Here is a 221963-nt window from a genome sequence, read left to right as displayed (position 1 = left end):
TTTGGAGATGTCGATGCCAAGGGTTTGTGGTAGATCATTGCTCATCTTTTCCGTGTCCCATGCTTGTCATCCGGGCCACAAAGCCCCGGTATCCGTTCGGGCCTGAAGGAAAAGAAAGGGGCGATCCAACTCTAACCCGGTCCCTGATCGACCGGCATCGATGCGCGATCCGTCCCCTTCCACCCGTTCCGGGGTGGCCACCCCGGAACGGGCATCTCATCCTGACCCAAACGGACAACAATGTCATAAGACAAGCATCGAGCGCAAAAGTGGGAACCGGCTTTGCGCAAAAAACGATGCGACAACAAAGAACTAGAGCGCGAGCCCTGCGTCTGATTTAGCGCAGCGCGCTCTAGAGAGGCTTATTCCGCGAAACGCCCAATCTGATACGGCTCCATCGGAATATCCGTCCCACCCTTGGCAATGATTTCCGCCATCGTCTCGCCCACGCCCGGCCCGATCTGGAAGCCTGCACCCGAAAAGCCGAAGGCATAATAAAGCCCGCTGGTCGTGGCGCTCGGCCCCATGACCGGCTGGCTGTCGGGCATATAGCCCTCGATCCCCGACCATACGCGGATGATGTTGAGCTTGCCGAGCGCAGGCGCCAGTCGTCGGATCTGCTTCAACTGGCTCAGCGTATTCTGCGGCAAAACATAGCTGCGATAGTCGTCCGGATAGGACGGTCCCCGCGTACTCCCGCCCAGCACGATATTGCCGCGTGCGACTTGCCGGAAATAGACGGTTTCCTCCTCCAGTGGCGTCATGACGCCGACAGCGGGGTGGATCGCATAGGGCACCGGTTCGGTGACGCTCATATTCGGCCCTTTGGGAACGATGGGCACCGGCTCGCCAAATTGCGAGGACAGCGCATTGCCCCAGGCGCCCGCCGTGATCAGCAATATCGGTGCGCGGAATTTGCGGCCATCCTCGGCGCTGACGAGGAAATCCTCACCCACCTTCTGCGCGTCCACGATCTTCGTATTCTCGTGGATCGCAGCACCCATCCGTTGTGCCGCCCGCGCAAAGGCAGGCGCGGCGAGGCGGGGGTTGGCATGCCCATCCATCGCGGAATAGGAACCCGCCAGCACATCGGCCCCGAAAAAGGGAAATTTCGCCCGCAGCGCGTTGCCTGTCAGTAGTTCGAGGTCCAGCCCCTCAAGCCGCGCCTTGTCGGCATAATCCTCCATCGCGCCGACCAGTTCGGGCCGGTCGCGATAGCAGACGCGGATATGCCCCGACTGGAGATATTCCACATCCGCGCCCAGCAATTCCCGCGACTTGCGCCAGATGGCGATGGCGCGATTGGCGAGCGGAAGTTGATGCAGCGCACGCCCCTGCCGCCGAACATTGCCGAAATTGGTGCCGCTCGCCTGCCGCCCGATCAGGTCGGTTTCCAGCAGCGTGACCGACAGCCCATGGCCGCGCAGGAACAGGGCGGCGGAGCTGCCCATGAGGCCGCCGCCCACGATGATGACGTCGCTTGCCCCGCTCATTATTCTTCTCCGATGGCGATGGGCAGGGGTTTGACCGGCGCTTGCCCGCGCAGACGGCCGACCTGCTCGACCGGGATATTGGCCTCGGCGGCGATGAGTTCCGCCGCCGCGAGGCCGCAATAGCGCCCCTGACAGCGCCCCATGCCCACGCGGCTGAAGGCTTTGGCGCGATTGGCTTCTATCGCGCCGGTTTCGCGCATCACCGCACGCAAATCGCCCGCGCTGACGGCCTCGCAGCGGCAGACAATCGCCTCGTCGGGCAGGGCCGCCGCCTGATTGGCGGGCCAGGGAAAAGCCTTGGCCAGCCCCCGCGCAAACTTCGCATAGCCCGCCACATCTCGCCGCAGCGCCGTCATCTCGCCGCGGTCCACCGCCAAGCCGAGATCGGAGAGCGCGGCCAGGGCGGCCAGCTTCCCGCTCGCCTCCGCCGAACGCGCGCCGAGGATTTTCGCGCCGTCGCCCGCCAGATAGACGCCCGCCATGCTGGCTCGCCCATCCTGGTCGCGCTTGGGAAGCCACTGATGCGTCCCCGCGTCGAAGGCGAATTCGCAGCGCGCCAGATCGGCCAGTTGGGTTTCGGGACGGAGGTGGTAGCCGACCGCCACCGCATCGCAGGCAATCGTCCTTTCCTCACCCGAAGCAGTGCGGAAGCGGACGCCGTTCACGCCGCTGTCCGCATCGCCCATGATCTCTACGGGGGTGATCTGGTGGAGCACGGGAACGCCCGCTTTGCCGAGCTTGCGCGTGAGCTGGATGCCGTTCCACAGCACCGAAGGCATGGCGAGAAGGTCGGGCAGCGCCTTGATCCGGGCGCCCGCCGGCGAGGTGTCGAGGACGGCAGCGACCTTCGCCCCGGCCTCCACATATTGCGCGGCGACGAGATAAAGCAGCGGCCCGGACCCCATGAACACCACTTCATGCCCGATCGACACGGCCTGCGACTTGAGCGCCACCTGCGATCCGCCAAGGCTGTAGGTGCCCGCCAAATTCCAGCCCTTGACCGGCATCAGCCGATCCGTCGCGCCGGTGCAAAGGATTAGCGCATCATAGGGCAGCGTGTCCTGAACATGGCCGCAAGCCGTCCAGACCTGGCGGTCGGCAATGTTCCACACCAATGTTTCCGGCCGATAGTCGATCTGCCCCTTCAGCGCATCGAAACTGTCGTGCAGCGCCTTCGCCCGCCCGGCCTCGGTGCCGTAGAGCTTCTCATAGGGCCGCGTGAAATTATCCGGCTGACGGCGGTAGATCTGCCCGCCAGCGCGCCGCGCCTCGTCGATGACGATGGGGCGCAGGCCCGCCTTCACCACCGCTTCCGCCGCCCGCACGCCGGATGGCCCTGCGCCGACGATGATTATGCGTGGTTCGGCCATGTCGCCTCCGGCTGGCTGGTGAGGATGCGCTGGCCCGCAGCCGCGAGCGTGGAGCAGGCGCGCAGGCGGTCACCGCCCTCCGTCCACACCCAGCAATCCTGACAGGCGCCCATCAGGCAGAAGCCTGCGCGGCGGCCATCTCCGAACTCCGACTGGCGCAGCGTGCCGCCGCTGCTGAGCAGCGCGACCATCAGCGTGTCGCCCTCCAGCGCCGTCACCGACTGGCCGTCGACATGCAGCGTGACCGGAGGACGATCGGTTTCCCCCAGACGAACGAAGCGCCCGCTCATGCGGCGACGCCCTGGACTTGCGTCAAAGTTTCTTCTCCATGGTGGCATAGGATGCCGTTGCCCTTGGACAGCTTGTGGCGCGGCGGTGGCGTGACGTTGCACAGCCCGTCGATCCGCGCCGGGCAGCGGGGCAGGAAACGGCAGAGGTCAGGTTCATCGGCTGATGCGCCGATCGGGGGAAGCGAACGGCCTGCGCCGCTTTCCTCCAGCCAGCCGGCGCGCATTTCCGGGACGGAGCCGATCAGCAGGTCGGTATAGGGGTGGAAGGGTGCGGCACGGAACGCCTCCCGCTTGCCCATGTCCACCATCGTGCCCGAATAGAGGACGAGTATGTCGTCGCATATGGCGCGCACGGTCGAGATGTCGTGGCTGATGAACATATAGGCGACGCCCAGTTCCTTGCGCAGTTCCGCCATCAGGTCGAGGATCGCCGCGCCCACAACCGTATCGAGCGCCGACGTCACCTCGTCGCAAAGGATCAGTTCGGGGTCGGCGGCCAAGGCGCGGGCGAGGTTGATGCGCTGCTTCTGCCCGCCGGACAGTTCGCCGCAGCGCCGGTCGATCACCGAGGCGGGCAGGCGGATGAGGTCGAGCAGTTCCAGCACCCGAAGCCGCGCCGCATTCCCTTTCAGGCCATGATAGAAGGTCAGCGGGCGGGACAGGATATTGCCCACCGAATGGGCCGGGTTGAGCGCGGTGTCGGCATTCTGGAACACCAACTGGATGCGCCGGAACTGGTCGCGGCTGCGGCCTTTGAGGCCCGGCGGCAAAGGCTCGCCGTTCAGCAGAACCTCGCCCTGCGCGGGGGGCAGCAGGCCCGCGATGACGCGTGCCATGGTGGACTTGCCCGATCCGGATTCTCCGATCACGCCCAGAGTGGCGCCGCGCTCCATGCGCAAGTTGATGTCGCGCAATACCGGAATGCGCGGGCGGCCATCCTTGCCGATCTTGCCATAGCCCGCCGTCAGCCCACGGATTTCGAGCAAGGGCGCGGCGGGTAGGTCGGCTTGGCTGGGCGCCGGGCGCACGGCGGGCCGGGCTGCGGCCATCAGCGTCTTGGTATAGTCGTCGGCGGGACGGTGCAGTATCTGATCCGCCGCGCCTTTTTCCCGGATACGGCCCTGGTTCAGCACCACTATCTGATCCGCCATCTGCGCGACCACAGCCAGATCGTGCGACACATAGATGGCCGTCGCGCCGCGCTCCAGCACCACCGCCTTGAAGGCGCGCAGCACCTCGATCTGGGTGGTGACGTCGAGCGCGGTGGTCGGCTCGTCGAGGATCACCAGCTCAGGATCGGTGACGAGCGCCATCGCCGCCATCAGCCGCTGCAATTGCCCGCCCGAAAGCTGGTGCGGATAGCGCGAGCCGATGGTGTCGGGGAAGGGCAAAGCCAACGCACGAAACAGCTCGATCGCCTTCTTCTGAGCCTCCGCGCGCGACATGAGATTGTGGATCAGCGCCGGTTCGATCACCTGATCCATGATCGTGCGAGAGGGGTTAAAGGCAGAGGCGGCCGACTGCGCGATATAGGCGATGCGGTTGCCGCGCAGGGCGGCAAGGCCTCTGGCGTCGAGCGAGAGGATTTCGGACTCGCCCACGCGGATGCTGCCGCCAGCGATCTTCGCGCCGGGCCGGGCGTGCCCGAGCATGGTCAACGCTATGGTCGTCTTGCCCGAGCCGGATTCTCCGATCAGCGCCAGCACTTCGCCCCGCTTCAGGGCAAAGTCGATCTCGCTGACGATGGGGAAGACTTCGCCCGCCGCATTGCGGGCGGTGACGCGCAGGCTCCTGACCTCGACATGGGCTTCTTCGACATGAGCGGTCATGCGCGCTTCCCCTTCAGCCCGTCGATCAGCAGGTTGACGCTGACGGTCAGCGTCGCGATCGCAATGGCGGGCACTAATATGGCGGGGGCGCCTTCGCCAAGGCCCGAGATATTCTCACGCACCAGCGAACCCAGGTCCGCATCCGGCGGCTGCACGCCAAGGCCCAGGAACGACAGGCCCGATAGCAGCAGCACGATGAACACGAAGCGCAGCCCGAAATCCGCGAGCAGCGGGTGGATCATGTTCGGCAATATTTCCTTCCACGCGAGGTGAAAGCGCCCTTCGCCTCGGGCGCGGGCGACCTGCACATAGTCCATCTGCACGAGGTTCACCGCCAGCGCTCTGGCGATGCGGTAATTGCCCGGCACATAGGTCACAGCCGCGATCAGCAGCAGCAGCCCCAGCGAGGAGCCGAACGCCGCCACCAGAACCAGCGAGAAGATCTTGGACGGGATCGAGATCAGCGTGTCCATGAAGCGCGACAGCGGCTCGTCCACCTTCGGCCCGCCCACGGCTGCGGTGAGGGCCAGCGCCGTGCCGGTCGCGCTCGCCAGCATCGCGGCGGCGGCGGCAAGGCCCACCGTATAGCGCGCTCCCGACAGCAGGCGGCTCAGCACGTCGCGGCCGAGATAGTCGCTGCCCAGCCAATGCTGTGCCGACATCCCGTCGAACACGTCATAGGCGACGAAAGCGCCGACCGGATAGGGCGCGAGAATCGGCCCGAAGACCGCGACGGCCAGCCAGAAGAGGACGAAGATCAGCCCGATCTTGGCGGACAGCGGAAGGGCTTTGGCCCAGCGGAGGGAGGAAGCGGTCATTGGGCTCGCAGCCTGGGGTTGGCGAGGATGGCGGTGACGTCCGCGATCAGCATGAGGATGAGATAGGCCGCGCAGAAGATCATCGCGCAGGCCTGCAGCAGCGGCATGTCGCGGCTGGTGACGGCGTTCACCATCAGGCTTGCGAGGCCGGGATAGTTGAAGATGGTCTCGACGATGATCGCGCCGCCCAACAGGTAGGAAAGGCTGAGCGCCATCGCATTGACGATCGGCGCGACCGCGTTGGGCATGATGTGCCTGAGCACGACCCGGACCGGAGCCACGCCCTTCAGCACCGCCATTTCGACGTAAGGCCGGTCCATCTGGTCGATCACGGCGGCGCGGGTCATGCGGGCCATCTGGGCGATGACGACGATGCTTAAGGCAAGGATCGGCATCGCCGCGCCGCGCAGATAATCGCCCCAACTCATATCGTCCGCGACCAGGGCGATGGAGGGCAGCCAGCGCAGCTTCACCGAGAAGATCAGAACCGCCAGCGTCGCCACCAGAAATTCCGGCACCGCGACCATGGAGAGGGTTGAGATATTGAGCGCCCTGTCGAGCTTGCCGCCCCGGTTCATCGCGGAACCGATGCCGATGGAAAGCGCCACCGGCACCGCGACCAAGGCGCTGAGCGCCGCCAGCAGCAGGCTGTTAGGCAGGCGGCTGGAGATGACTTCGGATACGGGCAGATTGGCGACCAGCGACTGGCCGGGATCGCCGCTCACCATGCCGCTTAGCCAGCTTACATAGCGTTCATGCGCGGGCCGATCGAGGCCCATGTCATGGCGCAGCGCGGCGACCTGCTCAGCGGTGGCGCTTTGGCCCAGCGCCTCCTGCGCGGCGTCGCCGGGGAGGAGTTGCGCGATGGTGAAGACCACCAGCGACACCAGGAGCAATGTCAGGAGCGACGAGGCAAAGCGCTTGCCAATCAGCGCAAGCGCCGCCTTCGCGCCGGAAGAGGAGGATGGAGATGAAGAATTGGGCGCCATCAGCCTTCCCACCACACATGTTCGGCAAATTGATAGCCCATCAGGCCGCCTGTCGACATGGATTGCAGTCCCTTCAAACGCCGGTCGTAACCGTCGATCAGACTGATGAAGACCGGGATGGCGACGCCGCAGCGATCATGCACCAGCCCCTGCATTTCGCCGTAAAGCTGCTTGCGGCGGGCCTGATCCGCTTCGCCCCGCGCTTCGATGAGCAGCCTGTCGAAATGCGGGTTCTTCCAGCCGGACTCGTTCCAGTCCGCGTCGGACTTGTAGAAGAGGCTGAAGACGAGGTCGGCGGTCGGGCGCGGGTTGGTGTTGCCGAAGGTCAGCGGGTGCTTCATCCAGTGGGTCGACCAGTATCCGTCGGCCGGCACCCGGTTGACCGCCAGGTTCAGCCCGACGCGCGAGCCATATTCCTGCATGATCGACGCCATGTCGACCGATCCGTCCGCCGCCGGGGAGGCATAGACGGGCAACCGCACGCCGCTGAGCCCGGCGCGCTGAAGGTGCCATTTCGCCTTGTCGAGATCGAGCGATGTCTGCGGCAGGTCGGCGCGATAATAGGGATGGAAGGGCGGGATTGGATGGTCGTTGGCGATGGTCGCATAGTCGCGATAAAGCGCCCGCTTGATGAGAGGCCGGTCGACCAGATATTTCATCGCCGCGACGAAATGGGGATTGTTCGTCGGCGCGCTGTCCTGCCGCATGATGAGGTTGGTGTAGAGGCCGGACTTGCTTTCCAGCAGCGCATGGCGGCTGGAGGCGCGGACACGCTTGGTCGATCGTGGATTGACCGCGATGATGAGGTGCACGTCGCCCGACAGCAGCGCATTGACCCGGCTGACCTCGTCGGGGATGCCGATCAGTTCGATCTCTTCCAGATAGGGCTTGCCGTTGCGCCAGTAATTCGGGTTGCGCCGGGCGAGCGTGCGCACGCCGGGGCGGAACTGGGCGCAGCGATAGGGGCCGGTGCCGTTGGCGCTGTGGAAATCCTTCGTCCCTGCGCGCAGGATCAGGAAATGCGACTGGGCGAGGATGGTCGGCAAGTCGGCATTGGGGCCGGTCAGGCGGATCGTCAGGTCCAGCGGGCCGGTTGCTTTCACTTCCGCGAACTGCTCGGCAATGGTCGCCATTTTGGAGCCGGTCGCGGGATCCTTGTGCCGCTGGAGCGACCAGGCCACATCCTTCGCGCTCAACGTCGCGCCATCATGGAAGGTCACGCCCCGGCGCAGGCGGACATGCCAGTTTTGCTGGTCCTTGCTCTCGATCCGCTCGGCCAAAGCGGGGCGGGGGATCAGGTTGCGGTCGAGCTGGGTCAGCCCGTTATAGAACATATAGTGCCGCACATAGTCGGTCGACAGCGCGCCCTTGGCCGGATCGAGCGTGTCGGCGGTGGAGCTGGATAGGCTCGCCACGCGGATGCGCCCGCCGATGCGCGGCCGGGGCGCCGCGAGCGCGGTTTCGGGCAGCAGCAATCCTGCCCCCAGCGCGCCCAGCATGTTCCGCCGGGAAAAGGAGAAATCGTCCATCAATGGATCACGTCCTGCCATTTATACCACAGGCCGACGATCGGCAGGAACCAGGGCTTGCCGAAATGGCCGGGCACGCTCGGCCAGGCGAGGCCGTCCCACGGATTGGCGGAGGTTTCCCCACCCATCACCCGCGCCATCATCTGGCCCATATAGGTCGCCATCTGCACGCCATGGCCGCTATAGCCCATGGAATAGAAAAGCCCGTCCTGCTCGCCCGCGCGCGGCAGGCGGTCGGCGGTCAGGTCCACCATCCCGCCCCAGACATGATCGACGCCCACGCCCTTCAGCGCCGGGAAGATTTCAGCCATCGTCTGTTCGAGGATGTGCCCGCTTTTCAGGTCGGAGCGCGGATCGCTGATCGCAAAGCGGGCCCGCCCGCCGAAGATCAGCCGGTCGTCGGCGGTCAGGCGGAAATAATTGCCGATATTCTTGCTGGTCACATAGTTGCGCCGTCCGGGCAGCAGCCTGTCGATCAGCCCATTGTCGAGCGGTTTGGTCGCGATGATGAAGCTTCCCACCGACACGATCCGCCGCCGGAAGAAACCGAAGGGCGCGGCAGCAGGCGCACCCCCGGTCGCGACCAGCACCTGGGAGGCCGTGACCTGCCCTTTGGGCGTCGTTACCCGCCAGCCGCTCGCCAGCCGATCCAGTCCGGTGACTTCGGCATTTTCATAGATTTTCGCGCCCGTCCGCGCTGCCGCTTCCGCGAGGCCGACACCAAAGCGCGCCGGGTTGAGCTGTGCGCTGGTCGTCTGGATCAGCGCGCCGTGAAAGGCGTTCGATCCCACTTCCTCACGGATGCGCTCCGGCGGCACGAGGCGGACATTCTCATCCACCTCGCGGACAAGCAGGTCATGGGCGCGGACCAGCTTTTCATAATGTTTCTGCTTGGCGGCGAGCTTCACCCGGCCGCAGCGGTTGAAGGCGCAATCAATGCCTTCCTCCGCCACGATCCGCTCGACCATATCCACCGCGTCGCAATGGGCGCGATAATAGGCCTTGGCGACATCCTTGCCGAAACGGGCGGAGAGAGCGCCATAGTCGTGGGCCGTGCCGTTGTTGCACTGGCCCCCGTTGCGACCCGAAGCTTCCCCGACCACGCGCCCCGCCTCCAGCAGCACGACGCTCGCGCCGCGCTTGGCCAGCGCCAGCGCCGCCGAAAGCCCGGTAAAGCCGCCGCCGATAATGGCGACGTCGGCCTTGCCGTCGACGGACCCTTGCGCCCCGCCGGTGAAGGCGGGTGCGCTTGCGAGCCAGTAGGAGAGGGGGGATGCGCTCATCGCTGGGATCAGAGACCCACGACCGCCGGCAGAGCGCCGATATGCGGGATTTCGACGTCGCGATAGAAGGGGTTGGACGGCTCATGCCCGCGCCCCACGAACACGCGGCAGCCAAAGCGCAAGTCGGTCGCGGTATTCTGGTCGTAACGAAAGCTGGAGGAGACGTGCATCATCTCTTCGGGCTTCGCGCCGAGCTGGTCGAACATATATTCGAACGCCTGCATCCGGGGCTTGTAGGCCTGCGCCATCTGCGCGGTATACACGGCGTGGAAGGGCGCGCCCAGCATGGCGACATTGTGATGGATCTGGTCGTTCATCGCATTGGACAGGATGACGAGCGGAATCTTGTCCCCGATCTTGGAAAGGCCGCCCGGCACATCCTCATGCGGACCCCAGGTCGGCACGGCGTTATAGACTGCGTCGGCGTCGGCTTCCCGATATTCCACGCCCCATTTCTTGCAGGTGCGGCGAACGGAGTTGCGGATGACCTCCTGATAGGGCTTCCATGCGCCCAGCACTTCATCCAGCCGATAGGCGCCCCAGTCCTTGCAGAAGGCGGGCAGGTCTTCGGCGGCGACGCGATCGGCCATGAAGGCGGTCGCCATCTCGGTCATGCGGAAGCGGGTCAGCGTGCCGTAGCAGTCGAAGCTGATATATTTGGGACGGAAGTTGGGCATGGGTGGAACTCCCCTTGGTTGAGCATGGCCGGTGGGCCGTTTCGATGAAGCCATTACGACATGGGCTGTCCGGAACATGTCTCCGATTGGCTTGCGATGGGGCGCAGATTTGGACCTTTTATCACGATCTTTCGGCATAGTTTGCTGTCGGCCAATCGGGAGAGCGATCGGGTTGATGAAGGAGGGTTTTGAGCGGGGTGAACGATCAGGAAGCAGCAGATAATATCGCCATTCTTCTTCCTCCTTCGTCGCTCCCGCGAAGGCGGGAACGACGATAAGAGAGTTAGTAACCCCGATCTGGGCGGACTTCGCCGTCCATTGGCAGGCCAGCCTCAAACTTGCGGATATTGGCGATCAGCGCCCGTGCGGCAGTGTCGGCCCGAGTCATGCTGGCGATATGGGGCGTCAGCAGGATGCGGGGATGATCCCAAAACGGATGCTCCTGCGGCAGCGGCTCCGGCTCTGTCACATCCAGAATCGCAGCGGAAAGATGACCCTCATCGAGCAAGGACAGCAGATCATGCTCCACCAGATGCCCGCCGCGCCCGACATTGATAAGCACGGCGCCGCGCGGCAGTTTCGATAGAGTCTTCCGGCACAAAATGCCGCGCGTCTCCGCCGTCAGCGGCACCAGGCAGATAAGGATGTCGCAGTGCGCCAGAAACGTGTCCAACTCCGCCTCGCCCGCATGGCACGCGACGCCCTCAATCTCATGCCGAGTCCGGCTCCAGCCCGAAAGCGCGAAGCCGAAGGGGCGCACCGCCTTCAGCACCGCCTGGCCCAATTGCCCCAGCCCCATCACGCCCACCCGCCGCTCGGCGGCAGGCACCAGCTTGACCGGCGCCCAGCGATGCTCCCTTTGCGCCAGGCCATAGTCGATGAAGCCCCGATGCAATGTCAGCACTGCCCCGCAGGCATATTCGACCATGCCCTCAACGATCCCCGGCTCGATCATCCGCACCAGCCGGACATAGGGCGGCAGCTTGCTCATGTCGAACTGGTCGATCCCGGCGCCGACCGAGAACAGCGCTTGCAGGCTCGTCAACCGCTCCAGCAATTCACGCGACGGATCCCAGGCCGCAAGATAGCGGATCGCCGCAGGATCGTTCATTTCTTCCGGCGTCACAAAGGCGATGTCCGGCGCTTCGGCAGCGAAGATTTCCCGCCAGATGCGCCCGCGTTCGGGATCGGATGTATAGAGCAAGGTCATGCCATCTGCTTTCTTGCGGCGGACCGGCGGCGCATGGCCTGAGCCTGCCACCACATCAGCGGTCCGGAAAGGGTAAGGGTGAGCAGCGCCAGCGCGACCAGCATCAACACCATCGGGCCGGTCATGCCGAGACTGTTGCCCGTGTGCAGCGGCAGCACCGTCATCCAGAGCGCACCATTCTTCTCCGCCCGCGTCGCGCTGACGATATGCGGATCGGTCAGCGTCACGATGGCGCGATGCACGGCGCGGGGGTTGCGCTCGGGCGCGTGGAAATTGGCGACCAGCCGCTCATCGGTCAGGCGGAAATCGCGCAAGGCACTGTCGGGAAAAGCGCTCTGCGCCAGCGTCAACGCCCGGTCGATCGCGGGGGCGCTCGCAGCGGGCCGCTGAAGGGCGGGGGCGTCCGCGCCGATCAGTTCCGGCACCACCAGCAACAAGCCCGTCACCGCCATGAAGCCCAGCAGGACGGACATCAGCACCCCTACCGTCCGATGCAACTGCCGCAGCACCAGCCGGAAGGCCATATTCCAGCGGACCGAGAGCTGCTTCGAGATAGGCCCCTTTTTGGGCCACCAATAGGCCAGGCCTGTCCCCGCCATCGCCAACAGGGCCAGCGCATTGAGCAGCACGACCGCCATTCCGGCCTTGCCCGCCATCAGCCGGTAATGGAGTTGAAGCGCGGCTTCGACCGGAAAGGCCCAGACTGACCCCTTGCGCAGTACGCCGCCGCCCGCCGGATCGACCGACGCATAGCGCGTCGCTCCGCGTGCATCGGTCAGTTCCGCAAGGTAAGTCGCTCCCTCGACATCGGGCGCGAAGAGGCGCGCGACGGCAAAGCCGGGCAATGCCCGCTCCGCCCTGGCCACCGCTGTCCCGGCCGAAATATCGGGCGCCGTGCCATGGCTGACCAGCCCCGCCGGATCGATCCAGCGCGCCACCGGCCCGCGATAGAGCAGCAGCATTCCGGTCGTCGCCTGCACAAGCAGGAACGCGGCCATGGCAAGGCCGATATATTTGTGAAGGCGAAGCCATCGCGCCCGGTTCATGGTCTTTTCCTAACATGGAAAGACCGCCGGCGACCCTTCAGGCTTGGAGGGCAGGTCGCCGGCGGCCAATCGGAACCAAAGGTTCCGAATGTCAGCAGATCAGAAATCGAACGTCGCGCGGACCGTGAAGGAGCGCGGCGCACCCGGCTGGACCCACAGCGCCGCATAGGAGCTGGCGTAATATTTCTTGTCGAACAGGTTGTTGACGTCGGCTGACAGCTTGATCTGGTCGGTGATGTTGAACGAACCTATGACCTTCACCAGCGTATAGCTGGGCAGGAAGAAGGTCGTCGCCGTCTCGCCCAGCCGCCGCCCGACATAATTCACGCCCGCGCCCAGCATCGCTTCATGATTGCCGATCGAGAAATTCTTGAACAACAGGGCATTGGCCTGATGCTTGGGAATGTTGATCAGCGGATCGCCCTTGCGGATCGGCTGCGAGAAGTTGGGGTCGAGCGCGTTGGTCGCCCAGCCCGCATCGGTATAGGCATAGGTCAGGAACAGCTCGAACCCGGCGGGCAGCTTGGCATTGAGGTCGAATTCGACGCCCTTGCTCTCGGCCGAACCGACCGGCTTGGAGAAGCCCGCATTGACCGGATCAGTGGTCAGCACGTTGCTCTTCTTCATCTTGTAGAGCGAAATCGTGCTGGTGATCTTGCCGTCGGGCGTCACGAACTTGCCGCCGACTTCATAGGACTTGCTGATTTCCGGGTCGAAGGGGTTGCCGTCGAAACCGACGCCGCTGTTCGGGCGGAAACCCTTGCCATAGCTGGCATAGAGCGAAATGCTGCTCGTCGGCTCGAACACCAGACCGGCCATTGGGCTGAACTTGGTGTAGGACTTCTTCGGATTGGTGTTGTTCACCCGCAGATCGATATCCTGCGCGAAATCGTCATAGCGACCGCCGAAGCGAACCTTGAACTGTTCGGTGATCTCGACCTGGTCCTGGGCATAGATGCCCCAGGCCTTCTGGATCTCGGTCGAATTCTGGATCACCGTAGTCGGGGTCGGTGCAGGGATGTTATAGTTCGGATTGAAGATATTGATCGAATAGGACTGATCCGCAGCGCTCGGCCGATAGCGGGTCTGATAGGTGTCGATCTTGAACCGGTCCCAATCGCCGCCGATGCGGATATTGTGGACGATCGATCCCGTTTCGATCTTGCCGCTGATTTCACCACGGAACACCATATGGCTGGTGCTGTAGTCGCGATAGCGGCGCTGACGGGACAGGGTCATGCCATCATTGTCGAGCCGCTGGCGGCTGAGGACCAGTTCCGGATCGCTGGAAAAGCCCCGGAAGATCGTATCTTTGTAGCCTGCACCCAGCATCAGCGTCCAGTCGTCGCTGAAGTCATGCTGATATTGCGCCTGATGGCCCAGCACCTTGACCTTGGTCGGGCCGTCATTGGGGTTGCCCAGGAAACGCGAATTGGGGATGGCGCCCAGATTATAGGAGATGCTGCCATTGCTCTGCACGGTCGGGATTGCGACCACACCACGCTCGAACGGCACTTCCTGGTTCACATATTCCATTTCATAGGTGAACAGATCCTTGTCCGAGAATTTTGCAAGGAAGGACGGCGTCAGCACATATTTGCGGGTGTGGACCGTGTCGCGGAAGCTGTCGGCATCTTCTGCCGCGCCGTTCAGGCGCACCGCGAACATATCGTTGATCGGCAGGTTGAAATCGCCCTCGACCCGATAATTGTTCCAGCTGCCGCCCGCGATGCCGAAGCTGCCGAAGGTCTTTTCCAGCACCGGCTTCTTGGTGACGATGTTGATCGTGCCGCCCGGCTCGCCGCGCCCGAACAGCGCCGAGTTCGGACCCTTGAGCACTTCGATCCGCTCGACATTCGAAGCGTCACGCGGGCCGCCATAGCCACGGCCGCCGTTGAAGCCGTTCACCAGGAAGCCGCTCGGGAAATTCTCGTCCCCGGCAAAGCCGCGAATGGCGAAGCTGTCCCACAGGCCGCCGAAATTATTCTGCTTCGACACGCCGCTCGCCAGTTCCAGCGCGGTGTCGAGGCGGGTGATGTTGAGATCGTCGAGCAGCTTGCCTTCCAGGAACTGCACCGCCTGCGGGATTTCCTTGACCGGCGTGTCGCCAAAATATTGGCGCTTCATGGCGGTGACGACGATTTCTGTTGTTGCTGCCGTCTGGGCCTGAACGCCCGGTGCGAAGGCGATGGCGGCGGCGCTGGCAGTCAAGGCCAGACGAAAAGCCGAATTTTTGCGCATAATGCTTACCCCTATTAAAATCGCTGTTCCCATATGTCCTGCGAAACGGGGTGAGCCGGCCTTATCTTTTCTTTCTCTCCAGTCGGACATCTTTTGGGTCCTTTTCTCCGGGGCCGGTCACGGGGTGTTTTTTCACCTCTTGTTGAATGCAGGCTATGTCTGCATTGCAGAAATATTACGTCAAACTTGGCACTCCCCACAGTGAAAAATAGGGAAAAGGGGTCTTGGACGGCAGGATTCACCGGGCTGTTTTCCAGCGTCTTCGCACCCCCGAAATCCCAAGAAAAAGGCCGCCTTCCGGGTGGAAGGCGGCCAGGGAACCCGCAGGCACTCGGGATCAGAGATATTTAAGCCACCAGATGTCCTTGCGCCGCTGCTTGAGCTGCGCGAACCAGCGCGTGGGGAAGTAAAGCACCGGGATCAGGATGAAGACCCAGATCCACACCCAGCGCAGATGATCGACGCCGAACACCGTGCCCTTGGTCGGGCCGTAAAGGACCAGCGCGACATTGTAGATGACCTTCAGCGTGTAGAGGTGCAGGACGTAATAGAACATCGGCGCGCCGCCCAGCAGAGCGAGGTGCGGCATCGCCTTGCTGTCCTGCCAGGCTTCGAACGCCGCCAGCAGCAGGCAGCCTGTGCCGATCGTCGGCATCAGGAACAGCAGCGAGGGCGGATATTTGGTGAGCGCCAGGAAGCTCATCACCGTGCGCAGCGGCGTTTCCGCGATGAACCATGGCTTGTCGCCGTAGACGTTCAGGGTGCGGATCAGGACGAAACCGATGAGGAGGCCGAGGCCCAGCATGACCAGCCGCTTGATGCGCTTTTCCGGATCGCTGCCCTTGGCGAACCACGGCCCGCAGGCATAGCCGAGCAGGATCACGCCGATCCACGGCAGGACCGGATAGGTCGTCTTGAACAGGGTGCCGGCGATTTCGAACTTGTCGCGCTGGTGCAGCAGCGCCCAGGGGATGAAATAGGGGGAGTCCGCCGTCAGCCTGATGGGGTCGAGCAGATTGTGCAGGCAGACGATGGCCAGGCCCACGGCAAATTGTGCCGGTCGCGGCAGATGGAGCAGCGCGGCCAGCGCGATCATGCTGAGGCCGATCGCCCAGATCACCTGCAACCAGATTGCCGTCGGCGGGAAAGCGGGCGCCTGCGTCGGCCAGGCATAGCCGACGACCGTAAACTCCAGGAAAATCAGGAACAGGCCGCGCTTGAACAGGAATTCCGATACCTGCCCCTTGCTGTGCGACTGACCGTAGAGCCAGGCGGAAAGCCCGGTCAGCGCCACGAAGGTCGGCGCGCAGAAGGTCGAGAGCAGGCGGGTGAAGAACAGCCCCGGATCGGTCGTGTTGGCGTTCACCGGGTCCGTGACCTGCAAGTGCAGGAACCAGGTTTCACGCACATGGTCGACCAGCATGAACAGCATGACGAGACCCCGCAGCGCATCGATGGCGATCAGTCGCGTGCGCGCCTTGGCGGCGTCCATGGGGGAGGCGGAAGCCCGAAGGCTTATGGGGGGCGCTTGGCCCGCGATACTGCTCATGGCACCTGTCCTCTTATTCCTTATACGCTCACTCAGCCTTGGGCTGATAGAGATCCTTGTAGAAGCCGACCGTCTTGACGGTGACGGTCACGGGCGTTTCGCCCTTGTTGCGGAAATACCAGCCGTGGATGCCGCCGAAGGGGGCGGTGAAGTCGCCCTGACCGCCGTTGATCTCCAGCTCCTTCCAATAATCGGTGAAGGCGTCGTTGGCGGCGTTCAGCTCCTCGCCATGCATCTCCGCCTTGATCGGGCCGCTCGACTTCCATGTGAAGATGAAGCTGTCCCCCTTTTCCATATGCGCCTTCACCTCCTGACCGCTGTGCGGGGGCAGGCTGATGGTCATTTCATCCTGACGCCAGGGCGTGGACTTGGAGATGCTGGCCTTGCTGGGCGTGGGAATATCGCTCGCCGTGACGGGGGCGGGGGCGGCAGGCGCCGCTTGCGCCTTGCCCGCGACCATGCCGGTGAGGCCCAGTGCCGTGCCGACGCCGGTGGGATCGATGCCATATTCGGCGGGCAGCACGAACAGCGTCAGGATCGCGGCGGCGGCGATCACCGCGCCGCCGGTCGCCTTGGCGAGCGTGGAGGGGGAGGGCGAAATTTGGGCAGGAAGCGCGGAAATACTCTGCGTGTTCATGTCAGGCCCCTTGGGTGAAATAGCCGGCCAGCTGGTAGCCGATGAGGACGAAGCCGGCGGTCATCAGCGCGGCATTGGCGAGGATGGCGCTGCGGCGGAAACTGTCGCTCATGCGCCAGAGGTTCATCAGCAGCAGGATGATGGTCAGCGCCATGAACTGGCCCATTTCGACGCCGATGTTGAAGCTGATGAGGTTGGGGATCATCCCGTCCTTCGCCAGCGTCAGTTCCTGGAGCTTGGTGGCGAGGCCAAAGCCGTGGAAGAAGCCGAAGATCAGCACCGCCGCCTTGGGATTGGGCGAAAAGCCCAGCCAGGTACGGAAGCCGTCGAGATTGTCGATCGCCTTATAGACCACCGACAGGCCGATGATTGCGTCGATGATGAAGGGATTGGCGCGAATGTCGAAGATCACGCCCAGCAGCAGCGTCGTGCTGTGCCCGATGGCGAACAAAGTCACATAGGCGCCGACATCCTTCAGCCGGTAGAGGAAGAAGATGACCCCGGCGAGGAACAGCAGATGGTCGTATCCGGTGACCATATGCTTGGCACCGAGATACATATAGGGAATGATGTTGACGCCCGAGGCGCCTTCGATGAAGGCCTTGTCGTTTTCGTTGACGCCATGCGCCCAGAGCGTGGAACTCATGAGCGCCAACACCAGCCCCAGAGCCAGCAGCGCGACCCGCCGCATCGTGGGACTGAGAAGCGGGTTAAGGGTCGCGCTGTGCATGGCCGTTCTTACTTCGTCTGGAAGGTGGCGAAGGTCTTGGCGCCGTTCTTGTCGATCAGCGCGACGACGATCTTCGCGCCCTTGGCCGCCTTGAAGCCCGGCGCGCTGAGCTTGTTGCCGCCTGCGGCCTTCAGCGCCGCTTCGGTCTTCTTGCCCGCCGCGGTCTGCGTCAGCTTGGCGGTGTAGCCGGCGGCCGGGATCGGCTCATCCTCTTCGCTGAGATACACGTCGACGCCCTTGGGGCCGGTGACCAGCTCGAACATGGTTTCGCCCGTCATCTGGACCATCCCGCCATGCTGCGGCTTCATGCTGCCATGGGCGTGGACGACCGCCGGGGCGGCGATCAGGGCGAGGGCGGCGATGCAGCTACGGAAAAGATCGATCTTCATGGGAAGTCTCCGTGAAAGGGGGAAGGGGGCTTATTCCGGCAGATGCGGCAGCACGAAGGACAGCGAGGCGCGATATTCCTCATGATCGACCTTCTTGTCGGTAGTCTGGCCGACATAGATCGCCATCAGCACGTTGATGCCCTGGTTGCGCAGCTTGATCGTCGCGGTGCCGTCCGGGCCGGTCTTGGCGGGCGCGGCTTCGTCGGGATCGTTCACATAATCCTGCATGACGGTCGCACCGGCGATCGGCTTGCCCTTGTAATAGACGCGCACCTTCATCGGCTCGCCCATCTTCTGCGGGATGGCGAGGTCGGCGGGCACCAGTTGGAGCGTGTGGCCTTCCAACAGCGGAACCGGCTTGGTCGGCACCTGGGTCAGATGCACGGCATATTTGAAATTATGTTCGGCCAGCGTGGCGTTGGGCACTTCGTCGCGGCCCTTATTATGCCATTCGCCGTCGGGCGTCTTGCTCCAATAGCCATAGTCCATGATCGCGGCGACGGCGGCGATCGGCTCGTCGCTGTCGACCACGGGGATCGCGCCCGCCGCCCGCAGCGAGGTGTTCACCGGCGCCCAGTCGCTGTCATAGCCGGTCACGGTCTTGACCAGCGGCAGGCGCTTCACCGCGTCCAGATCGTCCGCGCCCACGCCATAGATCAGCGCCAACTGCTTGGCGCGCTGCGCGAACCAGATGCCGTGCGCGCTCAGCGGCGCGGCGGCGGCAACGGCGACGCCCGCGATCAGGGTCACGCTCATCAGACGGGTGAATTTCATCGGGCAGGCCTCCAATAGGTCAAAATGTCCTCTTGAAGATGCAGGCTATGGCAGCTGCCAGCCGTTTGATGCCGAATTGCAGTTATGAGGAAGCAGAATATTTCAAATGAGTGACGCAAATAGATGATAGCGCGCATCGGCCCAAATCCCGCCCATGCCCGGCATGGGCAGGATTTGATATTGCAACTTCGCAGAAGCGGCGCTCGCCGGAACCCGCCGCCTCACCATCCGTTGGAAAACCTAGGTCTTTCAACGGAAGGAGTGTCGCATGATCCGTCTGGCCATCATTTCGCTCGTGATCGCCGCCATACTGGCCATATTGGGCTTTGGCGGTGCAGCGGGCACATTTGTCGGCATCGCCAAGTTCCTGTTCGTGCTGGCGATCGCGTTGTTCGCGATCTTCCTCGTCCTTGGCCTATTGGCTGGCAAGGGCATCAAGAACGCGATAGATTGATGCGCTATGACTGATATTGGCGCTGGAGTGGACGAAACCGGTCGGTTGATACGCGATGAGGCCGGATTCCTGCTCCAGCGCGATCTGGGCGGCAGTTTCCGGCTGGTGCTGCTGCGCGTCCCCGTCGATCATGTCGAAAAACGGGTGCGGGTGCAGGGCTATTATGCCGGGGATGGCATAGTGGAGGTGGAAGGGGTGGCCGCGGCCTGACGGCCAGCGGCCTTCTTCCCGTCAGGGATTGATCGAGTCGCGAGGGTCGTAGGACGTCATGACGTCATGCGTGCTGACAAAGCGCGCACAGGCTCCGAACCCCCGATTATTCTCCAGCGGCAGCGCGGTTTCGCAATAGGCGCATTCCGCCATCAGACGGCCGACCATCCACTGGCTGCGGCCGCAACTGGGGCAATGATTGGCTTCCCCCGGATGATAATGAATGATGTAACCCCTTAAGGCCGGGTCAAATGACTTGCCGGTCGCGAGGTTGGACACTGGGCGCATCGTCTCTTCCTCCTCAGACACATATCACGGCATCGACGCAAAAATCGGAAATACCCCCGAGCTTTACATCAGCTTGGATGCAACGACGAACGTCAGAGCGAGCGACCCTTATCATCTCTGCAGAGCCCGCTCCTTGCATCAGAACGCGGCTGCAACTCAATGTATCCCGCGCCGGATGATCGCGTCTACAAGAAAGATTCCGGCCACTGTCCCATTTTCGCGCCTTCGCATTTGACTTGAGGCGCGCAGGCGCTATGGCGGCGCGCATCGGGACATACCCGCTTCGGCCGTGAGTTGGGGCGCATCCCGCCACCTTTCCGTTCGGTAGTTTTCCGCCGTCCGGCGAGCCTCTGGTGGAACTGCGTCATCCTGCCTTCGCATGGTCGGGGCACTGCGAGGAGACGCACGACTCATGACCGCCATCGGACAGGACACACTCGGCACGCGCGACATTTTGAAGGTCGGCGGCAAGGACATTGCCTATTATTCGCTGAAAAAGGCCGCTGCGAAGCTTGGAGACGTTTCGCGCCTGCCTTTCTCGATGAAGGTGCTGCTGGAAAACCTGCTCCGTTTCGAGGATGGCGTCACTGTCACCACCGACGACATCAAGGCGATCGTCGCCTGGCAGAATGACAAGGGCAAGGCCGAGCGCGAAATCCAGTATCGCCCCGCCCGCGTGCTGATGCAGGACTTCACCGGCGTTCCCTGCGTCGTCGACCTCGCCGCGATGCGCGACGCGATGACCGCGCTGGGCGCCGACGCCAGCAAGATCAACCCGCAGGTGCCCGTCCACCTCGTCATCGACCACTCGGTCATGGTCGACGAATTCGGCACGCCCAAGGCGTTCGAACAGAATGTGGAAATCGAATATCAGCGCAATATGGAGCGCTACGACTTCCTGAAGTGGGGCAGCAAGAGCCTTGCCAATTTCTATGCCGTGCCGCCGGGCACCGGCATCTGCCATCAGGTGAACCTGGAAAATATCGCGCAGGCCGTATGGTCGAGCGAAGGCCCGGACGGCGTCACCGTCGCCTATCCCGACACCTGCGTCGGCACCGACAGCCACACCACGATGATCAACGGCCTGGGCGTTCTGGGCTGGGGCGTGGGCGGCATCGAGGCCGAAGCCGCGATGCTGGGCCAGCCCGTCTCCATGCTCATCCCCGAAGTCGTCGGCTTCAAGCTGACCGGCGAACTGAAGGAAGGCGTGACCGCCACCGACCTGGTGCTGACCGCTACGCAGATGCTGCGCGCCAAGGGCGTGGTCGGCCGCTTCGTCGAATATTTCGGTCCCGGCCTTGCCTCGCTGTCGCTGGCCGACCGCGCGACGCTCGCCAACATGGCGCCGGAATATGGCGCGACCTGCGGCTTCTTCGGTATCGACGACAAGACGCTGGATTATATGCGTCTGACCGGCCGCACCGAAGAGAATATCGCGCTGGTCGAAGCCTATGCCAAGGAGCAGGGCTTCTGGATCGATCCCTCCATCGAGCCGGTCTTCACCGATACGCTGGAACTGGACCTCGCCACCGTCGTCCCCAGCCTCGCCGGTCCCAAGCGTCCGCAGGACCGTGTTTCGCTGCCGGAAGTCGATGACGTGTTCAACGCCGACCTGGCGAACGTCTACAAGAAGGCGCAGCAGCGCGTTCCGGTCGAGGGCAAGGATTTCGACATTGGCGACGGCGACGTCACCATCGCCGCGATCACCAGCTGCACCAACACGTCGAACCCCGGCGTTCTGGTCGCCGCTGGCCTCGTCGCCAAGAAGGCGAACGAACTGGGCCTGAAGCCAAAGCCCTGGGTCAAGACCTCGCTCGCCCCCGGTTCGCAGGTCGTCACCGACTATCTGGAAAGGGCCGGCCTTCAGTCGCACCTCGACGCGGTCGGCTTCAACCTGGTCGGCTATGGCTGCACCACCTGCATCGGCAACTCCGGCCCGCTGGCCGAGCCGATCAGCAAGGCGATCAACGAAAACGGCCTCGTCGCAGCTGCCGTGATCTCCGGCAACCGCAACTTCGAAGGCCGCGTATCGCCCGACGTGCGCGCCAACTTCCTTGCCAGCCCGCCGCTGGTCGTCGCCTATGCGCTTAAGGGCACGGTGATCGAGGACTTCATCACCACCCCGATCGGCGTCAGCGCGGCGGGTAATGACGTTTACCTGAAGGACATCTGGCCGACCAATGACGAGGTCGCCTCGACCATGGCCGGCTGCATGGACCGTGCGATGTTCCAGGCCCGCTACGCCAATGTCTACAAGGGCGATGCGCACTGGCAGGCGATCGACGTCAAGGGTTCGGACACCTATAGCTGGCGCGCCGGTTCGACCTATGTCGCCAACCCGCCTTATTTCGAGGGTCTCAGCATGACCCCGGCGCCGGTCACGGACATCATCGAAGCCAAGCCGCTTGCGATCTTCGGAGACTCGATCACCACCGACCACATCTCGCCCGCAGGCTCGATCAAGGCGACTTCGCCGGCCGGCAAGTGGTTACAGGAGCGTCAGGTCGCGCAGGCCGACTTCAACAGCTACGGCGCGCGCCGTGGCCATCACGAAGTCATGATGCGCGGCACCTTCGCCAATATCCGCATCAAGAACCTGATGCTGGACGGCGTCGAAGGCGGCATGACGAAATATGACGGCGAAGTGCTGCCGATCTACGACGCGGCGATGAAGCACAAGGCCGACGGCACGCCGCTGGTCGTCATCGGCGGCAAGGAATATGGCACCGGATCGTCGCGCGACTGGGCGGCGAAGGGCACCAACCTGCTGGGCGTCCGCTCGGTCATCGTCGAGAGCTTCGAGCGTATCCACCGCTCGAACCTGGTCGGCATGGGCGTGCTGCCGCTCCAGTTCAAGGACGGTCAGAACAAGGACACGCTGGGCCTGACGGGCGATGAAACCTTCACCATCCAGAATGTCGCGGGCCTCAAGCCCCGCCAGGATGTGGACGTGATCGTGAAGCGCGCCGACGGCTCGACCTTCACCTTCACCGCGCTGTGCCGCATCGATACCGTCAACGAACTGGATTACTTCCTGAACGGCGGCATCCTCCAATATGTGCTGCGCAAGCTCGCCGCTTGATCGGCTGAAGCGCTGAGATAAGGAAAGAAGGGCCGCCTCCCGCAAAGGAGGCGGCCCCTTTCTTTTTTGGGGACACGATCTTGACCATCCTTGTGGAAGCCGTCGGCTGGCTTGGCGCGATCCTCGTCCTGGGCGCTTATATCCTCGTCTCGACCGGCCGCCTTTCCGGCGGATCACCGGCCTTCCAATGGATGAACGCGCTCGGCGCGGCCTTCTTCGTCCTCAACACCTGGTGGCATGGCGCCATCCCCTCGATGGTGCTCAATATCATCTGGAGCGGCATCGGCTTCGCCGCGCTCTGGCGCATCCGTCGGGTCGCGCGCCCATAGCAGTTATTTCGCAAAGCCAAGAAAGGCTGGGGTGGCGGCCGGCGATTCATTTGGCTACCAACGCGGTAGAGATGAAGAAAGCGCTGATCGTCCGTCATGTGCCGCGCGAAGGAGCGGCGGGGTATCTCCAGCCGATCGAGGCCGCAGGCTTTGAGATCGAGCGGATTGACGTCGCCAGTCCTGATTTTTTCGATGCCGACCTGTGCACGCCCGACCTGCTGATCATGATGGGCGGCCCGATGGGCGTCTATGAGCATGACATTCACCCCTGGATACCCCACCAGATCGAAAAGCTCGCCGCCCGGCTGGAGCAGGATTTGCCGACGCTCGGCGTTTGCCTCGGCAGCCAGATGATCGCCGCGGCTCTGGGCGCCCCCGTCTATCCCGGCGGTCATATGGAACTGGGCTTCGCGCCGGTCAGGTTGAACGGGGCGGGGGCCGATTCCCCGCTTCGTCATCTGGAGGATGTGCCGGTGCTGCACTGGCACAGCGACACATTCGACTTGCCCGCCGGTGTCGACCTGCTCGCCTCAACCGATAATTACGCGCATCAGGCGTTCCGCCGGGGACGCAACCTGCTTGCGCTGCAATTCCACGCGGAAATGGGCGAAGACCCGCGCTTTGAGGACTGGCTCACACATTTCTGGGCCGATCTCGACATAGCGAAGCAATGCGGCATCGCCCTGCGGCAGGACCATGCCGATCATGGCCCCGGCGCCGTCGCCGCCGGTCGCGCAATGATTGCCGAATGGTTGAGCGGGATCGAGAGCTAGGCCTAGGGCCAATCGACATTCAGATGATGACGTGCCGAAAATGGTGGTTTTTCGTGACCTGGAGCGCAGCGTACTAAAAGTACGTGAGCACCGGAAGCACGGAAAAGCGCCATTTGCAGGCCGTCAGGGCTGAATGTCGATTGGCCCTAAAACTCGACTTCCAGTTCCTCGACCTCGTCCTTCTCCTTGCGCGCCGCGTCGATCCACTCGCGCATCAGATCCCAGTCGTTGCTCCAGTTGCAATAGGCGGCGGATTTGGACGACAGCGCTACGGCATAGGTCAGGAAACGCTGCGCCACCGGTGCGAACATCGCATCGGCCACGGTCGGCCGTTCCCCGAACAGCCAGGGACCGCCATAGGCGTTCAGGCATTCGGTCCAGATCTCCTCGATCCGCTCAATGTCTTGCTTGGCGCCTGAAAAGACGGGAAATTTCTCATGCCTGACCTTCAGGTTCATGGGCAGGGCGGACCGCAGGTTGATGAAGCCGGAATGAATCTCGCCCGAAACCGAACGGCAATGCGCGCGGGCGATCCGATCCGCCGGATAGAGCCCGGCATGCGGATAAAGCTCATGCAGATATTCCGCGATTGCGAGCGTATCCCATACGCTCGCCCCTTCGTGGGTCAGCCGCGGCACCAGCACGGAAGGCGACAAGAGCAGCAATTCCGCCCTGTTTTCAGGATCATCGAGCGCGATCGTTTTTTCCACGACCTTCAGGCCCGCCAGACGGCACAACAGCCATCCACGCAGGGACCAGGATGAATAAGTCTTGCTGGAAATGGTTAATTCGGCGTCGGCCATGGCAATCCTCCCGCTTCGTCTCTATGTTTCCATCAATCATGATGCGGTGCAATATCGAAAAGCTGTATAACGATTGTACAGATGGCCGAATCGGTGCCGGAAGAGCTTAGGACGCATTTTGAGCAAAATGATGATGCTATATAGTGGTTATCAGGCCTGGAACGACATGATGGCCCCCGCGCGATTCGGTGCTCAGATCGCTCTTTCGTTCAAGGACAGGATGGGTCCCGCCGGGGATTGGCCCGTGCCGCGCCGCATGTTCGCCCTGATGGATGTTTTCCAGGGCGCGAAATTGACGCATCGCCGCCCGGCCTATGGAATAACGGAGGTGCACAGCGGCAATGCGGTCGTCTCCGTTCGGGAAGAAGTGGCGCTGGACCTGCCCTTTGGCAACCTGCTGCACTTCGCGAAGGACGATGTGGAGACCGCCCAGCCCAAGGTGCTGGTGGTAGCGCCCATGTCCGGCCATTTCGCGACCTTGCTGCGCAACACCTGCCAGACCCTGCTCCGCGACCATGACGTCTACATCACCGACTGGAAGAACGCCCGCGACGTGCCGCTGAGCGCCGGGCGCTTCGGTTTCGACGATTATGTCGATTATATCATGACCTTCATGCAGGAACTGGGGCCGGGGTCGCATCTGGTGTCGGTATGCCAACCCTGCGTTCCGGCAATGGCGGCGGTGTCGATCATGGCGGAGGACAAGGATCCCGCAACCCCGCGTTCCATGACGCTGATGGGCGGGCCGATCGACACGCGCGCCGCGCCCACGGTGGTCAACGAACTCGCCAATGATCAGTCGATCGAATGGTTCGAGGAAAATCTGATCAGCATGGTGCCGATGCGCTATCCGGGGCGTGGTCGGCGGGTCTATCCCGGTTTTCTTCAGCTTTCCGCCTTCATGTCGATGAACATGGATCGGCACGGCGCGGCGCATCGCGAACTTTACCAATTGCTGGCCGACGGCAAGCAGGTGGAGGCCGACAAGATCAAGACCTTCTACCAGGAATATTTCGCCGTGCTCGACATGACGGCGGAATTCTACCTCGAAACCGTGGACAAGGTGTTTCAGCGGACCTTACTGGCGAAGGGCGAACTCACCTATCGCGGGCGGAAGGTCAATCCGGGCGCGATCCGCAACACCGCCCTGCTGACCGTCGAGGGCGAAAAGGACGATGTCTGCGCCGTGGGCCAGACGGCGGCCGCCCATGCGCTCTGCACGGGCCTGCGCCCGCATCTGAAGCGCCATCATCTCCAGCCTGGCGTCGGCCATTATGGCGTGTTTTCCGGCAGCAAATGGGAAAAGCAGGTCTATCCGCAGGTGCGGAACATGATCCTGGCGATGAACTGATCGGCACGGCGTTACGCAAGTTTCCGGGCTTTTTATTCCGGCCGCGTCCATATCCAGGTTCCGCCGATCAGTGCCGCTGCGATCGGTAGCAGGAACCATGGAAAAGGCGAAAATACCAACGCGAGCACCACGCTGAACGCAAAGGCCGCCAATGCCGCCTTCTTCCCCCGCCGACTGATCGCGCCCTTCTCCCGCCAGCGGCGGATATGCGATCCGAAATGGCGATGCTCAAGCAGTTGCGCCTCCAGCGCCGGGCTCGACCGCGCAAAGCAAAAGGCCGCCAAAATCATGAAAGGCACGGTCGGCAGGAGCGGCAGAAAGGCTCCGATCGTCCCCAGTCCGAGCGACAGGAACCCGCCAACCAGATAGAAAGGCCGCCGCATCAGGCGGCAGGCAGCCGCAGCCGGACCATCGCGCCGCCCAGATCCTCGCTTTCTTCCAGCGCGACCGACCCGCCATAGATTTCCGCGACATCGCGCACGATGGCCAGGCCAAGGCCGGTGCCCGGCTTTCCCGAATCGAGCCGGACGCCCCGGTCGAAAATGCGCGTGCGGTCCGCCTTGGCAATGCCCGTCCCGTCATCCTCGACCAGGATTTCAATCATCGATCCCCGGCGCCCGACGGTCGCGAACACGCTGCCGCCGCCATATTTGGCGGCATTCTCGACCAGATTGCCCAGCATCTCGTCCAGATCCTGCCGCTCGACACGTACGGCGGCCTCCTTGTCGCCATCCATGTCGATCCGCACATCCGGATAGAGCCGCTGTACCGCGCGCTCGACCGCATCCAGGCTGGCCCACACCTCCGCCCGGCTGTGCGCCGCGCCGCGCCGCCCCACGGCGCGGGCGCGGGCGAGGTGGTGGTCGACCTGCCGCCGCATCGTCGTCGCTTCGCGGATCACCGTGTCGCCCAGATCGGGCGATTGCGCGGTGGCGGCGTTCATGATCACGGTCAGCGGCGTTTTCAGCGCATGGGCGAGATTGCCCGCATGGGTTCGCGCTTCCTCCGCCTGCCGCTCATTATGGGCGAGCAGGGCGTTCAGTTCCTCGACCATGGGCAGGACTTCGGCGGGCATCGGCTCGGTCACGCGATTCTTCTCGCCCGCCCGCATCCGCACGATCTCATGCCGCACCTTGCGCAGCGGCCGCAGCCCGTAAAGCGTCTGCAACGTCGCCAGCACGATCAGCCCCAGGGCCAGCAGCGCGAAGCTTTCGAACAGGGTCGACCGCAATGTCTTGATCTGCGCGTCCAGCCCTTCGCGCGCCTGCGCCACCATGAACATCCAGCGCGTATCCGACCCCGGCAGGATGATGCTACGCTCCATGACGCGCAGATCTTCGCCAGGAAACTGGTTGCTGTCATAAATGTGCGGGGCGTCGTCATGATGCTCGGGATTGACCTTGAGCGCCCGGTCCCACAGCGACCGCGACCGCCAATCCTCGTGCCCCTTGCCGCTGATCTGGTAGTAAATGCCGCTATTGGGCTCCAGGAACCGCTGGTCGGCGGGTTCGCGGTTGAACAATACTTCGCCATCCGGGCCGATTTCCGCCGATGCGATCATGGCGGTCAGGACATAGTTCATCCCGTCGTCGAAATTGCGCGTGATCGCGTCGGACAGCACGCGGTCCAGCGCCAGCCCGCCGCCCAGCAGCAGCAGGCTGATCCACAGCGCGGCAATGCCGATCATGCGGCGGCTCAGCGAGCCGGTGGAGAGAACCTGGGAAGGAGCGTGGGGATCGGTCATCGCAGGCGCCGGAACCTCGGCCCCAATTACCGTCCCGGTTCGTCGAGGCTGTAGCCCAGGCCACGGATCGTCGTGATGACGTCGGCGCCCAGCTTCTTGCGGATGCGCGTCACGAACACTTCGATCGTGTTGGAATCGCGGTCGAAATCCTGGTCGTAAATATGTTCGATCAACTCGGTGCGGCTCACCACCTTGCCCTTGTGGTGGAGCAGGTAGGAGAGCAGCTTATATTCCTGCGCGGTGAGCTTCACCGGCTCGCCCTTCAGCGTCACCTTGCCCGATCGCGTGTCCAGCCGCACGTCACCGGCGGTCAGCTCGCTCGACGCATTGCCCGAAGCGCGGCGAATGAGCGCGCGCAGGCGGGCGATCAGTTCCTCGCTCTGAAAGGGCTTGGCGAGATAGTCGTCCGCGCCAGCGTCCAGCCCCGCCACCTTGTCCGACCAGCTATCGCGCGCGGTCAGCACCAGCACCGGAAAACTGCGGCCTTCCTTGCGCCAGCGGTCCAGCACTGTCAGGCCGTCGATGGTCGGCAGGCCCAGATCCAGCACCACCGCGTCATAGCTTTCGGTCGCGCCCAGAAAATGTCCGTCCTCGCCATCGTCGGCCAGATCCACGGCGTAACCCGCGCCCTCCAGCGTATTGCGGAGCTGTTGCCCGAGGCTAGGTTCATCTTCGACGATCAGCAGACGCATATGGCCCCGTTTCTGTTGTTGTGCCCAAAGGTCAGGCGGCGCGCACTTAACGCGCCCAGCCGATTATATCGCCCGTGCGACCGTCCGCATCAACCCATAGCACCTTGCCGTCCTTCACATATTTCAGGCGATATCGGTTGGTGGAGGGGTTGAACTCACTGCCCAGATAGGTGGCGCCGTTCATGGCGGCGTCGACCCGGCGCTTGATGACGGAAAAGGGCATGACCTGTCCGTCCAGCATGGCCCGCCGCGCGGCATCCTGCTCGTCGCGCTGGCTGCTGGCATAAGCGGCGGGATTCGTGACGGAAAGTGCCGCCATGGCTCCCAGCCCTGCTATCAGTCTGAACCGCATCATTCGCATGACCTTGGCATAGCCGGGAACCATTGAACAGGTGGTGAATGGGGAAAGCCAAGCTTGATCCTCCCCATCCGTCGATGGGAAGGATCAAGCTCACTCACTTCTCCAGCGCGTACTGCACCGTCAGCGTCACCGAAGACCCGACCTGCCCCGGCTCGACCGGCGTGGCGGGCGCTGAATCCGCCTTGAACCGCGCCGTCACCATCATCGGCATGGGCGGCTGGCCACCGCTATTGCTCTCCGCCAGCGAAACCAGCCGCGCCGACCGATAGCCGGCCGCCTGCGCGTAGAAATCCGCCTGCGCCCTGGCGGTCTTGAGCGCGGCCGCCCGCGCCTGCGCCAGCATCGGCGTGGGATCGCTGATTGAGAAGCTCGGCCCGTTCACATTGGTCGCCCCGGCCTCCACCATGGTGTCGAGCAGCGTACCAACCTTCTTGATGTCGCGCAGCTTCACCGAAAGCTGGTTCGACGCTTCATAGCCGATGAAGCGCGGCCCCGACGGCTGCCCGTCGCGATTGCTGTAATCATATTGCGCGGAAAGATTGATGCCGCTGGTTTGAATATCCTTCTTCGGGATTCCCGCCTTCACCAGCGCGGCGATCAGCTTGTCCATCTGCGCCGCATTGTCGCGCATCGCCTGGGCGGCGGTTTGGGCGCGGGTCTGGACGCCGGTGCCCACTGTCGCCATGTCGGGCGCGGCTTCCACGGTTTCCGTGACGTTCAGCGTCACGATCGGCGCGGTTTCAGCGATGGTGACGCTGGTCTGCGCCATGGCCGAAACCGGCAGGGCAGCGCCAAGGGCCATCAGGGCGAACATTGATTTCATAGCCTTTGATTTCACGGGGCTTTCTCCTCAAAAAGCGATGCATGTCTATTGTGACGGTTGCGATGAACGGACGCTGACACGCGTTGAAAGCCGTCAGACAGCTTCCGGTTCCCCTTTTGGGACGCCTCTTGCTCTGGGACGCCCGAAGGCCTAGCTGCACGCCCATGGCGGCTCCTATCCTTTCCTTCGAAAATCTCGGCCTCTCGCAAGGCACCCATTGGCTTTTCCGCAATCTCGACATTTTCGTCGGGGAGAAGGACAGGCTAGCGCTGATCGGCCGCAACGGCGCGGGCAAGACCACGCTGCTGAAGCTCATCGCCGGCCAGATCGAACCGGATGAGGGCAACCGTTCCGTCCGCCCCGGCGCGCGCGTCATCATGCTGGAGCAAGACCCCGATGTCGCCGGCTTCGCCACGCTGCGCGATTTCGCGCTGGCGGGCCAGTTCGCGCCGCCCGCCCATGAAGTCGACGCCATCGCCAGCCAGCTTGGCACCGACCTCGACCGCGAAGCCGCGACCGCTTCGGGCGGCGAACGTCGCCGCGCCGCGATCGCTCGCGCTTTGGCGAGCAAACCCGACCTGCTGCTGCTGGACGAGCCGACCAACCATCTCGACATCGACGCGATCGACTGGCTGGAGGGCTGGCTCAGCCGCTATAACGGCGCCTTCATCGTCATCAGCCACGACCGCGCTTTCCTGACCCGGCTGACGCGCCAGACGCTGTGGCTCGACCGGGGCGGCATCCGTCGCAATGAAATCGGCTTCGGCGGCTTCGAGGAATGGATGGAAGCGGTCTATGCCGAGGAAGCCCGCGCCGCCGAAAAGCTGGACGCCAAGCTCAAGATTGAGGCGCACTGGCTGGAGCGCGGCGTCACCGCGCGGCGCAAGCGTAACCAGGGCCGCCTCGCGAAACTCTGGGAAATGCGCGCCCAACGCGCCGCTATGGTGGGGCCGCAGGGCGTCGCGAAGATCGCCGTCGCCAGCGACGACAACAAGACGAAAAGCGTCATCACTGCCGAGCATGTCACGAAAAATTTCGGGGATCGCACGGTCATCAAGGACTTCTCCTTGCGCATCCAGCGCGGCGACCGCATCGGCATCGTCGGCGGCAATGGCGCGGGCAAGACCACGCTCCTGAAGCTGCTGACCGGCGAACTCGCGCCCGACTCTGGTCAGGTCAAACAGGCCAAGTCGCTCGACATGATCTTCATCGACCAGCAGCGCAGCCTGATGCAGCCCGACAAGCGTGTCCGGGATGTGCTGGCCGAAGGCGGCGACTGGATCGACGTGCGCGGCGTGCGGAAACATGTCCACGGCTATCTCAAGGAATTCCTCTTCGACCCCTCGCTGGCTGAGGCGAAGGTGGGGACGCTCTCGGGCGGCGAACGCTCCCGCCTCTTGTTCGCGCGCGAATTCGCCCGCGAATCGAACCTGCTGATCCTTGACGAGCCGACCAACGATCTCGACCTCGAAACGCTCGATCTGCTCCAGGAAGTGATTGCCGATTATGAGGGCACGGTCCTGATCGTCAGCCACGACCGCGACTTTCTCGATCGTACAGTCACCGTGACGCTGGGGCTGGATGGCTCCGGCACGATCGACGTGATCGTCGGCGGCTATGCCGACTGGGTCGCCAAGCGCCAGCCGAAAAATGCGCCCAAGGCCGAGAAGAAGGCCGCCGCGCCGCCGCCGCAGAAAAGCGCCTCGACCAAGCTCAGCTACAAGGATCAGCGCGATTTCGACCTGATTCCCAGGCGCATCGAGGAGATCGAGGCCGCCATCGCCCGCGACGAAGAAGCGCTGGCCGACCCCAGTCTCTACAGCCGCGATCCGAAAAAGTTCGACACGCTCACCAAGGCGATCGAAAAGGCCCGCGCCGAAAAGGACGCGGCGGAGGAGCGCTGGCTGGAACTGGCGGAAAAGGCCGAGGGGCTCAGTGGATAGAAGGCCTTGCGCCGATCCTCTCATCTGTTAGCCAATGCCGGGCATTCACGGGACGCAGTCAGGGGACAGGGCGCATGGAACAGTCCACAACCATACAGGACATGGACGTGATCGACGGCCATCACGCGGTCCATTATGTCAACCGGGTCGGCTGGCTCCGCGCCGCCGTGCTGGGCGCCAATGACGGCATCGTCTCGACCGCCAGCCTGCTGACCGGGATCGCGGCTTCCGGCGCGGCGCGGGATACCATCCTTCTTTCCGGCATCGCCGCGCTGGTCGCTGGCGCCATGTCTATGGCGGCGGGCGAATATGTTTCCGTCAGCGCCCAATCCGATACCGAGCGCGCCGATCTGGCCAAGGAAAAGAAGGCGCTGGCCCAGCAACCGCATACGGAATGGGAGGAATTGCGCGACATCTATGTCGAACGCGGCCTGACGCCCGATCTCGCCGGTCAGGTGGCGACGCAGTTGATGAATGTCGACGCCCTTGCCGCCCATGCGCGCGACGAGCTGGGCATTTCCGAAATCAGCACCGCGCGGCCGATTCAGGCCGCGCTGACATCCGCCGCGACCTTTTCCGTCGGAGCCGTCGCGCCTGTATTGGCCGCGGTCGCCAGCCCTTCCCATGCCATCGTCGCCGTTGCCGTCACGTCCCTGATTTGCCTGGCCGCGCTGGGCTATATCGGGGCGCGGCTCGGCGGCGGCGGGATTGTGCGCGCCGTCGCCCGCGTGGTCTTCTGGGGGGTGTTCGCGATGCTCGCGACCTCCGGCGTCGGCAAGCTTTTCGGCGCGGCCATATGACGGCCCGGTTCATCCCCATTTCCAAGGAGACGAAAAAATGACCGATATTCAGCAAATCCCGCTCAAGACCATCAAGGGCGCCGACGCCAGCCTGGCCGACTATGCGGGCAAGGTGGTGCTGGCGGTCAATGTCGCCTCCAAATGCGGCCTGACTCCGCAATATGAGGGTCTTGAGAAGCTTTACGCCGAATATAAGGACAAGGGTCTGGTCGTCGCCGGCTTCCCCGCCAATGATTTCGGCGCGCAGGAACCGGGCAGCAATGACGAGATCGCGACCTTCTGCACCACCAATTTCGGCGTCGATTTCCCAATGTTCGAGAAGATCGTCGTCACCGGCCCGGAAAAGCATCCGCTCTACGCCGCGCTCACCAGCGCCCAGCCGACGGCCAAGGGCGAAGGCGCCGCTTTCCGCGAAAAGCTGGCGGGCTATGGCATCACGCCCAATCCCGAACCCGAGCTGCTCTGGAATTTCGAGAAATTCGTGATCGCCAAGGACGGCACGGTCGCTGCCCGCTTCGCGCCCACGACAGCGCCCGATGACGCGGGCCTGATCGCGGCCATAGAGGCTGAACTGGCGAAATAAAGCGCTGCGCCGTCCGTGAACCAGACGCTGCTGCCGCAGATCGGCCCGGTCCTCGAAACGCTGAGCATCGTCGGCACCTTCGTGTTCGCGGCGTCCGGCGCGCTGGCGGCCGCGCGCCTGCGCCAGACGCTCGTCACCTTCGCCTTCTTCGCGTTGGTGACTGGGGTAGGGGGCGGCACGGTGCGCGACCTGCTGATCGGCGCGCCGGTCTTCTGGGTCCGTGACGCCGTGCCCGCCATCGCCTGCATGATCGCGGCGCTGCTCGTCTGGTTCACCCCCCGCCGCTGGTGGAGCGATCATGCTCTCGACTGGCTCGATGCGGTGGGCCTTGCCGCCTTTGCCGTCTATGGCGCGGCCAAGGCGATGAGCTATGGCGTCCCGCCCCTGGTGGCGGCGATGATGGGCGTCGTCACCGGCTGCGTCGGCGGCATCATGCGCGATCTGCTGGCGGGGGAGCCTTCCATCCTGCTGCGGCCCGAACTCTATGTCACGGCGGCGGCGCTGGCGGCGGGCCTTTTCGTGTTCCTGCGCTGGATGGGGCTGGATGTTCCCTTTGCGGGGCTGATCGCCGCCCTGATCGGTTTCCTGCTGCGCGCCATCGCCATATGGAAGGGTCTGGGTCTGCCGCATTACCAGCCGGAAGATCGAAATAGCCGCGCCTAACCGCTTTTGGCATGTGTCCTTTTTCGGCGGGTTTCCCAGCCCTTCTTAGCGGCGGCGGAGCGATCCGCCGCCGGGCGCCGGGCCGATGCGGCGCCGCCCTTCCTGCCGCCCTTGCGCGACGAGGCATGGCTGTCCGGCTTGCCCCGGCCGGAACCGGATTTGTTGCCGCCTCCCGATTCCTTGTTCACCGTCGCCCAGGCCCGCCGTTCCGCCTCCTGGCGGGAAACGCCGCGATCCTCATAGCCCTGCTCGATATGCTCGGCCTTGCGCTTCTGCTTGTCGGTGTAGCTGCTCTTGTCGCCTTGGGGCATGATCTTCTCCTTCCGCTTTCCTGCCCGATGTAACGACTGACGCGCGCGGCCGTTCACACCGCTGCACAAGCGTTACGATCTGCGGAACAGACCAGCCGGAACCGCGTTCAAAGGTGCATGGAGCAGCGCTCTCTTCTCGAACGGCTGGCGCGCCATCTGGCGGCCGGCAATCCCGACCTTGGGCCGGACCGCTGGCAGGATCAGGTGGAGGATGCCGCCAGCTTGCTCGCCATCATCAAAAGTCCCGATGACGTCATGCGGGAGGCTGGCGACGAGCGCGTCTGGCAGGCGATGATCGACGCGGCGCTGCGTGAGCGATGGGCGATCGCGCCCGCCGCTCCTTCGGTCGAGCCGCCCGGCGGCACCGATGAGGAAGGCGAAATCCCTCTGCCGCCCGACAGCATCGGCGGCAATCGCGCCGAATGGGTCCATTTGCACGAAGCACAGGAGAAGCCGAGATGAAGGGTTTTTTAAAGCTGGCATTCCTTACCGGACTGGGCGCCGCGGCGTGGAAGGGGTGGAAAGAATGGCAGGCGAAGCGCGAGGCAGAGGAGCATTGGACGCCCCCCATGACTTCGGGCCGGGTGCGCGATGCCGGGCCGGACGAGCAGCATATCGATGCGCGCGACTGGGATCTGGTCGACGAGCAGAATGATGAGAGCTTCCCCGCCAGCGACCCGCCCGGCAATTATCGCGGGCTGCATTGAGAGCCTGCGCGAAGCTGCGCCCTTCATCGTCATGCCGGACTGGTTTCAGCATGACGATATTTTCATGAGCGGCCTTTGTTCGTCTGTTCAATTGGCTCTTCCAATCCATTGCCCCACCCCGGTCCCGCCTCTATGGAGACCGCTTCCGGCCTCGTGCCGGAACCAACAGGGGAATTTTATCAATGCCTTCGGGTCTGATCGCGCTGCTCGATGACGTAGCGGGGATTGCCAAGCTTACCGCCAGTTCGCTGGATGATGTCGCCGCCGCAGCAGGCAAGGCCGGGTCGAAGGCGGCGGGAGTCGTGATCGACGACACCGCCGTCACGCCGCGTTATGTCATGGGCCTGACGCCCGACCGCGAACTGCCCATCATCTGGAAGATCGCCAAGGGATCGCTGCGCAACAAGCTGCTGTTCCTGCTGCCCGCGGCGCTGGTGCTGAGCGCCTTCGCGCCCTGGCTGCTGCCGCCCTTGCTGATGCTGGGCGGCGCTTTTCTCTGTTTCGAAGCGGCCGAAAAGCTGCTCGAAGCGCTTCAGGGCGGCCATGATCTGGCGGAAGAAGCGCTGGAGACCCACAGTTCGAAGGATCTGGAGGATGAGAAGGTAGCCGGCGCGATTCGCACCGATTTCATCCTGTCGGGCGAGATCATGGCGATCGCGCTGGGCACGGTGGCGGCGGAACCGATCTGGGAACAGGCGATTATCCTGGTGGTCGTCGCCTTCCTGATCACGGCGGGCGTCTATGGCGTCGTCGGCTTCATCGTGAAGATGGACGATATCGGCCTGCATCTGGCCGAGCGGCGCTCGGTGGGCGCACGGGCATTGGGCCGGGCGATGGTGAAGGCCATGCCGCTACTGATGCGGATATTGAGCGTGGTGGGCACGGCGGCGATGCTCTGGGTCGGCGGCGGGCTGATCGTCCACGGGCTGCATGAATTTCACTGGGATCTGATACCCGGCGCGATCCATCATGTCGCGGAGGGCGCCGCCCATGGCTTGCCCGCCGTCGCGCCGGTGGTCGACTGGGTCGTGAACGCCGTGGGCGCGGGCATCGTCGGATTGGTCATCGGCGGCATCGTCGTGGCGGTGCTGCACCTCTTCAAGAAGCATTGATGCCTTCACCCTGGCGCCTGGAGGCCGGGGCGCTGACGGCGCTCGCGCTGCCGATGATCGCGGGCAATATCGCCTGGGCGGGGATCGCCGCGACCGATCTGCTGCTGCTCGGCCGGTTGGGGGCGAGCGCGGTGGCTTCAGGGGCGCTGGCGATCAACCTGTTCAACGCGCTGCTGATCTTCGGCATGGGGCTGGTCACCGCCGCCGCGCCGCTGATCGCCACGGAGCGCGGGCGGCGGCGGCATTCGGTGCGCGATGTCCGGCGGACGGTGCACCAGACGCTGCGCGCGGCGGCGCTGTTCGTGCTGCCCGCCTGGGCCTTGCTATGGGAAAGCGAGGCGATCCTGCTGCTGATGGGGCAGGAAGCCGACCTTGCGGCCCAAGCAGGCGAATTGATGCGCGGGCTGCAATGGGCGCTGCTGCCCTTCCTGGGCTTTACCACCCTGCGCAATTTCATTTCCGCGCTCGAACGTCCTGTCTGGGGTCTGGTCATCATGGTCTGCGCCATCCCGATCAACGTGCTGGCGGGGTGGGCGCTGATCTTCGGGCATCTGGGCTTTCCCGCGCTGGGGATGTTCGGCGCGGGGATCGCCAGCAGCCTGTCCTCCTCCTTCCTGTTCTTCGGGCTGCTCTCCGTCATCCTGATCGACCGGCGGTTCCGTCGCTATCGGCTGCTCGGGCGTTTCTGGACGCGGGACCGGGAACGGCACCGCACGGTCTGGGCGCTGGGCCTGCCGATCGCGATCACCCTGGGGCTGGAAACGACCGTGTTCAACGCCTCCGCCTTTCTGATGGGGCTGATCGACCGCGACTCGCTGGCGGCGCATGCGGTGGCGATCCAGATCGCGGCGCTGGTCTTCATGGTGCCGATGGGCATTGGCCAGGCCGCGACGGTGCGCGTGGGCCTCGCCTATGGGAAGCGGGACCGGGCGGCGGTCGGCCGGGCGGGTTGGCTGGCGCTGGCGATCGGGACCGGATTCGCGCTCATGGCTGCGACGATGCTGATCCTCTTTCCCCGGACGCTGATCTCGGCCTTTCTGGATCTGCGCGACCCGGCCAATCAGCGAACGGCCGCGCTGGCGATCAGCTTTCTCGGCGTGGCCGCGTTATTCCAATTGGTGGACGCCGCGCAAGCGGTCGGCGCGGGTGTGCTGCGGGGCATACAGGATACCAGGGTGCCGATGATCGTCGCGCTGATCGGCTATTGGGTGATCGGCATCGGCATCGGCGTCATCCTTGCCTTTCCGCTGGGCCTCAAGGGGCTGGGCATCTGGCTGGGCCTGGCGAGCGGCCTTGGAGTCGTGGCGATCTCGCTCGTGGCGCGCTGGGCGCTGCGCGAGCGGCTGCACCTGTTGCCGCAGGCGCGAAGCATCTGATGTTTATTCGTTCCGCAAATGCGCCAGGTTGCGTCATCAGATGATGGTGCGACGCACAAAGCAATTGAACCGGGGCGCCAAATTTGTCATGAAAAGCGCACTATGAACGCTCCTACCATGTTCTTCGAAGCCATCGCGCTCCAGAAATGTCTGACGGCGACCTATAACAAGATGGTCGTGAAGCTGGCCCCGCACATTCTCTACACGCGCCATGACGAAATGTTCATCGACGCCGTGACGATCGAACGGGATGGGCGCCCGCCGCGGGAATTGAAACTGGGCACCTTCAAGCTGGCGGGATTGAACGACGTCTGCCTGATCGATGAAAAGTTCGAGGCGATGCACGGCCTGTATGATCAGGGCGACAGTAAATATAAGGGCGTGACCCTGTTCGCCGTCGAGCCGGAGAGCGCGGCGGCCTGACGTTTCGCCGCCGGGTTGAGAACGAAAAAGGGCGGTCCCGCGGGCCGCCCTTTTTCGTTCGGCCATCACCGCCGATGCTTGCCCCGCTTCGCCCCGATATGGCGGATATTGGTGGGCCGTCCGCGCCGGGCGCTGCCCGGACGTGCGCGATCCTTCCGGAAACTCGGCCGTTGGGGCAGGGCATCTGGCAGTTCGAAGCGCAGCGCGCCGTTGATCGGGTCCGCCTCCGCCAGCCGCAATTGCAGGCGTTGCCCGACCGTATAGCGATCTCCGCTCTCAACCCCCTCCAGCGCTCGCCCGGCTTCGTCATAGAAGAAACGCTCGTCGCCCAGAGTCGAGACCGGCACCAGCCCGTCGCCGCCCAGCCCCTCGACCGTGGCGAAGAAGCCGAAGCTCTGCACCCCGGTGATCCGCGCCTCCACCAGATCGCCCACATGCGCCGCCAGAAAGGCCGCGACATAGCGGTCGATCGTCTCCCGCTCCGCCTCCATGGCGCGGCGCTCATGCTGGCTGATCATCTCGCCCACGCGGCCCATATTCTCCATATCCTCGCCGCTCAGCGAAGACCGGTCGGGAATGACGCCGCCCTTGGGCGCGGGCAGTTCCAGTCCATAGGCGCCGACCAGCGCCCGATGCACCAGCAGGTCCGCATAGCGCCGGATCGGTGAGGTGAAATGGGCATAGGAACCCAAAGCCAGCCCGAAATGACCCAGATTGGACGGCGCATAATAGGCCTGGGTCTGGCTGCGCAGGATCTGCTCCATGATCTGCGGCTTTTCCTCGGCCTCCCCGACGCGCTCGATGAGGCGGTTGAAGGTCGCGGGCTTCACCACCTGTCCCAGCGCGAATTCGATGTCGAAAGTCGCCAGATAGTCCTTCAGCGCCACCAGCTTGTCCCGGCTCGGCGGCTCATGGACACGATACATGACCGGCGCCTTCTTTGCTTCAAGCGCCTTGGCCGCCGCGACATTGGCGGCGATCATATAATCCTCGATCACCATATGCGCGTCGAGCCGCTCGCGCACCGCCACGCTGACGATCTTGCCATATTCGTCCAGCACCACCCGCCGCTCCGGCAGGTCCAGCGCCAGCGGCTCCCGCTTGTCCCGCGCCTTGCGCAGCAGCGCCCAGCAGGCCCAGAGCGGCTTCAATGCCGTCTCCAGCAGCGGCTCCTCCCGCGTCCCGTCTATGGCCGCCTGCGCGTCCTCATAGGCCAGCACCGCAGCCACCCTGATAATCGCGCGGGAGAAACGCCAGCTCTTCACCTTGCCCGAAGCGTCGAGGACGAGGTGACAGGCCATCGCCGCCCGATCCTCGTCCGCCCGCAGCGAACACATGTCCGAAGATAGCTGATGCGGCAGCATCGGCACGACGAGGTCAGGGAAATAGACGCTGTTCCCGCGCTTGCGCGCCTCCCGGTCGAGCGCGCTGCCCGGCCGCACATAATAGCTGACGTCCGCGATCGCGACGATCGCCTTGTAACCGCCGGCATTGTCCGGGTCTTCATCCGGCGCAGCCCAGACCGCATCGTCATGATCCCGCGCATCGACCGGATCGATGGCGACGATGGGCAGATGCCGCAGATCCTCCCGCTTTTCCTCATGCAGAGCCAGGTCGGAAGCCGTGACCGCCTCCTCCTCCACCCGCTCGGAAAAGACGTGGGGAATGCCATGTTTGTGAATGGCGATGAGGCTGAAACTGCGCGGCGCGAAGGGATCGCCCAATATATCCGTTACCCGCGCCGTGATGCGCGGCGGGCGGCCCACCGGCTCGGCCAACACCAGATCGCCCTTCTTCGCGGTCCCCACATCCGAAATCGGCGTGTCCCGGCGAATGCGCTTGTCGACGGGGCGCAGCCACAGCTTGCCGCCATCTCCTTCCTCGACCACGCCCAGCAATTCCTCGCTGGCCTTGGCGAGCTTCTTCATCGGATGCGCGACCCAGCCGCGCCCGGCCTCCTCCGTCCGCGCTAATATCCGGTCACCGATGGTGAGGGCGCCTCTCTTGCCCCGTTCCACGATGCGCAGCCGGGGCGCAGGTTGGCCCTCCGCCTCCCAGCGTTCGGGCGTGGCGATCAGGGTCGTATCGTCGACATCGACGATCCGCAGCACCGTCACCTTCGGCACGCCGCCCATCTTGTGAAAGGCGCGCGCCGGACCGATGTCGATCAGTCCCTCATCCGCCATATCCTTGAGCAGGGCTTTGAGCGCGATCTTCTCTTGCCCCTTGAGGCCGAACGCTTTCGCGATTTCCCGCTTTCCCGCCGGTTGGTCGGCGGAGGTGATGAAATCCATCACCTGTTCGCGTGTCGGGAAGCCTGCGGGCCGCACCTTGCTGTGGGAGGGAACGGATTTCTTCTTCTTTTCGGTCGATGCCATGGATCAGCTATAGGGAGAGCGGCCCCGTCACGCCAGTACTCCATGGCGGAAGGTCTGCCCGACATCGTGGCGACCGTGTGGAGCGGCCTTTGAGTGGAGTGAACAGGATGGGTGGAAGGCGGACCTTCAGTTCCCGTTCGCCCTGAGCTTGTCGAAGGGTCTTGCTGCCGGCCGTCATCCCCGTTTCGCCGGCCACCCTTACATCACCGCCAAAGCCCCAGCAAAACCGCCATCAACCCCCGCTCATCCGCTGCCTTAGCCACCCGTGGCGCGCCATAGCCCCGGCACTCCAGACAATCCGCCCGCACACCCGCGCCGCTCACCAGCGCCCGCACGTCGGCAACGGCCTGCAAGGCCCAGTTCCTCTGCACCATCGCCTGCCGTCCTAGCAGATCGCGCCCCATCGCCCCATCCGGAGCTCCCGCATCATCCTCATCCTCGCGGTCCACGATCGACTGGACGAACTCCGCGAACTTGTCCGGTTTCTTTGCGATCCGATAGGGCTTGGCCTTGGCCGGATCGATCTTCGCCAGCTTCGCCGCCTCGGCAATCGCGTCCTCCAGCCCGCCGAAGCGATCCACCAGCCCGATCTGCCGCGCCGTGCCCCCGTCCCAGACGCGTCCCTGCGCGATCGCGTCGATCTGCTGCGGCGTCTTGCGCCGGGATTGCGCCACCAGCCCGACGAAGCGGCCGTAAATATCTTCGACCCCCATCTGCATGATCCGGTCGAACTCGGGCGTCGTCCCTCCGGCAATGTCCGGCTGTCCCGACAATGGCGTCGTCTTCACGCCGTCGGTGGTCACGCCCATCTTCGCCAGCGTGCCCTCGAAGCTCGGAATGATGCCGAACACGCCGATCGAGCCGGTGATCGTGTCCGGTTCGGCAAAGATCACATTGGCGGGCGTCGACACCCAATAGCCGCCGCTCGCCGCCACATTGCCCATGGAGACCACCACCGGCAGGCCTTCGGACCTGGCCTCCATGATGGCGCTGCGAATCTTCTCCGACGCCATCACCGACCCGCCCGGCGAATCCACTCGCACCACCAGGGCCTTCAAGTCCTTCTCCGCCAGTGCCTTGCGCAGCAGCGCCGAAATCGTGTCGCCCGCAGCAGTGCCCGGACCCGCCTCGCCATCGACGATATCGCCCGCGACGGTCAGCACGCCGATCTCGCCGCCATTGGCGGGCTTATGCGCCTTCATGTAGTTTTTCAGATCGATGGCCGCAAAGTCCCCGGCCTTGTCGTCCGGCGCATCGCCCGCTACCTCGGCCACGCGGGCGCCGAAGGCCGCCTCGTCGCCCAGCCTGTCGACCAGCCCGGCGCCCAGGGCCGCCTTCGCCAGATTGCCGCCCGCAGCCTCCGCCAAGGCGGCCGGATCGCGCACATAGGCTGCCAGCCTTGCCTTGGGCCGCGCCTTGGCGACTTCCTGCTGCCAATCCTCCCACAGCGCGTTGGCAAGCGCCTGATTGGCCTGCTTGGCCTCAGGCGACTGGTCGGTGCGGGTGAAGGGTTCGACAAAGCTCTTATAGGTGCCGACGCGATAGACATGGGTATTGACCCCCAGCTTGTCGATCAGCCCCTTATAATAAAGCCCCGATCCGCCGCGCCCGACAATCGCCACGCCGCCCAGCGGATCGACCCAGCTTTCGGTCGCATGCGCGGCCAGTTGATAGCTGTCGTCGCTATAGATGGTGGCATAGGCGAAGACCGGCTTCTTCGCCGCGCGCACCGCGTCCAGCGCCTTGCCGACCCGCGCCAGCGCGACCTGACCGCCGCCCGCGAACCCGTCCAGGTTCAGCACCACGGCCTTCACATGCCTGTCGTCCCTCGCGGCGTCGAGCGCGGCGACGATATCGGCCAGCCCATATTCCTTGCTCTTGTCGCGGGAGCCGGTGAGCAACGCCATCGGATCGACCTCGGAAGGCTGCTCGACGATGCTCCCGTCCAGCTTCAGCAACAGCGCGCCGCTGCTCACGCTCTGCGCGGGCTTGGGCGACCAGGACAGGGCGGCATAGAGCAGCCCGAAGAACATCAGCAGGAACAGCAGCACCAGCCCGTCCTTGATGGCGACCAATATGCGCCACATGCCCTTCACAAATGCCAAGATGCCGGTTCCTTCCTTAAGCTCTTGAGTGGGCTAACCGATCGACGGACCGACTGCAATGTGGGGGCAGGCGGGGCTTGCGCAAGCTTGCGTCGGATGATTCCGGCGTTATGGGAGGCCGCAACTCATGGTTTCTCTTGCAGGAGACACGCTTCATGCCCACGCTCGTCCTCATCCGTCACGGCCAGTCGGCCTGGAATCTCGAAAACCGCTTCACCGGCTGGTGGGATGTGGACGTGACCGAAAAGGGCGCCGAGGAAGCCCGCGCCGCCGGTCGCCTGATGGCGCAAAAGGGGCTGGATTTCGACCAGTGCTACACCTCGGTCCAGACCCGCGCGATCAAGACGCTGAACCTCGCGCTGGAGGAAATGGGCCGCCTCTGGCTCCCGGTGGAGAAGGACTGGCGCCTCAATGAGCGTCATTATGGCGGCCTCACCGGCCTCAACAAGGCGGAGACGGCGGCCAAGCATGGCGACGATCAGGTGAAGATCTGGCGCCGCAGCTTCGACACGCCCCCGCCGCCGCTGGAAGCAGGCAGCGAGTTCGACCTGTCGAAGGACCGCCGTTATGCCGGCATCCCGATCCCGTCGACGGAATCGCTGAAAGACACCATCGCCCGCGTATTGCCCTATTGGGAAGAACGCATCGCTCCCGACCTGAAGGCGGGCAAGCGCGTCGTCATTTCCGCCCACGGCAACTCGCTCCGCGCGCTGGTGAAGCACCTGTCCAACATCCCCGATGACGAGATCACCGAACTGGAAATCCCGACCGGCCAGCCGATCGTCTATGAGTTGAATGACGACCTGACGGCGAAGGACCGCTATTACCTTTCAGAACGTTAAAATCCGATGTGCTCCTGCGAAGGCAGGAGCCCAGTCCCGCCGTCTGAGCTGGGCTCCTGCCTTCGCAGGAGCACGAAATAGGAACGGAAAGCAGCAATTCCCGCATTGCCCCTCCGCCAACCTCCCGCTAAGGGGCTTTGCTTTCCGCACTATCAGGGAAAGTGCCAAGCGAAATGACCGGGGCAGTCGAAGCCGTGGAAGTCGGCATCATCATGGGCAGCCGTTCCGATTGGGAAACGATGCGCCACGCCTCCGAGACTCTCGAAGCGCTCGGCGTCGCCCATGAGTGCAAGGTCGTCTCCGCCCACCGCACCCCCCAACGCCTCTACGACTACGCCACCGGCGCCGTAGCCCGCGGCCTCAAAGTCATCATCGCCGGAGCCGGGGGTGCTGCGCATCTTCCTGGCATGACCGCCTCCATGACCCGCCTGCCGGTCCTTGGCGTTCCGGTTGAATCCAAGGCGCTCAAGGGCATGGACAGCCTGCTCTCCATCGTCCAGATGCCCGGCGGCATTCCCGTCGGCACGCTCGCCATCGGCAAGCCCGGCGCGATCAACGCCGCGCTTTTCGCTGCCTCCATCCTCGCCACCACCGACGCCGCGCTTGCCGAGCGCCTCGACGCGTGGCGCGCCAAGCAGACCAACGACGTAGCGGACACGCCCGAATAAGATGACCATCATCCCGCCCGGCTCGACCATCGGCATATTAGGCGGCGGCCAGCTTGGCCGGATGACCGCCATCGCCGCCGCGCAGCTTGGCTATCGCACCCATATCTATGCCCCGGAAAGCAGCGGCCCCGCCGCCGACGTTTCCCCGCGCTGGACGCAGGGCGCCTATGAAGACGCCGAAGCCCTCGCGGCTTTCGCGGACGGCGTGGACGTCGTCACCTACGAGTTCGAGAATATCGACCCCGCCGCCGTCGAAGTCCTCGCCACCCACGGCCTCGTCCGCCCCGGCGCGCAGGCCTTGCGCGTCGCGCAGGACCGCCTTGCCGAAAAGCGTTTCGTCTGCGATCTGGGCGGCCTCACGGCTCCCTTCGCGCAGGTCGAAAGCCTCGACGATCTCGAAGAAGCGCTCGACCAGATCGGCAGCAAGGCGATCCTCAAGACCAACCGCATGGGCTATGACGGCAAGGGGCAGGCGCGCCTGTCCGACCCCGGCGACGCGGTCGGCGCCTGGAATGCCATTGGCCGCCAGAGCGCCATAGTCGAAGGCTTCGTGACCTTCCGCCAAGAATATTCCGTCATCCTCGTGCGCGGCGCCAATGGCGACATCCGCTTCTGGGACAGCGCGGCCAATGTCCATAAGGACGGCATCCTCGACACGTCGACGGTCCCGGCTGGCGCGCTCATCGAAGGCCAACTCCCCGAAGCCCGCGCGCTGGCAACGAAAGTCGCCAACGCTCTGGATTATATCGGCGTCCTCACGCTGGAGTTCTTCGCCAGCGCCGACGGGCCGGTCTTCAATGAAATGGCCCCACGCGTCCACAATAGCGGCCACTGGACCATCGAAGGCGCGCTCACCAGCCAGTTCGAAAATCATGTGCGGGCGATCTGCGGCCTGCCGCTGGGCGATACCGGCCTTGCCGCCGTGCAGGTCGAGATGCGCAACCTCATCGGTGAGCAAGCCAATGACTGGCAGAAAATCCTGTCCGACCCGGCCAACCATCTGCACCTTTACGGCAAGCACGAAGCCCGCCCTGGCCGCAAAATGGGTCATGTCACCCGCCTGACTCTATGATCGAAACCCCGGAAATCGTCCTCATCCTCGCCCGCGCCGACAATGGCGTGATCGGCAAGGACGGCGATCTGCCTTGGCGCCTGCCTGCCGACCTCAAGCATTTCAAGGCGCTCACCCTAGGCTACCCGATGGTCATGGGCCGAAAGACCTTCGACAGCCTGCCGGGCCTGCTTCCAGGCCGCCGCCACATCGTCCTGACCCGCGATCCGACATGGGCAGGGGAGGGCGCCGAAACCGCCCACAGCCCCCAGGACGCCATCGCCAAAGCCGACGCCCCCCTGATCGCCATCATAGGCGGAGCCGAAATCTACCAATTCTTCCTGTCCCTCGCGCACCGGATCGAACTCACCGAAGTTCACATCGATGCGGAAGGCGACACCCGCATCGCCTATCCCGACCCCGCGAACTGGGAAGAAAGCGCCCGCGCAGACCATCCCGCACAGGATGGCCGCCCCGCCTACAGCTTCGTCACCTTCCGCCGCACCGCCGCGCATTGCCAGCGGCCGGAGGCATCCCTATAGCGCCCCTCATGGAGCGGCTGCACAGCAGCGACCCGATGCCTGCCCATCTGCGCGGCAGCATCATGGCGCTGGGAAATTTCGACGGATTTCATGCCGGGCATCAGGCTGTCGCCCGCCGCGCCATAGAACTTGCCCGCGCCGAAGGCCGCCCCGCGATCATCGCCACATTCGACCCGCATCCCATGCGGCTCTTTCGACCCGAAACGCCCTGGTTCCGCCTGACCACGCTCGACCAGCGCGAACGCCTGTTCACCAAAGCCGGGGCCGATGCCATGCTGGTGTTCGACTTCACCCGCGAGCTCGCGGCCCTCGACCCGCAAGCCTTCGTCCGCCTGCTGACCGGCTGGGGCGTCGCGGGAGTCGTCACCGGCGAGGATTTTACCTTCGGCAAGGACCGCGCAGGCACCACCGAAACCCTCGCGCAATTGGGCGGCGCCATGGGCCTTAGCGCGCAAGCCGTCGCGCCGGTCAGCGGAGCAGGCGGAGAAATCATCTCCTCCACCCGCATCCGTCAGGCGCTCAAATCGGGCGACTGCGCCACCGCGACCCGCCTGCTGACCCGCCCCTTCACGATCGAGGGCATGGTCCAGCATGGCGACAAGCTTGGCCGCACCATCGGTTTCCCGACCGCCAATGTCGACATGGGCCATTATCTGCGCCCGGCCTATGGCATTTACGCCGTGCGCGGCCTGCTTGCCGACGGTCGTGTGCTGGACGGCGCCGCCAATCTCGGCATCCGCCCCAGCTTCGATCCGCCCAAGGAATTGCTGGAGCCGCATTTCTTCGATTTCGCCGAAAGCCTCTACGATCAGGTGATAGAGGTCCAGCTCATCCACTTCCTCCGCCCGGAAGCGAAATATGACGGTCTCGACCCGCTAATGGCGGCGATCGCGAAGGACTGCGACGATGCGCGGCAAATCCTTGCGGGAACGCCGTACCTCGCCTAATGCCGCGCGATCAGATTAACACGCGCGGACCTTCATGACTGACCAGCCAGACTATAAGAGCACCGTATTCCTGCCCGTCACCGACTTCCCGATGAAGGCGGGCCTCGCGCAGAAGGAACCGGCGATCCTTGCGCGCTGGGAGGAAATGGACCTCTACGGCAAGCTGCGCGAGCGGCGGAAGGGCCGCGAACGCTTCATCCTCCATGACGGCCCGCCCTATGCCAATGGCGACATCCATATGGGCCATGCGATGAACAAGGTGCTCAAGGACATCATCGTCCGCAGCCAGTCGCTGCTCGGCAAGGACGCGCCCTATGTGCCCGGCTGGGACTGCCACGGCCTCCCGATCGAATGGAAGATCGAGGAGGAATATCGCAAGAAGAAGCAGAATAAGGACGAGGTTCCCGCGCAGGAGTTCCGCGCCGAATGCCGCGCCTATGCGGACAAGTGGGTCGGCGTGCAGAAGGAGCAGTTCAAGCGTCTGGGCGTGATGGGCGACTGGGACGATCCCTATCTCACCATGAAGTTCGACGCCGAAGCCACCATCGTCGGGGAACTGCTGAAATTCGCGGAAAGCGGCCAGCTCTATCGCGGCGCCAAGCCCGTCATGTGGTCGCCTGTCGAAAAGACCGCGCTGGCCGAGGCGGAAGTGGAATATGAGGACATCGTCTCGACCCAGATCGACGTGGCGTTCGAGATTGTCGAAGCGCCGAACGCGCCGGAACTGGTCGGCGCCCATGCGGTGATCTGGACGACGACGCCTTGGACGATCGCGGTCAATCAGGCTTTGGCCTATGGGCCGGAGGTTGAGTATGTGCTGGTCGAATTGTGGGCAAGCAGCGATAGTCACGCGGTTGCATCGTATGTAGACGATGCCGAGTTCCAGTATTTGGGTAATTGTAATCTTGGCTCTAAGTTCATCGTCGCCAAGGAGTTAAAGACCGCGTTGGCGTCTCGCGTTACGGCCCGCCTCAAAGCGAAATACCCGGAAGCCGGTATCGAGGTTCAGGCGCTTCCAGCGAAGGTGCCGCTAACCCTCAAAGGCTCGCAACTCGCAGGAGCCGTCGCCCGCCACCCGATGCACCATCTCGGCGGCTTCTTCGCGAAACCGCGCCCGTTCCTCGCGGGCGATTTCGTCACCACCGACGCGGGCACCGGCCTTGTCCACATGGCGCCCGATCATGGCGAGGACGACTTCGCGCTCTGCAAGGCGAACGGCATCAACCCGGTCTTCGCCGTCGAGAATGACGGCAAATATCGCGAAGACTGGCTCTGGCTCGGCGGGCAAGGCTCGGTCATCAACCCGAAATTCGTCAGCAAGGACGGCCCGATCTGCACCGACCTGCGCGAAGCAGGCGGGCTGCTGGCTGCCTCCGACGACTTCAAGCACAGCTATCCCCATAGTTGGCGCTCCAAGGCGAAGATCATCTTCCGCTGCACCCCCCAATGGTTCATCCCGATGGACCAGACTTCACCCCTCCCCTTCAGGGGAGGGGCCGGGGGTGGGGGCTCTCCAGATAGTTCGGGGCTTGGGTTGATCTCCCACCCCAACCCCTCCCATGAAGGGGAGGGGCTTAAGGGCAATGGCGCCACCCTGCGCGACCTCGCCCTCAACTCGATCGAAAACACCCGCTGGGTGCCGGAACGCTCAATCAACCGCATCCGCTCGATGGTGGAGGGCCGCCCCGACTGGGTGATCAGCCGCCAGCGGGCCTGGGGCGTGCCCATCGCACTCTATGTCCATCGCAAGACCGGCGAATATCTCGTTGATAAGGCGGTCAATGCCCGCATCGTCGAGGCGTTCAAGGGCGCAGGCGCCGACGCCTGGTTCGGCGCCGACCATCAGGCGCTGCTCGGCCCCGATTACGACCTCGACGATTATGAGGTGGTCAACGACATTCTCGACGTCTGGTTCGACAGCGGCTCGACCCACAGCTTCGTGGTCGAGGGCCGCTATGGCCCCGATGCCCGCGCCGACCTCTATCTCGAAGGCTCCGACCAGCATCGCGGCTGGTTCCAGTCTTCGCTGCTCGAAAGCAGCGGCACCCGCGGCCGCGCGCCCTATGACGCCGTCCTCACCCACGGCTTCGCGCTGGACGGGCAGGGCCGGAAAATGTCGAAGAGCCTGGGCAATGTGGTCGATCCGCTGAAGGTCATCGCGGAAAGCGGCTCCGACATATTGCGCGTCTGGGTCGCCAGCACCGACTATTTCGACGATGTCCGCATCGGCAAGGAAGTGCTGGCCGGTTCGTCGGACGCCTATCGCAAACTCCGCAACACTTTCCGTTACTTGCTGGGCGCTCTTTCCGATTTTTCGGAAGAGGAAAAGCTGCCCGTTTCGGAAATGCCGGAACTGGAGCGCTACATGCTCCACCGGCTTGCCAGCCTCGACGCGGACCTCAAGGCGGTGGTGGACAAGGCGGCCGGCAGCGAGAATTGGCTCGAATTCAGCCGCTACACCCGCGCCCTGTTCGACTTCGCCAACAGCGACCTCTCGGCTTTCTTCTTCGACATTCGCAAGGACTGCCTCTATTGCGACGCGAAGAGCGATCCCAAGCGCCGCGCCTATCGCACAGTGCTGGACACGCTGTTCCACGCGCTGGTCCGCTATGCTGCGCCGATCATCCCCTTCACCGCTGAGGAGGTCTGGCAAAGCCGCTTCACAAACCCCGAAGAAAGCGTCCATTTCCTCGAATGGCCGGAAGTCGACGCGGCTTGGGCGAATGAAGCGCTCGACGCCAAGTGGACCGAGCTGCGCGACCAGCGCGATCAGGTAAACGAAGCCATCGAGCCGCTCCGCCGCGAAAAGATCGTCCGCTCCAGCTTGGAGGCCGACGTCACCATGGGTCAGCTGGTCCCCAGTGACGGTGTGAACTTCGCCGAAATCGCCATCGTCGCCCGCATCGAAATGGGCAAGGGCGATGGCATCGTCGTCAAGCCCAGCGACTGGCACAAATGCGGCCGCTGCTGGCGCCTGCTGCCGGAAGTGGAGGAAGACGGCGCACTCTGCAACCGCTGCGACGAAGTGCTGTCGGTTTGATATGAAGCGCTTGCCAGTGCTTCGTGCTCCTGCGAAGGCAGGAGCCCAGTCTAGAGGTCCGAACTGGGCTCTCGCGAACCACTCGTCTTACTCGAGTGCTTTCGCAGGAGCACGGGGCGCTCGAATTTCAGGTTGAGCACTTATTGATGCCAAATCCCGTCAACCACCGCCCGCTTGGCTTGATCGTCGCGATCGTCACGCTCGCGCTCGACCAACTCGTCAAATATACCGTCACCTATCCGCTGGCGCTGAAAAGCCGGATGGATGACGGCATCGAAATCCTGCCGATCTTCCGCTTGCGCTGGCTGGAAAATCGCGGCGTTTCCATGGGTTTCTTCCACGCCGACAGCGACATGATGCGCTGGATTCTGGTTGGCATGACCATGCTGATCGCGGGCTTCGTCGGCGTGTGGATGTGGCGCGAAAAGGCGCGGCAGGATGTTGCGGCGCTCGGCCTCGTCCTTGGCGGCGCGATCGGCAATATCGTCGACCGCGTGCGCCTTGGCTATGTCGTCGATTATGCCGACCTGCATTTTGGCGAATGGCGGCCTTTCCTGATTTTCAACCTGGCCGATGCGGCCATCACTTTCGGCGTGCTGATCCTGCTTGCGCGGGCGCTTCTGCTGCGCGAGAAGGGCGCAAAGACGGAGTCATTGAACTAATGCGTAAACTGATCCTCGCCGCTGGCCTGATTTCGATGCTGTCCGCTTGCGGCGGCGGCGGCGGCCTCTTCGGCCGTGCCCGCCCCGACGAGTTCGCCGTGGCGCGTCAGGCTCCGCTGGTGATCCCGCCCGACTTCGCGCTGGTCCCGCCCGCACCGGGCACCCCGGCGGCTGCGTCCATCGATTCGAGCAAGGCCGCCATGGAAGCCATGTTCGGCGGCCCCGCCGCCCGCAGCCCCGGCGAAAGCGCCACGCTGAACGCCGCCGGCCGTGCCAATGCCGCCGCTGGCATCCGCTCCTCGGCTGGCGATCCGGCGACCGAAGTCGTGGACAAGGGCGCCACAACTCGCGACATCATCGCTGCCCCGGAAGGTGACGGCCAGGACGCTCGCGCTTCCACCCCGCAGCAGTAAAAGCAGAAACTTAGGGCTGGTTCTCGATAAAATCCTTGAACCGGCCCAAAGTCCCGTCCCACTGGCTCCCCACTTGGTCGAGCCAGTTCCGGGCCTTCGCGAAGACCTCCGGCTGCAAGGTGAACAGCACCTCCCGCCCGCTCCTGGTCCGCCGCACCAGCCCCGCGCCCAGCAGCACATCCAGATGCTTGGCCACCGCCTGACGGCTGATCGGCAATCCATCGCCCAGTTGAACGATGGACCGCTCTCCACCATCGGAAAGCCTCCCGATCAGCCCCAGCCGCGTCGCGTCACCCAAAGCCGCAAACAGCCGCGCCGGATCGGGGGGAGGGGTCTTCTCAACCCTCAACATAGTCGCGGATATTCTTCACCTGCTCCGCCCAGCCGCCGTCATTGGACCGCATGACATTGCTCCGCCGCGGCTCCGGCACCTTGTCGAACCCGCTCTCGGTCACAGTCAGCCGCGTGCCATTCTCTAACGGCTCCAGCACGAACTCCACCAGCGTCCATTCCGGCACGGCCATGCCACTCTCCATCAGCGCCTTGTCGCCTCCGGTCGCCGGCCACTCATAGGCAAAGCGCGTCATCGGCTCGATCGCCAAGACCCGCGCTTCCCAGCGATAATCCTCATAGCCGGGATAGGTCATATGCCCGGTCGAAGCCTGACCCACGGCAAAAGGCTGATCCAGCGCGACCCGGAACCAGGCTCCGAACTTCTCATGATCGATCAGCGCGTCCCAAACCTTCGCGATGGGGGCGGCAATCTCGATGGTCTTGATGATGGAATCGGTCATGTCGGCAACCTCCTGGTTGCCAATATGCACGCGTTTGGAATTCATGCAACCTTTTGGTTGCCAATCAGGCCCGCACCTCTGTCCCGATGCCCGCGCTGTTGTGGCGTAGCGCCGTCAGCACCGTGTCCACGATCGCTTCCGCATCCAACCGCGCATCGGCATATTGCTTTTCGGGCTTGTCCTGATCCTGGAAGATGTCGGGCAAGCGCATGGTCCGCAGCTTCAGGCCATTGTCGATCAGTCCCTGGTCGCTCGCCAATGTCAGCACATGCGCGCCAAGGCCGCCGATCGAGCCTTCCTCGATCGTGACCGCGACTTCATGGGTCGTCAGCAGCTTGCGAATCAGGGCTTCATCCAACGGCTTGGCAAAGCGAAGATCGGCCACGGTGGTGGACAGACCCCTGGCTTCCAGCGCTTCTGCCGCCTTCATCGCTTCCTCTAGCCGGGTGCCAAGTGACAGAATCGCGACCTGGCGCCCCTCCCGCACGATCCGGCCCTTGCCGATCTCCAGCCTTTCCGGTGTTTCGGGCAGGGCGATCCCCGTGCCATTGCCGCGCGGATAGCGCACTGCAATGGGCCCGTCGTCATGCACGGCGCAGGTATGGACCATATGGACCAGTTCCGCTTCGTCGGCGGCTGCCATGACAACGAAATTGGGCAGGCTGGCGAGGTAGGTCACGTCGAAGCTGCCCGCATGGGTCGAACCGTCCGCGCCCACCAGACCCGCCCGGTCGATGGCGAAGCGCACCGGCAGATTTTGGATCGCCACGTCATGCACGACCTGATCATAGGCCCGCTGCAGGAAGGTCGAATAGATCGCGCAGAAGGGCCGCATTCCCTGCGCGGCGAGGCCCGCCGCGAATGTCACGGCATGTTGCTCCGCAATGCCGACGTCGAAAGTCCGGTCGGGAAAGGCGGCGGCGAATTTGTCCAGTCCCGTGCCCGAAGGCATGGCGGCGGTGATCGCGCACACGGCGGGATCGCGCTCAGCCTCCGCGATCAGCGCCTTGGCGAAGACGCCGGTATAGCTGGGCGGTCCCGGAGGCGCCTTGGCCTGCGCGCCGGTGATGATGTCGAACTTCTGCACACCATGATATTTGTCCGCCGCCGCCTCGGCCGGGGCATAGCCCTTGCCCTTCTGCGTCACGACATGGACGAGGCATGGCCCTTCCGCCGCATCGCGCACATTTTCCAGCACCGGGATCAACTGGTCCAGATTATGCCCGTCGATCGGGCCGACATAATAGAAGCCCAATTCCTCGAACAATGTCCCACCCATCGCCATGCCGCGCGCGAACTCGTCGGTCTTGCGCGCCGCATTATGGAGCGGGCGGGGCAGTCTGCGCGCCAGCCGCTTGGCAAGGTCGCGCAGGCCAAGGAACTCCCGGCTCGACACCAGCCGCGCCAGATAGGCCGACAGCCCGCCGACCGGCGGAGCGATCGACATGTCATTGTCGTTCAATATGACGATCAGCCGGTTGCCCGCTTCCCGCGCATTGTTCATCGCCTCATAGGCCATGCCCGCCGACATGGAGCCGTCACCGATGACCGCGATGGCCTTGCCGGCTTTGCCCTGCATCTTGTTCGCCACGGCAAAGCCCAAGGCCGCGCTGATCGATGTCGAGCTATGCGCCGCGCCGAAGGGATCATAGTCGCTCTCGGCCCGCTTGGTGAAACCGCTGAGCCCGCCGCCTTGACGCAAGGTGCGGATACGGTCGCGCCGCCCGGTCAGGATCTTGTGCGGATAGCATTGATGCCCCACGTCCCACACCAGCTTGTCGTTCGGCGTGTCGAACACATAATGAATGGCGGCGGTCAGCTCCACCACGCCCAGCCCGGATCCCAGATGACCGCCCGTCACGCCCACGGCGGAAATCACTTCCTGCCGCAGCTCATCGGCCAGTTGCCGAAGCTGATCGGGTTGCAGCTTACGCAGCTCCGCAGGCCAGGCGACCTGGTCGAGCAGCGGGGTGGAGGGGCGATCGTTCATGAAAGACATAGACTCCTGACCGCGCTAGGCCGTTCCGGGCCGAAGCGCAATGTCTCCATCACGCCGCGCACTTGGCGCAGGTGCCCAATATCTCGATGACCGGGCGTTCCGGCTGAAACCCCTCCGCCCTGGCGACGGCGCGGACCTTGTCCGTCACCTTGTCGTCGTCGACATGCGTGGCCTGCTTGCAGTTCTTGCACACCAGGAAGATGCAGTCGTGATGACAGCCCGGATGCACATTGGCGATATAGGCATTGGCGCTTTCCACCCGCATCGCGATATTGTTGCTCACGAACAGGTCGAGGATGCGGTAAACGCTGTTGGGCGCCACGCGCTTTCCGCGCACCTTGGACACGGTATCGGCTATGTCATAGGCTGAGGCCGGGGTCTCCTCCGCTGCCAGAGCGTCGAAAATGGCAGCGCGCATCGGCGTCCATTGTTCCTGGCTCGCCTCCAGCGTGGCGCGTGCGGCATCGGCCAGACTGGCGCCTGCCGGTTCATGATGGTCGTGTTGGTGGTGATCGGCCATAAGTTCAATCTAAGCGTGGGCGGGGATGGGGGCAAGTGGTGGGCGTTGGAGGCGCGCCATCATCCGCGCCAATATATCCAGGCCGCCCATATCCACCCGGCGATCATCAGGGTTCCGCCGATCGGCGTCACCGCGCCCAGCCATTTGGGCGCTCCGAACGCCATGGCATAGAGGGTGAAAGCGAAAATCGCCGCTCCGCCCAATTGCAGCGCCGCCGGACCCCGCGCCACCCCCATGATGGCGAGTGCGGCCACGGCATGGATGAGCTGATAGAGGCCGCCAGTGCGCAGCCATTCCGCGGCCTGCGGGCTGGCCGCGCCATGCGCGCCAAAGGCTCCCGCCGCAATCGCCAAAGCCGCCGATAGCGCCGCCAGAACCGCAATCATGCTTCTTCCTCCCCTTCGCCGCGCGCCAGCAGACGCATCCGCCTGCCGGGCCGGTACATCAAATCCTTGGCCGCCAGCAAATTGCCATGCTCGATCTGCAACGCCATGCGCTGCTCATCATTCCGGCGATATTGGCGCTCGACCTCCTCGACCTCCTCGGGCGGCACGCCCAGCGCCTGCATCGCCTGCACGCCCATGAGAATCGCGGATTCGAACACTTCGCGCACGATGCCTGCCAGATCCATGTCCTTGAGAGCCAGCAACTGCCGCCGGTCAAAGGCGCGCACCACCAGCGCAGCCTGCGGGAAAGCCTCCGCAATCGGTTCCAGCGCCCGCGCATCGAGCGAGGGATCGTCGATGCAGAAGGCGATCAGCCGCGCCTCTTCCGCGCCCGATCGGCGCAGCAGGTCGATCCGCGTGCCGTCGCCATAATAGACGTTCATGTTGAAGCGGCTGGACACTTCGATCTGGGATGGCTTCTTGTCGATCGGCACCACGCCGAAGCCATGGCCCATCAGCATTTGCGCAACGGTTTGCCCGAAACGGCCATAGCCGACGATGATGGCGGTGCCGCGCGGCGCATCCTCGGGCTTGGGCAGGTCCGGCCTAGCTTTGGGCTTGGCGAATTCCAGCCTGCGGGCGAACAGCATCAGGAAGGGCGTCGTCGCCATGGAGAAGGTGACGATGGCGCTGAACAGGCTGGCCGCCTGGGGCGCGATCAGCAGGGCGTTCTGCGCCTGCGCGAACAGGACGAAGCCGAATTCGCCGCCCTGGCTCAGCAGCAGCCCCGCGCCGATGGCCTGATTCCACTCCATGCCGAACAGCCGGGCGAGGCCGGTGATCAGCCCCGCCTTGGTCAGCACCAATATCGCCGCCATGCCGATGACGAAGAAGGGATTGGCCGCCACCACATGCAGGTCGAGCACCATGCCGACCGCCAGGAAGAATAGGCCAAGCAGGATCGAGCGGAAGGGTTCGACATCCGCCTCTATCTCGTGCCGATAGGGCGAATCGGCCAGCATCACGCCTGCGATAAAGGCGCCCAGCGCGGTCGAGAGGTGCAGGCTATGCATCAACGCCGCCGCCGCCAGCACCGTGAACAGCCCGACCGTGACGAACAGCTCCCGCTCGCCCAGCCGCCCGACCAGTTGCAGCAGCGGGCGCAGGATGAACCGGCCCGCCAGCACCAGCCCGGCAATCGCCGCGACCGTATAGCCCGCCATCATCCATCCCGGCGGCCCGCCGACATCTTCGGGATTGCGCGACAGGGCCGCGACGATGGTGATCAGCGGAACGATCGACAGATCCTGGAACAGCAGGATCGAAAACACCTTCTCGCCAAAGGGCGAATTGATGCGGCCGCTGCTCTTGAGGCCGGGAAGAACCTGCGCGGTGGAGGAAAGCGCGAGCGGCAACCCCAGTGCGATCGCTGCCCCCCAGGTGAAGCCCGTGGTGTAGAAGATGATCGCCGTCAGCGCGCATCCGCACAGCACCACCTGCGCCGTGCCCAGAGCGAAAATATCCCGTTTCAGCCGCCACAAGCGCGCCGGATGCAGTTCCAGCCCGACCAGGAAGAGCAGCAGAACGATGCCGATCTCTGCAATGGCAAGCTTCGATTCCGCCCCGCCGACCAGCCTCAGCCCCTGCGGCCCGACCAGTGCGCCGGCAACCAGATAGCCGAGCACGGCGCCCAGTCCCAGGCGGCGGAAAACCATGACGAACAGCACCGCCGCGCCAAGCAGCACCACCCCTTCGGAGAGCAATATGTCGGTGGCGGAAACCGGCGAAGCGGCGACCTGCGCAACCTGTCCCTGCATCAGGCGTCGGCCATGCGCGCGGCTTCGGCAATGGCTTCGAAGCCCAGCCGGATGGAGGCATGGCGCGCCGGATAGCCCCGGGCAGGCGCCAGCACCGCCAGCCCTGGCCAGAAATCCAGATCGTCGCTTTCCCCGGCCAGATAGGCGGTCAGCCGGTCCCGCGCATCGGCCAGCTCATCGGCGGTGAGGCCGATCGCCTGCGCCGCCATCAGCGCCGCCGAAGCCTGCCCCAGGGCGCAGGCCTTCACGTCCAGTCCCAAATCGGCAAGCCTTCCCGCTTCCATCCTGACATCTGCCGTCACCCGCGACCCGCAGGTGGGCGAGCGTTTCTCCACGCTCGCCTGCGGATCGGGCAGCCGCTTGTGATGGGGAATGTTCGCGGCCAGCCGCAAAATGTCCTTATTGTAGAGGGGGGCGCTCATCCCCACCCATGTAGGGCAGGATGCGCCGGGGAGAAAGGGCGCAACCCCATGTTTTGTTGCAGCCGCGCCGCTCTCATCTCAAGGCCTTTGATCGCTCGCGGCCGGATCGGTCGGGACGACGATGCGCGGCGGTGGCGTGCCGGGCTGCGGTCCGGGCGCGCCCGGCGGAGGTTCGGGCGGCTGGTCGATCGGCAAACGAAGCTGTCCGTTGCCGATATTCACCGTCACGCCCTGCGTATCCAGGCCAACGCTCATATTGCCCAGGCCCGCCTCCGTCGCGACATTGGCGATGGCGTTGACCAGATCGCTGTCTTTCGTCTCCTCCGGCGCATCCTCGACCGGCTCGTTGATCGCGCCCGCCATGAAATTGCGCCAGATCCGCGCAGGCACGCCGCCACCCGCCGCGCCGCCGGGCAGGGGGGTGTTGTCGTCATTGCCGATCCATACCGCCGTCACCAGCCCGCCCGCATAGCCGACGAAGATCGCGTCCCGGCTGTCCTGCGTCGTGCCGGTCTTGCCGAAGGTGCTGGTCCGCAACGCCGCCGCGCTTCCGGTTCCGCGATTGGCGGCGGAGGACAGCAGGTCGCGGATCATCTCCAACTGATCGTCGCTGAAAGCTTTTCGGCGGCTCAGCAGCCGGTCGAACCAGCCCTGTTCCTCGGGCGGCAGGCCATGGGCCAGCACCGGATAGGCGCCCGCCGCCACCGCCGCATAGGCCTCGGTCAGTTCCACCAGCGGGATTTCCGAGGTGCCGAGCGCCAGGCTTAAGTCCTCGGTCAGCGGCGCGGTGACGCCCAGATCGCGCGCCACCTTGATGACATTGTCGACGCCGATCTTCTGCGTCAGCCGCACCGCCGCGACGTTGCTCGACGCGGCAAAGGCCTGACGCAGCGTGATCCGGCCGCGATATTTGCCGCCATGATTGGCCGGGCGATAGGTGCCGGTGGTGATCGGCGTGTCCTCGATGAAATCGTCGGGCGTCATGCCTGCGCGAAATGCCGCGAGATAGACGAACAGCTTGAACGTCGAACCCGGCTGGCGCTTCGCCTGCACAGCGCGATTGAAGGCGCTTTTGCCATAATCCTTGCCGCCCACCATGGCGACGACGCTGCCATCGGGCTTCATCGCCACTAGCGCCGCTTCCGCCTTGCCCAACGGTGCGCGGCGGATCGCGGCTTCCGCCAGCCTTTGAATGCGCCAATCCAGCGTGGTCGTCACATTTTGCGCGCCATAGACCGCGCCCGCCCGATCCCGCGCCTGGGGCAGAACCCAATCCGCGAAATAAGTGCCGCTGGTCGGATCGGGCGCCTCATGCACATTGAGCCGCGCGGGGGGCAGGGCATCGCGCTGCGCCTTGCTGATATAGCCCGCTTCGACCATCGCCTGAGTCACCAGCGCCGCCCGGTCCCGCGCACCTTTCAGATTGGCGGTCGGCGCAAGCCGGGAGGGCGCCTTCAGCAACCCGGCGAGCATCGCCGCCTGCGGGATGGTCAGCCGTTCGGGCTGGCGGTTGAAATAATGCAGCGACGCGGCCCGCAGGCCGTAGACATTGTCTCCGAAATAGACGTTGGAGAGGTAGCGCTCCATGATCTGGTCCTTGGTCAGCCACGCTTCCAGCCAGAAGGCGATCAGCGCCTCCCGCGCCTTGCGGCCGAAAGTCTGGTCGCTGGAGAGGAACACGCCTTTGGCGAGCTGCTGGGTGATCGTGCTGCCGCCCTGGGACGAGCCGCTGGACCAGAGATTATGCCAGGCCGCCCGCGCCACGCCGCGAGGGTCGACGCCCCAATGATCGTAGAATCGCCGGTCCTCGATCGCCATGAAGGCCTGCGGCACATGTTTGGGCAGCGCGGCGACCGTCACCGGCCTGTCGATGATCGCGCCGCGCCGCGCGATCAGATGGCTGTCCGCCGACATCAGACTGATGCTGGGCGGCGCGATGGGCTTCAAGGAACGCGACATCGGCGCCGTCACCGCAAGCCAGGCGATGATGATCATCAGCAGCGCCAGCAGGGCCGCGACCACCCATCCGGCGATCTGCACCCGGCGCCTCCAGGGTCTTGGCGGCGCAAAGGCGCTTGGCGGGCCGGCGCCGAAGACGCGGGGCGGCAGGGTTTCGGGCTCCGGAGTCGGCTGGGGGTCTTTCATCGCTTCGGTCATGCTGTGTTATTTGCCTGATACAGTCAAGCATGTCCCGTCGCGGGACAGCCCCGGATTAACCGTGAATCGCGATGTTCCAAATGGTAAAGAATCTCTTAACTTGTCGCTCATGAGAACGAGACCTCTAGTCCTGACGAGCGAGTCGGCCCGCCATCCGTTCCGCCAGCGGCTGCCGCGCCACGTGCTGCGCCTGGCCGATGAAGCGGCCAGTCGTCCCCGTGCGCAGCCATCCGACGACAATGACTGGAAGCTGTTCATGCTAAGCTTCGGCGCCTTCTTCACTGCCTTCTACAGCTTCATTTTTTAGGAGCCGCCGCTGCCTCAATCGCAGGCCTTGTGCAGCGTCCATGCGATCCACGCACAGGGCAGGCACAGCGCCGCCACCAGCAGCAACTGGTTCACCACCGATAGCCCGGCGATGCTGAGGCTGATGGTGATCAGCGATCCGATCACCATCGCGCCCGAATTGACGATATTGTTCGCCGCGACCGTCCGCGCCGCCTCGCATTTCTCGACCGTGGTGGTGAGGAAGGCATAGAGCGGCACCACGAACATGCCGCCGAAGGTCGCCACGCATAGCAGGCAGATCGACAGCGGAATCGCCAGTGGATGGGACAGAAATCCCGCCAGCGAAAGCATCCGCCCGTCGGACCCCGCCATCCAGAGATCGCACACGATATGGAAGGCGATGATGCTGATTCCCATGCCGATCACGGAAGCCGGGGCATATTTGGCCGACACATGCCCCCCCAGCATCCGGTTGATCGCGACAGATCCGATGGCGATGCCGATCGAAAAAATGCCCAGGAACAGGCTGGCGACCGACTTGTCGGCGCTCAGCACATTCTTGACCAGCGGCGGGAACTGGATGAACAGCACGGTGCCCACGGCCCAGAAGAAGCTGATCGCCATGATGGCAAGGTAAAGCCGCCTGATATGCATCGTTCCCCGCACCAGCGTTATCGAGGATCGGATGATGTGAAAATCGATCGGCTGCCGCTCCAGCAGCGATGGGGCGGGCGGCACCTTGCGGCCGGCGAGCCAGCCGATCACGGCGGTCAGGATGATGCCGACCGCCGCCGCCTGCACCGGGATGACCCCGGCCAATATGGTCCCGGCGAGAATCGCGATATAGGTTCCCGCCTCGACCAGTCCGGTTCCGCCCAGCACTTCCTCATCATGCAGATGCTGCGGCAGAATCGCATATTTGATCGGCCCGAAGAAGGTCGAATGCACCCCCATGGCGAACAGCGCGACCAGCAGCAGCGGAATGGCGAGCGTATGGACCGCGATCCCGCTCCAGATCAGCGCCAGCCCGGCCGCGCCGACGGTCATGATGACGATTTCGGCGGCCTTGACGATGCGGATGATGGTCGCCTTGTCCCGTTGATCCGCCAATTGTCCGGAGAGGGCGGACAGCAGGAAAAAGGGCAGGATGAACACGCCCGTCGCCAGCGCGCTGAACCAGGTTTCGGATTTCTCGTCATTGTAGACGGTGTAGACGACGAACAGCACCATCGCATTCTTGAACAGATTGTCGTTGAAGGCGCCGAGGAGCTGGGTGATGAAAAGCGGCAGAAAACGTCGCTTGTTGAGGAGCCTGAGAGAGGCTTGCATGGGCGAGGGGGTCTTCTTCGCTGTGGATGAGCGTGGCGGGGTCTAGCCATAGATGACTGGTCTGTCCAATCCTCCCGTGCGCGAAGGCGTGTCGCCTTGCTCGTGCGACCGCTTGTGCACCGGCGCTGACTGTGGCAGTCCGCCGCCATGCTGACGCTGCCCAATTTGCTGACGCTTTCGCGTATATTGACCGTACCCCTGCTGGTCGCCCTGCTCTGGCCCGCCGAAATCGGCGCGCGCTGGACCACGGGCTATATGCTGGCCTTCGCGCTCTATTGCCTGATGGGGATCACCGATTATTTCGACGGCTATCTCGCCCGGGCGCAGGGCGCGGTGTCGAGACTGGGCATTTTCCTCGATCCCATTGCCGACAAGATCATGGTCGGCGCGGTGATCCTGATGCTGTCGGCCACCCGCGACATTTCGGGCATCCATATCGCCGCGGCGATGATCATCCTGCTGCGGGAGATCGCCGTGTCGGGCCTGCGCGAATTTCTGGCGGGGCTCCAGGTGTCCGTGCCGGTGTCCCGCCTCGCCAAATGGAAGACCACCTTTCAGCTCATCGCCCTGGGTGCGCTGATTCTCGCAGGCGCTGTCCCGCAATTCCCCTTCGTGCAACTGGTCGGCATCGCCACTCTCTGGGCGGCGGCGATCCTGACCCTGGTCACGGGCTGGGATTATCTGCGCGTCGGCATCAAGCATATGGATTGAGCGATGGCACGGCTTAGCCTCGTCTATTTCGCCTGGGTCCGCGAAGCCATCGGCCGGGATGAGGAGCAGGTCGAGCGGCCCGCCGCCGATGTCACCATCGGCGCGCTTATCGCCACGCTGGCGGCGCGGGGCGGCGGCTATGCCGAGGCCTTTGCGCGACCGGACAAGCTGCGCGCGGCGCTCGACCAGCGCTTCGTGCCGCTCGACAGCCCGATCGGGGAAGCGAAGGAACTGGCGATCTTTCCGCCGGTCACGGGCGGATGAGCAGCGTTTCCATCCAGACCGGGGATTTCGACCCGGCGACGGAACTCGCCGTGCTGGAGGCAAGCGGCGGCGGCGGCGTCGCCAGCTTCACCGGCATCGTGCGGGGGGATGGCGGGCTGATCGCGCTCGAACTCGAACATTATCCGGCGATGACGACGGCGCAGGTCGAACGCATCGTTGCCGAGGCAAGCGAACGCTGGCCGTTGCTTGGCGTGCGGGTGATCCATCGCTTCGGGCGGCTTGAGCCGGGCGAGCGGATCGTCTTCGTCGGCACCGCCTCACGCCACCGCACGGCTGCGTTGGAGGCCTGCGCGTTCCTCATCGACTGGCTGAAATCGCAGGCGCCCTTCTGGAAGAAGGAGCATTTCGATGACCGCACCGCCTGGGTCGAAGCCCGCGCCGAGGATGATGTGAAGGCTGATAGTTGGAAGCGGTAACGCGCTCTGACTTACGCTGCCAAACCTCCGTGCTCCTGCGCAGGCAGGAGCCCAGTCCCGCCGTCTGAACTGGACTCCTGCCTGCGCAGGAGCACGGTGATTCTTCGTCCAAGGCAACGCTCGTTGTCTAAGCCGCCCGGCTGACCTCCGGCAAATCCGCCGCATCGCGCAGCAGCTCCGCCAACAACCGGAATTCCTTGTCCCGGGGGCTGTTCTTGCGCCACACCAGCGCGATGTCGCGATGCGCCCGTTCCGACCGCAGCGGCCGGGCGGTGATCTGCGTATGGTCCAGCAGTCCGCTGGCGATCGCCATTTCCGGCATGATGGTCATGCCCAGGCCGTTATCCACCATCTGCACCAGCGTATGCAGCGAAGTCCCCATCATCATCGCGCTCGCCCGGATTTCCGGCCGGTTGCACGCAGCCAGCGCATGGTCCTTCAGGCAATGACCGTCCTCCAGCAGCAGCAGCTTGGTCTCGTCGATCATCTCGGGCGTGATCCATTCGGGCGGATCGCGCGGATCATCGCGCGGGAAGGCGACATAGAGCCGGTCCTGGAACAATATTTCGCTGTCCAGTTCCCCGGTCGGAAAGGGCAGGGCCAGCAGCACGCAATCCACATTGCCATGCCGCAGGGATTCGATCGCCGCCTGCGTCGTTTCCTCGCGCAGGTAAAGCTTCAGTTCCGGCCGCTCGTTGCGCAGTTTGGGCAGCAGGCGGGGCAGCAGAAAGGGCGCGATGGTGGGAATGACGCTCATGCGCAATTCGCCGGTCAGCGGCTTGCCCGAAGCTTCCGCAATGGCGGCCAGTTCCTCCGCCTCGCGCAGCACGCGATGCGCCTTCTCGACGATGCGGTCGCCCAGCGCGGTGAAGCGCACCACCCGGCGGGTCCGCTCGACCAGCGTGATGCCGACCAGCGACTCCAGCTCGCGAATGCCCGCCGAAAGCGTCGACTGGGTCACGAAACAACTGTCCGCCGCCTTGCCGAAATGGCCATGCTCCTTCAGCGCCACAAGATATTGTAGCTGCTTGAGCGTGGGCATGTAGCTCGACATTGATCGCCTTCCTCGATTGGAAGGTGCAATATAAGTGGTTTAGCCGATATATCCAAGCCATTTGGCCACGCCGAACAGCGATGTCAGCGTCAGGATCGATCCCACGGCGATGAACAGCGTCCGTGGCGAGACGTGCCGGGCCAACTTCGCACCGAAGGGCGCCGCAATCACGCCGCCGATCAGCAGGCCGATCGTGTAGGTGGTGAAGGTTTCCCATCCCAGATGCAGCAGGAAGGTGATGCTGATCGACAGGGTCAGGATGAATTCGACGCTGTTGACCGTGCCGATGGTGTGCCGCGGGCTCGATCCCTGGATCAGCAGGTTCGATGTCACCACCGGCCCCCAGCCGCCGCCGCCGGTCGCGTCCATGAAGCCGCCGACAAGGCCCAGTGGCCCCACCCATTTGGGATCGCGCGCCTGGGGCGGGTAATGGAAACCGCGCCAGACCAGATAGACGCCGATCGCCGTCAGGTAGAATTGCACGAACGGCTTGATGACGGCGCCGTCGACATGGGACAGCAGATAGGCGCCCGTGACGCCGCCGATCACGCCTGGAATGATGAGCCGCGCGAACAGCCGCCAGTCGACGTTGCGATGGGCGATATGGCTGATCGCGGATACGCCGGTGGTGAAGGTTTCCGCCGCATGCACGCTGGCCGAAGCCCTGCTGGGCGGCACGCCGAGCGCCAGCAGCAGCGTGCTGGAAATGACGCCATAGGCCATGCCTAGGGCGCCGTCGATCATCTGGGCGCCGAAACCGATAAGAATGAAAGGCAGAATTTCGCCGAAATGGGCGATAAAGGTGTCGATCATTCAATGGTCCCTGTTATGATTGTCTACCGCCTTGATTGGTATATCACGGGCCGCCAAGAAACTTTCTGTTTTATCGGGCGAAGCCGAAATAGCCTGCCATCTGGAAAATTCATCCTTTTGCGCTTATGTACCAGTTGGTCGGTTTCATCAGGGGCGCTGCATGCTGCGCAATTTTATTGCTTATCTGGACTCGGTCAAATCCCGTGACCCTGCTCCGCGCTCGCGCGCCGAAATCCTGCTCTATCCGGGCGTCTGGTCGCTGGCCTTCCATCGCGTGGCGCATCGCCTCTATCGCGCCCGGCTCTATTTCCTGGCCCGGGCGGTGAATCATTTCTCGCGATTCCTGACCGACAACGACATTCATCCAGGCGCCCGAATCGGCAAGCGCTTCTTCATCGACCATGGCTTCACGGTCGTCGGGGAAACGGCGGAGATCGGTGATGACGTCACTCTCTACCAGAATGTGACGCTGGGTGGCACCGACCCTGCGAACGGCATCGCCGGCAAGCGGCATCCCACGCTGGAGGACGGCGTCATCGTCGGGTCCGGCGCGCAGGTTCTGGGTCCGGTGCGCGTCGGCGCCCGAGCCCGCGTGGGAGCCAATGCCGTCGTGACCAAGGATGTGAAGGAAGGCGCCACCATGGTCGGCATTCCCGCCCGCGCCATGCTGGTCGACGTGACCGCCTATCAGCGCGAATTCCTGCCCTATGGCACGCCCTGCACGGACTGTTTCGATCCGGAAAAGCAGAAGCTGGAACTGCTTCAGTGCGAGGTCGAGCAATTGCAGAAGCGCCTGGCCGAACTGATCGCGGAACGCGGCAATGTGCCCAGTGATGCGCCGGGTGATGACATTCCCCTGTTCAAGGAGCGTGGCCGCGCCTGATGAGCAATGTGACGCCGTTCCCGTCGCAAGCAGCCCAGGGCGCAAGGGCAGCCGGTCAGACCGGTTTCGATCGTCTCGAACTTCAGCGGATCATGGATTTGTACGGCCGCATGGTCGCCGCCGGTCATTGGCGTGACTATGCGATCGACATGGGCCGCGAAGCCGCTATCTTCTCCGCCTTCCGCCGATCGGCCGAACGCCCGGAATTCCGAATCGAAAAACGGCCTTCCCTGCGCCACCGGCAGGGCATGTGGGCGCTGATCGGGGAGGCGGGCCATGTGCTGAAGCGCGGAACCGAGCTTCAGGGAATTCTCGCGCCGGTCGAGCGGCGCCTGCTCAAGATCGTCGGTGAATAATTTCCCTGTCGCCGTCGTTACGGCGAACGGCCGTTTCTGCCCGCGTCCCTGCCAAAGCTGAGTGCTGGGGTGAATTTCGCCTTTTTCTGCGGCTTGTCCGATGATAGCGCGGTGCCACATCAAAGGAGAGGCACCCGTCCATGAGCTTGCCGGCATTTTTAGAAGGCCGTTTGTCCCTGCCGCTGATCGGCTCACCGATGTTCATCGTGTCGCAGCCAACGCTCGTGATCGCCCAGTGCCGCGCCGGGATCATCGGCGCCTTTCCCTCGCTCAATGCCCGGCCTTCGGGCGTGTTCGAACAATGGCTGCAACATTTGGGAGAGGCTCTGACAGACAAGGATGCGCCCTTCGCCGTCAACCTGATCGTGCACAAGACCAACAGCCGGCTGGAGGAGGATCTCGCCCTCTGCGTCAAATATCGCGTGCCCATCGTGATCACCTCGCTCGGCGCGCGGGAGGATGTGAACAAGGCGGTGCATAGCTCTGGCGGCATCGTCCTGCATGACGTCATCAACAATGGCTTCGCGCGCAAAGCGATCGAGAAGGGCGCCGATGGGCTGATCGCCGTGGCGGCGGGGGCGGGCGGCCATGCAGGCACGCTGTCGCCCTTCGCGCTGGTGGAGGAAATCCGCGCCTGGTTCGATGGGCCGCTGGCCCTGTCGGGCGCGATCGCCACGGGACGATCGATCGCGGCGGCGCGGATGATGGGGGCGGACTTCGCCTATATGGGTTCCCCCTTCATCGCGACCGAGGAAGCCAATGCCGAACCGGCCTACAAGCAGATGATCGTCGATAGCGGCGCGGGCGACATCGTCTATTCCGACTATTTCACCGGCGTGCTCGGCAATTATCTGCGCCCCAGCATCGCCGCCGCCGGGCTGGACGCCGACAAGCTGCCCAAGGCGTCGGACATGGATTTTTCCAGCATAGCGGGCGGCGATAAAAAGGCCTGGCGCGACGTCTGGGGCGCGGGGCAGGGGATTGGCGCCATCCGCCAAATCCAGTCCGCCACGGCCTTCATCGCGCAACTTAAAGCGGAATATCAGGCTGCCGTTGCCGCCTTTGGAGCATAGCTACTCTCAGGAAGGTCGAATCACAGGAATCCGCGCAATTCCGCGATGAAGCGGTCGAACTGGTCATGGTGCAGCCAGTGGCCCGCATCCGCGAATTCGACCAGCCGGGCATCCTGAAAATGCGCGGCGCGTCCGTCCTTCACCGGATTGGACGCCCAGCTATCCAGCCCTAGGCACAACAGGGTCGGACAAGCGATCCGGCTCCAGAATTCGGGCAGGTCCATGTCGTTCCAGGCCTGCGGCGCCGGGTCGTGCAGATAGGGATCGAATTTCCAGCGGTAACTGCCATCCTCATTGCGATTGACGCCGTGGATGGTGAGGTGCATCGCCTGCTCGACTGACAGATGGTCGTTGCGTTCCCGCATGCGCGCGACTGCCGCCTCTATGGTCGGGTAATGCCGACGCGTCTGCCGCGCCCGCGTCCGCCGCTTTTCTATCCATTGCAGCCATTGTTCGGGCGCCGGTTTCGCCGCATGTTCCTGGATCCGGCTGGGCGATAGGCCCAGCCCCTCTATGGCGACGATCTTGGCGACCTTTTCCGGGAACAGTCCGGCATAGCGCAGCGCGATCGAACCGCCCAGCGAATGGCCGACCAATATCACCGGACCCCGGCCCAATTGTTCGACCAACTGCGCCAGGTCGTAGACATAGTTCGCCATCATATAGGAACCTTCGGCCGACCAGGCGCTGTCGCCATGGCCGCGCAGGTCGAGCGCGATGACATGATAATCCCTCGCCAGCGCCCGCGCCGTCCAGTCCCAGCTCCGCGCATGATCGAACCCGCCATGCACCAGGATCAGCGTCGGCGCCGCGCTGTTGCCCCAGTCCAGATAATGCAGGCGCATGCGCAGCGACGTGTAGAAATGCGAAGTCGGCGCGGCTGGCGTGTTCATGCGATCCTGCGAACTGGTGGAAAAGGGGCGGACGATGTTCATGTCTCTTTGGCGAACTCCCCACTGCATGCAAGGGGTGAAGACCGAAAAATCTATGTTTTACGTATGTTTCGCCCAGCTTGGTAAAGATCGCGTTACAGATCGTCCGAATGGGCGGCCAGCTTGACGAGCTTCTGCCCCCCTTGCGTCACCGACGTCACCATTCGGGCCAGTTCGGCCTGCTTGAACGGCTTGTCCAGCCTTGGCCGCCTGGTCATGTTCGGCGGCAATTCGGCAAAGCCGGTGATGATGACGACGGGCAGGCCGGGCAACCGTTCCTCTATCTCGTCCGCCAGTTGCGTGCCGGTCATGCCCGGCATGGCATAATCGGTGATCACCAGATCGACGCTGCCCTGCTCCAGCACCCGCAGCGCATCCAGCCCCGATGTCGCCTGGAACACGGTATGCCCCAATTCCTCCAGCATGCCGGCGGTGTTGGTCAGCACCAGATCGTCATCGTCCACCGCCAGAATGACCAGCGGTTCCACAAACGCGGCAGCCATTATGTCGGACGTCACGACCGGCTCGTCCGCCACCATGCCTGCGGGTGCGACGGGCAGCCATAGCGACACGGTGGTCCCATGTCCCTGCTCGCTGACGATGGTCAGCGATCCGCCGCATTGTTCGGCAAAGCCATGCGCCATGGACAGGCCCAGGCCCGTGCCCTTGCCGATCCCCTTGGTGGTGAAAAAGGGTTCGCGCGCCCGATCCAGCGTGGCCGCGTTCATGCCTTCGCCCTCATCGATGATCGACAGGCGCACATAGCGTCGGCCGTCCAGATCGGGCCGTTGCGCTTTCGACAGCGTCGCTTCGGCGCCCTCGATGATGATCCGCCCGCCGCCCGGCATCGCGTCCCGCGCATTCACCGCCAGGTTCAGCAGCGCCAGTTCCAGTTGCGCCGGATCGGCATGGGCGGCGCTCAGATGCAGGGGAAAGCGCGTTTCGATGGAGACTCCGGTGCCCAGCGTCGTCTTCAGCAGATCGGCCATGTTCCGCACCAGGGCGACGCAATCGACGCTTTGCAGCTTCAACTCCTGCTTGCGGGCAAAGGCCAACATCCGTTGCGTCAGCGTCGCTCCGCGCTCGGCCGCGGTCATGGCGTTGTCGATATAGCGGGATATGTCGGCCCCAGTCGCCAGCCGCAGCCTGGCCAGGTCCAGGCTGCCGACGATCACCGCCAGCAGATTGTTGAAATCATGGGCGACGCCCCCGGTCAGCTTGCCGATGGCCTCCATCTTCTGCGCCTGGAAGATTGCTTCCCGCGCTTCGTCCAGCGCCAATTGCGTCTCGCGCCGTTCGGTGAGGTCGCGGGTGATCTTGGCAAAGCCGATCAGTTCGCCATCGGCTTCCCGGATCGCGTCGATGATGACATGCGCCCAGAAGCGCGATCCATCCTTGCGGATGCGCCATCCCTCAGCTTCGAACCGTCCTTCCCTGGCCGCTGTTTCCAGCGCCCGTGAGGGCAGGCCGGCCATGCGGTCCTCCTCCGAATAGAAGCGGGCGAAATTCTGGCCCAATATCTCTTCGGCCTTATAGCCCTTGAACCGTTCGGCCCCCGGATTCCAGCTTGTGATCGTCCCCACCGGGTCGAGCATGTAGATGGCATAGTCCGTCACGCCCTGCACCAGCAGGCGGAATCGTTCCTCGCTGCGCCGCAATTCCTCTTCGGCTGCGCGGCGTTCGGTCAGGTCGCGCGTGACCTTGGCAAAGCCGATCAACTGGCCGCCGGGTTCGCGAATGGGATCGATGACGACATGGGCCCAGAAACGCGAACCGTCCTTGCGAACGCGCCATCCCTCGGCCTCGAACCGGCCCTCATGCTCCGCCGTTTCCAGCGCCAGCGCGGGAATGCCTGCCGCCTGATCCTCCGGCGTATAGAATCGGGAAAAATGCTCACCGATGATTTCTTCGGCCTCATAGCCCTTGAAGCGGCGCGCGCCGGGATTCCAACTGACGATGATGCCGTTGGGCGACAGCATGTAGATCGCATAGTCAGTGACGTTCTGGACCAGCAACTCGAAGCGGTTTCCAGATCCTTCCGGTGCCGCCGTGCTCATGTGGGTCCCCGTGGATTATCTTGTTCGCCCTGAACAACGCTTCTGCGTGCCGGACGTTCCGCTTCCGAAAGCGATTGTTCGCGGGCGCCGGGCTGGCGGGCCATCGCCTTGCCGGCTGGAATATCGGCCGCCATGGCGCCATCCCCTCTGAAATTCTCCGCCGCGATGTCGTTGACGCCATTCGGATCAACGGCTAAGCCGCGCAGGCAGGCGGGTGTAGCTCAATGGCAGAGCAGAAGCTTCCCAAGCTTACGACGAGGGTTCGATTCCCTTCACCCGCTCCATCTGAAACTTAGGTTCAGCCCACCTGCCGCTTGGCGAGCTTCCTCGCCAGCGTCCGCCGGTGCATCCCCAGGCGCCGCGCCGCTTCGGAAATATTGAAGTCGCTGTCTTTCAGCACTTCATGGATATGCTCCCATTCCAGCGTCTTGATCGATGTCGGACGGGGCGCCAGCGGCGTGGATGGGTCGCCAGTGGAGCGCGCAAACGCCGCCTCTATATCATCGGTGTTGGACGGCTTGGCGAGATAGTTGGAAGCGCCCAGCTTGATCGCTTCGACCGCCGTCGCGATGCTGGCAAAGCCGGTCAGCACGACGATCACCATCGCCGGATCATGGGCATGCAATGTCTGCACGCAGACAAGCCCGGACTCCGCGCCCAGCTTCAGGTCGACCACCGCAAAGCCCGGCTTGCTGCCCGTCAGCACCATTTCCAGTGCCGCATGGCTGTCCGCCGTCAGCACCACATAGCCGCGCCGCTCGAAGGAGCGCTTGAGCGTCTTGGCAAATGCCTCATCATCCTCGACGATCACCAGCACGCGCTCAGACATCGGCATTTTCCTCTTCCATCGCCACGGTGCCCAGCGGCAGGCGCAACAGGATCAGCGCCCCGCTATCCGCGCCATTGCTTGCGCTGACGCTGCCGCCCAGCTTGCGTACGACATTGACGACCAGGAAGAGGCCCAGGCCGTGACCTTCCTTGCCCTTGCTCGATCGGTAGGGTTTGCCGAAATCCTCCAGCATGGCCTCGGAAAAGCCGCTGCCATTGTCGCGCACCGCGATGTTGAGCGAGCTGCTGTCGCGCCCGACCAGCAGGTCGATATAGGTCGCGCCTGCCTCCCGCGCATTGTCGAGCAGATTGCCGATCGCCTGCCGGATCACCGGATCGGCAATGATGCGCGGATAGTCATGCGGCCCGAAATCGCAGCGCAGCGGCATGCCCGGATTGGCTCTGCGCCACTCCATGGCGATGCCGTCGATGAAATCGCGCACATTGGTGACTTCCGGCGCTTCGCCCCGCGCCTCGCCGGAAGACAGCAGGATGCCGGTCACGATCGCCTTGCAGCGCTGCACTGCCGCCTGCATCTCCTCCACTTCTTCCACCAGGTCGGGATGGCCGGTGATCTCCGGCATATGCTTCCAGTCGCCCAGCACCACCGCAAGCTGCGACAGGGGCGTGCCCAGTTCATGCGCCGCGCCCGACGCCAACAGGCCCATCCGGATGATATGCTCCTCCTCCGCCGCCTGTTGCCGCAGTTTCGCCAGATAGGCGTCCCGCACCTGGAGGTTGCGTGTCACCGGCAGCACGAACAGCACCAGCAGCACCGCGATCATGGTCAGGCAGATCCAGGCGCCGATGATATGCAGGTCGAACAAATGGCCTTCCAGCACGCCATTCAGGTCCAGCGGCCGATAATGCAGCGCCAGCAGTCCCGCGCAGAGCGTCGAAACGAAGACGATCCCCCAGATGCTCCAGCGGTCGAGCAGCACCGCGCCCAGCGCCACCTGCACCAGATAGAGCGAGATGAAGGGATTGGTCGCCCCGCCGGAAAGATAAAGCTGCGCCGTCAGCAGCAGCACGTCGAACAGCAGCGAGAGGAACAGTTCGGCATGGGACACGTCCGTCCGCTTGCGCAGAACGCCGAAGCTCAGGCCATTCATCAATATCGCCATGCCCGCGACCAGCAGCATCGGGGCGATGGGCAGACGGATGCCCATGACGAAATGCACCGCCAATATGGTGATGAGCTGGCCCGCAATCGCCAGCCAGCGCAATTGCACCAGCAGCGCCAGATTCTTGCGGCCCGCAGCATCGGCCGGCCACTGGCTGGGCTGCCAGAGGGTGCTGATCGGCAGGTTCCGGTTCATCCCCGGCGGTCTTTCCGCTCCTGACGCATGACGAACATGTACGCGCCCGCGACCATCGCCGCCAGCACGAACCATGTGATCGCATATTGCAGATGGCTGTTGGGGAATTTGATGACCGTGAGACCGCCGACCGGCAGGCTGTCGGGACCGCTCGCTGCATCGGCGTCGATGAAATAATCGGCGGTCGGCCCATCGATCCCGCGAGCGGCGGCGATCGCGGCCACGTCACGCGAATACCAGCGATCCGTCGCCGGATCGTTGGAGCGCAGGAAACCGCCGCCCGGTTCGCTCAGGCGCAACAGCCCCGCGACATGCACTTCGCCCTGGGGCCGGGCATAATCCCGGCGCCTGTCCGGCGGCACGAAGCCGCGATTGACGATCAAGGTGAAGCCCTGGTCAGTGACGAGCGGCGTCAGCACCCAGAAACCGGGGCCGCGCACGGTCACCGCCTGTACGAGCGCAGTCTTGCCATGAAGGAAATGGCCCGAAATCCTCACCCGGCGATATTCATCGGCCCTTGCGGCGGCACGGGGAGCGGGGATGGGGCGGGCGTGGATTCGCGCATCGACGCGGGCGATCAGGTCGCGCTTCCAGCTCAGGCGCTGGACCTGCCAGGCGCCGAGCGCGCAGAAACCGGCAAAAAACAGAAGGGCGATCAGCGTCAGGCCGATCAGAAAGGCCGGGGAGCGCCTGGAGCGCCCCCCGTCTTGGGCCGTTTTCACGGCATTTCGCTCATATTCTGCATCGTTGACATGTCGTGCATGGCGCTCATGTCCATGTCCGCATGCGGCATCATATTGGCGTTCAGATGATACATGACCCACAGCGATCCCGACAGGACGATAACGACCAGAACGATGGTCAGCATCATCGCCATGAACGACCAGCCGCCTTCGACGCGGGTGTTCATGTGCAGGAAGTAGATCATGTGGACGATCACCTGCACCGCGGCAAAGCCCATGATGACCACGCCGGTCAGCTGCGGATCGTGCAGCACGCCGCTCATCACCAGCCAGAAGGGGATGGCCGTCAGGATCACCGACAGACCAAAGCCGATCATGTAGCTGCCGTAGCTGCCGTGCGAGCCTTCTTCATGATGATCGTCATGATGGTGGCCGTGGCCACCATGAGGATGGACAGCGTTGCTCACCGCAGGACTCCCATCAGATAGACAAAGGTGAAGACGCCGATCCAGATGACGTCGAGGAAGTGCCAGAACATGGAAAGGCACATCAGCCGGCGCTTGTTGGCCGGGATCAGACCTTTTTTCGCGACCTGCACCATCAGCGTGATCAGCCAGATCGAACCGAAGGTGACGTGCAGCCCGTGCGTGCCGACCAGCGTGAAGAAGGAGGACAGGAACGCCGAACGCTGCGGACCCGCGCCCTCATGGATGAGATGCGCGAATTCGTAGAGTTCGATGAACAGGAACGCCCCGCCGAACAGCAGCGTGACGACCAGCCAGCCCTGCGTGGCGCTGACCCTGTTCTTCTCCATCGCCAGCATGGCAAAGCCATAGGTGATCGACGAGAACAGCAGCATCGCGGTGTTGAGCGCGACGAGCGGCAAGTCGAACAGATCCTTCGGCCCCGGCCCGCCGGCATAGCTGCCGCCCAGCACCGCATAGGTGGCGAAGAGGATGGCGAAGATGAGGCAGTCGCTCATCAGATACATCCAGAAGCCCAGATTGGTGCTGTGGCCTTCGTGGAGGTGCGGCTCCTCGGGCAGGTGGTAGGCCCGCTCTTCCCGATGCGCCATTGCAGTTGCGCTAGTCATGAGTGTCAGGCTCCTGCCGCCGCGAGGGTGCGCGTGCGCTCTTCCTCGGTGCGCGTCACGACATCCTGCGGGATGTGGAAGTCGCGCTTGTAGTTGAAGGTGTGGCCGATCGCGACCGCGACGATCCCGACGAAGCTGAGACCCGCGAGCCACCAGATGTACCAGATCAGCGCAAAGCCGCAGAGCGTCGCCAGACCCGCGAGGATCACGCCCGCGCCGGTGCTGCTCGGCATATGGATCGGCTGGTAGCCGGAGAGCGGACGCTGATAATTGTTCCGCTTCATGTCCGCCCATGTGTCGGTGTCGTAGACGACCGGCGTGAAGGCGAAATTATACTCCGGCGGCGGCGACGACGTCGCCCATTCCAGCGTGCGGCCGTTCCACGGATCGCCCGTCTCGTCCTTCAGTTCCTCGCGCTTCCAGATGGAGACTGCGAACTGGACCAGCATGGCGCCGATGCCCGCCGCGATGATCGCAGCGCCGACGGCGGCGATGATGAACCAGATGTGGATCGACGGATCGTCGAACACGCGCATGCGGCGGGTGACGCCCATCAGGCCCAGGATGTAGAGCGGGGTGAAGGCCATCCAGAAACCGATCTGCCAGCACCAGAAGCTCACCTTGCCCCAGAAGACGTTCAGCTTGAAGCCGAACGCCTTGGGCCACCAGTAATTGATCGCTGCGAACAGGCCGAACAGCACGCCGCCAATGATCACATTATGGAAGTGCGCGATCAGGAACAGCGAGTTGTGCAGCACGAAGTCCGCGGGCGGAACGGCGAGCAACACGCCGGTCATGCCGCCGATCGTGAAGGTCAGCATGAAGGCGACGGTCCACATCATCGGCAGCTCGAAACGGATCTTGCCGCGATACATGGTGAACAGCCAGTTGAACAGCTTGGCCCCCGTCGGGATCGAGATGATCATTGTCGTGATGCCGAAGAAGCTGTTGACGCTGGCGCCCGACCCCATGGTGAAGAAGTGGTGCAGCCACACGAGGTAGGACAGCACCATGATGCAGCAGGTCGCATAGACCATGGAGGTGTAGCCGAAGAGACGCTTGCCCGAGAAGGTCGAGGTGACTTCGGAGAAAACACCGAACAGCGGCAGGATGAGGATGTAGACTTCCGGGTGGCCCCAGATCCAGATGAGGTTGACATACATCATCGGATTGCCACCGAAATCATTGGTGAAGAAGGCGGTGCCCAGATAGCGGTCGAGCGAGAGCAGGACGAGCGTGGCGGTCAGGATGGGAAAGGACGCGACGATCAGGATGTTCGCGCAGAGCGAGGTCCAGGTGAACACCGGCATCTTCATGAGGGACATGCCCGGCGCGCGCATCTTCACGATGGTCGCGATCAGGTTGATGCCGGACAGGGTCGTGCCGATACCGGCCACCTGTAGCGCCCAGATATAATAATCGACACCCGTGGCCGGGCTGTAGGCGATCCCCGAAAGCGGCGGATAGGCGAGCCAGCCGGTCTGGGCGAACTCACCCAGGAACAGCGACATCATCACCAACACCGCGCCGCCCGTGGTCATCCAGAACGAGAAATTGTTCAGGAAGGGGAAGCTGACGTCGCGCGCACCGATCTGCAACGGGACGATATAGTTCATCAAACCGGTGATGAACGGCATCGCCACGAAGAAGATCATGATGACGCCATGGGCCGTGAACACCTGATCATAATGGTGGGCGTTGAGATAGCCCTCCGACCCGTTGAAGGCGAGCGCCTGCTGTAAGCGCATCATGATCGCGTCGGCAAAGCCGCGCAGGAACATGATGAGGCCCAGCACCATATACATGATGCCGATCTTCTTGTGATCGACGCTGGTGAACCACTCCTTCCAGAGATAGCCCCAGAGCTTGAAATAAGTGAGCGCCGCGACCAGCGCCGCGCCGCCCAGCACCACCGCCGCGAAGGTCGCGACAATGATGGGCTCATGCCATGGGAAGCTGTCCCATGTCAGACGACCGAAGATCATCTGTGCTGTTGTCATTGTGCCAGTCATGGGCCTTACCGATGCTGCGCGTGCGCGTCAGCGCCGCTATGGGAGGAGTGATCGGCTGGAGCCTCGGTGGCCCCCGGAGCGTCCGGCGCGGTCTGCACGCCTTTATTGCGCTCGGTCTGGTCGATCACATGGCTGTTGGGGAAGTCGTAGCGAAGGCCTTCGGTCTCATGCGCCGATTCCTTGCCCGCGCCGCCCATCATGTTGATGTGCATCAGCTCGCCCATGCAGCGCTGGCCGGGCTTGGGGCAAAGGTTCACGACCGCGTCGAACAGCTTGGGATCGACGGCGGAGAAATAGGCGACCGGCGCCTTCTCGCTGGGCTTGGCGAGCGTCAGGTAGACATTGCGGTCCAGATTGACGTCACCAGCCTTCACCTTCGCCACCCAGCCGTCGAAACCGGCCCGGTCCAGCGCCTTGTAAGCAAAGCGCATATGGCTGAAGCCCGCGCCCGAATAGTTGGCGGAAAAGCCCACGCCACCGACCGCCTTGTTGGCGACCGCATGCAACTGCGTCTTCATGCCCGGCATCGCATAGATCTGCCCCGCCAGTTCAGGAATGTAGAAGCTGTTCATGACCGTCGAGGCGGTGATGTCGAAACGCACCGGCACATTGGTCGGGACCGCCAGCTCATTGACCGTGGCGATGCCCAGCTCCGGATAGATGAACAGCCATTTCCAGTCGAGCGCGACGACCTCGACAGTCAGCGGCTTCACCTTGGGGTCGATGGGGGTCTGCGCGTCGATCCGGTCCAGCGGCCGATAGGGGTCCAGCTTGTGCGTGCTCACCCAGGTCAGCGCGCCCAGGCAGATGATGATCAGCAGCGGCGCGGACCAGATCAGCAGCTCCAGCTTGGTCGAATGATCCCAATCCGGATCATATTCCTTTTCCGCCGCCTCGTTCGCAGAGCGGTAACGCCAGGCGAAAAAGACGACCAGCGCCATGACGGGAATGACGATCAGCAGCATCAGCGCGGTCGAGATCAGGATCAGGTCGCGCTGCTGCACCGCAATATCGCCCGACGGGTTCATCACGACCCAGTTGCATGCCGTCAGCGGCAGCGCCAGAATCGGAGCGGACCAGCGGAAAATTCGGGTCCAGTTGGGGAAGAGGGGGTGTGGCATGAGCGCGCGCTAACCCGTCCACAGGGAGTCGAACAGTGGGCAATTTGTCCCATAGTGCGCAGGTGCAAAAAATGCTTGGATTGCGGGATACTGCTTAGACTCTGCGGGTTTTCTGTTATGTTGCCTGTTCGTGGCCGCCGGCAGAACAGAAAAAGGGTTCCGGTGGCTTAAGCCAAGGAGCGGATGCCTATGAGTTCACAGGCCATGACCTTCACCTCCCGGTCGCTGGAGGATGATGCGCGCCTGATCAATGCGCGGGACCACAAGATCGCGCCGGGTGATATTTCCATCGGAGTCATCATCGGTCGCACCTCCGAATTCTTCGATTTCTTCGTCTATGCCATCGCTTCGGTCATCGTTTTCCCGCACCTGGTCTTCCCTTATGTGGATGCCCTGACCGGCACGCTTTATTCCTTCGCGATCTTTTCCGTCGCCTTCATCACGCGGCCCATCGGCTCGCTGATCTTCATGGCCATCGACCGCCATTTCGGTCGGGGCACGAAACTGACCGTGGCCTTGTTCCTGCTGGGCGGATCGACCGCGTCGATCGCTTTCATGCCGGGATATGAGACCATTGGCCACTATGCAGCGGTCGTATTGGTCATTTTGCGCGCCGCGCAGGGGATCGCGCTCGGCGGAACCTGGGACGGCCTCGCCTCGCTCCTGTCGCTGAACGCGCCGCAGCATCAGCGCGGCTGGTATGCGATGGTGCCGCAATTGGGCGCACCGCTGGCGCTGCTGGTGGCGAGCGGTCTGTTCGCCTTCTTCCTGATGACGCTGTCTCGCGCGGATTTCCTCGACTGGGGCTGGCGCTATCCCTTCTTCGTCGCCTTCGCGATCAACGTCGTGGCCCTGTTCGCCCGCCTGCGGATCGTCGTGACCCATGAGTTCGAGCGCCTGTTCGAACAGAAGGATCTGCAACCCTCCGAAGTGCTGCCCACCGTCAAGGCGGAAGGGCGCAACATCATCATCGGCGCCTTCGCCCCGCTGGCCAGCTTCGCGCTGTTCCACATGGTGACGGTCTTCCCGCTGAGCTGGGTCGCGCTGTTCACGAAGCAGCCGCTGGAACGCTTCCTGATCATCGAGATGATCGGCGCGTCGGTCGGCCTGCTCGCCATCGTCGTCTCGGGCTTCGTCGCGGACCAGATCGGGCGCCGCTCGCTACTGGCATGGTCGGCGCTCGGCATCGCGATCTTCAGCGTCATGGCGCCGTTGCTCTTGAATGGCGGGGATCTGGGCGAGGTCGCCTTCATGATCCTGGGCTTCATGCTGCTGGGCCTGGCTTTCGGCCAGTCCTCCGGCGTGGTCGCGTCCAACTTCGCCACCGAAGCGCGCTATACCGGATCGGCGCTGACCTCCGACCTTGCATGGCTGGTCGGCGCGGGCTTCGCTCCGCTGGTGGCGTTGCTGCTGTCGGTGAAGTTCGGTCTGGCCGCCTCGGGCATCTACCTGCTCTCGGGCGCGGTGGCGACCATGGTGGCGCTCTACGTCAACAAGGAACTGGCGGCCCGCGACCGCTGAGAAGGAAAGGGGGGAGGCCTTATCGCTTCCCCCTCATTCGCGCCAAAGCCCTGCGATCGAACCATCCTGTCGGCAAGGGCCGGGGCCGAAAACGCGGCAACCATTCGCCGTAAAGCGCATCCATGCGAACCGGCAACCCCGATACTCCGTCACGTGCCATGATGTCGGAAATGATCCGGTTCTGGAAATAGCGCAGCGAATAATTGATCATCCGCCGATATTGCATGTGAAGCGTGGAGGGCCGCAGCAGGCTCACCGCCTCGCAGCGAAAGCCCGCATCCTCGCACGCCAGCACCCGCTCCCGATCCCAATCGGCATCACGCCCCAGATCGGTATGCGCCCAGGCGGCCACCAGCCCATCGTCTCCCACCAGATCCTCTGGCAAGCGCAAGCCTCGCGCCCGGACTGCTGCGACGAACCGTCCGGACAGCGCATAAAGATCACCGAACAGCCCCCGTTCATCCCGCAGGCTCTGGCGATAGACCTCGACCGACCGCCCATTGACCGGCATCCCCGCAGCCGCATTGGCATCGGGCCGTGCCGCCAACGCCGCCGTCAGCGCGTCGATCGACCCGGCGACGATTTCGGCATCGCCATCCATGAAGATGACGGCATCCTCATCGCCGCGGAGCAGGTCGTGGACGAAATGATTCCATGTCCGCGCCTTGCCACCGGCGGCCATGTCATGGACGATAACATTCGCTCGTCCGCCGCTCGCCTCCCGCGCCCGCGCCGCAGTGGCGTCCGTCGACCCGTTCACCAGCACATGAAAGACGATGTCCGCCCGGTCCAGCGGCAGGGACGCCAGGCACAGCCCGATCCGCCGTTCCTCCTGATGCGCGAATATGCCGACGGCGATGCCCACCTTTAGCGAAAATCCCAGCTCTGCTGCTTATGCTGCGTCAGATCGAGGCCTTCCTCCTCCTCCCGCGCGCCGATCCGGGCTGGCACGATCACCGACAGCATCAGGGCGATGATCGCTGATCCGGCCATCGCCCACAGCGCCACCACCACTATGCCGATGACCTGCGCGACGATGGCGCCGCCAAGGCTGATCCCCGCCGCGAAGCCGACTCCGCCCAGCGCCGGGAGCACGAAGGGAACCAGCAGCAACACCCCGATCAGCCCACCCAGCCCGTGGATCAGGAACACATCCGCCGCATCGTCGATCCGCGCACCCAGCAGCGCCTTGGCCACCCGGCAAAGCAGCGCGGCGATCAGCCCGATCATCATCGCCCCGCCCGGTCCGACCAGGGCCACCGAAGCGGAAATCGCCACCAGCCCGGCCAACGCTCCCGACACGGCTCCGGTCGTCGTCACCCGGCCAAGATCGATCCGCTCCACCAGCATCCAGCCGAAAGCGCCCGCGCAGGCCGCGAAATGGGCGTTGAGAATGGCCGTCGCGGCATTGTCCGTCGCGCCAAAGGCCCAGCCACCCACAATCCCCGCCCAGCCGATCCACAGCAGCACGCCACCTGCAAGGCTCAGAAGCGGCGCATGCCCCCCGGAAACCGCCCGTCGCTTGCCCACGATCAGCACCAGCGCCAGCGCCGAAAAACCCGCGCAGAGATGCACGACCAGCGCGCCCGCAAAATCCATGACGCCCAGGCCTGCCAGCCATCCGCCACCCCAGACCCAATGCACCACCGGCGCATAGACCAGCAACAGCCAGAGCAGGGCAAAGGCCGTCATCCATCCCAGACGCACCCGCTCCGCCACCGCACCGGGCAACAGGCAGGCGGCGAAGACGGCCAGCCCCATCTGGAACAGCGCGAAGGCCGATTCCGGCACGGTCAGCCCATCCCGCAACGCCCCCAGATTGGCGAGCAATATATGCGCCCGCCCGCCCAGCCAGCCGCTTCCCGGCGCATAGGCGAGGCTGTAACCGATGATCCCCCAGAGCAGCGAAATCCCTGCGGCCACCACCAGCCCTTGCATGCCCACCGACAGGGCGCTGCGCGCATGGACCAATCCCGCATGACGCAACATCAGTCCCGGCAAAGCCGCCAGCAGCACCAGCACGCCGCACAGGATCATCCACGCCGTATCGCCGCTATCCGCCACGGCGACCTGCGCCATCGCGGTTTCGGGCGCGATCAGCGCGGAAAGAAGAAGAAGGGCAAGCAGACGACGCATCAAACAATCCAGCCAGAATTCGGCCCGTCGTAACGCATGCGAAGTAAAGACTTGCCTAACCTGATATATCAGGGAGCCTGCCTCCAATCCCATCCTAATAAGCCGCACCCCCGCAACTGATCCGCCCCGTCCCGCGATTGTCGACGCTGCACGCCGCTTTTCCCGCCACCGTCACGTCGCCCGACCCGGAAGCCGTCACCTTGGCGGTCACCTCCGCCGTCAGCGCCACATTCCCCGGCCCGTCATTCGCGACCACGGCCTGCCGCGCCCGCAGTCCCTCCGCCGCCACCGCGCCCGGACCAGTAACCCGCACGGTCGCGACACCGACCCGCCCGGCCAGATTCGCCCGCCCGGCCCCCACCACGCCCAGATGGAGCTGCTCCAGATCCACCGCCGCCACGCTGACGTCGCCATTGCCGCCCAGCACGATCTCCCCGCGCAGCCCCTTCATCCGGCTGATCGAAACCGATCCACCCCCGGTCAGCACGACACGGCCCAGATCGCCGGTCGACAGCCGCAGCACCGCCCGCCCGCCGGATTTCTCGCCCGGCTGCGCTCGCTCCATCGTCACCGCCAGCAGGCGTCCGGACAGGTCCAGCTTCAGCCGGTCCAGCACAGCCTGATCACCCTCCGCCCGCGCCGAAGCTCCGGCGCCCGTGGTAATCACGACCTCTATCGGCGCATCCACCCGGATCGCATCGAAGCTGGAGAGGGTGAAGCCCCGCGTCGCCGCCCCTGCGGGAGCCGCCAATCCCGCTATCGTCACGGTCAGAAGAACAAGAAAACGGGGAAGCGGCATGACGGTCTCCCAACCTCTATCGCGATCCTGATACGAATAGGGCGTAGCGGTTCCAAGCCCCCTTGTTCGTCGCACCGGATCGGGCAAGATCGTCAGGTTTCCAAAAGAGGGCATGTGGCTGATGCGCAAACTATTTTCCGGACTTCTTCTGGGTTTGATCAGCACGACGGCCCTGGCTGCACCTGACAATAGGGCGGAAGCCTGGTGGAGCCACGTCCGCACCCTTGCCGGCGACGCTTATGAAGGACGAGGCACCGGCAAACCGGGCTATGACAAGGCAGCCGACTATGTGATCGCTCAGCTTCAGGCGCTCGGCCTCCAGCCAGCGGGCACGCATGGCTATAAACAGCCCATCGCCTTCACGGAGCAGGTGATCCTGTCGCAGGACAGCAGCGCCAGCCTGACCGGAGCGGAGGGCGAAACGGCGCTTGCCGTGCCCGCCGACATCATTTTCTCGGGTGGCGGCGGCCCCGTTCCGCCAACCGTCAGCGCGCCGCTGGTCTTCGCGGGCTATGGCCTGCATCTGCCCGAAGTGAACCATGACGATTTCGCCGGGCTCGACCTTAAGGGCAAGATCGTGGTGGTCGTTTCCGGCGGCCCCTCGACCATTTCCGGCGCGCTCAAATCCCATGCACGCTCGGAACGCGCCGCATGGCTGGCCAAACAGGGCGCGCTCGGCCTGATCCAGTTGGTCACGCCCAAGCAGGTCGAGATTCCCTGGGACCGCCGCATGGCCCTGGCCAGCCAACCCGCTCTGTTCTTCCGCGACCAGGCCTTGCGAGAGACTGCCGCGCCTTTCCTGAGCGCGCAGTTCGATCCCGCCAAATCCGCGCTGCTTTTTGCGGGCTCCGGTCATGATTTCACGGAGATCGCCGCCGCCGCCGACAAATCCGCGCCCGTGCCTTCTTTCCCGCTTGCCCGGCGACTGGACGCGAAGGTGGCGGCCAGACGCTCGGACATCTCATCGCCCAACATCATCGCGCTCATGCCCGGAACGGACCCGGCGCTGCGAAAGGAATATGTCATCCTGTCCGCCCATCTCGACGGCTATGGCGTCGGCACGCCGATCAAGGGCGATGCGATCTATAATGGCGCGATCGACAATGCCTCCGGCGTGGCCAGCCTGCTCGAAATCGCCCGCACCCTGCGCGAGAGCAAGGTGAAGCCCAGGCGATCGATCCTGTTCGCCTTCGTGACGGCGGAGGAAAAGGGGCTGCTCGGCTCCACCTATTTCGCCCGGCGGCCGACCGTGCCGCACAAGGCGATGGTGGCGGACCTGAATTTCGACATGGCGTTGCCGATCTTCCCGCTGACCAGCGTTACGCCGATCGGCTACGATCAGAGCAGCTTGGGGAAGGATGCCGAAGCGGTGAGCGCGCAGATGAACCTGCCGATCACGCCCGATCCCTTCCCCGACCGGAACGTCTTCATCCGCTCCGACCAATATAGCTTCATCCGCACGGGCATCCCCGCGCTATTCTTCAAATATGGCTTCAAGGCGGACACGCCGGAGGCGGCGGTTGAAAAGGCCTGGCGCGCCAATATCTACCATTCGCCCAGGGACGATGCGAACCAGCCGGTGATGCCGGCGGAATCGGTGAAGCTCAACGACTATGTCGCCGCCGTGACTCTGCGCGTCGCCAATGCGCCGGGACGGCCGCAATGGAACGGGGACAGCTTCTTCCGCCGCTTTGTGAAATAGGATCTGAGCCCAATAGGGATCATGCCTCATAAAATTCCAGCGGCAGCCCGTCCGGATCAGCGAAAAAGGTGAAGCGCTGTCCGGTGTAAGGATCGATCCGGACCTCCTCGCAGGCGATCCCCGCCGCCGCCAGCCGCGCGACTTCCCCGTCCAGATCGTCGACCGTGAAGGCGAGGTGACGCAGGCCGCAGGCTTCCGGCCGGGTCGGACGGGGCGGGGGCGCGGGAAAGGAGAAAAGTTCGATCTGGGCATTGCCCGCGTCCAGATCGCATTTCCACGATTGCCGCTCGTCGCGCCACACTTCGCGGATCACGCCAAAGCCCAGAATGTCGACATAAAAGGCTCTGGACCGCGCATAGTCGGAACAGATGATCGCGATATGATGGATGGCACGCATGCCCGCGCCCTATCATAGCGGTCGCATCGCCGGAACCTTGATCCCCCCGTCCGGGCGGCCTACACAGCCGGCCATGACTCACGCCTCCTATCCGGCGCTTCGCCTGCGCCGCACCCGCGCCTCGGCCTGGAGCCGGGCGATGCACGCCGAAAATCGCCTCAGCCCCAGCGACTTCATCTGGCCGCTGTTCGTCACCGAAGGGCAGGGGGTGGAAGAACCCATCAAGTCGCTCCCCGGCGTCTCCCGCTGGTCGGTGGACCTGATGGTGGAACGCGCACGGGAAGCGCAGGCGGTGGGCATTCCCTGCCTCGCCCTCTTTCCCAACACCCAGCCCGAACGGCGCAGCGACGATGGTGAAGAGGCGCTCAATCCCGATAATCTGATGTGCCGGGCCATCCGGGCGATCAAGGACGCGGTGCCGGAGATCGGCATCCTGACCGACGTGGCGCTCGATCCCTATACCGCCCATGGCCAGGACGGCCTGCTGGATGAAGCGGGCTATGTCGTCAACGACGCCACCATCGACGTGCTGATCGGCCAGTCGCTCAATCAGGCGGCGGCGGGCGCGGACATCATCGCGCCTAGCGACATGATGGATGGCCGCGTCGGCGCGATACGCGAGGCGCTGGAGGAGGAAGGCCATGCCAATGTGCAGATCATGGCCTATGCCGCCAAATATGCGAGCGCCTTTTACGGCCCGTTCCGCGATGCGGTCGGCTCCAGCGGCCTCCTGAAAGGCAATAAGAAGACCTATCAGATGGACCCCGCCAACAGCGAGGAAGCGCTGCGCGAAGTCGCCCTAGACATTGCCGAAGGCGCGGACAGCGTGATGGTGAAGCCGGGCCTGCCCTATCTCGACATCATCGCCCGAGTGAAGGATCGGTTCGAAGTGCCCGTCTTCGCCTATCAGGTGTCGGGCGAATATGCGATGCTGGAGGCCGCCGCCGCCGTAGGGGCGGGGGATCGCGACGCGCTGGTGCTGGAAACGCTGATGGCGTTCAAGCGGGCCGGTTGCTCGGGCGTTCTCACCTATCACGCGCTTCACGCCGCCCGCCTGCTGGGAGCCTGAAATGACCGATCACCCCGAAGCCTCCATCATCCCCTTCAACGGCAAGACGCCGAAGATCCACCCCAGCGCCTTCATCGCGCCCGGCTGCCGGATCATCGGGGATGTGGAGATCGGTCCCGATGTCAGCATCTGGTATAATTGCGTGATCCGGGCGGATGTGAATTTCATCCATATCGGCGCGCGGACGAATATCCAGGACGGCACGGTGGTCCATTGCGACAGCCCCGGCGACCATATCGACGGCCGCCCGTCCGAAGGCTGGCCGACCGTCATCGGGGAAGATGTGCTGATCGGCCATATGGCGATGGTCCATGGCTGTATCCTGAAGGACCGGGCTTTCGTAGGTCTTGGCGCCATCGTCATGAGCGGGTGCACGGTGGAAAGCGACGCCATGCTCGCGGCGGGCGCGCTGCTTTCGCCGGGGAAGACGGTGCCGCACCGCCAGCTTTGGGCAGGCCGCCCCGCCAAATATATGCGTGATCTATCCGACGAAGTGCTGATCGACATGCGCGAAGGCGTCGAACATTATGTCCATAACGGCAAGGCGCATAAGGGCGCGGTCAAGGCGGCGTTCGCGTCGGATTGAAGCAGCCTAAGGTTTATATGAATCCTGCTCCTGCGAAGGCAGGAGCACGAAATGCGAAATGCTCAGGATCAAGGCTGAGCCAACCGGCCCTTGAGCACGTCCAGCCGGTCATTCTGCCCGTCGACGATCGCCAGCGCCACCCCGCGCGCAGCATCGATCGCCTCGATCCCGCCGCTGGCCTTGCCTTCGGACACCGCATTGCTGCGCTCGACATAGAGCACGTCCAGGCTCGCCAGCGCCGACACGCTGTCGTTGCGCGCCGATTCGAGCGCGCTCAACGCCGTCTGCGCCGCCACCCAGGCCTCGCTGGAAACCGCCGATCCGGAAGCCGCCCGCGTCGCCCTGTCCGCCGCGGGCCAGGCCTTGTCGAAAGCCGATCCGCCCGTCTGAGCCTGCGCCGTCAGCCGCTCCACATTCTGGACCAGCTCCGGTTCCGGCGCGACCGGCGAGGGTTGGGGCGCCGCCTCGGCAATGGGCGCACCCTCGATCGCCCGCTTGGCGAGTGAGGGATAGCCCTGAAAGGTGCTGGCGCAACCGGACAGGAACAGGGCCAGGGATGGAAGCAGCCGACGCAGGTTCATGAAACGCATCTAGGATGGCGTTGGCGCGGAGGCAAGCTTAGCGCGGAAGCGATGCGGCTTCGCGGGCGAGCGCCTCGATCTTCATCGGATCGACCGGCCCCTTGGGCACGACCCAACTGCCGCCGACGCATTTGATGAAGGGCTCGGCCAGCCATTTCGGCGCGCTTTCCGCCGTGATCCCGCCGGTCGGGCAGAAACGCGCCGTGTGCAAGGGCGCCGCCAGAGCCTTGAGCGCAGGCAAACCGCCCGAAGTTTCCGCCGGAAAGAATTTGAAATGCGAAAGGCCCATATCCAGCCCGCGCATGATGTCGCCCGCCGTCGCGGTGCCGGGCAGGAAGGGAATCCCCGCCGCAATCGCCGCCTTGCCCAATGGTTCGGTGAGACCGGGACTGACGATGAAGCGCGCCCCCGCCTCCATCGCGGCATCGAGTTGCGCGGGATTGAGCACGGTCCCCGCACCCACCACCGCGCCCTCGACCTTCGCCATTTCCCGGATCACATCCAGAGCAGCCGGCGTCCGCAACGTCACTTCCAGCGCGGGTAGCCCGCCCTTCACCAGCGCCTGCGCAATCGGCAACGCATCCTCGACCCGATCGATCACCAGCACCGGGATCACCGGCGCCAGTTCCATCACCTGTTCCACGCTCAAGGACATTATTTCTTCTCCCGAAAGGCCGCGGCGGCGCCGTACAGCCCGATTTCGTCATGCAATGCGAGGCGGATCGGCACGGATTTCATCAGGCTCTCGAACCGTCCCTTGGCGGTGAAGCGCTGATGAAACCCGCTCTGCGGCAGCAATCCGCGCATCCGCTGCGTCAGCCCGCCCGCCAGCACCACCGCATGCGGCCCCTGCGCCAGCGCCAAGTCACCCGCGACCGATCCATAGGACATGCAGAAACGGTCGAACGCCGCCCGCGCAAATTCGTCCGTGCCATCAATGGCCGCCTGCCAAAGCTCGGCATCTTCCATCAACACGACCCGATCATGGCCGATGGTCGCCATTGCCTTGTAGATATTGTTGAGGCCCGGCCCCGACACGATCCGCTCGGTCGACACGCGCAGGAATTTGTCCCGCAGATAGGCGAGGATCTTCTCCTCCAGCGGATCGAGCGGCGCGAAGTCCAGATGCCCGCCCTCGGTGGCGATGACATGCGGCTGCCCATCGTCGAAGGCGATCATCGCGACGCCCAGCCCTGTGCCCGGCCCCAATATCGTCACCCCGCCGTCACGCGGAAAGGGCTTGTCCTCCCCGAACAGCAGCGGCAGATTTTCCTGCGGCAGACGCGCCACGGCATGGGCCACCGCCTCGAAATCATTGACCAGCCGCAAATGTTTGAGGCCCAATTCCTCGTCCAGCGTATAGGGCCGGATCACCCAGGCGCTGTTGGTCAGCTTGATGACCTCGCGCCCGATGGCGGTGGCGAAGGCGATTGAGGCGGAGGTGGGCAGATCACCCCCTTCATCCTCGACGAATGCGGCCCAGCAGGCCTGAAGGCTGGGATAATCCGCAACCTTATATTTGCGCACCTTGCCGAGCGTCGGCACACCCCGCGCATCCAGCTTTGCGCGGGCGAAACGGGCGTTGGTGCCGCCGATATCGGCTGCGATGATTTCGGTCATATTTGGTACCTTGGGTATATAGATACGTCATTCCCGCGAAGGCGGGGATCCATCTCCTGCCATTGTCCCAACTGCTAAGTCGGGAGATGGATTCCCGCCTTCGCGGGAATGACCAAAATGGGGTACAACCACTGCGTCACAGTTCGGTCTCCATCGCCGCGAGAATGGGCGAGGCGCCGCTTTCCGCTAGGTCGCTATGATGGCGGAACAGAGCGAACAACTCGCGGCCGGTGTCATAGGGAGCAGGGGGGGGCGTTGGAACCTCCCGCACGTCCCACTCCGCCGCGTCGACCAGCGCCGTGATCTCTCCCGTCTCCGCGCAGACCCGGACGACATCGCCATCGCGCAGCTTGCCGATGGGACCACCGCCCAAAGCCTCGGGCGAGAGGTGAATCGCCGCGGGCACCTTGCCCGACGCGCCCGACATGCGCCCGTCCGTGACCAGCGCCACGCGGAACCCCCGATCCTGCAACACGCCCAGCGCCGGGGTCAGCTTGTGCAATTCCGGCATTCCGTTGGCACGCGGCCCCTGGAACCGCACCACGACGACGACATCGCGCTCCAGCTCGCCCGCCTTGAAGGCGCGCAGCACATCGTCCTGATCGTGGAACACCGCCGCTGGCGCCTCTATGGTCCAGCGTTCCTTGTCGACCGCGCTTACCTTTATGACGCAGCGCCCCAGATTGCCGGAGAGCAGTTTCATCCCCCCATCCGGGCTGAACGGATCGGACACGGGACGCAGGATCGCCCGATCCCGCGATTCCGGCACATCCTTCCAGACCAGCGCGTCATTTTCCAGCACCGGCTCCTGCCCATAATCGGCCAGCCCCCGGCGCGCCACGGTCGGAATATCGCCATGCAGCAAGCCGTTGCCCAGCAATTCCCGGATCACATAGCTCACGCCACCCGCCGCATGGAAATTGTTCACATCGCCCGAACCGTTGGGATAGACCCGCGCCAGCAGCGGCACGACATCGGAAATCTCCGCGAAATCAGTCCAGTCGATATGGATTCCCGCCGCCCGCGCAATGGCGGGCAGGTGGATGGCATGGTTGGTCGACCCGCCGGTCGCCATCAGGCCGATGATGGCGTTGACGATCGCCTTCTCATCGACGCAATGCCCCAAAGGCCGATAGTCATCGCCGTTCCAGCCGATGCGTGAAAGCTGGTGCACCGCCGCCCGCGTCAGTTCTTGCCGCAACTTCGTGCCCGGATGGACGAAGGAGGCGGCGGGCATGTGCAGCCCCATCATCTCCATCATCATCTGGTTGCTGTTGGCCGTGCCGTAGAAGGTGCAGGTGCCCGCGCCATGATAGCTGGCGCTCTCCGATTCCAGCAGTTCCTGCCTGCCCACCTTGCCCTCGGCATAGAGCTGGCGGATGCGCACCTTCTCCTTGTTGGCAAGGCCCGAAGGCATCGGCCCGGCGGGGATCAGGATGGTCGGCAGATGCCCGAAACGCAGCGCGCCGATCAGCAGCCCCGGCACGATCTTGTCGCAAATGCCCAGCAGCAGCGCGCCCTCGAACATCGCGTGGGACAGCGAAACCGCCGTCGACAAGGCAATGGTGTCGCGGGAAAAAAGCGACAGGTCCATGCCCGCCTGACCCTGGGTCACGCCGTCGCACATCGCCGGTACGCCGCCCGCGACCTGCGCGGTGCAGCCGACCTCGCGCGCCGCCAGCTTGACCTGCTCGGGATAGCGGCCATAGGGCTGATGGGCCGAAAGCATGTCGTTATAGGCCGTGACGATGCCGAAATTCATCGCCGCGCCGGTGCGGATGACAGCCTTGTCTTCGCCGCTCGCGGCAAAGCCATGGGCAAGGTTCCCGCACGAAAGCTGATCGCGGTTGGTCCCCGCGTCCCGCCCGCGCTCGATCAGGCTTAGATATTTGAGACGCGAAGCGGCGCTGCGCTTCACGATGCGTTCGGTGACCTTGGCGATCACCGGATGAAGATCAGTCATTCCAGCTTGCTCCGTCACGTTCGATAAGGGCAATGGCTGAGGACGGCCCCCAGTTCCCTGAAGAATAGGGCGAAGGCTTCACGCCCGCCTGTTTCCACCCCTCGATGATCGAATCGATCCAGGTCCATTGAGCTTCGACCTCGTCGCGGCGCACGAACAGAGTAGCGTCGCCCGCCAGCAGATCGAGGATCAGCCGCTCATAGGCGATGCGGCGGCGCTGCCCGGCAAAGGCGGCGGTCAGCGACACGTCCAGCGTCACCTCCTCCAGATGCACGTCGCGCTCCAGCCCCGGCCTTTTGCTCATGATGAGCAGGCGGATAAATTCTTCCGGTTGCAGGCGGATGATGAGCGTATTCGGCTCCAGCCCCGACCCGCCATTCCGCCCGAAGATCGAATGGCGGACCGGCTTGAATTGGATCAAAATCTCCGACTGGCGCGCGGGCAGCCGCTTGCCGGTCCGTAGGTAGAAGGGCACGCCCTGCCAGCGCCAATTGTCGATATAGGCTTTCAGCGCCACGAAGGTTTCGGTTTCGGACGGCTTGCCCAGTTCGTCGGCATAGCCGGTCACGATCTGCCCGCCGACCGCACCCGGCGTATATTGGCCGCGCACGCTATGCGTCTTCACGGTCTCCGCCGTCATTGGGCGGAGCGAACGCAGCGCCTTGACCTTCTCGTCGCGCACGGCGGTCGGGTCCATCCGCGCGGGCGGCTCCATCGCGATGATCGACAGGATCTGGAGGACGTGGTTCTGCACCATGTCGCGCAGCGCGCCCACGCCGTCATAATAGGATACGCGGCCTTCCAGGCCCACCGTCTCGCCCACCGTGATCTGCACATGATCGATGGCGGTCGCGTTCCACAGCGGCTCGAACATCACATTGCCGAAACGCAGGGCCAGCAGATTCTGGACCGTTTCCTTGCCCAGATAATGGTCGACGCGGAAAATCTGGCCCTCCGCGAACAGGGCGCCGATGCCGTCATTCACTTCTTTGGAAGATGCCAGATCTTTCCCGATCGGCTTTTCCATGGCGATTCGCGTCTTGGGCGTGATCAGGCCCGCTTCGGCCAGCCCCTGCGCGGTGGGGGCGAAGAGGGAAGGGGGCGTCGAAAGATAGACGGACACGCCCTTGTCGAGTCGGCCATCCAGCCGCTCCGCCAGCGCCTTGAACTGCGTGGCATTGCCCGCCTCGACCGGCTGATAGACGATGATGTCGCACAGCCGCTCGGCCATGTCGGCATCATAGCGGTCGGCGGCGAGGAATTTTCGCAAGGCCTTGTCGATATCGGCGCGGAATTGCTCGTCGGTGAATTCGGATCGGCCTGAAGCGATAATCAGGAAATCTTGCGGAAGCAGGCCATCGGCCAGCAGATTGTAGAGCGAGGGAAAGATCATCCTGTGGGCCAGATCGCCGGTGGCGCCGAACAACAGAAACGTGGCAGACGGTTCGGTCAAAGGTTGTCCCTTTTCCGCTTGAGCGATTTCCAAGAGGGCGGATGCCCGCTGGCCGGAAATCGCGGTGACAAAGAACCGGACAGGCCGGTCCAATGCAATTGGGCCGGTTGTCCGATGTTTTCAGGTCTGCACGATGCCGCCTTTATACCCTGCGGCGCTCGTTACGCAAGCAGGCTATCGCCGCGAGGTTCATCTCGCAACCGCGAGAAGATGAAACCGTTGATTTTTGGCTGGACGCTGGCCGCCGATTTTGCCATTGGCGCTCCACCCTAGCGTTTTCAAGGATGATGGAATCATCTTCTGGCTTAAGAAAACGCGGTAAAGGGCACGCGGGCGTGGTGAAACTGGTAGACGCGCCGGACTCAAAATCCGGTTCCGAAAGGAGTGTCGGTTCGATTCCGACCGCCCGCACCATATTTTTTAGGCCTCGGGCGCCGGCGCCGACATCCGTCGGCTTGGCTATCCTCGCATAAGCTCGGGCGGCCGTTCGGCCTTGCGAACCCTAAAGGGTTCGTTGTTTTGCGCACTGGCGAGCAAAAAGAGCCCGACAGCCGTGGCTGCCGGGCAGGTGAGCTTTCACAATGTAAAAGCTTCGGGTCGCGCCGCAGCGATTAACCGCAAATCATTATTATACCAGATAAATTTTCATTCTTATTGGGAATGGATCAATCTCTTGCCGCGCCCTGTGCATCGAACCAGGGAATCATGCGGGCAATGGCGTCCTCCACCCGATCGGTCGAAACGGCGAAGCTGAAACGGATGTGCCGATGCCCGTCGACCGGATCGAAATCGATCCCCGGCGCCGTCGCCACGCCGGTTTCGCGCAGCAATTTCTGGCAGAAGGACAGGCTGTCATTGGTCAGATGCCCGACATCCGCATAAATGTAGAAGGCACCATCCGGCGGCGCGATCTCCTTCAATCCCAGCGCGGGCAGGGCCGCCAGCAGCAGCTCCCGATTCCGCCGGTAGGTCGCGACATGCCGCTCCAGCTCATCGATGCAGTCAAAGGCTTTCAGACCCGCATGCTGCGCAAGGGAAGGCGGCGTCAGGAACAAATTGCCCATCCGCGCCCGCGCCGTGTCGATCAGCTCCGGTGGAAACACCACCCAGCCCAGCCGCCACCCGGCCATGGAAAAATATTTGGAAAAGCTGTTCACGATGACCGCGTCCGGCGCGAATTCCAGCATCGACCGCGCCGGCTCGCCGTAACTCAGGCCATGATAAATCTCGTCCGACACGATCCTGATGCCGCGTGCCCGGCAAACTTCCGCGATTCGCGCCATTTCCTCCGCCGGAATGATAGTCCCGGTGGGATTGGCCGGGCTGGCGATGATGGCCCCGTCGGGCGCCGGCTCCAAAGCCTCCAGCGCCGCCGCACTGATCTGATAGCGCTCCGCCGGCCCGCAATCGACCTCCAGCGGTTCCAGATAAAGCGCCTTCAGCGTGTTGCGATACGCCACATAGCCCGGCCGCGCCGTCGCCACCCTGGCACCCGGCGCGAACAGGCTGGTCAGCGCCAGCACCAGCCCCGGCGACGCGCCGCAGGTGAGCAATATCTGCTCCGCCTCCACCGCCACGCCATAGCGTTCGCGATAATGCAGCGCGATCCGTTCCTTCAGCGCCGGGCTTTCCCAATAGCCCATGGGGTCGCTGTCCAGCACGGCATGGGCCTCGGCAATGGCGGCGGACGGCGCCCCGGTCGAAGGCTGGCCGAACTCCATATGCAGGATGGATCGCCCCTCGGCCTCCAGCTTGTGCGCTTCCCGGCTGATGGCGATGGCGTGAAAAGGATCGATGTTGGCAACCATGCGCCGCCTCTTACCCGCCCCGCAACCTTGTCACAATCGCCGCGTTGGGAAAGACGTGAACGAAACCATCCTCGACGCGCTGCAATATTATGGCGCCGCCGCCGCCACCATCGCCGCCCTGATCGTATCGCTGAACCTGGGCCGCCGCATCACCGGCTGGGCGTTCGTGTTGTTCGTGACATCCTCGATCGCGCTGATCGGCTGGGGTTTCCTCGCCAAGGACAGCGAGGGCATAGGCTTTCAGAACATCGCGCTGCTTGCGATCAATCTGGTCGGCGTATGGCGCTATCTCTTCTCGAAACAGAAACCCCGCGATTGAAAACTCACTCCGAAATCCAGACCTCGACCGACACCGCATGCTGGCAAAGCGCCACCCGGATCGGCAGTTCCTCGACAGGCCCGTCCGCCAGCGCCCGATCATAAACCGCCTTCTTCGCCGCCCCGCCGATTTGCAGGAACACATGCCTGCTCGCCAGGATCGCCTTCGCACTCAGCGACATGCGCTGATGCGGCGCGGCAGGCGGCGTGACCGCCAGCGTCAAGGCTTCGGTCGAAAGCCCCTCGGCCAGTTCCTTCGCCGCCGGAAACAGCGAGGCGGTATGCCCATCCTCGCCCATACCCAGCAGCACGATGTCGAGCGGCCAGGGCAGGGCCGCAAAAGCCGCCTCGCATCCGGCCTGCCCGGCATAGGCGTCCGCCGCGTCATTCTTCATCGGCACGAAGCGCGCCGCCGCAGCCTTCCCCTGCAACAGCGTTTCGCGAACCAACCGCTCATTGCTGTCGGCATGGTCGGGCGCGACCCATCGCTCATCGACCAGCGTCACGATCACCTTGTCCCAATCGAGCGCCACGTCCGATAGCGCCTCCAGAACGGGCCTTGGCGATCGCCCGCCCGAAAGCGCGATCGTCGCCACGCCCCGCGCCGCGATGGCGTCGCCCAGGATCATGGCGATCCGCCGCGCCATGTCCGCCGCCGCCAGCGCGCCATCGACGAAAAGATGTTCGGTAGGCATGAGCGTTTAATTCCCTTCCGGAAGGGTGCAAATATCGATCCACCGCGCGCAGGTCAGTTCGGCCAGCCGCTCCGGCGTCAGTTCCACCGAAGTCGTCCGCGATCCCGCCGCCGGAAACACGGTGTCGAAATCGCGCAACGATACGTCGCAATAGATGGGCAGCGGCGCCGCCAATCCAAAGGGGCACACGCCGCCGACCGGATGGCCCGTCAATCCCTCGACCTCCTCCAGCCCCAGCATGCGCGGCTTGGCTCCCAGCGCGGCCTTGGCCTTGCCATTATGCAACCGCGCATCGCCCCGCGCCACCACCAGCGCGACCTCATCCCCTACACGCAGCGACAGGGTCTTGGCGATCCGGGCGGGAACCACGCCCAAAGCCTCCGCGGCCTCATTGACCGTGGCGGTGCTCACCCCCTGGTCGATGATGGCGACATCCGGCGCATGGGTGGAGAAAAAGGCCCGAACGGACTCCGCGCTCATTCGCCCCGAATCTCCGTCAGCTTGCGTTCCCAGGCGAGGGCGTGGGTCACGATCTGGTCCAGATCGGCATATTGCGGCTTCCAGGGAAATTCCCCCATGATCGCCCGATTGTCGGAGATCAGCGCATCCGGATCGCCCGCGCGCCGCCCTTCCATCCGCCGGTCGATCTTCAGGTTCGTCACCCGGTCCACCGCGTCCAGCACCTCCAGCACGGAAAAACCGCGGCCATAGCCGCAATTGAGCAGATAATTCTGCTCCGGCTTCGCCATCAGCGCCTCCAGCGCCAGTACATGGGCCGCCGCCAGATCGGTGACATGGATATAATCGCGCACGCCGGTTCCATCGGGCGTGTCGAAGTCGGCGCCGAACACCGAAACATGGCTCCGCTTGCCCAATGCGGCCTCGACCGCGACCTTGATCAGATGCGTCGCGCCCGCCGTCGACTGCCCGGTCCGCCCCGCCGGATCGGCGCCCGCCACGTTGAAATAACGCAGCGCGCAGAAATTCATCGCATGCGCCGCGCTCACGTCGCGCAGCATATATTCGGTCATCAGCTTCGACATGCCATAGGGATTGATCGGCCGCTGCGGCGTCGTTTCCTTGACCGGGCTTTCCTCCGGAATGCCATAGGTCGCCGCTGTCGAGGAAAAGATGAAATGCGGCACGCCGACCGTCACGACGCTCTCGATCAGGTCGCGGGTCTTGGCGCTGTTGTTATGATAATATTTCAGCGGATTCTCGACCGATTCCGGCACCACCACCGATCCGGCGAAATGCATGACGGCCTTCACCCCATGGTCGCGCAAAGTCTGCTGCACCAATGGCTGATCGGCAATATCGCCCTGAACGAACGCCACATCGTCCGGCACCGCCCAGCGAAAGCCCGTCACCAGATTGTCGATCACCACGACGCCATAGCCCGCATCCCGCAGCGCCAGAACGGCGTGGCTGCCAATATAGCCGGCCCCACCCGTCACCAGAACCGTCGGCTTTTCGCTCATATATTTCGCCCTGTCTGTCTTAGCTGCAACGTGCTCCTGCGAAGGCAGGAGTCCAGTCCCGCCGTCTGAACTGGGCTCCTGCCTTCGCAGGAGCACGTTATTCATTTTCGACAGGAGACCCTCAAAAAAAAGGCCTCCCCGGAAATGTTCGGGAAGGCCTAAACCACTAATCCAACGATTTACACCCCATTCATGCCGCGGCGCGGGACGAAACGGGGCGATAGAAAGTCGCGCCGCTCGCCGCCATGTCCTGCAACTGCACGGTCGGCGCGAAACGGTCGCCATGCGTTGCCGCCAGCCGCTCCAGCACGGCCACCACATGACCGATGCCGACCGTGTCCATATGGCTGAACGGCCCGCCGGTATAGGGCGCGAAGCCCCAGCCGAAGATCGCGCCGATATCGCCATCCTCCGGCGTCTCCAGCACGCCTTCCTCGAAGCATCGGGCGCATTCGACGAGCTGGCGATAAAGCAGCCGCTCCTTCACTTCCTCGACATCGGGCTGCACGGCGGCGCGGGGGAACATCTCCTCCAGCCCCGGCCACAGATGCTTCTTTCCGCCTTCGGGATAGTCGTACCAGCCCTTGGCGCTCTTGCGGCCAAGGCGTCCCAGTTCGATCATCTGCGCCATCACCGCGTCGGACGGCTGCGCGACATAGGCGTCGCCCAGTTCCTTCTGCGCGGCGACAACGATCTTGTGGCCCAGTTCGATGGACACCTCATCGCCTACGGCCAGCGGCCCCACCGGCATCCCCAATTGCCGCCCGGCATTTTCGATAAGTGCGGGGTTGATCCCCTCCGCCACCATCTCCACGCCTTCCTGCACATAGGTGCCGAAGCAGCGCGAGGTGTAGAAGCCACGCGAATCATTGACGACGATGGGCGTCTTCTTGATCTGGCTCACGAAATCCAGCGCCTTGGCGATCGCCGCAGGCCCGGTTTGCTTGCCGAGGATGATCTCGACCAGCGGCATTTTCTCGACCGGCGAGAAGAAGTGGATGCCGATGAAATTCTCCGGCTTGCTCCACGCCTTGGCGAGTTTGGTGATCGGCAAGGTGGAGGTGTTGGACCCGAAAATCTTGTCCGCGCCCAGCACTTCCTCGACCTTCTTGGTCACCTCCGCCTTGATCGCGACATCCTCGAACACCGCCTCGATTACGAAGTCCGCTCCAGCCAGCGCGGCATAGTCGGTCGTCGGCGTCACGCGGGCCAGCGTCTCCGCCATCTTCTCGGGCGTCATGCCCCGGCCCAGCCGCTTCTTCAGCACGTCCTCGACATGCGCCTTGCCCTTTTCGGCATAGGCCTGATCGCGGTCGAACAGAACGACCTCGATGCCCGCTTGCGCCGCCACGGTGGCGATGCCCGCGCCCATCATGCCCGCGCCCAGCATGGCGAGCTTCTTCGTCGGCGCCCTGGCCTCACCCTTGGGCCGCCGCGCACCGCGTTCCGCCGCCTGCTTGTTGACGAACAGGCTGCGGATCATGTTCGCCGCCTGTGGATCGGCGGCGACCTTGGCGAAATATTTGCTCTCGACCCGGATCGCCCGGTCGATGGGCAGGAAAGCGCCCTCATAGACCGCCGAGAGCAGCGCGATCGGCGCGTTCATGTTCCGCTGCGTCTGCTTGAGCGTCATCGGCAGCGCGCCCGCCATGGTCTGCACGAAGGCCGGATTGAACCCGCCCGCGCCACCGGGGAATTTGAAGCCCTTCTGGTCCCATGGTTGCACGGAGGCGGACGGATTGGCCTTCACCCACTCCCTAGCCTTCGCCACCGCAGTTCCCTGCGGCACCACCTCGTCCACGACCTTCATCATCGCAGCCTCAGCCGGGCGGAACAGCTTGCCCTGCAACATGTACATGAGCGACGCCTGCACGCCCATGATGCGCGGCAGACGCTGCGAACCGCCGCCGCCGGGGAACAGGCCGATCAGGATTTCGGGCAGGCCAAGCTGGGTCTTGGGGCTGTCGCCCACGATCCGCCGATGACAGGCCAGCGCCAGTTCGAACCCGCCGCCGACACAGGTGCCCTCAATGGCGCAGGCGACCGGCTTGCCGCAGGTTTCGAGCCTGCGGAACAACTGGTTCAGCACGAAAACCTTGTCGAATATTTCGGCGGGGGAGGGGTGCGCATTGTCCTTTTGGCCATTCTCGCTCACCAGCATGGAGCCGAAATATTTAAGGTCCATGCCCGCCATGAAGCCGCTGTCCTTGCCCGATGCAATGACCGCGCCCTTGATGGCGTCCTCGGAAGAAATGCGCGTGATCGCGGCGTCCAGATCGGCCAGGAAATCCGGGCCGATGACGTTCATCGACTGATCGGGCACGTCGATGGTCAGCGTGGCGACGCCGTCGGCGTCGATGTCGAAATTGATGGTCTGCATTTGAGGCAACCTTTCCTACCTCCGTACGTGCTGAGTAGGGGCTGAGCTTGTCGAAGACCCGTATCGAAGCATTGATCCTTCGATACGCCATTTCGACGGGCTCAATGGCTACTCAGGACGAACGGCTCCAATGTTCAAACGCGCTCGATGATGATGCCCGTGCCCATGCCCGCACCGACGCACAGGTTGATGAGCGCCGTGCCCTTGCCGGTGCGTTCCAGCTCATCCAGCGCCGTGCCCAGCACCATTGCCCCGGTCGCGCCCAGCGGATGGCCCATGGCGATCGCGCCGCCATTGACGTTGATCTTGCCATGATCGAGGTCCATCGCCTGCATGTAGCGCAGCACCACGCTGGCGAAGGCTTCGTTGAGTTCCCACAGGTCGATGTCGGACCTGCTCATGCCCGCCCGGTTCAGCAGCTTGCCCGCCACGAATTCCGGCCCGGTCAGCATGATCAGCGGCTCCGACCCGATGGAGGCCATGGCCTTGATCCGGGCGCGGGGCTTCAGCCCATATTTCTCGCCCATCTCCCGATTGCCGACCAACACTGCCGCAGCGCCGTCGACAATGCCGCTGCTGTTGCCGGCATGGTGGACGTGATTGACCTTTTCCAGTTCGGGATAGCGGAGGAGGGCGATGGTGTCGAAGCCCGGCATGTCCTCACCCAGCGCCGTGAAACTCGGCTTGAGCGCGGCCAGGGACTGCATCGTCGCATCCGGCCGCATATGCTCGTCATGGTCGAGGACGACCTGCCCGATGATATCCTTCACCGGCACGATCGATCTGGCGAAGCGCTTCTCATCCCAGGCGGCCTTGGCGCGCTTCTGGCTTTCCACGGCATAGGCGTCGACATCGTCGCGGCTGATGCCGAACTTGGTGGCGATCACGTCGGCGCCGATGCCCTGCGGCGCGAAATAGGTCTTGTAGGCGACCGCCGGGTCCATCGCCCAGGCGCCGCCGTCCGAGGCCATGGGCACCCGGCTCATCGACTCGACGCCGCCGCCGATGGCGAGACCGGCCTCACCCGAATAGACCTTCGCGGCGGCCATGTTCACGGCCTCCAGCCCCGAAGCGCAGAAACGGTTGACCTGCACGCCGGGCACGGTCTGCGCATAATCGGCGTTCAGCACCGCGACGCGCGCAATGTCGGCACCCTGTTCGCCCACCGGACTGACGCAGCCCAGGATCACGTCGTCGACATCGGCGGTGTCGATCTCCGTCCGGTCGCGCACCGCTTCCAGCATCTGCGTCGCCAGTTGGATAGGGGTGATCTCGTGCAGCGACCCGTCGGCCTTGCCCCGGCCCCGGGGCGTCCTGACGGCGTCGTAAATATAGGCTTCCATGGCTTTTCCTCTCTGGCCCGCCGCATGCGAGCGCCGGATACGCCCGCAAATGTATTTACGTTTACGTAAAGTGCAAGTCTCAATCGACAGTCCCGCCCGACCGTAACGTCAACTTCCAGAGTATGGGCAACTCACTACTTCATTCATGGATTCGCGCCATTTTCCGATTCGCTGATTTGACCCTCGGCCCCAATTGGGCTTCATGGCATTTCGTGTCTGAATCAGATTCCCCTCCGCCGCCATCGCCCCTGTCGATCCCGATCTTCCGGGCGATCTGGTGGGCCAGCCTTGCGTCCAACTTCGGCGGGCTGATCCAGTCGGTCGGCGCACAGTGGATGATGACCTCGCTCTCCGCCTCGCCCCAGATGATCGCGCTGGTTCCGGCAGCGACGACCCTGCCGATCATGCTGCTGTCGCTGTGGGCCGGGGCGGTGGCGGACAATAGCGACCGGCGGGTGGTGATGCTGCTCTGTCAGTTGTTCATGCTCACCGTCTCCGCCCTGCTGGCATTGTTCGCCTGGATGGGATGGGTGACGCCCTGGGCGTTGCTGGGCTTCACCTTTCTGATCGGCTGCGCCACGGCCATCAACGGACCAGCCTGGCAGGCTTCTGTGGGTGACATGGTCCCGCGAGCGGCCTTGCCCCATGCTGTTTCGCTCAATTCCATGGGCTTCAACATGGCCCGCAGCATCGGCCCGGCGCTGGGCGGCGTCATCGTGGCTGCCGCCGGCGCGGCGACCGCCTTTCTGGTCAATGCAGTCAGCTATATCGGCCTGGTCGCGGTGCTGGCCCGGTGGCGGCCCGAAAGCGTTCCCCAGCTTCTGCCGCGCGAACGCATGGGCGTCGCGATGCGGGCCGGGGTCCGCTATGTCACCATGTCCCCCAATATCCAGCTCGTTCTGCTGCGAAGCGCGGCCTTCGGCGTTGGCGCAAGCGCTGTTTCAGCGATGATGCCGCTGGTGGCGCGCGATATATTGGGCGGCGGAGCGCTGACTTTCGGGGCGCTCAGCGGCGCCTTCGGCATCGGCGCGGTGACGGGCGCGCTGTTGACGGGGCAATTGCGCCGCCGCTTTTCCGTCGAGGCCATGGTGCGCTGCGCCGCCATGGCGCTCGCGGTCGGCACGGCGCTGATGGCGATCAGCGACTGGCTGGTCGTGGCGTTGGCGGGGCTCCTGCTGGCTGGTGCGGGCTGGGTGATCGCGCTTTCGACCTTCAACGTTTCCGTTCAGATGTCGGCGCCGCGCTGGGTCGTGGCCCGCGCGGTCGCGATGTATCAGATGATCGCCTTTGGGGGCATGGCTGGTGGCGCCTGGCTGTTCGGCACATTGGCGGAGGACCATGGCGTCGTCGTCGCCCTCTATATTGCCGCGGCCGTCCAGTTCGTCTCAGCGCTCATCGGCTATGTGCGTCCGCTGTCGCAGGCGGGCGAGGAAAATCTCGACCTTCAGAATTTGTGGCGGGAGCCCGAGACGGCGGTTCCGATCGAGCCCCGCAGCGGGCCTGTGGTCGTCACCATAGAATATCGCATAGCCGCCGGATCGGTCGTTCCCTTCCTGACGGCGATGAGCGAGCGCCGCCGCATCCGCCGTCGTGACGGCGCCCATGGCTGGTCGCTGCTGCGCGATCTGGGCGATCCGGAATTATGGGTGGAGCGCTATCATGTGTCGACCTGGCTGGACTATGTCCGCCACAACAGCCGCCGGACCGTGGCCGACCGGGCGAACAGCGAAGCCATAAACGCGCTGCACCGCGGCCCCCATCCGCCGGTCGTCCATCGCATGGTGGAACGGCAGACCGGTTCGCTGCCGTTGGGACGCTCTGCCGACCCGCGCGAGATGGGCGATCCCATGACCGATCCGACTCGTTCCAGCTAATTTGCTATTCGGGCCGCCGCTCGGCCAGATCCTCCGGCGTGTCGATGTCCCGCAGGCAGGCGCCCATGGTTTCTATCTGCACGCCATGGCTGAGCAGCGCGCGGGCGCCCTGGTCCCCGCGCAGCGCCAGCAGTTCGGGGAAATGCTTCCGCCCGATAAAGGCCGGGGGCGAAGAGGAAAAACCGTCCGTGCTGGCGACGACGGACCGGATGTCCTCGGCCGCCAGGCAGATGCGGTTGTAATGCGTCTGCGGCACATCGGGCATGTCGGCCAGGCAGATCAATATGCCACGGCATTTCCGGATCGGCATGACATGTTCGACCGCCCGGATGATGCTGCCCGATATGCCGTCCTCCGGCCGGTCGTTGACCAGAATCGTGTAGCCGCGCCGCTCCAGCCTGCGATGCAGGACCGGCGCCTGGGCGATGGGCCGTACGACCGCCACCAGTTCGGCAAATATCATGGAGGCGATGGTTTCCAGCGCGTGGACAGCGACCGGCTTGCCCCGCCAGTCGGCCATCAGCTTGTCCTCCTCCCCGAAACGTGAGGAAGTGCCCGCTGCAAGGAGGACGGCGGCGATATGTTCGGTCCGCATGGTTCCCCTGTGGATGATGATAGCGACCCGGTTCATCCGGTTTGATATCCATGTGCCACCGCTATGTTGTCGTGTCCAGCAGGGCGAAGGGGCTGGCGTTCCTGCGAATCAGTCGCCATATGCCGCCAAGCAACTAAGGAGTGGTGCCGTCCATGGAATATGATCCCGATGCCGAAGCTGCGGGCGAGTCGGTCAAGATCCCGGTTCCGAAAGACGTTGCCGACGCGATCCGTACGCTGATTCGCTGGTCGGGCGACGATCCGGAGCGGGAAGGCCTGCTGGAAACGCCCGAACGCGTTGCGCGCGCGTGGAAGGAATATTGCCGCGGTTACGACGATGATCCGGCCTATCATCTCTCGCGTATCTTCCATGAGGTCGGCGGCTATGACGACGTCGTGCTGTTGAAGGACATCCCCTTCCAGTCGCATTGCGAACATCATATGGCGCCCATCGTCGGCGTCGCGCATATTGCCTATCTGCCCGGCCAATATGTCGTGGGCATATCGAAGCTGGCCCGCGTGCTGCACGCCTTCGCCCACCGCCTTCAGGTGCAGGAGCGGCTGACTTCGGAAGTCGCCAATTGCATCTGGGAAAATCTGAAGCCCGAAGGCGTGGCCGTGGTGATCGAAGCGACCCATGGCTGCATGACAGGACGGGGGGTGCGGACTCCCAATGTCGTCATGAAGACCAGCCGCATGCTCGGCGTCTTCCGCGAGGATGTGAAGAGCCGCGAAGAAGTGTTGAAGCTGATCGGCGCGTGAGCGAAGAGGAAGTCCCCGCCTATCGCCCCCTGGGGGGCACGAGGAAGCGCCCGGAGCAGGCCGGTGCGCGGCCTCTGGCGCAAAAGCGGCTTGCGCTGGTGACTGGTGGTCATCGGCGGCTGGGCGGCATCATCGCAGCCGCCTTTGCCCGGGCAGGCTATTCGCTGGCGATCCATGGCAGCCACGATACCCGGCTCGATTCCCATCTGGCGCTGACGCTGGAGGAGAATGCGACCGAATGGGACGGCTTCACCGTCGATTTCACCGATCCGGAGAGCGCGGAAGAACTGGTGGCCCTGGTTGCCGAGCGTTTCGGCCGTCCGCCCGATGTCCTTGTCAACAGCGCCGCGATCTTTGGGCAGGACCGGCTGGACAGCGTCAGCGCCGATGAATTGATGCGTCACTATGCCGTCAATTGCGCTGCGCCCACCTTGCTCACCAAGGCCTTTGCCACCATCCCGGCGGGTACGGGGGATCGGTGCATCATCAATATCCTCGACCAGCGGATCGACCATCCGCATGGCGACCAACTGGCCTATACGCTTTCGAAAATGGCGCTGGCGGGGCTGACGCGGCTGTCCGCCTCGACATTGGCGCCGCAGGTTCGGGTCAATGCCATCGCGCCCGGCCTCACCATCGCGACGCCCGATTATGATGATGGCCAGATGGAGCGGCTGGCCGAGATGATGCCGCTGGAGCGTCTGCCGCAAGCGGAGCAGATTGCCGAAGCCGTCCTGTATCTGGCCGGCGCCGACGCCGTTACCGGGCAGACGCTCTATATCGACGGAGGCGCGCATCTGCGCAGCTATGATAGGGACTTCATGCATCTGTGCCGGTAGGGGCTGCGAAGATGCGGCTTGCCGGGGCTGGTCAAGGGCCGTCGCGCTGCATAGAGCGGATCGCAAATGGTCGAATGAATGGAGACGGCAATGGCTTATGAAACGATCCTGGTGGAACAGCGCGACGCGGTGACGCTGGTCACGCTCAATCGTCCTCAGGCGCTGAACGCCTTGAACGGCCAAGTGCTCAAGGATCTGAGCGCGGCCTTCGCCGCCTATGACGCCGATCCGTCGCAACGCTGCCTGGTCCTCACCGGCAGCGAAAAGGCCTTTGCCGCCGGCGCCGACATCAAGGAAATGGTGGAAAAGGACGCGGCGGACTTCTTCCTGGAAGATTTCTTTTCCGGCTGGCAGAGCAACGTCGTCGCCACCCGCAAGCCGTGGATCGCGGCTGTCGCGGGCTTCGCGCTGGGCGGCGGGTGCGAGTTGGCGATGATGGCGGACTTCATTCTGGCCGCCGACACCGCGAAATTCGGGCAGCCTGAAATCAAGCTGGGCGTGGCGCCGGGCATGGGCGGATCGCAGCGGCTGACCCGCGCCGTCGGCAAGGCGAAGGCGATGGAAATGTGCCTGACCGGCCGCATGATGGGCGCCGAGGAAGCGGAAAGCGCTGGCCTGGTCGCGCGGATCGTCCCGGCGGCCGAGCTGCTGGACGATGCGCTCAAGACCGCTGCCGCCATTGCCGGAATGCCGCCCATGGCCGCGATGGTGAACAAGGAAATGGTCAATCTGGCGTTCGAAACCGGGCTGGCCCAGGGCATATTGACCGAACGCCGCCTGTTCCAGATCCTGACCGCGACCGAGGACAAGAAGGAAGGCATGGAAGCCTTCGTCGCCAAGCGTCCGGGAGTCTGGAAGGGGCGCTGAGATTAGGGGCGATCTACCTCAATTTGTAGGGGAAAGGTCGCCCGAAAAGAAAACCGTCATGCTGAAACAAGTTCAGCATGACGGTGGGGGAAGAGCGGAAAACCCTTACTTCCCCTCCAGCATCTCGATCATCAGCGAAAAGTCGCGTGCCGCTTCGCCTTGATTGGCGAGCAATTGATAAAGCGACTCCGCCGTATTGCCCATCGGCACGCTCGCGCCGACCGAAGCGGCAGCTTCGCTCGCCAGTTTCAGGTCTTTCAGCATCAGTCCCACGGCGAACCCGCCCTGATAGCCATTGTCCGAAGGGCTTTGCGGCCCGACGCCCGGCACCGGGCAATAGCTGGTCATCGACCAGCTCTGCCCTGACGATACGCTGGAAATATCGTAGAAGGTCTGCGGATCGAGGCCGAGCTTCTTCGCCATGGCGAAGGTCTCGCAGGTCGCCACCATGGTCGCGCCCAGCAGCATGTTGTTGCAGATCTTGGCGGCCTGCCCATTACCCGCGCCGCCGGCATGGATCACCGCCTTGCCCATGGCGGACAATATCGGCTTGGCCCGGCCGAAAGCCGGGTCCGTGCCGCCGACCATGAAGGTCAGCGTTCCGCCATTGGCGGCGGCGATGCCGCCTGAAACCGGCGCGTCGACCATCTCGAAGCCCTTGGCGGCGGCAGCCTCCTCAACACGGCGCGCCGTGGCGACATCGATGGTCGAGCAATCGAGGAACAGCGCATCCGCCTTGGCCGCAGCGAAGACCTCGCCCGAATAGACGCTCTCCACATGCTTGCCCGCGGGCAGCATGGTGACGACGGCATCGGCGCCCGCCACCGCTTCGGCCACATTTGCGCAGCGCGCGGCGCCTGCCTCGACGGCCTTGGCCAGAGCCTCTTCCGACAGGTCGAACGCCCGCACGGCAAAGCTGTTCTTCAGCAGGTTGGCGGCCATCCCGCCGCCCATATTGCCCAGGCCGATAAAGGCGATGGTCTGGCTCATTTCAGGCACTCCTCTAGAGCGATTTCAAGTCATATGGACCATCTGACGGCTCGGAAATCGCGGAAAACAAGCATCTTCAACCGCGCAATTCGGGCAGCGGCGTCCATTCCTTTTCGGGCGGCAGGGGCGCGAACAGGCTGTCCACCAGTTCGTCCGTCACATCCTCCGGCCGCGCCGGATTCCATCGTGGCGCATTGTCCTTGTCGAAGATCACCGCGCGCACGCCTTCGATGAAATCGGGGCGGCGGATGACATGATGGCCGATGCGATATTCGTTGCGCATATTGTCGGCAAAGTCGGTAGAGGCCGCGCCCTCCACCATTTGGCGCAGCGCCACCTTGATGGTCTGCGGCGATTTGGTGGCGAGGGTGGCAAGCTGCTCCCGCGCCCAGTCCGATCCGTCCGCCTCCAGCGCCGCCAATATCTCCTCAAACCGATCCGAGGCGAACAGGCGGTCGATCTGGTCCCGATGCGCTGCCACGGCAGAGGGGGGCGGTGCATCGGCCATTTCGTCCAATATCTCAGCCAGACCGTCCGGATCGGCAATGATCCGCGCCTTCACCGCCTCCAGCTTGTCAGAGGCCATATAATGGGTGGCGATGCCGATGGCGGCGCAATCCGCGCCCTTGATTCGCGCGCCTGTCGTCGCCAGCCACGCCCCGGTCCGCCCCGGCATGCGCGGCAGGAACCAGCCGCCGCCGACATCGGGAAACAGGCCGATGCCCGTTTCCGGCATGGCATAAGTGGTTCGCTCGGTCGCCACGCGGTAGCGCGCCGGGTCGGAAATGCCGACGCCCCCGCCCATGACGATGCCGTCGATGAAGGCGACGACCGGCTTTTCATAGACGAACAGCAGATGGTTCATCCGATATTCGATGAAGAAGAACTGCTCGGCTTCCGAACAATCCCCCTTGGCGCTGTTGGCGATCATGGCGATGTCGCCGCCCGCGCAGAAGCCGCGTCCCTCCGCATGATCCAGCATGATCGCCACAACGGCGTCATCCGTCCGCCACGCCAGCAACGCATCAATGATGGCGCTGCACATTTCGGTGGTCAGCGCATGGATCGCCTTGGGCCGGTTGAGCCGGATGCGCCCCACGCCATTGTCTATGGAAATCAGAACCTGATCAGTCATATCGCCTCCCGCGCTCATTGCCGCAGCATGTCGCGGGCGATGATCATGCGCATCACCTGATTGGTGCCTTCCAGGATCGAATGCACGCGCAAATCGCGCCAGAAGCGTTCGATCGGATAGTCCATCAGATAGCCGTAGCCGCCATGCAGTTGCAGCGCCCGGTCGACCACGGAGGAGCCGGTGTCGGTCGCCAGCCGCTTGGCCATGGCGGCGAAGCGCGTTTTGTCGGGCGCATTCTCCGTCACCTTGACCGCCGCCGCATAGAGCAGCGTGCGCGCCGCCTGCAATTCCGTCTCCATGTCCGCCAGCATGAACTGCGTGTTCTGGAAATCAGCGATGCTCTGGTCGAACTGCTTGCGATCCTTGGTGTAGGTCAGCGCCTCATCGATGCAACGCTGCGCCCCGCCTAGCGAACAGGCGCCGATATTGAGCCGCCCACCATCCAGCCCCATCATCGCGATGCGAAAGCCTTCGCCCTCGCCACCGACCAGATTTTCGACAGGCACCCGGACGCCGTCGAAATTGACCTGCGCCGTCGGCTGCGAATGCCAGCCGAGCTTGCGTTCCTGCGCGCCGAAGCTGACGCCCGCCATGTCCTTCTCGATGACAAGGCAACTAATGCCCTTCGGCCCTTCATCGCCGGTGCGGACCATGACGACGTAGATTTCATTCTCGCCGCCGCCGGAGATGAACTGCTTGGAGCCGGTGACGACATAATGGTCGCCGTCCCGGACCGCCCGCGTCTTGAGCGCAGCCGCATCCGATCCCGATCCCGCTTCGGTCAGGCAATAGCTGCCGATCCGCTCCATCGGCACCATGGATGGCAGATATTTGTCCTTCACCGCCTGGCTGCCGAAACGATCGATCATCCAGGCGGACATATTATGGATGGAGATGAAGGCGCTGGTCGATGGACAGCCATAGGCCATCGCCTCCATGATCAGCGCCGCCTCCAGCCGCCCAAGGCCGATGCCGCCCGCTTCCTCCGACACATAGATGCCGCCGAAGCCCAACTCCGCCGCCGCGCGGATGGTGTCGCGGGGGAAGATATGCTTTTCGTCCCACTCCGCCGCATAGGGCGTGATCGCATCGGCGGTGAACCGGCGCGCCATCTCCTGAATGGCCAACTGGTCCTCGGTGAGATCGAACTGGCTCACAAGCTCTCCTGCGACGTGCACTTTAAACTCTCCTCTAGATATAATGCGGAATTGCACGCAACAACGCAGTTCTGCATAGCATTGCAGCGATTTTGCAGTTTGGTGGGCAACGAATGTTCGATTGGGACGATCTCAGGGTCTTTCTGGCGGTGGCGCGCACGCGCAAGATCGCTCCGGCGGCGCGCGCGCTGGGCATCGATGCGACGACTATCGCCCGGCGGCTCGCCCGGCTGGAACGGACGCTGGGCCCCGAGCTGTTTGAGGTGGGGGCAGGGGAACGGACGCTGACCGCCCATGGCCAGGCGCTGCTCAGCCATGCCGAAAGCATCGAGAGTGCGGCTCTCGCGGCGATGGAGGAGGCGACCGGTCGGGAACATCATCTGAGCGGCCAGGTGCGGCTGTCGGTGGCCGAGGGCTTCGGGACCTGGGTGCTGGCGCCGGGCCTCTCCGATTTCAGCCGCCGCCATCCCGGCATCCGGCTGGACCTCATCACTGCCTCGGGCTTCCTCAACCCCTCGAAGCGGGAAGCCGACATGGCGGTCATGCTGGCGCGGCCGCAGCGGGGGCGGCTTTCGGTCCGGCGCATGGGCGACTATCGGTTGCACCTTTATGCGTCCCCCGCCTATCTGGAGGAGGCCGGCACCCCCCGCAGCACCGCCGAGCTGCGCGACCATGTGCTGGTGGGCTATGTGCCCGAATTCATCTTTTCGCCCGAACTCGACTATCTGGACGAGGTGGAGGCGGGGCTGGAAGCCAGCCTGCGCGCCACCAGCATCAATATGCAGCATCGCATGATCGCGGAAGGGGCGGGGATCGGCGTGCTGCCGGATTTCATCGCGGCAGGCGACACCACGCTGGTGCCGGTTATGGCCGATCAGGTGGAGATCATGCGCAGTTTCTGGCTCGTCACCCATGGCGACCTCAAGAAATTGCCCCGGATCGCGGCGGTCGCGCTGTGGTTGCAGGAACGTATCGAAACCTTGAAAGCGTGAGCGCCTTGCGCCAAATGGCCGAAAAGCGTTCCTAAAACCAATCGACGCCGCTTGTCCGGCCCGCTAAGGGAGTCTTCATGACACGCAAATGGTCGCATTTCGCTCATGCAGCATAAATCAAAGTGCAGCCGGGCGGTCGCCCTGCCTAATGGCGAGTTTCGCGCCCGGGCGACCGAATATCTGGATTTCCTGGCCGCCTGGGTGAAAAAGCCGCGCCAGACGGCTTCGGTCGTACCCAGCAGCCGCTATCTCGCCCGGCTGATGGTCGAGCATATCAATCCTGAAGATGGCCGCGTGATCGAACTGGGCGGCGGCACGGGTGTCTTCACCCGCGCTATCCTGGGCACCGGCCTGCCGTCCGATAAGCTGGAGGTGGTGGAGATCAACCCTGCCTTCGCGCGCGGATTGCGGCGTCATTTCCCCCATGTCTCGGTGCTCGAAACCCCCGCGCAGATCGTCTCCAGGGCGGCGGCGGGCGAGGAGGGGGAATATCAGGCGGTCATCAGCGGCCTGCCGCTGCTGGCCATGGACCGCCAGATGCATGCCGACATCCTGTCCGAAAGCTTCCGCATGCTTCGGCCAGGCGGGGTCTTCATTCAGTTCACCTATTCCCTGCGCCCGCCGGTCAGCCGGGAAATTCTGGATGCGCTGGCGCTGGATGTCGTCCGCGCCGGGCAGACCGTCCGCAACTTCCCGCCTGCCACGGTTTTCCGCTTTTTCCGCAAGAGCGAATAGCGCCGGTTGCGCTGCGCGGGCGGCACCCTATCTTTGCGCCTCAGCACAAGGGGGCACTGCCGCGCATGGCGTCCATCATTTCCGTTTCCGGCCTGACCAAAAGCTATGCTTCGGGTTTTCAGGCGCTCAAGGGCGTCGACCTGAAGATTGAGGAGGGCGAGATATTCGCGCTGCTCGGCCCGAACGGCGCTGGCAAGACCACCATGATCTCCATCATCTGCGGCAATGTCCGTCCCACGAGCGGCAGCGTCACCGTGGCCGGACATGACGTCATCCGCGATTATCGCGGGTCGCGATCGGCCATCGGGCTGGTGCCGCAGGAGCTTCATACCGACGCTTTCGAGCGGGTGATCGACACCGTCACCTTCTCCCGCGGCCTGTTCGGCAAGCCGCGCAACGACGCCTATATCGAGAAGATTCTGCGCGACCTGTCGCTGTGGGACAAACGCCACAGCAAGATACTGGAACTATCCGGCGGCATGAAGCGCCGCGTGATGATCGCCAAGGCGCTCTCCCACGAACCACGCGTTCTGTTCCTTGACGAGCCGACCGCGGGCGTCGATGTCGAACTGCGCCGCGACATGTGGAAGCTGATAGGGGAACTGCGCCAGACCGGCGTCACCATCATCCTTACCACCCATTATATCGAGGAAGCGGAGGAGATGGCCGACAGGGTCGGCGTCATCAACAAGGGCGAACTGGTGCTGGTCGAGGAAAAGACCGCGCTCATGAAGAAACTGGGCAAGAAGACGCTGACCATCGTGCTGGCCGAGCCGCTTGCCGAGGTTCCACCGGAGCTTGCCCAATGGCAGGTCGCGTTGAAGGCGGACGGTCATGAGATCGAATATGTGTTCGATACCCAGGCGGAGCGGACCGGCGTGTCGTCGCTGCTGCGCAAGCTGGGCGATCTCGGCATAGTCTATAAGGATCTCAATACCGAGCAGAGCAGCCTGGAGGACATCTTCGTTAGCCTGGTCCACCAGGAGAAGGTGGCATGAGCGGCTTCAATCCCCAGAGCGTAAGCCGTTTCAACCACCGCGCGATCTGGTCGATCTACAGCTTCGAACTGCATCGCTTCCGCCGCACGCTGCTGACCGGGCTGCTGGTGCCGGTGATCACCACCTCGCTCTATTTCGTGGTGTTCGGCGGCGCGATCGGCTCCCGCATGACGCAGATCGACGGGATTCCCTATGCGGCCTTCATCGTGCCGGGCCTCATCATGATGTCGATGTTCACCGAAAGCATCTTCAACGCCAGCTTCGGCATCTATATGCCGAAATTCACCGGCACCATCTATGAATTGCTGTCGGCCCCCGTTTCGGCAGTCGAAACGATCATCGCCTATGTCGGGGCGGCGGCGACCAAGTCGCTGATCGTCGGCACGATCATCTTCGTGACCGCGCATCTGTTCGTCGACATCCATGTCGCCCATCCGCTGGCGATGATGGCCTTCATGATGCTGATCGCTATCAGCTTCTGCCTGTTCGGTTTCATCCTGGGCATCTGGGCGCAGAGTTTCGAGCAGTTGCAGGTGATCCCGCTGCTGATCATCATGCCGATGACATTTTTGGGCGGCGCCTTCTATTCGATCCACATGCTGGCGGAGCCGTGGCGGACGATCACTTTGTTCAACCCGATCGTCTATCTGATCTCCGGCTTCCGCTGGACCTTTTTCGGGCGGGGCGATGTGGGGATAGAGTTCAGCCTGCTGTTCATCGCGGGGATGCTGGCGCTTTGCCTTGGCGTCATCGGCTGGATGTTCCGGACGGGCTACCGCCTCAAAAAATAGGCGCGTGCTAACTCAACCGGTCGATGGCTTCGGCGTCCAGGCCGCCGGGTATGACCATGATCGGGCAGGGCAGCTTGCCTGCGTCGGCGCCCGCGAAGTGGGAGACGAGAACGCCCGGATGACCGCTGGCGGCGGCGCCCAACACCAGCGCCGCGACATCGTCCATCTCCTCCAGCGTATGGCGCACGATCGTCACCGGATCGCCCTGGCGCACGGTGATGCTGGGGCGGATGCCGGACTCGTCGGTCAGCGTACCCGCCGCGCTCGTCACCAGCGCTTCGGCGCGTTGCAGGGCTTCATCCTCCATCGTCGCCTGCACGCCGCCCCATTGGACGAATTCGGCAGGCGGGATGAGGGCCAGGATGCGGACGGCGCCCGCCGTCTTGGCGGCGCGTCGGGCAGCGAAGCGGAGCGCGGTTTCCGCCTCGGGCGATTCGTCCACGACAACCAGATATGTCCGCATCTGTTGCGTCCTCATAGGGTAACGACCGTTTGGTCTTCATCGTCACGGGTGTGTGCTGAACCCATATGGTTAGCCATGAACCAGACTGGTGAAATGTGGCTGATTATCGGCCTGCACGCAAGGCTTGGCCTTGACCGTTCCGGCCAAAGCGCCGAAACGAACCTCATTGCCCCATGCCCGATAAAAATGAGAGGCCGTCCACCCATGAGCAAAACGATCCAGATGCCTGCCCTTTCCCCGACCATGGAAGAAGGGACGCTGGCGAAGTGGCTGGTGAAGGAGGGCGATACGGTTTCGTCCGGCGATCTGCTGGCCGAGATCGAGACCGACAAGGCGACGATGGAATTCGAAGCCGTCGATGAAGGCATCGTGGCGAAGATCCTGGTGGCCGAAGGGTCCGAAGGCGTGAAGGTCGGCACCGTGATCGCCATCATTGCCGAGGAAGGCGAGGATGTGTCGCAAGCCGCGAAGGGCGATGCCGCTCCCAAGGCGACGGCTGCGCCCAAGGCCGATCCCGTCCCCGCCAAGGCGGAGGCCGCCGCGCCTGCCCCTGCGGTCAAGGCCGATCCCGCGCCTGCCCAGGCCGTCGACAGCCGCGTGAAGGCCAGTCCGCTCGCCCGCCGTCTGGCGGAGGCGAAGGGTCTCGATCTCTCCGCTCTGGCGGGTTCCGGTCCCAATGGCCGTATCGTGAAGGCCGATCTTGAGGGCGCTGCGCCCTCTGCAAAGGCTGCTGTTCCGGCTCCCGCCACCGCGTCGGCCGTTGCCCCGGTGGTCGCCCCGGCAGCCGCGCAGGATTTCGGCATCCCGCACGAGGTCATCAAGCTCAGCGGCATGCGCAAGACGATTGCACGCCGCCTGACCGAATCCAAGCAGCAGGTGCCGCACATCTACCTGACCGTGGACGTTCAGCTCGACAAGCTGCTGAGGCTCCGTGGCGAACTCAACGCGGGTCTGGCATCGCGGGCCGTCAAGCTGTCGGTCAACGATCTGCTGATCAAGGCGTTGGGCGTCGCGCTGATCCAGGTGCCGGAGTGCAATGTGCAGTTCGCCGGCGACCAGATGCTGCAGTTCCAGCGCGCCGACATTTCGGTGGCCGTGTCGATCCCCGGCGGGCTGATCACGCCGATCATCACCGGCGCCGACAGCAAGGGCGTCGCCGCGATTTCGACCGCGATGAAGGATCTCGCCAGCCGCGCCAAGGACGGCAAGCTGAAGCCGGAGGAATATCAGGGCGGCACCGCGTCGCTTTCCAACATGGGCATGTTCGGCATCAAGCAGTTCGAAGCCGTCATCAACCCGCCGCAGGGCATGATCCTGGCCATCGGCGCGGGCGAGAAGCGGCCCTTCGTTATCGATGACTCCCTCCAGATCGCGACCGTCATGTCGGCCACCGGCAGCTTCGACCACCGCGCCATCGACGGCGCCGACGGAGCCCGCCTGATGCAGGTCTTCAAGGAGCTGGTCGAAAACCCGATCGGCATGCTGGCCTGATGGCTGGACAGGACGAGCAGCCGCCGGCGGACAGCCCGGCGGTGCGCGTCATCGCCATGCCTTCCGACACCAATCCCTATGGGGATATTTTCGGTGGCTGGCTGATGAGCCTGATGGACTCGGCGGCGGGTTCCGTCGCCGCCCGGCATAGCCATGGGCGCGCCGTGACGATCGCGGTGGAAGGCATGTCCTTCCTTCGTCCCGTCGTCGTGGGCGATGAAGTGTCGGTCTTCGCCAAGCTGGTTTCCGTCGGGCGGACGTCGATGAGCATTGCCGTCGAGGCCTGGCGGCGCGCGCGCCATGATGACCGGTCCTACCGCGTGACCAAGGCGACCTTCACCTTCGTGGCGATCGGAGAGGATCGCCAGCCCCGTTCCGTGCCGCCCTTCACCCCTCCGGCGGCGTGACATATTTCAAAGAAAAGCGAGTTTGATCATGGCTGAGAATTACGATGTCATCGTTCTGGGCTCCGGCCCCGGCGGCTATGTGGCCGCGATCCGCGCAGCCCAATTGGGTCTGAAGACCGCCATCGTTGAGCGCGAGAATCTGGGCGGTATCTGTCTGAACTGGGGCTGCATCCCGACCAAAGCGCTGCTGCGCTCGGCGGAAATCTTCCATTATATGCAGCATGCCAAGGATTATGGCCTGGCCGCCGAGAAGATCAGCGCCGATATCGAGGCGGTGGTGAAGCGTTCGCGCGGCGTGGCGAAGCAACTCAATCAGGGCGTCACGCATCTGATGAAGAAGAACAAGATCACCGTCCATATGGGTGACGGCAAGCTGGTCGCGAAAGGCAAGCTCAGCGTCACCAAGGACGGCAAGACCGAGGAACTGACGGCGAAGAACATCATCGTCGCCACCGGCGCCCGCGCCCGCGACCTGCCCTTCGCCCCGGCGGATGGCAAGCGGGTGTGGACCTATCGCCATGCCATGACCCCGCCGGAAATGCCTACCAAGCTGCTGGTCATCGGTTCGGGCGCGATCGGGATCGAGTTCGCCAGCTTCTATAATGATATGGGCGCGGATGTGACCGTGGTGGAGATGCTGGACCGCGCCGTGCCGGTCGAGGATGCCGATGTTTCCGCCTTCCTTGAAAAGGCGCTCAAGAAGCAGGGCATGACCATCATGACCGGCGCTGGCGTCGAGAAGCTGGAAGTCGGCGCGAACGGCGTCAAGGCCGCGATCAAGGGCAAGGACGGCAAGATCGTCAATGGCGAGTACAGCCATGTCATCGTCGCCATCGGCATCGTCCCCAATACCGAGAATATCGGACTGGAGACGCTGGGCGTGAAGACCGAGCGCGGCCATATCATCACCGATCCCGCCTGCAAGACCAATGTCGACGGCATCTGGGCCATTGGCGATGTCACCGCGCCGCCATGGCTGGCGCACAAGGCGAGCCATGAGGGCGTGATCGCGGCCGAGGCGATTGCGGGCAAGCATCCCCACGCCATGGACGTGCGCAACATTCCGGGCTGCACCTATTGCCATCCGCAGATCGCGTCTGTGGGCCTGACCGAAGCCAAGGCCAAGGAAGCGGGCTATGAGGTGAAGGTCGGCATGTTCCCCTTCATCGGCAACGGCAAGGCGATCGCGTTGGGCGAGGCCGAGGGCTTCACCAAGACAGTGTTCGACGCAAAGACCGGCGAATTGCTGGGCGCGCATATGGTTGGCGCGGAAGTGACAGAGATGATTCAGGGTTTCACCGTCGGCAAGACGCTGGAGACGACCGAGGCGGAATTGATGCATACCGTCTTCCCGCATCCGACCATCTCGGAATCCATGCATGAAAGCGTGCTGGCCGCTTATGGGCGCGCGCTCCATATCTGATCGGCATTTGGGCGTCGTAAAAGGCGCGGGAGCTTTGGCTCTCGCGCTTTTTTGCGTTTTGGCGATTGCGCTGGTTCAGCGCCAGGGGATGTTGGACGGCCTGAATGTCACGCTGATGGGAATGGCGGGGCGGGCGCGGGACAGCGGCGCGGGCGCTCCCGTCACCGGGACCATGCAATTGGCGTCGGCAGTGGGCGGCACGGCGGGACGCTTTGCGCTATTGGGTGTGTGTTTCGTCGGTCTATGGGGCGATGCGCGGGGGCGCGCCTTCTGGCTGCTGTGGGTGGTCATCGGCGGGACGCTGCTCAATCTAGCGCTCAAGCAGGTCTTTGCGGCACCACGGCCCGATCTGCTGCGGCATCTCGACATCGTGCACGGCTATAGTTTCCCGAGCGGCCATGCGGCAGGAAACATGATCTTCTTCGGCGCGCTGGCGATGCTGGCCGGGCGGCGCTCCGCCTATGTCGGGGCGGCGCTGGCGGTTGCGCTGATCGGGACCAGCCGTGTCTGGCTGGGCGTGCATTGGCCGAGCGACGTGCTGGCCGGATGGATCGAGGGGTTGGGCTGGCTGGCGTTCTGCGTCGTCTGGCTACCAGCGCGGCGAGGGCAGGGTGAGGGCGCGGGTCAGGCTATGATGCGGCGGCATGCCGTCGGCGGTGAAGAAGCCATGGACCCAGAAGCTGTCGAACACGGTCGCGGCGGCGATTGACAGCAACAGCAGCGCCGATCCGGCGAACAGGGCGCGAGCGCCCCGGATTGGCTCCGCAGGCATGAAGGCCATCAAAGCCAGCGGCAGCAGGGGCAGGAAATAGCGGCCCTGCGTTCCCTGAATATAGTCGGCGTCGAGCGGGGTGCCGGTCAGATACATGGCGGTTTCGATCAGCAGCGCGACGCCCGCAACGATGACGAGCCACCAGAGCCTTTGACCAAACGAAAAGCGCATGCCCGATCCGCTGAGGATCGCCGCGCAGAGCATCGCCAGCGCCAGCGGATAGGCCAGCAACGGCAGCAGGATCGCGTTCCAGCCGAAACGGCCCACGATCTGGAGCGCATAGACAGGCGCGCGCTCGGTCATGCTGGTCGCGAGGATATGGAGATAGGCGAGGGGATCGCGAAGGATCACGGCCAATTGCTGGTCAAGCGGTGCGGTCATGACCGTCTCGCCAGTCTTGCGGGAGACGATATGATAGAGCGCCTGACTGCCCCCGGAAAACTTCATCCAGAGAAGAAAAGCCAGCGCGCCGACCGCCATCGCGGCAAGAATCGCCCAGGCGCGCAGATCGCGACGGCTTTCGGGCCAGCGCAATCCGGCGGCCATCAGCGGCAGATAGACGCCCTTTGCCAACGCCAGCAGCGGCGCCGTCAGATAGAGCGCGAGGCCGCGCTTGCCGGTCCATCCCATGAAGCCGACCCGCAGCGCCAGAGCGAGGCCGAGAAAGCCTGTTCCATTAATGACCGCATCGGGCGAGAGCGAACCATTTTGATAACAGAAAGTCGGCAGCAGCGCCGTGGCTAGCATGGCGTTGCGGCCGAAGGGAAGGACGCTGAGCGCCGCGCCGAGCATAGCCAGCGCGAAAATGGCATTGACCATCCGGCCGCCATAGAAGGCGCCGAGGCGTGGCAGGCCCAGCAGCCGGTCGCCAATCGCCAGGCCGGTCGCGCCGGGCAGGTAAAGCGTGGGCGCATAGTTCGCCACATTGGGAAAATCGGCAAAGCGGCGCCCGTCAGGCTGAGAAGCGCCGGCGTGCCAAGCCTCGTTCAGCATATCGCGATCGAACAGGCGGGGATTGGGCGAGACGCGGGTCGGAAAATGAACGTCGTGCAGGTCGATGGCGGCTCGGGGCAGCTCCGCCCCGATCATCGCGCCGCGTTGTTCGGTCAGGATGCCGCCCTCGGAAAGCAGCAGGGCTTTCATATAATGCTGATTTTCGTCGGGTGCCTGAAACGGCGGCGTGACGCAGGCGAAGAACAGGGTGGCGATGCAGATCAAGGCGTAGAGCCGCATTTCGAGGGCCGTCCACGGCATGTCGGCCGCGATCGGACGACCCGCCTGCATGAATGCCCGCCTTTCCTGCCGCATCGATAAACCTGCCCCGCCCTGCCGCGCCTTCGGGAAGTCGAGCTAGCGCCAAGCTCTTAATATTTCGCGCCCATCGGTTAAGGGTGTAATTGGCCAATAGGGGACTATCTGCTTCCGTCATTCCCGCGAAGGCGGGAATCCATCTCCCAACGTGGCGTCAAGCGGTTAGTTCAAGAGATCGATTCCCGCCTTCGCGGGAATGACGACTATGGTAAGGGCCGGAATCCACCCTATGCCGCCGGCATGCTCAGGCCGAACCTCAGTCTTTCCAACCGGCACCCCAAAATCACACGCCGTCTTCTATTTCCCGTTCCGCAGGCGGGTGGAGGCGCAGGCGGCTGACGCGGCGGCCGTCGCTGGCGAGGATTTCGAGTTTCCAGCCGCTTTCCTCATGCTCGATGATTTCGCCGGGTTCCGGAACCCTGCCTGCAATCACGAAGGCAAGTCCGCCCAGCGTGTCGACATCTTCCTCGATATCGGCCAGCTTTTCGTCGATTTCCTTGGCGACATCCTCCAACTCGGCGCGGGCATCGGCTTCCCAGATGCCGCCTTGCAGCGGGACCAGCATCGCCTCGGGCTCTTCGTCATGCTCGTCCTCGACCTCACCGACGATTTCCTCGACCAGATCCTCGAAGGTAAGCAGCCCCTCGGTGCCCGAATATTCGTCCAGCACGATGGCGAGATGGGTACGTTTGGCGCGCATCTCCGCGAGCAGGTCCAGCGCCCCCATGCTTTCAGGGACATAGAGCGGTTGGCGGATCAGCGGTTCCAGCGTATCGGGAACCGGCGCCTTGCCCGCCAGGATCGCGAAGGCGTCGCGGATGTGGATCATGCCGACAATGGTGTCCAGATTTTCGCGATAGACCGGGATACGGCTGTGCCCGGCCTCCGCGAATAATGCCGCAAGATCCGCGAAGCTCGCCTTTTCCTCGATGGCGATGATGTCCGCCCGGGGCACAGCCACGTCGTCGACCGTATGTTCGGAAAAATGAAGGAGGTTGCGGACCATCTGGCGCTCGATCGCGGAGAGGTCGCCCTTGGCAGGGGGGGAAGCGCCTTCCTCCTGCTCATCCTCATCATATTCGTCGAGCGCATCCTCCAACTCGCGGCGGAGGCTGTGGCTCTCTTCTTCACCGAAAAGCAGCGACTTCAGGCCGCTCCATAAACCGCCTTCGTGGCTACTACTGTCCGATTCCTTGGAACCGTTGCCGTCCTTCGGACTGCCTTCAGCCATTTTACTTCCTGTTCCCCTGTTTCAAAAATATGAATCTAACGATCCCCATAAGGATCGGAAATGCCCAGGCTGATCAGCGATTGCGTCTCCAACGCTTCCATCGCTTCGGCCTCGGCGTCCTCCATATGATCATATCCCAGCAAATGAAAAGTCCCATGAATGATGAGATGGGTCGCATGATCGGCAATAGAAATGCCTTTTTCCGCGGCTTCCGCCGCGCAGACGCCCTCCGCCAGCACGATATCGCCCAATATGACTTCGCCATCGTCGGTGTTGGCGGTGGCTTCCAGCAGGTCGGACTGCACCATCGGGAAGGACAGGACGTTGGTCGGCTTGTCCTTGTCCCGATAGGCGCGGTTGAGCTGGTGGACTTCCTCGTCGGTGGTGAGTTTGACCGCGACCTCATACAGCGCCTCGTCAGCAGCGAAGGCGGCATAGGGACTATGCGTGATCGCGGCGACCACCGCGCGTTGGGCGAGCAATTCCCAGTCGGTATCGGGCCAGCCCCGTTCGTGGAGGACGGCGACTTCAATCATTGTTCGAACTCCACGAACGGTAACATATTTCAGGCATCCGGCCCCTCATAGGCCTGGACGATGCGGCCGACGACCGGATGACGGACCACATCGGCAATGCCGAAGGGCACCACGGAGATGCCGTCCACCCCCTCCAGCCGCGTGACGGCATCGGCCAGGCCCGAAATGCCCGGTTGCGGCAGGTCGACCTGACGCGGATCGCCGCAGATGACCATGCGGCTGCCTTCACCGAAGCGGGTCAGGAACATCTTCATCTGGGCGATGGTCGTGTTCTGCGCTTCGTCGAGGACGATGAAGGCGTTGGCAAGGGTCCGGCCGCGCATGAAGGCGAGGGGAGCGATCTCGATCTCGCCCGATGCGATACGCCGTTCGACCTGCTCGGCGGGGAGCGTGTCGTAGAGCGCGTCGTAGATCGGGCGGAGATAGGGGTCGACCTTTTCCTTCATGTCGCCGGGGAGGAAGCCCAGCCGCTCGCCCGCCTCGACCGCGGGGCGAGAGAGGATCAGGCGGTCGACGCTGCCGGTGATGAGCTGGCTCACCGCCTGCGCGACGGCGAGATAGGTCTTGCCGGTGCCTGCCGGGCCAAGCGCGAAGATGATGTCGTTGCGGGTGAGCGCTTCCATATAGGTCACCTGTGTCGCGGAGCGCGGGACGATCGTCTTCTTGCGCGTGCGGATCATCACCTTGGGCGGTTCGGCCACGTCATGGCGGATGATGCCGTCCAGCGTCGGTTCGGCGGACATGGCGATGACCGCCTCGACCGCCCCGGCGTCGATTTCCTGCCCGGCGACGATGCGGTTATAGAGCCCGGTCATCACGTCGCGGGCGCGGGCGGCGGCTTCGGCCTCGCCCTCGATCTGGAGCTTGTTGCCGCGCGCCGCGATATAGACGCCCAGGCGGTTTTCGATGGCCACCAGATTCTGGTCATATTGCCCGAAGAGTGCGCCCAGCAGGTGCGGGCGGTCGAAAATGACTTCCAGCCGCGCGCGTTCAGCGACGTCGGTGCGGTGGTTCTGGTTCGGTTTCTTGGACATTCAGCAGCCTCCCTGTTCACCCGTCACACTCGCATGGGCGAGTATCCATCTCCTCCTCTTTGAGCCTGGCGGACAGGTTCGGAGATGGGTTCCCGTTGTCACGGGAACGACTGGTTTTAGGTTCAAGCGGCCTTCCTCCTGCTAGGTTCGCCGGCCAGACTGTTCGGGCCGGCACTGATGATATCGACTTCGACCATGTCCCCGATGCCAAGGTCGGGCGCGGTGACATGGACGGATTGGAGCCATGGCGTCTTGCCGATGAGTTGGCCGGGATGACGGCCCTTGCGCTCGAGCAAGATGTCAGTGCGGCGACCGACGGTGGCGGTGTTGAATTCGACCTGATGGCGGTTGATCGCGGCTTGCAGGCGGGCGAGGCGTTCGTCCATCACCTCCGCCGGGATCTGGCCGTCCATGTCGGCGGCGGGCGTGCCGGGGCGCGAACTATATTTGAAACTATAGCATTGCGCGTAGCGGACCTGTTCCACGATTTTCAGCGTGTCTTCGAACTCGGCGTCGGTCTCGCCGGGGAAGCCGACGATGAAATCGCCCGACAGCGCGATATCCGGGCGGGCTTCGCGGACCCGCTCGATGATGCGGAGATAGCTGTCGGCGCTGTGGCTGCGGTTCATGGCCTTCAGCACCCGGTCATTGCCCGACTGCACCGGCAGATGGAGGAAGGGCATCAGCTTGGGTTCGTCGCCATGGGCGGCGATCAGGCCGTCGCTCATGTCGTTGGGATGGCTGGTGGTGTAGCGGATGCGTTTGAGGGCGTCGATCTTCGCCAGTTCGCGGACCAGGCCGTCCATGCCCTGCATCCGGCCCTTGCCGTCCTCGCCGGTCCAGGCATTGACGTTCTGGCCGAGCAACGTGATCTCGCGCACGCCGCCGTCGACGAGTGCCATCGCCTCATCGAGGATCGCGGACCATGTGCGGCTGATTTCCGCGCCGCGCGTATAGGGCACGACACAATAGGTGCAGAATTTGTCGCAGCCTTCCATGATCGTCAGGAAGGCGGTGGGCCGTGCCTGTTTGGTCCGGGCGGGCAGGGCGCCGAATTTTGAGGCGAGCGGCATGTCGGTATCGACGGCCTGCTCGCCGCGACCGGCCTTGTCGATCAGGTCGGGCAGGTGATGGTAAGCCTGCGGGCCGACGACGATATCGACATTGCGGGCGCGGCGCTGAATCTCGCTGCCCTCCGCCTGGGCGACGCAGCCCGCGACCGCGATCATCGGGCGCGTGCCGTCCTCGCGGGTCAGGCGGCCGATGTCGGAATAGACCTTGTCCACCGCCTTTTCGCGGATGTGACAGGTGTTGAGGATGACGAGATCGGCCTCACTACCCTCGGTGGCTGCGGTCATGCCGCGCTCTCCCAGCATCTCGGCCATGCGCTCGCCATCATAGACGTTCATCTGGCAGCCGAAGGATTTGACGTGGAATGTCGTTGGAGTCTTTGGGGCGTCGTACCGATTCATGCGGTCCAGCTATACAAGGCGCGCGCCTTAAGTAAAAGGCGGCAGGTGCGTCGCGATGCTGGCGGCAATTCTTTCCCGTGTCATGGCCGCCAAAGCCTTGCGATCCGGGCAGATTGCCGGGTCGAAAGGCTCCAGAAAGCGCAAGGTGACGTCGAGCCGGCCCTTGCGTTCCAGCAATCTCTTGGCATTCGCGCCCGCCGGTTCGTTGCTGTGCCAGCTAATCTCGGCCGTTGCCGGGCCGTAGTCGATATGGACGGGCTGAATCCGCACCGAGCGCGGAGGCGGCAATAGGACCGCGAGCAGGGAGGGCTTGAACGGCAGCAGGCCAGTGCCGTCGCTGGTCGTGCCTTCGGGAAAGAGTGCGACCGGCTGGTGCCCGGCAAGTGCGGCGCGCAAGGCGTCGAGCTGCGATGAAAGCGCGCCGCGCCTGTTGCGGGCGACAAACAGCGTGTTGTTCTGGGCGGCCAGCCAGCCGATGAGCGGCCATCCGGCTATGCCGTCATGCGCGACGAAGGCCGATCCGGTCGCGCCGCCCAAGGCCAATATGTCGACCCAACTGACATGATTGGCGATGATGAAGCTGTCGCCGTGGAAGGGATGCCCCTCGATCCGCACGCGTGCGCCGACGGATCGTGCCGCCATTGCCAGAAAGCGCCGTGGCCAGGGCGAACGCCGCCCGGCGGCGCTCCACAGCAGATGGGGCAGAAGGCAGAGCAGCAGACTGGCGGCCAGCGCCCCGGTGCGCGTGATGCGGCGGAGTCTGCTCAAGCCGCCTCAGTTCTTGCGGTCGAGCGCGACGCCATAGAGTTCCATCCGGTGGTCGACCAGGCGGAAGCCCAGCTTTTCCGCGATCTGCTTTTGCAACTGCTCCAGTTCAGGATCGACAAATTCGATGACATTGCCGGTTTCGACATCGATCAGATGATCGTGGTGGGATTCAGGCGCCGCCTCATAACGGGCGCGGCCGTCACCGAAATCATGGCGATCCAATATGCCTGCTTCTTCGAACAGGCGAACGGTGCGGTAGACGGTGGCGATGGAAATGCCCGGATCGATCGCCGCGGATCGCCTGTGCAGCTCCTCGACATCCGGATGGTCGCTGGCGTCGCTCAGCACCTGGGCGATGACGCGGCGCTGTTCGGTGATGCGCAGACCCTTTTCGTGACAAAGGGCTTCGACGTCGATCTTGCGGTTCATGCAGGCTCACTTGGCTGAAATTTGCGTAAGTCGGGAGGGAACCTAGCGGCTTTTGTCCTAGTATAAAAGGGGCGCGCGGTTGGCGCACCCCTTTGCATGGGCTTTTGCCTGCGGTTCGCGGGCTTATTTCGCGGCGCGGGTCCGGCGGCGCTTGGTGCCCAGGCCGATCTTCTTCGCCAGGCTGCGGCGCTGTTCGGCATAGTTGGGCGCGACCATCGGATAATCGGCCGGCAGGCTCCACTTGGCGCGATAATCATCCGGCGTCATCTGATAATGAGTCATCAGGTGACGCTTCAGCATCTTGAGCTTCTTGCCGTCTTCCAGGCAGATGATGTAGTCGGGCTTGATCGACGAGCGGACCGACACCGCGGGTTCCGGCTTCACTTCCGGCACGGCGGCCGGCGTGGTGAGGCCCGAAAGCGCGGCATGTACATTCTGGATCAGGGTAGATACGTCAGAGACGGCGACGCTGTTGTTCGAGACATGGGCCGCGACAATATCCGACGTCAAAGTAATGAGCAATTCGCTCTGCGCTGATTCGATTTCCATTTCTTTTCCTTGCGAAGGCTATTGGTTATGCGACCCGCCCGGGGAAAATCATTTCAGGAGCGGCACGGGTCAGCTATACCGATGGTTTCTGTTTTGCAAGAGTGGATTTAAATCATCTAAGCATATCGATACGAAAGCTTAGCGCGTCATGAAGTTGTCCGTCATTGCCGCGATAGTAACCGGGACGACGGTGTACATATTCGAACCCGGCTTTTTCATATAGCCTTATTGCTGTATTGGACGCCCGAACTTCGAGATTCATCGATGTAATGCCCCGCTTGCGCGCTGTCCTGAGGCTGTCGAGCAAAAGAGCTTCCCCGATGCCCCGGCCGCGCCAGAGCGGGCTGACCGCCAGCAACAGCAGCTCGCATTCATCGAGTACTGACCGGACCAGCGCAAAACCCAGCGGCGCGGCGTCGATCCGGGCGATGGTAAGCCAGGTGCCCGGCATCGTCATCACGCCGGAAAGCTGGGGCAGAGTCCACGCTTCACCATAGGCCGGGTCGAATGCGCGGGCCATGACGTCCATGGCGTCGCTCATCGCGTTGCGCTCGCCCTGTTCATAGGTGTCGAGGGTCAGGCCGGGGATCATGGTGCTGTCCGTTCCGTCATTGGACGGGCGTCGGCATCGCGGCAATAAATGGGGGAGGGAGGGAGTGGGGGAAGCCCGGCGACCAGCGGATAGTCGGCGGCATCGGGATAGAGGCTGACCGCCGTGCCATGGCCTCGCGCCGTCACCAGGGCTTCGGCGCCCGTGCCGTACAGCAATGGATGGGTCAGTTGCTCCGCCAGTAGCGCGATCGGCGTGGAGGCTGGAGCGGTAAGCGGCGTGAGCCCGTCCGCGGAGAAGCTCTGCCAGAACAGCTCGCCATGGCCGCCGGTGATGGTCACGGTGATGGACTCGTTCTCATGTCCGACGCCCGCCTTGGCCGCGATCAGGCTCAGCGCGCCATAGCCGTGCAGCGGAATGCCCCAGGCCAGCGCCAGTGCGCGGGCGGCGGCGATGCCTATGCGAACGCCGGTGAAGCTGCCGGGACCGACATCGACAGCGATCGCATCGGCTTTCCCGCCGCCGGGCATGGCGGCGATGGCAGGCAGCAGCGCTTCGGCATGGCCCCGGCCAACGATTTCATGAAAATGGCCGATGGGGGCGCCGTCATCGAGCAGCGCCACGGACAGCGCTTGCGTCGCGGTGTCGATGACCAATATGCGCAAAGAAAACCCCTGTAGACCGCTCGCCCGATGCGACGCTTGGATCAGCGGTTAGTCGATCGGGATCGATTTGCCAATTGGCCGCGCCCGATCAGACGGCGCGAACCTCGGTCACTTCGGGGACATAATGTTTAAGCAATTGTTCGATGCCGTTTTTCAGCGTCGCGGTGGAGGAGGGGCAGCCCGAACAGGCGCCCTGCATCCTCAAATAAACGGTGCCCTTGTCGAAGCCGCGATAGATGATGTCGCCGCCGTCATTGGCCACGGCGGGGCGGACGCGGGTGTCGATCAGCTCACGAATCTGCGCGACGATTTCCGCGTCTTCGGGATCGTCGGCAAATTCCTCCTCTTCCGGCACGAAGATTTCGCCGGCCGAACCCGGTGTGAACAGCGGCATATTGGCCGAGAAATGTTCTAGCAGGGTGGCGAGGATGTCCGGCTTCACGTCGCTCCACTGCGAGCCTGGCGCGATGGTGACGGAAATGAAGTCGCCGCCGAAGAACACGCCCGTCACATCGCCCAGGCCAAAGAGCGCAGACGCCAGAGGAGAGGCTTCCGCTTCCTCCGGCGTGGCGAAATCGCGGGTGCCCATGCCCATGACCACGCGGCCAGGGATGAATTTGACGGTGGCCGGATTGGGCGTCGTTTCAGTCTCGATCAACATGCGCGTTATGTGGAGAGAAGACTGCGCAAGATCAAGCTTTCGTGCTAAATTGAATGCCGGAGCTTCGCTTGGCCCCGTCGATTGAGTCCCGTGTGAGATCGAAGGAGAGAGAAGATGAGCAATGAGGCCGACATCCGCCATCGTTTCTGGACAGAGCTTGCGCAAAGCCCGTTTGTAATGATGGGTCTGCAGGGGGCGCAGGACCATAGCATGCCGATGACGGCACAGCTCGATCCCGGCGCGAGCCATTGTTTCTGGTTCTACACGACGCGCGAGAACCGATTGGCGCAGGGCGGGCCGGCGATGGCGCAGTTCGTCGCCAAGGGGCATTTCCTGTTCGCCTGCATCGACGGCACGCTGGTCGAGGAGACGGACCCGGCGGTGATCGACCGCTATTGGACCCATGATGTTGTGAGCTGGTATCCTGGAGGACGGCAGGATCCGCACTTGCTGATGCTCCGCTTCGACCTGGGGCGCGCCGAAATCTGGCGTGCGGATATGTCGTTGGGTGGGATGTTCCGTCAGATGTTCGGCGGCGATGTGCGCGACGAGATGCGCAGCAAGCATGTGGAAGTGACGCTTTAGGCGGGCCTTCGCCGGCAAGTTAAATCGTCATCCCGGCGAACGCTGGGATGACGAACATATCTCCATCATTTTCGGTCACGTCACCACCAACGCCATCTACCGCTTGCTTTTCCCCGACATTCCCGCCATACGCGCTGCAGCGCAGCAGTTGGGCTTAATCGCCCTTTCAGCGATTGGCAGCGTGATCGCTCCGGCCGACAGGCATCGGGGCCGGCCAATGAAAGTCTGCGCCAAGCTTTGAGGCTTCCCTTTTCACGCGGGTCGTTTCGTAACCCGCCTTGCGTCCCGGCCATGCCGGAAGGCGCCGGGGCCGACTTGTGAGTTATCATCCATGCAATTTACCGACCTTGGCCTTGCCGAGCCGATCCTGAAGGCGCTCGCCGCCAAGAAATATGCTTTGCCCACCCCCATCCAGGCGCAGGCCATTCCCGTTTTGCTGAAGGGCAAGGATCTGTGCGGCATCGCGCAGACCGGCACCGGCAAGACGGCGGCCTTCGCGCTGCCGAGCCTTGACCATTTCGCCCGCAACCCCAAACCGACGCCGCTTCAGGGCTGCCGGATGCTGGTGCTTTCTCCCACGCGCGAACTGGCGGCGCAGATCGCGCAGAGCTTCCGCGACTATGGCCGTTTCATGAAGCTGTCGGTGGAGGTCGTGTTTGGCGGCGTGCCGATCAACAAGCAGATCCGCGCACTGGGCCGGGGCGTCGATATCGTCGTCGCGACGCCGGGCCGTCTGCTCGACCTGATCGACCAGCGGGCTTTCACCATCAAGGATACCGAGATTTTCGTCCTCGATGAAGCCGACCAGATGATGGACATGGGCTTCATCCATCCCTTGAAACGCATCGCCAAGCTGCTGCCCAAGGAACGGCAGAACCTCTTCTTCTCCGCCACCATGCCGGGTGAGATCGAGGCGCTGGCCGCGCAGTTCCTTCGCGATCCGGTAAAGGTCAGCGTCGCGCCGCAGTCGACCACGGCGGAGCGGGTCCGTCAGCAGGCGACCTTCGTCAATCAGATGGAGAAGCAGGCGTTGCTCAACCTGACGGTCAGGAGCGAGGATATCGACCGCGCGCTGATCTTCACGCGTACGAAACATGGCGCGGACCGCGTCGTGCGCTTTCTGGAAGGGGCGGGAATTCAGGCCGTCGCCATCCATGGCAACAAGAGCCAGGCGCAGCGGACCACCGCCTTGCAGGCTTTCCGCCATGGCCAAGTGAAGCTGTTGGTAGCAACCGACATCGCGGCACGTGGGATCGACGTTTCGGGCGTGTCCCATGTCATCAATTTCGAGCTGCCCAATGTGCCCGAGCAATATGTTCACCGCATCGGCCGCACGGCCCGCGCCGGGGCGGAAGGGATCGCGATCAGCTTCGTGGCGGACGACGAGCGGCCTTATCTGAAAGCGATCGAGCGGACGGCGAAGGTGAAGCTGGAGATCGTGCCTCTGCCGGAGAATTTCGTCGAGGCGGTGCGTAACATGCCCAAGGCGGCCCCGCCGCGCAAAGGCCGCGAGCAGACGCCGGAGCAGAAGGCCAAGCGCGCCGATGGTCAGCGCCGCTATCAGGACCAGCAGAAGCAGCCGCGCGGCAATGCCGAGCGGGCACACCGCCCCGATGGTGAAGCCGGCCAGCCCGCGAAGAAGAACTTCCGTCGCCGGCGCGGCGGCAGCGGCGTCGGCGCGCATAAGGGCGCGGTGCAGAGGACGGGCGGACGTTGAGATCATGAGCTTTGTGCTCCTGCGAAGGCAGGGGCCCAGTTCCGCCGTTTGATTGCGTTTCTACCGTTTGAACTGGGTTCCTGCCTTCGCAGGAACACGGTGCGCCTTGTTTCTGGCCTCCCACTCTTTGTCAGTGGTCATTCAGGAAAATCTCTTTAGGCTGCGCGGCCATGAGCTTTTCCTTCCGGCGCTCTGCCGCTTCGCTGTCCGTCCTTGCCTTGCTGCTTTCGGGAGTTTCCGCGCCTCTTGCCGCGAAAACGGACCCGGTTGCCAATCCCGCCGCGTCCGGATCGACCAAGGCGCAAGTCCGGCCATGGCTTTATGAAAACAGCGATGTGCCGATCGATCCGGCATGGCGTTTTGGGGAGCTGTCCAACGGTTTGCGCTATGCGATCCGACGCAACGGCGTGCCACCGGGGCAGGTCTCGGTCAGGCTGCGGATCGATGCCGGGTCGCTGATGGAGCAGCCCGATGAACTGGGTTACGCCCATTTCATGGAGCATCTGACTTTCCGCGGCTCCCGCCATGTGCCCGATGGTGAATCCAAGCGCATCTGGCAGCGGCTGGGCGTCACCTTCGGTAGCGACAGCAATGCGCAGACGACGCCCACCGGCACCACCTACGCTCTCGATCTGCCGCAGGCGACGCAGGCGAGTCTGGGGGAAAGCCTTAAGATCCTGTCCGGCATGATGGCCGATCCCAACATCGTGGAAAGCGCGGTCAATGCCGAGCGGGCGGTCGTCCTGGCGGAAAAGCGCGAGGGCGATGGGCCGCAAATGCGGATTTCCGATGCGACGCGAAGGCATTTCTTCGCTGGCCAGCCCTTGGCCGATCATAGCCCGATCGGCACCGTGGCGACGCTGAATGCGGTGACGGCGGCGAAGATGGAGGCTTTCCACCAGCGCTGGTATCGCCCTGAAAATGCCGTGATCTCAATCGCGGGCGACATCGACCCGGCCATGGCCGAGCAGTTGATCAAGGATAATTTCGCATCCTGGACCGTGCCGGGCAAGGGCGCGCCGTTGCCCGATTTCGGGGAGCCCGACGCCAAGGCGCCCGCGACCCGGGTGACGGTGGAACCCGGCGCGCCTACCGGCCTTACCATGGCCTGGTTGCGGCCATGGAAGCCGCGTGCGGACACCATCGTCTATAATCAGGACAAGCTGACCGACATGTTGGCCCTTCAGATCATCAGCCGTCGATTGGAGCAGGCTGCGCGCAGCGGCGGCAGCTTCCTGCAGGCGGGCGTGGATCAGCAGGATGTGAGCCGGTCGGTGGACGGCACTTTCGTCACCATCGTGCCCACCGGCGAAAATTGGGAGAAGGCGCTGGGCGATGTCCGCGCCATCATAGAAGACGCCAAGGCCGTTCCGCCCAGCCAGTTGGAAATCGACCGCGAATATGCGCAGATGGATACGGCGCTCGCCATCCAGGTCGAAAATGCCGATACCGAGGCGGGCGCCAAGCAGGCGAGCGATCTGGTGAGCGCGGTCGATATCCGCGAAACCACCGTCAGCCCGCAGGCGGCTCTGGACATCTTCCGTTCCGGCAAGTCGGGCATGACGCCGCAAAAGATATTGGATTCGACGCGGCGGCTCTTTTCGGCGGGCGTTTTCCGGGCGCATCTGATCACCGGGAAGGTGCAGCCGGGCGTCGATGCGAAGCTGGCCGCCGCCGTAGCGGCTCCGGTCAAGGCGGCGACCAATGCGCGCCTGAATGACAAGGTCGTGACCATGGCCGACCTGCCGAAACTGGGTGCGCCGGGCAAGGTCGTGTGTCGCACGCCGATCGGCCTGCCGGGGATGGAAAGCATCATCTTCTCCAATGGCGTGAAGCTCACCCTTTTCGCCAATGATGCGGAGACGGAGAAGGTGCGGATCAATGTCCGCTTCGGCCATGGCCAGCAGGCCTTTTCACCGACCAAAGCCGCGCCGGGCTGGGCCGCCGATTATGCGCTGGTCGCGAGCGGGATCGGAAAGCTAGGGCAGCGGGAGCTGGATGACCTCACCAATGGACGCCGCATGGGAATGGATTTTTCCATCGATGACGACGCCTTCGAATTGCAGGCGGTCACGCGACCGGCGGACTATAAGGATCAGCTTCAATTGTTCGCGACCAAGCTCGCCGCGCCCGGTTGGGATCCTGCGCCGATCGCGAGGGTGAAGACGGGTGCCGGGGTCGCCTATGATGCGATGGCGCGGGCGCCCGATTCCGTGCTGGCGCGCGATCTCAACTGGTTGCTGCATGACAAGGATGTGCGCTTCCGCACGCCCTCGCGGGCGGAGATCGATGGGCTGACGCCGCAGGCCTTCCGCGCGACATGGGAGCCGCTGTTGGCGTCGGGGCCGATCGAGGTCCAGATTTTCGGCCAGGTGAAGGCGGATGACGCCATCGCGGCTGTCGCTGCAACCTTCGGCGCTTTACCGCCACGGCCCGAAGTGCCGGTTCCGGCGGCGAACAAGATCATGCGCTTTCCCGCCCATGTCGAGGCGCCGGTGATCCTGCGGCACAAGGGCGATAAGGAACAGGCGGCGGCGGTGATGGCCTGGCCGACAGCAGGCGGCTTTGCGCTGACCAAAGAAGCGCGGCAACTGGAAATATTGACGCAGATCTTCAACGATCGGTTGTTCGACAAGCTGCGCTCGACCGAGGGGGCTGCCTATTCGCCCAGCGTTCAGAATAACTGGCCTTTTTCCTATGAAAGCGGCGGCTATATTTTGGTCACGAGCCAGGTGCGGCCCGATCGTGTCAACTATTTCTACGACGTGGTGAAGGATACGGCGGCCGATTTGGCTAGGAATCCGGTGAGCGAGGATGAATTGCAGCGGGCGGTGGCGCCGATGCGGCAATTGCTGATGCGCGCCGGGACGGGCAATGCCTTCTGGATGAACCAGATGGAGGGCGCGACCCATGATCCGCGCTATGTGCAGGCGATGCAGACCATGGCGCAGGATATGCTGACAGTCACGCCTGCCGATCTTCAGGCGTTGGCGGCCAAATATCTGGTGCCGGGCAAGAGCTGGTCGGCAGTGGTGCTGCCCGATGGCGTCGCCGCCCGATAGGGTGGGTGGCTCAGGCCGTGTCGTCCCCTGGCGGGCTTTCAAGCCGGCGCGCGGCCCGACTGTTCCAGCAACTGGCTGTATAGGCGCACATATTCCATGTGGATCGCTCGGATTTCAGGATTTCTGGAGCGGGCCGCCAGTCTGCGGTTGCGGTCAAGCCGAGCCTCGAAATAGCTGCGATCGAACGATGCGTTGATGCCCATTATCTGCCTCCCGGAACGATTTGGGAGCGAGAATGCTTCACAGCGGCAGATGGTTGCTGCATCGCACCCCAATCGTTGCTGCAACGCGACGGAAGGAGCGGAAGCTACGCCGGACCGATCAGTCCATGGCGCGGAGCGCGGCGACGATCATGAAGGCGGCACGCTTGGCGGTGCGTTCGGCGCTGATGTCGGGCGCCGACAGGCTGCGGTGGCCAAGGCCGAACAGGCAGGCCAGGATGATTTCCTCGGCGCTTTTCAGCGCTTCCCCGGACAGGTCGGGATTGGCGACGCAGGCGAAATCGCCCAATGACTTTCGCAAGCCCCTGCACATGTCGGTGATGGTGTCGCGGACCGGCGCATTGCGGAATGCTTCGGCCAATATGTCGAAGGACAGAGCCTCATGCGGATCGTCCATGACCTCCAGCAGCAGCAGTTCGAACGTCCGCTCGATGCTGATCTCCCCCGCGTCGAGGCGGGTTTGCAAGCTCGATATGATCGTTTCGCGTTCCTGCATGTCGCTTTTCACGATGGCTTCGATAATATCTTCCTTGCCCTTGAACAGGCGGTAGATCTGGCCCACGGAAACTTGGGCGGCGGTGGCCAGTTCGGCCATTGCGCTTTGGTGGAAACCGTTGGCGGCGAACAGATCGCGGGCCGCGTTCAATATGCGGTCTCGGGCAGTCCGTTCATGTTGCGGCGCAATCAAAAATCTTCATCCCGGCTTTTTTACTCTTGAACAAATTGTGGCAGGTTCCTACCTGCGGCGCAAGCGGAATGAACGTTCATTCCAGTGATCGGCTTTAGGGAAACGGAGCAGCGACCGATGCAAAAGGGGATATTTGTCGGACTGCTCGCTTGCGCATCGACCCTGGCGCTGGGCGGTTGCGGCCAGCAACAGCAGCCGGCGCCGCCGCCCCCCGCAGTCGGCATCGTTAACGTGACGGTCGAGGCCGCGCCCCTCGTGACCGAGCTTCCGGGTCGCATCGCAGCCATGGAAACCGCGGAAGTCAGACCACAGATTAATGGTGTCATCCGTCGCAGATTGTTTACCGAAGGCGCCTTGGTACAGGCGGGCCAACTGCTCTACGAGATCGAGGACGCCCCTTATCGTGCGGCTTTGGGACAGGCGCAGGGCGCGTTGGCGCGGTCGCAGGCATCGATCCGGGCCACGGGTTTGCAGGCGCAACGCTATAAGGAGCTGGTCGGCATCAACGCGGTCAGCCGGCAGGAGGCTGACAATGCCGCCGCCGCCGCCCAACAGGCACGCGCCGATGTCGCGGCACAGCGGGCTGCGGTGCAGGCCGCACAGGTGAACCAGGATTTCACGCGCATAAGGGCGCCGATTTCGGGGCGTATCGGCCGCTCCCTGTTCACGCCGGGTGCGCTGGTGCAGGCCGGGCAAGCCGACGCTCTGGCGACGATCCAGCGGACCGACATCGTCTATGTCGACGTGACCCAGTCGGCGGCGCAGATCATCGATCTCAAGCAGGCGATGCAGGCGGGTGGCGTCAGCGCGGCCGACGGGGCGCGGGTGCAGTTGCTGCTCCCCAATGGCAGCGTCTATCCGATCGAGGGGCGGCTGCAATTTTCCGAAGTGACGGTCGATCCCAGTTCGGGCGCGGTGACTTTGCGCGCGACCTTTGCCAATCCGGATGGGCTGTTGCTGCCGGGCATGTATGTCCGCGCCAAGCTGGTCGAGGGGCAGCGCACCAAGGCGATCTTGGCACCGCAGCAGGGCATCACCCGCGATGCGCGAGGCCGGGCGACGGCCATGGTCGTCGGGGCAGGCAACAAGGTCGAATTGCGTCAGGTCGAAACCGACCGGCCGGTGGGCGACAAATGGATCGTCACCAAGGGATTGAAGGCGGGTGACAGGCTGATCGTCGAGGGGCTGGTCAACCTGCGCCCCGGAACGGTCGTGAAGCCGGGCGCGCCGCAGCAGGTGACGGCTCCGCAGAAGCCAGCGAATTCCGGCGGAGCGAAGTAAGCGATGGCCCGCTATTTCATCGACAGGCCCATCTTCGCATGGGTCATCGCCATCGTCATCATGCTGGCCGGCGCGCTGGCGCTCCGGTCGCTGGCCGTGGCGCAGTTTCCGGCCATCGCGCCGCCCGCGGTGACGATTTCCACCACTTATCCCGGCGCCAACGCCCAAACGCTGGAAAGCACGACGACGCAGATCATCGAGCAGCAGCTCAAGGGCATCGACAATCTCCGCTATTTCTCCTCAAGCAGCGATTCCGCCGGCAATCTGACCATCACCCTGACTTTCGAGCAGGGCACCGACGCCGACATCGCGCAGGTCCAGGTGCAGAACAAGCTGGCCCAGGCGACGCCGCTGTTGCCGCAGGAAGTGCAGCAGCAGGGGTTGCGCGTCACCAAATCCACCTCGACCTTCCTGATGATCATGGCCGTCTATGCCGATGACGGCATTCACGACCAGCAGGATGCGGGCGATTTCGTCGCGTCGGCATTGCAGGATCCGGTCAGCCGGGTCAATGGCGTGGGCGACACGCAGTTGCTGGGCGCGCAATATGCGATGCGGGTCTGGCTCGACCCCTATAAGATGGCTAACCTGGGCGTCACCACGGGCGACGTCAAATCGGCCATCCGGGCGCAGAATGCGCAGGTTTCGGCTGGCCAGATCGGCGGCACGCCTTCGCCCAGGGGACAGGCGCTGAACGCCACCGTGACGGCGCAGTCGCGCCTGAAGACGCCCGAAGAGTTCCGCCAGATCAGACTGCGCAGCAACGGCGATGGGTCGGTCGTTCATCTGTCGGACGTCGCCCGGGTCGAACTGGGTGCGGAGAGCTACAGCTTCGGGGCGAAGTTCAACGGCCATCCGGCCGCCGGTTTCGGCGTCAGGCTGGCGCCCGGCGCCAACGCGCTCGATACCGTTGACGGCGTCAAGAGCCGCATCAACGAACTGTCCAAGACCTTCCCGAGCTGGGTCAAATATGACTTCCCGGTCGACAATTCGACCTTCGTGAGACTGTCGGTGGAGCAGGTGGTCCACACCTTGATCGAGGCGACCCTGCTCGTCTTCGTGGTGATGTTCCTGTTCCTGCAGAATTGGCGCGCCACGCTGATCCCGACCATTGCGGTGCCGGTGGTGCTGCTGGGGTCGCTGGCGATCCTCTATGCGGCGGGTTTCACCATCAATACGCTGACACTGTTCGGCATGGTGCTGGCGATCGGTCTGCTGGTCGACGACGCCATCGTCGTGGTCGAAAATGTCGAGCGCATCATCCAGGAAGAGGGACTCAGTCCGAAGGAAGCCGCGAAAAAATCGATGGACGAGATCAGCGGCGCGCTGATCGGCATCGGCCTGGTGCTGTCGGCGGTGTTCCTGCCGATGGCGTTTTTTGGCGGGTCGACCGGCGTGATCTTCCGTCAATTCTCCATCACCATCGTTTCCGCGATGGTGCTGTCGGTGCTGGTGGCCTTGATCCTGACTCCCGCGCTCTGCGCGACGATCCTGCGCCCCAAGGGGCATAGCCATATCTGGACGGGGCCTTTCGGCTCGCGCTTCGGCCGCTTCTTCGACTGGTTCAACCGGACCTTCGACCGCAATGTCGTGCGCTATGGCGTGGCGGTGGAAAAGGTCGAGCGCCGCTGGGGCCGGACGATGCTGGTCTATGGGCTGATCGTGGTCGGCATGGGACTGGTCTTCCTGCGCTTGCCGGGCGGTTTCCTGCCCGATGAGGATCAGGGGATCATCATCAACCAGGTCTCCCTGCCGACCGGATCGACGCTGGAGGAGACCGAGCGGACGCTGACCAAGGTGCGCGATCATTATTTGATCGACGAGAAGAAGAATGTCGCCGCCGTGTTCACCATTTCCGGCTTTGGTTTCGTGGGGCAGGGGCAGAATGTCGGCATCGTCTTCGCCCGCATGAAAGACTGGTCGGAGCGCAAGGGCGACGACAACAAGGTGTCCGCCATCGCGCTTCGCGCCAATGGCGCCTTCCGGAAGATTGCCGCCGGCATGGCGATCGCCTTCGTGCCGCCCGCCGTGCAGGAACTGGGCAACGCGACCGGCTTTGATTTCCAGCTCGTGGACCGGGCAGGCCTGGGCCATGAGAAGATGCTGGAGGCGCGCAACCAGTTGCTGGGCATGGCGATGACCGACAAGCGGCTGGCGCAGGTGCGGCCCAACGGCCTGGAGGATACGCCACAGCTCAAGCTGAACGTCGATCAGGCGGCGGCCGGGGCGCTGGGCATCGCCCAATCGGACGTCAACGACACGATCAGCACCGCGATGGGCAGCAGCTACGTCAACGACTTCATCGACCGCGACCGGGTGAAGCGCGTCTATGTGCAGGCCGATGCGCCCTTCCGCACCACGCCGGATTCGATCGGCGGACTGCATGTGCGGGGCAGTTCGGGCGTGATGGCGCCGATATCCTCCTTCGCAACCACCGAATGGACCCATGGTCCGGCCAAGCTGGAGCGGTTCAACGGCGTGCCGTCGATGCAGATCATGGGCGCGCCCGCGCCGGGCGTTTCAACCGGCGAGGCGATGAAGGCGATGGAGGAAATGGCGGCCAAGCTGCCGGCGGGCGTCGGCTATGAATGGAACGGCATTTCCTATGAGGAGCAGACCTCCGGCGGGCAGGCTCCGGCGCTGTACGCGCTGTCGATGCTGATCGTCTTCCTGTGCCTGGCCGCGCTTTATGAAAGCTGGTCGGTGCCGATCGCGGTCATGCTGGTGGTGCCGCTGGGCGTCTTCGGGGCGGTGGTCGCGGCAGCCTTGCTAGGTCTCAACAACGACATTTATTTGCAGGTCGGCCTGATCACGACCATCGGCGTATCGGCGAAAAATGCAATTCTGATCGTGGAATTTGCCGAGGAAAAGATGCGCGAAGGGCTGCCGCCTGCGCAGGCGGCGCTGGAGGCGGGCAAGCTGCGTCTGCGGCCGATCCTGATGACCAGCTTCGCCTTCGTCTTCGGCGTGCTGCCGCTGGCGGTGGCGAAGGGCGCGGGCGCTGGTGGCCAGAACGCCATTGGCTGGGCCGTGGTCGGCGGCATGTTGTCCGCGACGGTGCTCGCCATCTTCTTCGTGCCGGTCTTCTTTACCGTGGTGAAGCGGCTGTTCCGTGAACATCACGGAAGGGAAGAAGGCGAGCATGAGGGCAGCGCCGTGCCGGCGTCGCAGGAGGCGTGAGGATAATGAACAAGATCAAGCTCTTCCCGGCCGCTGCCCTGGCGCTGACGCTCGCCGCCTGCGACATGGCGCCAAAATATGTGCGGCCGACGCTGCCCGTGCCGGAAGCCAGCCCGCAGGGACCGTCTTATACCGTGACGGAGGGACAGGCGATCGCTCCGGCGGATACGGCGTGGAAGGATTTCTTTGTCGATCCGCGCCTGGCCCGGGTCATCGAAACGTCGCTCGCCAATAATCGCGACCTGCGCGTGGCGCTCGCCAATGTCGAGCAGGCGCGGGCGCAATATAGGGTGCAGCGGGCGGATATCTTTCCGACCCTTGGCGTCAATGGCAGCGCGACCTATCAGGATCAGCCCTTCGCCCAACAGGGCGTATCGGGGCGAACGGACATCTACAGCGCCTCGGTCGGCGTGTCGGCGTGGGAAATCGACCTGTTCGGGCGGATCCGCAATCTGGCCAAGGCGGGGCAGGAGCAATATTTTGCTTCGGTCGAGAACCGCAATGCCGCGCAGACCGCTCTGATCGCGGAAGTCGCGAATGCCTGGCTCAGCATGGCGGCGGATCAGGAGCGGCTGAAGATCGCCCGCGATCTGGAGAAGGCCTTTGGCCAGACTCTGGATCTCACAAAGGCGCGCTTTGCCAGGGGGATCGCGTCGGAACTGGAAGTGCGGCAGGCGCAGACCAGCTATGACCAGGCGCGTTCCGACATTGCCCAGACGACGACCCTGGTCGCGCAGGACCAGAATGCACTGAATCTGCTGGCCGGAGCGACTGTGCCAGCGGAGGATCTGCCGACGGCGATGCCGGATGGGGATGTTACACTGGCCAATCTGCCGGCGGACCTGCCTTCCACGGCTTTGCTGCGGCGGCCGGACATCATGGCGGCGGAGCATCAGCTATTGGCGGCCAATGCCAATATCGGTGCGGCGCGTGCGGCTTTCTTCCCGAAAATCTCGCTGACCGCGGCATTCGGGACGATGAGCCTTGGCCTTTCCAATCTGTTCAAGTCGGGCAGCGATTATTGGTCGGTGGCGCCTTCGGCCAGCCTGCCGATCTTCGATTTCGGGCGCAATCAGGGCAATTTGCGTTATGCGCGGGCAAGCTATGACGCGATGGTCGCGACCTATGAGAAGAGCGTGCAGACCGGCTTTCGTGAGGTTGCCGATGCGCTTGCCCGGCGGGGCACGATGACGGCGCAGATGGAGGCGCAGACGTCTTTGCGGGATTCGGCGCGGGTCGGTTATCGACTGTCGGAAGCGCGCTTCCGGGCGGGGGTCGATGGTTTCCTGACCACGCTGGATTCGCAGCGGACGCTCTACAATGCGGAGCAGAGCCTGCTGGCGACGCGGCTGACGCGGGCGACGAACATGGTCGAACTGTATCGCGCCATGGGCGGCGGCCTCAAATAAGCTCGCCCGCCGCTTTGATCGCAAGCGGCGGGAAGGCGCTCCGCCTATCATGTCCTATGCTTGCGCCATCAAATGGTGGAAAGGAGTGGACATGACCTACGCATATCGGATGATGGCCTCACCCGTCGGTGAACTGACGCTGGTGGCAAGCGGGACGGGGCTGGCGGCGGTCCTGTGGGAAAATGATGACCCGAAGCGCGTCAGGCTGGAGCCGCGGGTCGAGCGCGGCGATCACCCTCTGCTGGATAAGGCCGGGCAGCAGCTTGGCGAATATTTTGCCGGACAGCGGGAGGCATTCGATCTGCCGCTCGATTTCAACGGTACGGATTTCCAAAGATGTGTCTGGGCGGCTCTGCTGACCATCCCATTTGGCGAAACGCGCAGCTATGCTGATATTGCAAGCCAGATCGGCAAACCCTCCGCCTACCGGGCCGTGGGGTCTGCCAATGGCCGCAATCCGATTTCGATCATTGCGCCTTGTCACCGCGTGGTAGGGACGAATGGCGCGCTTACCGGCTTTGCGGGTGGCTTGAAGGCCAAGCAATATCTGCTTGGACTGGAAGGAAGAACATTCTGACGGCCATGCAAAAATGGTGCACCCAAGAGGATTCGAACCTCTGGCCTTTGCCTTCGGAGGGCAACGCTCTATCCAGCTGAGCTATGGGTGCGTGTTGCTGCTGTGAAGGGCCGCTTAGCAAAGCCCAATCGCTCACGCCAGCACCAAAATCGCCCCAGACCAAAGTTATTTCGCGAGTTTTCGCATCGGCTGGAATTCGCCAAGGCCGCAGCTCGCCCCCCGCTGCAATCCGCCAGCCTCGTAGAGCACGGTGATAATGTCCACCGAGCAAAGCTGAGACAGGCTGGTCTTGTAGAGGAAGCGCTTTTCGAAGCCCAGGCTGGGGCAGCTATAAGGCAGCGTGTTCCGATAGACCTTGTTGCCGTTCATGATGAAGTCGATCGTGCGGTCATCACGGACATTGGTGGAGCGGATCGACGTGATCTGGACGCAATCGACCGGCTTGCCGGCGGGAACGAGATTGTCGGGAGCGGTCTTGGCGAGGGTTGGGGCGGCGGCGCAGGCGAAAGCCATGGCCAGAGCCAGCCGGTGGGTGAGATGAGCGGACATGATGTCTCTCCTTGTGACTGCAGGAATGACGGCGCGCTAACGCTTCATCCGTTATTCCGCTCCTTTTAGCATCGTTCGGCTGAACCGCACGATAATCAGCTTGCCGTTCCGGGCGCTGGCGTCTTGGGTTTGAAGCGGCATAGATCGGCCACGATGCAGCGCCAGCATTCGGGCTTGCGTGCCTTGCACACATAGCGGCCGTGCAGGATCAGCCAGTGGTGGGCGTCGCGGCGGAAAGGGCCGGGAACGCGCTTTTCCAGCTTCAATTCCACCGCCAGCGGGGTTTTGCCCGGCGCCAGGCCGGTCCGGTTGCCAACGCGGAAGATATGGGTGTCGACCGCGAAAGTTTCCTGTCCGAAGGCGGTGTTGACGACGACATTGGCCGTCTTGCGTCCCACACCGGGCAGGGTGGTCAGAACGTCGCGGTCCTGCGGCACCTCTCCGCCGAAATCGCGGACCAATATCTCGGAAAGGGCGATGACATTCTTCGCCTTGGCGTTGAACAGGCCGATGGTCTTGATATGTGCTTTAAGCCCCTCTTCGCCCAGGTCCACCATCTGCTGCGGCGTTTGGACATCGCGAAACAGGGCGCGTGTCGCCTTGTTGACGCCGACGTCCGTAGCCTGTGCGGAGAGGACCACCGCGACCAGAAGCTGATAGTCATTGCCATATTCCAGCTCCGTGCGGGGCGCCGGATTGGCTTCAGCAAGGCGGCTGAAAAAGTCGAAGATCTGGTCCTTCTTCACGTTCAGAGGCCCAGAACGCCTTTCATGTCATAGCGGCCTATAGGCTGATCGATCAGCCATTGCGCACCCTTGACGGCGCCGCGCGCGAAGATGAGGCGGCTTTCGGCGCGATGGCCGATTTCGATCCGCTCGCCCTCGGTGGCGAGGATGACCTGATGGTCGCCCGCCACGGAGCCGCCGCGCAGGGCCGCGAAACCGATCGCGCCTTTGGCCCGGGCGCCAGTGATGCCGTCGCGGCCGCGCTCGCTATGGTCGGCCAGGGTGATGCCGCGTCCTCGCGCCGCCGCTTCGCCCAGCAGCAGGGCGGTGCCGGACGGGGCATCGACCTTGTGGCGGTGGTGCATTTCCACAATCTCTATGTCCCAATCGTCGCCCAGGCGCGCGGCTGCCTGCTCCACCAGCGCCGCCAGCAGGTTGACGCCGAGCGAGGTGTTGCCGGTCTGGAGCAGCGGAATTTGCCTTGCGGCGTCGTCGATCAGCGCATGATGCAAGGGTTCAAGCCCGGTGGTGCCGATCAGGACGGGCTTCTTCGCCGCGATGCAGGCGTCGAGATGGGCGGACAGGGCAGCGGGCACGGAAAAGTCGATCAGCACGTCACTCCGTTGCGCCAGCGCGAGGGGATCGGTGGTGATGGGGATACCGGGGGCAAGTTCCCCTTCGCCGCTGCGGTCGGTGCCTCCGGCGATTTTCAGCCCGGCTTCCTGGGCGATCTGCGCGATGGCGTGTCCCATGCGGCCTGCTGCTCCGAAAATCCCGATGCTCGTCATCACTGTCATTCCTTAAAATGTCGCGTGGCGGATGCCAGAATGGGCGGGCTCTGTCATCCCTTTGCTACGTCATCCCTTTGCTATTGGCCATCGCAATAGAAAATGGGCGGGAAGGAAAATCGTCGCGAGCGGCTCGCTCGATCGCTAAGCTCAGGGGATGGACGACATTCGCAATATCGTAATCCTGACCGGCGCAGGGATTTCGGCCGAGAGTGGCCTTGCAACCTTTCGCGGGCCGGACGGTCTGTGGGAGGGACATCGGGTCGAGGATGTGTGTACCCCCGAAGCTTTGGCGCGCAACGCCGCGCTGGTGCATCGCTTCTATGACGAGCGGCGGGCGAAGTTGGCGGAGGTCAGGCCCAATGCCGCGCATGAGGCGCTGGCGGCGCTGGATGCGCAATGGCCGGGGGAATTGCTGATCGTCACCCAGAATGTCGATGATCTGCATGAGCGGGCCGGGGCGAAGCGGCTGATCCACATGCATGGGGAGTTGCAGTCGGCGCTTTGCGCGGCCTGTGGGAAAGCGAAGCGCTGGATGGAAGCCTTGCCGCCGGCTTCGGTTTGCGATGGGTGCGGCGAACCGCGATTGCGGCCCGACATCGTGTTTTTTGGCGAAATGCCTTACGAGATGGACATGATCGATGAGGCGCTCCGGCGGGCCGATCTGTTCGTTTCGGTTGGAACCTCCGGCGCGGTCTATCCGGCGGCGGGGTTTGTGCAGACAGCGCGCCATGTAGGCGCGCGGACCTTGGAGCTGAATCTGGACCCGTCGGCAGGGAGCTTCTATTTCGAAGAAAGTCGCATGGGGCCGGCCAGTGATCTGGTGCCGGAATTGGTGCGGGAGTTGTTGGGTTAGTCCGGTCAGGAACTTGCAGCAAAATCCTCCCCACGCGTCTGCATAGGAAAGATTTTCCGCAATCTTATTCGCCGGCTGCGTTATCCGCCGGTTCCAGTTCATCCTTATAGAGCAGCATGACCGAGCCGTCCTGCCCGCCCACGACCCGGATCGGCAGGCTGAGTTGCAAGGCGGATAGGAATTCCTTGCTGTCGGTGATGCGGAAACGGCCGCCGATGCGGAGCGACGAGACACGGGTATCCCCGATCAGGATGGGCGCCGCGCGGTAGCGGTTGAATTCACTGGCCGCCTGTTCGATCGTTTCACCGTCCAGTTCGACCATCTGCTCGCGCCAGGCGGTGCGCTGGCCGATCAGGCGCGAGTCGAGATGGGTGAGCGAAACGCTGCGCGGCTGGATGACGGCGCCGCTGCCCGCGCTGACTTGCTGGGCCAGCTTGTTGCCCGAATGGACAGTGACAATTCCCTGCGTGACCGTCAGTTCGACCATGGAGGGGCGCAGGCGCACGTTGAAGGCGGTGCCGACAGCGCGGATGACGGCTGAACGGGCCTCCACGTCGAAGGGGCGCGAGCGGTCGTGCGCGACATCGAACGAGGCTTCGCCCTTGAGAATGCGGACTTTGCGGCCATGATCGGTGAAGCGGACCTCTGCGGCGCTGTCGCTGTTGAGGTGCAGGGTGGAGCCGTCATTGAGCGCGATGTCGCTGATCTGGCCGATCCGGGTTTCGTAATGATCCACGCCGCTGAAGGTGCGGACGGTGACGATCGCGGCGACGATGAACAGCATCACCGCGACGGCGGCGGCGATCATGATGTTGCGCGACAGGCGGCGCTGCTGTTCCTCGCTGACTATGGCTTCCAGCGGAGGCAGGTTGACCTCGGCGGCGGCACTCTTCAGGCGCTCGGCCGCTTCCCAGGCGGCTTCGGCCCGGGCGAACGCCACGGCATGGCGGGGGTCCGATTCGATCCAGCGGCAGAATTCGGCTTCGTCCTGCGCGCTGGGGTCGCAATTAAGCCTTGCCAGCAGGCGCGCGGCTTCCGCCTCGATCTTGTCCCTGCTTTCGTAGCCCGAATCTGGTCCCGACGCCCGCACGTTCGAAATCCGTTTCCTCACGTTCCGCCCAGGCCCGCATAACTATTGCGATCGCTTTGGCCAGATGTTTTTCAACAGTAGAAACGGATAGAGACATCTCCTCCGCTATTTCCAGCATCGATTTTTCGTGGATACGGCGAAGAATGAAGACCCGGCGGCATTGTGTCGGCAGCGAATCGACGATTGCTTCGACCTGGCGCAAAGCTTCGCGGGCGTGGAGCTGCGCTTCCACATTATTTTCGCCCTGCAGCAATTCCAGGTCGGCAATGGTTTCGAAACTGACCACCTTGTTGCGGCGGGCCGTGTCGATCACCAGATTGCGGGCGATCGTGAAGAGATACGCCCGGCCCGTGGTCACATTTTCCCAATTTTCAGTGGCATAGGCGCGGGCGAGAACCTCCGCGACCATGTCTTCCAGTTCCTGATTGGCAGGAAGTATCCGCCTGAGCCGCCCCCGGAGAGCAGCTTCCTGTGGCAGGATCACTGTCTTGAACCATTCCAGCTTAGCGCGAACCCTGTGCACGTTGACCCCCTTGATGTCAGCCGCGCCTCTCCCGATTTCATCTGTTTGTCATAGTTCAATCATGGATGCAGGAGCCTGTCCAGCGATTGCCGGCGCATTATTTCCCGTTTCTGTGGAAAACTGACTCTCTGTTGCCAAAATGCGTCGATCAGCCCGGCGGGATTTCCGGCGGGGCGCGATCGGGCTGATCGAAATCCGGTCCTTCGGGTATGATTTCCGGCGGTTCGCCGGCGGGCGTCTCTTCGGGCGTGGTGGGCGCGGGCGTTTCCGGCGGCGATTGCGGCTCGATGATGTCCGGTGGGGGGATGCCGTCGGGGGCGGGATCGGGTTGGGTAGCCATGGCTGTTTCTCCTTGATATGGGCTACGCGCAGGCTGGCGCGGGGTTCCCTTGGGAGTTATCCACCAGTTATCCACAGGCTTGGCCTCTGGGCCTTGCTTCGAGAGACTCTTTTCTCTATGCCGCGCCGACCGGCGACCGATGCGGGCGTGGCGAAATTGGTAGACGCGCCAGATTTAGGTTCTGGTATCGCAAGATGTGGGGGTTCGAGTCCCTTCGCCCGCACCAGTGCGCCAGGACGTGGAGCAGCGCCAAGCGCCAACGAAATTCAGCTTTAAGAAAGCGTTTGAGAGAAGAGATGCAGACTGTCGAGACGTTGAACGAGGGCCTGAAGCGCGCCTACACCGTGACCATCACGTCGAAGGACATCGACGCCCGTGTGGAAAAGGAAGTCGCCGCGATCGCGCCGCAGGTACGGATGCCGGGCTTCCGCCCTGGCAAGGTGCCCGCCAATCTCGTCAAGAAGATGCATGGCGAATCGCTGCAACGCGACGCGCTGAACAGCTCGATCCAGGACAGCATTCAAAAGCTGATCGCGGACAACAAGCTGCGTCCCGCGATGCAGCCCTCCGTCGAGCTGGATGAAACTTTCGAATTCGGCAAGGATGCGGAGATCAAGGTGGCGCTGGAAGTGCTGCCCGAAATCGCCGCGCCGAGCGTCGAAGGGTTGAAGCTGGAACGCCTGACCGTCGAAGTCGCTGACGAGCAGGTTGACGAAGCCGCGGGCCGCATCGCGACCCAGCAGGGCGCGCTGGAAGAGCATGCCGCTTCGCACAAGGCGAAGGACGGCGACACGCTGACCATCGATTTCGTCGGCAAGATCGACGGCGAAGCCTTTGAAGGCGGTTCGGCCGAAGACGTGAAGCTGAAGATCGGTTCGGGCCAGTTCATTCCGGGCTTCGAAGAGCAGCTTGCCGGAGTCAAGAAGGGCGATGAGAAGACCATCACCGTCACCTTCCCGGAAGATTATGGCGCCGCCCACCTCGCCGGCAAGGCCGCAACCTTCGACATCACCGTCAAGTCGATCCTGAACGCTGACAAGCCCAAGCTGGACGATGATTTCGCCAAGTCGCTGGGTCTGGAAGGTCTGGACAAGCTCAAGGAGCTGCTGAAGGGCCAGATTGAGCAGGAACATAACGGCCTGACCCGCACGCATATGAAGCGCAAGCTGCTCGACCAGCTCGCCGCTTCGCACGACTTCGACGTGCCGCCGAGCATGGTGGAAGCCGAATTCAACCAGATCTGGGCGCAGCTTCAACATGAAGCCGGCCATGAGGAAGATCCGGAAGCGGCTCTGGCCGAGATGGAAGCGGAGAAGGAAGATTATCGCGGCATCGCGGTGCGCCGCGTCCGCCTGGGCCTGCTGCTCTCGGAAATCGGCCAGGCCAATGGCGTTGTCGTCAACGATCAGGAAATGAACCGCCTGATCATGCAGGCTGCGCAGCAGTACAGCCCGCAGGACCGCGAGCGTTTCGTGCAATATGTCCGTCAGGATCCGATGGCCGCGGCTCAGCTCCGCGCCCCGCTCTATGAGGACAAGGTCGTCGACTTCCTGTTCGAAAAGGCGGAGATCACCGATCGAGCCGTCAGCCGTGAAGAGCTGGAAGCCGCGATCGAGGCCGAAGACGGCGATCTGAAGCCGCACGTCCATGGTCCGGGCTGTGGTCATGACCATGACCATGACGAAAAGCCCAAGGCGAAGAAGGCTGCTCCGAAGAAGAAGGCCGCTGAAGCTGAAGAGGCTCCGGCTGCTGAGGTGGCCGAAGAGGCTCCGGCCAAGAAGGCTCCGGCGAAGAAGGCTCCCGCCAAGCAGGACGAGGCCGTGGCTGAGGAAGCTCCTGCCGATGACAAGCCCAAGGCCAAGAAGGCTCCGGCCAAGAAGGCAGCCGCCAAGGCTTAATAAGGCCGCTTCGGTCTGAATGGATAAGCGCCCGGCTTCGCAAGGAAGTGCGGGCGCTTTTCATTTCTGCCGCGACATGGCAGATGAAATTTTAATCAAGCCCGTTCATGTCGACAGGGACGGGGCGGTAATAAGGTTTGCGTGTCGATGAAGGAATTTCCGGCAGTGGAAAGCGGGGAGGCGGTCGCAAGCCCACGGATAGCGGTCATCCTTCCCTGCTATAATGAGGCTGGCGCGATCGTTCAGACGGTGGAGGATTTTCGCCGCGCGTTGCCGACCGCTGAAATCTATGTCTTCGACAACAACAGCAGCGATGGGAGCCGCGAGCTTGCCGCCGGGGCAGGGGCTATCGTCCGCTGCGTGGCGCAGCAGGGCAAGGGCCATGTCGTCCGCCGCATGTTCGCGGATGTCGATGCGGACATCTATATCATGGCCGATGGTGATGCGACCTATGAGGCCGCCGCCGCGCCGCGGATGGTCGCGGCGATGCTGGAAGACAATCTCGACATGGTCGTCGGCTCGCGCAGGAGCGAGATCGAGGAAGCCTATCGCCGGGGCCATCGCTTTGGCAATTGGGCGCTGACCAGCCTGTTGAAGCAGCTTTTCGGACGCAGCTTCACCGACATTCTTTCGGGCTATCGCGTCTTTTCCCGGCGGTTCGTGAAAAGCTTCCCGGTTCTTTCCGCCGGTTTCGAGATCGAGACGGAAATCAGCGTCCATGCGCTGGAGCTCGCCATGCCTGTGGCGGAGGTGGTCACCGCCTATGGGGCGCGGCCGGAAGGGTCGGTCAGCAAGCTTTCCACCTATCGTGACGGGTGGCGCATCCTGCGCACGATCATCACGCTTTATCGCATCGAACGGCCGGTCCTCTTCTTTGGGATCATCGCTGCGCTGCTGGCCGCGACCGGGCTGATCCTGGCGGCTCCGCTGATCCTCACTTATATGAAGACGGGCCTTGTGCCGCGTTTCCCCACCGCCATATTGGTGACGGGCCTGATGATCCTTGCCACCTTGTCGGGCATGTGCGGCCTCATCCTCGATACCGTCGTGCGCGGCCGGCGGGAGGTGCGGCGGCTCGCCTATCTCGCCTTCAAGGCGCCATCCGATTTCGCCCGGCGCGACTGATTTCGCGCGGGGCATTTGCCCGATCTCACCTGCGTTTCACGCGACCCCTTGAACAGTCTGCATTTTGTCCCGATGTAGTGAACGGGCAAAAGCAATCACCCTGAAAGAGCAAAATGACCGAAATCATGTCCGATCCCATGGCCGCTCTGGTCCCCATCGTTATCGAACAGTCCAACCGGGGCGAGCGCAGCTTCGACATTTTTTCGCGCCTTCTGCGCGAACGGATCATCTTCGTCACCGGTCAGGTCGAGGATCATATGGCCTCGCTGATCGTGGCCCAGTTGCTGTTCCTTGAGTCGGAAAATCCGAAGAAGGACATCTGGATGTACATCAACTCGCCCGGCGGCGTGGTGACGTCCGGCATGGCGATCCACGATACGATGAAATATATCCGGCCGCAGGTGGGCACCGTCTGCATCGGTCAGGCCGCCTCCATGGGCAGCTTCCTGCTCGCCGCTGGCGAGCCGGGCAAGCGGATCGCGCTCAGCAACGCCCGGATCATGGTCCACCAGCCCTCGGGCGGCGCGCAGGGCATGGCGTCGGATATCGAGATTCAGGCCAAGGAAATCCTGCGAATCCGCAGCCGCCTGAATAATCTCTACGTGGAATATACCGGCCGTTCGCTGGAGGAAGTGGAACGGGCGATGGACCGCGATACCTTCCTGGAAGCAGAGGAAGCCAAGGCGTTCGGTCTGGTCGACGAAGTGTTTGACCGCCGCCCAGCCGCGGCGGACACGAGCGAAGGCTAAACCCGATGTTTACCGCCCGCGCCCTTTTCTCCCCTTGTGAAACGGGCGCGTCGCGGTCTAGGATGATCCTAGGACCAGAATATCCCTCGTCACAGGCGGCTGTTCGCCTGAAAGAGGGAAGAGAGATTGGCGAATGACTAAGCTTACGGGCTCCGATTCTAAAAGCACGCTTTACTGCTCCTTCTGCGGCAAGTCGCAGCATGAGGTGCGTAAGCTGATCGCGGGGCCGACCGTGTTCATCTGCGACGAGTGCGTGGAACTGTGCAACGACATCATCCGCGAGGAGACCAAGGGCGGTCTCGTCGGCAAGAAGGATGGCGGCGTGCCGACCCCGCAGGAAATCTGCGATGTGCTGGACGATTATGTGATCGGCCAGAACCGGGCAAAGCGCGTCCTGTCGGTCGCCGTCCACAACCATTACAAGCGCCTCAACCATGGCACCAAGCCGGGCGAGGTCGAGCTGGCCAAGTCGAACATCCTGCTGGTCGGGCCTACCGGTTGCGGCAAGACCCTGCTCGCGCAGACGCTGGCCAAGACGTTCGATGTGCCCTTCACCATGGCCGACGCCACGACGCTGACCGAAGCGGGCTATGTCGGTGAGGATGTCGAGAATATCATTCTCAAGCTGCTCCAGGCCTCCGACTATAATGTCGAGAAGGCGCAGCGCGGCATCGTCTATATCGACGAAATCGACAAGATCAGCCGCAAGGCGGAGAATCCCTCCATCACCCGCGACGTGTCGGGGGAGGGCGTTCAGCAGGCGCTGCTCAAGTTGATGGAAGGCACGACCGCTTCGGTTCCGCCCCAGGGTGGCCGCAAGCATCCGCAGCAGGAATTCCTGCAGGTCGACACGACCAACATCCTGTTCATCTGTGGCGGCGCGTTCGCAGGTCTGGAACGGATCATCGGTGACCGTCTGGAAGCCAAGTCGATCGGTTTCGGCGCCCATGTCGCGGCTCCTGAGGAACGCAAGACCGGCGAATTGCTGCGTCAGAGCGAGCCGGAGGATCTGCTGAAATTCGGCCTGATCCCCGAATTTGTCGGCCGTCTGCCGGTCATCGCGACGCTGGAGGATCTGGATGTGACCGCTCTGGTCAAGATCCTGATCGAACCGAAGAACGCGCTGGTGAAGCAATATCAGAAGCTGTTCGACATGGAGAATGTGGAACTCAGCTTCACCGACGACGCGCTGACCGCGATCGCCAAGAAGGCGATCGAGCGCAAGACCGGCGCGCGCGGGCTTCGCTCGATCCTGGAGGCGATCCTGCTCGACACTATGTTCGACCTGCCTTCGATGGAAGGCGTAGGCGAAGTGGTCGTCGACAAGGATGTGGTCGCGGGCAGCAAGGAACCGATTCGCGTGTTCAGCGAGAAGGACAAGCGGGCCGAAGACGCGGCCTGAATCCATCCTTTGACAGTTTGAAATTTGGGGTCGGCGGTGCTTCGCCGGCCCCTTTTTTATGCCTGTATCGCAACCGCACAAAAAATCCTGCTGCGTTGCAAAATTGCACCACTGTTAAACAGTGGCATCGCAATATAATTAAATTGTTTAATATCAATAATTTATATGAGTCATTTCAAGTCCCTCATGTCCCACTTGGTCTGGCTGAGGCGGCCGATGACTGATGGCTGTTATATTGTCGTAAAACTGTAATCAGAGCATCACAGGGCCGTCGCCATCGGCCGCCACAGGCGGCGCCAGCTCCACAGAGCAAAATAAAGCCGGCGCGACGCGCCAAACTTTAAAAGGGACAATGTTCAAATGAAACAGCTTCTTATGTGCAGCGCCGCGCTTGTCGCCGTGGCTGCACCAATCGCCGCGTTCGCGCAGTCGACGGGTTCGATTGACTTTGAGAATGAGATCATCGTGACGGGCGCGACTACCCCGAAGGGGCTCGCCGGCGTTGAACTGCCCGAAACGAGCAAGGCTCGTGGCGTTCTGAATCAGGAAGTCATTGAGCGCCAGATTCCGGGGCAATCGGTCAACGACATCATCAACCTGCTGCCCGGCGTCAGCTTTCAGAATAACGATCCCTTCGGTTCGGCCGGCGGCACCATGTATATCCGCGGCTTCGACAATACCCGCATTTCGCAGACGTTTGACGGCGTTCCGCTGAACGACTCCGGCGGCTATTCGATCTATTCCAGCCAGCAGCTCGATTCCGAACTGATCGAGCAGGTCAACGTCAATCTCGGCACGACCGATGTGGACAGCCCTACGGCAGCGGCGACGGGTTCGACGGTCAACTACCGCACCCGCAACCCCACCGACGATTTCAGCGTGAAGGTCGTTGGCTCGGCTGGCGATTTCTCCTTCTTCCGCATGTTCGGATCGATCGATACCGGCGTGTTCACGCCCTGGGGCACCAAGGCTTTCTTCGCAGCCAGCAAGGCGACCAACGACACCATCTTCAATAATCGCGGCGAGATCAGCAAACAGCAATATAATGCCAAAATCTATCAGCCGATCGGTGACAATGGCGATTTCATCGCCATCGCGGCGCATTATAACGAAGCCTATAATAACCGCTTCGGTTCGGTGACGTTCCGCAACGACGGCGTGGGCGCCGTGCCCAGCCGTTTTCCGAACAATCGCGACGAGCGCGACTATGTGATCCCCTATTGCACCACGCAGATGCCGGCGATCGCGGGCGTTGCGGATGCCGCGACGAGTTGCGGCTCGACCTTCGATGAGCGCGTCAACCCGTCGAAGACTGGCAATATCCGCATCAATTCCCGCTTCACGCTGGCGGACAATCTGATCCTGACGGTCGATCCGAGCTTCCAATATGTGCGTGCCAATGGCGGCGGTACGGCGACGGCGCGTGAAGGGTTCCGCGATATCAATCCGGGCAGCGGCGTGACCAATGCGGTCGGTTATCTCGGCGGCAGCCCCTATTTCGGCTATGACGTCAATGGCGACGGCGATCTGCTGGACTCGATCCGCGTGCTCGCACCCAGCGAAACCAACACCCGCCGCTATGGCCTGATCGCTTCGTTGCGCTATAATTTCTCCGAGGATCAGTCGGTCCGAATCGCGTACAGCCTTGATTATGCGCGGCATCGCCAGACCGGCGAGACCGAGTTCCTGCGTAATGACGGCCAGCCGCTGCACGCTTTCCCGGAAGAAGGAAATCCGCTCAAGGACGCGACGGGTTCGATCCTGCAGAAGCGCGATCGCTTCTCCAAGGCGATCCTCAATCAGCTCGCCGGCGAATATCGCGGCAAGTTCGACGCGCTGACGGTGACGGCTGGCGTGCGCGCACCTTTCTTCAAGCGCGACCTCAACAATTATTGCGCGACGTCGAGCGCCACCGGCTTTGTCGAATGCTTCGGCACGAACAGCGCGGGCGCGGCGCAATATGCGGCGCTCAACCCGACTATCCAGGGGCCGCAGCGCCGCGTCTTCAAATATAACAAGGTTTTGCCGAACATCGGCCTGACTTATGACGTGACCAATGCGCTGGGCGTGTTCGGCAATTATTCGAAGGGCTTGCAGGTTCCGGGCACGGACAATCTGTACAACAGCTTCTTCTTCGCACCCGACACGGCATCGGCCAAGCCGTCGCCCGAAACCACGGACAATTTCGACCTGGGCGTGCGCTACCGCAGCAGCAAGGTTCAGGCGCAGCTATCGCTCTGGTACACCATCTACCAGAACCGTCTGGCGTCGGCCTATGATCCGGAAACCGATCGCACGCTGTACCGCAATCTGGGCCGCGTCGACAAATATGGCATTGACGGCAGCGTTTCCTATCGCCCGATTCCGGAATTGGTCTTCTATGCCTTCGGTTCCTATCTGAAGTCGAAGATCAAGGATGACGTGTTGTACGGCGAATGCACCTCCGCCAACGTCTTGGCGGGCGTTGCGGGTTGTGCGGCTGCGGGTGATCCGATCTACGCCCAGACCAGCGGCAAGCGGGAATCGGGCGCGCCGGTCTACACCATCGGCGGTCGCGCGCAGGCGATCCTGGGTCCGGTCGAACTGGGCGTGCAGGTGAAGCGGACCGGTCCGCGCTACGTCAACGACCTCAACCGTCCGTTCACCCTGGGCGGCACCATCATCGGCGGCGTGGCCGTCAGCGGCGGCACGCAGGTCATGGATGCCAAGGCGCCTGCCTACACGCTGGTCGATCTGGATGCGCGTCTCAGCCTTGCGCCGCTGGGGATGGGCGACAAGACCTATTTGCAGCTCAATGTCAGCAATGTGTTCGACAAGCTTTATTATGGCGGCTTTGACGGGCGTCTCGATGCCGGCTTTGCCGCGGCCAGCAACCTGCCCTTCGTGCAGATCGGTTCGCCGCGCACCTTCATCGGTTCGGTGGTGTTCGGCTTCTAAGCGGCCATTTTCGTAACGGAAAAGAGAGGGCGCGGAGCGATCCGCGCCCTTTTCTTATTGGAGGCATCTGTCCAGGCCGTCGCGCTGGACGATGCCGATGCGGGCGGTGATGCTGTTGCCGTAGCGGCGGGTGAAGCCGTGCGGATCGATGGCCTCGCGCTTCTTGGGGAGGGGCAGGACGGCGGCGAGGCGGGCGGCTTCGGCGCGGGTCAGGCGCTGGGCGCCGTGGTGGAAATAGCGGATCGCGCCGGCCTGCGCGCCATAGGTGCCAATCCCGGTTTCCGCAACGTTGAGATAGACCTCCATGATCCGGCGCTTGCCCCAGATCGCTTCGATGAGGAGGGTGAACCAGGCTTCCAGCCCCTTGCGCAGAAAGCCGCCGCCCTGGAACAGAAAGACGTTCTTCGCCGTCTGCTGGCTGATGGTGGAGCCGCCCCGGATGCGGCCGCCGCTGGCGTTGTGGCGCATGGCCTGGGCGATGGCGACGGCGTCGAAACCGTGATGGCTGCAAAAGCGGCTGTCTTCGGCCGCGATGGCGGCGCGGGCCATGTTCGGGTCCATCTTGTCCAGGCTCATCCAGTCCTTGGTGATGCCATGGGGGTCGAACAGCATCGTCCATGTCACGGGCGGGGGGACGAAACGATAGATCACCACCATCAGCAGCGACAGGGCGACGAAACCGCCGAGAAGCTTGAGGGCGATACGCAGCCAGCGCGAACGGCGGTGAGGGGAGGCGGACTTTTTGGCGGTCATAGCGTCGTCGTAACGGGATCGCCGGGCGGTTCAAGCCCTGGCTTTTGGGCATGTGGGCGAGACGGGCGGCGGGATGGAGCGACGTGAAAGCGCCGGCTTCCTGAAGTGGAATGGGTGAGTGCATTTACTCCTTCACTTGCGCCCATCCCTGGCCCTCCGGCTTGCGGGGAGGGGAATAGCGGGGGATCAACGGTTATGTTTGCCCGATGATGCGAGGCTCGCGGACATAGGCAAATTCTCCTTCGCCCGTCCAGGCGCGTCCATCGGGAAAACGCAGCTCCAGCCCGGCCAGGTCGCGCTTGTCCGCCAACAGCATGTTGACCCCCATCAGCGTATTTCCGAACTTCGACGCCGCGCTGGCGGTCAGGTTGAAATGGGTCGTGGAACCGCAATTCTCGCAGAAGCGGATTTCCGCTGCCGGATCGGCCTTATCCTGTCTGCAATATCCCTTTGCCGGGCCATCGACGCTGACCTCCGACGGGTGGAAATAGCTCCAGCGGGCGCCGGTCTTGCTGCATAATGTGCAGTTGCATTCATTGATATATTCCGGTCGCTTGGCGAGTGTGACGCGGATTTGGCCGCAGAGGCAGGAAAGGTTCAGCATTTCAATCATGTATCAGCTCTGAAGTCCGCGCTCTATCCCTGACCGTTTTCAATTCTTATGCTTTGCCCATCCCAAAAAAGCCCCGGATCGCTCCGGGGCCATTTTTCTCAATGTGGACAGGATCAGGCAGTGGCAAGACGGGCGATCTTGCCCAGCTTGTCGCCCGCGATCCGCATCATCGCCTTTTGCAGCTTCTCGAAGGCACGGACCTCGATCTGGCGGACGCGTTCCCGCGACACGCCATAAACCTGGGAGAGTTCCTCCAGCGTCTTGGGCTCCTCGGCCAGGCGGCGTTCGGCCAGGATATGCTTCTCGCGGTCATTCAGGTCGTCCATCGCCTCGACCAGCATGTCGTGGCGCAGTTCGCTTTCCTGCCGGTCAGCGACGCGTTCGTCCTGCAACGGATCGGTGTCGGCCAGCCAATCCTGCCACTGGCCCTCGCCATCCTCGCGCATCGGCACGTTGAGCGACGTGTCGCCACCCATCGCCATGCGGCGGTTCATGGAGATGACGTCCTCTTTCGTGACGCCTAGATCGGTTGCGATCTTGGCCACGTCATCAGGATGCAGGTCGCCATCCTCGAACGCTTCGATATTGTTCTTCATCCGGCGCAGGTTAAAGAACAGCTTCTTCTGCGCTGCGGTGGTGCCCATCTTCACGAGGGACCAGGACCGCAGGATGAATTCCTGGATCGACGCGCGAATCCACCACATGGCGTAGGTCGCCAGGCGGAAACCGCGATCCGGCTCGAACTTCTTCACGCCCTGCATCAGGCCGATATTACCCTCGGAAATCAGCTCGCTGACCGGCAGCCCATAGCCGCGATAGCCCATGGCGATCTTCGCCACCAGGCGCAGATGCGACGTCACAAGCTGCGCAGCGGCCTCTGAGTCCGCATGCTCGGCATAGCGCTTCGCGAGCATATATTCCTGCTCGGGCGTCAGAATCGGAAATTTGCGGATTTCCGACAGATAGCGGTTGAGGCTGGCTTCACCGCCCAGCGCAGGAACCGCGGGGACATTGGTCTTTCCGGCCATGTCGTCACCTTTCCCTTTCATGCGCGGCGGAACCCAGAAGAGGCGTTCGAAGCGCCGTCGCAAACTTATCCAAATCTATACGTGAAGCTCGCTTAACAGTTCCTGCATATCGGCAGGGAGTTGGCTGTCGAAGCTGAGTGCCTCACCCGTTACCGGATGTATGAACCCAAGCCTTTTTGCGTGCAATGCCTGCCTTTTGAAACCCAGCGTTTCCAGTATCGATTTGAAACCTTTTCTTTCTCTACCGTAAACCGGATCCCCGATCAAGGGGTATCCCAGATGCGCCATATGGACGCGAACCTGGTGCGTGCGCCCGGTTCCCAGCCTGCATTCGACGAAAGCCGCGCCACGCAGCTTCTGCAACGTTCGGTAATGGGTAACGGCATGTTTGCCGCGTCCTTCCCGATGAACGGCCATTTTCTTTCGATCAGCGTCGGAACGGCCGATCCATGTATCCACCGTCCCGGATGCCGGATGAGGCACGCCATAGACGATGGCGGCGTAAAGCCGGTCGATGCTATGCGCCTGAAACTGCTGAGCGAGCCTTTCATGGGCACGGTCTGACTTGGCAACGACCAAAAGGCCGGAAGTATCCTTGTCGATGCGATGAACGATGCCGGGGCGGGCCACGCCGCCGATGCCGGAAAGCTGCCCCTGGCAATGGTGGAGCAGCGCATTGACCAAGGTGCCGTCCAGATTGCCTGCCGCGGGATGGACGACAAGGCCTGCGGGCTTGTCGATGACGATCAGGTCGACATCCTCATGGACGATGACGAGCGGAATGTCCTGCGCGATCGCTTCCGCCTCGACCGGAGGGGGGAGGGTGATGGCGAAGGCCTGGCCCGCCGCAACTTTCATGGAAGGGTTGGGGGAACGGCCGGAGGTCGTCACCTGGCCGTCGACAATCAGGCTTTTCAGCCGTTCGCGCGACAATATAGGCAGCAGGTCAGCCAGCGCCTTGTCCAGCCGCATGCCATCCTGCGCTTCACCAATCACTGCTTCTAAGATGGAAACCCCCAAATTCATTGCGTAGGAAAGTAGGAATGAAGGTCAGAATTTCAAGAGGCATATTGGAACAAATCATGTCCGAAGCGGCGGCTGACCCCCATGAGGTCTGCGGGCTGCTTCTGGGCGAGGCGGGGCGGATCGCGGAGAGCCGGCCCGCCGCCAATGTCGCGCCCGATCCGGCGCGGCATTTCGAGCTGGACCCGGCGGTGCTGATCGCGGCGCATCGGGCGGCGCGGGCGGGCGGGCCTCAGATATTGGGGCATTATCATTCGCATCCGGGCGGCGTGCCGGTTCCTTCGGCCACCGACGCGGCCTGCGCCGTGGCGGACGGCAGTTTGTGGTTGATCGTCGGGGGAGGCGTGACGCGGCTCTGGGTTTCGACGGGAAGGCAGGAAAATGCACGATTTGTTGAGGCTTCGCTCGATATCTTGTGAGCGAAAGGCGGCAGGCCGGGCTTGCATCATGCAACAGGGCAGCGCATTAGCCATTCATTCCCTTCCCGATTTTCTTTCCGGCGGCAGCGAAACTTCATGATCAATCCGACAGACAGCATCGAAACCGGCAGCATCGAATTTGCCAGCCTGCTCTGTTCGCGGCTGTGCCACGACCTTTTGAGCCCTGTCGGCGCGCTCAACAACGGGCTGGAGCTGATGGCGGATGAGACGGACCCGGAAATGCGGCAACGCTGCCTGGATCTGTTGGCGGACAGCGCCAAGACATCGGCCAACAAGCTCAAATTCTTCCGGTTGGCCTTCGGGTCGGCGGGCGGTTTCGGTGACGCCGTGCCGACGCATGAGGCGCGGGTGGCGATCGAGGGCATGTTCGCCGCTACGGGGCGGGTGAAGATCGGCTGGCTGGTCGAGGACGACATGCTCGACAAGCTGCCGGTGAAGGTGCTGCTGAACCTGGCATTGATTGCCGGGGATGCGCTGGTGCGGGGCGGGCAGCTCGACATCGGTGCGGAAAAGCGGCCGGGCGTCACGGAAATCGTCGTGCGGGCGGAAGGGCCAAGGCTGGTGCTCGATCCCGATCTGCGGGCGGCGCTGGCGGGAACCTTGCCGCCGGAAGGGCTGGCTTCGCGGACATCGGCGGCCTGGATGGTGAGGGCGCTGGTTACAAATGCCGGGGGTGAGATCGCCCTTTCGCCCGCTGGCGAGCCGGTGCTGTTGTTCGGCGCCTCTATTCCCGACGCGCGTTAAGCGGTCGCTTCCTTCACCAACAGGGCGATGAGATCGGCGGCGGGCAGGGCGCGAGCCAGGGGCGCTCCTTGGCCGGCCCATTGCGCGCCGAAGCCGCCTTCGCCCTTGGCTTTTGCTGCGGCGTTGAGGGCTTTTCCAGCATCATAGGCGATCGGATAGGCTGGGGGCTCCAGCCTTGCTTCGGCACCCCAGGCGGTGAAGCGATTGGCGAGGCAGCGGGCAGGGCGGCCCGATATGGCGCGGGTCATGATGGTGTGATGGGCTGCCGGGCTGGCGAGGGCGGTGCGATAGGCTTCATCGGCGCTGCTTTCCGGGCAGGCGATGAAGGCCGTGCCGAGTTGCGCGGCGACAGCGCCAAGGTTTAGCGCGGCGCCTATGCCCTGTCCGTCCATGATGCCGCCGGCGGCGATCACCGGCAGGCCGGACCGGGCGGCGAGCAGGCGGGTAAGGGCGAAAGTGCCGAGTTGATCGTCGGGCGCTTCGGGATCGAAGGCGCCGCGATGGCCGCCTGCCTCATAGCCCTGCGCGACTATGGCGTCGATGGCCGCCTCTTTTGCGGCATGTGCTTCGTCTAAATTGGTTGCGGTGGCGAGCAGGAGGCATCCGGCTTGCTTGAGTGCCGCGATGCGCGTCGGATCGGGCAGGCCGAAGTGGAAGCTGACGACGGGCGGGGCGAGATCCACGAGGGCGGCGAGCATCGCGTCGTCCTCCACGAAGCTGCGGTAGATTTCGTGGAGGCTGGTTGGCGGCTGGGCATCATAGCTGTGGAAGATCGGCGCCAGGGCGGCGAGCCATACCGCTTCCTTGGCTGGATCGCTGCGCGCGGGCGCATGGGTGAAGAGGTTGACATTGAATGGACGGCGGGTCTGCGTGCGGACGGCCTCTATCATGGCGCGGGCGCCTGCCGCGTCGGTCGCGCCAACCGCGATCGAGCCGAGCGCGCCGGCATTGGAGACGGCGGCGGCCATGGCGGGTGTCGAGACGCCGGCCATCGGCGCCTGGATGATAGGATGGGTCAGGCCCAGCGACTCGATGAGCGACATCTTCCGATTTTTGAGCATGGTGGCGCATCATGCAACCGTGGGTTGAAGCGCTTGGCCCTCAGGTGGCTTGTCCATCGGCTTGCTGTGCCAGGCCAAACCCTCGCCGTTCCATTTGCCTGAGCAGCTCCGTCAAGGGAATTTCGATATATTTATGTGCGATGACGCCCGCGACGATGGAGGCGAGGATCGCGATGACGGCGCCGCCTGCATGATCCTGACCGAAGAACAACAAGGCCGGGAGCAGGATGAATAGATGCGACAGATAGATGGCGTAGGAGGCTTCGCCAAGGAGCGTGGGTAATGGCCAATCCTTCAACTTGTGGTCGAGTGAGCGGGCCGAGGCCAGAATCAGGGCGACGGGTGCGGTGACGGTAAGCGGGCGGATATCTGTCCACTGCGGCGCCAGGGCAAGAAGAAGGAAGCCGAGCGGCGTTAGCCATCCGGGCAGCCGGAAATCGAAATGGGCGATCAGCATGCCGACGACGAAATCGAGAAGGATGGGCTGGCCATAATAGGCGGCCAAGGGCGGAGGATCCGGGAACTGGCTGATGCACGACGCCAGGATGAGGATCGATGCCAGTGCGGGAATGGCGATTCTGCGGGGCACAGGCAGGAAGAGCGCGAACAGGGCGTAGAAGGCCATTTCGAAATTGAGCGTCCAGCCGACCGGCAGGACAGGACCGTCGGCAATGCCCATGGATGGCAGGAAGAGCATGGAGGACAGGATTTTCCACCCATTTTCCTCGCCTGTGCCGATCACGACGCAGGCGGTCGCGATCCAGTAAAGCGGTGCGATCCGTCTGACTCGCCGCCAGAAAAAGGATGCCGGATCGGGTGGTGATGCCGATGTGGATATGACCATCACATAGCCGGAAATCCCGAAAAACAGCCCCACGCCTTCTCTCAGCCATCGGGTCATTGCGGGATCGTCTGCCGACATCAGATGGTAGGAGAAGACATGATAGGTGACGACCATCACCGCCGCGATCATGCGCAGATAATGGATGGATCGGATGCGGTGGGAACCGGGCGGCATAGGCGGTTCCTCGCAGGCATCAGTAAATCTGCGGTAAACTCTTGTACCGATGGGTGATTTTCTTCACGCGATGCGATCGAGAAGGCAAAGAAAAAGGCCCGGCCGCCTGCGCGACCGGGCCTTTTTCCCGAAACAGTCCCGAAAAAAATCAGGCGCTGTAGTACATGTCGAATTCGACCGGCGAGGGAGCCATTTCCCAGCGGTATACTTCGGGCCACTTCAGTTCGATATAGGCATCGATCTGGTCCTTGGTGAACACGTCGCCCTTCAGCAGGAACTCGTAATCGGCTTCCAGGCTGTTCAGCGCTTCACGCAGCGAGGCGCAAACGGTAGGCACCTGGCTCAGTTCTTCCGGCGGCAGGTCATAGAGATTCTTGTCCATCGCGGCGCCCGGATGGATCTTGTTCTCGATGCCGTCGAGGCCAGCCATCAGCAGCGCGGCGTAGCACAGGTACGGGTTGGCCATCGCATCGGGGAAGCGGAACTCGACGCGCTTCGCCTTGGCACCGGCGCCGTAGGGAATACGGCAGGAGGCCGAACGGTTGCGAGCCGAATAGGCCAGCAGAACCGGGGCTTCGAAGCCCGGCACCAGACGCTTGTAGCTGTTGGTGGTCGGGTTGGTGAAGGCGTTCAGAGCCTTGGCGTGCTTGATGACGCCGCCGATGAAGTAGAGGCACATGTCGGACAGGCCGGCATAGCCTTCGCCCGCGAACAGCGGCTTGCCCGCGTCCCAGATCGACATGTGGGTGTGCATGCCCGAACCATTGTCCTGCGCGATCGGCTTCGGCATGAAGGTCGCGGTCTTGCCATAGGCCTGGGCGACCATCTGCACGACATATTTATAGATCTGCATGCGATCGGCGGTCTGGACCAGCGTGCCGAAGGTCAGGCCGAGTTCGTGCTGGGCAGCGGCCACTTCATGGTGGTGCTTGTCGCAGGGCAGGCCCATTTCGAGCATGGTCGAAACCATTTCGGCGCGGATGTCGGTGCAGGGATCGACCGGCGCGACGGGGAAATAGCCGCCCTTGGCGCGCGGACGGTGGCCCAGGTTACCGCCTTCATATTCCTTGCCGGTGTTGGTCGGCAGTTCGATGTCGTCGATCTTGAAGTAGCTCTGCGAATAGTCATTCTCGAAGCGCACGTCGTCGAACATGAAGAATTCGGCTTCCGGGCCGACATAGACGGTGTCACCGAAACCGGCCGACTTGACGAAGGCTTCGGCGCGCTTCGCGGTCGAACGCGGGTCGCGGCTGTACAGTTCGCCGGTGTCGGGCTCGACGATGTCGCAGAAGATGATTAGCATCGGGGTGGCGCTGAACGGATCGACATAGACGGCGTCCAGGTCGGGCTTCAGGATCATGTCCGATTCGTTGATCGCCTTCCAGCCTTCGATCGACGAACCGTCGAACATCAGACCCTGGGTCAGTTCATCTTCGCCCAGCACCGAAGACACCATGGTCAGGTGCTGCCACTTGCCCTTGGGATCGGTGAAACGGACATCGACCCACTCGATCTCCTTTTCTTCGATCATCTTCAGGATGTCTTTAGGCGTGTTAGCCATGTGAACTTGCCCTTCTTTCAAAAATACCCCCCCAAAGGGGTGCGTTGATATGCGTCCGCCAAAAGCCCCTGGAAATCATCCCCTGCAAGCCGGCGAGAACCCGTAAAAATCAGATGGCGTCGCTGTCGCGCTCGCCGGTGCGGATGCGGACCGCGCCTTCGATGTTGGAAATGAAGATCTTGCCGTCCCCGATGCGGCCGGTCTGCGCGGCGGCCGAGATCGCCTCCACCACCCGTTCAGCGAGCGAATCGTCGACGACGACCTCCAGCTTCACCTTGGGCAGGAAGTCGACGACATATTCGGCGCCGCGATAGAGTTCGGTATGGCCCTTCTGGCGGCCGAAACCCTTGGCTTCCGTGACGGTGATGCCCGAAACGCCGACTTCGTGAAGGGCTTCCTTCACTTCATCGAGCTTGAACGGTTTGATGATCGCTTCGATCTTCTTCATCTTTAGATATCCCAACTCAAACGCGCGCCAAATGGCGGGTATGACCCCGCCTTTCGTTCCACTCGAGTGACGATCATCATGCCCCCCGAAGGCAAGCGCCGCCTCTCTTCCCAATCAATTACCGTGCCAAATAGCGAATCGCTGGAAACTGCTTTCTGCGATGCAGCAACTTTTGTCCATATTGCCCGGATTTCGGGCAATATCATGACGTTCTGCCCATTTTTTGGGCAGTGATCGATGATCAGAGCTTATAAGGCGGCGCGTCGAGACCCGCCGGGCTCTTGGTGAAGATCTCACAGCCGGTTTCGGTGATGCCGATGCTGTGCTCGAACTGCGCGGACAGGGTGCGGTCGCGCGTCACCGCCGTCCAGCCGTCCTCCAGCATCTTCACGCCGGGCTTGCCGATGTTGATCATCGGCTCGATGGTGAAGAACATGCCGGGTTTCAGTTCCGGGCCGGTGCCGGGGCGTCCGACATGGACGACCTCCGGACTGTCGTGGAACACGCGGCCCAGTCCATGGCCGCAGAAATCGCGGACGACGCCATAGCGGTGCTTTTCGGCATGCCGCTGGATGGCATGGCCGATGTCGCCCAGATGATTGCCCGGCTTCGCCTGCTCGATGCCCAGCATCAGGCATTCATAGGTGACCTCGACCAGCCGCCGCGCCTTGATCGGCGCTTCGCCGCAAATATACATGCGGCTGGTGTCGCCGTGCCAGCCATCGACCAGCGGCGTCACGTCGATATTGAGGATATCGCCTTCTTTCAGCTTCTGCTCGCCCGGAATGCCGTGACAGATGACATTGTTGAGCGAGATGCAGCAGCTATGCGTATAGCCGCGATAGCCCAGAGTCGCCGGCACGCCGCCGCCATCCAGCGTCATGCGGCGGACGATGTCGTCCAGTTCGCCGGTGGTGACGCCCGGCACGACATGCGGCACCAGCGCGTCCAGTATTTCCGCCGCCAGCCGCCCGGCCTTGCGCATGCCTTCGAAACCGGCCGCGTCATAAAGCTTGATCGCGGTCGAGCGGGAAATCGGCGCATCCGCCGTCATCGTCATATATTCGGTCATGGGCGTGATTATAAGCAGGGATGCGGCATAATGCGAGGGGGGCGGCTAGGCAGCGCGCGCGGCAGAGGCTATGGCCAGCGCATGGCCGACCCCACCCGCATATGGACCGCAGCGCTGATCGTAATCGGTGACGAGATTCTCTCGGGCCGGACACAGGACAAGAATGTGTCGCAGATCGCGACCTGGCTGAATGTGCAGGGCATCCGCCTGCGCGAAGTCCGGGTGGTCGCGGACGAACCCGATGCGATCGTGGAAGCGGTTAACACGCTCCGGGCGCGCAACGATTATCTGTTCACGACCGGCGGCATCGGACCAACGCATGATGACATCACCGTCGACGCCATCGCCGCGGCGCTGGGCGTGGAGGTCGAAATCCATGCTGAGGCGCGGGCGATGCTGTCGGGCTATTATGAGACGCGCGGCGGTCTGACCGAAGCGCGGCTGCGCATGGCGCGGGCGCCCGCCGGATCGAGCCTGATAGAAAATCGCATGTCCGGCGCTCCCGGACTTCGGCATGGCAATATCTTCATCATGGCGGGTGTGCCGCACATTACGGCGGGGATGCTGGACAGCCTGACCGGCAAGCTGGAAGGCGGCCTGCCGGTGCTGTCGGCAACCATCGGCTGCTGGGTGGCGGAGAGCGAGATCGCGGACCTGCTTGGTGAGACCGAACGGGCGCATGAGGGGTGTCAGATCGGCAGCTATCCCTTTTTCCGGGAGGGGAAAACCGGGGCGAATTTCGTGATCCGCTCCGTTGACGCGGCGGTGCTGGATCGGTGCGTAGCGGATTTGAGCGCGGCGCTGGAGCGCGGTGGCTGGCCGGTGGTCGCCGGGGGGATTTGAGCGCCTGAGTGGCTCATGCGGGTGGTTTGCGGAACAGCCGGTTTGAAGCGGCTAATTGCGGTTAGCGGACCTCGCGCAACACCTGCTGCACAGCAAGTTCTATAGCTTTCAATGACTGTTTAAACATTGCGATCGCGTAAAAAATGATCGCGATTATGAAGACAAAACCGAGCCAGTCCCCTTCACCGAAAACCCAGATACCCATCCATCCCCCAACGATGAGGAATAGGACCGAGGAATATCGTGGCAGGGCAAACGGAAACGAATACATAATGCGCTCAGCAACCTGCCGTTCGTTGCCGATTTGGGTAGGGGAAAGCAGTCTTGGTAGCATCCTGATCCCGAATGCCCAGTCAAACATCAACAGCGTGCCTCCCAAGGCAATGGGCAAGCCAGCCTGTCGGGGAACAGCGTTTGTCGAGAGTGCCCACGCCACAGGAAACGTGAGGAGGGCGGCGATGAACAACATGAACCATATCGACTGAAAGACCCGCATTAGGTCACTCTTAATGGCAGGGTGAACGTTTGCAATTGGTCGTTAGCGCTTTGCTCTGCGGCGACCAAGAAAACCGAGTTCAAGTGCTACCCCAGCCCAGTAAGCAAGGATCATCACGAATAGCAGCCTCCTATAGTCGGGGCGAAGCCAGCCAAATGCCTCGGCTGCCATGAAGGCCATTCCCACCCAGATCGCGATGAAGATATCGTGATGTGGGTGACGCTGAATAGGGCATCTACCAAACGTTTCATGATCGCTATCTAGCATGATTTACGATGTCCGCTATGGCGACCGGCGCGAGGTCGAATGAACGGCAAGAAGTGGTCGTTTTCAGACCCTCCTTCCCATCATCCGATCCTGACCGTGGAGGACTGGCTAAGGATCATGCGTTGCCCAATGGCTACAGAATCCAAAAAAACATCCTATTCCGCCGACAGGGAAGGATTGTGCCTGTCCTATTTCGCGCCAACGGGTCTATCCCGCATCCCTCTTTGAAACGTCCGGCACATCGCGTCTCCACGCATACGCGCGCGCAAGCACGCGCGCGCGTACACTGTGAACTTCGGCGTGAAATGGTCGGTTGCAGCCAAGACTCCTTCGTCATGCCGGGCTTGACCCGGCATCCCGCTTTCTTTTCCGCGCACAGTAGATGAAGAAGCGAGACCCCGGCTCAAGGCCGGGCCGCCGTGGGTATGAACATCTGCCTTATGGTCGTTCGCGGCCTTCCTTCAATTTCCTCCGTCCAACAGCCGCCGGGCGATCACCTGCGCCTGGATTTCGCCCGCGCCCTCGAAGATATTGAGTATCCGCGCATCGGCCAGCAGGCGGCTCACCTGATATTCGGTGGCGAAGCCGTTGCCGCCGTGGATTTGTAGCGCATTGTCCGCGGCTGCCCATGCCACCCGCGCACCGATTAGTTTCGCCATGCCGGCCTCCAGGTCGCAGCGCTTGCCTTCATCCTTGCGCCGGGCGGCGAAATAGGTGAGCTGGCGCGCACCCATGATCTCCGCCGCCATCATGGCGAGCTTGTTGGCGACGCGGGGGAAGTCGAAGATCGGCCGCCCGAACTGCTTGCGGTCGAGCGCGTAGGACAGGCCGATGTCGAGCGAGGCCTGCGCCACGCCGATGGCGCGGGCGGCAGTCTGGATGCGGGCAGATTCGAAGGTCGCCATGAGCTGCTTGAAGCCCTGGCCCTCGACCCCGCCGAGCAGATTGGCGGCGGGGACGCGGAAATCGTCGAAGCCGATCTCATATTCCTTCATGCCGCGATAGCCGATCACTTCGATCTCGCCGCCGCTCATGCCGGGGGTGGGGAAGGGATCGGCCACCGTGCCGCGCTGCTTGGGCGCGATCAGCATGGAGAGGCCGCTGTAATTTTTCGTCTCGGCATTGGTGCGGACCAGCAGGGTCATCACATCGGCGCGGGCGGCGTGGGTGATCCACGTCTTGTTGCCGTTGATCCGATATTCGCCGTCAGCCAGAGTCGCGCGGGTGCGGAGCGAGCCGAGGTCGGAGCCGGTATCCGGTTCGGTAAAGACGGCGGTCGGCAGGATCGAGGCATTGGCGATCTGGGGGAGCCAATAAGCCTTCTGCTCGTCCGTGCCGCCGGTCAGGATCAGTTCCGCTGCAATCTCGGACCGGGTGGCGAGCGATCCCACGCCGATCCAGCCGCGCGACAATTCCTCTGACACGACACACATGGCGGTCTTGCCCATGCCTAGGCCGCCATATTCTTCGGGGATGGTCATGCCGAACACGCCCATCTCGCCCAGTTCTTCGACGAGAGGCAGGGGGATCAGCTCGTCCTTGAGGTGCCATTCATGCGCGAAGGGTGCCACCTTCTCGTTCGAGAGGGCGAAGAATTGCTCGCGCACCATGTCGAACATGTCGTCCAGACCGCAATTTTCCAGCGTCGCATGGCCGCGCTGGGCGACGAGGTGGCGGGCGATGGCGGTCTTGACCGCTTGCCCGCCACCTTGGCGGACCAGGGTGCGGAAGGCAGGCGCATCGAGAGCGGAAAGATCGTCCGTCAGGTCCATGGCGCGGATCACCTCGCCCTGGTTCATGGGGATGCCCCCCAGCATCTGCGCGCCATATTCGGCAAAGAGCAATTGGGCGAGCAGCGCCTCGATTTCTCCAAATGCACCGTCCGCGGTCAGATTGGCGGCCCAGTTGGCGACCTCCCGCATCATTTCGGCATAGGAGGCGAACCAGCCGAAGCCATGCACGGCATGCTGCTCGACATCCGCCAGCACGCGGTCGACCTTGCCAGACTCATTGGTGATGCGCGCCTTCACCTGCGGCTGGGCGGCGGCGACGAAGGCCTGGGCCGCGTCGGCCGCGCCGGAGAGCAGGGCGGGGAGTCCGGGCAGCACCAGCACGCTCTTTTCCAATTGCACTGTCGCGCTCATCCCTCGCCAGCCTGTTTCTTGTTGGCCGCCGCCATCGCCTTGGCATCGATATTGCCGACCAGATTGCCGGTCATGAGCTGGTTATGCGCATGGGCGAGGTGGTGCATGTGGAACACGCCGTCCATCGCCTGCCGCTTGCCGCGCAGATCTTCCACGAAATTGAACGCTTGCTTGGTGAGCGCCAGCCCGAAGCGGTCATGCTGGGCGATCTCGGCGGCGATCTTCGCCACTTCCTCGCGCAATGTTTCGCGAGGGAAAATCTCGTTCACCATGCCGAACTGATAGGCGCGCTGGGCGGGCATCCTCCGCCCGAGCAACAGCAGTTCGCGGGCGACACGCGGCGGCAGTTCGAAGGCGTGGGCGAAATATTCGACCCCCGGCTGGGCCATGCGCTGCACCGGGTCCTGGAAGAAGGCATCCTCCGACGCGACGATCAGGTCGCACACCCAGGCCAGCATCAGCCCGCCCGCGATGCAGGCGCCCTGGACCATGGCGATCATCGGCTTGGGGATATCCTGCCAGCGGCGACAGAGGCCGAGATAGCCGTCCTGCTCCAGCACATATTGCCGCTCTGCGCCGCCCTTGTTGAGATGGTCCCACCACATGGTCGTACGGAAGCGCGGCATGTGGCTGTCTTTCTCCGGCGTGCCGATGTCATGGCCGGCGGAGAAATGCTTGCCCTCGCCGCCGAGCACGATGACCTTGACCTCGTCATCCTCGACGGCGCGCTTGAAGGCGTCGTCGAGCTGCCCCAGCAGCCGGTAATTCTGCGCATTGCTATATTGCGGGCGGTTGAGCATCACCCATGCGACGCCCTCCTCGACCTTGTAGGTCACATATTCGGGTTGCGCTTCTTCGGACATGTCGCTTCTCCTCAGCGCGGCGGCATGCGCAGGCCGCCATCCAGCCGCACATATTCGCCGTTCCAATAGTCATTCTCGATCATCGCCAGCGCCATGGTCGCGAACTCCTCCGGCTTGCCGAAGCGCTTGGGGAAGGGGACCGTGGCGGATAGCGCATCGCGCACCTTGTCGCTCGCCCGCGCCATCAGCGGCGTGTCGAAAATGCCGGGCAGGATTGCGTTGACGCGAATGCCTTCGCCCATCAGGTCGCGGGCCATGGGGAGGGTCAGGCTGACGATGCCGCCCTTCGACGCGCTATAGGCCGCCTGGCCGATCTGGCCGTCTATGGCCGCCGCGCTGGAGGTGTTGATGATGACGCCGCGCGCATTGTCCTCCAGCGGATCGAGCGTCAGCATGCCCGCCGCCGACTTGGCGCAGCAGCGGAAGGTGCCGATCAGGTTGATCTGGATGATCCGTTCGAACTGGTCGGTCGGGAAAGCCTTGATCGCGCCGGTTTCGCGGTCTCGGCTGGCGGTCTTGACGACATTGCCGGTGCCCGCGCAGTTGACGATGATCCGTTCCTGCCCATGAGCGGCGCGGGCCGTTTCGAACCCCGCGTCGACCGAGGCTTCGTCGGTTACGTCGACCTTGCAGAAAGTGCCGCCGATTTCGGCCGCGACCCTGTTGCCCGTCTCCTCGTTGAAGTCGAACAGGGCGACCTTCACGCCCTTGGCGGCGAGTGCGCGGGCGGTCGCTTCGCCCAGGCCGGATGCGCCGCCTGTCACGATGGCGGCTATGCTATTGTCGAGCTTCATGCGTCTGTCCTCTCCTAGGCGGGGCGCTGGGTGATCGCACCCTCGGCGGCCAGCGCATCCAGCGCGGCATCGTCGAGGCCGAGCCACTGGCCCAATATCTCACGGCTATGTTCGCCAACGCGTGGCGGGCAATGGCGGTAATCGGCGGGTGTCGCGGACAGCTTGCCCGGATAGGCGACGGTGGGGATTTCCACGCCATCCTCCTCGCGGCGGAAGCGGTGAACGGTCTGCCGCGCCTCGACAAAGGGGTCTTCGAACACGTCCTTGATGGTGTTGACGGGGCCGGCAGGCACGCCCTTCGCGACGAAGCGATCCATCAGTTCGTCGCGGGGGAAGGGGCGGACGATCTCCTGCACCTTCGCCTCGATCGCGTCGCGGTTGATGAGCCGCTGGGCGCTGGTGGCGAAGCGCGGATCGGTGCCGAGTTCCGGATGGCCCATCTCCGTGCAGAAGGCGCGGAACTGGCGGTCATTGCCGATGGCGATGATCATCATGCCGTCCGCGACGTCGAAGGTCTTGTAGGGAACGACGGTCGGATGGCGATTGCCCAGGCGCCCCGGCACGACGCCGCCGACCAGAAAGTTCATCCCCTGATTGGCGAGCATCGCGATCTGGGTGTCGAGCAGCGATACGTCGATCTGCTGCCCCTCTCCGGTACGGTCGGCATGGCGCAGCGCCATCATGATCGAGACGGTGGCGAACATGCCCGTGGAAAGGTCCGCCATGGCAACGCCCGCACGGAGCGGACCGCCATTTTCCTCGCCCGTGATGCTCATGAAGCCGCCCATGCCCTGCGCCACGAAATCATAGCCGCCACGGTCGGCATAGGGGCCGTTCTGACCGAAGCCGGTGATCGAGCAATAGACGAGGCGGGGGTTTACGCCACGCAGGCTCTCATAATCGAGGCCATATTTCTTGAGGCCGCCGACCTTGAAATTCTCGACCAATATGTCGGCTTCGGCGGCCAGCTTGCGGATGAGGTCCGCGCCTTGCGGCGTAGCGAGGTCGATCGCCAGCGATCGCTTGTTGCGGTTGCAGGAGAGATAATAGGCGCTGGTGCCTATCTCCGGCTCGCCATCCGCGCCGGTCAGATAGGGCGGGCCCCAGGCGCGGGTGTCGTCGCCATGGCCGGGCAACTCGATCTTGATCACGTCCGCGCCGAAATCGGCCAGGATCTGCGTCGACCAGGGACCAGCGAGAACCCGCGAAAGGTCCAGCACCTTCACCCCTTCAAGAGCGCGGGCGTTCATGCCTGCGCTCCTGCCATCGTCATGTCGTCGGAAAATCGCATCCGCTCCTGTCCCTGAAGTTCTGCTGCATCGGTTGACTCAACAGATAGCGGGACAGGGCGGCTAGTGCAATGATTTTTGCACTATGGGATAGTTTTCATGCTATTTCTTGCTCGCGCTGGCTAGGTAGGCGATCAGATTGGCGCGATCCGCCGGATTGGGCAGGCCAGCGAAGATCATCTTCGTGCCCGGAACCTTCGTGGCTGGCTTGGTCAGGAACGCGTCGAGCGACTTGGCGTCCCAGTGAATCTTGGCGTTCTTCATGGCGGGGGAATAAGCGAAACCAGCCACCGTGCCCGATGGGCGGCCTATCACTCCGGCCAGCGATGGCCCGAGCCGGTTCACGCCCGGATCGACCGAATGGCAGGCCATGCAACGGGCGAAGACCGCCTTGCCCTTGGTGGCGTCGCCCGCCTGGGCGAGTGCGGGGCTCGCAATCAGCATGGCAGTGGCGAACGCGACGAGTTTCGAAATCATCAGTTATCCTCTTCCCTTCATTACCGACTAGATTCTATACCAGTGTGCATAAATAAACCAATAGCAGCCTGAGTCTGAATGGCGATTGAAGAAGGACGCGCGATGGAGGGTGGTGCAGCGGAGGTGGTCCGGCGTTTTGGGCCGGCGGGAATGATTCTGGCCCTTTTAGTGAATGTCATGTTCGCGCTCAACGTGATCGCCATGAAGGTGGTGGTGGACGCGACGGCGCCGCTGCTGTCGGTGGCGTTGCGCATGGGCACGGTGTTTCTGCTGTGCGCGCCCGCGATCCGGCTGCTGCCGGGGAGGACCGGCTGGCTGGCGCTTTATGGTTTTTTGAACGGCGGGTTGTTCCTGTTGCTGCTCAATCTGGCGCTGTTCATGGCGACCAATGTCGGCGCGCTGGCGATCGCGGGGCAGCTCAGCGTGCCTTTCTCGCTGCTGCTGGGGGCGCTGTTGCTGGGGGAGAAGCTCAATGGGCGGAAGATTGCCGGGGTCATCCTGGCCTTTGCGGGCGTGGCGGCTTTGGTGTTCGACCCGCATATCCTGACCGAAGTGCCCGCCATATTGGTGATGGCGAGCGCGGCGATGATCTGGGGCGGCGCCACGCTGGTGCAGCGCAAGCTGGTCGGGGTGAGCGTGATGAACGGTCAGGCCTGGAACGGGCTGATGGGCGTTGCGACGCTGGCGCCCTTCGCATTGATGTTCGAGCGTCCCGCTATCGCCGGATTGGCGCATGTGGGATGGGTGCCGGTGGCTTGGTTTGCCTTCACCTGCCTGGGGTCTACGATCATTGGGCAGGGGACGCTGGCATGGTTGCTTCAGCGCTATCCGATCTCGACGATCATGCCGTTGATGCTGGCGGCGCCGGTGATGTCGACGGTGTTTGCGTCGCTTTATTTCGGGACGCCGATTACGGCCGTGATGATCGGCGGCGGGACGCTGGCGTTGATTGGGGTGGCGATCATTGCACTGTCGCCGGATCGGAAGGGGGCGGAGTAGTTAAAATCCTCCCCATCTGGCGATGGGGAGGATTTAGGTCAGGCCCGCTCGAACACCGCAGCGAGACCCTGGCCGCCGCCGATGCACATCGTCTCCAGACCATAGCGCCCGTCGCGCCGCTGCAATTCCCGCAGCAGATTGGCGAGGATGCGGCCGCCCGTCGCTCCGATCGGATGGCCGAGCGAAATGCCCGAGCCGTTGACGTTCAGTCGGTCCCGATCGTCCCAGTTCCAACCCTTGAGGCAAGCCAGCACCTGCGGCGCGAAGGCTTCGTTGAGTTCGACCAGATCGATGTCGCCCCAGCCAAGTCCCGTCCGGGCAAACAGCCGCTCGACCGCCGGGACCGGCCCGATCCCCATGCGCGAGGGATCGCAGCCTGCCGCCGCCCAGCTATGCAGATAGCCCATCGGTTCGAGGCCGAGTTCGCTGAGCTTGTCCTCCGCCACCACCAGGCAGGCCGCCGCGGCGTCATTCTGTTGGCTCGCGTTGCCCGCAGTGACGACGCCGTCCTTTTCGATGGGCTTGAGTAGCGCAAGCGATTCCGGGGTCGCGTCGGCGCGGATGCCTTCGTCCCTGGCGAACATCACAGGTTCGCCCTTGCGTTGGGGCACGGCGACGGGAACCAGTTCGTCGTCGAACTTGCCCGCCTTCCAGGCGGCGGCGGCGCGCTGGTGGCTCATCGCGGCATATTCGTCGCAGGCTTCGCGAGAGATGTCGTAATCCCTGGCGAGATTGTTCGCCGTCTCGATCATGCCGCTGATGATGCCGTAGCGGGCAATCGGCTGGGACATGACCCGGCCGCGAGTCAGACGGTCGTGGAACTGGGTTGAACCCGAACGGGCACCCCAGCGATGGTCCATCGAATAATATTCGACATTCGACATGCTCTCGACGCCGCCCGCTATGACGATATCGGCCGCACCCGTCTGGATGCGCATGGCCGCATCGATCACCGCCTGAAGCCCGGAGCCGCAACGGCGGTCAAGCTGCACGCCGGGGATGGACTCCGGCAGGCCCGCCGCCAGCGCCGCCCAGCGGCCGATGCAGGGCGCCTCGCCATTGCCATAGCCCTGGCTGAACACCACGTCGTCGATCCGCTCCGGATCGATCTTCGTGCGCTCGACCAGCGCCTTGATGATGACGGCGCCCAGATCGCCCGCCGAAAAGCTTTTGAGCGACCCGCCATATTTGCCGACGGCGGTGCGGATGGGGGCGACGATGGCGGCTCTGCGCATGGGAATGTCCTTCAAATGGAGATCAGCGGGAGGCTTCGGCCTGGCGGATCATCTGCTTGGCGATGATGGTCTGCTGGATCTGGCTGGTGCCTTCATAGATGCGGAGCAGCCGGACATCGCGATAGAAGCGCTCGACCTTATATTCGGCCATGTAACCGGCGCCGCCATAGATTTGCACGGCGCGATCCGCGATCCGGCCCACGGCTTCGGATGCATAATATTTGAGCGCCGCGCATTCGAGGCTGACGGGTTCGCCCGCGTCGAATTTCGCCGCGACGGACTGCATCAGCGCTTCGGTGGTCAGCATGTCGACCTTCATGTCGGCCAGCATGCCCTGCACAAGCTGGAAGTCGGCAATGCGCTGGCCGAATTGCTTGCGTTCCATCGCATATTGCAGCGCCATGTCGATCAAGCGCTGACACATGCCGAGCGACACCGCCGCGATATGGATGCGCCCGCGATCCAGCACCTTCATCGCCGTCTTGAAGCCGCGTCCGGGCACGCCGCCGATGATAGCCTTCGCCGGGACGATCACATCGTCCAGGATGACGTCGGTGGTGATCGATCCCTTCTGCCCCATTTTCTTGTCGGGCTTGCCGAAGCTGATGCCGGGGGTGTTGGCGGGCAGGATGAAGGCCGAAATGCCCGCCGCGCCCTTCACGTCCGGTTCGGTGCGCGCCATCAGCGTGAAGACGCTGGCGCGCGGGGCGTTGGTGATGAAGCGCTTGGTGCCGGTGATGCGGTAATTGTCGCCGTCCCGGATCGCCACGGTGCGGAGCGATCCCGCGTCGGAACCTGCCTCCGGCTCGGTCAGGCCGAAGCTGGCTATGGCTTCCCCGGTGGCGAATTTGGGCAGCCATTCGCTTTTCTGCTCTTCGGTCCCGTCCATGACGATGCCCTGGCTACCGATGCCGACCGTGGTGCCGATGACCGAGCGGAACACGACCGAAGCGCAGGTGATCTCACGAATGATCGCCGCTTCCTCCGCCATCGTGCAGCCAAGGCCGCCAAATTCCTCCGGCACGGAAAGGCCGAACAGGCCCATGTCGCGCATCTGCTGGATGATGCTTTCGGGGACGGCATCCGCTTCCTCGACCGCATCCTCCGCAGGGATCAGCTTTTCCGCGACAAAGCGCTGGACGGTGGTGCGGAACAGTTCGAACGTCTCAGCGTCCATCTCGAAATCTCCTCTCTGAAACTTTCAGTAAGTGACGTCCGCCACCATGGCGTCCATCCCGTCGCAGCGGATGGCGCGGAAGCGGCCGCCTTCATCCTCGCGCAGCAGCACGCTTTGGCCCTGGAAAACCGGCGCGACGGCGCGGAAGGAGAAACGGCTGGGTTCGCGTCCGCCACAGCGGGCGTGGCCGAACAGTTTCGTGGCGGTGAAGGGGCCATGGATCACGAGACCCGGATAGCCTTCTTCGCTGGTCGCGTAGGGCAGGTCGTAATGGATGCGGTGGCTGTTGAAGGTCACGGCGGAAAAGCGGAACAGGTCGACCGTGGAAGGCGTCCACGCCACATCCTGCGCCTCGGCTGGGAAGGCGGCGGGCGTGATCGCTGGAGTGGGCGCGCCTGCATCGCGATAGACGATGGTCTGCGTCTCGCGCACGCGTTCGCTGTCCCCTTGCATGATGCGATGGTCGACGGTCAGCAGGATCAGCTCGCCGCTGCGGCCGCATTTGTGCGCAACATCCTGCACGGTGGAGATGCGCGTGGCTTCCCGGTCGAGCAGCAGGGGTTCGCTGAACGCCATTTCGGATGCTGCGAACATGCGCCGGGGCAGGCTGACCGGAGGCAGGAAGCCGCCGCGCCTGGGGTGGCCGTCCGGGCCGATCTGGTCGGCGGCGGCGACGGGCAGGAAGAAGGCCCAATGGGCGAGGGAGGGCTGAACCTCCCCGACATTGAGCGGCTCGCCGATGGCGGCGGCGAAGCGGATGAGGGCTTGGGCATCGAGCGTTTCGGTGCGGCTTTCGGTCTTGCCGATCCAGGTCCGCCAATGGGCGATGTCGGTTTCGGTGATGGTCATGCCACCAGTCCTTCATCATGCAGCCGTCCGATCGCGCCGCTGTCGAGGCCGAGCACGGTGGCGAGCACTTCGTCCGTATGCTGGCCAAGCTTTGGCGCGATCGCGACGGCGCCCCGCGCTTCATTGGCCAGCGTTCCCGCCGGACCGGATGTGGGATAGGTGAGGCCGCTCGGATGGGTGAGCGTCTCGAACAGCGGATTGGCGGTGAACAGACGCGGGTCGGTCGTTACCGCCTGACGCAGCGTCTGATATTCGCCCCAGGTCACGCCGCCCGCGTCGAAGGCGGGTTTCAGCGTTTTGGCCGTGCGGGTTGCGAATGCTGCCTCGAACAGCGGGAAGAGGCGCGCCCGGTGGGTGAAGCGGGCGCCTTCATCCTTGGCGAAACTGACGCCCAATTCCGCCTCGATCGCGCCAACCGCATCGCTGAGGTCCAGCGTCTTGAGCAGGCCGGACCACTGGCGGGGCGTGATGGCGACGACGATCAGCCGCTTGCCGTCCGCCGTCACGAAGTCGCGCCCGAAGGCGCCGAACAGGTCGTTGCCCATGCGGGGCCGGTCGCCTGAGGACAGTACTTCGGCCACCGAACCCAGATGCGACAGGCTGGACGCGGCGAGATCGGACAGCGGCACCCGGATTTCCGCGCCCTGACCGTTGATCCTGCGGCGGAGGAGGGCCGATGTCATGGCGAAGGCGGCATAGGCTCCGCCCAGCAGATCCCAGGCCGGCAGCACATGGTTGACCGGGCGATCATCATCGGCTGGCCCCGTCATCTGCGGCACGCCGACGGCGGCGTTGATCGTATAGTCGACCGCTGGCGATCCATCCGCCCAGCCCATCACCCGCACGGTGATGATGTCAGCGCGTTTCGCCGCCAGCGTTTCGTGGCTGAGGAACCCCTTCACCGGATAGTTGGTGAGGAACAGCCCGGCATTCTCCCCCGGCGCGGTCGCCAGCGCTACCGCCAGTTCGCGTCCTTCGGGGCGGCCGAGATCGATGGCAATGGATTTCTTGCCCTTGTTCAGCCCCTCCCAATAAAGGCTGTCGCCGCTGGGTGCGACCGGCCAGCGCCGGTAATCCGGTCCGCCACCGATCGAGTCGAAGCGGATCACTTCCGCGCCCATCTGCGCCAGATGCAGGCCGCAGGACGGCCCGGCGATGAAGGCGGCGCCCTCGACGACCCGCAGGCCTTTCAGCAATTCATACATATAATTTCACCATGGTCCGGCCGATATTCGCGCCGGTGAACAGGCCCCAAAAAGCGTCCAGCGCCTTGTCGATCCCTTCATAGACCGTCTCCGCCGAGGCCATCTGCCCGGCGGCGTTCCAGGCCGTCATCCGCTCCACCATCTCGCCCTCAAGGTCCATATGGTCGAGTGCGATGAAGCCCTCCATGCGGATGCGCTTGGTCATGATCATGGTGAGGTTGCGCGGCACGACCGGCGCGTCGGTGATATTATATTGCGAGATCATCCCGCACACCGCGAAGCGCGCGAAATTGTTCGCCAGTGCAAGCGCCGCCTGCAAATGATCACCGCCGACATTTTCGAAATAGACGTCGATGCCGGTGGCGCCGATCGCTTTGACCTCGCGGGCGAGCGCCTTGGTCAAATTGGGTTCGGCCTTATAGTCGATGGCGGCGTCGACCTTCAACACGTCGCTCAGGAAAGCGGTCTTTTCCGGCCCGCCTGCCGTTCCGATCACCTTGCAGCCGATATTGCGCGCAATCTGGCAGGCGATCGATCCCACCGCGCCGGATGCTGCCGAGACGAACACCACGTCATCCGGCTTCAACTGCGCGATCCGCATCAGCCCGGCATAGGCGGTGAGGCCGGGCATCCCTGCAAAGCAGAGCCAGGCCTGGGCAGGCAGGGCATTTTTGTCCCGCTTTTGGAGCGCGCTGGCGGGGGCGTTGAAGACCTCCCTCCAGCCCCGCCGCGAAAAGACAAGGTCGCCTGGCGAGTAAGCCGGATCGTTGGAGATGATGACTTCTCCGATCGCTGGCCCTTCCATCGGCGCATCGAGGGCGAAGGGCGGTACATAGCTTTTGGCGTCGCTCATCCGTCCGCGCATGGCGGGATCGACCGCCATCCAGAGGTTGCGGACCTGTACCTCTCCGGGACCGGGCGTCGGCGTGTCGACGGTGACCGTGGCGAAGTCTTCCGCTTGCGGAGTGCCGATCGGGCGGCGCTTCAGTTGGATTTCACGCGATAACATGCTGCTAGCCTCAATAGCCCCCACCTCAATAGCCATTAAGCCGCGCCCAGCGCTCGCGATGCCAGGCTGTCGAGCCATAGCATTGCGCCGCTACCCGCGCTCGCTTCAGATAAAGGCCCGCATCATGCTCATGGGTCATGCCGATGCCGCCGTGGAGCTGCACCATCTGCGACGAAATGCCGTGCAGTGTCTCCCCCATGGTCGCCTTGGCCAGCGAGGCGAGGGCGGGGAGGGCAGGGTCATTCGCGTCTATGGCGTCGAGCGCTGCTTCAACCGCTGAGCGGGCGAGTTGCAATTCTCCGAACATCTCCGCCGCGCGATGCTGCAAGGCCTGGAAGGAGCCGATGATCGCGCCGAACTGTACGCGGGTCTTGAGATAATGGAGCGTTGTGTCGAAGGCCTGGGAAGCATTGCCCAGCATTTCCGCCGCAAGGCCTATGGCCGCCCGGTCGAACAGCGCGTCGAGAAGATCGGCGCCCTTGCCGACTTCGCCCAGCACGGCGTCGACGCCCACGGCGACATTATCGAAGGTGAAGAGGGCCGGGCGGCGCGCGTCGATCTGGTCCAGCGTGTCCCGTGACAGGCCCGATACGTTGCTTTCGACGAGGAACAGCGTGATCCCATCCCGGTCGCTCGCTGCGCCGCCGGTACGGGCAGCGATGATGGCGAAGGTCGCGATCATGCCGTCCTGCACAGGTCGTTTGACGCCGTTCAGCACCCATCCGTCACCCGAAGCCGTCGCCGTCAGCGCGATCTTCTCGCGTCCATGTTGCGCGCCTTCCTCCGCCGCCAGCGTGCCGATGGCCGATCCGTCGGCAATGCTCGCCAGCCAGCGCGCCTGCTGTGCTTCCGTGCCGCCCAGCCGCAGCGCGGATGCCGCCACCAGCGCCGAACTCAGCAGCGGCGAAGCGCCCAGCGTCCGGCCCAGTTCCTCCAGCACCAATCCCATGCTGCGATAGCCGAAATCGGATCCGCCATGCGCTTCCGGCACCAAGATGCCCGCCCAGCCCATTTGCGCCATTTCGGCCCAGGCTTCCGGATCATAGCCCTCCGCATCGGGCCGTCCGCCGCCGTCATGGCCATAGAGCGACCGCAGCGCCGTTACGGGCAGGCGATCGCGCACCCATTCCGACGCCATGTCCTTCAGCATCTGCTGTTCTTCGTTCAGCATCCTCCCGATCCCATCCTTATTCGTCTCTTTGTCAGGCCGGCAGTTCCAGCGTGCGCTTCGCCGTGATGTTGTTCTGGACTTCGTAGCTGCCGCCGTAGATCGAGAAGGCTTTGCTGTGCAGCCAGGCCCGCGTCGCTTCCTGTTCGGCGTCAGCATAATGCTTGCCCGCCCAGCCAAGGCCATTGGCGCCCATTAGTTCGATCAGCAGTTCGGCCCGGTCCTGGATGATCCCCGACCAGAGATTTTTGAGCGCGGACACGCCATTGCTCGGCTCGCCGCTCCGGGCTTCCCTGGTCAGGCGCGATACCGTCGCCAGATAGGCTTCGTGTCGCATCGCATTGCGCACCATGCGCGTGCGCAGATCGGGATTGTCGATCCGGCCCAGCGCGTCGGTGCCGCAATATTCATGGGCCAGAGCAGCCAGCGGCGTGATCTCCGCCTTCACGTCCGACAGGCTGTTGCGTTCGAACTGGAGCAGGCGCTTGGCGATGGCCCAGCCCTGATTGACCTCTCCAACCAGATTGCCCTTGGGCACCTTCACATCGTTGAAGAAGACCTCGCAGAAATGGGTCGATCCGCTGATGAGGACGATCGGCCGCGCCTCCACCCCTTCGGATTTCATGTCGATCAGCAGGAAGCTGATGCCGCCCTGTTTCCGGCTGGTGTCGGTGCGGACGAGGGCGAAGCACCAGTCGGCCTGATCGGCGCCCGATGTCCAAATCTTCTGCCCGCTGACCAGCCAATGATCACCCATGTCGATGCATTTGGTCTGGAGCGAGGCAAGGTCGGACCCGGCGCCCGGTTCCGAAAAGCCCTGGCACCAGCGGCGTTCATTGGTGGCGATGAAGGGCAGATGCTCCAGCTTCTGTTCTTCGCTGCCATATTCCAACAGTGTCGGGCCCAGCATCATCGTGCCATAGCTGCGGATCGGGTTGAAACCGCCGATCGCTGCCAGTTCCTGACCGATGATCTTGCCATGCGCTTCTGTGAGGCCGGCGCCGCCATAGCGCGGTTCCCAAGTCGGCACGCCCCAGCGCTTTTCCGCCATGCGTTCGCGCCAAAGGCACCAGTCGGCATTGGATTCCGCTGCATGCCGGTCGCTGACGAAATGGATGGATGGGGCATTGGTCAGCGAAGGCGGAAAATTCGCCTTCAGCCATGCGCGCGCTTCCTCCCGGAACAATTGCGCTTCCATTCCCTCCAGCTCGGCCATGCATCCCGTCCCTGTTCTGCGCAAGGGCCATGCAGCCCTTCGATGGGAGCATCTCGCTTCCATGACCGAATCCTTATGCCAATTCTGCACCGCTGGCTAGGTATAAATTGCACCATAGGATAAAATTGACATCAATCCTCTTCATCACGGCTGCGCTGGTTGACATGCCTGATCTGCATCATAAACTATACTCAAATGCAAAATTGATAAAGGCTGCTGCCACCGCGGGCGATTCGCGGGAGCGCGGTTCGCATAATGGAGAGCGCGCATATGGAAACCTTTGCGACCCAACCGATTCCGGCCCATGTTCCGCCGGACATGGTGAGGGATTTCAGCCTGTTTTCCTCGCCCGGCATGCAGCCGACGCCCAATGGCGATCCGCAGGCGGCGGCCGCCGTCGTGCATCAGGGACCGCGCATCTTTTATTCCCCGGTCAACACCCGCGACGGGCGCGGCACCTGGGTCATCACCCGCGCGCAGGACCAGCGGAGGGTGCTTCAAGACCCGGAAACCTTTTCCAGCCATCGCAGCATTTTCGCCTCTGCTCTGGGTGAAAGCTGGCCGATGATCCCGCTGGAACTGGACCCGCCAGAACATGGCAAGTTCCGCTCGCTGCTCAATCCGCTGCTGTCGCCCAAGCGGGTGATGGCGTTGGAAAGCGCGGTGCGGGAAAGGGCGATCAGCCTGATCGACAGGATCGCGGCGGCGGGCACCAGTTGCCATGTGATGGAGGAGTTCGCCTTTCCCTTTGCGGTGAATATCTTCCTGCGCTTTCTGGGGCTGTCGGATGACCGGCTGGACGAGTTCGTGACCTGGGCGAATGAGCTGCTGCATGGCGACAATGTCCAGCGGCCCGCCGCGGCGCGCACCATCATCGCCTTTATCGACGAACTCTCGGCCGAACGGCGCAAGCGGCCAGTCGATGACTTCATGTCCTTCCTGGTTCAATCGAAGATCGACGACCGGTCGCTGACCGATCAGGAAATTCGCGGGACCGGCGTGCTGCTGTTCGTGGCGGGGCTGGACACGGTTGCGGCGGCCATCGGGTTCGACCTCAATTATCTGGCGCGGCATCAGGACGATCAGGAACTGCTGCGCAGAGATCCCTCGCGCATCGTGCTGGCGGCGGAAGAATTGCTGCGCGCCTATCCGACCGTGCAGATGATCCGCGTGGCGACGAAGGATGTGGATTTCGAAGGCGCGCCGATCCGCAAGGGCGATTATGTGTCCTGCGCCACGATGATCGCCAATCGCGATCCGCTGGAATTCCCGCATCCGGAAAAGATCGATCTGGCGCGGGAGGATAATCGCCACACCGCCTTTGCCTATGGCCCTCATCGCTGCCTGGGATCGCACCTCGCCCGGCGGGAGATCGTGGTCGGGTTGGAGGAATGGCTGAAGCGTATCCCCATTTTCCGCATCAAAGAAGGCACAGCGCCGGTCACGTTCGGGGGGCATGTGTTCGGCATCGAAAATCTGGTTCTGGACTGGTCTTGAGGAGGGACGTCCCATGAAAATCATTGTGCACAACGACAAGTGCCAGGGTCATGCGCGTTGCTGGGCCATGGCGCCCCATATCTTCGAACTGGATGATGAGGGCTATATCAAGCCCGGCGACATCGAGGTGGCGGAGGCGGATGAAAAGCTCGCCTGGAAGGGGGCAAAATCCTGCCCTGAGCGGGCGCTCGAAATCCAGAAATGAGGGGTGCTCATGGGGCGCTTGCGGCAGCGCTGTTCCTGATGATGGGGCAGGGCGCGGGCGCAGCGCCGTTGCGGGCCGATCAGGCGGTGTTTCGCGATATTTACCGGGAACTGGTGGAAACGGACACCAGCGCTTCGACCGGGAACTGCACCTTGGCCGCCGGGCGGCTGCTGGCACGGCTGAGGGGTGCGGGCTTCGACGCCGGTCAGGCGGAGGTCTTCGTCCCCGAAGGTCGGCCGAAGGAGGGCGGCCTGATCGCCCGAATCGAGGGCAGCGACCCCAGGGCCAGGGCGATGCTTCTGGTCGATCATATCGATGTCGTCGCCGCGCGGCGGGAGGATTGGTCGCGTGACCCCTTCAAACTGGTCGAGGAAAATGGCTATTTCATAGGGCGCGGGGTGATCGACGACAAGGCGCTCTCCGCCATCTGGGTGGACAGCCTGATCCGCATGAAGAAAGAGGGCTTTCGGCCCAAGCGCAGCATCAAGGTCGCCCTGACCTGCGGCGAGGAAAGCGGAGAGGGGGTGAACGGCGTCGACTGGCTGCTCAAGCATCGGCGCCAGGCGGTGGAGGCGAGCTTTGCGCTCAACGAGGGAGGTTATGGCATCACCGATGCGAACGGCAAGCCGGTCGCGCTCTATCTGGCGGTGGGCGAGAAACATTCACAGAGCTTCACCATCGAAGCACGCAATCCCGGCGGCCACAGCAGCCGGCCGCGTCCCGACAACGCGATCTACGATCTGACCGATGCGTTGGCCGCGATCCGCCGGTTTTCCTTCCCGATCCGGCTCAATGCCACCAATCGGGGTTATTTTACCCGGATGGCGCCGATCGTCGGCGGCGACATGGGATGGGCGATGGCGGCATTGGGTAAGGGCGCGACCGGTGATGCCGTGGCGGCGAAGGTGACGAGTGACGTCACCTATAATGCCATGCTGCGCACGACCTGCGTTGCAACGATGGTGGAGGCGGGACATGCCATCAACGCTTTGCCGCAACGAGCGAGGGCGACGATCCAGTGTCGTCTCTTTCCCGGCGAGAAGGTTGAGGATGTCGAGGCGCAGCTAAGTCAGGTCATCGGCAATCCGGCCATTGCGCTTCGTCGTGAGGGTGGAAAGGGGGAGGCAGTGGCTATCCCGCCTCCGATCGATCCTGCCATCGTTGGCCCTGTGGAGGAGGTGGCGCGCAAGCTGTTTCCGGGCATCCCGGTCGTGCCCAATCTGCTGACGGCAGGAACGGATGGCCGCTATCTCAGCGCGGCGGGTATTCCGACCTATGGCGTGCCGGGTATATTCCTCGATCCCGACGGCAATGGCGCCCATGGGGTCAATGAGCGCATCCGGGTGAAGAGTGTCTATGAGGGGCGGGATTATCTCTACGAGTTGATCAAGCGTTATGCGGGGGAAAAATGATTGCGTCGTCCCCGCCTCCGCGGGGACGACGAAAATACCTAAGTCCTGATCCACACCGCCTTGGTCTGCAAATAGGCGTCGATATGCTCGAAGCCGCCCTCGCGTCCGAAGCCGCTCATCTTGTAGCCGCCAAAGGGAACGGACGAGTCCATCGCGAAATAGTGATTGACCCAGATCGACCCGGCCCGGATGCGCTTCACTGCCGTCATGGCTTTGCCGATATCCTTCGTCCACACCCCGCCCGCCAGGCCGAAGCGCGTCGCATTGGCGCGGGTGATGACCTCATCGAAATCGTCGAACGGCATGATGCAGGAGACGGGGCCGAAAATCTCTTCCCGGGCGATCCGCATGTCGTCCTTCACATCAGCAAAGACCGTGGGCGCGACCCAATGGCCCTGATCGAAGGCGCCGCCCGTCACCCGCTCGCCGCCTGTCACCAGCCGCGCACCTTCCTGCGGGCCGAGTTCAAGATAGGAGGAGACGCGGGCATATTGCTTGGCCGACACCAGCGGGCCGATCTGCGTGCCGGGGTCCAGGCTGGGACCGACCTTCAAATTCTTCGCGAAGGCGGCGATGCGCTGAACCATCTCCTCATAGACCGGCCGCTCGACGAACAGCCGCGTGCCCGCCGCGCAAACCTGCCCCGAATTATTGAACACGCCCATCGCCGCCGCGGGCGTCGCCATGTCGAGATCGGCGTCGGCAAAGATGATATTGGGCGACTTGCCGCCCAGTTCCATCGTCACTTTCTTCACCGTTCCGGCGGAGGCGGCAATGATCCGCTGGCCGGTTTCGCAGGAGCCGGTGAAGGCGATCTTGTCGACATCGGGATGGGCCGAAAGCGCGCCTCCGGTCCCGCCCGCGCCGGTTACGACATTGACGACCCCCGGCGGCACGCCCGCCTCCAGGCAAAGCTCACCGAAGCGTAGCGGGCTGAGCGACGCATCCTCGGCGGGCTTCAGGACGATGGTACAGCCGGTCGCCAGCACCGGCCCCACCTTCCACGCCGCGCTGAACAGCGGGCCGTTCCAGGGGATGATCGCGCCCACCACGCCGACCGGCTCGCGGAGGGTGTAAGAGAGGAGGTCGACCGGGAAGCTGTTGGACAAAGTCTCCCCATGGATCGCCGTCGCCGCCCCGGCAAAATGACGCAGCGAGCGTTGCAACATCCCGCGCAGACCCCGCGCAGCGGTGATCGGACGGCCCATTTCGATGCAATCGAGCAGGGCAAGGTCATTGAACTCCGCATCCACCAAGTCAGCGAGCTTCAGCAGCACGGCCTGCCGCTCAGCGGGCTTGAAGCGGCTCCATGGCCCTTCGAAGGCGGCACGGGCAGCGCGGACGGCGCGATCCACATCCTCCGCGCTCGCCAGCGCCAGGTCGGCCACCAGTTCGCCGGTAGACGGGCTGAAGCTCTGGAACGTCTCGCCCGACAGGGCGTCGACAGGCTTGCCGTCGATCAACAGCTTTTTGGGTTTGCCGTCGATGAAGGCGGGGCGGCGGGTCTCGATCATGGGATCATCCTCAGGCAAGGGCTTCATGGGCGCGCCGCATCGAGGCGCGCCCGAAAGCGAAAAGAAGCGCGGCGGGCAGCAGCACGCAGAAAACGCTGATGACGAGCGACAGGCCGACCTTCATTTCGTCGCCCAGCAGCTTATCGGTGACGAGGCCGATGAAAGCAGGCCCGCCCGCCATGGCGATCAGGCCCGATGCCAGCACATAGAGCGCCGACACGCGCCCGCGCAGATATTGCGGCGTCACCACCTGCACCGTCGCGGGTCCCATGCTGGAGGTCGAAAGGATCAGCGCCATGAAGCACCAGTAGCAGACGACCGTCGCCCAGGGGCTGCTGACCAGAAAGGCGGCGATGCCGAACGGGGCGGCGGCCAGCACGGTCAGCAGGCACCAGAAGAGATGCGCGTCGCGCTTCCCGCGCCGATAGAGCCGGTCCACCGTCCAGCCATGGACCGGGATCAGCGCCGCCGCTCCGATCTGGGCCAGGCCGATCACCGGGCCGATCCGTCCCGGCTCCCAGCCATGGACGCGCGCCAGATAGACCGGCGTCCAGAGCTGGAAACCGATGGTCGCCGCATAGGCGAGGCCGAAACCGACGAAGGTGGCCAGGTAAAGTGCCTTATATTGGCGCATGAAAGCCCATGCCTCGCCATAGCCCGCACCCGCGCTGATCGCCTTGCGCCGGGGCGGCTCGCGAAAGACGAAGACGAGGAAAGCCAGCAGCATGCCAGGCGCGCCGGTCATGATGAACACCTGCTGCCAGGGCTGCAACAGGCCGAAGACCGGCCAGACGGCAGGTCCGGCCTTCATCGCGGCGGCGACGATCGGGCCGCCGAACAGGAACACGATGCCCGCGCCCATCACGCCGCCCATGATGAAGACGGACATGGCGAGCGACACCTTATGCGGCGGGAAGCTGTCCCCGACCACCGAATAGCTGCCGGTGCCGAAGCCCGACTCGCCCGCGCCGACCCCCGCGCGCGCCATGGCGAGCGCCGCGAAGCTTCCGGCGAGGCCACAACTCGCCGCCGCGATGCTCCACGCAGTTACTGACAGATACAGCACGACTCGCCGGCTGAAGCGGTCCAGCGCCATGCCCAGGGGAATGGCGCACAGGCAGAAGAGAATGGCGAAGGCCGGTCCCTGTAAAAGGCTGATCTGCAGATCCGAAAGGCCCAGATCTTTTTTTATCGGCCCGACCATTAGGGCCATGATGTTTCGGTCAGTCAGTGATAATATGTACAGCAAGAACAGGATCGATACAGTCAACCAGCCCATTGGAGGCGACGGATAGGCGGCCTGTTCAGGGAGAGGGGGGGTGATGTTGGTTTCAACATCTCCATGCGCGCTGCCTGACCCAGACGATGGCGTCATCGTCGCGGAAATCTGTGTCATGACTGCGCAATCCCATGGGAAATGGTGCGCGCTGGCTGACGATCATGCGGCAAGGGCACTCTCCATATCTTCCGGCCATATCTGGTCCGGCGATCGCCCGTCCGGGCGTCGTCACTTCAGGCATTATAACGCACATTTTTGCACAGTGGGTCAATATATGTTCGCGATGCATCTTTTCGGCACGCCCCAGTGCCGCGGCTGTGCGCGGGAATTTTCCTGAGGGATTCAAGGAGAAAGGAGGAGGATAGGTCTTTCCAATAAAATTTTCCCATTGGTGCAAAATTTATTGACAATGTGGCCGAGTGGGATAACTATAAAAGTGCACACGGGGATAATAATGATCAAGCCGGGTGACTTTGCCTGGTCATGGTCGTGCAGGGAGAGGAAAAGGAAAGATGGCGAAGAACAGTCTGTTCATCTCGTCGCTGGCGGTCAGCGCCAGCATCATCGCAATGGCCGTGCCCGCCTTGGCGCAGGAAGCGACCACAGCGGCACCCGCTCAGGAAGGAGCGACGCCTCAGGCGGCCGGGCCTGCGAGCAATGCCGACATCGTCGTTACGGGTTCGCGCATCGTGCGCGACGGCTATACCGCGCCGACTCCCGTGACGGTCGCATCGACCGAGGAACTGGCCAAGACGACGCCGTCAGGCGTGGCCGACGCGCTCAACAAGCTGCCGCAGTTCAACAACTCGCTCAGCCCGTCCAAATCGGCCAACAACTTCTCCAACCTGCCGATCCACGGCAATGTGCTCAACCTGCGCGGTCTTGGCACGCCCAGCAACAACCCGAAGGGGCCGCTGCGCACGCTGGTGCTGTTCGACGGCATGCGCGTGTCGCCCACCGAATATGTCGGCACGATCGATACCAACGTCCTGCCGCAGCTTCTGATGCAGCGCGTCGACGTGGTGACGGGCGGCGCTTCGGCGCAATGGGGCTCCGATGCGGTCGCAGGCGTGGTCAACTTCATCCTCGACAAGAAGTTCACCGGCTTCAAGGGTCTGGCCCAGGCCGGCATCGACGAGCGCGGCAATAACGGCAATCAGCGTCTGGGCGCAGCCTTCGGTTCGGATTTCGCCGGGGGCCGGGGCCATGTGCTGCTGAGTGCGGAATATTCCAATAGCGAAGGCATGTTGCGGCAGGATCGCAGCTTTGCGACCCAGGGCTATAATTTCGTCGGCAGCGTGACGACGAGTTGCGGTCCTTCGGCAAACGGCCAGCAGCGTACTTGCACTGCCGCGCCGGGCACCGCCGCCAATCCCTATGCCATCGCCTCCGACATCCGCATTTCCGCACTGGCGGCCAATGGGCGTATCGTGGGCTCAAGCGTGACGGGTAATCCGTTTGTGGGCCGGGTCATCAACAATGACGGTTCCACCCGCGCCTTCAATCTGGGCACGGCGGTCGGCACCACCGGCTTCCAGCAGGGCGGTGACGGCTACAAGATCCCGAACGACACCAATGCGATCGCGCCGCTCACCAATTATAACGGCTTCGGCCGGGTCAGCTATGAACTGACCGACAATATCACGGCCTTCGTCCAGGGCGTCTATGCCCGCAGCAAATATCATTATTTCACCCAGGGCAATTCGCTGATCCCGGCGACGGAATCGGCGCGCATCTACAAGGGCAATCCTTATCTCTCGACGGCTTTGGATTCGGCTCTCACCGGCGCGAATGACTATTATGTCGTGGGGCAGCAGGATGCCGGCCAGCCCAAGCCGATCGCCTATGAAAAGACCGATTACTGGACCGCGACGGCGGGCCTGACCGGCAAGTTCGCGGACTTCAACTGGCAGGTCACCTATAACCATGGCGACTCCAAGCACTCGATGGACAATGTCGGGCTGTACAACAATCAGAAGCTGTATGCGGCGTTGGATGCCGTTCGTAACCCAGCTAATGGCCAGATTACCTGCCGCGTGCTGCTCAATCCGGCCTATGCCTCGCAATTTGCGGGTTGCCAGCCGCTCGACGTGATGCATGGCGATCCGTCCAAATCGACTCCGGCGGGCTATGCCTATGCCACCGGCACGTCGAGCTATCGCGCGCGCTTCAAGCAGGATGCATTTGCGGCCAATATCAGCGGCAGCCTGTTCGAATTGCCCGCCGGCCCGGTCGATATCGCCGTCGGCGTCGAATATCGTCGCCAGACGCTGAATCTGACCAGCAATGCCGATCCGGCGCTGCTGCTGACCGACGCGCAGAAGGAAGCCTATTTCGCCGGGCTGCGCGGGATTCCACGGGTGGAATCCGCCCTGCTTCCCTATCCGACCGGCCCGATCAACACGCTGGCCTACTGGCTGACCAATGTGGGCGGCAGCCATGGCAAGCTGAACGTTAAGGAAGCTTATGCCGAAATCGCGGTGCCGATCCTTAAGGATACGCCCTTCTTCCAGGAACTGAGCGTCAACGGCGCGATCCGCGTGACCGACTATTCGACATCGGGCACGGTGAAGACTTGGAAGGCGGGCGCGACCTGGAAGCCGGTCGACAGCCTGTTGCTGCGCGGCACCTATTCGCATGACATCCGCGCACCCAATCTCTACGAACTCTATGCAGGTCCGCAGAGCGGCATCGGCATCGTGAACGACGTCAGGAACGCGGCCGGGACATATGGCAGCGGCCAGAACGTCAACGCCAACACGCTCACAGTCGGCAACCCCGATCTGAAGCCTGAAGTCGCGAACACCTACACCTTTGGCGCAGTGTTCGCGCCTGAATTCCTGCGCGGTTTCTCGGCCTCGATCGACTATTATCATATCAAGGTCGACAAGCTGATCGACTCCCTGTCGGCGCAGCAATTGCTGACCAACTGCCTGAATGCTGGCGGGTCGGGCGTTGTGGAGTGCACCCAGATCGACCGTGCGTCGCCAACGACTTTCCCGTCGCTCGTTCATCTGGTGCCGCAGAACATCGCCTTCCTGAAGACGGCGGGCGTCGACTTCGACTTCACCTATCGGACCGCCGTGGGCAATGGCGGGCTGGGCGTCCGTCTCTACCTCAACTATCTCGACAAGTTCGATGCCCAGCAATATGCGACCGCGCCGATCGCCCATTATGCGGGCGTCAGCGTCGTCACCAGCAACCCGCAGGGCTTCCCGCGCTGGCGCGGCAATCTGACGGTCGACTATACCAACGGGCCGTTCGGCATCACGATTGGTGAACAATATATCGGCAAGATGCGGCTCGACATTCCGGGCGGTACGACGCCGATCCAGTTTGTCGATCCGAAGGTGAAGCCGGTCTGGTACACCGACCTGACGCTGCGCTACACCATTCCGCATGGCGATGGCGGCAATTTCGAGTTCTTCACGACGGTCAACAACCTGTTCGACAAGGATCCGCCGCTGATCCCGGGCACTGTGCCCGGCGTAAACCCGCCGACCAACATCGCGGTATACGACATTGTCGGCCGCGCCTTCACGGCGGGCGTGCGCGTCAAATTCTGATCGGCTCTTTCGGGGCGAGGGCAAAAGGGGCGGGAGCAGCGATGCTTCCGCCCCTTTTCCTTTCGCTAAGCCCCTGATCCGCGCCCATATGTGTCCATAGAGCGGCAGGCTGCGTTGCATCCATGCTGCACCCCGCAGTATGTTGCGCTGCGTCAATAGCCGGCTGGTTCCGGTCAATTGGGCATCAGGCTGGGTCGCCTGAGGTCCAGCCCATGATGAAGGGTGAGGGTCCGTGCACCCGGGGTTTCCCGGAACGGATTCGCACGTCATTTCATGATCGGTTGGCCGTCGGACGGAAGCCGTTTGAAGAAGGAGAATAGAGATGCGGATCGTTATGACCGGATCGGGCTATGTCGGCCTGGTCTCCGGCGCGTGTTTCGCGGATTTCGGCCATGATGTCATCTGCGTGGACAAGGATGCGCGCAAGATCGAGCTGTTGCAGAGCGGCGGCGTGCCGATCTATGAGCCCGGCCTTGCCGATCTGATCGCCCGCAATGTGAAGGCGGGGCGGCTGACCTTCACCACTGATCTCGCCGGATCGGTTAATCAGGCCGATGTCGTCTTCATCGCCGTCGGCACGCCCGCCCGGCGGGGTGACGGCCACGCCGACCTCAGCTATGTCTATGACGCCTCGCGGGAGATCGCGGCCAATCTCAAGGGCTTTACCGTCATCGTCACCAAGTCGACCGTCCCGGTCGGCACAGGCGACGAGGTCGACCGGATCATCCGCGAAACCAATCCGGACGCGCAGTTCGCTGTCGCCTCCAATCCGGAATTCCTGCGCGAAGGCGCGGCGATCCAGGATTTCAAGCGTCCCGACCGCATCGTCGTCGGCATAGAGGATGAACGCGCCCGCCCGGTGATGGAGGAGGTCTATCGGCCGCTCTATCTCAACCAGGCGCCGATCCAGTTCACCGGGCGCCGGACCAGCGAACTCATCAAATATGCGGCCAATGCCTTCCTGGCGATGAAGATCACCTATATCAACGAGATGGCCGATCTGTGTGAAAATGTCGGTGCGGACGTGCAGCAGGTGGCGCGGGGCATCGGCCTGGATAACCGGATCGGTTCAAAATTCCTGCATGCGGGGCCGGGCTATGGCGGCTCCTGTTTTCCCAAGGATACGCTGGCGCTGGTCAAGACGGCCGAGGATTCGGGTGCGCCCATCCGTCTCATCGAAGCGACCGTGGCAATCAACGAGAGCCGCAAGCGGGCCATGGCGCGCAAGGTGGTTGCGGTATGCAATGGTTCGGTGCGCGGCAAGACGGTCGCGGTGCTGGGCCTGACCTTCAAGCCCAATACCGACGACATGCGCGATGCGCCGTCACTCTCGATCATTCAGGCTTTGCAGGATGGCGGCGCGCAGGTCCGCGCCTATGATCCGGAGGGGATGGACGCGGCCCGCACGATGCTGAGCAATGTCGATTTCTGCGACAATCCCTATGCAGCCGCCGAAGGGGCCGCGGCAGTCGTCATCGTCACCGAATGGGATGCGCTTCGGGCGCTCGACTTGAACCGGCTCAAAAGCATCATGGACGGCGATGGGCTGGTCGACCTGCGCAACATCTATCGCCCCGCTGATGCCGAGGCGGCCGGTTTCACCTATGTCAGCGTCGGTCGCGGAGTCACGCCGGAGATCGAAGAACTGGTGCAGGCGGCAGAGTAAAGCTACGACCAAAATCCCCCTCCCGTAAAAAGGAGGGGGCAAAGCTTCCAGCCGGAATTTCCGAATCGACTATATCGGTTCTGAAAGAATCCTTGGTTTTCCGTCATTTCCCTTACGGCATGCAACAGTTCGTCGCAAATCCTGAGACAATACGACGAGTCGTTATTGACCGGAAGTTTTTGTTAACCTTCATAGGAGACCCTACAGGGGATAACTTCGGGGGTCGCAAACATGCCTGTCAAAATGACTGGCTCCATTTTTGGAGCCGGAATAGCCATATCTTGCATTTTCGCAGCGGGAGCCGCTACGATCATGACTTCAGGGTCGACATCGAATAGGATGTCGACAATCACCAACACTTCCTCGTCGTCCACGACGACGAGTTCGACATTAACGACGTCGACGACAAGTGGTTCCGCCACAATCAGCACGACGTCGGATTTTTCGGATTTCGACTTCGCCAATGGGACTAGGTTGCCGGAAAAGGCGACGCTTTCGCTGGGCAATGCCAGTTTCCGACCGGGCAGCAGTGTCGCCTATGTCCCGGTGACGCTGGATCGGCCGACGCCCAACACGGTGATCGCGCGGATCATCACCGTCAACGGATCGGGTACTTATCGCGCACTGTCGGGCTATAATTATCAGACCGTCGATACGGTGGTGATCTTCCGTCCGGGCGATCCGCTGATCCAGACCGTCGCGGTGCCGATCATCGCCGCCACGGAAGGGCAGCAGTTCCAGCTCAAGCTGCGGGAGGCACCCTGGGGCGGCCTTCAGGGGCAATCGACGGCTACGATCACCGCCAGCAGCGCGGTGGAGGCGACGCTGAAGGCGACCGGCACTTTCCGAGAGCCGCGAACCTTCGCGGCGACGGGCACGCTCCAGTTCGAACTGCGCAAGGATACGCACAAGCGTTCGCCCGATGGCGGTTGGGATAGGTGGGCGACCTCGCTCGCCAATGGCCGAACGCAGGTCGCCAATGGCGAGACCGGCCTGTATCTTGATTCCAGCATTTTTCCCGGCATCGAAGGGCCGGTCTATTGGGGAACGGACGGCCTGGTCCTGCACACGCAGAAGTTGAAGACGCCGATCAGCTATGGCGGCCAGACCTGGTATTATGGATCGTCGGCGCTGGATGGCCGCAATTTCCTGGCGACGCAGATCGGCTATGGCCAATATGAATGGGAAGCCAAAATGCCTAACCGGCGCGGCTCATGGCCGGCCTTCTGGTTGGTGTCGACCAGTGGCTGGCCGCCGGAAATCGATATTTATGAGGGCTTTGGCTATCAGAGCTTTTGGGATTTTGACCGCCACGTCGCGCACACCATCCATGTCGGCGCCAACAGCACCCGCTACGATGCGCGGGGCGTCACGATCCAGACGCAGCAGGCCTATGGCCTCAGCGGCTATAGTCAGGGTTTCCATCGCTTCGCCGTGGACATCCAGCGCGACTATATCACCTGGTTCGTGGACGGGGTGGAAACATACCAGTCGGTCAATCCCTTCCAGGGTTTCCGCTTCTATCCGATCATGGATGTCGCGGTGAAGACCAACGGCACCTATGACGACGGATCGGGCGACATGACCGTCAAGAGCTTCAAGATCTACAGCGCGCCATAATAGCTTTGGGCGCCGCCCGCGAGGGCATAGAGGCGCCCCCAGCTCTTGACCCACTGCCCGGCGATGTCGACCCGACGCGCGCCGGGCAGCAGTAGAGCCGCCAGTCCAGCCGTCCGCAATCCCAATATCGCGATCGACCGGGCCAGCAGCTTTGCCGTACCGATCCGGCCGGGCAGAGCCTTGCGCCGCGCCATGGTTTCGGTGCAGCCGATGCGCCACATGCGTTTGAGCACCCAGGAAAGGCGCGCCCGCTCTACCGGCACCCATTCGCTGACCCGCGCATCGGGGGACCAGCCGAACCGCGCTCCGGCGTCATGCAGGCGAGCTAGAAAATCCAGATCCTCCCCGCCGCTGCGGTTGAAGCGCGGATCGAAAAAGGGCGCTGCGATCATCGCGAATGCGCGGCGGCTGACCAGCAGGTTGTTGCTGGCCCACAGCATGCCGGTGGCGCCCCATGGCCGTTTCTCCGCGCGGAAGACCAATGTTTCCCGCGTCCAGCGTGGCGGCTGGCCGACGAAACAGCTATCCACCGGTCCGGCCACGACATCCGCGCCCACCTGCGCCTGACAGATCAACAGGGCATCGAGCCAGCCCGGCTGGGGCCATTCATCATCGTCGATCATGGCCAGGAAGCGCATCGCCGGATCATCGAGGGCGGCACTGACGATCGCATTGCGTACCGCGCAAAGTCCCGGCTGCGCCACCGTCAGCAGCGTCACGGGCAGGCGATAACCCTCCGCCAACAGGGCGCGCACGACGGCGGCGCCCTCCTGCCGTTCGGGATCATTGTCGGCCACCAGCAGCATCACGTCATGGCGGTCGGTAATCCCCGGCAACGTCTCTAGCAGATGCCGAAGCTGCTCGGGGCGGCGAAAGGTGGGGATGGCGATCCAGACCGCAGGCATCAGGCGGCAGCCTCCACGGCGGGCTTGCGGGTGCGGCCGCCGCGCTGGAACCATTTGATGAGCTGATGCCCGCGCACCTCGACCAGCGCATAGCTCGCCCAGCAGAGCAGCCAGGTCGCGACCAGCATGACGGCGAGGATCAGCCCGTCGAAGCCGGTGATCCCATGCTTGTGCGCGACCCCCATGCCGCGCGCGAACACGTCGCGCACCAGCGGATGCCAGAGATAGATGGAATAGCTGATAAGGCCCAGATGGAAGCTGACCGGATTGGCCATGATCGCCCGCGCTGCCGCGCCATTATAATAGCAGCTCAGCACCAGCGGGGGCATCAGGCAGACCACCAGTACATCGGCCTTTCCGGGCAACAGCAGCGCGAGCGCGATCAGCCCGCAGATCATCGCAAAGCCGCCCGTCCGGTCGATCAGCCGCCTGCACCAGTCCTTTTGCGCACAGCGATAGCTGAGCACGCCCAGCGAGAAACCGGCAAGGCAGCGTAGCAGAGTCAGCACCGTATCGCTGTCATTGACGTCCAAGGGGCCGCTCGATCCCCGGCCGGACATCGCCACCAGCGCCAATAAGCCGACGCACAGCAACCCTTGCACCCACGACCATCGCGAAAAGGCAATGATCGCGATCAGCGGATAGATGAGATAGGCGGCGACTTCCGTGCTGACCGACCAGCTATTGCCCGCGATCGGCTCCGTGCCCCAGCCCCAGCTCTGGACCATGAAGATATTGCTGATCACATTGGCGGCGTTGAGATCGATCGCCTGATTGCCCGATATATTGAGCAGGATGCGGGCCATGAACACCAGCGTGACGATCAGGTGCAGCGGCCACACCCGCGCCGTGCGGTTGATCAGGAAATCGACATAGCTGGCGCGGCCGAGATGGTTCACCACCCGGTCGTGATAGCCGAAGGAAATCACGAAGCCGCTCAGGATGAAGAACAGGTCGACCGCCAGATAGGCGCGGGAGAAGAGGGGCAGGCGAAAGGCCTCGAACGTCGGATTATGCGGGATATGGTACAGCAGCACCGATACCGCCGCCACGCCGCGCAGGCCGGTCAGCGAGGAAATTCTCATGCGCCGGCGCTCCTTATGGCGGGGGCTGCGTCGAAGGCGGCGGCAATGGCGTCCCATAGCGGCTTGCGGCGCATCTGCCCGTCCAGCGGCAGGCCACGCGAAAGCTGGCCGTCGGGCCATTTATAATCCTTGAAATTGGACAGCCAGCTATAGCGGTCTGACAGCCCCCAGCAGAGCACCGAGCGCATTGCTGGATTGTCCAGTGCCACGTCCAGAAATGCTTTCGCGACCGAGGCGACTTCGCGGTCCCGCTTGTCCGGATTGGGCGGTCCGCCCCGGTCGGCAATGTCGAATTCGGTCACCGACAGCGCCAGGCCATATCCGTTGAGCTGTTCCAGAAAGCGCGCGAAAACCGCCTGGTTGAAGCCTTCCCTATAGGGCTTCAAATGCCCCTGTATGCCGATCGCATCGACCGGCACGTTCCGCGCCATCAGCCGGTCGAGCAGTTTCAGCATGGCGGTGCGCCGCCGTTCGCAACGGGGCGAGTCATGTTCCAGTCCGAAATCGGTCAGGAACCGCATGGGCCGGGGATCGACCTCGCGGGCGCGGTGGAAGGCGATATCGATATAATCCTCGCCGAGTGCGTCCAGCCACATGCTTTTGGCGCGCATGCCGTCGGCGCGGCCGTCATTGGGCTCGATCGCTTCGTTGACGACATCCCATTCGCGGATCTTGCCCGCATAGCGGCGCATGGCGGTGTCGATATAGCTGGTCATCAACTCCTCGCGTCCCGCATTGTCGGCGCGCTTCAACGCCGGCTCCAGCCAAGGCGGCTGCGCGGCGTACCAGACCAGCGCATGCCCCCGCGCCCGCATGCCATGCTCCTGCGCGAAGGCGATGATCTGGTCGGCGCCGCTGAAATCATATTTTCCGGGCTTGGGCTCGGTGGTGCCGCGCTTCAGCTCATATTCCTGAACCACCATGTCGCATTCGCGGGCGATGGCGGCCGTGAAATCGGGGTCTTCGCGCAATTGGCGCGATTTGATCGCGGCGCCGAAATAGCGGCCCGACTTGCGGGCGTGGGCGGCAAGGCCCGCCGTCCCGCCGACCTGCGCCGCACTTTGCGGAATGGGCGAACAGGCGGTCAGCGCCGCCGCTCCGGCCAGAAATTCGCGTCGCTTCATAGCCGCTGTCCTCTGCCCGCAAGCATGTGAGAAAAGTCGATCCACCGGTCGGAAATGCGGCGATAGACTGGGTCGGGCATCACGATCTGCAACAGCACCGTCGCCGCCAGCCTTGGCCCGAAAGCCCCCCGGCAGACTGCCCCCAAATAATAGCGCATCGCCTGCCGCCGGCTGGTCGGCCAGATGCTTTTCGCGGCATGCCAGCCCATATAGGCGGAAAAGGCGCGGGGGCTGATATGCGGGCGCAGATCCTTGAGCCAGGCCAGGCTGCCGATGCTGCCGCGCACGGCCGACAGCCGGTCGTCGGCGTGCCGGTCTGCCCAGATGGTGCCCGGCCGTTCCGTCATCAGGAAACGCGCCCCGGCCAGCGACAGGCGCAGCGCGAAATCAGTATCGTCCCCGAATTTCACATCCTCGCGGTAGCGGACTTTCCCCGCCAGCATCCGGCTGAGCGCCATGCTGCTGGTCTGGATGAAACCGCGATCGCACATCAGATAGCGGTCCATCGTCTCGCCGCTGGCGATGGCGCGGGGGGGCTTCAGGAAATTGCGTCCTTCGCCGCGATCCGCCAGCACCTGGCCATAGGCGACGACATCCTCGCTCTCCTGCACCAGCGGCAACAGGTCGGCCAGATGATGCGGCAGGAAGCGGTCGTCGCAGTCGAGAAAGGCGATATAGCGCCCGCGCGCATGGTCGATGCCCTTGTTCCGGGCCGCCGCCGCGCCGCGATTTTCCTGCACGATGACCTTGAGGCGCGGATCGTTGATCGCGCCTAGCGCCACTTCCGTCCCATCGGTCGATCCGTCGATCACGACGATGACCTCGATGATGGCGATGGTCTGTTCGAGCGCGGACATCACGGCGGCGACCACTGCATCACGGCGCTGATAGGTCGGGATTATGACCGAAAAGAGCGGCGCGGCGGCTGCCGCTTTCAGAGTGGACGGAGGTTGCCATGCGGTCATCACGAACTGGCTCCACTTGCGGCTGCCCCGGCCTTGCCGAACCGCAGCACGAAGCCGTTGACCAGTGACCGGTAAAGCGGCTTGGGCAGATAGGAACGCAGCACCTGCCGGGCGATCACGCGGGGCGGAACGCCGCCCGCGACCATGCCGATGGCCAGATCCTTGATCGCCACCACCGGCTTGATCGGGGCCATATGATAGGCGAGTACCGTCGCCCGATAACCCCGCCGTGCCCGGTTGGTCAGCATATGGCCGCAGCGGTCGAGCCAGTCGAGCGAGGTCTCATAGCCCTTCACATAGGAGGTACGGCCCGCCTCGGTCGCGTCGAGCCACACGGTCAGCGCCTGGTCGATCATCCGGAACCGCGCCCCCGCGCCCTGCAACCGGACGCAGAAGTCGAGATCCTGTCCTTTCTTGAGCGCCGGGTCGAACAGCACTTCCTGCGCCATTCGCGTCGGCACGACCATGGTGCTGGTCTGCATGAACTGGTTGGCGCAGAACAGATATTCGCCCACATCCTCCCCCTCGCGAATGCCGCGATCGGGCCTGATCCAATAACGGTCGACGCCCCGGTCGACCTTCATGCGCGAATAGAGGACGGTGTGCCCATCGTCCCCGGCCAGCGCCTGCGCCATGATGGAAAGCTTGCCCGGCAGGAACAGGTCGTCGGAATCGAGAAAGGCGATATAGCGCCCGTCCGCCGCCATGATGCCCCGGTTGCGCGCCGCGCCGCCGCCCGCATTATCCTGCCGGATGTAGCGGACACGGGGATCGCCTATGGCGTCGATCACCCGGCTGGGATTGTCGTGCGATCCGTCGTCGATCACGACGATCTCGAAATCCTGCCAGTCCTGCGCCAGCACGGACCGGATCGTGTCACCAACGATTTCCGCCCGGTTATAGAGCGGGATGACGACGGAGAAAAAGGGTTGCTTGTTCTGGAGGGGAGCATTGCTCATGCGCCATGCACCTTTCGATATTCTTCATAATGAACGCCCGCGAGACCGGCGATCTTGCCCGCCGCGCGGTAAAGCTTGCCGAGGCGCTCGACCCGCTTGCCCCGGTCGAATGTGGCGATGGCGCCCAGCGAGCCGACCAGGAAACCCGCGACGATGCGTGGCGCTTCGCCCAGCAGCGTGCGCAACCGGCCCTTGTGGAAGCGCTCGACCATCATGTCGGTCATGCCGACGCGATAGCCGCGCATCAGCAGCCATTTGGCGGTGATCCGGCTGGCCGGGATCAGTTCGGTGACGACCGCTTCCTCCGACCAGGCGAAGCGGAACCCCTTGCGCTGCATGCGGGTGAAGAGCTGCTTGTCCGATCCTCCGGTCAGCGCCATGCGGTCATCGAACGGCCGCTCGCCCATGGTGCGCAGGGCGGTGGCGGCCATCAGCACATTGGCGGTGCTGTCCACCAGCGCGACCGGGCCGGACTGCCCGCGTTGCTTTGGGGCAAGCAATGGATGGCGCGCCGCCCAGGGCGCGATGGCGCTGTCCATTTCGCGCAGCACCGCGCCGCCGACCACGTCCGCGTCCCAGCGCTGCGCCGTATCCGTCATAGCATCGATCCAGCCGGGGGAGGCGGCCTCGTCATCGTCCAGCATGGCGACATGGGTCGCGCCGGGCCGTGCCAGCGCGGCGGCGACGAGCGCGTTGCGCACCAGCGGAATGCCGCGCTCCGCCACCAGCAGAGCCTCAATCGGCCAGCGATAGCCCTGTGAAGCAAGCTGCTCGACCACGGCCAGCCCTTCCTGCCGGGCGGCGTCATTGTCGGCCACCAGCACTTCCAGATTGTGCTGTGTTTGTTGCGCAGCGAGAGAGTCCAACGTGCGGCGCAGTCCCTGCGGCCGGTTGCAGGTCGCAATACAGACGATGATATTAGCCATTGACGCTCTCCTGCGGGAGACGATGCCGCCGCGACCATTGCGAGCGCGGCTTGGCCTTGAAGGTTGCGTGGGCGGTCGCGACCGCCGCGAGGAAGATCACCCAGACCTGGCGATCCTTGTCGAAGAAGCTGGTTTCCAGCAGATTCTGGTACATGACGAAGACCCAGATCGCGAAGGCGGGGACCATCAGCGCCTGGTTCTCTTTCGTTGATCCCGTCAGGAACCAGTAAGCGGGCAAGGCGAGGAAGCTGACCAGCAGCATGACCAGCCCCAGCGGCCCCGTCGTCACCCAGATTTCCAGATAGCCGTCATGCGAATGGGCGGTCAGCATCTGGAATTGCTGGTTCAGATAGTCATGCGCCGGACTGTTGACGCCCACTTGCCAGAAGCCGCCGAAACCCGCGCCCAGATAGGGGTGATCGGCCAGATAGTCGAACACCACCCGCCAGATCGATACGCGCCCGGTGAAACTGGTCGGGTCAGCGAACAGCCGCTCGATGGTCGGCTGATAGGCGATATAGAGCCCCAGGAACCCGACCATGCCGAAACCAAGGCCCAGCAGCAGGATCGCCCGTTTCTGCGTGTTGTCGCTCAGCGCCCGATAGATGTTGCTGATCGCCAGCATGCCGACGCACAGCGCGAGCGAAGTCTTGCTCTTGGTCCCTATCACGAAGACGAAGGCCATGACCGCGAACAGGGCGTAATACCATTTGCGCCGGTCGATCCATGCATTGCCGCAGACGATGAAGGTCAATGCCATGACGGCGCCCGCGATATTCTTGTGGAAGAAGAAACCGCGCCATGCGCCGATCAATGCCTTGTCGCTTTCCGTCGGTGGATGCACGGCGGCGGGCGTCAACGGCAAGGACACCCAACAGATGATCAGCGACACGATCAGCGCCGCGCGCAAGGCGTCGAACAATCTTTGCGGCCCCATCAGCGAGAGCGCGCAGAAGGTGATGTAGATCACGATCAACTGCTGCATCGCCCGCTTGAAGGACACGAAAGGATCGACGCCCCAGGTGCAGGAGATGAAGAACCAGACCAGCATGATCGCCAGCGGCCAGAAAGTGAATTTATATTGCAGCGGATGCTTGCGGATGATCTGCACGCCGGTCAGCAACAGGGCGAAACCAATGAACAGCATCTGCTTGAACAGGTCCGACCCGTCATTTTCCTGCGCCATCGCCACCAGCTCGTCCTGCGTGCGGGAGGCGAAGGGTTGCTGGCCGATGAAGACCATCATCAGGAAGACGAAATAGAAGATCTGGGTGACCCAGACCATGCGCATGCTCTCGCCGCCGCCGCTCTGGGCGGCGGGGGGAGCGGTGAGGCCGCCGCGATGCCAGCTTGTCGCCATGGTCAGATGACTCCCCGCTGGTCGCGCCGCCATTTGCGGTCGAGCTGCCAGATGCCGAGCATCATGACGAGCTGCGACAGCACGACGCCGCCAATGGAGAAGACGGGCGCGGCGCCCCACACCAGCAGCGTCACGGCGACAAGGCCGACGCCGCAACTGCGCATGCTCTGCGCGGCGAGGGGACGGAAGGCTTTGCGGGCCTGGGTCATGACGCTCATCGGCGTCTGCACGCATTGGACGAGGGAGAGGAGGGCGCAGAGGCCCACCGCGATCATCACCAGCCCGTGGTCCAGCGTGGGTTTCAGGATCAGGCCCGGAAAGGCATAGAGAGCGAGCGCCGCCACCACGCAAGTCGCCAGCCACAGCATCACCAGCGCGGCCATGAACACGCGCTCCGACTTGATCGCCGCGCCATGATCGCCGCGCGCGACGGCGCGGGTCATGCGGGGGCGCTCAAGCTGGGTGAGGGCGGTGATGCAGACATTGACCGGACGGAAGAACAGCATCCCCACCGCAATCGGGGCGAAAGCGGTCGGACCGGCCAGCAGCGTCACGATATAGCTGTGCGAGTTGGATGTGGCTTCGGTCGACAGCACGCCCACCAGCGTCCAGGCGGATTGCTCCTTCCACACCGGGCGATAGGCGCTCAAGGCGCGGCCTGGTGCCATGGCAAAATGCCGCCGTATATAGGCAAGGCCGAAGGGCAGCAGGCCCACCAGACTGGCCGCCACCAGCATGCCGCCAATGGCTGGCATGTCGGCGCCCGTCCGCATCGCGATCAGCAGGCCGGCGAGGATCGTCCCGGCATAGGCTAGGTCCGACCGGGCGGCTCGCGCTGGCGCGTGATGCGCATAGGCGTTGGACCGCCCGAACCAGCGGATCAGCGACAGCGTCCCCGCCAACCCGAACAGCAAAGCCGCCATGGGCGAGGCCGTCGCCCAGGCAATCGCCGCGCAGATCAGCCCCTGACTGGCCGCCAGCATCAGATTGACCGGGAAAAAGAAGTCGAAATTCCGTGCCTCGGCATCGTCGCTCTGGTTCACGGCGATGGTGTAGGGCGTCGATACCAGTGCGTTGGACAGGCTGTAGCCGAACTGGATGATCACCAGCAGGAAGGCCAGCGTACCGATGGCCGCCGTCCCCAGATGGTGGATCGAAAAGAGCTGGACCAGCAAATGGCTGACCGAGACGATGGCCGAGGACAGGCTGGCCAGCCCGAAGCGGCCGAACAGGCTGCCAAGGCGCTGGACGCGGGCATTATCCTCCATGGCCTGAACTTCAGCCATGGCGGTGTTTCCAGATCAGCCAGAGCGCATGGGGATTGGTGGTGATATAGCGCCAGGCAAGCTCCTGGGGCCGCGTCGCCATGCGGTGCAGCCATTCGAAGCCGGACTTCTGCATCCACAGTGGCGCACGGGGATAATCGCCGGTAATGTAGTTGAACAGCCCGCCGCAGGTGACGATCCAGCCCGCCCTGATCCTCTCCCGGTTGCGCACGCAGAAGGCCTGCTCACGCGGCTTGCCGGTGCCTACCCAGAGGACATCCGGCGAGGCTGCGTTGATCGCATCGATCACAGCGTCCTCATCCTCCGGCTTCCAGAAGCCGTTGCGCCGCCCGGCCAGTTGCAGCCCTGGCGCGAGGGAGGCGATCTCCTCCGCGCAGGCGGCGTTCACCTTCTCCTCGCCGCCGAGCAGATAATAGCTGACGCCAGCCTGCGCCGCTGGTTCCAGGCTGTCGATGAACATGTCCGTCGTGCTGGATCGATCAGCGATATGCGGCCCGCCCAACCAGCGGGACGCTGCGACGATGATCTGTCCGTCGGCATGGATCAGGTCTGCCTGCGCCAGATTGGCCCGGAAATCCGGGTTGCTGGCATTCATCGACAGACCCTGCCCATTGGCGTCGAACACCAGCAAGGGTGGCTGGTCCAGGCTCCGTCGCAAGGGCGCCTCGACCAGCATCTTCGCGATCAGCGCGTCGAGCGACAGGGTCGATACGGGCAAGCCGCCGACATGGGCTACAGGCGCGTCCTGCCCGATGCCGGGAGACGGAAGAGGTTGGTGACGCGCCAGCGCATGTTCGGCGCTCATGCAATCACCGTCCCGGCAATGGGCACGCCATGACGATCCAGATCGTCGATCACCCGGCGCATGTCGGCAATCGCCGTATCCCCGCGCCGCGCGACGATGACCACCGCGTCGAAGCCCGCCAATATGCTGCCATAGGGCGTCTGGTCGCCTTTGCGCTCCGCCAGGTAGAACAGCATCGATATGTCGCGCAGCCCCCAGCCATTGGCCGTTTCCGCCAGCGGTCCGCGAGTGACAAGGCTCGTCGCGCTGCCCGAAGCCCGACCGGCGGTCATCAGCCACAGCCCCTCAACCGCCGTCTTGGCTGCCGGCAGCAGCGCGGCGCTGCCCATCAATTGCTCGGCAAGCCCTGCCTTGTTGGCAACCCGGAACAGCCGGTCGAGCGAAGGCCGCCCCATGTCGACGTCGATGAGCATCGTCTGCCCATCCATCTGCGCCAGCACGACCGCCAGATTGGCCGCCATGATCGCGGCCTCGTCGCCCGCTTCGATCGCGAGTACCGCCAGCCGCAGGGAGGCGGGGTCGCCATCCTTGGCCGCCGCGCGCATCTTGGCGCGGATCGTCCGCACCTTGGCGGCATAGGCGTTGGCGGGATCGAAAGCCGCGACCACCAGCGGATCGACCCGTTGGTCGCCCTGCGGCAGCAGGGAGAAGCCACCCTGCAAGGCGGCGAGGATTCCCGCATCCTCCGGGTTCAGCAATCCCAGGTCGACGGCCGCATCATGCAGCGCCAGACCCTGGGACCGGGCATGACCCTCGACATGATGCACGTCGGCTTCCGCCAGAAAGCCGTGCTCTACTGCAAGGCGAGCGAAATTATGGCTATCGCGGGCGCGGGGGCGTAGCGTCGTCGCGCTGCCCGGCGTGAGTTGAGGTGGGGCGCCTGCCGTAGAACGCAGTCTCATGCGGCCTCCTGCTGTTTGAAGAACCAGCCGCCACCTGTGGGCACCGGCATCAGTTCGGTAATGACGTCGACTTGGGTAGCGCGGGCCACGCCAGCGGCCGAGCGAACGCGCGGATGGATGATCTCCATGAGGATCACGGCAGCCACGCCGCCGACCAGGCCCAGGGCGATCCCGCCGATCAGCCAGAGCATGATGTTGGGCTTGGCGGGCAGCAGAGGAACGGTCGCCGCATCGAGCGGGCTGGCATTGGGCTGCGAGATCTGGCTCTTGAGCGTCGCCTCGTTGAAGCGCTGGCGCACCGTGTCATAGGTCTGCCGCGCCGCATCGACGTCACGCTGGAGCACCATCAACTGGTCCTGCACGTCGGACATGCGGATCATGCGATCCTCCTGCCCGGCCATGTTGGACTTGAGGTCGCCCTCGCGACGGCTGGCCGCCACGCTGTTCGCGCTGACCGCGCCGGCCTGGCTGGACCGCGCCGACGCCAGCTTCGATTGAAGCTCGGCAAGCTGCGCATTGGCCGCCGCCATGCTCGGATGATTGGGGCCAAGCGTCTTTTGCAATTCGGACACCTTGGCGGACTGCTCCGCCACTTGTTCCTGCAAATTCTGGACGATTAGCGACCCTTCGATGTCGGACACGCTGCCTGCGCCAGCCTTCGACCGGGCCGCCGCCGCTTCCGCCTGCGCCTGGGTCAACTGATAGGACATGTTCTTGAGCTTTTCAGCCTCAAGGTCCATGCGGTTGATGCCGATAATGTCATGCGCCCGCTGGAAGTCGGACAGCTTCTTCTGGGCGATTTCATAGCGGTGACGCACTTCCTGCGTCTGCTCGTCGAACCATTTGGCCGAACCGCGCGCCGGGGAAGCGCGCAGTTCCACCTGCTCGCGCATGTAGATCTTGGCGATCAGATTGGCGACCTTGGCCGCGACCTGCGGATCGGCGTCCAGATACTGGATCTGGAGCACATTGCTCTGCCGCCCGGTGGTAATGGTCATATTCTTGCCGACCAGGGCCGCCGCCGATTGCAGCCGCGCATCGGCCGGCATGTCGGTCGGCTGGGCGTCGACGAAGCCCGCTTCCCTGGCGACGGCGTTCAACACCTTGCCGCTGCGGATGATGTCCGTCTGGGTGCCCAGAATGGAATCGGTATCCGGCTTTGGACCTTGCGCCGTATTGGTGTCGGTCGGGTCGGTCTGCGACAGGTCGAGCAGCAGCGAGGCCGTGCCCATATATTGGCGCGGTTGCAAAAAGGCGGTGATCGCGATCAGAAGGAACAAGATTCCTCCGATCATCGCCGCCGTGCGCCAGCGCGCCTGAAGCGCCGCCAGCAAATCCATCGGGTTCATGGTCATAGCCCGTCCACTCCCTTGAGCAGGGCGCGCATTTCCTCGGCGGGCGTCTGGACAGGCGGTGCGCTCTGCACCGGCTGCTTCGCCATCAGCAGCAGGAATTGCGGCGCCAGCGTATCTTCGAACATCCACAGTTCGCCATTGGGCGTCGGGACCAGAGCGGGTTGCAACCGCGCCATGGCGTCGCGCGCCTGGCCTTCATTGATCGACCCGCCGCCCAGCACTTCATGGCCAAGCTTCACCAGCCGCTCATAGCTTATGGCCGACATTTGAGAGGCCACTACGGCGGCGAGCGCGATCATCCGGCGGCCAACACCCGGCGCTGACCCGGCTTCCCACAGGATGCGGCGGAACAGCGCGTATGTCTGGCCGCTCATTTCCTCCCAATCCTCCAGCGCGGACACCAGCCCCTGCTCGATATCGGCAAGCACCATGCGGTCGCGTGCAGCCGCTTCCGTCACTAGAGCCGCCGACATGCCGAACAGCCGCGCATGATAGGGCGAACCCATGGCCGCGCTCGCCAGCATGTCCAACGCATCTTCATCGATGGAAAGCCGCGCATTATTGGCGCAGGCCAGTAACAGCCGCTCCAGTTCCGGCTTGGGGATCGGCGCGACCCGCTGCGGCACCAGGTGACGGCGGAGCGAAGGATGGGCCGCGATCAGCCCGTCAATGTCGCTGGCGATGCCGACCAGCACGACCTGAACCGGCGAATGAATGTCGGTCAGCAGCTTGAGCAGCGTTGCCACGTCCTGCTTGGCCGTTTCGGACTGCACCCGGTCATATTCGTCAATGATGAGGATGGCGCGCTCGCGCACTTCCTCCACCAGCAGGGCGGAGAGGCGGGAGACATCGAGCGGCTCGCCCATCATCTTGCGCGCCCGCTCCTGTCCCGCGCTGCTCATCGGCAATTCGGTCAGGAAGGGGCGGAAGAGAGAGTCGAAATCCGCTTCTCCATTGGCCGAGGCATAGAGGGCGATGCAGCCCGCTTCGTCCGCCAGATCACCGAACACGCGGGCGAGGGAGGTCTTGCCCGACCCGCGCGTGCCGAAGATGACGGCATGCTTGCGCTGCACGACGATCGCCTCGACCAGCTTTTCCAGTTCGCTGTTGCGCCCGGCCAGACCGTGGCGGTCCGTCACCGGCATGGCGGTGTTGAACGCGGCGTAGATGCTGTCGCGGCGCAGGCTGATCGGCTTGATCGGCGCGGCCATGGCGCTCATCGAAAGCGGACGATGGGTGGAGCCTTCCGGCGCCACATCCGGCGCTTCCTGCCGGAAGCCCGGCAGCGCGGGCACGTCCAGATGCAGCGGTACATCGTCAGCTATGACGCGTTCGTTGCGCTTTTCGCTGCTTCGCGTCAGGGACAGGAACCGGTCGAACAGGCCGGATCGTTGGTGCGTGAAGCTTTGATCGAGTGTCGTCAAAACAGCTTCTCCCGGATGATGAGGACGTCTTCAGGCTTCACTGGATCATCCAGATTGGCCTGTATTTCCTTCCCCTCCCGCCGGACTTTTATGCGTTTCGTTGAACCGGCCAGCGTCGGTCCGCCCGCCAGCGCCAATGCCTGCCGGAAGCTTTGTCCAGGCGCATAAGCAAAGGCGCCGGGCTGCTGGACCTGACCGTAGACATAGATTTTCTCGGCAGGCGGCACGAACAGCGTGTCGCCTGCTTTGAGCGGCCGCATCGCGCCCGCCGCCATATCGGCCAGCGAAATGCGCACCGGCCCACTGCCGTCGGCGGGCGTCAGGATGACGGCATTGGCGCCATCCTTGGTCGACCCACCCGCCTTGGCGAGCATCGACGCCACCGTATAGTCGCGGTCCAGCGGATAATTGCCCGCCTCCGGCACATTGCCGAGGACAGTGACGAAGCGGCTCACATAGTTGCTGACCTCGACACTGACCGAGGGCTTGGTGAGATATCCGCCGCTGGCATAGCCCGAGGCGATGTCCTGCGCGAGCTGCGATGTCGTCTTGCCTTTGGCCGTGACCGGGCCGACCAGCGCGAGCAGCACGGTGCCGTCCTCCTTGATGCGGGTGGTGGTCGACAGGTCGGGCTGACCGAAAACGGAAATCTTCAGCTCGTCATTGGGCCCAAGCTGATAGCCGGCGCTCGCCGCCTGTGGGGCGGGGGGTGTGGCCGCAGTCGTCGTGGCGGTTCCGGCTACGGTTTGCGCAGTCGCGGAGAAGTATCCTGCAATCATGAGCAAGGCGGACATGGATTTCAGGAGAGTATCGGCTTTCACAGCGCAAGCTCCCAATATGGTGAGGATCTAAAAATGCAGAGCTGCGCCCAGCATCACTTGCGTACCGCTATAATTGGATACGCTGGTGTCCGTTCTGCGGACGTAATGCTGGGCGTCGAGCGTAAGATCGAAGCGGTCCGAAAGTTTCCTCGTCAGCATGGCACCAAAGCGACGATTGCGATCAGCCGTGATCGAATAGGGACGAAGCGCCGCATCCTGCCGGAATTTGCGCCGGTCCCACTCCGCATATAGCCCGGCTGAGGTAAGTTCGGAGATCGAGAATTCGCCCTGGATGCGATAGCTGGTGTCGATGGCGAAACCGCTGGCGATCAGGCTGTCGTTGATGATCGCCCGCTCGGTCGTGGCGGTCAGCTTCAGGCGCGGAATGGCCTGCGTGGAAAGGCTGACTTTCCAGCCCAGTCCATTATAGCCGCCCACCGCCGCGCTGTCGCTGTTCACGTCCAGCCAGCGGAGATCTGCGTCGATCTGCGTGATCGGCGTCACTGCGCGCTGAAAACGGACGCCATAGCTGTTGATCCGGTTCTCAATCCCCAGCGTGTCGCGCTTGCTGTTCACCCGCTCATAATAAGCGGTCAGCGTGCCTAGGCTGGGCATGGAATAGCCCACGCCGCCCATGAAGGTATCGCTGGTCTGATCGGCATAGTCGAACGCAGCGGCGTTGCGCGTCGTGTCATGCTCATAGCTCGCCACCGGAAACAGCCCCGGCCGCTCACAGGTGAAATCGGCACCGATAGTCGCAAATTTCTGGAGATTTTCCGTTGCCGAGTTGATGTCGCCATAATCAGCCCGCTGCTGGCGATAGGCCGCCCGGGGCGTGATCAGGCAGGTGGCGCCGAAGCGGATATTCGCCTTCGCCTCCGTATCCAGCCGCAGCTTGCTGCGCTGGCCTTCGGAAATGAAGCGGTCGTAACCGATCTTGCCGCGCAGTAATATGTCGTGCCGCCCGATCGGTCTGCCAAAAGTGGCCTCTACCGAAGGCGTCACGATCAGGTCGTCGATTGGATTTTCCACCCGGTCGTCCACGCGATAGACATTGTCATCATAGAGAAGGTCGAGCCCGGCGGTCAGATGAAGACCATATTGCTTGAGGCGCTTTTCCTCTTCCGGATTCTGGACGCGTTTCTGCACAGTCGTTCCGTCATCATTCTGCGCATGCAGAACGGAAGGAACGGCCGCGACAATTGACGCACCACTTAGCGCAGCGGCCATGAAGGTGCGCGACCATTGGAATTCGTTTTTGCAGGGCGCAGAAAAGCTGCCCCGCAAATGTGGTTCATTGCATATTGTCAATCTTCGACCCTTATTGCATTGCAGCAATTTGGGCATGCTATAGGGATTTCACCGTAACGCCACTGCCTGGAAAGCAGCTTATCGTGTCAAAACAACGGCTCGGGTCATCGCAAAAGAGGGCGCGCCGGGACAATCCCGCCGCACCCTGAAGCTGTTAATCTGGGAGAAAGCTTGGAGGCTTGAGCGATTCTGCTCAGACGACCAGCCAGACGATCGCCGCCACCGCGCCGACGAAAGCAAGAATGCCCGCCCAGCGCGAGACGAACTGCACGCCCTGTTCGGCCCGATCGACAAAAGTAATGCCGTCGACATGCGTCGGAATGTCCCGACGGACCTCTGCCGTTTCGATCAACGTAGGTGCCACTGCAACCACTGCAAAATCTTCCGCCACGTCGCTGTTCCCGCCGCCCGATTGGTGATGACGGACATATCCGATTTTGCGGTTAACAAATAGTTGGGAAGGGAAGGGCGACGACATCAATTCGTCGCATATGACAGCCAGGGATCACCGAATCATTAATCTGGGATAAGATATTTTGCGGTAAGGCGTTTGCGGCAACAATTCGTCGTGAATTTCGTTTTTCTTGCGGAACCCTTTTGCGCTCTTTGCGTCTTTGGCGCTTCTTCGAGTCGTTTCTATGAAATCCTCCCCATGCAGGGAGGATGGGAAGTGCTCCTAATAGGCGTTCTTGTGCACCAGGACGTTGAGCGTCCCGAACAAGATCGCAATATCGCGCGTCAGGCTCCAGCCGTGCAGATATTCCAGATCCGCCTCGACGCGGTTCAATATGTCGCGCCGCGTCTCGGTCGCGCCGCGGAACCCGCGGATCTGCGCCAGGCCGGTAATCCCCGGCTTCAGCGCATGGCGATGCCAATATTGCCGATCGACCTGCCAGAAAAGCTGCTCCTCCGCCGTCGACCCCAGCGCATGGGGACGTGGCCCCACCAGGCTCATCTCGCCCAGCAGCACATTGATCAACTGCGGCAGTTCATCGATGCTGGTCTTGCGGATGAAGGCGCCGATCCGCGTGATCCGATTGTCGTCCCGCTGCGTCGAGGTGGCGCCAGCGGCGTCGCATTGCTCCACCTTCATGCTGCGGAATTTCAGGATATGGAACAGCATGTTGCCGCGCCCGATCCGCTCCTGCCGGAAGAAGACCGGCCCCGGCGAGTCCAGCTTGATGAGGATCGCTATGACCGCCATCAGCGGAGCGAGCGCGATCAGCACCGGCACCGTCAGCGCGATGTCCAACAACCGCTTCTTCGCCCGGTTGGCGAGGTTCAGCGGCCCGCGCGACACCACCAAAGTCGGCGTCCCGCGATAGGCCTGCACGGCGAGCGGCGCCATCGGGTCCAATTCCGGCACGATGATCTCGCCCAATATGTTGCCGCCCTTGAGCATCTGCGCCCAGTCGGCCTTGCGCTCGGCGGGGCAGGAGATCACGGCGCGATCATAATCGCGCAGCAGCGTCCCCAACCGATGCAGCATATAGGGATCGTCCAAATCGGCCCGCAGCCCGATCGCGCCCGCATCCACGATCACCATGCCGCTGACATCGTCGGGAATGACGCCGTCATCGATGATCAGCAACTGTGCGAACAATCCATCGGCAAAGTTCCGGCGAACCGTGTGCACGATCATCAATCGTTGCAGAACGAGCAAAGTCCCGCTGCACAAGATTCCGGCCGAAATTCCCAGGCGCGACAATTGCCCGGTCGCCTTCAGGGAGAACAGGACGAGCAGGAAGATCAGCAATGTTCCTGCAAAGGCCATGGTCGCGCTGCGGCAGGACTGCGTCATGCGCGTCAGGCAATGGGGATTATAGGCCTGATTATGGAAAGCCAGGACAGCATAGACGATCATGCCGCCCGCCAGCGGCGGCCATTGCCCGTCCGACAGCCATGGTAAGCCGGCAGCGCGCAGCCCGAAGGCAAAGCCCGTGGCGAGCGCGGCCATATCAGCGACCAGCAGCAACACGCACAACCAAAGCCGCGCATTCCGTTGACCGGCGGCTGTAGCGGGCTGGCGACTGGGAACACCTTTGATCGCCAGATCAATTTTCGACATCTGCAACCCTTTTTATGTCTTGACGTCAAGCTGGGCACCGCCGCGCGGCAGTGTGTTAACCATCAGACATCCGCAGCATTTTGATTTATGTTGCGCAGCAGCAGGACATAAATGGGAGGGACTGACAATCGGGGGCGGGATGCGTAGACCCGCTTTTCCGATGATCCGTTTATCCTGAAAGACGCTCTGCCCCAGATTTGCGACGACCTGAATTAAGTATTTGGCCTTCATCGATGGGTTGGGCGCCTGACAGACCCCTTCAAACCCGAATCACGAGCAGGATCAGCGGATTATCCACCAGCCCAGCAAACAGAGCGCCAGCAGCAGAGCGATAGGACCGGCCCAACGCGATAGCCGCTGGATCGCAGCCTCCGCTCCCTCATGCGAAAATTGCCACCACTGCCGCGCGCCTTTGCCATCTCCATTTTCGCGAAGCACCGGATCATGCTGAGGTACGGCGGGCGCCGCCTTCGTGCCGCTGCTCTTGTCTTGGGGCTGAGGAGAAAGGTCGATCATTTTACGCAGCCCCAGTCACCTGATGCGACCTGCCGACAGAATAGCCCTACTGGCCGAAAAGGAAAGCGATTTGGGAACCTCTGCCGGGGTAAAAGCATCCGCGGCGGATCATTCCAATCGGCTCTTGGATGAAATACGCGCCATGGCTATTCTGCCGATCATGAAACAGGATCGCCAGATAGACGCCATCGACCGGAAGATCGTCGCGGCCCTGCAGGAAGATGCGACGCTCAGCCATGCCGATCTGGCCGAGCGGGTGGGGGCGTCCAGCGCCTCCTGCTGGCGCCGGATCAAGGCGCTGGAGGCTGCGGGCATCCTCGCCGGTACGGTTCGGCTGGTCGATCCGGAGAAGGTCGGGCGCGGCGTCAACGTCCTTTGCAACATCCGCATGCGCAGTCACGCGCAGGAAGCGCGCCGCGCCTTCGAGCAATTTGTCGACGGCCGCCCGGAAATCGTCGAATGCTTCTCCATGTCCGGAGAATGGGACTATCTGCTGCGCGTGGTCGTTGCGGATGTCGCTGACTATAACCGTTTCCTGATGATGACCCTGCTGGGCCATCCCTCAGTCGCGGGCGCGGCCTCCCACTTCGCCCTGTCCATGACGAAGTTCACCACCGCCTTGCCGGTCTGATCAGAGGCCTGGGTTAAGAGGAGCGCCTATCAAAGGAGCTGAGTGCTGGCTATGGAGAAACAAATATGCGGCAGGATCTGGTGCACGCACTTTTTTTGGTGGACGCACTAGGGCTCGAACCTAGGACCCGCTGATTAAGAGTCAGCTGCTCTACCAACTGAGCTATGCGTCCACGCCGGTTTCGGCTTGCGCCTTGATCCGCAGGAATTTGGTGGACGCACTAGGGCTCGAACCTAGGACCCGCTGATTAAGAGTCAGCTGCTCTACCAACTGAGCTATGCGTCCACACCTGCTTTCGGCTAGTCCCTTGCGGGCCGTCGCCTTGGCGTGGGCGGGCTGTTAGCAGTCGCATCGGACTTTGCAAACAGGAAATCGCCCAGCGCGGCAAAATTTTGCAAACAGGGGCGTTCCGACCCCGATTTCAACCCCAGCTTCCTGGCCGGCTGCGCCGCCGTCCCGACCGCTCGATGGCCATGATGATGCCGACGCACAGCATGACCGTCAGCATCGACGATCCGCCATAGGACATGAAGGGCAGGGGAATGCCCACCACCGGCGCCAGGCCCATGACCATCATCAGATTGATCGCGACATAGAAGAAGATCGTCGTGGTCAGCCCCGCCGCCACCAGCCGGGCATATTTGTCCTGCGCGCGCATCGACACGCCGATGCCCCAGCGGAACAGCAGCATGAAGGCGCCGATCAGCAGCACCCCGCCCATCAGCCCCCATTCCTCCGCCATGGTGGCGAAGACGAAGTCGGTATGCCCCTCGGGCAGATAGTCGAGATGGCTCTGCGTGCCCTGCAGAAACCCCTTGCCGAATATGCCGCCCGAACCGATGGCGATCTTCGACTGGCTGATATGATAGCCCGCGCCCAGGGGATCGCTTTCCGGGTCCATGAAGATCAGGACGCGGTTCTTCTGATAATCGTGCAGGAAGCTGAAGGCGATGGGGACGATGGCGGCGAAGGCCAGCCCCGATCCGACGAACAGCCGCAGCGGCAATCCCGCGAGGAACATCACCGTCACCCCGCCTGCCGCGATCATCGTCGCGGTGCCGAGGTCGGGCTGCACCAGCACCAGCATGAAGGGCACGCCGATCAGCACCAGTGCCGGCCAGATGGCGTTCCAGCGCCTTATTTCCCCCACTGGCAGCAACGCATAGAAACGCGCGACCGCAAGCACGATGATCGGCTTCATGAATTCGGAAGGCTGCAACTGCATGAAGCCGAGGTTGATCCATCGTTGGCTGCCCCCGGCGACCCCGCCGATCAGTTCGACCAGAAAAAGGGCGGCCAGCACGAGGCCATAGGCGGGGAAGGCAAAACGGGCGAATGTCCGCAGCGGAATGCGGCTCAGCACCAGCGCCATGCCGGCAAAGATGACGAAGCGCACGCCCTGGTTGATCGCCCAGGGCGTGATGCTGCCCCCGGCGGCGCTGTACAGCACCAGCGTCCCGAACCCCGCAATGGCGAGCAATATGCCCAGCACGCGCCAGGGAAATTCGGTCAGGGGCTCCGGAACGATGCTCATCGTGCGGTGTCCGCCGGAGGGGGCGCATCGTCGGCATCGACCGGAGCGGTTGGCGCTGGCGGGGCGGTCGAGGCATTGCTTCCCTCCGCCGCATTCATCGCATTGGCCGCCTCCGGCGGTGGCGCCTCACCCTTTTCGATGGCCTTTGCCAGCCTGTAGGCCGCCATCTGCCGCGCCATGCGCTCGGCGGGGGGGCCGCCCCAATCCTTTTCGATCGACTCCAGCTTCTCCATCGCCTTGGCCTGATCGAACAGGTAGGTCATCGTGTCCGCCGCGATCATCGGCGCGTCCTCGACGCGGTTGGTATGGCCGCCATGCTCGAGGATGCAGGCGATGGCATAGCGCGGGTTGTCGAACGGCGCGAAGCCCTGAAACAGCGCATGGTCGCGCAGCTTGAAGGGCAGGGAGGCGTTGCTGCGCACGCCGCCGCCGCGCTCGGCCATGGTGATGCGGCGTACCTGCGCCGTCCCGGTCTTCCCCGCCATCATCACGCCGGGCAGGGGAATGCGCGCCGCGCCGCCGGTGCCGCCGCCGTTCACCACCGCGCTCATCGCGTCGCGGATCGTCACCAGATGCTCCTCATTCACGCCCACAGGCGCCGGAGAGGGTCGCTGCGCGCCGAAGATGAAGTTCGGCATCAATTGCCTGCCCGTCGCCAGCCGCGACGCCATCACGGCCATCTGCAACGGGTTGATCAGCATATAGCCCTGACCGATGGTCGCGTTGACCGTGTCGTAGACCTGCCATTTCTGATTATATTTCTTCAGTTTCCACGCTGGGTCCGGCACCGTGCCGAAGCTTTGGCTGGGGAAGGGGAGCTGGAATTTCTGCCCCATGCCCACGCGCCGGGCCATGCTGGCGATCCGGTCCATGCCGATCCGCTGTGCCATCGTGTAGAAATAGATGTCGCAGCTCTGCGCGATCGCGCCCCGCATGTTGAGCGAGCCATGGCCGCGTTTCTTGTGACAGTGGAACAGCGTGTTGCCGACCCGGATCGCGCCGGGGCAATTCACCGTATCCATGGGCGAAATCCCCGCCTCCAGCAACGCCAGCGCCACCATCGGCTTCACCGTCGACCCCGGCGGATAGAGCCCCTGCAGCGTCTTGTTGCGCAAGGGCACATGGTCGTCCTTCGACAGCATGTCCCATTCCAGATGGCTGATGCCGTCGGAAAAGCTGTTGGGATCGAAGCTGGGCATCGATGCCATCGCCAGCACATCGCCATTGTGGCAGTCGATCACCACCACCGACCCGCTCTGCGTCGCCAGCCGCCGCCCGGCATATTCCTGCAAGCCCGCATCGATGGTGAGCTTGATTGGATTGCCGGGCGTGTCGGGCCGGGTGGTGAGTTCCCGCACGATCTTGCCCCGAGCGGTCACCTCCACCCGCTTCGCGCCCGGCTTGCCGGTCAGTTCCCTGTCGAACGACCGCTCCAGCCCGTCCTTGCCGACCTTGAAGCCCGGCGTGATCAGCAGCGGATCCTTGCGCTCCTCATAATCCTTGGCCGACGCTGCGCCGACATAGCCCAGCAGATGGCCGACCGTGGCCCCGCCGGGATAGTTGCGCGAAAAGCCCTGGCTGGGCGCGACCCCCGGCAGGTCGGGCAGCCGCACGCTGACCGCCGCATATTGATCATAGGTCAGCTTTTCCGCCACCTGCACCGGCCGGAAGCCGGCCGACTTGTCCAGCTCTTCCTTGATCCGGTCGACCTCGTCATCGCTCAGCGCCAGCAGATGGGCCAGGCTGCGGATCGTATTCTCCGCATCCGTCACCCGCTCCGGGATCAGGTCGACGCGAAAGTCCGTCCGGTTGTTCGCCAGCGGCCGCCCGTTGCGGTCGATAATCCATCCCCGACGCGGCGGAATCAGCGTCAGATTGACGCGATTGCTCTCCGACAGCAGATTATATTTCTCATTCTCCGCGACGCTGATCCAGCCCATCCGCCCGACCAGCAACGCCCCGACCGCCCCCTGCAATCCGCCCACGACCATCGCGCGGCGCGTGAAAGTGAAGGACAGGGAGGCTTCTGTAACGGTTTTCTTCTTGAGCAGGGGCAGCTTCATGCCATCACGCGCCAGCTATCGATCCGGGCGCATTGCCGGACGACGAAGGGAAAGAGCAGGACCGTCCAAAGCATTTGCGGCGCAACCAGCAACAGCTTGATACTTCCTCCGCCGGTGATCCGCGCGAAGAAAACGCCGCCGGCGATGCAGAAGATAATCGCCATGGACGCGATTAACCAGTCCTGCCGATAGCTTCGCCAAACCATGCGATGCTCGACCGCATCGATGCCGATCAGGGTGATGGTCCACAGGCACATGGCCGACCCGATCGGCTGGCCGCTGGCAATGTCATCGAACAGGCCGAGCGGCACGCCGATCCAGGTTCGCCACAAGTCCGGACGCAGCAGCCGCCAGGACAGCAGCAGCAACAGGCCGAAAGGCGGCATGACCGGCGATTGCGCGATCACCGGCAGGGCCGTCACCAGCGATCCCAGCATCACCGTGATGACCGGCGTTCCCGCCAGCCGAAAGCGCGAAGGGTGGCGGCCCAGGCGGGGCACATGCTGCAGATGCGGGTCGATCATGGCGGTGGCGTACCGACGGCCGCATTTTCCGCCGCTTCCGGCTCGAACGGCGTGGCCGATGCATTGACGTCGGTCCGCGTCACCGTTTCCTCGAAGGAGCGCTCGACCACCACGGCGTCGACCTTGGACGGATTGGCAAGGGGCACGCCATAGGCGATCTCACCCTCGATCCGTACGATCACTGCTACCGGAATATTGGGCTGATAGACCCCGCCGATTCCAGACGTCACAAGCAGGTCGCCGGGCTTAAAGGGATTGCGTCCCGCTGCAAGCGCCCGGATTTCCAATGTCCCATCGCCAAGCCCGGTGGAAATGGCAGGCACGCTGTCGTTGGCCCGGCGCACCGGCACGATATTGCTGGTGTCGGTCAACAGCAGCACCTCCGCCGTATTGGGCGTGGTGATGTGGATGCGCCCGATCAACCCCTCCGGCGCGCGCACAGGCATGCCCGGCCGCACCCCCTGCCAACGCCCGGCATTGAGCCGCGCAAACCGCCTCGTGCTGGAGGAGGAGGAGGCGATCAACCGCGCCGTCAGCAATTCGCTGCCATCATCCTCGACAAGCTTGAGCAGTTTCTTGAGCCGCAGATTTTCCTGCGCGACCGCCTGCGCCTCGATGATCCGGTTGCGGTCCGCCTCCACCTGCCGCCGCAGGGCCACATTCTGCGACCCCGCGTGCCAATAGCTGGCCAGCACTTCATCGATCGAGGCGACCCCGCTCACCATATTCTTCAAGGTCACGGACGCCGGACGCGTGACTTCCGCCGTCGCGATGCGGATCGCGGCGAAGCCGGTCGGATCGAAAACGGCGACAACCACCAGAAGCAGGCCGACGGCGGCGCCGGTCATCGCCACGACATAACTGGCGAAGAGGCTATATTGCGCCTTCCGGTTGTGCCCGGGGCGTCGGCTGGGTGGCCGCGCCATGCTTTCCCCTCTAAGTGATTTCAAGCCAGATACATTCATCTGGCGGCTCGGAAATCACGGCAAACAAAAAATGCCGAATTTGTTCCGGTTCAACCGAACCGGAACAAATTCAGGCGGTCTGGAGAACGCCCCGGAAGATCGGATCTTCCATTGCGCGGCCCGTGCCGATCGCGACGCAGGTCAACGGATCTTCAGCGATGGTGACGGGCAGGCCGGTCTCGTCGCGCAGCTCGTCGTCCAGCCCCTTGAGCAGCGCGCCGCCGCCGGTCAGCACGATGCCCTGATCGACGATGTCCGCCGCCAGCTCCGGCGCGGTGTTTTCCAGCGCGATACGGACGCCCTCGACGATGGTGCTGATCGGCTCGGCCAGCGCATCCGCGATCTGGCCCTGATTGATCGAGATTTCCTTGGGCACGCCGTTCACCAGATCGCGGCCCTTGATGTGGATCGTCTCGCCCACGCCGTCCTCGGGCGGCTGGGCCACGCCGAACTGCTTCTTGATCCGTTCGGCGGTCGCTTCACCGATGAGCAGATTGTGGTGACGGCGCACAAAGGACACGATCGCCTCGTCCATCTTGTCGCCGCCCACGCGAACGGAGGTGGTGTAGGCCAGACCCCGCAGCGACAGCACCGCGACTTCGGTCGTGCCGCCGCCGATATCGACCACCATGGAGCCGATCGGTTCGGTCACGGGCATGTCGGCGCCGATCGCGGCGGCCATGGGTTCCTCGATCAGGAAAACCTGGGATGCGCCGGCATTGCTCGCCGCATCGCGAATCGCGCGGCGCTCGACGCTGGTCGAGCCCGACGGCACGCAGATCACGATTTCCGGGAAGCGCCAGGGCCGTGACTTGCCGCCATGCACCTTGGTGATGAAATGCTTGATCATCTGCTCGGCCACGTCGATGTCCGCGATCACGCCGTCTCGCAGCGGCCGGATCGCCTCGATCGAATCGGGGGTCTTGCCCATCATCAGCTTGGCGTCGTCACCGACCGCTTTCACCCGCTTCACGCCGTTCAGAGTTTCGACCGCCACCACCGACGGTTCGTTGAGCACGATGCCGCGCCCGCGCACATAGACCACGGTGTTCGCCGTGCCGAGGTCGATGGCCATGTCCTGGGAAGAGAGTTTGAAGAGACGCGAGAAGATCGACATGCCTGTTCCTGTTCAGCCCGCCGCCCCGGCGAAGCGAACCGGGACAGTCGGAAAGTTCGCCCCACGTTCCACCCGCCCCCTGGGTAACCAAATTTTCTTGAGGCTTGTGTCTCGCGGAAAGCGCTCGCTTGGGCTAGTCACTAATCAATGTCAATACGCCGTCTGCCCGAACATCTGGTCAATCGCATCGCTGCGGGCGAAGTGGTCGAAAGACCCGCCAGCGCGCTCAAGGAAATCGTTGAAAATGCAGTGGATGCCGGATCGCGCCGGATCGCCATCCGCATTTCCAATGGCGGTCTCGACCGGATCGAGGTGAGCGACGACGGTTGCGGCATGGATTCAGGAGAGATCGCGCTGGCGCTGGAACGCCACGCCACCTCCAAATTACCCGATGACGCGATCGAAAATGTCGCCACCCTGGGTTTCCGGGGTGAAGCGCTGCCCTCCATCGCCAGCGTGGCGCGCCTTTCCATCGACAGCCGGCCGCAGGGACAGGACGGCTGGAACCGCACCATCGACAATGGCGTGGTGGTGAGCGAGGGCCCTGCCGCCTTGCCGCCGGGCACGCGGGTCACGGTCGAGCAGCTCTTCGCTCGCGTCCCCGCCCGCCGCAAATTCCTGCGCTCGGCCAAGGCGGAATATGCCGCTTGCCTCGACGTCATCCGCCGCCTCGCCATGGCGCATCCAGCCATCGCCTTCAGCATGGAGCATGATGGCCGCCGGGTGCTCGGCGTACAGGCCGACGAGGCGCGCGAAGACCGCGTGGCCGCACTTACCGACCGCGCGCTGGTGGACAATCATGTGATCGTCGCGCTGGAGCGGGAAGGGGTGCGCCTTTCCGGCGTGGCCTCGCTCCCGACCTATAATCGGGGCGTGGGCGACCATCAGTTCCTGTTCGTGAATGGTCGTCCGGTGCGCGACCGGCTGCTCGTCGGCGCGGTGCGCGGCGCCTATGCCGACATGCTGGCGAGGGACCGGCACCCGGTCGTCGCCCTTTTCCTTGACGTTCCTCCCTTGGAGGTCGACGTCAACGTCCATCCCGCCAAGACCGAGGTCCGCTTCCGCGACCCCGCGCTGATCCGGGGCATGATTGTTTCCGGCCTGCGCCGCGCCCTCGATGCCGGAGGTTTCCGCGCCGTCCAGCATGCCGATCCCGCCGGCCTCTCCGCATGGAAACCCGAACCCATCTCCCCCACGCCGATCGGCGCCATGCCGATCTTCGAAGCCGCCGGGACGCCGATCCCCAGCTATGCCGTAGCCGAACGCCGTCCCAGCTTCCTCACGCCTCCGCCGCAAGCCCGCGCCGAACCCGCCGCCGCGCCCGCACCGGAAGGAAGCAGTTTCCCGCTGGGCGTTGCCCGCGGTCAGGTCGCCCGCACCTATATCGTGGCCGAAGCCGAGGACGGCCTCGTCATCGTCGATCAGCACGCCGCCCATGAGCGTCTGACGCTGGAACGCATGCGCCGCGCCATGGAAGGGCAGGGCGTCGCGGCGCAGGCGCTCCTCCTCCCCGAAGTGGTCGAACTGGATGAACCCGCCTGCGACCGGCTGGAGGCGCGGATCGCGGAACTCAAGGATTTCGGGCTCGAACTGGAACGCTTCGGTCCCGCCGCCATGCTGGTGCGCGCAACCCCCGCGATGTTGGGGCAGGGCGATGTGCAGGGATTGGTATCCGACCTGGCCGACGACCTTGCCGCCTATGACAGTGCGCTGTCCCTGAAGGAGCGTCTCGATCTGGTCGCCGCCACCATGGCCTGCCACGGCTCGGTGCGCGCAGGCCGGACCTTGAGCGTCGCGGAAATGAACGCGCTGCTCCGCGAAATGGAGATCACGCCTCGCAGCGGCCAGTGCAATCATGGTCGTCCAACCTGGGTGAAGCTGGGGCATCGCGATATCGAGAAACTGTTCGGGCGGAAGTAACCGCCCCAATCCAACGGAAGCGCAGAGCGGAAATGCGCAGCATGGGACCAGTAGAAAGGATCTACGAATGAAGCGGCTTGCCTTCCTCCTGGCCCTTACCCCGTTTAGCGCGCAAGCCGCGCCCGATCCCTGCGCCAGCCCGCCACTCCTGGCCGAATCCTGGACAAGCTGGACCCAAAGCGGCACCGCCACCGCCGGCGCAACGGGCTCCACCGCGCCGCGCCTTATCCTTGGCAAGCCGGTCACGGCAACGCTCCGCCCCGGCGCGCAGGTCCAGTTCGTCGTTCGGCCCGGCAAGGTCATCCCCAAAAGCTATGCCGGTCTCTTCTCCCTGGCGGTCAAGGACGCGGCGCGTATCGGCATAGCCCTGTCCGAAGACGCCTGGGTGGATGTCGCCACCGGCACGACCGCGCTGACCTCCGCCGCTCATGACCATGGCCCGGCCTGCTCCGGCATTCGGAAGATCGTGTGGTTCGACCTGCCGCCCGGCCTTCACACCATTCAGATTACCGGTGCGCTCAAGCCGTCGATCCGCATCATGGCCGCCGACGCGCGCGCCAACCAGCTGCAGCCGCGCTGAATCAGGCCGGTCGCGTCCGGAACATGGCGATGGGCTTCATCGACAGCACCGGCTCGTCGCGCTGGTTGAACAGGGTGACGTGGGTCTTGACACTTCCCATTTCCGGCCGACTGCGCGAAGCCCTAACCTCTATCACCTCCGAAACGCCACGGAGCGTGTCGCCCGGCCGAACCGGTCGCAGCCAGCGCAATTCGTCCACGCCCAGCGCGCCTAGGCTTGCCGGTTGAACACCCGGATTGCGCTGCCATTCCGCGACTATCATCTTCATCGATAGTGCGGTGGTATGCCATCCGCTCGACGCCAGGCTGCCGAAATGGGTCTCGGCTGCTCCCTCATCGGAAAGGTGAAAGGGCTGTGGATCGAACTGCTGGGCAAAGGCGATGATCTCCTCCCGGCTGATGGTGATCGGGCCGAACTCGCTCCTGTCACCCACCGCCACATCTTCGAAATAGACGATCTCGCTCATATCCGTTTCCTTGTGCAACGGGTGAGGAAATAGTTTACGTTAACGAAAACGTCAATTCCTGAAGAGGCCCGCCAGAACCGCGGGATCACCGTCGCTCGGCAGGGGCCGAATTCCCAGCAGACGGGCGAGCAACGGATAGACATCGACATTGGCGAAGCTTGCTGGCGGCCGGAAATGGCTGTCAAAGCCCGGACCATGGGCGATGAACAGCGCCTGCATCTCAGTGGCCTGGTCGTCCCAGCCATGATCGCCGCCGGCGAAAGATTTTGCGGGGGCGGTCGGCTGGATCACCCAGCCGGTCTCGGCAAGGCAGAAATAGGGCGGTATGCGCCGGTGCGATCCATAATGAAAACGGACGGGAATATCGTTTTTGCGCCAGCATTGCATATGCGGCTGCGGCTTGAGAATGGCGGCCTCCAGCGCCGCTTCATGCCCCGGCTGCGCCGCCAGGCTGGCATAAGGGCCGCTCTCGAAGATGCGATAGTCGGACGGGTTGGCAACCTTTTCCATCGCTACCACCCGTTCGCTGGATTTCAGCGCCATGCCATGGTCGGATAGGATGATGAGATTGGCCGGTTGCCCCAGCGCCTTCAAACCGTCGGTGAGCATGCCGATCTGTCTGTCGACCTCCTGCACGGCCCGGTTCGTATCCGCCGCATCGGGCCCATATGTATGCCCCGCCGTGTCGACGGCATCGAAATAGAGCGTTAGAAAGCGGGGCCGAATATCGGCGGGCCGGCGCAGCAGGTCCAGCACGCCGTTCACCCGCTGCACGCCGGAAATCTCCTGATTGAACTGCGCCCAGTCGCTCGGCCGGGTGCCGCCGCTCAGCTTGTAGGGCCAGGACGGTGCCTTTGTCGCGCCCCAAGCGACGTTGGAGCCGGGCCAGAACAGAGTCGCGGTCCGCACCCCCGCCTTTTCCGCCGTTACCCAGATCGGCTCTGCCTCATTCCACCAGAAGGGATCGTCGCTCGCCATGGTGAATATGTCGCCTGGTCGCGCCGCATCCTCCATCTTGTTGGCGACGATGCCGCTGCGGTCGGGCCGGTCGCCGGTCACGATCGCCCAGTGATTGGGAAAGGTCTTGGTCGGGAAGGATGGCCGCATCGGCGCCTCGACCCCGTCCGCCGCCAGTGTGGAGAGATGCGGCGTCACGCCCCGCTTCAGATAGTCCGGCCGAAAGCCGTCGATCGACACCAGGATTGTGACGGGCTGACGCTGCTCGACGGGAGCGAGGGTGGAAACCGGCCGCTGCTCGACCGGCGCGCAATCGCTGAGCGCGGCGAGCATGAAAAGGCAGGTGAGGGGTAGGCGGCGGAAAAGCATGATGCATGCCTTAACAGCCGGATCGTGACGGTAAAGTGACGACGCTCTACGCGTCCCCGCTAAAAGGCGCGATAGCCATCCAGGCGCTGCGCTTGGCCTCCCGCGTCATGCTGGCGAAGGCACCGGAGGAGGAGGCCAGGTCGATCAATGCCAGCCCCGGCCGTTCCCCGATCTGCCGCCGCCCATGCAGCGCCGCCGTCTTGCCGTTGAAGGCCACCGCCTCCAACGCCGGAAGCCGGTCCACGAAAGCGGACAGATCGCGCAACTCCGCCCCCCGGATCGCGCTATCCAGACTGCCTTCCCGATCCGCGCTCTCGATCACGTCCCACAATCCGACGCGCCGCGCTTTCAGCCGCTTCAACCGCATGGCATAGGGCAGGCCGCGCAGATCCTCTCCCAGCACGTCGCCCATCAGCGACCAGAAGGCGTTGCCGCGATGCGCATAATATTCGCCCTGCTTGATCGACGCGTCGCCGGGCAGGCTGCCGAGAATCAGCAGCCGCGTCCTTTCGTCGACACTGGGTGGAAAGGCCGCCTTGCGCCGGGCGGGCATCTGTCCCGGCCGCAGCATGGCTGGATCAGACGTTGAAGCGGAACAGCATGATATCGCCGTCCTGCGTCACATATTCCTTGCCTTCGGAGCGCCACTTGCCCGCTTCCTTCGCTCCGGCCTCCCCGTTGAACTGGACATAGTCGGCATAGGCCATGGTTTCGGCGCGGATGAAGCCCTTCTCGAAATCGGTATGGATCGCGCCCGCCGCTTGAGGCGCTTTCGACCCCTTGAAGACGGTCCAGGCGCGGGCTTCCTTCGGCCCGACGGTGAAGAAGGTGATGAGGCCCAGCAGCTCGTACCCCGCCCGGATGATGCGAGCCAGACCCGCTTCTTCCAGCCCCAGCGCCTCCAGATATTCCGCGCGCTCCTCGACCGGCATGGTGATCAGCTCTGCTTCGATGGCCGCCGACACGATCACCGCCTTGGCGCCTTCGGCTGCCGCCTTCTCGAACACGCGCGCCGAATGGGCATTGCCCTGCGCCGCGCTGTCCTCCTCGACATTGCAGACATAGAGGACCGGCTTTGCGGTCAAGAGCTGCGCCTGACGGAAGATGCGCTCTTCCTCATCATCGCCCGGCTGGGTCAGCCGCGCAGGCTTGCCGTCGCGCAGCAGGTCCAGCGCCTTGCTCAGCACGGAAGCCGCGGCCTTCGCCTCCTTGTCGCCCTGCGCCGCCTTCTTGGCGAAGTTCGGCACGCGCTTTTCCAGGCTCTCCAAATCCGCCAGCATCAGTTCGGTCTCGACCGTCTCTGCGTCGGCAATGGGATCGACCTTGCCCTCGACATGGGTGATGTCGTCATCCTCGAAGCAACGCAGCACATGGACGATCGCGTCCACCTCGCGAATGTTCGCCAGGAACTGGTTGCCCAGCCCTTCGCCCTTGGACGCGCCGCGCACCAGCCCCGCAATGTCCACGAAGGCAAGCTGGGTCTCGATGATCTTGGCCGATCCGCCGATCTTGGCGATGGTCTGCAGCCGTTCGTCCGGCACGGCGACCTGCCCGACATTGGGTTCTATGGTGCAGAAGGGATAGTTCGCCGCCTGCGCCGCCTGCGTCTCGGTCAGCGCATTGAACAGGGTGGACTTGCCCACATTGGGAAGCCCGACGATACCGCAACGAAAACCCATGGAACTGCCTTCACGTCAAAATGATTGGCCGCGCCGATAGCCTGTTCGGGCTAAGTTGGCCAGCCCGCGCATCGTGCTCCTGCTTTCGCAGGAGCACGGCAGAAGGTCAGGTGATGACGCTCGGGCTGTTCATGCCGGTGAAGTCTTCGATATCGGCTATGCGTTCTGCCGAATCGATCAGGCGGAACAGCGCGTCGGCTGTTTTCATATCTAGCCGGCCTTCTGGCCCTACATAACGATCGAGATAGACCCGCAGTGTGGCGCCCTCGGTCCCGGTGCCAGACAAACGGAACACGATCCGGGATCCATCATCAAATATGACGCGAATGCCCTGCTGGCTGCTGACCGATCCATCGGTCGGATCAGTATAAGCGAAATCGTCGGCCTGGGACACGGTACCAAGGATGGTCGCGAAACCGGGCAAGGTCGCCAGCCTATCCCGCAACGCATCCATCAGCGCATCGGCCTTGTCCTTGGCGATGGCTTCATAGTCATGCCGCGCATAATAATTGCGGCCATAGGTCGCCCAATGCCCGGTCATGATCTGCGCCACGCTCTGCCGCCGGACGGCAAGGATATTGAGCCAGAGCAGCACCGCCCAGATGCCGTCCTTCTCGCGCACATGATCGGACCCGGTGCCCGCGCTTTCCTCGCCGCAGATGGTCGCCATCCCGGCATCCAGCAGATTGCCGAAAAATTTCCAGCCCGTCGGCGTCTCATAGAGCGGAATGCCGAGCTTCTCCGCCACCCGATCCGCCGCGCCGCTGGTCGGCATCGACCGGGCGATGCCCTTGAGGCCGCCTGAATAGCCGGGCGCCAGATGCGCATTGGCCGCCAGTACGGCCAGCGAATCCGAAGGCGTCACATAGCAGTGCCGCCCGATGATCAGGTTCCGGTCGCCATCGCCATCCGAAGCGGCCCCGAAATCCGGCGCGTCGGCCGCCATCATCCGGTCGTACAATGCCTTGGCGTGGACCAGATTGGGATCAGGATGATGATGACCGAAATCGGGCAGGGGTGTGGCGTTCCGCACGGTTCCCGCAGGCGCGCCCAGCCGCCGTTCGAAAATCTCGACCGCATAAGGCCCGGTGACGGCGCTCATGCTGTCGAAGGAAAGGGTGAAGCCTTCCGCGATCATCGCCCTGATGGCGGCAAAATCGAACAGGCTCTCCATCAACCCGGCATAGCCCGCCACCGGATCGACCACCTCTACGGTCATATCGCCCAACCGGCTGGCGCCAAGCGTATCGATATCAACGTCGCCTGCCTCAAGGATGCGATAGCTGTCGATCGCCAGCGTCCGCTCATATATGGCGTCCGTCACCTTCTCCGGCGCGGGGCCGCCATTGGAGACGTTGTACTTGATCCCGAAATCCTCATCCGGCCCGCCCGGATTATGGCTGGCCGAAAGCACCAGTCCGCCAAAGGCCCCGGAAGATCGGATCAGATGCGAGGCCGCCGGCGTGGACAATATGCCGCCCTGACCCACCAACACCCGGCCAAAACCATTGGCCGCCGCCATTTTCAGCACGATCTGAATGACCTCTCGATTCAGATAGCGCCCGTCGCCGCCGACCACCAAAGTCTGGCCTTTATAGCCCTCTAGGCTGTCGAACACCGACTGGACGAAATTTTCCGCATAATGGGGCTGCTGGAAAATGCGGACCTTCTTGCGCAGACCGGACGTGCCGGGCTTCTGGTCGTCAAAAGGCTTCGTCGCGACGGTCTGTATCACCCATATCCCCTTGGGAAAGAAAGAAGTCAGATTTCCTCTATGGCCCGGACATGCGACAAACCGCAATCCACCGCCTGCGGCTCGCCGTGAGCGCAGGGCGGACGGGCGCGCATCAGTCCGCCAGCCGCAGCGCCACCTCATTCATGAACCGGGCATCATCGCCCTTTGCCAACCATTCGGCCTCCGCACCGATCGCGCCCAGCATGTCGGCCAGCGCGTCCGTCTCGCTCTTATGATAATTTCCCAGCACATAGCCATGCACCCGGTCCTTGTGCCCCGGATGCCCGATGCCGATCCGCACCCTGCGAAACTCCGCCCCGATATGCGCATCGGTCGAGCGGAGGCCATTATGCCCGGCATTACCGCCGCCGCGCTTCACCTTCACCTTCATCGGCGCAAGGTCGAGTTCATCGTGGAAGGCGGTCACGTCCTCCGGCGCGAGCTTGTAGAAGCGCATGGCTTCACCCACCGACCGCCCGCTCTCGTTCATGAAGGTTGCGGGTTTCAGCAGGATGATCTTTTCCGGCCCGATCCGGCCTTCCTGCACCCAGCCCTGGAACTGCTTCTTCGGCGGCGAAAAGCGATGCATGTCCGCAATGACGTCGACAGCCATGAAGCCGACATTATGCCGGTTCATCGCATATTGGGTTCCGGGATTGCCCAGGCCCACCCAGATCTGCATCGCTTGTCCACTCCAAAGAAAAATCCCGCCCGCCGGGTAGGCGAGCGGGATCGGAATTTCCAGCCCTGCAGGGCTGAGGGCAAAAGGCTTATTCGCCTTCGGCCGGGGTTTCGTTGTCGCCTTCGGCGCTCTTGAGAGCCGAGGGAGCAACGATGGTCGCGACGGTGAAGTCGCTCTCGTCATGGGCAGCCTTGGCGCCCTTGGGCAGCTTGACGGCGCTGATGTGGATCGTTTCGCCCACGTCCAGGCCGGCCAGGTCGACGACGACATCGTCGGGGATCTCGGCGGCGTCGACGATCAGTTCGACCTCATGCGCGACGATGTTCAGAACGCCGCCCTTCTTGATGCCGGGCGAGGCGTCTTCATTCTCGAAGCGCACCGGCACGTTGACGTGGACGGTGGCATGTTCCGAAACGCGCAGGAAGTCGGCGTGCAGCGGACGGTCGCTCACGGGGTGGAAAGCCACATCCTTGGGCAGGGTGCGGACCTTCTTGCCGCCGACTTCGACGAAGACGACCGAATTGAAGAAGTGGCCGGTGCCGAGCAGCTTGTTGAGGAGCTTTTCCTCGACATGGATCGACTGCGGTTCTTCATTGTTACCATAGATGACGGCGGGTACGCGGCCCTCACGGCGGAGAGCGCGGGAGGCTCCCTTGCCTGCCCGATCGCGTGCCTCTGCCGACAGCGTAAGCTGCTCGCTCATTGCGTGTCTCCAAAAGCAAATTGATGTAATCGCCCGCCACGCCTCCAGGGATGACCATGTCGGGACCGGCGCCCAATAACAGAAAAGCGCGGGAAAGCAAGGGGCGCTCTATTGCGCCCGCGTCACCTTATACCCCTCGGCTTGCAGCAGTTCGATCAGATTGCCCTTGCCGGTCAGATGCCCCGCGCCCACGGCGATGAACGGTCGCCCCTTGAGCGCCTTCACCGATTTCACCCAGTCGCGGTTGCGGTCGATCAGCACCGCCTGCTCGACCACTGGATTTGGCTCCTCACCGATCTGATCGGCCTGTGCGAGCGTGGCCATATCCCCCTTGATCCAGGCCTTGAGAATATGGTCGTAAAGCGTCCGCATATCCTGCGCCTCATGCACGGTATCGATCAGCAATCGTTGCTGCGCCGCGTCCGGCAGCGTGTCGAAGGCCCGGAATTGGCGCTCCACCGTCTCCAGCCCGCCGATCGGCTTGCCGGCATCCCTGAACGCCGCGATCAGAGCCGGTTCCACGCCATTGTCCTGGCTGACATGCAGAGCCTGCTGCGCCGCTGCGGAGAGCAACATCGCCGCCGCCCAGCTCTCATAGCTGGAGAGCGCCCGCGTGGAGGTGCCGCCATCGCTGGCGATTTCCTCCAGCGCCGCCTTGTCCTCGCCCGGCACCCGCGCCTCCAGCGGTGGAAGCCCCGGACTGCGCCCCATTTTCTCGAACTGCGCCAGCGTCCGCGCCTGATCTTGTATTTCCGCCGATTCCAGCACCAACCGATCGGCGCGCGCCATCGCGCCCCTGATCGGCGCCGTCTGCCATTTCACATTGTCGGGCAGCACATGAATGGTGCCGAACAGCCAGCCATCCACGCCCTTGCCCTCGACCCGCCAAAGCGCAGGTCCGCCGCCCGGGGGCGGGGCAGGGGGCTCATCCCCGCAAGCCGCAATCA

At 63.4% G+C, this 221963-nt stretch carries 215 protein-coding genes and 6 tRNA genes (1 of these 221 running past the window's edge); 77 read left to right on the top strand and 144 right to left on the bottom strand.

Annotated features, from left to right (window positions below):
- Positions 1–362: 362 nt before the first annotated feature.
- The 17 genes from HHL26_RS11170 to HHL26_RS11090 form a co-directional block, all read right to left on the bottom strand.
- Positions 363–1493 carry an FAD-binding oxidoreductase gene (locus HHL26_RS11170; protein ID WP_066558505.1) on the bottom strand — a complete coding sequence of 377 codons (1131 nt, stop codon included), beginning with the start codon at positions 1491–1493 and terminating at the stop codon, positions 363–365.
- A complete protein-coding gene (locus tag HHL26_RS11165; RefSeq protein WP_066558501.1) occupies positions 1493–2863 on the bottom strand; it encodes an FAD/NAD(P)-binding oxidoreductase in 1371 nt (456 codons plus the stop codon). The genes HHL26_RS11170 and HHL26_RS11165 overlap by 1 nt, the downstream gene beginning before the upstream one ends.
- The gene (locus tag HHL26_RS11160; protein ID WP_066558500.1) at positions 2845–3153 is read right to left on the bottom strand and encodes a (2Fe-2S)-binding protein; all 309 of its coding nucleotides are present in this window, start codon (positions 3151–3153) and stop codon (positions 2845–2847) included. The genes HHL26_RS11165 and HHL26_RS11160 overlap by 19 nt, the downstream gene beginning before the upstream one ends.
- On the bottom strand, positions 3150–4982 hold the full coding sequence (locus tag HHL26_RS11155) for an ABC transporter ATP-binding protein (protein ID WP_066558492.1): 1833 nt from the start codon (positions 4980–4982) through the stop codon (positions 3150–3152). Before HHL26_RS11155 ends, HHL26_RS11160 begins: the two co-directional genes overlap by 4 nt.
- The gene (locus HHL26_RS11150) at positions 4979–5800 is read right to left on the bottom strand and encodes an ABC transporter permease (protein WP_066558490.1); all 822 of its coding nucleotides are present in this window, start codon (positions 5798–5800) and stop codon (positions 4979–4981) included. The genes HHL26_RS11155 and HHL26_RS11150 overlap by 4 nt, the downstream gene beginning before the upstream one ends.
- On the bottom strand, positions 5797–6789 hold the full coding sequence (locus HHL26_RS11145) for an ABC transporter permease (RefSeq protein WP_066558488.1): 993 nt from the start codon (positions 6787–6789) through the stop codon (positions 5797–5799). The genes HHL26_RS11150 and HHL26_RS11145 overlap by 4 nt, the downstream gene beginning before the upstream one ends.
- Positions 6789–8318, bottom strand: a complete 1530-nt coding sequence (locus HHL26_RS11140) for an ABC transporter substrate-binding protein (protein ID WP_066558482.1) — start codon at positions 8316–8318, stop codon at positions 6789–6791. The genes HHL26_RS11145 and HHL26_RS11140 overlap by 1 nt, the downstream gene beginning before the upstream one ends.
- Entirely contained in the window at positions 8318–9601 is a 1284-nt protein-coding gene (locus HHL26_RS11135; protein ID WP_066558476.1) for an FAD-binding oxidoreductase, read from the bottom strand. The genes HHL26_RS11140 and HHL26_RS11135 overlap by 1 nt, the downstream gene beginning before the upstream one ends.
- Before the next feature lie 8 nt (positions 9602–9609).
- A complete protein-coding gene (locus HHL26_RS11130) occupies positions 9610–10278 on the bottom strand; it encodes a haloacid dehalogenase type II (protein ID WP_066558472.1) in 669 nt (222 codons plus the stop codon).
- Positions 10279–10561: 283 nt separating this feature from the next.
- Positions 10562–11488, bottom strand: coding sequence for a glyoxylate/hydroxypyruvate reductase A (locus HHL26_RS11125; protein ID WP_066558470.1), 927 nt, complete (start codon positions 11486–11488; stop codon positions 10562–10564).
- Positions 11485–12534, bottom strand: coding sequence for a PepSY-associated TM helix domain-containing protein (locus tag HHL26_RS11120; RefSeq protein ID WP_066558468.1), 1050 nt, complete (start codon positions 12532–12534; stop codon positions 11485–11487). Before HHL26_RS11120 ends, HHL26_RS11125 begins: the two co-directional genes overlap by 4 nt.
- Before the next feature lie 99 nt (positions 12535–12633).
- Complete coding sequence (locus HHL26_RS11115; protein WP_066558464.1) at positions 12634–14775, bottom strand: TonB-dependent siderophore receptor; 2142 nt, start codon at positions 14773–14775, stop codon at positions 12634–12636.
- 337 nt (positions 14776–15112) lie between these two features.
- Positions 15113–16324: a heparan-alpha-glucosaminide N-acetyltransferase domain-containing protein gene (locus HHL26_RS11110; RefSeq protein ID WP_169576101.1), complete on the bottom strand. Its 1212-nt coding sequence runs from the start codon at positions 16322–16324 to the stop codon at positions 15113–15115.
- A 28-nt stretch (positions 16325–16352) separates the two neighbouring features.
- On the bottom strand, positions 16353–16961 hold the full coding sequence (locus HHL26_RS11105) for a hypothetical protein (protein WP_169576100.1): 609 nt from the start codon (positions 16959–16961) through the stop codon (positions 16353–16355).
- 1 nt (position 16962) lies between these two features.
- Entirely contained in the window at positions 16963–17652 is a 690-nt protein-coding gene (locus tag HHL26_RS11100; protein ID WP_066558455.1) for a HupE/UreJ family protein, read from the bottom strand.
- Positions 17653–17699: 47 nt separating this feature from the next.
- Complete coding sequence (locus HHL26_RS11095; protein ID WP_066558453.1) at positions 17700–18080, bottom strand: hypothetical protein; 381 nt, start codon at positions 18078–18080, stop codon at positions 17700–17702.
- Between the two features lie 30 nt (positions 18081–18110).
- On the bottom strand, positions 18111–18854 hold the full coding sequence (locus HHL26_RS11090) for a DUF4198 domain-containing protein (RefSeq protein ID WP_066558451.1): 744 nt from the start codon (positions 18852–18854) through the stop codon (positions 18111–18113).
- Positions 18855–19122: 268 nt separating this feature from the next.
- Between HHL26_RS11090 and HHL26_RS11085 the strand changes: the two genes are divergently transcribed.
- Entirely contained in the window at positions 19123–19308 is a 186-nt protein-coding gene (locus HHL26_RS11085) for a DUF1328 domain-containing protein (RefSeq protein ID WP_066558449.1), read from the top strand.
- 6 nt (positions 19309–19314) lie between these two features.
- Positions 19315–19518: a DUF5818 domain-containing protein gene (locus tag HHL26_RS11080; RefSeq protein WP_066558445.1), complete on the top strand. Its 204-nt coding sequence runs from the start codon at positions 19315–19317 to the stop codon at positions 19516–19518.
- Positions 19519–19539: 21 nt separating this feature from the next.
- Here HHL26_RS11080 and HHL26_RS11075 read toward each other — a convergent pair whose 3' ends face one another.
- Positions 19540–19806 carry a hypothetical protein gene (locus HHL26_RS11075; RefSeq protein WP_066558443.1) on the bottom strand — a complete coding sequence of 89 codons (267 nt, stop codon included), beginning with the start codon at positions 19804–19806 and terminating at the stop codon, positions 19540–19542.
- 412 nt (positions 19807–20218) lie between these two features.
- On the opposite strand from HHL26_RS11075, the gene acnA reads away from it, so the two are divergent.
- From acnA to HHL26_RS11060, 3 genes are all read left to right on the top strand, one after another.
- Entirely contained in the window at positions 20219–22888 is a 2670-nt protein-coding gene (gene acnA / locus HHL26_RS11070; protein ID WP_066558436.1) for an aconitate hydratase AcnA, read from the top strand.
- Positions 22889–22968: 80 nt separating this feature from the next.
- The gene (locus tag HHL26_RS11065; protein ID WP_176392495.1) at positions 22969–23217 is read left to right on the top strand and encodes a hypothetical protein; all 249 of its coding nucleotides are present in this window, start codon (positions 22969–22971) and stop codon (positions 23215–23217) included.
- Positions 23218–23288: 71 nt separating this feature from the next.
- Entirely contained in the window at positions 23289–23990 is a 702-nt protein-coding gene (locus HHL26_RS11060; protein WP_066558431.1) for a glutamine amidotransferase, read from the top strand.
- 146 nt (positions 23991–24136) lie between these two features.
- Here the strand turns inward: HHL26_RS11060 and HHL26_RS11055 are convergent, their stop codons facing one another.
- Entirely contained in the window at positions 24137–24793 is a 657-nt protein-coding gene (locus HHL26_RS11055) for a glutathione S-transferase (protein ID WP_066558429.1), read from the bottom strand.
- 127 nt (positions 24794–24920) lie between these two features.
- Here HHL26_RS11055 and phaZ point away from each other — a divergent pair, with 127 nt between their 5' ends.
- A complete protein-coding gene (gene phaZ, locus HHL26_RS11050) occupies positions 24921–26144 on the top strand; it encodes a polyhydroxyalkanoate depolymerase (protein ID WP_066558426.1) in 1224 nt (407 codons plus the stop codon).
- 32 nt (positions 26145–26176) lie between these two features.
- Here the strand turns inward: phaZ and HHL26_RS11045 are convergent, their stop codons facing one another.
- From HHL26_RS11045 to HHL26_RS11025, 5 genes are all read right to left on the bottom strand, one after another.
- Entirely contained in the window at positions 26177–26527 is a 351-nt protein-coding gene (locus HHL26_RS11045) for a YbaN family protein (protein WP_066558424.1), read from the bottom strand.
- A complete protein-coding gene (locus HHL26_RS11040) occupies positions 26527–27831 on the bottom strand; it encodes a HAMP domain-containing sensor histidine kinase (RefSeq protein ID WP_082748908.1) in 1305 nt (434 codons plus the stop codon). The genes HHL26_RS11045 and HHL26_RS11040 overlap by 1 nt, the downstream gene beginning before the upstream one ends.
- Positions 27832–27914: 83 nt before the next feature.
- Complete coding sequence (locus HHL26_RS11035) at positions 27915–28580, bottom strand: response regulator transcription factor (protein ID WP_044662519.1); 666 nt, start codon at positions 28578–28580, stop codon at positions 27915–27917.
- 46 nt (positions 28581–28626) lie between these two features.
- Positions 28627–28965: a hypothetical protein gene (locus HHL26_RS11030; RefSeq protein WP_169576099.1), complete on the bottom strand. Its 339-nt coding sequence runs from the start codon at positions 28963–28965 to the stop codon at positions 28627–28629.
- A gap of 70 nt (positions 28966–29035) precedes the next feature.
- Positions 29036–29764, bottom strand: a complete 729-nt coding sequence (locus HHL26_RS11025; RefSeq protein ID WP_066558413.1) for an SIMPL domain-containing protein — start codon at positions 29762–29764, stop codon at positions 29036–29038.
- Positions 29765–29928: 164 nt separating this feature from the next.
- Here HHL26_RS11025 and HHL26_RS11020 point away from each other — a divergent pair, with 164 nt between their 5' ends.
- The 4 genes from HHL26_RS11020 to HHL26_RS11005 all read left to right on the top strand — a co-directional run bounded on the left by HHL26_RS11020 (position 29929) and on the right by HHL26_RS11005 (position 33753).
- Complete coding sequence (locus HHL26_RS11020; protein ID WP_066558408.1) at positions 29929–31707, top strand: ATP-binding cassette domain-containing protein; 1779 nt, start codon at positions 29929–29931, stop codon at positions 31705–31707.
- A 74-nt stretch (positions 31708–31781) separates the two neighbouring features.
- Entirely contained in the window at positions 31782–32507 is a 726-nt protein-coding gene (locus HHL26_RS11015; protein WP_066558404.1) for a VIT family protein, read from the top strand.
- Between the two features lie 37 nt (positions 32508–32544).
- Positions 32545–33090: a glutathione peroxidase gene (locus HHL26_RS11010; protein ID WP_066558402.1), complete on the top strand. Its 546-nt coding sequence runs from the start codon at positions 32545–32547 to the stop codon at positions 33088–33090.
- A gap of 15 nt (positions 33091–33105) precedes the next feature.
- Positions 33106–33753 carry a trimeric intracellular cation channel family protein gene (locus tag HHL26_RS11005; protein WP_066558401.1) on the top strand — a complete coding sequence of 216 codons (648 nt, stop codon included), beginning with the start codon at positions 33106–33108 and terminating at the stop codon, positions 33751–33753.
- Here HHL26_RS11005 and HHL26_RS11000 read toward each other — a convergent pair.
- Positions 33750–34064, bottom strand: coding sequence for a plasmid stabilization protein (locus tag HHL26_RS11000; protein WP_066558397.1), 315 nt, complete (start codon positions 34062–34064; stop codon positions 33750–33752). The two genes, HHL26_RS11005 and HHL26_RS11000, sit on opposite strands and share 4 nt — an antisense overlap.
- Positions 34065–34181: 117 nt before the next feature.
- On the opposite strand from HHL26_RS11000, the gene HHL26_RS10995 reads away from it, so the two are divergent.
- The 5 genes from HHL26_RS10995 (at position 34182) to HHL26_RS10975 (ending at position 37682) form a co-directional block, all read left to right on the top strand.
- Positions 34182–34526, top strand: a complete 345-nt coding sequence (locus HHL26_RS10995) for a hypothetical protein (RefSeq protein WP_066558395.1) — start codon at positions 34182–34184, stop codon at positions 34524–34526.
- On the top strand, positions 34523–34771 hold the full coding sequence (locus HHL26_RS10990; RefSeq protein ID WP_066558391.1) for a hypothetical protein: 249 nt from the start codon (positions 34523–34525) through the stop codon (positions 34769–34771). The genes HHL26_RS10995 and HHL26_RS10990 overlap by 4 nt, the downstream gene beginning before the upstream one ends.
- A 182-nt stretch (positions 34772–34953) precedes the next feature.
- Positions 34954–35883, top strand: coding sequence for a DUF808 domain-containing protein (locus HHL26_RS10985; RefSeq protein WP_066558388.1), 930 nt, complete (start codon positions 34954–34956; stop codon positions 35881–35883).
- Positions 35883–37259: an MATE family efflux transporter gene (locus tag HHL26_RS10980; protein WP_066558386.1), complete on the top strand. Its 1377-nt coding sequence runs from the start codon at positions 35883–35885 to the stop codon at positions 37257–37259. Before HHL26_RS10985 ends, HHL26_RS10980 begins: the two co-directional genes overlap by 1 nt.
- Before the next feature lie 102 nt (positions 37260–37361).
- Positions 37362–37682 (top strand): hypothetical protein, encoded by a 321-nt coding sequence (locus tag HHL26_RS10975; RefSeq protein WP_066558384.1) that lies wholly within the window; start codon positions 37362–37364, stop codon positions 37680–37682.
- Between the two features lie 65 nt (positions 37683–37747).
- On the opposite strand, the gene rnr is transcribed toward HHL26_RS10975, so the two are convergent.
- Both rnr and sppA read right to left on the bottom strand, forming a co-directional pair.
- Complete coding sequence (gene rnr, locus HHL26_RS10970) at positions 37748–40060, bottom strand: ribonuclease R (RefSeq protein ID WP_066558381.1); 2313 nt, start codon at positions 40058–40060, stop codon at positions 37748–37750.
- A gap of 203 nt (positions 40061–40263) precedes the next feature.
- Positions 40264–42165: a signal peptide peptidase SppA gene (gene sppA, locus HHL26_RS10965; RefSeq protein WP_066558376.1), complete on the bottom strand. Its 1902-nt coding sequence runs from the start codon at positions 42163–42165 to the stop codon at positions 40264–40266.
- Between the two features lie 155 nt (positions 42166–42320).
- Here sppA and gpmA point away from each other — a divergent pair, with 155 nt between their 5' ends.
- The 8 genes from gpmA to HHL26_RS10925 all read left to right on the top strand — a co-directional run bounded on the left by gpmA (position 42321) and on the right by HHL26_RS10925 (position 50330).
- A complete protein-coding gene (gene gpmA / locus HHL26_RS10960) occupies positions 42321–43007 on the top strand; it encodes a 2,3-diphosphoglycerate-dependent phosphoglycerate mutase (RefSeq protein WP_066561825.1) in 687 nt (228 codons plus the stop codon).
- 173 nt (positions 43008–43180) lie between these two features.
- On the top strand, positions 43181–43675 hold the full coding sequence (gene purE / locus HHL26_RS10955) for a 5-(carboxyamino)imidazole ribonucleotide mutase (RefSeq protein WP_066558373.1): 495 nt from the start codon (positions 43181–43183) through the stop codon (positions 43673–43675).
- A gap of 1 nt (position 43676) precedes the next feature.
- On the top strand, positions 43677–44747 hold the full coding sequence (locus HHL26_RS10950) for a 5-(carboxyamino)imidazole ribonucleotide synthase (protein ID WP_066558372.1): 1071 nt from the start codon (positions 43677–43679) through the stop codon (positions 44745–44747).
- On the top strand, positions 44744–45268 hold the full coding sequence (locus tag HHL26_RS10945) for a dihydrofolate reductase (protein WP_169576098.1): 525 nt from the start codon (positions 44744–44746) through the stop codon (positions 45266–45268). Before HHL26_RS10950 ends, HHL26_RS10945 begins: the two co-directional genes overlap by 4 nt.
- Positions 45269–45276: 8 nt before the next feature.
- Positions 45277–46215: a bifunctional riboflavin kinase/FAD synthetase gene (locus tag HHL26_RS10940; protein WP_169576097.1), complete on the top strand. Its 939-nt coding sequence runs from the start codon at positions 45277–45279 to the stop codon at positions 46213–46215.
- A 34-nt stretch (positions 46216–46249) separates the two neighbouring features.
- Positions 46250–49255 (top strand): isoleucine--tRNA ligase, encoded by a 3006-nt coding sequence (gene ileS, locus HHL26_RS10935; protein ID WP_169576096.1) that lies wholly within the window; start codon positions 46250–46252, stop codon positions 49253–49255.
- A 146-nt stretch (positions 49256–49401) separates the two neighbouring features.
- The gene (gene lspA, locus HHL26_RS10930; protein ID WP_066558363.1) at positions 49402–49917 is read left to right on the top strand and encodes a signal peptidase II; all 516 of its coding nucleotides are present in this window, start codon (positions 49402–49404) and stop codon (positions 49915–49917) included.
- Positions 49917–50330 carry a DUF3035 domain-containing protein gene (locus HHL26_RS10925; RefSeq protein ID WP_066558360.1) on the top strand — a complete coding sequence of 138 codons (414 nt, stop codon included), beginning with the start codon at positions 49917–49919 and terminating at the stop codon, positions 50328–50330. The genes lspA and HHL26_RS10925 overlap by 1 nt, the downstream gene beginning before the upstream one ends.
- 10 nt (positions 50331–50340) lie before the next feature.
- Here HHL26_RS10925 and HHL26_RS10920 read toward each other — a convergent pair whose 3' ends face one another.
- The 8 genes from HHL26_RS10920 to HHL26_RS10885 form a co-directional block, all read right to left on the bottom strand.
- Positions 50341–50682: a metalloregulator ArsR/SmtB family transcription factor gene (locus HHL26_RS10920; RefSeq protein WP_066558359.1), complete on the bottom strand. Its 342-nt coding sequence runs from the start codon at positions 50680–50682 to the stop codon at positions 50341–50343.
- Positions 50669–51124, bottom strand: coding sequence for an SRPBCC family protein (locus tag HHL26_RS10915; RefSeq protein ID WP_066561823.1), 456 nt, complete (start codon positions 51122–51124; stop codon positions 50669–50671). Before HHL26_RS10915 ends, HHL26_RS10920 begins: the two co-directional genes overlap by 14 nt.
- 64 nt (positions 51125–51188) lie before the next feature.
- Positions 51189–53123 carry a 1-deoxy-D-xylulose-5-phosphate synthase gene (gene dxs / locus HHL26_RS10910; protein ID WP_197672716.1) on the bottom strand — a complete coding sequence of 645 codons (1935 nt, stop codon included), beginning with the start codon at positions 53121–53123 and terminating at the stop codon, positions 51189–51191.
- A gap of 49 nt (positions 53124–53172) precedes the next feature.
- Complete coding sequence (locus tag HHL26_RS10905; RefSeq protein ID WP_066558358.1) at positions 53173–53643, bottom strand: transcriptional repressor; 471 nt, start codon at positions 53641–53643, stop codon at positions 53173–53175.
- 59 nt (positions 53644–53702) lie between these two features.
- The gene (locus tag HHL26_RS10900) at positions 53703–54029 is read right to left on the bottom strand and encodes a DUF423 domain-containing protein (protein WP_066558356.1); all 327 of its coding nucleotides are present in this window, start codon (positions 54027–54029) and stop codon (positions 53703–53705) included.
- Positions 54026–55846, bottom strand: coding sequence for a monovalent cation:proton antiporter-2 (CPA2) family protein (locus HHL26_RS10895; protein WP_066558353.1), 1821 nt, complete (start codon positions 55844–55846; stop codon positions 54026–54028). The genes HHL26_RS10900 and HHL26_RS10895 overlap by 4 nt, the downstream gene beginning before the upstream one ends.
- Positions 55846–56268, bottom strand: a complete 423-nt coding sequence (locus HHL26_RS10890) for an iron-sulfur cluster assembly scaffold protein (RefSeq protein WP_066558349.1) — start codon at positions 56266–56268, stop codon at positions 55846–55848. The genes HHL26_RS10895 and HHL26_RS10890 overlap by 1 nt, the downstream gene beginning before the upstream one ends.
- A gap of 78 nt (positions 56269–56346) precedes the next feature.
- On the bottom strand, positions 56347–58425 hold the full coding sequence (locus HHL26_RS10885) for a PBP1A family penicillin-binding protein (RefSeq protein ID WP_169576095.1): 2079 nt from the start codon (positions 58423–58425) through the stop codon (positions 56347–56349).
- Between the two features lie 109 nt (positions 58426–58534).
- Between HHL26_RS10885 and HHL26_RS10880 the strand changes: the two genes are divergently transcribed.
- Positions 58535–58732, top strand: a complete 198-nt coding sequence (locus HHL26_RS10880; RefSeq protein WP_066558343.1) for a hypothetical protein — start codon at positions 58535–58537, stop codon at positions 58730–58732.
- 14 nt (positions 58733–58746) lie between these two features.
- On the opposite strand, the gene HHL26_RS10875 is transcribed toward HHL26_RS10880, so the two are convergent.
- Entirely contained in the window at positions 58747–60042 is a 1296-nt protein-coding gene (locus HHL26_RS10875) for an MFS transporter (protein WP_066558341.1), read from the bottom strand.
- Between the two features lie 147 nt (positions 60043–60189).
- Between HHL26_RS10875 and pgsA the strand changes: the two genes are divergently transcribed.
- Genes pgsA through HHL26_RS10860 form a run of 3 tightly spaced genes read left to right on the top strand, consistent with a single transcriptional unit; the run spans position 60190 to position 61454 of the window.
- Complete coding sequence (pgsA, locus tag HHL26_RS10870) at positions 60190–60753, top strand: CDP-diacylglycerol--glycerol-3-phosphate 3-phosphatidyltransferase (protein WP_066558340.1); 564 nt, start codon at positions 60190–60192, stop codon at positions 60751–60753.
- A gap of 3 nt (positions 60754–60756) precedes the next feature.
- On the top strand, positions 60757–61017 hold the full coding sequence (locus HHL26_RS10865) for a MoaD/ThiS family protein (RefSeq protein ID WP_066558339.1): 261 nt from the start codon (positions 60757–60759) through the stop codon (positions 61015–61017).
- A complete protein-coding gene (locus tag HHL26_RS10860; protein WP_066558337.1) occupies positions 61014–61454 on the top strand; it encodes a molybdenum cofactor biosynthesis protein MoaE in 441 nt (146 codons plus the stop codon). Before HHL26_RS10865 ends, HHL26_RS10860 begins: the two co-directional genes overlap by 4 nt.
- A gap of 127 nt (positions 61455–61581) precedes the next feature.
- On the opposite strand, the gene HHL26_RS10855 is transcribed toward HHL26_RS10860, so the two are convergent.
- Complete coding sequence (locus HHL26_RS10855) at positions 61582–62508, bottom strand: hydrogen peroxide-inducible genes activator (protein WP_066558331.1); 927 nt, start codon at positions 62506–62508, stop codon at positions 61582–61584.
- 39 nt (positions 62509–62547) lie between these two features.
- On the bottom strand, positions 62548–63321 hold the full coding sequence (locus tag HHL26_RS10850) for a sulfite exporter TauE/SafE family protein (RefSeq protein ID WP_066558326.1): 774 nt from the start codon (positions 63319–63321) through the stop codon (positions 62548–62550).
- A 160-nt stretch (positions 63322–63481) separates the two neighbouring features.
- Between HHL26_RS10850 and epsC the strand changes: the two genes are divergently transcribed.
- The 3 genes from epsC (at position 63482) to HHL26_RS10835 (ending at position 65633) form a co-directional block, all read left to right on the top strand.
- Positions 63482–64204, top strand: coding sequence for a serine O-acetyltransferase EpsC (gene epsC / locus HHL26_RS10845; RefSeq protein ID WP_169576094.1), 723 nt, complete (start codon positions 63482–63484; stop codon positions 64202–64204).
- Entirely contained in the window at positions 64204–64560 is a 357-nt protein-coding gene (locus HHL26_RS10840; protein WP_066558315.1) for a DUF2794 domain-containing protein, read from the top strand. Before epsC ends, HHL26_RS10840 begins: the two co-directional genes overlap by 1 nt.
- 140 nt (positions 64561–64700) lie before the next feature.
- Positions 64701–65633 (top strand): nitronate monooxygenase family protein, encoded by a 933-nt coding sequence (locus tag HHL26_RS10835; RefSeq protein ID WP_066558310.1) that lies wholly within the window; start codon positions 64701–64703, stop codon positions 65631–65633.
- 20 nt (positions 65634–65653) lie between these two features.
- On the opposite strand, the gene HHL26_RS10830 is transcribed toward HHL26_RS10835, so the two are convergent.
- Both HHL26_RS10830 and HHL26_RS10825 read right to left on the bottom strand, forming a co-directional pair.
- On the bottom strand, positions 65654–66526 hold the full coding sequence (locus HHL26_RS10830; RefSeq protein WP_066561819.1) for an alpha/beta hydrolase: 873 nt from the start codon (positions 66524–66526) through the stop codon (positions 65654–65656).
- A 134-nt stretch (positions 66527–66660) separates the two neighbouring features.
- A complete protein-coding gene (locus tag HHL26_RS10825) occupies positions 66661–68622 on the bottom strand; it encodes a PAS domain-containing sensor histidine kinase (RefSeq protein ID WP_066558307.1) in 1962 nt (653 codons plus the stop codon).
- Between the two features lie 210 nt (positions 68623–68832).
- On the opposite strand from HHL26_RS10825, the gene HHL26_RS10820 reads away from it, so the two are divergent.
- A tRNA-Gly gene (locus HHL26_RS10820) sits at positions 68833–68906 on the top strand.
- A gap of 14 nt (positions 68907–68920) precedes the next feature.
- Here HHL26_RS10820 and HHL26_RS10815 read toward each other — a convergent pair.
- Genes HHL26_RS10815 through cyoA form a run of 7 tightly spaced genes read right to left on the bottom strand, consistent with a single transcriptional unit; the run spans position 68921 to position 75678 of the window.
- Positions 68921–69451 carry a response regulator transcription factor gene (locus HHL26_RS10815; RefSeq protein ID WP_066558302.1) on the bottom strand — a complete coding sequence of 177 codons (531 nt, stop codon included), beginning with the start codon at positions 69449–69451 and terminating at the stop codon, positions 68921–68923.
- Positions 69444–70769 carry an ATP-binding protein gene (locus HHL26_RS10810; RefSeq protein ID WP_066558299.1) on the bottom strand — a complete coding sequence of 442 codons (1326 nt, stop codon included), beginning with the start codon at positions 70767–70769 and terminating at the stop codon, positions 69444–69446. Before HHL26_RS10810 ends, HHL26_RS10815 begins: the two co-directional genes overlap by 8 nt.
- Positions 70766–71491, bottom strand: a complete 726-nt coding sequence (locus HHL26_RS10805; RefSeq protein ID WP_066558297.1) for an SURF1 family protein — start codon at positions 71489–71491, stop codon at positions 70766–70768. The genes HHL26_RS10810 and HHL26_RS10805 overlap by 4 nt, the downstream gene beginning before the upstream one ends.
- Positions 71488–71919 (bottom strand): cytochrome o ubiquinol oxidase subunit IV, encoded by a 432-nt coding sequence (gene cyoD / locus HHL26_RS10800; protein WP_066558295.1) that lies wholly within the window; start codon positions 71917–71919, stop codon positions 71488–71490. Before cyoD ends, HHL26_RS10805 begins: the two co-directional genes overlap by 4 nt.
- A complete protein-coding gene (gene cyoC, locus HHL26_RS10795) occupies positions 71916–72545 on the bottom strand; it encodes a cytochrome o ubiquinol oxidase subunit III (RefSeq protein WP_066558292.1) in 630 nt (209 codons plus the stop codon). The genes cyoD and cyoC overlap by 4 nt, the downstream gene beginning before the upstream one ends.
- Positions 72546–72550: 5 nt before the next feature.
- Complete coding sequence (gene cyoB / locus HHL26_RS10790) at positions 72551–74557, bottom strand: cytochrome o ubiquinol oxidase subunit I (protein WP_066558287.1); 2007 nt, start codon at positions 74555–74557, stop codon at positions 72551–72553.
- Positions 74558–74562: 5 nt separating this feature from the next.
- Positions 74563–75678, bottom strand: a complete 1116-nt coding sequence (cyoA, locus tag HHL26_RS10785) for a ubiquinol oxidase subunit II (protein WP_082748600.1) — start codon at positions 75676–75678, stop codon at positions 74563–74565.
- 189 nt (positions 75679–75867) lie between these two features.
- On the opposite strand from cyoA, the gene HHL26_RS10780 reads away from it, so the two are divergent.
- Complete coding sequence (locus HHL26_RS10780; RefSeq protein ID WP_066558281.1) at positions 75868–77199, top strand: MFS transporter; 1332 nt, start codon at positions 75868–75870, stop codon at positions 77197–77199.
- 19 nt (positions 77200–77218) lie between these two features.
- Here the strand turns inward: HHL26_RS10780 and HHL26_RS10775 are convergent, their stop codons facing one another.
- The 3 genes from HHL26_RS10775 to HHL26_RS10765 all read right to left on the bottom strand — a co-directional run bounded on the left by HHL26_RS10775 (position 77219) and on the right by HHL26_RS10765 (position 80134).
- The gene (locus HHL26_RS10775; protein ID WP_066558279.1) at positions 77219–78064 is read right to left on the bottom strand and encodes a glycosyltransferase family 2 protein; all 846 of its coding nucleotides are present in this window, start codon (positions 78062–78064) and stop codon (positions 77219–77221) included.
- Positions 78065–78066: 2 nt separating this feature from the next.
- On the bottom strand, positions 78067–79335 hold the full coding sequence (locus HHL26_RS10770; protein ID WP_066558276.1) for an ammonium transporter: 1269 nt from the start codon (positions 79333–79335) through the stop codon (positions 78067–78069).
- Between the two features lie 94 nt (positions 79336–79429).
- Positions 79430–80134, bottom strand: coding sequence for a DUF2807 domain-containing protein (locus HHL26_RS10765; protein WP_066558274.1), 705 nt, complete (start codon positions 80132–80134; stop codon positions 79430–79432).
- 121 nt (positions 80135–80255) lie between these two features.
- Here HHL26_RS10765 and HHL26_RS10760 point away from each other — a divergent pair, with 121 nt between their 5' ends.
- Positions 80256–81836: a M28 family metallopeptidase gene (locus HHL26_RS10760; protein ID WP_066561817.1), complete on the top strand. Its 1581-nt coding sequence runs from the start codon at positions 80256–80258 to the stop codon at positions 81834–81836.
- Between the two features lie 19 nt (positions 81837–81855).
- Here the strand turns inward: HHL26_RS10760 and HHL26_RS10755 are convergent, their stop codons facing one another.
- Entirely contained in the window at positions 81856–82233 is a 378-nt protein-coding gene (locus tag HHL26_RS10755) for a VOC family protein (RefSeq protein WP_066558271.1), read from the bottom strand.
- A 73-nt stretch (positions 82234–82306) separates the two neighbouring features.
- On the opposite strand from HHL26_RS10755, the gene hemB reads away from it, so the two are divergent.
- Both hemB and HHL26_RS10745 read left to right on the top strand, forming a co-directional pair.
- A complete protein-coding gene (gene hemB, locus HHL26_RS10750) occupies positions 82307–83302 on the top strand; it encodes a porphobilinogen synthase (protein ID WP_066558264.1) in 996 nt (331 codons plus the stop codon).
- A gap of 1 nt (position 83303) precedes the next feature.
- Complete coding sequence (locus tag HHL26_RS10745; RefSeq protein ID WP_066558262.1) at positions 83304–83888, top strand: gamma carbonic anhydrase family protein; 585 nt, start codon at positions 83304–83306, stop codon at positions 83886–83888.
- A gap of 68 nt (positions 83889–83956) precedes the next feature.
- Here the strand turns inward: HHL26_RS10745 and HHL26_RS10740 are convergent, their stop codons facing one another.
- From HHL26_RS10740 to zwf, 5 genes are all read right to left on the bottom strand, one after another.
- The gene (locus HHL26_RS10740; RefSeq protein WP_066561815.1) at positions 83957–84469 is read right to left on the bottom strand and encodes a hypothetical protein; all 513 of its coding nucleotides are present in this window, start codon (positions 84467–84469) and stop codon (positions 83957–83959) included.
- 37 nt (positions 84470–84506) lie between these two features.
- On the bottom strand, positions 84507–85124 hold the full coding sequence (gene eda, locus HHL26_RS10735; protein ID WP_066558260.1) for a bifunctional 4-hydroxy-2-oxoglutarate aldolase/2-dehydro-3-deoxy-phosphogluconate aldolase: 618 nt from the start codon (positions 85122–85124) through the stop codon (positions 84507–84509).
- The gene (gene glk / locus HHL26_RS10730) at positions 85124–86089 is read right to left on the bottom strand and encodes a glucokinase (RefSeq protein ID WP_066558257.1); all 966 of its coding nucleotides are present in this window, start codon (positions 86087–86089) and stop codon (positions 85124–85126) included. The genes eda and glk overlap by 1 nt, the downstream gene beginning before the upstream one ends.
- Positions 86090–86225: 136 nt before the next feature.
- Positions 86226–88052, bottom strand: a complete 1827-nt coding sequence (gene edd, locus HHL26_RS10725) for a phosphogluconate dehydratase (RefSeq protein ID WP_066558255.1) — start codon at positions 88050–88052, stop codon at positions 86226–86228.
- The gene (gene zwf / locus HHL26_RS10720; protein WP_066561813.1) at positions 88045–89505 is read right to left on the bottom strand and encodes a glucose-6-phosphate dehydrogenase; all 1461 of its coding nucleotides are present in this window, start codon (positions 89503–89505) and stop codon (positions 88045–88047) included. The genes edd and zwf overlap by 8 nt, the downstream gene beginning before the upstream one ends.
- Positions 89506–89834: 329 nt before the next feature.
- Here zwf and HHL26_RS10715 point away from each other — a divergent pair.
- Positions 89835–89919, top strand: a tRNA-Leu gene (locus tag HHL26_RS10715).
- A gap of 251 nt (positions 89920–90170) precedes the next feature.
- Here the strand turns inward: HHL26_RS10715 and HHL26_RS10710 are convergent.
- Positions 90171–91313, bottom strand: coding sequence for an aminotransferase class I/II-fold pyridoxal phosphate-dependent enzyme (locus HHL26_RS10710; protein ID WP_066558252.1), 1143 nt, complete (start codon positions 91311–91313; stop codon positions 90171–90173).
- Positions 91314–91368: 55 nt separating this feature from the next.
- On the opposite strand from HHL26_RS10710, the gene HHL26_RS10705 reads away from it, so the two are divergent.
- The gene (locus tag HHL26_RS10705) at positions 91369–91632 is read left to right on the top strand and encodes a hypothetical protein (RefSeq protein WP_066558247.1); all 264 of its coding nucleotides are present in this window, start codon (positions 91369–91371) and stop codon (positions 91630–91632) included.
- Between the two features lie 4 nt (positions 91633–91636).
- Here the strand turns inward: HHL26_RS10705 and pgl are convergent, their stop codons facing one another.
- The 5 genes from pgl to HHL26_RS10680 all read right to left on the bottom strand — a co-directional run bounded on the left by pgl (position 91637) and on the right by HHL26_RS10680 (position 97530).
- Positions 91637–92326, bottom strand: coding sequence for a 6-phosphogluconolactonase (gene pgl, locus HHL26_RS10700; RefSeq protein ID WP_066558243.1), 690 nt, complete (start codon positions 92324–92326; stop codon positions 91637–91639).
- Positions 92327–92332: 6 nt separating this feature from the next.
- Positions 92333–92806, bottom strand: coding sequence for a YbaK/EbsC family protein (locus HHL26_RS10695; protein ID WP_066558240.1), 474 nt, complete (start codon positions 92804–92806; stop codon positions 92333–92335).
- Positions 92803–93807 (bottom strand): UDP-glucose 4-epimerase GalE, encoded by a 1005-nt coding sequence (galE, locus tag HHL26_RS10690; protein WP_066558238.1) that lies wholly within the window; start codon positions 93805–93807, stop codon positions 92803–92805. The genes HHL26_RS10695 and galE overlap by 4 nt, the downstream gene beginning before the upstream one ends.
- 190 nt (positions 93808–93997) lie before the next feature.
- Positions 93998–96187 carry a 3-hydroxyacyl-CoA dehydrogenase NAD-binding domain-containing protein gene (locus tag HHL26_RS10685; protein ID WP_066558236.1) on the bottom strand — a complete coding sequence of 730 codons (2190 nt, stop codon included), beginning with the start codon at positions 96185–96187 and terminating at the stop codon, positions 93998–94000.
- Between the two features lie 134 nt (positions 96188–96321).
- Positions 96322–97530, bottom strand: coding sequence for an acetyl-CoA C-acetyltransferase (locus tag HHL26_RS10680; RefSeq protein ID WP_066558232.1), 1209 nt, complete (start codon positions 97528–97530; stop codon positions 96322–96324).
- 212 nt (positions 97531–97742) lie between these two features.
- Between HHL26_RS10680 and HHL26_RS10675 the strand changes: the two genes are divergently transcribed.
- Positions 97743–99404 (top strand): MFS transporter, encoded by a 1662-nt coding sequence (locus HHL26_RS10675; RefSeq protein ID WP_066561811.1) that lies wholly within the window; start codon positions 97743–97745, stop codon positions 99402–99404.
- A 4-nt stretch (positions 99405–99408) separates the two neighbouring features.
- Here HHL26_RS10675 and HHL26_RS10670 read toward each other — a convergent pair whose 3' ends face one another.
- Positions 99409–99999, bottom strand: a complete 591-nt coding sequence (locus HHL26_RS10670) for a nucleotidyltransferase family protein (protein ID WP_066561809.1) — start codon at positions 99997–99999, stop codon at positions 99409–99411.
- A 152-nt stretch (positions 100000–100151) separates the two neighbouring features.
- On the opposite strand from HHL26_RS10670, the gene folE reads away from it, so the two are divergent.
- The 3 genes from folE (at position 100152) to HHL26_RS10655 (ending at position 102466) form a co-directional block, all read left to right on the top strand.
- Entirely contained in the window at positions 100152–100760 is a 609-nt protein-coding gene (gene folE / locus HHL26_RS10665) for a GTP cyclohydrolase I FolE (protein WP_066558231.1), read from the top strand.
- A complete protein-coding gene (locus HHL26_RS10660) occupies positions 100757–101599 on the top strand; it encodes an SDR family oxidoreductase (RefSeq protein WP_066558230.1) in 843 nt (280 codons plus the stop codon). The genes folE and HHL26_RS10660 overlap by 4 nt, the downstream gene beginning before the upstream one ends.
- Before the next feature lie 90 nt (positions 101600–101689).
- Positions 101690–102466 (top strand): enoyl-CoA hydratase-related protein, encoded by a 777-nt coding sequence (locus HHL26_RS10655; protein WP_066561807.1) that lies wholly within the window; start codon positions 101690–101692, stop codon positions 102464–102466.
- 105 nt (positions 102467–102571) lie between these two features.
- Here HHL26_RS10655 and mmsB read toward each other — a convergent pair whose 3' ends face one another.
- From mmsB to HHL26_RS10640, 3 genes are all read right to left on the bottom strand, one after another.
- Positions 102572–103456, bottom strand: a complete 885-nt coding sequence (mmsB, locus tag HHL26_RS10650) for a 3-hydroxyisobutyrate dehydrogenase (protein WP_066558229.1) — start codon at positions 103454–103456, stop codon at positions 102572–102574.
- Positions 103457–103532: 76 nt separating this feature from the next.
- Positions 103533–104591, bottom strand: a complete 1059-nt coding sequence (locus tag HHL26_RS10645; RefSeq protein WP_066561804.1) for an enoyl-CoA hydratase/isomerase family protein — start codon at positions 104589–104591, stop codon at positions 103533–103535.
- Between the two features lie 14 nt (positions 104592–104605).
- Positions 104606–105748: an acyl-CoA dehydrogenase family protein gene (locus HHL26_RS10640; RefSeq protein ID WP_082748599.1), complete on the bottom strand. Its 1143-nt coding sequence runs from the start codon at positions 105746–105748 to the stop codon at positions 104606–104608.
- Between the two features lie 113 nt (positions 105749–105861).
- Here HHL26_RS10640 and HHL26_RS10635 point away from each other — a divergent pair, with 113 nt between their 5' ends.
- The 4 genes from HHL26_RS10635 to HHL26_RS10620 all read left to right on the top strand — a co-directional run bounded on the left by HHL26_RS10635 (position 105862) and on the right by HHL26_RS10620 (position 109264).
- Entirely contained in the window at positions 105862–106740 is an 879-nt protein-coding gene (locus tag HHL26_RS10635; protein WP_066558228.1) for a LysR family transcriptional regulator, read from the top strand.
- Positions 106741–106845: 105 nt separating this feature from the next.
- Entirely contained in the window at positions 106846–107475 is a 630-nt protein-coding gene (locus tag HHL26_RS10630) for a methyltransferase domain-containing protein (RefSeq protein ID WP_066558225.1), read from the top strand.
- A 65-nt stretch (positions 107476–107540) separates the two neighbouring features.
- Entirely contained in the window at positions 107541–108473 is a 933-nt protein-coding gene (locus tag HHL26_RS10625) for an ABC transporter ATP-binding protein (RefSeq protein WP_066558222.1), read from the top strand.
- Positions 108470–109264, top strand: coding sequence for an ABC transporter permease (locus tag HHL26_RS10620; protein ID WP_066558219.1), 795 nt, complete (start codon positions 108470–108472; stop codon positions 109262–109264). Before HHL26_RS10625 ends, HHL26_RS10620 begins: the two co-directional genes overlap by 4 nt.
- Before the next feature lie 7 nt (positions 109265–109271).
- Here HHL26_RS10620 and HHL26_RS10615 read toward each other — a convergent pair whose 3' ends face one another.
- Positions 109272–109727 carry a universal stress protein gene (locus HHL26_RS10615; RefSeq protein ID WP_066561800.1) on the bottom strand — a complete coding sequence of 152 codons (456 nt, stop codon included), beginning with the start codon at positions 109725–109727 and terminating at the stop codon, positions 109272–109274.
- Between the two features lie 204 nt (positions 109728–109931).
- Between HHL26_RS10615 and HHL26_RS10610 the strand changes: the two genes are divergently transcribed.
- The 4 genes from HHL26_RS10610 to HHL26_RS10595 are packed head-to-tail and all read left to right on the top strand — an operon-like array spanning position 109932 to position 113757.
- Complete coding sequence (locus tag HHL26_RS10610) at positions 109932–111218, top strand: pyruvate dehydrogenase complex dihydrolipoamide acetyltransferase (RefSeq protein WP_066558216.1); 1287 nt, start codon at positions 109932–109934, stop codon at positions 111216–111218.
- Positions 111218–111625 (top strand): acyl-CoA thioesterase, encoded by a 408-nt coding sequence (locus HHL26_RS10605; protein WP_066558213.1) that lies wholly within the window; start codon positions 111218–111220, stop codon positions 111623–111625. The genes HHL26_RS10610 and HHL26_RS10605 overlap by 1 nt, the downstream gene beginning before the upstream one ends.
- Positions 111626–111653: 28 nt before the next feature.
- Entirely contained in the window at positions 111654–113048 is a 1395-nt protein-coding gene (lpdA, locus tag HHL26_RS10600) for a dihydrolipoyl dehydrogenase (protein WP_066558208.1), read from the top strand.
- Positions 113026–113757 carry a phosphatase PAP2 family protein gene (locus tag HHL26_RS10595; RefSeq protein WP_145907513.1) on the top strand — a complete coding sequence of 244 codons (732 nt, stop codon included), beginning with the start codon at positions 113026–113028 and terminating at the stop codon, positions 113755–113757. Before lpdA ends, HHL26_RS10595 begins: the two co-directional genes overlap by 23 nt.
- On the opposite strand, the gene HHL26_RS10590 is transcribed toward HHL26_RS10595, so the two are convergent.
- The 11 genes from HHL26_RS10590 to HHL26_RS10540 all read right to left on the bottom strand — a co-directional run bounded on the left by HHL26_RS10590 (position 113638) and on the right by HHL26_RS10540 (position 123026).
- Positions 113638–115104 carry a DUF2142 domain-containing protein gene (locus HHL26_RS10590; protein ID WP_237229808.1) on the bottom strand — a complete coding sequence of 489 codons (1467 nt, stop codon included), beginning with the start codon at positions 115102–115104 and terminating at the stop codon, positions 113638–113640. The two genes, HHL26_RS10595 and HHL26_RS10590, sit on opposite strands and share 120 nt — an antisense overlap.
- Positions 115105–115414: 310 nt before the next feature.
- A complete protein-coding gene (locus tag HHL26_RS10585) occupies positions 115415–116362 on the bottom strand; it encodes a hemolysin family protein (protein WP_066558203.1) in 948 nt (315 codons plus the stop codon).
- A 35-nt stretch (positions 116363–116397) separates the two neighbouring features.
- Complete coding sequence (ybeY, locus tag HHL26_RS10580; RefSeq protein WP_066558201.1) at positions 116398–116898, bottom strand: rRNA maturation RNase YbeY; 501 nt, start codon at positions 116896–116898, stop codon at positions 116398–116400.
- 29 nt (positions 116899–116927) lie between these two features.
- The gene (locus HHL26_RS10575) at positions 116928–117932 is read right to left on the bottom strand and encodes a PhoH family protein (protein ID WP_066558198.1); all 1005 of its coding nucleotides are present in this window, start codon (positions 117930–117932) and stop codon (positions 116928–116930) included.
- 122 nt (positions 117933–118054) lie between these two features.
- Entirely contained in the window at positions 118055–119404 is a 1350-nt protein-coding gene (gene miaB / locus HHL26_RS10570) for a tRNA (N6-isopentenyl adenosine(37)-C2)-methylthiotransferase MiaB (protein WP_066558197.1), read from the bottom strand.
- Between the two features lie 27 nt (positions 119405–119431).
- Complete coding sequence (locus HHL26_RS10565) at positions 119432–120172, bottom strand: lysophospholipid acyltransferase family protein (RefSeq protein WP_066558194.1); 741 nt, start codon at positions 120170–120172, stop codon at positions 119432–119434.
- Between the two features lie 6 nt (positions 120173–120178).
- Positions 120179–120601, bottom strand: coding sequence for a Fur family transcriptional regulator (locus tag HHL26_RS10560; RefSeq protein WP_066558189.1), 423 nt, complete (start codon positions 120599–120601; stop codon positions 120179–120181).
- 123 nt (positions 120602–120724) lie between these two features.
- Positions 120725–121150 (bottom strand): MucR family transcriptional regulator, encoded by a 426-nt coding sequence (locus HHL26_RS10555; RefSeq protein WP_066558186.1) that lies wholly within the window; start codon positions 121148–121150, stop codon positions 120725–120727.
- Positions 121151–121262: 112 nt separating this feature from the next.
- The gene (locus HHL26_RS10550) at positions 121263–121742 is read right to left on the bottom strand and encodes a GNAT family N-acetyltransferase (protein WP_066558183.1); all 480 of its coding nucleotides are present in this window, start codon (positions 121740–121742) and stop codon (positions 121263–121265) included.
- On the bottom strand, positions 121739–122365 hold the full coding sequence (gene tsaB / locus HHL26_RS10545; RefSeq protein ID WP_066558178.1) for a tRNA (adenosine(37)-N6)-threonylcarbamoyltransferase complex dimerization subunit type 1 TsaB: 627 nt from the start codon (positions 122363–122365) through the stop codon (positions 121739–121741). The genes HHL26_RS10550 and tsaB overlap by 4 nt, the downstream gene beginning before the upstream one ends.
- 88 nt (positions 122366–122453) lie before the next feature.
- The gene (locus tag HHL26_RS10540) at positions 122454–123026 is read right to left on the bottom strand and encodes a NifU family protein (RefSeq protein ID WP_066558176.1); all 573 of its coding nucleotides are present in this window, start codon (positions 123024–123026) and stop codon (positions 122454–122456) included.
- Between the two features lie 114 nt (positions 123027–123140).
- Between HHL26_RS10540 and HHL26_RS10535 the strand changes: the two genes are divergently transcribed.
- From HHL26_RS10535 to HHL26_RS10525, 3 genes are all read left to right on the top strand, one after another.
- Entirely contained in the window at positions 123141–123611 is a 471-nt protein-coding gene (locus HHL26_RS10535; RefSeq protein WP_066558173.1) for a pyridoxamine 5'-phosphate oxidase family protein, read from the top strand.
- A gap of 331 nt (positions 123612–123942) precedes the next feature.
- Positions 123943–125328, top strand: a complete 1386-nt coding sequence (locus HHL26_RS10530) for a DEAD/DEAH box helicase (protein ID WP_066558171.1) — start codon at positions 123943–123945, stop codon at positions 125326–125328.
- Between the two features lie 170 nt (positions 125329–125498).
- The gene (locus HHL26_RS10525) at positions 125499–128390 is read left to right on the top strand and encodes a M16 family metallopeptidase (RefSeq protein ID WP_066558168.1); all 2892 of its coding nucleotides are present in this window, start codon (positions 125499–125501) and stop codon (positions 128388–128390) included.
- Between the two features lie 38 nt (positions 128391–128428).
- Here the strand turns inward: HHL26_RS10525 and HHL26_RS10520 are convergent, their stop codons facing one another.
- Together HHL26_RS10520 and HHL26_RS10515 are read right to left on the bottom strand one after the other, a co-directional pair.
- Positions 128429–128593: a hypothetical protein gene (locus HHL26_RS10520; RefSeq protein ID WP_169576093.1), complete on the bottom strand. Its 165-nt coding sequence runs from the start codon at positions 128591–128593 to the stop codon at positions 128429–128431.
- 118 nt (positions 128594–128711) lie between these two features.
- A complete protein-coding gene (locus HHL26_RS10515; RefSeq protein ID WP_066558160.1) occupies positions 128712–129299 on the bottom strand; it encodes a TetR/AcrR family transcriptional regulator in 588 nt (195 codons plus the stop codon).
- Between the two features lie 117 nt (positions 129300–129416).
- On the opposite strand from HHL26_RS10515, the gene HHL26_RS10510 reads away from it, so the two are divergent.
- From HHL26_RS10510 to HHL26_RS10495, 4 genes are all read left to right on the top strand, one after another.
- Positions 129417–130580, top strand: a complete 1164-nt coding sequence (locus tag HHL26_RS10510; RefSeq protein ID WP_066558157.1) for an efflux RND transporter periplasmic adaptor subunit — start codon at positions 129417–129419, stop codon at positions 130578–130580.
- A 3-nt stretch (positions 130581–130583) separates the two neighbouring features.
- Positions 130584–133760: an efflux RND transporter permease subunit gene (locus tag HHL26_RS10505; RefSeq protein ID WP_066558155.1), complete on the top strand. Its 3177-nt coding sequence runs from the start codon at positions 130584–130586 to the stop codon at positions 133758–133760.
- A 5-nt stretch (positions 133761–133765) separates the two neighbouring features.
- Positions 133766–135169, top strand: a complete 1404-nt coding sequence (locus HHL26_RS10500) for an efflux transporter outer membrane subunit (protein WP_066561798.1) — start codon at positions 133766–133768, stop codon at positions 135167–135169.
- Positions 135170–135260: 91 nt separating this feature from the next.
- Positions 135261–135746, top strand: coding sequence for a methylated-DNA--[protein]-cysteine S-methyltransferase (locus HHL26_RS10495; RefSeq protein WP_066561797.1), 486 nt, complete (start codon positions 135261–135263; stop codon positions 135744–135746).
- 14 nt (positions 135747–135760) lie between these two features.
- Here HHL26_RS10495 and HHL26_RS10490 read toward each other — a convergent pair.
- The 4 genes from HHL26_RS10490 to dapB all read right to left on the bottom strand — a co-directional run bounded on the left by HHL26_RS10490 (position 135761) and on the right by dapB (position 137808).
- A tRNA-Arg gene (locus HHL26_RS10490) sits at positions 135761–135837 on the bottom strand.
- Positions 135838–135911: 74 nt separating this feature from the next.
- A complete protein-coding gene (locus HHL26_RS10485) occupies positions 135912–136259 on the bottom strand; it encodes a hypothetical protein (protein WP_066561796.1) in 348 nt (115 codons plus the stop codon).
- Between the two features lie 131 nt (positions 136260–136390).
- Entirely contained in the window at positions 136391–137041 is a 651-nt protein-coding gene (gene nth / locus HHL26_RS10480; protein ID WP_066558151.1) for an endonuclease III, read from the bottom strand.
- 2 nt (positions 137042–137043) lie between these two features.
- Positions 137044–137808, bottom strand: coding sequence for a 4-hydroxy-tetrahydrodipicolinate reductase (gene dapB / locus HHL26_RS10475; protein WP_066558146.1), 765 nt, complete (start codon positions 137806–137808; stop codon positions 137044–137046).
- A gap of 157 nt (positions 137809–137965) precedes the next feature.
- Between dapB and HHL26_RS10470 the strand changes: the two genes are divergently transcribed.
- Entirely contained in the window at positions 137966–138664 is a 699-nt protein-coding gene (locus HHL26_RS10470) for an NAD-dependent deacylase (protein WP_066558143.1), read from the top strand.
- 64 nt (positions 138665–138728) lie between these two features.
- Here the strand turns inward: HHL26_RS10470 and HHL26_RS10465 are convergent, their stop codons facing one another.
- The 3 genes from HHL26_RS10465 to HHL26_RS10455 form a co-directional block, all read right to left on the bottom strand.
- Positions 138729–139754, bottom strand: a complete 1026-nt coding sequence (locus HHL26_RS10465) for a FecR domain-containing protein (RefSeq protein ID WP_066558139.1) — start codon at positions 139752–139754, stop codon at positions 138729–138731.
- Complete coding sequence (locus HHL26_RS10460) at positions 139672–140277, bottom strand: sigma-70 family RNA polymerase sigma factor (RefSeq protein ID WP_066558136.1); 606 nt, start codon at positions 140275–140277, stop codon at positions 139672–139674. Before HHL26_RS10460 ends, HHL26_RS10465 begins: the two co-directional genes overlap by 83 nt.
- A gap of 148 nt (positions 140278–140425) precedes the next feature.
- On the bottom strand, positions 140426–140617 hold the full coding sequence (locus HHL26_RS10455) for a hypothetical protein (protein WP_066558130.1): 192 nt from the start codon (positions 140615–140617) through the stop codon (positions 140426–140428).
- 141 nt (positions 140618–140758) lie between these two features.
- Between HHL26_RS10455 and HHL26_RS10450 the strand changes: the two genes are divergently transcribed.
- The 6 genes from HHL26_RS10450 (at position 140759) to HHL26_RS10425 (ending at position 148728) form a co-directional block, all read left to right on the top strand.
- Positions 140759–140843, top strand: a tRNA-Leu gene (locus tag HHL26_RS10450).
- A gap of 70 nt (positions 140844–140913) precedes the next feature.
- A complete protein-coding gene (tig, locus tag HHL26_RS10445; RefSeq protein ID WP_066558125.1) occupies positions 140914–142515 on the top strand; it encodes a trigger factor in 1602 nt (533 codons plus the stop codon).
- Positions 142516–142662: 147 nt separating this feature from the next.
- On the top strand, positions 142663–143640 hold the full coding sequence (locus HHL26_RS10440; RefSeq protein ID WP_066558122.1) for a glycosyltransferase family 2 protein: 978 nt from the start codon (positions 142663–142665) through the stop codon (positions 143638–143640).
- Between the two features lie 113 nt (positions 143641–143753).
- Positions 143754–144389 carry an ATP-dependent Clp endopeptidase proteolytic subunit ClpP gene (gene clpP / locus HHL26_RS10435; RefSeq protein ID WP_066558118.1) on the top strand — a complete coding sequence of 212 codons (636 nt, stop codon included), beginning with the start codon at positions 143754–143756 and terminating at the stop codon, positions 144387–144389.
- A gap of 133 nt (positions 144390–144522) precedes the next feature.
- Positions 144523–145791, top strand: coding sequence for an ATP-dependent Clp protease ATP-binding subunit ClpX (clpX, locus tag HHL26_RS10430; protein WP_066558115.1), 1269 nt, complete (start codon positions 144523–144525; stop codon positions 145789–145791).
- Positions 145792–146151: 360 nt separating this feature from the next.
- On the top strand, positions 146152–148728 hold the full coding sequence (locus HHL26_RS10425; protein ID WP_066558111.1) for a TonB-dependent receptor: 2577 nt from the start codon (positions 146152–146154) through the stop codon (positions 148726–148728).
- 54 nt (positions 148729–148782) lie between these two features.
- Here the strand turns inward: HHL26_RS10425 and mtgA are convergent, their stop codons facing one another.
- The 4 genes from mtgA to HHL26_RS10405 all read right to left on the bottom strand — a co-directional run bounded on the left by mtgA (position 148783) and on the right by HHL26_RS10405 (position 152148).
- Positions 148783–149481, bottom strand: a complete 699-nt coding sequence (mtgA, locus tag HHL26_RS10420; protein ID WP_066558109.1) for a monofunctional biosynthetic peptidoglycan transglycosylase — start codon at positions 149479–149481, stop codon at positions 148783–148785.
- 193 nt (positions 149482–149674) lie between these two features.
- Positions 149675–150094, bottom strand: a complete 420-nt coding sequence (locus tag HHL26_RS10415) for an aldehyde-activating protein (RefSeq protein WP_237229806.1) — start codon at positions 150092–150094, stop codon at positions 149675–149677.
- 113 nt (positions 150095–150207) lie between these two features.
- Complete coding sequence (gene rpoH / locus HHL26_RS10410; RefSeq protein WP_066561794.1) at positions 150208–151122, bottom strand: RNA polymerase sigma factor RpoH; 915 nt, start codon at positions 151120–151122, stop codon at positions 150208–150210.
- 75 nt (positions 151123–151197) lie between these two features.
- Positions 151198–152148, bottom strand: a complete 951-nt coding sequence (locus tag HHL26_RS10405; RefSeq protein ID WP_066558106.1) for an RluA family pseudouridine synthase — start codon at positions 152146–152148, stop codon at positions 151198–151200.
- Positions 152149–152165: 17 nt separating this feature from the next.
- On the opposite strand from HHL26_RS10405, the gene HHL26_RS10400 reads away from it, so the two are divergent.
- The gene (locus tag HHL26_RS10400; RefSeq protein WP_066558103.1) at positions 152166–152564 is read left to right on the top strand and encodes a M67 family metallopeptidase; all 399 of its coding nucleotides are present in this window, start codon (positions 152166–152168) and stop codon (positions 152562–152564) included.
- 96 nt (positions 152565–152660) lie between these two features.
- Positions 152661–153329, top strand: coding sequence for a histidine phosphotransferase family protein (locus HHL26_RS10395; RefSeq protein ID WP_066558100.1), 669 nt, complete (start codon positions 152661–152663; stop codon positions 153327–153329).
- Here the strand turns inward: HHL26_RS10395 and HHL26_RS10390 are convergent.
- The 4 genes from HHL26_RS10390 to HHL26_RS10375 form a co-directional block, all read right to left on the bottom strand.
- Positions 153326–154372, bottom strand: coding sequence for a nitronate monooxygenase (locus HHL26_RS10390; protein ID WP_087574724.1), 1047 nt, complete (start codon positions 154370–154372; stop codon positions 153326–153328). The two genes, HHL26_RS10395 and HHL26_RS10390, sit on opposite strands and share 4 nt — an antisense overlap.
- A gap of 58 nt (positions 154373–154430) precedes the next feature.
- Positions 154431–155408 (bottom strand): acyltransferase, encoded by a 978-nt coding sequence (locus HHL26_RS10385; protein WP_066558097.1) that lies wholly within the window; start codon positions 155406–155408, stop codon positions 154431–154433.
- A gap of 148 nt (positions 155409–155556) precedes the next feature.
- Positions 155557–156969, bottom strand: coding sequence for a type I glutamate--ammonia ligase (glnA, locus tag HHL26_RS10380; protein WP_066558090.1), 1413 nt, complete (start codon positions 156967–156969; stop codon positions 155557–155559).
- Positions 156970–157078: 109 nt separating this feature from the next.
- The gene (locus tag HHL26_RS10375; protein ID WP_007685085.1) at positions 157079–157417 is read right to left on the bottom strand and encodes a P-II family nitrogen regulator; all 339 of its coding nucleotides are present in this window, start codon (positions 157415–157417) and stop codon (positions 157079–157081) included.
- A gap of 78 nt (positions 157418–157495) precedes the next feature.
- Between HHL26_RS10375 and HHL26_RS10370 the strand changes: the two genes are divergently transcribed.
- On the top strand, positions 157496–157651 hold the full coding sequence (locus tag HHL26_RS10370) for a hypothetical protein (protein ID WP_169576092.1): 156 nt from the start codon (positions 157496–157498) through the stop codon (positions 157649–157651).
- Between the two features lie 7 nt (positions 157652–157658).
- Here the strand turns inward: HHL26_RS10370 and map are convergent, their stop codons facing one another.
- On the bottom strand, positions 157659–158489 hold the full coding sequence (map, locus tag HHL26_RS10365) for a type I methionyl aminopeptidase (protein WP_066558087.1): 831 nt from the start codon (positions 158487–158489) through the stop codon (positions 157659–157661).
- Between the two features lie 81 nt (positions 158490–158570).
- Here map and HHL26_RS10360 point away from each other — a divergent pair, with 81 nt between their 5' ends.
- Positions 158571–159332, top strand: a complete 762-nt coding sequence (locus HHL26_RS10360; RefSeq protein ID WP_066561790.1) for a molybdopterin-binding protein — start codon at positions 158571–158573, stop codon at positions 159330–159332.
- 61 nt (positions 159333–159393) lie between these two features.
- On the opposite strand, the gene HHL26_RS10355 is transcribed toward HHL26_RS10360, so the two are convergent.
- From HHL26_RS10355 to HHL26_RS10330, 6 genes are all read right to left on the bottom strand, one after another.
- Positions 159394–159828 carry a hypothetical protein gene (locus tag HHL26_RS10355; RefSeq protein WP_066558084.1) on the bottom strand — a complete coding sequence of 145 codons (435 nt, stop codon included), beginning with the start codon at positions 159826–159828 and terminating at the stop codon, positions 159394–159396.
- Positions 159829–160556: 728 nt separating this feature from the next.
- Positions 160557–162239, bottom strand: a complete 1683-nt coding sequence (locus HHL26_RS10350) for an acyl-CoA dehydrogenase family protein (RefSeq protein ID WP_066558082.1) — start codon at positions 162237–162239, stop codon at positions 160557–160559.
- Entirely contained in the window at positions 162236–163102 is an 867-nt protein-coding gene (locus tag HHL26_RS10345) for an enoyl-CoA hydratase (RefSeq protein ID WP_066558080.1), read from the bottom strand. The genes HHL26_RS10350 and HHL26_RS10345 overlap by 4 nt, the downstream gene beginning before the upstream one ends.
- 11 nt (positions 163103–163113) lie before the next feature.
- A complete protein-coding gene (locus tag HHL26_RS10340; protein WP_066558077.1) occupies positions 163114–163896 on the bottom strand; it encodes an SDR family NAD(P)-dependent oxidoreductase in 783 nt (260 codons plus the stop codon).
- 14 nt (positions 163897–163910) lie between these two features.
- The gene (locus HHL26_RS10335; protein WP_066558075.1) at positions 163911–165146 is read right to left on the bottom strand and encodes a CaiB/BaiF CoA-transferase family protein; all 1236 of its coding nucleotides are present in this window, start codon (positions 165144–165146) and stop codon (positions 163911–163913) included.
- A 141-nt stretch (positions 165147–165287) separates the two neighbouring features.
- The gene (locus HHL26_RS10330; protein ID WP_066558073.1) at positions 165288–165662 is read right to left on the bottom strand and encodes a cytochrome c family protein; all 375 of its coding nucleotides are present in this window, start codon (positions 165660–165662) and stop codon (positions 165288–165290) included.
- Positions 165663–165740: 78 nt separating this feature from the next.
- On the opposite strand from HHL26_RS10330, the gene HHL26_RS10325 reads away from it, so the two are divergent.
- Entirely contained in the window at positions 165741–166661 is a 921-nt protein-coding gene (locus HHL26_RS10325) for a DMT family transporter (RefSeq protein ID WP_237229804.1), read from the top strand.
- A gap of 38 nt (positions 166662–166699) precedes the next feature.
- Here the strand turns inward: HHL26_RS10325 and HHL26_RS10320 are convergent, their stop codons facing one another.
- Genes HHL26_RS10320 through HHL26_RS10290 form a run of 7 tightly spaced genes read right to left on the bottom strand, consistent with a single transcriptional unit; the run spans position 166700 to position 174520 of the window.
- The gene (locus HHL26_RS10320; protein WP_066558072.1) at positions 166700–167896 is read right to left on the bottom strand and encodes an acetyl-CoA C-acetyltransferase; all 1197 of its coding nucleotides are present in this window, start codon (positions 167894–167896) and stop codon (positions 166700–166702) included.
- Positions 167897–167918: 22 nt separating this feature from the next.
- Complete coding sequence (locus HHL26_RS10315; protein ID WP_066558070.1) at positions 167919–169073, bottom strand: acyl-CoA dehydrogenase family protein; 1155 nt, start codon at positions 169071–169073, stop codon at positions 167919–167921.
- A gap of 24 nt (positions 169074–169097) precedes the next feature.
- The gene (locus HHL26_RS10310) at positions 169098–169922 is read right to left on the bottom strand and encodes a MaoC family dehydratase N-terminal domain-containing protein (RefSeq protein WP_066558068.1); all 825 of its coding nucleotides are present in this window, start codon (positions 169920–169922) and stop codon (positions 169098–169100) included.
- Positions 169919–171127, bottom strand: coding sequence for a CoA transferase (locus tag HHL26_RS10305; RefSeq protein ID WP_066558065.1), 1209 nt, complete (start codon positions 171125–171127; stop codon positions 169919–169921). The genes HHL26_RS10310 and HHL26_RS10305 overlap by 4 nt, the downstream gene beginning before the upstream one ends.
- On the bottom strand, positions 171120–172136 hold the full coding sequence (locus tag HHL26_RS10300; protein WP_197672715.1) for an NADP-dependent oxidoreductase: 1017 nt from the start codon (positions 172134–172136) through the stop codon (positions 171120–171122). Before HHL26_RS10300 ends, HHL26_RS10305 begins: the two co-directional genes overlap by 8 nt.
- 25 nt (positions 172137–172161) lie before the next feature.
- A complete protein-coding gene (locus HHL26_RS10295; RefSeq protein WP_066558059.1) occupies positions 172162–173307 on the bottom strand; it encodes an acyl-CoA dehydrogenase family protein in 1146 nt (381 codons plus the stop codon).
- 31 nt (positions 173308–173338) lie between these two features.
- Entirely contained in the window at positions 173339–174520 is a 1182-nt protein-coding gene (locus HHL26_RS10290) for an acyl-CoA dehydrogenase family protein (protein ID WP_066558057.1), read from the bottom strand.
- Positions 174521–174790: 270 nt separating this feature from the next.
- On the opposite strand from HHL26_RS10290, the gene HHL26_RS10285 reads away from it, so the two are divergent.
- The 3 genes from HHL26_RS10285 to HHL26_RS10275 are packed head-to-tail and all read left to right on the top strand — an operon-like array spanning position 174791 to position 177634.
- A complete protein-coding gene (locus HHL26_RS10285; RefSeq protein WP_066561782.1) occupies positions 174791–176017 on the top strand; it encodes a cytochrome P450 in 1227 nt (408 codons plus the stop codon).
- 13 nt (positions 176018–176030) lie between these two features.
- Positions 176031–176222 carry a ferredoxin gene (locus HHL26_RS10280; protein WP_066558056.1) on the top strand — a complete coding sequence of 64 codons (192 nt, stop codon included), beginning with the start codon at positions 176031–176033 and terminating at the stop codon, positions 176220–176222.
- A complete protein-coding gene (locus HHL26_RS10275) occupies positions 176219–177634 on the top strand; it encodes a M20/M25/M40 family metallo-hydrolase (protein WP_066558055.1) in 1416 nt (471 codons plus the stop codon). Before HHL26_RS10280 ends, HHL26_RS10275 begins: the two co-directional genes overlap by 4 nt.
- Positions 177635–177672: 38 nt before the next feature.
- Here HHL26_RS10275 and HHL26_RS10270 read toward each other — a convergent pair whose 3' ends face one another.
- Complete coding sequence (locus HHL26_RS10270) at positions 177673–179148, bottom strand: aldehyde dehydrogenase family protein (RefSeq protein ID WP_087575454.1); 1476 nt, start codon at positions 179146–179148, stop codon at positions 177673–177675.
- Positions 179149–179158: 10 nt separating this feature from the next.
- Positions 179159–180544 (bottom strand): MFS transporter, encoded by a 1386-nt coding sequence (locus HHL26_RS10265; protein WP_237229802.1) that lies wholly within the window; start codon positions 180542–180544, stop codon positions 179159–179161.
- Between the two features lie 395 nt (positions 180545–180939).
- Between HHL26_RS10265 and HHL26_RS10260 the strand changes: the two genes are divergently transcribed.
- Complete coding sequence (locus HHL26_RS10260; protein ID WP_087575447.1) at positions 180940–183993, top strand: TonB-dependent receptor; 3054 nt, start codon at positions 180940–180942, stop codon at positions 183991–183993.
- Between the two features lie 322 nt (positions 183994–184315).
- Positions 184316–185659: a UDP-glucose/GDP-mannose dehydrogenase family protein gene (locus HHL26_RS10255; RefSeq protein ID WP_066558047.1), complete on the top strand. Its 1344-nt coding sequence runs from the start codon at positions 184316–184318 to the stop codon at positions 185657–185659.
- 182 nt (positions 185660–185841) lie between these two features.
- Here the strand turns inward: HHL26_RS10255 and HHL26_RS24215 are convergent, their stop codons facing one another.
- Positions 185842–186165 carry a hypothetical protein gene (locus tag HHL26_RS24215; RefSeq protein WP_237229800.1) on the bottom strand — a complete coding sequence of 108 codons (324 nt, stop codon included), beginning with the start codon at positions 186163–186165 and terminating at the stop codon, positions 185842–185844.
- Here HHL26_RS24215 and HHL26_RS10245 point away from each other — a divergent pair.
- Entirely contained in the window at positions 186134–187279 is a 1146-nt protein-coding gene (locus tag HHL26_RS10245; protein WP_066558045.1) for a family 16 glycosylhydrolase, read from the top strand. The genes HHL26_RS24215 and HHL26_RS10245 overlap by 32 nt on opposite strands.
- On the opposite strand, the gene HHL26_RS10240 is transcribed toward HHL26_RS10245, so the two are convergent.
- The 17 genes from HHL26_RS10240 to HHL26_RS10160 all read right to left on the bottom strand — a co-directional run bounded on the left by HHL26_RS10240 (position 187264) and on the right by HHL26_RS10160 (position 205091).
- Positions 187264–188184, bottom strand: coding sequence for a glycosyltransferase (locus HHL26_RS10240; protein WP_066561779.1), 921 nt, complete (start codon positions 188182–188184; stop codon positions 187264–187266). The genes HHL26_RS10245 and HHL26_RS10240 overlap by 16 nt on opposite strands.
- Positions 188184–189269: an acyltransferase gene (locus HHL26_RS10235; protein WP_066558042.1), complete on the bottom strand. Its 1086-nt coding sequence runs from the start codon at positions 189267–189269 to the stop codon at positions 188184–188186. Before HHL26_RS10235 ends, HHL26_RS10240 begins: the two co-directional genes overlap by 1 nt.
- Entirely contained in the window at positions 189266–190393 is a 1128-nt protein-coding gene (locus HHL26_RS10230) for an endo-1,4-beta-xylanase (protein ID WP_066558039.1), read from the bottom strand. The genes HHL26_RS10235 and HHL26_RS10230 overlap by 4 nt, the downstream gene beginning before the upstream one ends.
- Positions 190390–191358, bottom strand: a complete 969-nt coding sequence (locus HHL26_RS10225; RefSeq protein ID WP_066558033.1) for a glycosyltransferase family 2 protein — start codon at positions 191356–191358, stop codon at positions 190390–190392. The genes HHL26_RS10230 and HHL26_RS10225 overlap by 4 nt, the downstream gene beginning before the upstream one ends.
- Positions 191358–192317, bottom strand: a complete 960-nt coding sequence (locus HHL26_RS10220) for a glycosyltransferase family 2 protein (protein ID WP_066558032.1) — start codon at positions 192315–192317, stop codon at positions 191358–191360. Before HHL26_RS10220 ends, HHL26_RS10225 begins: the two co-directional genes overlap by 1 nt.
- Positions 192314–193243 carry a glycosyltransferase family 2 protein gene (locus HHL26_RS10215; protein WP_066558031.1) on the bottom strand — a complete coding sequence of 310 codons (930 nt, stop codon included), beginning with the start codon at positions 193241–193243 and terminating at the stop codon, positions 192314–192316. Before HHL26_RS10215 ends, HHL26_RS10220 begins: the two co-directional genes overlap by 4 nt.
- A complete protein-coding gene (locus HHL26_RS10210) occupies positions 193236–194636 on the bottom strand; it encodes an O-antigen ligase (RefSeq protein WP_066558030.1) in 1401 nt (466 codons plus the stop codon). The genes HHL26_RS10215 and HHL26_RS10210 overlap by 8 nt, the downstream gene beginning before the upstream one ends.
- Positions 194606–195889: a polysaccharide biosynthesis protein gene (locus HHL26_RS10205; RefSeq protein WP_066558029.1), complete on the bottom strand. Its 1284-nt coding sequence runs from the start codon at positions 195887–195889 to the stop codon at positions 194606–194608. Before HHL26_RS10205 ends, HHL26_RS10210 begins: the two co-directional genes overlap by 31 nt.
- Positions 195882–196694 (bottom strand): WecB/TagA/CpsF family glycosyltransferase, encoded by an 813-nt coding sequence (locus tag HHL26_RS10200; protein WP_066558027.1) that lies wholly within the window; start codon positions 196692–196694, stop codon positions 195882–195884. The genes HHL26_RS10205 and HHL26_RS10200 overlap by 8 nt, the downstream gene beginning before the upstream one ends.
- Positions 196691–197596: a capsular biosynthesis protein gene (locus tag HHL26_RS10195; RefSeq protein WP_066558022.1), complete on the bottom strand. Its 906-nt coding sequence runs from the start codon at positions 197594–197596 to the stop codon at positions 196691–196693. Before HHL26_RS10195 ends, HHL26_RS10200 begins: the two co-directional genes overlap by 4 nt.
- On the bottom strand, positions 197593–198951 hold the full coding sequence (locus HHL26_RS10190; protein ID WP_169576091.1) for a GNVR domain-containing protein: 1359 nt from the start codon (positions 198949–198951) through the stop codon (positions 197593–197595). Before HHL26_RS10190 ends, HHL26_RS10195 begins: the two co-directional genes overlap by 4 nt.
- Complete coding sequence (locus HHL26_RS10185; protein WP_066558016.1) at positions 198948–200375, bottom strand: ATP-binding protein; 1428 nt, start codon at positions 200373–200375, stop codon at positions 198948–198950. The genes HHL26_RS10190 and HHL26_RS10185 overlap by 4 nt, the downstream gene beginning before the upstream one ends.
- Positions 200372–201196, bottom strand: a complete 825-nt coding sequence (locus HHL26_RS10180; RefSeq protein ID WP_066558013.1) for a polysaccharide biosynthesis/export family protein — start codon at positions 201194–201196, stop codon at positions 200372–200374. The genes HHL26_RS10185 and HHL26_RS10180 overlap by 4 nt, the downstream gene beginning before the upstream one ends.
- 27 nt (positions 201197–201223) lie before the next feature.
- Positions 201224–202345 carry a hypothetical protein gene (locus tag HHL26_RS10175; RefSeq protein WP_237229798.1) on the bottom strand — a complete coding sequence of 374 codons (1122 nt, stop codon included), beginning with the start codon at positions 202343–202345 and terminating at the stop codon, positions 201224–201226.
- 355 nt (positions 202346–202700) lie between these two features.
- Complete coding sequence (locus tag HHL26_RS10170; RefSeq protein WP_145907330.1) at positions 202701–202898, bottom strand: hypothetical protein; 198 nt, start codon at positions 202896–202898, stop codon at positions 202701–202703.
- A gap of 285 nt (positions 202899–203183) precedes the next feature.
- Positions 203184–204575, bottom strand: coding sequence for a sugar transferase (locus HHL26_RS24210; protein ID WP_066558010.1), 1392 nt, complete (start codon positions 204573–204575; stop codon positions 203184–203186).
- A 282-nt stretch (positions 204576–204857) separates the two neighbouring features.
- Complete coding sequence (locus tag HHL26_RS10160; protein ID WP_066558005.1) at positions 204858–205091, bottom strand: hypothetical protein; 234 nt, start codon at positions 205089–205091, stop codon at positions 204858–204860.
- A gap of 160 nt (positions 205092–205251) precedes the next feature.
- Here HHL26_RS10160 and HHL26_RS10155 point away from each other — a divergent pair, with 160 nt between their 5' ends.
- Complete coding sequence (locus HHL26_RS10155) at positions 205252–205722, top strand: Lrp/AsnC family transcriptional regulator (protein WP_066561775.1); 471 nt, start codon at positions 205252–205254, stop codon at positions 205720–205722.
- Between the two features lie 96 nt (positions 205723–205818).
- On the opposite strand, the gene HHL26_RS10150 is transcribed toward HHL26_RS10155, so the two are convergent.
- The 7 genes from HHL26_RS10150 to HHL26_RS10120 all read right to left on the bottom strand — a co-directional run bounded on the left by HHL26_RS10150 (position 205819) and on the right by HHL26_RS10120 (position 211925).
- Positions 205819–205894 (bottom strand) — tRNA-Lys (locus HHL26_RS10150).
- 37 nt (positions 205895–205931) lie between these two features.
- Positions 205932–206007: transfer RNA gene (locus tag HHL26_RS10145), tRNA-Lys, on the bottom strand.
- Positions 206008–206143: 136 nt separating this feature from the next.
- Entirely contained in the window at positions 206144–207256 is a 1113-nt protein-coding gene (gene rodA / locus HHL26_RS10140; protein ID WP_066558003.1) for a rod shape-determining protein RodA, read from the bottom strand.
- Complete coding sequence (mrdA, locus tag HHL26_RS10135) at positions 207253–209319, bottom strand: penicillin-binding protein 2 (protein WP_066558002.1); 2067 nt, start codon at positions 209317–209319, stop codon at positions 207253–207255. The genes rodA and mrdA overlap by 4 nt, the downstream gene beginning before the upstream one ends.
- Positions 209316–209843 (bottom strand): rod shape-determining protein MreD, encoded by a 528-nt coding sequence (locus HHL26_RS10130; RefSeq protein ID WP_066557999.1) that lies wholly within the window; start codon positions 209841–209843, stop codon positions 209316–209318. Before HHL26_RS10130 ends, mrdA begins: the two co-directional genes overlap by 4 nt.
- Complete coding sequence (gene mreC, locus HHL26_RS10125; protein ID WP_066557997.1) at positions 209840–210769, bottom strand: rod shape-determining protein MreC; 930 nt, start codon at positions 210767–210769, stop codon at positions 209840–209842. The genes HHL26_RS10130 and mreC overlap by 4 nt, the downstream gene beginning before the upstream one ends.
- 109 nt (positions 210770–210878) lie before the next feature.
- A complete protein-coding gene (locus HHL26_RS10120) occupies positions 210879–211925 on the bottom strand; it encodes a rod shape-determining protein (RefSeq protein WP_007685698.1) in 1047 nt (348 codons plus the stop codon).
- Between the two features lie 147 nt (positions 211926–212072).
- Here HHL26_RS10120 and mutL point away from each other — a divergent pair, with 147 nt between their 5' ends.
- Both mutL and HHL26_RS10110 read left to right on the top strand, forming a co-directional pair.
- Positions 212073–213845, top strand: coding sequence for a DNA mismatch repair endonuclease MutL (gene mutL, locus HHL26_RS10115; RefSeq protein ID WP_066557994.1), 1773 nt, complete (start codon positions 212073–212075; stop codon positions 213843–213845).
- Between the two features lie 67 nt (positions 213846–213912).
- The gene (locus HHL26_RS10110; protein WP_066557993.1) at positions 213913–214425 is read left to right on the top strand and encodes a hypothetical protein; all 513 of its coding nucleotides are present in this window, start codon (positions 213913–213915) and stop codon (positions 214423–214425) included.
- A gap of 1 nt (position 214426) precedes the next feature.
- Here the strand turns inward: HHL26_RS10110 and HHL26_RS10105 are convergent, their stop codons facing one another.
- The 8 genes from HHL26_RS10105 to HHL26_RS10070 all read right to left on the bottom strand — a co-directional run.
- Positions 214427–214891, bottom strand: a complete 465-nt coding sequence (locus HHL26_RS10105) for a MaoC family dehydratase (protein WP_066557990.1) — start codon at positions 214889–214891, stop codon at positions 214427–214429.
- A 51-nt stretch (positions 214892–214942) separates the two neighbouring features.
- Entirely contained in the window at positions 214943–216217 is a 1275-nt protein-coding gene (locus HHL26_RS10100) for an ectonucleotide pyrophosphatase/phosphodiesterase (protein ID WP_066557987.1), read from the bottom strand.
- 46 nt (positions 216218–216263) lie between these two features.
- On the bottom strand, positions 216264–216788 hold the full coding sequence (locus HHL26_RS10095) for a DNA-deoxyinosine glycosylase (RefSeq protein WP_066557985.1): 525 nt from the start codon (positions 216786–216788) through the stop codon (positions 216264–216266).
- Between the two features lie 7 nt (positions 216789–216795).
- Positions 216796–217896: a redox-regulated ATPase YchF gene (gene ychF, locus HHL26_RS10090; RefSeq protein WP_066557983.1), complete on the bottom strand. Its 1101-nt coding sequence runs from the start codon at positions 217894–217896 to the stop codon at positions 216796–216798.
- A 106-nt stretch (positions 217897–218002) separates the two neighbouring features.
- Positions 218003–219631 (bottom strand): alpha-D-glucose phosphate-specific phosphoglucomutase, encoded by a 1629-nt coding sequence (locus HHL26_RS10085; RefSeq protein ID WP_066557981.1) that lies wholly within the window; start codon positions 219629–219631, stop codon positions 218003–218005.
- A 112-nt stretch (positions 219632–219743) separates the two neighbouring features.
- Complete coding sequence (gene pth / locus HHL26_RS10080) at positions 219744–220313, bottom strand: aminoacyl-tRNA hydrolase (protein ID WP_066557979.1); 570 nt, start codon at positions 220311–220313, stop codon at positions 219744–219746.
- Positions 220314–220401: 88 nt separating this feature from the next.
- Complete coding sequence (locus HHL26_RS10075) at positions 220402–221016, bottom strand: 50S ribosomal protein L25/general stress protein Ctc (RefSeq protein ID WP_066557977.1); 615 nt, start codon at positions 221014–221016, stop codon at positions 220402–220404.
- Positions 221017–221124: 108 nt separating this feature from the next.
- Positions 221125–221963: the 3' portion of a TraB/GumN family protein gene (locus HHL26_RS10070; RefSeq protein ID WP_197672713.1), read on the bottom strand. Its footprint extends 58 nt past the window's final position; 839 of the gene's 897 nt are visible here — the last part of the coding sequence; its start codon lies beyond the right edge, outside the window; it ends in the stop codon at positions 221125–221127.

Source organism: Sphingobium sp. TB-6, from assembly GCF_012927365.1.
Classification (GTDB): domain Bacteria; phylum Pseudomonadota; class Alphaproteobacteria; order Sphingomonadales; family Sphingomonadaceae; genus Sphingobium.
The sequence above is the reverse complement of the archived record's forward strand: the minus strand, read 5'-3'. Positions and strand labels throughout refer to the sequence as shown.

Bases quoted from the DNA above. Each gene is read 5' to 3' on its own strand.
- HHL26_RS11170 (WP_066558505.1), bottom strand. From the start codon at position 1,493: ATGAGCGGGGCAAGCGACGTCATCATCGTGGGCGGCGGCCTCATGGGC.
- HHL26_RS11165 (WP_066558501.1), bottom strand. From the start codon at position 2,863: ATGGCCGAACCACGCATAATCATCGTCGGCGCAGGGCCATCCGGCGTG.
- HHL26_RS11160 (WP_066558500.1), bottom strand. From the start codon at position 3,153: ATGAGCGGGCGCTTCGTTCGTCTGGGGGAAACCGATCGTCCTCCGGTC.
- HHL26_RS11155 (WP_066558492.1), bottom strand. From the start codon at position 4,982: ATGACCGCTCATGTCGAAGAAGCCCATGTCGAGGTCAGGAGCCTGCGC.
- HHL26_RS11150 (WP_066558490.1), bottom strand. From the start codon at position 5,800: ATGACCGCTTCCTCCCTCCGCTGGGCCAAAGCCCTTCCGCTGTCCGCC.
- HHL26_RS11145 (WP_066558488.1), bottom strand. From the start codon at position 6,789: ATGGCGCCCAATTCTTCATCTCCATCCTCCTCTTCCGGCGCGAAGGCG.
- HHL26_RS11140 (WP_066558482.1), bottom strand. From the start codon at position 8,318: ATGGACGATTTCTCCTTTTCCCGGCGGAACATGCTGGGCGCGCTGGGG.
- HHL26_RS11135 (WP_066558476.1), bottom strand. From the start codon at position 9,601: ATGAGCGCATCCCCCCTCTCCTACTGGCTCGCAAGCGCACCCGCCTTC.
- HHL26_RS11130 (WP_066558472.1), bottom strand. From the start codon at position 10,278: ATGCCCAACTTCCGTCCCAAATATATCAGCTTCGACTGCTACGGCACG.
- HHL26_RS11125 (WP_066558470.1), bottom strand. From the start codon at position 11,488: ATGACCTTGCTCTATACATCCGATCCCGAACGCGGGCGCATCTGGCGG.
- HHL26_RS11120 (WP_066558468.1), bottom strand. From the start codon at position 12,534: ATGAACCGGGCGCGATGGCTTCGCCTTCACAAATATATCGGCCTTGCC.
- HHL26_RS11115 (WP_066558464.1), bottom strand. From the start codon at position 14,775: ATGCGCAAAAATTCGGCTTTTCGTCTGGCCTTGACTGCCAGCGCCGCC.
- HHL26_RS11110 (WP_169576101.1), bottom strand. From the start codon at position 16,324: ATGAGCAGTATCGCGGGCCAAGCGCCCCCCATAAGCCTTCGGGCTTCC.
- HHL26_RS11105 (WP_169576100.1), bottom strand. From the start codon at position 16,961: ATGAACACGCAGAGTATTTCCGCGCTTCCTGCCCAAATTTCGCCCTCC.
- HHL26_RS11100 (WP_066558455.1), bottom strand. From the start codon at position 17,652: ATGCGGCGGGTCGCGCTGCTGGCTCTGGGGCTGGTGTTGGCGCTCATG.
- HHL26_RS11095 (WP_066558453.1), bottom strand. From the start codon at position 18,080: ATGAAGATCGATCTTTTCCGTAGCTGCATCGCCGCCCTCGCCCTGATC.
- HHL26_RS11090 (WP_066558451.1), bottom strand. From the start codon at position 18,854: ATGAAATTCACCCGTCTGATGAGCGTGACCCTGATCGCGGGCGTCGCC.
- HHL26_RS11085 (WP_066558449.1), top strand. From the start codon at position 19,123: ATGATCCGTCTGGCCATCATTTCGCTCGTGATCGCCGCCATACTGGCC.
- HHL26_RS11080 (WP_066558445.1), top strand. From the start codon at position 19,315: ATGACTGATATTGGCGCTGGAGTGGACGAAACCGGTCGGTTGATACGC.
- HHL26_RS11075 (WP_066558443.1), bottom strand. From the start codon at position 19,806: ATGCGCCCAGTGTCCAACCTCGCGACCGGCAAGTCATTTGACCCGGCC.
- acnA (WP_066558436.1), top strand. From the start codon at position 20,219: ATGACCGCCATCGGACAGGACACACTCGGCACGCGCGACATTTTGAAG.
- HHL26_RS11060 (WP_066558431.1), top strand. From the start codon at position 23,289: ATGAAGAAAGCGCTGATCGTCCGTCATGTGCCGCGCGAAGGAGCGGCG.
- HHL26_RS11055 (WP_066558429.1), bottom strand. From the start codon at position 24,793: ATGGCCGACGCCGAATTAACCATTTCCAGCAAGACTTATTCATCCTGG.
- phaZ (WP_066558426.1), top strand. From the start codon at position 24,921: ATGATGATGCTATATAGTGGTTATCAGGCCTGGAACGACATGATGGCC.
- HHL26_RS11045 (WP_066558424.1), bottom strand. From the start codon at position 26,527: ATGCGGCGGCCTTTCTATCTGGTTGGCGGGTTCCTGTCGCTCGGACTG.
- HHL26_RS11040 (WP_082748908.1), bottom strand. From the start codon at position 27,831: ATGATCGGCATTGCCGCGCTGTGGATCAGCCTGCTGCTGCTGGGCGGC.
- HHL26_RS11035 (WP_044662519.1), bottom strand. From the start codon at position 28,580: ATGCGTCTGCTGATCGTCGAAGATGAACCTAGCCTCGGGCAACAGCTC.
- HHL26_RS11030 (WP_169576099.1), bottom strand. From the start codon at position 28,965: ATGGTTCCCGGCTATGCCAAGGTCATGCGAATGATGCGGTTCAGACTG.
- HHL26_RS11025 (WP_066558413.1), bottom strand. From the start codon at position 29,764: ATGAAATCAATGTTCGCCCTGATGGCCCTTGGCGCTGCCCTGCCGGTT.
- HHL26_RS11020 (WP_066558408.1), top strand. From the start codon at position 29,929: ATGGCGGCTCCTATCCTTTCCTTCGAAAATCTCGGCCTCTCGCAAGGC.
- HHL26_RS11015 (WP_066558404.1), top strand. From the start codon at position 31,782: ATGGAACAGTCCACAACCATACAGGACATGGACGTGATCGACGGCCAT.
- HHL26_RS11010 (WP_066558402.1), top strand. From the start codon at position 32,545: ATGACCGATATTCAGCAAATCCCGCTCAAGACCATCAAGGGCGCCGAC.
- HHL26_RS11000 (WP_066558397.1), bottom strand. From the start codon at position 34,064: ATGCCCCAAGGCGACAAGAGCAGCTACACCGACAAGCAGAAGCGCAAG.
- HHL26_RS10995 (WP_066558395.1), top strand. From the start codon at position 34,182: ATGGAGCAGCGCTCTCTTCTCGAACGGCTGGCGCGCCATCTGGCGGCC.
- HHL26_RS10990 (WP_066558391.1), top strand. From the start codon at position 34,523: ATGAAGGGTTTTTTAAAGCTGGCATTCCTTACCGGACTGGGCGCCGCG.
- HHL26_RS10985 (WP_066558388.1), top strand. From the start codon at position 34,954: ATGCCTTCGGGTCTGATCGCGCTGCTCGATGACGTAGCGGGGATTGCC.
- HHL26_RS10980 (WP_066558386.1), top strand. From the start codon at position 35,883: ATGCCTTCACCCTGGCGCCTGGAGGCCGGGGCGCTGACGGCGCTCGCG.
- HHL26_RS10975 (WP_066558384.1), top strand. From the start codon at position 37,362: ATGAACGCTCCTACCATGTTCTTCGAAGCCATCGCGCTCCAGAAATGT.
- rnr (WP_066558381.1), bottom strand. From the start codon at position 40,060: ATGGCATCGACCGAAAAGAAGAAGAAATCCGTTCCCTCCCACAGCAAG.
- gpmA (WP_066561825.1), top strand. From the start codon at position 42,321: ATGCCCACGCTCGTCCTCATCCGTCACGGCCAGTCGGCCTGGAATCTC.
- purE (WP_066558373.1), top strand. From the start codon at position 43,181: ATGACCGGGGCAGTCGAAGCCGTGGAAGTCGGCATCATCATGGGCAGC.
- HHL26_RS10950 (WP_066558372.1), top strand. From the start codon at position 43,677: ATGACCATCATCCCGCCCGGCTCGACCATCGGCATATTAGGCGGCGGC.
- HHL26_RS10945 (WP_169576098.1), top strand. From the start codon at position 44,744: ATGATCGAAACCCCGGAAATCGTCCTCATCCTCGCCCGCGCCGACAAT.
- HHL26_RS10940 (WP_169576097.1), top strand. From the start codon at position 45,277: ATGGAGCGGCTGCACAGCAGCGACCCGATGCCTGCCCATCTGCGCGGC.
- ileS (WP_169576096.1), top strand. From the start codon at position 46,250: ATGACTGACCAGCCAGACTATAAGAGCACCGTATTCCTGCCCGTCACC.
- lspA (WP_066558363.1), top strand. From the start codon at position 49,402: ATGCCAAATCCCGTCAACCACCGCCCGCTTGGCTTGATCGTCGCGATC.
- HHL26_RS10925 (WP_066558360.1), top strand. From the start codon at position 49,917: ATGCGTAAACTGATCCTCGCCGCTGGCCTGATTTCGATGCTGTCCGCT.
- HHL26_RS10920 (WP_066558359.1), bottom strand. From the start codon at position 50,682: ATGTTGAGGGTTGAGAAGACCCCTCCCCCCGATCCGGCGCGGCTGTTT.
- HHL26_RS10915 (WP_066561823.1), bottom strand. From the start codon at position 51,124: ATGACCGATTCCATCATCAAGACCATCGAGATTGCCGCCCCCATCGCG.
- dxs (WP_197672716.1), bottom strand. From the start codon at position 53,123: ATGTCTTTCATGAACGATCGCCCCTCCACCCCGCTGCTCGACCAGGTC.
- HHL26_RS10905 (WP_066558358.1), bottom strand. From the start codon at position 53,643: ATGGCCGATCACCACCAACACGACCATCATGAACCGGCAGGCGCCAGT.
- HHL26_RS10900 (WP_066558356.1), bottom strand. From the start codon at position 54,029: ATGATTGCGGTTCTGGCGGCGCTATCGGCGGCTTTGGCGATTGCGGCG.
- HHL26_RS10895 (WP_066558353.1), bottom strand. From the start codon at position 55,846: ATGCAGGGACAGGTTGCGCAGGTCGCCGCTTCGCCGGTTTCCGCCACC.
- HHL26_RS10890 (WP_066558349.1), bottom strand. From the start codon at position 56,268: ATGAGCGCCCCCCTCTACAATAAGGACATTTTGCGGCTGGCCGCGAAC.
- HHL26_RS10885 (WP_169576095.1), bottom strand. From the start codon at position 58,425: ATGACCGAAGCGATGAAAGACCCCCAGCCGACTCCGGAGCCCGAAACC.
- HHL26_RS10880 (WP_066558343.1), top strand. From the start codon at position 58,535: ATGAGAACGAGACCTCTAGTCCTGACGAGCGAGTCGGCCCGCCATCCG.
- HHL26_RS10875 (WP_066558341.1), bottom strand. From the start codon at position 60,042: ATGCAAGCCTCTCTCAGGCTCCTCAACAAGCGACGTTTTCTGCCGCTT.
- pgsA (WP_066558340.1), top strand. From the start codon at position 60,190: ATGCTGACGCTGCCCAATTTGCTGACGCTTTCGCGTATATTGACCGTA.
- HHL26_RS10865 (WP_066558339.1), top strand. From the start codon at position 60,757: ATGGCACGGCTTAGCCTCGTCTATTTCGCCTGGGTCCGCGAAGCCATC.
- HHL26_RS10860 (WP_066558337.1), top strand. From the start codon at position 61,014: ATGAGCAGCGTTTCCATCCAGACCGGGGATTTCGACCCGGCGACGGAA.
- HHL26_RS10855 (WP_066558331.1), bottom strand. From the start codon at position 62,508: ATGTCGAGCTACATGCCCACGCTCAAGCAGCTACAATATCTTGTGGCG.
- HHL26_RS10850 (WP_066558326.1), bottom strand. From the start codon at position 63,321: ATGATCGACACCTTTATCGCCCATTTCGGCGAAATTCTGCCTTTCATT.
- epsC (WP_169576094.1), top strand. From the start codon at position 63,482: ATGCTGCGCAATTTTATTGCTTATCTGGACTCGGTCAAATCCCGTGAC.
- HHL26_RS10840 (WP_066558315.1), top strand. From the start codon at position 64,204: ATGAGCAATGTGACGCCGTTCCCGTCGCAAGCAGCCCAGGGCGCAAGG.
- HHL26_RS10835 (WP_066558310.1), top strand. From the start codon at position 64,701: ATGAGCTTGCCGGCATTTTTAGAAGGCCGTTTGTCCCTGCCGCTGATC.
- HHL26_RS10830 (WP_066561819.1), bottom strand. From the start codon at position 66,526: ATGAACACGCCAGCCGCGCCGACTTCGCATTTCTACACGTCGCTGCGC.
- HHL26_RS10825 (WP_066558307.1), bottom strand. From the start codon at position 68,622: ATGAGCACGGCGGCACCGGAAGGATCTGGAAACCGCTTCGAGTTGCTG.
- HHL26_RS10815 (WP_066558302.1), bottom strand. From the start codon at position 69,451: ATGTCTGAGCGCGTGCTGGTGATCGTCGAGGATGATGAGGCATTTGCC.
- HHL26_RS10810 (WP_066558299.1), bottom strand. From the start codon at position 70,769: ATGAACCGGAACCTGCCGATCAGCACCCTCTGGCAGCCCAGCCAGTGG.
- cyoC (WP_066558292.1), bottom strand. From the start codon at position 72,545: ATGACTAGCGCAACTGCAATGGCGCATCGGGAAGAGCGGGCCTACCAC.
- cyoB (WP_066558287.1), bottom strand. From the start codon at position 74,557: ATGACTGGCACAATGACAACAGCACAGATGATCTTCGGTCGTCTGACA.
- cyoA (WP_082748600.1), bottom strand. From the start codon at position 75,678: ATGCCACACCCCCTCTTCCCCAACTGGACCCGAATTTTCCGCTGGTCC.
- HHL26_RS10780 (WP_066558281.1), top strand. From the start codon at position 75,868: ATGAGTTCACAGGCCATGACCTTCACCTCCCGGTCGCTGGAGGATGAT.
- HHL26_RS10770 (WP_066558276.1), bottom strand. From the start codon at position 79,335: ATGCGTCGTCTGCTTGCCCTTCTTCTTCTTTCCGCGCTGATCGCGCCC.
- HHL26_RS10765 (WP_066558274.1), bottom strand. From the start codon at position 80,134: ATGCCGCTTCCCCGTTTTCTTGTTCTTCTGACCGTGACGATAGCGGGA.
- HHL26_RS10760 (WP_066561817.1), top strand. From the start codon at position 80,256: ATGCGCAAACTATTTTCCGGACTTCTTCTGGGTTTGATCAGCACGACG.
- HHL26_RS10755 (WP_066558271.1), bottom strand. From the start codon at position 82,233: ATGCGTGCCATCCATCATATCGCGATCATCTGTTCCGACTATGCGCGG.
- hemB (WP_066558264.1), top strand. From the start codon at position 82,307: ATGACTCACGCCTCCTATCCGGCGCTTCGCCTGCGCCGCACCCGCGCC.
- HHL26_RS10745 (WP_066558262.1), top strand. From the start codon at position 83,304: ATGACCGATCACCCCGAAGCCTCCATCATCCCCTTCAACGGCAAGACG.
- HHL26_RS10740 (WP_066561815.1), bottom strand. From the start codon at position 84,469: ATGAACCTGCGTCGGCTGCTTCCATCCCTGGCCCTGTTCCTGTCCGGT.
- eda (WP_066558260.1), bottom strand. From the start codon at position 85,124: ATGTCCTTGAGCGTGGAACAGGTGATGGAACTGGCGCCGGTGATCCCG.
- glk (WP_066558257.1), bottom strand. From the start codon at position 86,089: ATGACCGAAATCATCGCAGCCGATATCGGCGGCACCAACGCCCGTTTC.
- edd (WP_066558255.1), bottom strand. From the start codon at position 88,052: ATGACTGATCTTCATCCGGTGATCGCCAAGGTCACCGAACGCATCGTG.
- HHL26_RS10710 (WP_066558252.1), bottom strand. From the start codon at position 91,313: ATGGTTGCCAACATCGATCCTTTTCACGCCATCGCCATCAGCCGGGAA.
- pgl (WP_066558243.1), bottom strand. From the start codon at position 92,326: ATGCCTACCGAACATCTTTTCGTCGATGGCGCGCTGGCGGCGGCGGAC.
- HHL26_RS10695 (WP_066558240.1), bottom strand. From the start codon at position 92,806: ATGAGCGCGGAGTCCGTTCGGGCCTTTTTCTCCACCCATGCGCCGGAT.
- galE (WP_066558238.1), bottom strand. From the start codon at position 93,807: ATGAGCGAAAAGCCGACGGTTCTGGTGACGGGTGGGGCCGGCTATATT.
- HHL26_RS10685 (WP_066558236.1), bottom strand. From the start codon at position 96,187: ATGCAGACCATCAATTTCGACATCGACGCCGACGGCGTCGCCACGCTG.
- HHL26_RS10680 (WP_066558232.1), bottom strand. From the start codon at position 97,530: ATGGAAGCCTATATTTACGACGCCGTCAGGACGCCCCGGGGCCGGGGC.
- HHL26_RS10670 (WP_066561809.1), bottom strand. From the start codon at position 99,999: ATGCGGACCGAACATATCGCCGCCGTCCTCCTTGCAGCGGGCACTTCC.
- folE (WP_066558231.1), top strand. From the start codon at position 100,152: ATGGAATATGATCCCGATGCCGAAGCTGCGGGCGAGTCGGTCAAGATC.
- HHL26_RS10655 (WP_066561807.1), top strand. From the start codon at position 101,690: ATGGCTTATGAAACGATCCTGGTGGAACAGCGCGACGCGGTGACGCTG.
- mmsB (WP_066558229.1), bottom strand. From the start codon at position 103,456: ATGAGCCAGACCATCGCCTTTATCGGCCTGGGCAATATGGGCGGCGGG.
- HHL26_RS10645 (WP_066561804.1), bottom strand. From the start codon at position 104,591: ATGACTGATCAGGTTCTGATTTCCATAGACAATGGCGTGGGGCGCATC.
- HHL26_RS10635 (WP_066558228.1), top strand. From the start codon at position 105,862: ATGTTCGATTGGGACGATCTCAGGGTCTTTCTGGCGGTGGCGCGCACG.
- HHL26_RS10630 (WP_066558225.1), top strand. From the start codon at position 106,846: ATGCAGCATAAATCAAAGTGCAGCCGGGCGGTCGCCCTGCCTAATGGC.
- HHL26_RS10625 (WP_066558222.1), top strand. From the start codon at position 107,541: ATGGCGTCCATCATTTCCGTTTCCGGCCTGACCAAAAGCTATGCTTCG.
- HHL26_RS10620 (WP_066558219.1), top strand. From the start codon at position 108,470: ATGAGCGGCTTCAATCCCCAGAGCGTAAGCCGTTTCAACCACCGCGCG.
- HHL26_RS10615 (WP_066561800.1), bottom strand. From the start codon at position 109,727: ATGCGGACATATCTGGTTGTCGTGGACGAATCGCCCGAGGCGGAAACC.
- HHL26_RS10610 (WP_066558216.1), top strand. From the start codon at position 109,932: ATGAGCAAAACGATCCAGATGCCTGCCCTTTCCCCGACCATGGAAGAA.
- HHL26_RS10605 (WP_066558213.1), top strand. From the start codon at position 111,218: ATGGCTGGACAGGACGAGCAGCCGCCGGCGGACAGCCCGGCGGTGCGC.
- lpdA (WP_066558208.1), top strand. From the start codon at position 111,654: ATGGCTGAGAATTACGATGTCATCGTTCTGGGCTCCGGCCCCGGCGGC.
- HHL26_RS10595 (WP_145907513.1), top strand. From the start codon at position 113,026: ATGGGCGCGCGCTCCATATCTGATCGGCATTTGGGCGTCGTAAAAGGC.
- HHL26_RS10590 (WP_237229808.1), bottom strand. From the start codon at position 115,104: ATGCAGGCGGGTCGTCCGATCGCGGCCGACATGCCGTGGACGGCCCTC.
- HHL26_RS10585 (WP_066558203.1), bottom strand. From the start codon at position 116,362: ATGGCTGAAGGCAGTCCGAAGGACGGCAACGGTTCCAAGGAATCGGAC.
- ybeY (WP_066558201.1), bottom strand. From the start codon at position 116,898: ATGATTGAAGTCGCCGTCCTCCACGAACGGGGCTGGCCCGATACCGAC.
- HHL26_RS10575 (WP_066558198.1), bottom strand. From the start codon at position 117,932: ATGTCCAAGAAACCGAACCAGAACCACCGCACCGACGTCGCTGAACGC.
- miaB (WP_066558197.1), bottom strand. From the start codon at position 119,404: ATGAATCGGTACGACGCCCCAAAGACTCCAACGACATTCCACGTCAAA.
- HHL26_RS10560 (WP_066558189.1), bottom strand. From the start codon at position 120,601: ATGAACCGCAAGATCGACGTCGAAGCCCTTTGTCACGAAAAGGGTCTG.
- HHL26_RS10555 (WP_066558186.1), bottom strand. From the start codon at position 121,150: ATGGAAATCGAATCAGCGCAGAGCGAATTGCTCATTACTTTGACGTCG.
- HHL26_RS10550 (WP_066558183.1), bottom strand. From the start codon at position 121,742: ATGATCCCCGGCCTGACCCTCGACACCTATGAACAGGGCGAGCGCAAC.
- HHL26_RS10540 (WP_066558176.1), bottom strand. From the start codon at position 123,026: ATGTTGATCGAGACTGAAACGACGCCCAATCCGGCCACCGTCAAATTC.
- HHL26_RS10535 (WP_066558173.1), top strand. From the start codon at position 123,141: ATGAGCAATGAGGCCGACATCCGCCATCGTTTCTGGACAGAGCTTGCG.
- HHL26_RS10530 (WP_066558171.1), top strand. From the start codon at position 123,943: ATGCAATTTACCGACCTTGGCCTTGCCGAGCCGATCCTGAAGGCGCTC.
- HHL26_RS10525 (WP_066558168.1), top strand. From the start codon at position 125,499: ATGAGCTTTTCCTTCCGGCGCTCTGCCGCTTCGCTGTCCGTCCTTGCC.
- HHL26_RS10520 (WP_169576093.1), bottom strand. From the start codon at position 128,593: ATGGGCATCAACGCATCGTTCGATCGCAGCTATTTCGAGGCTCGGCTT.
- HHL26_RS10510 (WP_066558157.1), top strand. From the start codon at position 129,417: ATGCAAAAGGGGATATTTGTCGGACTGCTCGCTTGCGCATCGACCCTG.
- HHL26_RS10505 (WP_066558155.1), top strand. From the start codon at position 130,584: ATGGCCCGCTATTTCATCGACAGGCCCATCTTCGCATGGGTCATCGCC.
- HHL26_RS10500 (WP_066561798.1), top strand. From the start codon at position 133,766: ATGAACAAGATCAAGCTCTTCCCGGCCGCTGCCCTGGCGCTGACGCTC.
- HHL26_RS10495 (WP_066561797.1), top strand. From the start codon at position 135,261: ATGACCTACGCATATCGGATGATGGCCTCACCCGTCGGTGAACTGACG.
- HHL26_RS10485 (WP_066561796.1), bottom strand. From the start codon at position 136,259: ATGGCTTTCGCCTGCGCCGCCGCCCCAACCCTCGCCAAGACCGCTCCC.
- dapB (WP_066558146.1), bottom strand. From the start codon at position 137,808: ATGACGAGCATCGGGATTTTCGGAGCAGCAGGCCGCATGGGACACGCC.
- HHL26_RS10470 (WP_066558143.1), top strand. From the start codon at position 137,966: ATGGACGACATTCGCAATATCGTAATCCTGACCGGCGCAGGGATTTCG.
- HHL26_RS10455 (WP_066558130.1), bottom strand. From the start codon at position 140,617: ATGGCTACCCAACCCGATCCCGCCCCCGACGGCATCCCCCCACCGGAC.
- tig (WP_066558125.1), top strand. From the start codon at position 140,914: ATGCAGACTGTCGAGACGTTGAACGAGGGCCTGAAGCGCGCCTACACC.
- HHL26_RS10440 (WP_066558122.1), top strand. From the start codon at position 142,663: ATGAAGGAATTTCCGGCAGTGGAAAGCGGGGAGGCGGTCGCAAGCCCA.
- clpP (WP_066558118.1), top strand. From the start codon at position 143,754: ATGACCGAAATCATGTCCGATCCCATGGCCGCTCTGGTCCCCATCGTT.
- clpX (WP_066558115.1), top strand. From the start codon at position 144,523: ATGACTAAGCTTACGGGCTCCGATTCTAAAAGCACGCTTTACTGCTCC.
- HHL26_RS10425 (WP_066558111.1), top strand. From the start codon at position 146,152: ATGAAACAGCTTCTTATGTGCAGCGCCGCGCTTGTCGCCGTGGCTGCA.
- mtgA (WP_066558109.1), bottom strand. From the start codon at position 149,481: ATGACCGCCAAAAAGTCCGCCTCCCCTCACCGCCGTTCGCGCTGGCTG.
- HHL26_RS10415 (WP_237229806.1), bottom strand. From the start codon at position 150,094: ATGATTGAAATGCTGAACCTTTCCTGCCTCTGCGGCCAAATCCGCGTC.
- rpoH (WP_066561794.1), bottom strand. From the start codon at position 151,122: ATGGCCGGAAAGACCAATGTCCCCGCGGTTCCTGCGCTGGGCGGTGAA.
- HHL26_RS10405 (WP_066558106.1), bottom strand. From the start codon at position 152,148: ATGAATTTGGGGGTTTCCATCTTAGAAGCAGTGATTGGTGAAGCGCAG.
- HHL26_RS10400 (WP_066558103.1), top strand. From the start codon at position 152,166: ATGAAGGTCAGAATTTCAAGAGGCATATTGGAACAAATCATGTCCGAA.
- HHL26_RS10395 (WP_066558100.1), top strand. From the start codon at position 152,661: ATGATCAATCCGACAGACAGCATCGAAACCGGCAGCATCGAATTTGCC.
- HHL26_RS10390 (WP_087574724.1), bottom strand. From the start codon at position 154,372: ATGTCGCTCATCGAGTCGCTGGGCCTGACCCATCCTATCATCCAGGCG.
- HHL26_RS10385 (WP_066558097.1), bottom strand. From the start codon at position 155,408: ATGCCGCCCGGTTCCCACCGCATCCGATCCATCCATTATCTGCGCATG.
- glnA (WP_066558090.1), bottom strand. From the start codon at position 156,969: ATGGCTAACACGCCTAAAGACATCCTGAAGATGATCGAAGAAAAGGAG.
- HHL26_RS10375 (WP_007685085.1), bottom strand. From the start codon at position 157,417: ATGAAGAAGATCGAAGCGATCATCAAACCGTTCAAGCTCGATGAAGTG.
- HHL26_RS10370 (WP_169576092.1), top strand. From the start codon at position 157,496: ATGCCCCCCGAAGGCAAGCGCCGCCTCTCTTCCCAATCAATTACCGTG.
- map (WP_066558087.1), bottom strand. From the start codon at position 158,489: ATGACCGAATATATGACGATGACGGCGGATGCGCCGATTTCCCGCTCG.
- HHL26_RS10360 (WP_066561790.1), top strand. From the start codon at position 158,571: ATGGCCGACCCCACCCGCATATGGACCGCAGCGCTGATCGTAATCGGT.
- HHL26_RS10355 (WP_066558084.1), bottom strand. From the start codon at position 159,828: ATGCGGGTCTTTCAGTCGATATGGTTCATGTTGTTCATCGCCGCCCTC.
- HHL26_RS10350 (WP_066558082.1), bottom strand. From the start codon at position 162,239: ATGAGCGCGACAGTGCAATTGGAAAAGAGCGTGCTGGTGCTGCCCGGA.
- HHL26_RS10345 (WP_066558080.1), bottom strand. From the start codon at position 163,102: ATGTCCGAAGAAGCGCAACCCGAATATGTGACCTACAAGGTCGAGGAG.
- HHL26_RS10340 (WP_066558077.1), bottom strand. From the start codon at position 163,896: ATGAAGCTCGACAATAGCATAGCCGCCATCGTGACAGGCGGCGCATCC.
- HHL26_RS10335 (WP_066558075.1), bottom strand. From the start codon at position 165,146: ATGAACGCCCGCGCTCTTGAAGGGGTGAAGGTGCTGGACCTTTCGCGG.
- HHL26_RS10330 (WP_066558073.1), bottom strand. From the start codon at position 165,662: ATGATTTCGAAACTCGTCGCGTTCGCCACTGCCATGCTGATTGCGAGC.
- HHL26_RS10325 (WP_237229804.1), top strand. From the start codon at position 165,741: ATGGCGATTGAAGAAGGACGCGCGATGGAGGGTGGTGCAGCGGAGGTG.
- HHL26_RS10320 (WP_066558072.1), bottom strand. From the start codon at position 167,896: ATGCGCAGAGCCGCCATCGTCGCCCCCATCCGCACCGCCGTCGGCAAA.
- HHL26_RS10315 (WP_066558070.1), bottom strand. From the start codon at position 169,073: ATGGACGCTGAGACGTTCGAACTGTTCCGCACCACCGTCCAGCGCTTT.
- HHL26_RS10310 (WP_066558068.1), bottom strand. From the start codon at position 169,922: ATGACCATCACCGAAACCGACATCGCCCATTGGCGGACCTGGATCGGC.
- HHL26_RS10305 (WP_066558065.1), bottom strand. From the start codon at position 171,127: ATGTATGAATTGCTGAAAGGCCTGCGGGTCGTCGAGGGCGCCGCCTTC.
- HHL26_RS10300 (WP_197672715.1), bottom strand. From the start codon at position 172,136: ATGTTATCGCGTGAAATCCAACTGAAGCGCCGCCCGATCGGCACTCCG.
- HHL26_RS10295 (WP_066558059.1), bottom strand. From the start codon at position 173,307: ATGCTGAACGAAGAACAGCAGATGCTGAAGGACATGGCGTCGGAATGG.
- HHL26_RS10290 (WP_066558057.1), bottom strand. From the start codon at position 174,520: ATGGCCGAGCTGGAGGGAATGGAAGCGCAATTGTTCCGGGAGGAAGCG.
- HHL26_RS10285 (WP_066561782.1), top strand. From the start codon at position 174,791: ATGGAAACCTTTGCGACCCAACCGATTCCGGCCCATGTTCCGCCGGAC.
- HHL26_RS10280 (WP_066558056.1), top strand. From the start codon at position 176,031: ATGAAAATCATTGTGCACAACGACAAGTGCCAGGGTCATGCGCGTTGC.
- HHL26_RS10275 (WP_066558055.1), top strand. From the start codon at position 176,219: ATGAGGGGTGCTCATGGGGCGCTTGCGGCAGCGCTGTTCCTGATGATG.
- HHL26_RS10270 (WP_087575454.1), bottom strand. From the start codon at position 179,148: ATGATCGAGACCCGCCGCCCCGCCTTCATCGACGGCAAACCCAAAAAG.
- HHL26_RS10265 (WP_237229802.1), bottom strand. From the start codon at position 180,544: ATGACACAGATTTCCGCGACGATGACGCCATCGTCTGGGTCAGGCAGC.
- HHL26_RS10260 (WP_087575447.1), top strand. From the start codon at position 180,940: ATGGCGAAGAACAGTCTGTTCATCTCGTCGCTGGCGGTCAGCGCCAGC.
- HHL26_RS10255 (WP_066558047.1), top strand. From the start codon at position 184,316: ATGCGGATCGTTATGACCGGATCGGGCTATGTCGGCCTGGTCTCCGGC.
- HHL26_RS10240 (WP_066561779.1), bottom strand. From the start codon at position 188,184: ATGCCTGCGGTCTGGATCGCCATCCCCACCTTTCGCCGCCCCGAGCAG.
- HHL26_RS10235 (WP_066558042.1), bottom strand. From the start codon at position 189,269: ATGAGAATTTCCTCGCTGACCGGCCTGCGCGGCGTGGCGGCGGTATCG.
- HHL26_RS10230 (WP_066558039.1), bottom strand. From the start codon at position 190,393: ATGAAGCGACGCGAATTTCTGGCCGGAGCGGCGGCGCTGACCGCCTGT.
- HHL26_RS10225 (WP_066558033.1), bottom strand. From the start codon at position 191,358: ATGACCGCATGGCAACCTCCGTCCACTCTGAAAGCGGCAGCCGCCGCG.
- HHL26_RS10220 (WP_066558032.1), bottom strand. From the start codon at position 192,317: ATGAGCAATGCTCCCCTCCAGAACAAGCAACCCTTTTTCTCCGTCGTC.
- HHL26_RS10215 (WP_066558031.1), bottom strand. From the start codon at position 193,243: ATGGCTAATATCATCGTCTGTATTGCGACCTGCAACCGGCCGCAGGGA.
- HHL26_RS10210 (WP_066558030.1), bottom strand. From the start codon at position 194,636: ATGGCGGCGCGACCAGCGGGGAGTCATCTGACCATGGCGACAAGCTGG.
- HHL26_RS10205 (WP_066558029.1), bottom strand. From the start codon at position 195,889: ATGGCTGAAGTTCAGGCCATGGAGGATAATGCCCGCGTCCAGCGCCTT.
- HHL26_RS10200 (WP_066558027.1), bottom strand. From the start codon at position 196,694: ATGAGCGCCGAACATGCGCTGGCGCGTCACCAACCTCTTCCGTCTCCC.
- HHL26_RS10195 (WP_066558022.1), bottom strand. From the start codon at position 197,596: ATGAGACTGCGTTCTACGGCAGGCGCCCCACCTCAACTCACGCCGGGC.
- HHL26_RS10190 (WP_169576091.1), bottom strand. From the start codon at position 198,951: ATGACCATGAACCCGATGGATTTGCTGGCGGCGCTTCAGGCGCGCTGG.
- HHL26_RS24210 (WP_066558010.1), bottom strand. From the start codon at position 204,575: ATGTCGAAAATTGATCTGGCGATCAAAGGTGTTCCCAGTCGCCAGCCC.
- HHL26_RS10160 (WP_066558005.1), bottom strand. From the start codon at position 205,091: ATGATCGACCTTTCTCCTCAGCCCCAAGACAAGAGCAGCGGCACGAAG.
- HHL26_RS10155 (WP_066561775.1), top strand. From the start codon at position 205,252: ATGAAACAGGATCGCCAGATAGACGCCATCGACCGGAAGATCGTCGCG.
- rodA (WP_066558003.1), bottom strand. From the start codon at position 207,256: ATGAGCATCGTTCCGGAGCCCCTGACCGAATTTCCCTGGCGCGTGCTG.
- mrdA (WP_066558002.1), bottom strand. From the start codon at position 209,319: ATGAAGCTGCCCCTGCTCAAGAAGAAAACCGTTACAGAAGCCTCCCTG.
- HHL26_RS10130 (WP_066557999.1), bottom strand. From the start codon at position 209,843: ATGATCGACCCGCATCTGCAGCATGTGCCCCGCCTGGGCCGCCACCCT.
- mreC (WP_066557997.1), bottom strand. From the start codon at position 210,769: ATGGCGCGGCCACCCAGCCGACGCCCCGGGCACAACCGGAAGGCGCAA.
- HHL26_RS10120 (WP_007685698.1), bottom strand. From the start codon at position 211,925: ATGTCGATCTTCTCGCGTCTCTTCAAACTCTCTTCCCAGGACATGGCC.
- mutL (WP_066557994.1), top strand. From the start codon at position 212,073: ATGTCAATACGCCGTCTGCCCGAACATCTGGTCAATCGCATCGCTGCG.
- HHL26_RS10110 (WP_066557993.1), top strand. From the start codon at position 213,913: ATGAAGCGGCTTGCCTTCCTCCTGGCCCTTACCCCGTTTAGCGCGCAA.
- HHL26_RS10105 (WP_066557990.1), bottom strand. From the start codon at position 214,891: ATGAGCGAGATCGTCTATTTCGAAGATGTGGCGGTGGGTGACAGGAGC.
- HHL26_RS10100 (WP_066557987.1), bottom strand. From the start codon at position 216,217: ATGCTTTTCCGCCGCCTACCCCTCACCTGCCTTTTCATGCTCGCCGCG.
- HHL26_RS10095 (WP_066557985.1), bottom strand. From the start codon at position 216,788: ATGCTGCGGCCGGGACAGATGCCCGCCCGGCGCAAGGCGGCCTTTCCA.
- ychF (WP_066557983.1), bottom strand. From the start codon at position 217,896: ATGGGTTTTCGTTGCGGTATCGTCGGGCTTCCCAATGTGGGCAAGTCC.
- pth (WP_066557979.1), bottom strand. From the start codon at position 220,313: ATGCAGATCTGGGTGGGCCTGGGCAATCCCGGAACCCAATATGCGATG.
- HHL26_RS10075 (WP_066557977.1), bottom strand. From the start codon at position 221,016: ATGAGCGAGCAGCTTACGCTGTCGGCAGAGGCACGCGATCGGGCAGGC.